Genomic DNA, 229,017 nt, shown 5'->3' with positions numbered 1-229,017 from the left:
CGCCGAAATCGAACAACTCGTCACGGTCGATGAAGGGGCCGTCGCCGCCGTGCGCGACGCCTATGTCGCCATCACCGATGGGCGCGGCAACGTTCCTCCTGTCGGCCACATCGCCTTCCCTGCCACCAATGGCGATTGCCACATCAAGTATGGCCACATTGCCGGCGACCCGATCTTCGCGGTGAAGATTGCCGCCGGCTTCTACGACAATCCGGCCAAAGGCCTGCCCTCCTCCACCGGCATCATCCTCGCCATCTCGGCCGAGACCGGCGAAGTGCGCGCCATCCTGAACGACGAGGGCTATCTGACCGACCTGCGCACCGGCATCGGCGGCGCGGTGGCCACGCTGGCACTGGCGCGTGACGATGCCGACAACGTGCTGATCGTCGGCACCGGCATACAGGCGCGCTACCAGAGCCGCGCGCTGGCAGCCCTTGCCGGCCGGCCGCTCTCCTTCCGCATCTGGGGCCGTTCGCCTGAGAAAACCGCTGCGATCGTTGCCGAACTCGCACGGGATGGGCTGAATGCCGCGCCTGCCGCCGACCTCGAAGCCGCCTGCCGCGCGGCCGACATCATCGTCACAACCACCCCGTCGACCGAACCGCTGGTCAGGTCGGACTGGGTGCGGCCGGGCACCCACATCACCGCCATGGGCGCCGACGGTCCCGGCAAGCAGGAGCTGGATACCGCGCTCGTCGCGCGCGCCGATGTCCGCGTATCGGACATGAAGACCCAGAGCCTCGGGCATGGCGAGTTTTCGCATGCCTGTTTAGCGGGTTTGATCGGCCGCGACGATTGCATCGAGCTCGGCGCCGTATTAGCAGGAACGACAGCGGGACGCCGCGCGGCGGAAGACATCACCATTGCCGATCTCACCGGCGTCGCCACACAGGACATCGCCATGGCCCGGACCGTTCTGGAACGAGCCACGGCGACGCAGCACGGTCGGAGCTGACCGACGTTTCAACAGGAACCAGATCATGAAGACGCTTGCCCTTTCTTCCCTTCTCGCCTGCCTGCTGGCCGGCACCGCGATGGCGGACAATCTGCGCGTCGGCACCAGCGCCGACTTCCCGCCATGGGAATCGGTCAATGAGGCCGGCGACGTCATCGGTTTCGACCGCGACGTGATCGATGAAGTGTGCAAGCGCATCGAAGCCGAGTGCACCGTGACCAACCAGGCGTTCGACGGCCTGCTGCCGGCCCTCCAGGTCGGCAAGTTCGACATGGTCATCTCCGGCATGTCGATCACCGAGGAGCGCGCCGAACAGGTCGATTTCTCCAGCGCCTATGCCGAGCCGCCTTACCGCTTCGCCGTTGCCGCCGGCAGCGACCTCGCCAAGATCGAAAAGCGCGAAGACCTTGAAGCCGCGCTGGAAGGCAAGGTCATCGGCGTGCAAACCGGCTCCACCCACGAAGCCGTCGTTCGCACCAATCTGCCGAAGTCGGAGCCGCGCCTCTACGAGCGCAACGAGCAGATCGCCGACGACCTCAATGCCGGCCGCATCGACGCCGGCCTGCTGGAGCAGTCGGTTTGGGAACAGCTGATGGAAGCGCGCAAGGACCAGCTCTCGCTCGCCGGTCCGCTGCTGTCGAGCGCCGATTACGCCGAGTTCGGCAACGGCACCGCCATCGCCATGCGCAAGGGCAGCGACGAGCTGAAGAAGCGCGTCGACGATGCCGTGACCTCCATGCTGGCAGACGGCAAGATCGCCGAACTGTCCAGCAAGTGGTTCGGTTACGACCTCTCCTACAAGGCCAAGTAATCCTTGCTGCCTGCGCCGCCTTCACGGCGGCGCAGGCACGGGACAGGAGCGCCGATGTCCGTCATCCTCACCTATCTGCCGCATCTTCTACAGGGCCTCGTGGTGACCCTGCAGGTTGCCGCCGGCAGCTTCGTGATCGGCCTGCTGATCGCCGTTCTCGCGGTGTTCGGCTGGAATTTCGGCCCGCTCCCGCTCAGATGGTTCATCTCCGCCTATGTCACCATCGTGCGTGGCCTGCCGGAGCTGCTGATCATCTTTCTGGTTTTCTACGGCGGCACTGTTTTGCTCAGCGGGGCCTTCGGCACCTATGTCGAGGTCAATGCGCTCACCGCCGGCATCTGTGCGCTGTCGGTGGTATCCGGCGCCTACCTCACCGAAATCCTGCGCGGTGCGTTGCTGACGGTGCCGCAAGGCCAGTGGGAAGCCGCCACCAGCCTTGGACTGAGCCGCATGACCGCCTTCCGCGACGTGGTGCTGCCGCAGATGCTCTCCTACGCGGTGCCGGGACTTGGCAACCAGTGGCTGGTGATCCTGAAGGAAAGCGCGCTGGTGTCGATCATCGGGCTGGAAGAACTGATGCGCAAGGGCGTGGTCGCAGCCGGCGCAACCCATTCGCCGATGACCTTCTATCTGACGGTCGGCGCGCTCTATGTCGCCATCACCGGCGTTTCGACACTGATCATCGGCGCCGCCGACCGGCGCGCGGCGAGAGGCAGGTAGACGATGTCGCCGGATATTTTCATCAAGGCCGCGCCGGTCGTCCTGCAGGGGCTGCAGCTCACCCTGATCATAACGATCGCCTCTTTCCTGCTCGGCCAGCTCCTCGCCCTGCCGCTGGGGCTTGCGCGTCAGGCCAGCTCGCCGCTGCTGCGCTGGCCGGCCGCCATCTACACATTTCTCATCCGCGGCAGCCCGCTCCTGGTGCAGCTCTTCATCATCTATTACGGGCTCGGCCAGATTCCGGCGATCCGCAACAGCATTCTGTGGCCGATCCTGCGTGAGCCGCTCTATTGCGGCATCATCGCCATCAGCCTGAATTCGGCCGCCTACATGGCCGAAGTCGTTGCCGGCGCGCTCCGCCGCGTGCCCAAGGGCCAGAGCGAGGCCTGCATTTCGCTCGGCATTTCACGCCGGCACCGCTTTACCGACGTGCTGCTGCCGCAGGTCTACCGGGAACTTCTGCCCAATATCGGCAATGAAATCATTCTGGTTCTGAAGTCCTCGTCGCTGGCAAGTGCTGTCACCATCATGGAGATCACCGGCGTGGCGCGGGCATTTACCGCGCGCACCTTCGCGCCGTTCGAGGTGTTCATCACCGCCGGCATTCTCTATCTCGCCATCGGCTTCGCCTTCACCTTCCTCTTCCGCCTGCTCGAACGCCGCTACGGCATAACCGGCACACGCACCCCCGCACCGGAGGCCAGCGCATGATCAAGGTCCGCAACCTCGTCAAATATTACGGGCAGACAAAGGTGCTGGACGGCATCAGCCTCGACGTCGCCAAGGGCGAGCGCATCGTGCTGTGCGGCCCGTCCGGCTCGGGCAAGTCGACGCTGGTGCGCTGCATCAACGGGCTGGAACAGCGCAGCGCCGGCGACATCGAGATCGCCGGGCACGTGCTGAAGCCAGATTGCTCCAACGTGCTGGAACTCGGCGGCGATGTCGGCATGGTGTTCCAGCAGTTCAACCTGTTTCCGCACATGAACGTGCTCGACAATCTCACCCTCGCCATGCGCCGGGTGCGCAGGACGCCGCGCGCGGAAGCCGAAATACAGGCCATGGCGATGCTGGAGCGCATGCAGCTCGGCGCCAAGGCGAAATCCTATCCGCGCGAACTGTCGGGCGGGCAGCAGCAGCGCGTCGCCATCGCACGCGCGCTGTGCATGAAGCCGAAGGTGATGCTGTTCGACGAACCCACCTCGGCCCTCGATCCGGAAATGGTGCAGGAGGTGCTGGACGTGATGACCGCCCTCTCGCGCGAAGGACTGACCATGATCGTCGTAACCCACGAAATGGGCTTTGCCCGCAACGTGGCCGACCGCATCGTGTTCATGGATGGCGGCGTGATCCTTGAGGAGGCGGCTCCCGATGCCTTCTTCGATCATCCGCAACACAACCGCACCCGCGAATTTCTCCGTCAGATCGGGCCGCGGACACACTGAAGGACCATTGCAATGACCGACATCGTTTTCGCCTCGGCGGCGCGATCCATGCAGGCGCGCGCCCGCATCCGCGACCACGTCTACCGCACCCCGCTGATTCCGGCACGCGGCAGCTATGGCCCCGAAGGCACACAGCTTCTGTTCAAGGCGGAGAATTTCCAGCTGACAGGCTCATTCAAGATCCGTGGCGCCGCCTCGGTGATGACCGCCGCCGCACCCGGCCAGAAGCTGGTCACCGCCTCCTCCGGCAATCACGGCATCGGCTCATCGCGCGCCGCCCGCTCGCTCGGTCAGGATCTCGTGGTGGTGCTGCCGGAATCGGTGGTGCCGTCCAAGCTGGAAAAGATCCGCTCCTACGGCGTCGAGGTCATCCTGCATGGCGCCGAGACCGGCCTTGCGGAACTGCATGCCCAGAAGCTGGCCGCAGAAAAGGGCTGGCGCTACATCTCGCCCTACAATGACGCCGACGTCATCGCCGGCCAGGGCACGATCGGCATCGAGCTGCTCGAACAATGCGCCGGCGTCGACAACGTCTTCATCGCCATGGGCGGCGGCGGCCTGATCAGCGGCATCGGCGCGGTGCTGAAGGCCTTCAGCCCACGCACCCGCGTGTGGGGCGTGGCAGCCACCCATTCGCAGGCGCTTGCCCTGTCGATGGCGGCCGGACGCGTGGTCGAATGCGAGCATCTCGACACGCTGGCCGACGCGGTTGCCGGTGGTATCGACGACGACACGCTTACCCTGCCTATGGCGACAGCCGTGGTGGATGAGGTCGTAGCCTGCTCGGAGGACGAGATCGCGGCGGCGCTGCGCGTCACGGCACAGGAAGAAAACATGCTGGTCGAAGGCTCGGCGGCACTGGCGCTGGCAGGCTTCAGCAAGGTGGCTGAACGCTGCGCCGGCCAGACCAGCGTGGTGCTGCTGTGCGGTGCGAATTTCGACCGCCAGACCATCCATCGCGTCGCGCTTGGCTGACCCTGACGGGATGCAGCAACGGCATCCCGCCTGATCATCGCAACGTCAATCTTTTCCGAACTTGCCGACGGCGAGGCGGGCCTGCCTGGCCCGCCTCGTCTGCCTTTTGTGGCAGCATGTCCCCAATCGGGACGCTCTGACCATCCGGACCGTCGATATTTTGCGACTGCACGCCTCTCAGGAAGGACCTGTTAACCATCGGTTCCTATTGCTTGGGGTGCAGTCAATCGGCGAGTCTTGAAATGTCATCCATGCGTCTATCCCGGGCTAACTTTTCGAACATGGTTTCGCAGGATGAAGATCCGCAGCCCGTTCGGCAGGAACAGCGCGCGCCCGCATATCAGCAGGCCGCCCCCCAGCCGCAGGCGCCGCGCATGAGCAATCTGCAAGGCACTGGCACCAGCTACGTTCAGGCGCGCGGCAATGGAGAGGTGTTCCCGACCTTCGGCGCAGCCGATGGCGAATTCGCCCGCCCCACCTATCAGAACTATTTCTTCCTCGCCCCCAATGTGCGCTTCACCCGCACGCCGGATCGCGAAATCCGGAAGATTCGCGATGACGAGGACCGCACGCACACTGAAGCCAACACGGCGGAGGCCCGGCCCGCACCGCAACCTGCCGCTGCGACACCTGCCGTGAACACCCGTCAGGCCGTGGCCGCCGGTCGGATCGTCGAGCCGATTCCGGAAATGGCCCCAGCGCCGCGCCCGGTCGCAGTGGAGCCGCAGACGCGGACTGAGCCGGAACCCACACAGGCCAGTGTCTGGACCCATCTGTCCGACCACGCCTTCTTTGAGTTCGCGGCTGAATTCCCCGCGGGCGAAAGCACCGGCGGCACGGCAAGACCCCACGCGGCTGCACCAGCCACCGCATCTGCTGCACCGTTCACACCGATGGCGCGCAGACAGCAGCCCGAACGTGCCCACATCACCGCTTCCGCGCTGCGCAATGCCGACATCACCACGCTTTATCGGGTGATCGAATGTGCGGTGACGGCCAACACGTTCAACGTTCAGTTCCAGCCGGCCGAAGCACCGGCGGAACAGGTTGCGGCCCCTGCCCCCGTGGCTGTGTCCGCTGAGCCCGCCGCCGTGGCTCCCATTACTGTGGAAGCGGCACCCGCATCGCCGGCCGAAGCGGCGTCAGAGCCCGTCGCGACGGCTGCCCCGCAGCCCGCGGCATCGGTGCAGGAAGCGCCTGCCCGCACGCCGCGCTCGGTCGAGATCACCATGCCGGCCCCGCGCGCACCGACGCTGCCGATGGCCGGGCGCGTGACGCAGGCAATCTCCGGCGATGTCTATGAGTTCCCTTCCGAGGATCTGCTGCAGGAAGCGCCCGAGGGTCAGGGCTTCTACATGTCGCAGGAGCGTCTGGAGCAGAATGCCGATCTTCTCGAAAGCGTGCTGGAGGATTTCGGCGTGCGCGGCGAGATCATCCACGTCCGCCCCGGCCCGGTCGTCACGCTGTATGAATTCGAGCCTGCGCCGGGCGTGAAATCTTCCCGCGTGATCAATCTCGCCGAGGACATCGCGCGTTCGATGTCGGCCATTTCCGCGCGCGTCGCCGTGGTTCCCGGCCGCAACGTGATCGGCATCGAGCTGCCCAACGAAACCCGCGAGACGGTCTATTTCCGCGAGATGATCGAATCGGAAAGTTTTCGCGAGAGCAGCGCCAAGCTGGCGGTCTGCCTCGGCAAGACCATCGGCGGGGAACCGGTGATCGCCGAGCTTGCCAAGATGCCGCATCTGCTGGTCGCCGGCACCACCGGCTCGGGCAAGTCAGTGGCCATCAACACCATGATCCTGTCGCTGCTCTACCGGCTGAAGCCGGAGGAATGCCGCCTCATCATGGTCGATCCCAAGATGCTGGAACTGTCGGTCTATGATGGCATCCCGCATCTGCTGACCCCCGTCGTGACCGATCCCAAGAAGGCAGTCACGGCGCTGAAATGGGCCGTGCGCGAGATGGAAGACCGCTATCGCAAGATGGCGAAGCTCGGCGTGCGCAACATCGACGGCTACAACCAGCGCGCCGCCGCCGCCCGCGACAAGGGCGAAAGCGTGGTCATGCAGGTGCAGACAGGCTTCGAGAAGGGCACGGGCGAACCGACCTTCGAGGAGCAGGAGATCGACCTGTCGCCGATGCCCTATATCGTCGTCATCGTCGACGAGATGGCCGACCTGATGATGGTCGCCGGCAAGGAGATCGAAGGCGCGATCCAGCGTCTCGCCCAGATGGCGCGCGCCGCCGGCATCCACCTGATCATGGCCACCCAGCGGCCGTCGGTGGACGTCATCACCGGCACCATCAAGGCGAACTTCCCGACCCGTATCTCCTTCCAGGTCACCTCGAAGATCGACAGCCGCACCATTCTCGGCGAACAGGGTGCGGAGCAGCTGCTCGGACAGGGCGACATGCTGCACATGGCCGGCGGCGGGCGCATCGCGCGCGTGCACGGCCCCTTCGTCTCCGACGACGAGGTGGAGCAGGTCGTGGCGCATCTGAAGACGCAGGGCCGTCCCGAATATCTGGAGACGGTGACCGCCGACGAAGACGAGGAAGAGCCCGAGGTCGACGAGGGCGCCGTCTTCGACAAGAGCGCCATGGGCGCGGAAGATGGCGACAGCCTGTTCGAAGAGGCGGTGAAGGTGGTGATGCGCGACAAGAAGTGCTCCACCTCCTACATCCAGCGCCGCCTCGGCGTCGGCTACAACCGCGCCGCCTCGCTGGTCGAACGCATGGAAAAGGAAGGGCTGGTCGGTGCGCCCAACCACGTCGGCAAGCGCGAGATCCTGATGGGCAAGCGCGACCATGCCGATCAGGGCGGCTTCGACTGATCCGCGACACGCTGCGAGAAACAGTTCGGCCGGCAGCGCTTCACCGCTGCCGGCCGAATTGCTTTCAGAGCATTTTTCAGTCGGACGGAAGCGTCTGACATCGCACAAATGCGGCGGGAGAAAACAAGCTGGAGCAGCGGGGTTGCGTTCGTCAGAACGCCCGCTGCTCTAGCGGGCCGCGAGGATCATGTCGGACGCCTTTTCGGCGATCATCACCGTTGGCGCATGGGTGTTGCCGGAAACGATGGTGGGCATGATCGAGGCATCCACGACGCGCAGCCGTTCCAGTCCGCGCACCTTCAGTTGCGGATCGACCACGGCATCGTCATCGCTGCCCATGCGCGCCGTGCCGACCGGATGGAAGATGGTGGTGGCGATGTCGCCGGCGGCGCGCCACAGCTCCTCCGGCGTCGAGATATGCGCGCCGGGCTTGAACTCTTGCGGTCGGAATTCGCTCATACGTTTCGTCGCCATCAGCCTTCGCGCCTGTTGCACGCATTGCACCGCCACTTCGCGGTCGCCATCGGTGGACAGATAGTTCGGTGCGATCCGCGGCGGCTGGCGCGGATCGGCGGAACTGATGCGCACATGGCCGCGTGATTCCGGGCGCAGATTGCACACCGAAACTGTGACCGCCGGGAAATCGTGCAGCGGCTCGCCGAAGGTTTCCAGCGACAGCGGCTGGATGTGGAATTCGATGTTGGGCGTGTCGAAGCGCGGATCGGAGCGCATGAAGATGCCGTACTGGCTGGGGGCCATCGCCATCGGTCCCGAGCGCTTCAGCGCATATTCCAGCGCGATGCCGGCCTTGCCCCACAGGCTCGCCTGCCGTTCGTTCAGCGTGCGCGCGCCCTCGATGCGGAAGGCGGTGCGGATCTGCAGATGGTCCTGCAGATTCTCGCCGACACCTGCCATCTCGTGACGCACCTCGATGCCGTTGGCCTTCAGCAGGCCGGCCGGCCCGACACCGGACAGTTGCAGAAGCTGCGGCGAGTTGATCGCGCCTGCCGACAGAAGCAGCTCGCGCCCGATGCGGGCGCTGCAAAGCCGTCCGTCCCGCCCCCGATAGAGGAGCGCCGTTGCCTTCTTGCCATCGAAGAGGATGCGCTCGGCGGCTGCATGGGTGACGATGCGCAGATTGGGCCGATTGCGGATGGGTTTCAGGAAGGCGCGGGCGGCACTGAAGCGCACGCCGTTCTTCTGGTTGACCTCGAAATAGCCGGCGCCCTCATTGTCGCCGGCATTGAAATCCTCGCTTGCCGGAATACCGAGTTCGGCGGCGGCTTCAGTCACCGCATCGAGGATCGGCCAGCTCAGACGCTGGCGCTCGACGCGCAGCGGCCCGCCACGGCCATGGCTTGCATTGTCGTGGAGATAGTGATCCTCCGAGCGGCGAAACAGCGGCAGCACGTCGTCCCAGCCCCAGCCGGGATTGCCCATCTGGCGCCAGCGGTCGTAGTCGCGCGCCTGTCCGCGCATGTAGATCATGCCATTGATGGAGGAACAGCCGCCGAGAACCTTGCCGCGCGGGTAGAGCAGCGAGCGGCCGTTGAGGCCCGCCTCTTCTGCCGTGCGATAGCACCAGTCGGTGCGCGGATTGCCGATGCAGTAGAGATAGCCGACCGGGATATGCACCCAATGGTAATTGTCGCTGCCGCCCGCCTCCAGCAGCAGCACCCGGTTTTTCGGATCCACGCTCAGCCGGTTGGCGAGCACGCAGCCGGCCGAACCGGCACCGACAACGATGTAATCCCATTCTCCCTGGTCGGCCCCCTGGTCGGCAGCGTCGAGGCCACCCGGCATGCGATCTGTTCCCATGCCGAATTCTTGGTCGAGAACCGATCATCGCGCAAGCCGAAGCGCAATGGAATTCGGCCGCTGGCCCATAACGGGCACCGTCTTCCGGTACCTTCATTTGTGTCGGGAGAGCAACTTCCATATTATTTTACTTTTGGATGGTAAAATTACCATAAGGTAAGTAAAGTGCGCTGAATGGCCGAAACCAGCGCGGAATTCCAGCGATAAGAAAGACCGCTCCCGGCTCATATTCCACAATGCGGAATTAAATTCCGCAATATTGACGAGAAGCCGGTTCGTTTCTATAGAACCGTCTGAAGCCACAGGGAGAAGGTGCACAGCCATGGATAATCCGGTCAGTTTCGAGCGCCGCGCGCGCATCGGCATCATCACCATCGACAGCCCGCCCGTGAACGCGCTTGGACATGCGGTGCGCGTGGGACTGGTCGCCGCGCTGGAAGAAGCCGGACGCGACCCGCAGGTCGAAGCCATCGTGCTCAACTCGGCCGGACGCATCTTCACCGCCGGGGCAGATATCCGCGAGTTCGGCAAGCCTTCGCAGGCGCCGACCCTTCCCGAGGTCATCGCTGCTTTCGACCGGAGCGCGAAGCCGATCGTGGCCGCGCTGCACGGAACCGCCCTTGGCGGCGGGCTGGAACTGCCCATGGGGTGCCACTATCGCGTGGCGCTTGCCGGCACCAAAATCGGCCTGCCCGAAGTCAAGCTCGGCCTATTGCCGGGCGCCGGCGGCACGCAGCGCCTGCCACGCCTGACCGGCGCGGAACGGGCGCTGGACATGATCGTCACCGGCAATCCGGTGGAAGCGGCAGAAGCTCTTGAGCTTGGCATCGTCGATGCAGTCTATCCGGACGGCATCGCTCTGGATGCCGCGCTCGATTTCATCGAAAAGACCGGCGTGGACAAGCTGACCGCCACGCCCGTCAGCAGCCGTACCGACAGGATCGCCAACACCGATCCGGCCGTGTTTGCCGCCGCCCGCGCAAAGCTTGCGAAGGAAAAGCCCAACCTGTTCTCGCCACAGCGCTGCGTCGATGCCGTCGAGGCAGCCGTGCAGTTTCCCTTCACCGAGGGCCTCGCCCGCGAGCGCGCCCTGTTTCAGGAATGCATGGCCTCGCCGCAGCGCGCCGGCCTCATCCACGCCTTCTTCGGCGAGCGCGAAGTGGCCAAGATCCCCTCGCTGCCGGCCGGAACGCCGCTGCGCAAGGTGGAAAAGGTTGGCGTCATCGGCGCCGGCACCATGGGCAGCGGCATCGCCATGTGCTTTGCCAGCGCCGGCATTCCCGTCACGCTGGTCGACGCCAAGCCCGAAGCCCTTCAGGCCGGCCTTGCCAATGTGCGCCGCACCTATGAGGGCAACGCCAAAAAGGGCCGCATCAGTGCCGAAGAGGCGGAGCGCCGCATTGCACTGGTGCAGCCGGCGGAATCGGTCGATGCGCTGTCAGACGCCGATCTGGTGATCGAGGCCGTGTTCGAGGATATGGAGCTGAAGAAGAAAATCTTCGCCGCGCTCGACAGGGTCTGCAAGCAGGGAGCGATCCTGGCCACCAACACCTCGACGCTCGATGTCGACGCCATCGCCGAAGCCACCTCGCGTCCGCAGGACGTGTGCGGCATGCACTTCTTCAGCCCGGCCAACATCATGCGCCTGCTGGAAAATGTCCGTGGCGAAAAGACCAGCGACGACGTGATCGCCACAATCATGGATGTGGCCCGCCGCATCGGCAAGGTCGGCGTTCTGGTCGGCGTCTGCTACGGCTTCGTCGGCAACCGCATGCTGCATCAGCGCGGCCGCGAGGCGATGTCGCTGGTCGAGGAAGGTGCGGCACCCGAGCAGGTCGATGCCGTGCTCAAGGGCTTCGGCTTCCCCATGGGGCATTTCGCGATGAGCGATCTTGCCGGCGTGGATGTCGGCTGGCGTATCAGGCAGGAACGCCGCAAGGCCGGCGCGCCGGACGCCATCGCCCCCAACTGGCTGGACCGCATCGCCGAACTCGGCCGCTATGGCCAGAAGACCGGAGCCGGCATCTATCGCTACGAGCAGGGCGACCGCACGCCACGCCCCGATCCGGAAGTGGCGAAGATACTGGAGGATTACCGCCGCGAAGCCGGCATTGCACCGCGCCCGATCGACGATCAGGAAATTCTCGAACGCTGCCTCTACGCCATGGTCAACGAGGGTGCACGCATCCTTGAGGAAGGCGTTGCCCTGCGGGCGGTCGACATCGACGTCATCTGGCTGCACGGCTACGGCTTCCCCGCCTATCGCGGCGGACCGATGTTCTGGGCCGATCAGGTGGGTCTCGGCAAGATCCATGACACGCTTGTGGCGCTGCATGACAAGACCGGCGAGCCGCACTGGAAGCCATCGCCCCTGCTGGAGCGGCTGGCGAAAGCCGGCCAGACCTTCGCCTCGCTGTAACCCTCGCCGGAGCCACTTGCCATGACCGAAGCCGTCGTCGTTTCCACCGCCCGCACCCCGCTCGCCAAGTCGTTCCGGGGCGCGTTCAACAACACCCACAGCCTCGAACTGGGCGCGCATGTCGTCGGCAATGCCGTGGCACGGGCCGGCATCGACAAGGATGAGGTCGAGGACCTCGTTCTCGGCGCCACCTTCCATGAGGGGCCGCAGGGCAAGAACATGGCGCGGCTGTGCGCCCTGCGCGCCGGACTGCCCGATACCGTTTCCGGGCTCAGCATCAACCGCTTCTGCTCGTCTGGCCTGCAGGCCATCGCCATCGCCGCCCAGCGCATCATCGTCGACAAGGTACCGGTGATGGTCGCCGGCGGGCTGGACTCGATCAGCCTCATCCAGAACGACGTCAACAAGCATCTCGGCATCGAGCCGTGGCTCGGCAAGCACCGGCCGGACGTCTATCTGCCGATGATCGAAACCGCCGACATCGTCGCCGAGCGCTATGGCGTAAGCCGGCAGGCTCAGGACGAATACGCCCTGTTCAGCCAGCAGCGCACGGCAGCCGCGCAGCAGGCCGGGCGCTTCGACGACGAGATCGTGCCGCTCGCCACCACCAAGCTGGTGTTCGACAAGGCGACCGGGACCACGTCGCAGCAGGAGGTCATGCTCCATCAGGACGAGTGCAACCGCCCAGACACGACCATCGAGGGCCTTGCAAAGCTGGAGCCGGTGAGAGGGCCCGAAAAATTCATCACTGCCGGCAATGCCAGCCAGCTGTCCGATGGCGCATCGGCCTGCGTGGTGATGGACGCGAAGCTTGCCGAGAAGCGCGGCTTGCAACCACTCGGCATCTTCCGCGGCTTCGCCGTCGCCGGCTGCAAGCCGGACGAAATGGGCATCGGCCCCGTCTATGCGGTCCCCCGCCTTCTGGAGCGCAACGGCCTGACGATCGACGACATCGACCTGTGGGAGCTCAACGAAGCCTTCGCCAGCCAGGTCGTTTACTGCCGCGACACGCTCGGCATTCCGATGGAAAAGCTCAACGTCAATGGCGGCTCCATCGCCATCGGCCATCCCTACGGCGCCACCGGCTCGCGTCAGGTCGGCCATGTGCTGATCGAGGGCAGGCGTCGCAACGCCCGCTATGCGGTCGTCACCATGTGCGTGGGCGGCGGCATGGGCGCGGCGGGTTTGTTCGAAGTCGCATGACAGCCGGCTAATCATGTGGGCAGGCTTCACGGCCTGCCCCTTCTCCCCACGCGACAACCCGGAACCCGAACTCGCGCCAAGGTGCGCCAGCGAGACCCTTCATGGCCCTTCAGGAAAATGCACTGGCCGTCATGGCCGATGAACTCGAATTCCTGCTGTTCGACCTGCTCGACGTGCAGAAGTTGACGGAGCGGCCGCGCTTTGCCGACCATTCGCGCGAAACCTTCGCCGCCGTGCTGCGTACAGCACGGGATGTGGCCGGCCAGCACTTCGCCCCTCATGCCCGCAAGAGCGACGAGAACGAGCCGCGTTTCGAGAATGGCAAGGCGGTGGTGATCCCGGAAGTGAAGGAGGCGCTGCGCCATTTCGCCGAAGCCGGCTTTTCCGCCGCGACCGCCGATTACGAGGACGGCGGCATGCAATTGCCGTTCGCGGTGCATATGGGTGCCGGGGCGCTGTTTGCCGCCTCCAACATCGCCACCAAGAGCTACACCTCGCTGACGGCGGCGGCCGCCAACATCATCGCTTCCTTCGGCACGCCGGATCAGAAGCGGCTGTTCGAGCGGCCAATGCGCGAGGGCCGCTATTTCGGCACCATGGTGCTGACCGAGCCGCAGGCCGGCTCCTCGCTGGCCGATGTGCGCACCACGGCGACGCCGGCCGGTGATGGCACCTACCGCATCTGCGGCAACAAGATCTTCATCTCCGGCGGCGACCACGAGATGGGCGAGAACATCGTCCATCTCGTGCTGGCGCGCCTGCCCGATGCGCCGGCCGGCGTGCGTGGCATCTCGCTGTTCATCGTGCCGAAGACGCTGGTCAATCAGGACGGCACGCCGGGCGAGCGCAACGATGTGGCGCTGGCCGGGCTGATCCACAAGATGGGCTGGCGCGGCACCACTTCCGCCATGTTGAACTTCGGCGAAAAAGGCGGTGCGACCGGCTATCTCGTCGGCGAGCCCAACCGCGGGCTGGTCTACATGTTCCACATGATGAACGAGGCCCGCATCAATGTCGGCAGCGGCGCGGCCGCGCTCGGCTATGCCGCCTACCGCCATGCGCTGGATTATGCGCGCGAACGCCGGCAGGGCCGGCCGGTCGAGGCGAAGGACGCCACGCAGCCGCAGGTGCCGATCATCGAGCATGCCGACATACGCCGCATGCTGCTGGCCCAGAAGGCCTATGCCGAAGGTGCTGTAGCGCTGTGCATGTTTGCAGCGACGCTGATCGACGACAAGCACACGGCAGCCTCGGAAGCTGCACGAAAGGACGCCGAAGACCTGCTCGAAATCCTGACCCCGATCGTCAAGAGCTGGCCCAGCCAGTGGTCGCAGGAGACCATCTCGCTGGCGATACAGGTGCATGGCGGCTACGGCTACACCCGCGAATATCCGGTCGAGCAGCTTTACCGGGAAAACCGCCTCAACGCCATTCACGAAGGCACGCACGGCATTCAGGGCATGGACCTGCTCGGGCGCAAGGTGGTGATGAACGACGGCCGCGCCTTCGAGCTTCTGTGCGCGCGCATTTCCGCAAGCGCCAACCGCGCCATTGGCACCCCGGCACTGGCGGAGGAAGGCCGGGCGCTGGTGGAGGCGCTGGCGCGCGTGCGCGCCGTAACCGCGCACCTCACCCGGCAGATGGCCGACGGCAAGCGTGCCGAAGTGCTCGCCAACGCCTCGGTCTATCTGGAGGCGCTGGGCCATGTCGTGGTCGCGTGGATCTGGCTCGATCAGGCACTCTGTGCCCGGAAGCTTCTGGATGCGGGCGACCCCCGGCAGGCGGCTCTCAACGGCAAGCTGCATGCCTGCCGCTACTTCATGCGATGGGAACTGCCGCGCATCAGCCCGCAGTTCGACAGGCTCGAAGCGGGTGACGACACATGGTCGGCCATGCCCGACGACTGGTTCCACTGACCCCGAAAACACTTCTCACGGGAGACCCCGATGGCTCTGGACAGCGAAACACTCGACCAGCTGCTCGAAACGATCAGGCGCTTCGTGCGCGAGCGGCTGGTGCCGCTCGAACATCAGGTAGCCGAGAATGATGCCATTCCGGCCGAAATCATCACGGCCATGCGCGAGATGGGGCTGTTTGGCCTGTCGATCCCGGAAGAACATGGCGGCCTCGGCCTGTCGATGGAAGAGGAGGTGTGCGTCGCCTTTGAGCTCGGGCGCACCTCGCCAGCCTTCCGCTCGCTGATCGGCACCAACAACGGCATCGGCTCGCAGGGCATCGTCATCGACGGCACCGAGGAGCAGAAGCGCAAATATCTGCCTCGTCTGGCCAGCGGCGAACTGGTCGGATCCTTCGCGCTGACCGAGCCGGAAGCCGGTTCCGACGCGGGCTCTCTGCGCACCTCGGCACGGCGCGACGGCGACTTCTACGTGCTGAACGGCACCAAGCGCTTCATCACCAATGCGCCGGTGGCCGGGCTGTTCACGGTGTTCGCCCGCACCGATCCCGCCAGCACGGATGCGCGCGGCGTCAGCGCCTTTCTCGTCGAGGCCGGAACGCCCGGCCTGTCCTTCGGCCCGCCCGACCGCAAGATGGGCCAGAAGGGCGCTCATACCTGCGACGTCATCTTCGAGGATTGCCGCATTCCGGCCGACGCCGTTCTGGGCGGCAGGGAAGGACAGGGCTTCAAAACGGCCATGAAAGTGCTCGATCGCGGACGCCTGCACATTTCGGCGGTATGCGTGGGGGCCTCCAAACGCCTTATCGACGATAGCCTGCGCTATGCGGCCGAGCGGCGTCAGTTCGGCAAGCCGATCGCTGAATTCCAGCTCGTGCAGGCGATGCTTGCCGACAGCCGTGCGGAGTCCTACGCCGCCGAGTGCATGGTGATGGAAACGGCGCGCCGCAAGGATGCCGGGCAGGACGTCTCCACCGATGCGGCCTGCTGCAAGATGTTCGCCTCGGAAATGGTAGGGCGGGTGGCTGACCGGGCCGTGCAGGTGCATGGCGGCGCCGGCTATATCGCGGACTACGGCATCGAGCGCTTCTATCGCGACGTGCGCCTGTTCCGCATCTATGAGGGCACGACGCAGATCCAGCAGATCGTCATCGCCCGCAACATGGTGCGTGAACTGACGCAATAATTCAGCGGGCAGGCGCAAAGGAAAAGGGCAGGAGGTGAACTCCTGCGCTTCTTTTTGGCTGCAACCCGGATTATTTGCCGGCTATCATGTCGGCAGCGGTTCTGGCCAGCACCTTGCGGCGGCCGGCAACGGAGATGGCATTGGCCGAGCTGGCATTGCCCTGCAGCGCGCGTGCATAGACACCCTGCAGAATGGCGATCAGCCGAAACAGCGAAAAGACGAGGTAGAAGGTCCAGTCGTTGATCCCACTTCGCCCTGTCGCCGCTCCATATGTGGCTAGCAATTCTTCCTCACGGGGAATGCCAAGTTCCTTCAGGTCGAGCCCCAGCAGACCCTTTGCATTTTCTCCATCTGCCGGCAGGTGATACGGCAGGCAGCAATAGGCAAGATCGCCCAGCGGATCGCCAAGCGTCGAAAGCTCCCAGTCGAGCACGGCGCGCACAACCGGCTCGTGCCGGTCGAACACCAGATTGCCCAGCCGGAAATCGCCATGGGCCAGCGTGGTTCTCGCCTCCGCCGGCAGGTTCTTCTCCAGCCAGACGATGATGTCCTCGACCAGCGGATCGGCATCACCCGCGGCAGAATCGCGATATTGCTTCGACCATCTGTCGAGCTGGCGCACGATGTAATTGCCCGGCCGGCCGAAATCGGCCAGCCCCGCCGCCGCCCAGTCGACATTGTGAAGGGCGGCCATGGTAGAAATCATCGCCTGATAGCAGGCGGTGCGCTCATGTGGTGAACTGTCGGGCATATGCGGGAGATCGAAGACACGACCCTCGACATAGTCCATCAGATAGAAGGGCGTGCCGATGACCCCTTCATCCTCGCACAGCAGGAAACTGCGCGGCACCGGCACAGCCGAGCCTTGCAGGGCGCTGATGACGCGGTACTCGCGCTCCACCTGATGGGCCGATTTCAGCAGCGTCCCGGACGGCTTCTTGCGCAGCACCATGCGCCAGCTCTCGCCTTCCAGCAGAAAGGTCGGGTTGGACTGGCCACCCTGAAATTGCAGAATACGGAACGGGCCGGAGGCTTCAGGGAGGTTTGCGGCAAGATAGTCCTGCAGCGCTGCCTCGTCGAAGCGATGAGAGGGTAGTGGATCGACAAGCAATGACATGGTCAGGACGCCATTTCGCCGCCGTCAGCCACCAGAACCTGCCCCGTGACATAGGATGACAGGTCGGAGGCGAGGAACAGAGCGACGCCGGCTATTTCTTCCGGGCGGCCGATGCGACGCAGCGGCGTGCGGCTCTCGACCCGCGCCAGCCGCTCCGGATCCTCGATCAGCGCTCTGGCGAAATCGGTGGCGATCAGCCCCGGCGCGATGGCGTTGACGCGGACATTCGACGGCCCCCATTCCAGCGCCAGATTGCGCGCCAGAGCTGCCTCGGCCGCCTTTGACATGCCGTAGCAGCCGATAGTGGTGGTGCCGCGCAAACCGGCAATGCTCGACAGCAGGATGACAGATCCGCCGCCGCGCTGCGCCATCTGCGGGATGACCATGTTGCACAGCCAGAATGTGCCCTTCACATTGGCGTCCATGATCTTGTCGAAGGCCGCGTCGCTCAGCTCGCCCATGGTGCCGTAGACGGGATTGACCGCCGCGTTGCAGACGAGAATGTCGATGGGTCCGAAATGCGCCTCGGTGGCGTCTGCCAGACCCCGCAGATCCTCCTTGCGTCCGATATGACACGCATGGGCAAACGCCTTATGCCCCTCAGCACGCAGCGCGGCAGCCACCTCCTCGCATGCATCGGCCTTGCGGCTGGAGACCACAACGGAAGCTCCAGCCTTCGCATACGCCTCTGCGATCGCCTTGCCGATGCCCCGGCTCGACCCCGTGATGACGGCAACTTTCCCATTCAGATCAATCATGATGTTCCTGCATCGTTGGGGTGTGTTTTATCCATCGGCGCTCGGTGCGCCGGTTCAACCCGGATAAAAAATCAGCGTCTTACTTAGCCGGCTTTTTATTTTCAGATTTTGTGGAAGACGATTTCCGTCCCGGCGGCGGAGCAGCGCCGGCCTTATCCGGCTTTTGCTGCCCAGCGCCTTCATTCGCCATGGAACCGGCAAAGCCGTCGATCAGCCTGTGGCGGTCGCGCTCGAAGGCGCCCTGCAATTCCCTGACCTGCTCGTTCAGCGCATCCAGGCGGGCAGCGGTCTCGGCCATGGCGTCGGTGGTTTCCACATATCGGGGCCAGGCACCGACGCGCCTGCTGCCGTCATCGATGAAACCGCGCTCCAGAATCTCGCAGACCACTCCCGTGATTTCGTCCTTAGGGAAAGGCGCGAACTTTATCCAGTGATGGACATAGTTGCACATGCCGAACAGCGACAGCACCATGAGGCGCGTCGGCATCGGCTTGAACAGGCCGGATGCCTGACCTTCACGCACCACCGCCTCGAATTTCTTTTCAAAGGTCCGTTTGCGGCGCAGCGTTGCCTCATAGTTGGCGGCAGGCAGCGCATTCTGCTGGAAGTGGATCAGCGACCACATATCGGCCTGCTCGATCATCAGCCCGATATAGCTGGAAACCATGCGACGCAGCCGCTCATCGGGCGAGAAAGCCTCATCCGCGATCGGCAGCACCTCGGCCTCGGCTTTGGTCAACATCCGGTCGTAGATCTCGACCAGTATGTCCTCCTTGCTGCGGACATAGTGGTAGAGCGCAGCCTTCTGGATGCCAAGCCGCTCGCCGATGTCATCAAGCGAAGCCCCGTGATAGCCCTTGGACGAAAAAAGCTCGGCGGAGACAGTGAGAATCTGCTCCCATCGTTCCTCAGCCCTGAGGCGACGCCTTGGCTTTGGAGCCGGCTGCTCTGCCTTCCCGGCGTTTGTGGCCATGTTCCTGGTTCCCGACCTTCCGGCAGCCCCTTGGCGGGGCTGCTTCTTCCTGTGAACCGGCACAGTATCCACAGTGAAAGACTATGAACAGAACCGGCCGGTTTTTATGGGCACTTTCCCCATAGAAGGAAAGGCTCAGCGGGCAGCGTAACGCGCCGGACGGCGCTCCGCCCAGGCCTTGGCACCTTCCGTCGAATCCTCGGTCAGATGGATGAGCTTGTTCAGCTCGCGATAGATGCGCAAGCCATCGTTGAGCGGCAGTTCGCGACCGCGCAGAACGATCTCCTTGGTCATACGCACCGCCAGCGGCCCATTGCGGCAGATCTCGTCGGCCAGATCGTCGACCGTCTTCTGAAGATCGGCGACCGGAACCACGCGATTGACGATGCCAAGCCGATAGGCCTCCTGCGCATCGAAGCGGCGGCCGGTCATCAGCAGCTCCATCACCGCTCCAAGCGGCGCCGAGCGTGGCATCACCAGCGCACCGAAGCCATGCAGCACGCTCCACTTCACCTCCGGCGCGGCAAACATCGCATTGTCCGCGGCGATGCGGATGTCGCAGCTCATCGCCAGTTCCATGCCGCCGGCGAGACAGAAGCCATGCACGGCCGCGATCACCGGCTTGGACACCTGCAGCCCCATGTCGAAGCGGTCTGCCTTGAACGGCTTCCATTCAAACGGGCCCGTCGTCAGCGAGCCATGCAGGAGCTCAAGATCCGCACCGGCGGAGAAAGCGCGATCGCCCGCGCCACGCACCACGATCACCCAGATGTCGTCGTCCGCATCATATTCCTGCAGGCCGGCCGAAATCTCCTGATACATCTTGCGGGGCATGGCGTTCAGCTTGTCCGGCCGGTTGAGGGTCACATAGCCGACGCGATCGCGGCGCTCCATCGTGATGTAGGTCTTGTCCGACATGGTCTTTCTGTCTCCGTTGGTCTGATGCCTGAGAACACCCGCCCGCTCTCCGGGTCGCGAAGCGTCTCAAATTCTGGAAAATCGCGGAGCTATCTGAAAAGCCTCTGCGCACGGAGCGCCCGGCCTCCCCCACTCCTCCCGGTTAATTCCTCACCTTATTAACTTACCAAATGGTAGAATAAACAAACGTCTCAATCAACCAGCTTTTTGGAAAAACTCCAAATTAAAGGATTTTTCCCGTCTTCAGAGGTTTAACGAGAGTTCTGCAAGCACGCAAATTACCTTTCGGTAGATAATTCATGGATTTCATGCAAGGCCGAGGCCATGCCGAAGAGCCCCGCGCAACAGCCCGGATGGAACAGGACCACAGGTGCCGGTTCGCCCTTGCGCGACGGCTTTTCTCCGGCCAGCAGCCCACCCAGCTCATGATCGATCGGGAAAACGCCGGGCACCCTGCCGGCCTCGATCATCTGCCGGGCCTGAAGGGCGTCATCGGCGATCACCAGCAGCTCGCGCGCCCCTCGCCATGGCCGCAGCATGTCGACCGAGGAAAGCAGGGCATCGGGCTTCAGCCATCCGGTCTCCAGGAAAGGCTCGACACCGAAGGATTCCGAGATGGAGGAAACGACGATGTCGCCGCCGCGCACCGCTTCCTGCGGATCATCGCAGATGACCGTCGGGATGCCGCGCGCGGCTGCATAGTCGGCCAGCGCCTGCGACGAGTTGCGCGAGCGCGAATGCGAAAAGATCCGCTTCAGCGGAAACATCGCTGTCAGCGCATCGAGATGGAGCCTTGCCTGCAATCCCGCACCGATGAAGGAAACGGCCTCCACGCTTTGCGGCGCGAATTTCTGCGCGGCGATCAGGGTCATCACCACCGGCAGCACGCTGCTCATCATGTTGCCGTGGATGGTCAGCAGAGGCATCGCATCGCTGGACCGGAACAGCACCTGCGCCGAGCGATAGGTGGAGCGTGCGCCTTTGACCGGCTCGCGGTCCAGACCGACCAGATTGTGAAAGAAGGCGCGGTCCTGTTCCTGCCACAGGCCATGCGTGCCGATGGCATAGGCGCCGGAAGCGGCCAACTGCATCCGCTTCGGTTCGACCAGCATTTCACCCAGCGCATGGGCGGCCAGCGCGCGGGACACCGGCCCCGCCAGATCGATTGCACGCACGCCAAGTGCGGCAATCGCCGCATCGTCCATCACAAGCATGTTCAAACCTCCCTTTGCGGTCCGCTGCAATGGCCGCACGGCCCTCCGGCCTATTTCATGTAGCGGTCGTAGACGCGGTAAACACGGATGGCCGCGCCCAGCAGCGCCGGTCGCCTCTGCCATGCCGGCATGGAGGGCAGCGGAAGCCGGAACACGGTATCGGCATCGGCCGCGCCCAGAATGCGGCGCGCAATCTTGTGGCCGAGATAGCTCGACATGGTGATGCCGGTGCCGCAGCAGCCGATCATCCAGTGCACCCTGTCGCTGTTGCCCGTATGGGGAATGAGATCGGCCGTGATGGCAAAGCGCCCGGACCAGAAGAAGTCCATGGCGAGGCCCCGCGTTTGCGGAAACCGTCGTTCAAAGGCTTTCATGATGCGTCGCGCCTTGTCGGCGGTGCTGCCTTCCTGAAATCCGGCGCGGGCGCTGTAGACCAGTCTGGTTCCGCAGGGCGACAGCGCCATGTAGTTCAGCACCTTGCGCGTATCGCCGAAGATCTCCGCCCCGCGGATCACCTTTGCCAGACGATCGGGCGGCAGCTTCTCGGTGACGACGCAAAAGGCCGGAACCGCCGCGATCGATCTTGCCAATTGCGCCGACAGGGGCGTGTCGGGCCCGGTCTCGGCATTCGTCGCCAGAACGACATGGGCAGCCGTCACCCTGCCCAGAGATTCAAGCTCTACCTCTACACCTCCGGCAACCGGCTTCAGGCCGATCATTCGGGTGTTCTGCAACAGCTTGGCCGCCTGGGCCCGCGCCGCCCGGGCAAGCCCGTACTGATAGGCGGCCGGATTGACGGTGGCCGAATCCGGAACCAGCATGCCGCCACGGTAGACGTCGCTGCCGATGAAGCCGCGCAGTTCCTGTGCCGAAAGCAGCCGGGCCTCGGGAATGCGCGTCTTCATGGCCGGAAATTCCGATTGCAGGCGCCGCATCGACTTTTCGCTGTGAGCGGCCATGACGCGCGTGCAGCGGCGAAGATCGCAGCCGATCGCATGGTCGGCGATGATGCGCTCCGTATGGGCGCGCGCCAGAACGGCTTCGCGATAGACGGCTTGCGCCGTCTCCTCTCCGTAGCTGCCAGCGAGTTCGTGCAGCCGCGCCTTCGGAACATTGGCGAGCGAGCCTGCTGCCCGTGAGGAGGCTCCGTCACCGATGCGGCGCGCATCGACGACGAGCACATGCATGCCCTGCCGCGACAGTTCGAGCGCAGCGCTCAGGCCGCCATAACCGGCTCCCACCACCACCGCATCGAAGGCCTCGCCGGGAGAGATCGTATCGCTTTCGAGAGGATCGAAACCGGTAGACCAGAACAGGCGCTCGCGTTCAGCCATTGTCATAGCGCGCCGCCTTTTCTCCGGGATGGAGCACGCGTTGCAGGAAGTCGCGGGTACGCTCGTTCTGCGGCCGCCGGAGCAATTCGGACGGCGGGCCTTCCTCCAGAATTTCGCCGCGATCGAGGAACAGGACGCGGTTCGCCACCTCGGCCGCAAACCCCATCTCATGGGTCACCACCAGCATGGTCATGCCCTCACGCGCCAGATCTTCCATGACCACCAGAACGTCGCCGACCGTTTCGGGGTCGAGTGCGCTGGTCGGCTCGTCGAACAGCATGGCCCTCGGCTTCATGGCCAGCGCGCGTGCGATGGCAATGCGCTGCTGCTGCCCGCCGGAAAGCTGGGAGGGGTAGCTGTCGGCCTTGTCTGCCAACCCTACCTTGTGCAGCAGGGCCATGGCTTCTTCCTTTGCCGCCGCCTTCGGTCGCCTGCGCACCTGCACGGGGCCTTCAATGATATTGCCCAGCGCAGTCATGTGCGGGAACAGGTTGAAGCGCTGGAACACCATGCCGACCTCGGCCCGCACGGAGCCGATCGTCTTCGATGTCGTGTCCACGGTCATGCCGTCGATGGAGATGGTGCCGGAATCGTGGCGTTCGAGCCCGTTCACGCAGCGCAGCATGGTCGATTTCCCCGAGCCCGACGGGCCGATCAGGCAAACCACCTCGCCGCGCGCCACGGTGAAGGACATGGACTTCAGGACCCTGAGCGCCCCGAAGCATTTTGAAACCTCTTTGACTTCGATCATCCGGTTTCGCCCCTCACTTCGCTGCAAATCGACGTTCCAGCCATGCGTTCAGCGCTGTCAGCGGCAAGCTCATGACCAGATAGATGAAGGCGACCAGCGTGAAGACAGTCATGTTCTTGAAGGTCGATGAAGCGATAAGCTGGCCGGCGCGGGTGATCTCCGAAACCGTGATGGTGGAGGCAAGCGACGAGTCCTTCAGCATCATGATGGTGATGTTGCCATAGGGCGGCAGCACGATACGCACCGCCTGCGGCAGGATGATCCGGCGCATCAGCTGCGCCTTGCCCATGCCGATGCTCATCGCCGCCTCATACTGGCCCTTGTCCACCGCAAGGATGGCGGCCCGGAAATTCTCGGCGTGATAAGCGCTGTAGGCGACACCGAGGCCGATCACGCTGGCCGTAAAGGCGCTGAGATCGATACCGATCTCCGGCAGCACGAAATAGATGTACATCAGCTGCACGATGATCGGGATGCCGCGCAGACCGGTGATGATGGTCACCGCCGGCACATATAGGACGGGCAGGCTCGACATGCGCATCAGCGCCAGCGCCAGTCCCAGCACCGATGACAGGGCGAGCGACAGGAAAGCCACCTGAATGGTGACATAGGCGCCCTGCATGAGGATCGGCATGAACTGCCATGCATCTTCAAAGAACTGCGTCATCCCCTGCCCCTTTCGCCAAGCGAATCCCAAAGCTGTTCCCGCCGGACCTCATCCTTCAGCCTGAATTTCTGCGGCTTGCCGGTGGGTGTCTTGGGCACGGCATCGATGACGGTGAGGTAGCGGGGCACCATGAACTTCGGCAGCAGCGCTGCGATGCGCGCATGCAGTTCTTCCATGGCCAGATGCTGCCCCGGGCGGAAGACCACGCAGGCAAGCACCTCCTGCTCGGTGAGTTCGGAGGGCACGGCGACAACGGCCGATTCCAGAACCTCGGGAATGGCGTTGATGGCGTTCTCGACCTCTACCGAGGAGATATTCTCCCCGCGGCGGCGGATGGAATCCTTCAGCCGGTCGACGAAATAGTAGTAACCGTCGGCGTCGCGCCGAAAGAGATCTCCGCTGTGGAGCCACAGATTGCGCCACGCCGCCTGCGTTTCAGCCGGCCTGTTCCAGTACCCGACCATCACGATCCACGGCAGCTTCGGCCGCACCACGAGTTCGCCGATCTCGCCGACCGGTACTTCCTCGTCCAGTTCATCCACCAGCCGCACGTCATAGCGGTCCGTCCGCACCATGCCGCATGTCGAGGCGTTGGGCGGAGACAAGCCGGTGCCGATGACTCCATTGACCTCGGTGGAGGCATAGGAGGTGCACACCTGCACCCCGAACTTGTCGCAGAACTGAACATATTCAGGGATGAGCGGCGACATCAGCACCTTCTTCAGCGATGTCCGCTTTTCCCCGGGAGTGGTGCGGAACAGCATGCTGCCCATGGCGCCGAGCATGAAAGTGGTGGTCACGCCAAACCGCTCCACGTCCGACCAGAAATCGGTGATGCTGAACTTCGGCTTCAGAACCGCCGTCGCCTCGCGAATGAGGCAGTTGTAGATGACCGCCCACTGGCCGGCGATGTGGAACAGCGGCAGGGGCGCATAGTAGACATCGCCCGGACCGAGCTGGAGCGAATTGCCGCCCGCCGCATACTGATAGGCGTGCGCATGCGTCACCATCACCCCTTTCGAGGCGCCGGTGGTGCCCGAGGTGTACATGATCGAGGCGATACTGTTGTAGGCCGGGGCGGGCTCTTCCTTCAGCGGCGAACTATCCGCCTCCTGAAGCAAGGATGCGTAGTCGATCAGCTGAGCGTTGCCGGGCGGCCCAGAAGCTTCCTTGCCAACCACGATCAGCGTGTCCAGCTTCGAGCCGGCCGCGCCGAGCGCTTCGGTCACGGCGTGGCGAAAGCTTTCATGGACGATGATGCGGGTGGCCCCGGAATCGCGCACCAGATGCTCCAGCATCGCGCCGAAATAGGCCGTGTTCACCGGCACCTGAATGGCCCGCAGCTTCGCCAGCGCCAGCCAGCAATCGATAAATTCGATGCAGTTCGGCAGCATCACCAGAACCGTATCGCCCGCCGAGACGCCAAGGCCGGACAGGCCGCGCGCCAGCACCGACGAGCGCCTGTCCATGTCGGCGACCGAAAACCGGCTTTCTTCCGTGACGATCCAGACGCGCTGCGCGTCTTTCGACAACTGGTCGCGCAGGACATGAACCACATTGCATTCCGAGCCGTAATAATCGGCCATTCTGAAAAACCCCGACGAGAAAAATCTGATGCAGGCCGCTTCAGGCGCGGCAGGCGACGAGCGGAAGATCGGCCGTGGACCTGAGCCCCGGCGCGGCGGCGGCGAGCGGCCCGATGCTGTTGACCATGCGCGCCGAACTGCTGGTCATCGAGCCGGCGCCAGTCAGCACATCGCCGCTGATCTCGACCCGCATACTGGAATTGCCGCTGAGTTCCGTCACCATTCCCGGCTCTTCCTCCGGGCCGAACGGATCAAGATAGCCGTCGACCCCGAGCGTCAGCCGACGCTCCTCTTCGCAGATCAGCGTGACGCGGTGGCTGAAACCGCCGACCGTTCCGGCCGTCACCCGCACATGACGGCCCTGCCGGTCGCGCGTGGAGATGATGGGGCGCTTTTCCTCATGCTGGTCGGTCACCGCCCAGCGCAGTTCGCGGGCAACGAACCAGGCAGACTGCCACAGCGCCTTGAACAGGGTGATCTGGCCGGCCTGGTTCGCCTGATCGAACGCCTGCGGGGTGAGCCCGAAGCCGTAGCGCTTTATCACGTCCGGGCCCCAGACGCTGTAGTCGGCCCGGCGCCTGAAATCGATCGAGCGCACCTGCGCGCAGCAGCCCGTCAGCATCAGCGGAACGACATCGCTGAAAAAGCCGGGAATGGCGCCAACGCCCAGAACCCGGATGCCGGCGGCACCGGCAAGGGCCTCGATTTCGGCATGAAGCTGCGGCTGCAGCTTTTCGGTGTCGACAATGCCGTTGATGGTGATCAGATTGGCGCCTGCCGAAGCTGCCGCCCGGACCACGTCGACCATGTTGCCGGCATCGAACGTGGTTGCCTGAAGAATGACGTCGGGCTTCGTCTGAGAAAGACACGCCACCAGATCGGTAGCCAGTACCGGCGGGGGGGCCTCCGCGAAATCAAATTCGCCGAGATCGATGGCGTCGATCACGTCCTGCGTATCGACAATGCCCACGACCTGATGGTGCTTGCCGAGGAGCTGGCGCACATTCTCGCGCCCCACCGCCCCAAATCCAAGCTGCAGAACTCTCATGATCAACCTCTTGCGCTGTCACATTCCATAGGGGGAGCACGGGGCCGGAACTGCCTGCACCTGCCGCGGTGCGCCCGGGTCAATTGACGGGCCTTGTAAGAAAAGCCCTCATTGCCAACTCCGACCACGTGCGGGTGCCGCCAGACGCGCGCGTCCGGCGGCTGGAGGTGCTAGCGCAGGCCCCACTTGGTCTGCAGCTCCTCAAGCTTGCCGCTTTCCTTGATCTTCGCGATCCCGGCATTCAGCTTTTCGAGGAGTTCCGAATTGCCCTTCTTCACGGCCAGCGCCACCTGCCCGACATAGAAAGGCTCATAGGTCGGGACGAGCTTGATGGTCGCCGCATCGTTCTTGCTCAGCCGGTGTCGCATGATCGGTTCATCCGCAAAGCCGGCTGCGATGCGCCCCAGCTCCACGTCGCGCATGATGTCGGCAATTGCGGTATAGGTCTTGATTTCGGTGAAGCCGCCGAGCTTTTCCAGATAATCGTAGAACGCTGTTCCACCCTGGACGCCAATGGTCTTGCCGGCGAAATCGGCCGCCTTCGTGTAAGGCGTATCATCATCCTTTTTCACGATGACGGCATCGGTGTAGGGAAAGATCGGATCGGAGAAATCGACGATCTCGGCGCGCACCGGCGTGATGGTCACGGCGGCCGACATGATATCGATCTTGCCACCCTGAAGGGAAGGTATCAGCGCCTCGAACGGCACCGGCTGAATGTCGACCTTGATGCCCTGATCCTCGGCGATCGTGTTCATCAGATCGACCATCATGCCATCGATCTTGTTGGTGCTGATGTCGAGGAAGGTAAAGGGATTTCCGGTTGTGGTGGAACCGACTTTGTAAACAGGCTCTGCAGCCGATGCACAGACATGCAAAAGCGAAGCCAGGATCGCACCAATGAAGGCTTTTTTGGCAAACACGTCCATTCTCCCATGTTGTTTTTGTGACTGTTCAGGACGTGCGACGGCTGTCCGGCTCGCCGGAAGATCCCGCACGCTTCCCCTGCCGCTTTTGACGGCTTTTTATCATGACCGGCGAAGCGCATCGCGCTTCAGGCGATCAGCTTCCTGCTGATGCCGGGTGCAGGCAACATCGCCCGCTACGATGTTGGGGCCTCCCTCCCGACCAGCCATCTCTCTGCCCGATGCAGCAAGTTAACTTACCAAATGGTTGGTGAAAAGCGGTTTCCTGTCAACCGGATTCTTCACATATTTGGCGAAATAATGCGATATTAGCCTAAAATTATGAATCCACGGCGAAATCCTTCTTGTTGTTAAATTACCATATGGTAGCTTAAAGCAAGCAGCGATTGCTGCGACACCGGGATTAAACCGCCTATGCGCAGCAAGCAGATCTTCCATGAGAATTTCATATCCCGCCCCTATTGGTGGGACGCAGCACCACCTGTGAAGCGCAACGTCCCGCCGCCGGAAACGACGGATGTCGCCGTGGTGGGCGGAGGCTATGCAGGCCTTTCGGCCGCCCTGCGCCTGGCAGGCGGCGGCACGCGGGTCGCGGTTCTGGAAGCCGGAGACTTCGGCACCGGTGCTTCCAGCCGCAATGCGGGACTGGTAAGCGGCGGCAACTATCTGGGCAAAGGGCTGAAGGGCCTTTCCGAGGCAGAGGCGGCAACCCTGATGGGCGAGGCCTTCCGGGCGCTCGACCTCGTCGAGGAGATCATCGCCGCAGAGCGCATCGAATGCCACTATGAGCGCACCGGCCGCGTCGTCGCGGCAGCGGTGCCGGCCCACTATACGGCGCTTGCCGGGACGCTCGACCGGCTGAACAGCTTCGCCGGTTCGGAGGCCTCCATGCTGCCGCGTGAAAAACAGCGCACGGAAATCGCAACCGACGCCTATAGCGGCGGCATGATCGTCAACCGGACGGGAAAGCTGCACCCGGCCCTCTATCTGCATGGCTTGCTGCGCGCGGCGGAAGCGGCCGGCGCCAGCCTGCATTCGGATGCTGTGGTTCAGACGATCGAAGGAGCGCGAGGCCATTTCGAGCTTTCCACGAGCCGCGGCAAGGTCAGGGCGCGCGAGGTGATCATCGCCACAAACGGCTATACGGGTACGCTGACGCCGTGGCTGCGCCGGCGCGTCGTTCCCGTGGCAAGCTACATGATCGCCACCGAGACCCTTCCGCCCGATCTCGCGGCTTCGCTGCTGCCCAATGGACGGACCCTGACGGACTCGCGGCGGGTGCTGCGGTTCGCGCGCATGTCGCCGGATGGCAGCCGGATGCTGTTCGGAGGCCGCGCCAGATTTACGCCGCAGGCACCGCAAGAAGCTGCGCCCGTCCTGCACCGCTTCATGAGCGAGATCTTTCCTCAGCTCAAAGACTTCCGCGTCTCCCATGCCTGGTGCGGAAACGTCGCCTTCACCTTCGACTTCCTCCCCCATGCGGGGGAGCAGGACGGCCTGCACTATTGCCTTGGCTGCAATGGCAGCGGCGTGGCGATGATGACCATGCTCGGGCGCAAGGTCGCCGAGCGCATCCTCGGCGCCGCGAGCGCAGGTGCCTTCGAGCGCCCCTCTTTCCCGACCCGACCGCTCTACAGAGGCGATCCGCGCCTGTTCCTGCCGCTGGTCGGCGGCGTCTACAAGCTCGGGGACTGGCTGGACCGGAAACGGGTCCGCTGAAATCGGAAAGCCGCGCCGGAGCAGACTGGCTGGATAGAGGACACTGGCTGCCTGCGAGTGTCCCCGCACCATCCTGCTATTGCGCCTCCCGCGCAGCTCTCGAATAGACGAAGGCGGCGGCGGGGTCGAAACGGATCACCGCCGGCCCCGGCCGGGCCGCTTCAAAGCCCTGCCCGGCAGGAAGCTTGCAGATCATGCTGTGGGGCCCTACCCGCAGGGTGACGCGCTGGTGATCGCCCATGAACACCGCGTCGCTGATGTCCACTCTGAGGCGGTTTTCATCGGCATGGGCAGCCGCGCTGTTGTTGTCTCCGGCGATCCGCAGCGCCTCCGGGCGCACCGTCAGCACGGCCTCATCGCCGGGGGCGATGCTGCAGCGCGCATTGCCGCGCACGGTCTGGCCGTCATCCAGCTGCGCCTGAGCCACGCCCTCACTGACCTGCGAAATGCGCACGTCGAGAGAATTGGTTTCGCCGATGAAGGTGGCGACAAAATGCGAGGCGGGGTCATTGTAGAGCGCTTCGGGATCCGCCACCTGCAACAGCCGGCCGGAATTGAACACCGCGACGCGATCCGACATCGACAGCGCCTCACCCTGATCATGGGTGACATAGACCATGGTGACGCCCAGCTCGCGCTGCAGGCGCTTGATCTCGAACTGCATGTGATGGCGCAGGTTCTTGTCCAGCGCCGCCAGCGGCTCATCCATCAGCACCAGCCCCGGATCGAACACCAGCGCCCGCGCCAGAGCCACGCGCTGCTGCTGGCCGCCGGAAAGCTGAGCCGGATAACGTTGCGCATATTGCTCAAGCTGCACCAGTTGCAGCGCATTGCGCACACGTCCGGCAATGTCGGCCGAGGCGCATTTTCGCGCCTTCAGCGGAAAAGCCACATTCTGCGCCACGGTGAGATGCGGAAACAGGGCATAGTTCTGGAAGACGACACCAAAATTACGGCGGTTGGCCGGCACGCTTTCGACCGACCTGCCCTGATACAGGATCGAGCCGCCACTTGGCTTGTCGAAGCCCGCCAGCAGCATAAGCGCCGTGGTCTTGCCGGATCCAGAAGGGCCGAGCAGCGTCAGGAACTCGCCATTGCCGATTTCGAGGTCGATCCCGCTCAGTGCGGTAAAGGCACCATATCGCTTGGCCACATCGCGGAATTCGACAAGTGGCGTGGCCGCAGCAACCATCAGTCCTCCAGACAAACATTGAAAAGCACAACCACCCGCAACGACGGGCGCAGATCCTGTTTCCGGCTCCGGATTTTGCGCAGCGCGGATACTTGCATCTCGCATAAAGCTGCTATACGGTCAAGCCATTATCAAAATATGGGACATAATCCCAAAATACAGGACAATGAAAAATGGGTGCAGGTCTTTCGCTCAAAACCTCCGCTGCTCTTTATGAGCAGGCAAAATCCTTCCTGCCCGGCGGTTCGACGCGCGCCACCCTGTTCCGCAAGCCTCACCCGTTTTATGTCAGCCATGGCGAAGGCGCTTACATCTGGGATGCCGACGGCAACCGCTATCTGGATCTGGCCAACAACTTCATGTCGCTGATCCACGGCCATGCGAATCCCCGCATCATCGAAGCGGTTTCGGCGCAGCTGGCGCGCGGCACATGCTTCTCGATGTCGACCGAGTCCGAGATTGCGATGAGCGCGGCCCTGCAGGAGCGCGCGCCCAGCTTCGAGCGCATCTGCTTTGCCAACACCGGCACCGAGGCGGTGCTGTTCGCACTGAAGGCGGCGCGCGCCTATACCGGCCGCACGCTCGTCGCCAAGGTGGAGGGCTGCTATCACGGCCTGTCCGATTTCGCCGAGGTCAGCGTCGCGCCGGAACCCGACGCCTGGGGCGAAACGGCACCCGCCTCGGTGCCCTACAGCATCGGCGCCCCGCAGGCGGTTCTGGACAATGTGGTGGTGCTGCCCTTCAACGATCTGGAAAAGGCCCTGTCGATCCTCAACGACGTCGGTGACCGGCTCGCCTGCGTTCTCGTCGATCCGGTGCCGAGCCGTGCCGGCCTGGCGCCGGCTCAGGCCGACTATCTGCAGGGGCTGCGCGATTTCTGCACCCGCTCCGGAGCCTTGCTGATCTTCGATCAGGTGATGTCCTTCCGCCTCGCCTATGGCGGTGTCGAAGAGTATTTCGGCGTCACGCCCGACCTTTCGTGCCTCGGCAAGATCATCGGCGGCGGCTTCCCTATCGGCGCGCTTGCCGGACGCGTCGACGTGATGGACGTCTTCAATCCCGAAAGTGGCCGCCCGAAGGTGTTCTTTGGCGGCACGTTTGCCGCCAATCCGATCAGCATGACGGCGGGTCTGGTCGCGCTCGATCTCTATGGACGGCAGGAAGTCGCCCGCACCAATGCGCTTGGCGACAGGCTTCGCGACGAGATGAACGAGTGGATGCGCGCCAGCGGCATCGAGGCCTGCGTGACCGGCGCCGGTTCGCTGTTCAAGTTCCATCTGGGGCGCAGCGAAGTCCGCGACTACCGGTCGGCCTGGGTGGACGTGGCGCAACGCAAGGTCACCGCGGATTTCGTCGACGCGCTGGCCACGCGCGGCTTCCACATCATTCCTTCAGGGCTCGGCTGCCTGTCCACCGCCGTCACGCCGGAAGACATCGATGCGATGATCGCAGCCAGCAAGGAAGCGCTCAGGGCGATGCACTGAAACCGGATTGTCCACGCCGCACACAAGGAGGCCTGTTGGAAAAGCGATCCGCCACTTTCCATGCCCCGCCAGAGGCCCACGATCCGGCAGGGTCGTGGCCGAAGCCCGGGGGCATGGTTTTTTGCCACCGTCTGCGGGTCCGCTTTTCGGAAGTGGATGCCCAGAAGGTCGTCTTCTTCGGAAACTATTTCACTTATTTCGATGTCGCGCTGACCGAATTCAGCCGGGCGCACGGCATCCGGTCCCTGCTCCCGCAGGATCATGAGTTTCACGTCGTGCATGCCAGCACGGATTATGTCCGGCCGATCCGGCATGATGAGGAGATCGACGTCGCCATCCAGCCGGAGCGCGTCGGAACGTCTTCCATCACCTTCCGGACGGTCATTTCCGGCAGCAGCCGGCAGGACGTGAGAGCCCGGGGTCTGATCGTCTGGGTTCTGACCGATCAGTCTTCCGGGCGCGGGGCGCCCTTGCCTCAGCCCATAAGGCAGGCGCTGCCCGCTTCCCATCCCGCCCCTGAGCAGAGCAGCGAGGGAGCAGGACGGGAAGTCCGCACTTGAAATATAACTTTCCAAATAGTATTAAAATCAACCGGACGGTAGAAAAATGGCAAAAGCCCACGTTCGCCCACTCAGGGAGGAAGTCATGAAGTTCTCATTCGCAAGCTGGCTCACAGCCGCCATTGCCGGCGTCACCGCTGTTTCGGCCATGCCGGCCGCGGCCCAGCAGCAACTCACCATCGCCTCATGGGGCGGCACATATCAGGAAAACCAGAAGGAGGTTCTGTTCACCCCCTTCACTGCCGAAACGGGCATCGCCATCCGTGAAGACAACTACCTTGGCGGCTGGGCTCCTTTTCAGGCCATGGCTGACACCGGCACCTACAAGTGGGATGTGGTGCAGACGGAAGGTCCCGAATTGCTGCGCGGCTGCGAGGAAGGTGTTTTTCTGAAGCTCGACTGGTCGAAGATCCCGAATTCGGACAAGCTTATCCCTGAAGCGAAAGGCGAATGCGGCCTCGGCGTCGTCACCATCGGCTCCATCATCATCTACAATACCGGCGCGTTCGCCACACCGCCACAGAAGATGACGGACTTCTTCGATCTGGAAAAGTTCCCCGGCAAGCGTGGCATCCGCAAAGGACCGAAGATCAATCTCGAATATGCGCTGATGGCGGCAGGCATCGACCTCAACGACATCTACAAGACGCTGAGCACGCCCGAAGGGCTGGATCTCGCATTCAGCAAGCTGGACGAGATCAAGAGCGAGCTTGTTACCTGGGAAGCGGGCGCGCAGCCAATCGACATGGTTTCCGGCGGCTCCGTCGTCATGTCCATCGCCTATAACGGACGCTTCGCCGTCGCCAGGGAAGATGGCCGACCGATCGATGCGATCTGGGACAAGGGCACCTATTCGATGGACTACTGGGCAGTCCCGGCCGGAACGAAGGACGCGGAAGCGGCCTACAGCTTCCTCAACTTCTATGCCGATGACGAGCGGCAGGCGGAGTTCGTGAAGAGGACCAATTACGGGCCTACCGCACGCGGTGCGGAAGATCTGCTCACACCGGAAAAGCGTGAGATGGTTCCGACGGTCGGCAGGCTGAAGACGCATCTCTTCTCCTCCAACACGGAAGCCCTGAATTTCTGGCTCGACAACTATCCGTCGCTGCTCGAACGCTGGAACGCCTGGATTTCCTCCAACTGAAATCACCTGGGACGATCGCGATGAACGGCCACCGCTCGCCATTTTCCGCCAATCCGCTGGCGGCGACCGGCTTCCTCATTCCCGCGATCGTCGCCGCGCTGCTGCTGGCGGCCCTGCCGCTCGCTCTGGTGTTGTCAAAAGCCTTCTACGACACACAGGTGCGCGACGCCTTTCCGCAAACGCTTGAGGCGCTGGCCGGCTGGGAGGCTTCGGCACGACTCCCGGACAGTGCGCCCGACGCCCTCGCTCACGACCTGAAGAGCGCCTATGCGGACCAGACGCTTGCCGGCGCCGCCACCAAGCTCAACGAACGCAGCAGTGGCCTGCGCTCGGTGATCATGGGCACCGCCCGGCGTCTGGCGCGTGGGGACGGCACAGACATCGCGGCAACGCTTCAGCAAAGCTCGCCGCTCTGGGCCGAGCCACAAATCTGGGCGACCATACAGGCGGCCGGAAAGCCGTTCAGCCTCGTCAATCTCGGCCGCGTCTTTGCCCCTTCAGTCCCAGCTGCCGACGGCGCGGCGCGGACCATCGGCGTTTACGGGGACATGCTGGTGCGCACGCTCACCATCAGTCTCGGCGTCACCCTGCTGACCATTCTGATCGGCTATCCGCTGGCCTATACGCTGACCTTCGCCCCGCCCGGCCTCAAACGTCCGCTGTTCCTGCTCAGCTTCATTCCGCTGTGGATGTCGCTGCTCGGACGCGCGGCGGCATGGGTCATTCTGCTGCAGAAAAACGGCGTGGTGGACACGGTGGCGCAGACGCTCGGCCTCGCCAGCGAGCCGCTCGGCCTGCTTTATTCGCGCGCCGGCGTCTACATCGCCATGACCCATGTGCTGCTGCCGTGCTTCGTCTATCCGTGCTACTCGGCCATGGCCAACATCCCGCGCAATCACGTCACCGCCGCCCTGTCGCTCGGCGCTTCCGGCTGGCGCAGCTTCCGCATCGTGTTCCTGCCGCAAACCCTGGGCGGGGTCGCGGCCGGCGCCACTCTGGTCTTCGTCCTGTCTATGGGCTTCTACCTCACGCCCGCGCTGGTCGGCGGGCCGGCGGACCAGATGCTGAGCTACATGGTCTCCGAAATCACCCTCAAGATCGGCGATGCGGGCATGGCAAGCACGCTCGCCGCGCTGCTCATCCTGACCATGCTGATCGGCGCCCTTGCCATCCATCTGGCCGTGCATCTGCTGCGCCGCCTGCTGCTTCTGGGGGCCTGAGCACGATGAAACAGGTCAACGCCATCATGGGGCTGCTTGCCGCCGGCGCCCTGCTTTTCCTGCTGATGCCGATCGTCACCATCCTGCCGATCGCGCTCTCTTCCGGCGATTACATCAGCTATCCGCTGCCCGGCCTGTCGCTGCGCTGGCTGAGCCAGGTCGCTCTTCATCCGGGCTGGCGTGAAGCACTCGCCAACAGCATCTTCATCGCGCTGGGTTCGGCCATGCTCGCGACCCTTTTCGGCACGCTGGCCGCCGTCGGCCTTGTGCAGGCAGCGCCGCGACAGGCGCGCGCCCTGCGCGGCCTGCTGATGCTGCCGGTTGCCATTCCCTCGGTCGTTCTGGGACTGGGGCTCTATTTCCTCCTCGCCCGCGCCGGGCTGCTCTCGACCTATACGGGCCTTATCCTCGCTCATGCCACCATCTCCTTCCCGCTGGTGATGGTGGTCGTCGGGGCAAGTCTGGCCACCACCGATCTGGTCGTCATCCGCGCCGCCCAGAGCCTTGGTGCGGGATGGCGGATGATCTTCCTGAGCGTGCTGGTGCCGATGCTCTATCCGGCCATCCTTGCCGGCTTCATCCTGGCGTTCCTGAATTCGTTCGATGAGGTGATCGTCACCATGTTCATCGCCGGGCCGGAACAGAACACCGTGCCGCGGGTGCTGTTCGCCAATCTGCGTGACAGGCTCGATCCCTCGGTGGTCGCCGTCACCGTGCTTATGCTGCTGCTGTCGGCGTTGCTCGGCCTGTTGCTCCAGTTGCTTGCCCGATGGACGCAACGGCGCCCCGCCGATCAATAGAATCACGAGGAGGAAACATGTTCGACTGTACCGAGAGAACCGCCGGGCTTCGCCAGCGCCTGCTGGCATTCATGGATGAACATATCTACCCGAACGAGGCGGCGCTGCTCGCCCACGAGCATGGTCCGGAGCGCTGGCAGACAGCACCCCTCATCGAAACGCTGAAGGAAAAAGCGAAGCAACAGGGCCTGTGGAACCTGTTCCTGCCCGAAAGCGAGCTCGGCGCGGGGCTCTCCAATCTCGACTACGCGCATCTGTGCGAGATCATGGGCCGCTCGCCCTTCGCACCGGAAGTCTTCAACTGCGCGGCCCCCGACACCGGCAACATGGAAGTGCTGGCCCGCTACGGAACGGAGGAGCAGAAGCAGCGCTGGCTGCTGCCCCTGCTGGCAGGCGAGATCCGTTCCTGTTTTTCCATGACCGAGCCGGCGGTGGCCTCGTCCGATGCCACCAACATCGAGTGCTCGATCCGCCGCGACGGCGACGACTATGTCATCAACGGCCGCAAATGGTGGTCATCCGGGGCCATGGATCCGCGCTGCCGCATCGCCATCGTCATGGGCAAGACCGATCCTTCCGAGAAGCGCTACCGGCAGCAATCGATGATCCTCGTGCCGCTCGACACGCCCGGCGTGAAGATCGAACGGGCGCTGACCGTGTTCGGCTACGATCACGCGCCCCATGGCCATGCGGAAATCAGCTACGACAATGTGCGCGTGCCGGCATCGAACATCCTGCTTGGCGAAGGACGCGGTTTCGAGATCGCGCAGGGCCGCCTCGGGCCCGGCCGCATCCATCATTGCATGCGCACCATCGGCATTGCCGAGCGCGCGCTGGAGACGATGGTGGAGCGCGCCCGTTCGCGCACAGCCTTCGGCCGCACGCTGCTCGAAATGGGCTCCGTGCGCGAGCAGATCGCACAGTCCCGCATCGAGATCGAGCAGACCCGCCTTCTCACGCTCAGGGCCGCCGACATGATGGACAGGGCCGGCAACAAGGTCGCGCGTCTGGAAATCGCCATGATCAAGGCAGTGGCGCCGGCCATGGCCTGTCGCGTCATCGACAGGGCCATTCAGGTGCATGGCGCGGCCGGTGTTTCGCAGGACACCTTCCTGGCTTCGGCTTATGCACGCGTGCGCTCCTTGCGGCTTGCCGACGGACCCGACGAGGTTCACCTCGAAACCATCGCCAAGCTCGAAATCGGCAAGAACGCCGAACGCGCAGCCTGAGGCGACATCGCTCCCGGATTCACGCCCGGCGCTCCTGCATGTTCAGGAGTGCCGTGAGCGTTCAGGACCACACATGGCACATCTCACTCCCCCGCAAGACACCGCCCATGCAAGCTGGCTTCGCCACTGGCCGCCCGGATTGCCTGCGGATCTGCACGTTCCCGAAACGACCGTCCACTACAATCTGGAAGTATCTGCGAAGCGCTATCCCGACCTCGACTGCCTGATCTTCTGCGGCGTTCATCTCACCTATGGCGACGTGCAGCGGAAAGTGGAGAACCTCGCCGGCTTCCTGCAGAGCGAATTTCATCTGGCGCGGGGCGAGCGGGTGCTGCTTTGCCTGCAGAACAGCCCGCAATTCGTGATCGGCTATTACGGCATATTGCGCGCCGACGCCGTGGTGGTTCCGGTCAACCCGATGAGCAAGGCGTTCGAGATCGAGCATCTGGTGGGCGACACCGGGGCCCGCATTGCCGTTGTGGCGCGCGATCTGGTGCCGTTGATCCTGCCGCTGGTCGAGGCCGGGCTGATCGACCATGTGGTGGTCGCCGACTATGCGGACTATGTGGCGCCAGGCTTCGACCTGCCGCTGCCTTTTGCTGCCGCGCCCGACCCGGCCCCGCTTCCCGAACGCATGACGGCATGGCGCGATGCGCTTTCGGCCGGCCACTTTGCCGCCCCTTCGCTTGCCGGACCCGACGATCTCGCCCTTTTGCCCTACACGTCCGGCACCACCGGCAACCCGAAGGGCTGCATGCACACGCACCGCACCGTGATGGTCACGCTGGTCGGCGGAGTGCGCTGGATGCCGGCTTCGGTCGGCGCGGTGAACCTCGCCACCCTGCCCCATTTCCACGTCACCGGCATGCAGAACTCCATGAATATCCCGATCTATGCAGCCGGAACGCTGGTCATCATGCCAAGATGGGACCGCAAGGTGGCGGCCGAGCTGGTGCGCCGCCACCGGGTCGAGCGCTGGCGGCTGATCAGCACCATGGCCATCGATCTGGTCAACGATCCGGATTACGACGGTTACGATCTTTCCAGCCTTCGCTATATCGGCGGCGGTGGTGCCCCCATGCCGGAAACCGTGGCGACGAAGCTGCGCGAAAAGACGGGGCTTGCCTATATCGAAGGCTATGGCCTCTCGGAAGCCATGGCAGCCACCCACATCAACCCGACCCAGCGCCCCAAACCCCGCTGCCTCGGCATTCCGGTCTGGGGAGTCGACTGCCGCATTCTCGATGTGGACAGCGGCGCATTCCTGCCCGATGGCGAAGTCGGCGAGATCGTCATGGACGCGCCGCAGCTTTTCAAAGGCTACTGGCAGAACCCGCAGGCGACGCAGGCGGCTTTCGTCGAAGCCGGCGGCAAACGCTTCTTCCGCACCGGAGACATCGGCTATCGGGACGAGGACGGCTATTTCTTCATTGTCGACCGTTCCAAGCGCATGATCAATGCATCCGGCTTCAAGGTATGGCCCTCGGAAGTGGAAACGCTGATGCTGCGCCATCCGGCAATAGCCGAGGCCTGCATCATCTCCATGCCGGACGAAAGGCGCGGTGAAAGCGTAAAGGCGCTCGTCGTCCTGCGCCGCGATCATCATGGCAAGATGAGTGCACAGCAGATTTCGGACTGGTGTCGCCAGAACATGGCGAGCTACAAATGCCCGCGCCATATCGAGTTTCTCGACGCACTGCCGCGCTCTTCAACGGGCAAGATATTGTGGCGGGAGCTTCAGGCGCGGGAATGGGAAGGGCACTGAAGCCGGCGCGGCGGTTCATCCCTTGTCTTGAAACACGGCGTCCTTCGTGGGAAACGCATTCTGCAAGGTCACGCAAGGGGAACAGCCGGCCATGAACCGGTGCGCACATGAACGCTAAGGCAGACAAGCCAGACAGATCCGTAGCCACTTCGCTGCGCAAGGCGCTGGCCATCCTCGAAGAGGTGGCAGACGCCGACGGGCCGCTGACCGGCCAGCAGATCGCCGTGCAGGTGGGCCTTTCCCGGTCGACCGCCTCGCGGCTGGCGCTGGACCTGTGCGAGCTGGGCTATCTTGCCCCTCTTTCCAACGGCCAGGGTTTCGAGCTGGGGACGGCCGCACTCAGGCTCGGCCTGCGCAAGTTTTCCAGCATCGACATTCGCAGGGTCGCGGCGCCCTTCATGCGCACCATCAGCGACGACACCGGCCTGATGGTCGATCTCGCGCTCGCCCATGGCGACGAGATGCTCTATTTCGAGGTGTCGCGCAAAAGCGGGTCCGTGGTGCTGGCGACCGAGCTCGGCAGCCGCATGCCGATCGAGAAGACCGCCGGCGGCCTTGCCGCGATCTCCGCCTTCATGCCGCTGGAGCGCGAGCAGGTCCTGGCGCGGCTGAAGATGAAATATGGCGCAGACTGGCCGCAGGTCGAAGCCAGAATCCAGCGTGCGATGGAAGAGATCGCCACATATGGCTTCTGCACCGCGATCGGCACCTGGCGGCCGGATGTTTCCGCCGTCGGCCTGCCCTTTATCGACCCCAGAACCGGACGGACCTTCAGCTTCAGTTGCTCGGGCATCGGCTACACGATAGAGGAAGATCGTCTCCGTAAGGAGATCGGCCCGCGCATGGTCGAGCTGGTCCATAACGTCGCTTCTGCCATGGGAACAGCCCCAAGGCCCTGAGGCCGCAGGGACAAAGGCTCTTCCGCATCGCGCGGTCGGGGGCGGGTTCAGCCCTGCGGCAGGCAGCTTGCCGCCCTCTGCGGGCGGGTTCGTGGAGAGATAGTTGAAGAAGCGCGCCAAACAGACGGATGCCGGCACCGAGCCTGATGCCTCCGCCTCCGGGGACCGCCAGTTCGTGACCGCGCTGCAGCGCGGGCTGGATATTCTGCGCTGCTTTCGTCCCACCGACGGCGCGCTCGGCAATCAGGAACTTGCACAGCGTTGCGGCCTGCCCAATTCCACCGTCTCGCGCCTGACCTATACGCTGTCGAAGCTCGGCTATCTCGTCTACCTTGAAGACATCGGCAAATATCGTGTGGGCGTACCGGTGCTCGGCCTCGGCTATGCCTGCCTCAGCGGCCTGAAGGTGCGCGAAGTGGCACAGCCCTATCTGGACGAACTGGCACAGCACGCCGGCAACGGCCTGCTGGTCGCCATGGGCGGGCGCGACCAGTTCAGCATGATATATGTCGCGTGCGCACGTTCGGAAGGCATCGTATCGCTGCAGCTGAATGTCGGCTCACGCATTTCACTGGCCCGGTCCAGCATGGGCCGCGCCTATCTCGCGGCGGCCGCCCCGCAGGAGCGGGAGGCAATCCTGCGCGGCATCGAGGCCCGCACAGACAAGGAGCGATGGCCCCAGCTTCAGTCCGAGATCCTGCGGGCGATCGAGGAAATCAACACGCGTGGTTTCTGCCTGAATTCCGGCGAATGGCAAGCCGATGTCAATTCGGTGGGCGTGCCGCTGCCGCCCCTGCATGGCAGCGGGCCGATCCTCGCCCTGAACTGCGGCGGGCCGGCCTATCTGCTGCCGCGGGAGAGGCTGGAAAACGACATCGGTCCGCGCATGGTCGAGGCGGTGCGAAAAATCCGCTATGCGGGCGAAGGTGGCGGCAGGTAAGCCCATCGGCTCCGCAACCGCCGCTGAGCGCATACGGACAGAACTCGGCTCATCCCCACGAAAACGGAGAGCTTCCGGCCGCAAGCCCGTAAATGAAGGTGACTGAAGACGAGAAATGGCGCTGATTTGCGCCGTCTGTCATTTCGCTTTCACGGATGGCCTGCGCTTCTTTTGCGGCACCGCATTTTCTTCCGGCTTCCCCGCCTCGATGGCCTCCATCTCCAGACGTGCGGCCTTCAGGCGCTCTGTCTTGGCGTTTCGCTTCGCAACCTCGGTGTCAATGATCTGGCGCGCCACGCGGGCCGATATATCTGCCTTCGTCTCCATCTTCGTGAGAGCGGGCCTGAAAACAGCGTTGACCGCATCATGGTTCATTTCGGTACTCCTTTACGAAAACGAAAAAGGCCGGGAAATCCCGACCTTCTCCTGTCCGCCTCAATGGTCAGTGCCAGTACATCCGTGGTCAAAGACCAGAGGCGTCATTCATCAGGCAGCCTGCAGGTTTTCAGCCGCGCTCTTGCCGCTGCGATTGTCTCTCACAACGTCGAAGCTCAGCTTCTGGCCTTCGGCGATGGTATGCATGCCGGCGCGCTCGACGGCAGAGATATGGACGAACACATCCGTGCTGCCATCCTCAGGTGCAATAAACCCATAGCCCTTGGTGCTGTTGAAGAACTTTACGGTTCCAATAGTCATGACGATCTCCTTATCAATCGGCACAGAAATCCAACGCCCGGCCGCATGCCGAACGTCGCAGTCGTCGAAATTGAGAGGGGAATATCGTCAGAGCGCTTCTGCGCGAAAACAAACTTCGTCAGCAAGATCGATGCTCAATACATATGATGCAATTGTGATGAATGCAAGGTGCCACGCTAACAATTTATCTTAAGGCGAATTAAATCCGAAACAGTCGGCAAAACAGGCAGTCTTTATCTATCTGTACTTACCCATATCCGGATAATATTCGCAGTCATAAATCATTTGCCGAAGCGCAGCCGTATCGAACCCGGTCAGTCCCTCGGTACTGCCATCCTGCCAACGGAACAGAGACAGCAGGATGAAGACGGTGCCGGCGCAGATGCGCGACCGGATTTCCCTCTTCCGACATGGAACCGAAGCCTGTGCCCCGGCTGAATCGAATTGATGCAAGAGCGGTTTCCTCATGCCATTATGTGTGCGTGCTGTGACTGAAGGAGGAGTCGGTCATGCTCGACAAAGCGCTGTTATACGACATGGCGGGGCGGCCGATCGTCCAGCATGGACGCACCACGTCTCAGGACTGGGACGAGGTGCAGGATTTCTGCCGCCGCGTTTACATGCCCTATCGGGTCAGGCCGCTGGGTCATCTGCTCAACCCCGACGCCACGATGCGGCGCGCCAATATAAGGCGCATCACGCTCACGCGTTTTTCCTATGGCGTGCCGATCCATCTCGATGAGTTCGATCCCGCCGCCGGCAATATTCTGGTGCTGAACACGCTGCGCGGTGCGCTGCGTCACAAATATACGGCTGAGGCGGATGCCATGACGGGTCCCGGCGAAAGTTTCGTCGTGGATTGCAGCCGCACCGAATACTGGCTGGACGGCGATGCCGAACACATGCAGCTCAACCTCACCATTCCCCATGACGTGATGGCGGAGGTGGCGCATCGCTGGTTCGGCTTCATTCCCGACGACCGGCTGTGGACCCGGCGCGTCGCCTTCGGCGGCGATGGGTCGCGCTGGCAGGCGCTGCTCAACTATGCCTGCCAGTCGATACAGGCCAACGGGCAGGTTGCGGACAACGGCATCATGGGGCGGCATCTGGAAGAGCTGATCTGCGCCGAACTGCTGATGCTGTGGGCGCAGGGTGCCGGTGTGTCGCTGAAGGACGGGGCGCGGTCGGCCGCGCCGCACTATGTGCGCGAGGCCGAGGCCATCATGACAGAGATGGCGCAGGATCCGCCCACCATCGGCGAAATCGCCAGCCGGCTTGGCGTGTCGGTGCGCACGCTTTCGGGTGGTTTCAGGCAGTTCCGCGGCATCTCGCCAAGGGATTTTCTGCGCGAGCGGCGACTGGAAGGTTTGCGCAATGCGCTGCGCAATGCCCGGCCCGAAGAGACCGTCACCTCCATCGCCGCCGAGTGGGGCTATGTGAATTTCGGAGCCATGGCCGGAACCTACAGGGAAAGGTTCGGAGAATTGCCTTCGCAGACGCTGGCCTTCGCCAGATCGCGCCACTGATCCGCTTCCGATTGCGGACAACCAATGCCGATGACGGATAGCAGGCGCTTTCGGCAGGCCGCATTCTCGCGATAACATTCGTGTTGCCAAGGGAGGATAGGCATGGGTGAGTTGAAATCGGCCTGTGATGCGGTGCTGTCGCGGGTCACGCAGGGCGAGAGCCGTGTTCCGGGCGTCGTCGCCATGGTCACGGACCGCAAGCAGGACATCTATTCAGGCGCGGCAGGCGACCGGCGCCTCGGCGACGACGCGATGAGCGAGGACACCGTCTTCGCCATTTTCTCGACCACCAAGGCGATCGCCGGCACCACCGCTCTGCAATGCGTGGAAGAAGGCCTTCTCGATCTCGATGCGCCGGCGCGCGACTATGTTCCGGCCATCGGCAAGTTGCAGGTCCTCGATGGCTTCGACAGCGCCGGCAAGCCCATGCTGCGCGCGCCGAAATCGGATGTGACCACCCGCCAGCTGATGCTGCACACCGGCGGCTTCGGCTATGACTTCTTCAACGAGAAATACAGGCGCATGGCCGAGGAACATGGCCAGCCAAGCATCGTGGCCGCCACGCGTGCCGCCATCGAAACACCGCTTCTGTTCGATCCGGGCGAGAAGTGGGAATATGGTTCGAACATCGACTGGGTGGGTCAGGTGGTCGAGGCCATTCGCGGCAAGCGTCTTGGCGAGGTGATGCGGGAGCGCATCTTTGCCCAGCTCGGCATGCAGGAGATCGCCTTCACCCGCACGCCTTCGATGAAGGAGCGTTCGGCCACCATCCATGCCCGCACCGCCGATGGCGGCCTCAGCCCCATGGACGGCTTCGAACTGCCCGACAATCCCGAAGTCGACATGGGCGGGCACGGCCTCTATGCGACGATCCCGGAATACATGAAGTTCATCCGCATGTGGCTGAACGACGGCGACGGTCCCAATGGCCGCGTGCTGAAGCCGGAAACCGTGGCCTGGGCGGTCAAAAACGGCCTGCAGGAGCACCAGAAAGTGGGCATGCTGCCGGGCGTCATCGCTTCCCTGTCGAACGATGCGGAGTTCTTCCCCGGCCTCAAAAAATCGTGGTCCTACACTTTCATGGTCAATGACGAGGAGGCGCCGACGGGTCGCCCGGCGGGCGCCATCGGCTGGGCGGGATTGGCCAACAGCTTCTACTGGATCGATCGCCAGAATGGCGTCGGCGGCTACTGGGCAACGCAGATCCTGCCCTTTGGCGACCCGGTCTCCTTAGGCGGCTATCTCGACTTCGAGACCGCTGTCTATCAAACCGTGGCCTCCGCGCGGGCGGCCTGACAGGCAGGCCCGCAACCGCTGACGCACTGACGTGCCGGGGCATTCCGCCCCGGCCCTTTCGGCACCGAAAGGAGTTGATGCAATGACGGACCTTTTGCCTCCCGAACAGTTGCCCGACTGGGTGCCGGGACGCATCCTGCTGGCCAGCGACAAGCTTGGCTGGCGCCATGTGGCGCTGCGCGCCTATCACTACCATGGTCAGGACGTGATCGTTCCGGCCATGCGCGATTTCATGCTGGTCGGCTATCAGGCCGGCGACACGCCCATGCAACGCCGCTTCGAGGGACGCTGGAGCCGCGACCGGCTGGGTCCCGGCGCGGCCTCGCTGCTCACCCGGGCCCAAAAAGCGCACTGGACATGGACCGAGCCGATCGACGTCACCCATGTCTATCTGTCCGGCGCACTGGTGGCTTCCGTCGCCTCGGAGGTTATGGACTGCCACGTTTCCGACGTTCAGCTCGCCGACGTGCTGCGCACCGACGACCCGGTGATGACGGCGGCCATGCACGCCATTTCCGAAGAAGCCCGCCATCAGGCGATGGGCGGAGCGCTCTATGTGGAATCGGTGGCGCGGGCACTCAGCGTTCACCTTCTGCGCCGCTACGCCTCGATCCGCACCAGACCGGTGTCTTCTTCCAGTGGACTGGCGCCCGGCCAGATGCGCCGCATCGAGGATTTCATCGCCTCCAACCTCGGGCAATCGCTCGATCTCAGCCAGATGGCTGCGGAACTCGGGTTGACGCCCTGCCTGTTCGCGCGCCAGTTCAGGCACAGTTTCGGCAAGCCGCCCTATGCCCATGTCATCGACAGGCGGCTTGCCTGCGCGCGGCATATGCTGGCCACCACGACGCTTCCGATCAAGGAGATCGCGGCCTCCTGCGGCTTCACCGATCAGGCGCATCTGACCCGGCTTTTCGCGCGCTCCTACGGCACCACCCCCGCCGCCTTCCGCCGCAGCGCTCAATAGGGTGCCGCGCAAAAAAGGGGCCGCAGACGCAGGTCCGCGCCCCCTGTTTCAGTCAGAAACGCATCACGCCATTTGCACGCCCTGATAGCCGGAGCCTGCAAGCTCGTCACATTTCTGGCGATAGGTGCCGACGCCGCCCGTATAGGACAGAACCCTGCGCGGCTTGCCCGGAATGTTGGAGCCGACATACCAGGAATTGGTGCGGGCGATCAGCGTGGCGTTGGCCGTTTCGTCATGGTGCTGAACCCATTCCTCCTCCAGCTCCGCTGACGCCTCCATAACCGTCTTGCCGGCGGCGCGCATGTGAGACACCAGCGCCGAAATCCACTCGGTCTGCTGTTGCAGGCAGGTCGTCATGTTGCACAGTGCGGCCGAGGGCGACAGCGGCGAGCCGGTGATCAGCAGGTTCGGATAGCCGTGCACCATGGTGCCGTAGGCGGTGCGGATATCACGGCTCCAGTCATCCTTCAGCGTGCGGCCACCCTTGCCCTTGATGTCGATGCGCGTCAGCGCACCGGAGCCCGCATCGAAGCCGGTTGCCAGAATGATGACGTCCAGCTCGTGCACGGTTCCGTCTTCCAGCCGGATGCCTTCCGGCACGACCTCGGCGATCGGATTGTCGCGCACGCTGACCGGCTCGACATTGTCGCGATGGTAGACCTCCAGATAGTTGGTCTCCAGCGGCACGCGGTGGGTGCCGAAGCCATAGTCATCGGCATTGGGAACCAGAAGGTCGATCAGCTCCGGGTCTTTCAGGCGGGCTATCATCTTGCCGCGCACGAACTCCGAAATCTCGCGCGACACATCCTCCTCGAAGAACATTTCGGAGAAGGAGGCCAGCCACAGCTTGAGCGAACCGTCGGCATAAATTTCCTCCATCACGGCAAGGCGTTCGTCCGGGGTGAGCTCCGCCCATTTCTTCGTGAAGTCATATTCGAAGCCGCTGAATGTGTGGGGCAGGTTCTGGCGCAGCTCGTCAAAACGCGCCTTGTAGGCCTTCGCTTCCTCGGGGCCGTATTTCGGGTTCTTCATCGGCAGCACATATTGCGGGGTGCGGATGAAGACTTTCAGCTCGCCTACCTTGTCGGCAATGGTCTGGATGACCTGAATGCCGGTGGCGCCGATGCCAACCACGCCGACACGCTTGCCTTCCAGATCAAGCGGCTCGCGCGGCCACCGCGCCGTGTGGAAGATCCGGCCCCGGAAAGTGGACTGGCCGGGGAAACGGTTTTCCAGCGGTGCCGAGAGCATGCCGCAGCAGCCGATCAGGAACTGCGTGTCAAACGTATCGCCACGATCCGTGTGCACCGTCCAGCGGCCGCGTTTTTCGTCATATTCGGCGGACGTCACCGTCGTGCCGAACAGGATATCCGGGCGCAGTTCCAGCCGGTCGGCGATGTAGTGCATCCAGCGCTCGATTTCGGGCTGGGCGGGAAAGCGCTCGCTCCACGTCCAGTCCTTGTAGAGGGCTTCGTCGAACAGATACTGGTAGATGTAGCTCTCGGAATCGAATTTGGCGCCGGGATAACGGTTCCAGTACCAGGTTCCGCCCACATCGGTGGCGGCGTCCACGGCCTGAACCTTCAGTCCATGTTTACGCAGCTGGTGAAGCTGATACATGCCGGCCACGCCGGCGCCGATGATCAGTGCATCCAGCACTTCCGGTTTATCTGACGGCGCACGGCGAAGCGCGCCCTGAACGGCGATATTCATAGTGGCATTCCTCCCTTTCGGATCGCGAGGGTTCCTCCTCCCCGCCGGGGAGCCTGCGCTCCCTCGCAGAAAAGCTAGGAGAAGGGTGCCGTCACGGTCTTGTACGATCCGGAAGGAAGTCTTGTATAATCCTGACGCCGGCGCGGGCGGCCGGTGCTCAGTGTCCCCCGCCGCCGCCAACCGTCGCGGGCGGCTTGCGGATGAACAGGGCGAAGATTGCCAGCGAGGCAAACAGCACCGTCAGCAGGTAGAACACATCCATGAAGGAGAGCAGGGCCGCCTGCTGGTGCACCATCGCCGAAAGCCTTGAAAGAGCCGCCGCCGAGCCGTCGATGCCGCCATGCGTCTCGAAATTCCGGGACAGGCTTTCGAGCTTTTCGGTGGCGGCAGGATTGCCCCACTGCACATGTTCCGACAGGCGCGCATAGTGGAAGGCGTTGCGGTGCGTGAGCATGGTGTTGATGATGGCAAGTCCCACCGCGCCCCCCAGATTGCGCGTCAGGTTGAACAGGCCGGACGCGTTCTTCAGCCTCTCGGGCGGCAGTGTGCCGAGCGCGATGTTGTTGATCGGCACCATGCACAGCATCATCGATACGCCGCGCAGGATCTGCGGCACGAACAGCTCCCAGAAATCCCAGTCCGCCGTCAGGTTCGTCATCTGCCAGGTGCCTGCGGCAAAGCCGAGAAACCCGATCATCATCATCACCCTCGGGTCCATCCTGCGCGACAGCATGCCCGAGATCGGCGCGGTGAAGAACATGGCCAGTCCGCTGACGAACAGCGCTTCGCCGATCATCATGGAATCATAGCCGCGAATGCGGCCCAGATAGATCGGATAGAGATAGGTCAGCCCGTAAAGGCCAATGCCGATGACGAAGGAAAACAGCGAGCCGAACGCGAAATTGACGTTGGTGAAGGCCCGCAGGTCGACGATCGGCTCTTCCGCCCGGAAGGCGCGCCAGAAGAACAGCACCGCGCCCACCACCATCACCACGGTGAAGACGAACACCGTCTCATCCTGCATCCAGTCATTGCCGGGGCCTTCCTCCAGCACATATTCGAGCGAGCCGAGAAAAGCGGCCATGCCGGCAAGCCCCCACCAGTCGAACTTCTTCCACAGGGACAGGTTGGGCTTGTCGAAATCGATCAGCGTCCAGGCGGCACTTGCCACCAGAATGCCGGGCACGATGTTGACGAGGAACAGCCAGTGCCACGACATCGCATGGCTGATATAGCCGCCGACCGTCGGGCCGATGGTGGGCGCCAGCGTCGCCACCAGACCGATCATCGGCGAGACGACCGCGCGGCGCGATGGCGGGAAGATGGTGAAGGCGGCTGCGAACACGCTGGGGATCATGCCGCCGCCGATGAACCCCTGTATCGCCCGATAGACGATCATCTGGTCGATATTGGTGGCGGTGGCGGCCAGCGCCGAGGCGGCGGTGAAACCGGCTGCTGCCGTGGTGAACAGAACCCGCGTCGACAGCATCCGCGACAGGAAGCCCGACAGCGGGATCATGATGACCTCCGCGATCAGGTAGGAGGTCTGCACCCATGGAATTTCGTCGGAACTCGCGCCAAGGCCCGCCTGAATCTCGGCCAGGGACGCCGACACGATCTGGATGTCCAGGATGGCCATGAACATACCGAACACCATCGCCAGAAAGGCGATGATGCGGCGCGGCTCTATATGATCGGCAGGCCTTTCGCCGGCGGTGATCGCTGCACCTGACATCTGGAAGGCTCCCGCCGGAGCATCGGATCGAAAAGTGAATTCCGGCTTTCGGACCGATGCTCCATCAATAGTTCAGATTGCGACTTGTGCGGCCGAAGGGACGCATGGCGATCCCGGGCAGGGCGCGGCTCAGCTTGCCGGGGCCGTGCGGCTGTCGACGTCGACCACCACCGAAAGCCCCGCGCGCAGCTTGCCGCCTTCCAGCACCTGCGGCGGAAGATCGATGCGAACCGGCACGCGCTGCACCACCTTGGTGAAGTTGCCGGTGGCGTTTTCCGGCGGCAGCATGGAGAAGACCGCGCCTGAAGCCGGCGCCAGCGACGACACCGAGCCCTCGAAACCTTCACCACCCATCGCGTCAACGGCGATGTGGACCTTCTGGCCGGGCACCAGTGCGGCGAGCTGGGTTTCCTTGAAATTGGCGATGATATGGAGACGGTTCACCGGCACCACCACAGCAAGCTTCTGGCCGGGGCTGACGAGATCTCCCTTTTCGACCGAACGATTGCCGACCACGCCGTCATAGGGCGCGCGCATGACGGTGAAGCCAAGGTCGCGCCCGGCCTTTTGCCGGGCAAGTTCCAGCGACGCGAGCGTGCTCGCCGTTTCGGCCTTCTGGGCTTCGAGAACGCCGACATTGGCTTTTGCGGCGGCAATCTGCGCCTCTGATCCGGCCAGGGCGGCTTTGGCCTGTTCCGCTGCGGCGCTGGCGTCGTCGAGCTGTGCCTGCGTGGCCACACGGGTCCTGAGCAGTTGCGTGGCGCGATCCTGCGTGCGCACCGCATTGTCGAAGGCTGCCTGCGCCGAGGCTTTTTGCGCTTCGGCCTGCTGAAGGGAGGCGTGAGCGGCCACGATCTGCGCGTCGATGCGCTCCAGCGTCCGCGAATGGGTGGCGATCTCGGCCTCCGCCTGCGCGACAGCGATTTTATAGTCGCCGTCATCGACCACGAAGAGCGGATCGCCTGCCTTCACATGCTGGTTCTCGGCGACCTTCACCTCGGCGATATAGCCCGAAATCTTCGGCGATATGAACGCCATGTCTGCCTGCACATAGGCATCGTCGGTCGAGATCATGAAGCGGCCATCCGTCCAGTAGCCATAGCCGTACCAGGCGCCGGCGCCGAAAAGCAGCGCACCGATGATCGGCAACAGCATGGAACGAGCCGAACGCCTGCGCGGCGCGGCGGAAGGCTGCGCCTGCGCCGGGGCCTCCGCGTGATGCGGCGCTTCGCCCGCAGGTGCGGCGCGGGTGGTCGGGAAAGGATGAACTTCAGCCTCGGAGGATGCTGAGCTGGACGACATGGATCATCTCTCCAAATAGAACTGAACCGTTCGGTTCGATGTTGACTTAGCGCTCCCAAAAGCCCATATCAAGAGAAAATCGAACTCATCGGTTCGATTTCTTATCATGCGCCGGCAAACGGCCGAGACGGCATAAGGGACATTCACGCGAAGAGATGAGCGGGGCCACCTCGAACAAGGACAGAACCGGGCAGTATAGTTCTGATGCCGCGACGAACCGTCGCCGTCCCTCAGCGGGAAACGATCCGGTCAAGCGCCAGCAGATCATCGACGGCGCGCGGCGCGTGTTCATGAGGCTGGGCTTCGATGCCGCCTCTATGAACGACATTACCCGCGAAGCAGGCGTTTCCAAGGGCACCATCTATGTCTACTTCGCCAGCAAGGAAGAGCTGTTCGAAGCGCTGGTCGAGGAAGAACGCACCGCCATCTTCCGCAATCTCTATGAGACGCTGGACAATCCGGGCGATCTGCGCAGCACGCTGACGCGTTTCGGAACCGGGCTCGCGCTCAGGATCACCTCCAACAAGGTGATCCTCGCACAGCGCGTCGTCATCGGCGCGGCCGACCGCATTCCCGAGCTTGGCCGGCGTTTTTATGAGAGAGGCCCCAAGCACGGACATGAGCGTCTGGTCGCCTTCCTGTCGAAGGCGGTGGAGCGGGACCTGCTCGACATCAGGGACGTCACGCTGGCAGCCTATCAGTTGACAGAGCTGTGTCTGGCGGGCCTTGCGCGGCAGCGTCTGTTCGGCTTCCGTCCCGACGCCCCCACACAGGAGGAGGTCGAGCGGATCGCAAGTGCCGGCGTCGATATGTTCCTGAAAACCTATGGCACGGCGAAACTGGCCGCGCTGGAGCGGGCACGCGAAAGCTGACGACCTGCCCTCGTGCGGCTCCGGGAACTCAGGCCCCCCTTCCCCTCATCCCTTTATCCTGCGCCGGCGCCAAAGTGCTGCGGCTTCATCTCGCAGGTCATCGAAGGCAGTGTGTTGCGGGCGCATGCTCAGCAGAGCGGCAGCGGCGGTGTCGATGACGATTTGCCGTGGCCGCTCATCCCGCACCCGGTTTTCCCAAACGCCCTGCCAGTATTCCAGACTGGTCAGACCGGTCGAACCATCGAGCCGGGGTTCGGGAACGGATGGAACGAAAACTTCTGAAGGCTTGCCATCGACAAGCCGGTATATCGTCGTTGGCCTGTAAGGATTGAACTCGCCAACATCACGAACACTGCCGAGAATGGCAAGATTCGGCAATCCGGCGGCATGTGCCGTATCGCGATGCAGCAACTGGTTGGCCGGCTGCGCAACGCCGAGCAGGCTGGCGGGGGCTCCAAGCGGATTGAGGAGATGCAGCATGAGGTTCACCGGCGTGCGCATCTGGAAAAGCCGGTAAAGCAAAGGCAGATGCGGCATACGCTGCGTCATGGCCGTCAAAGGCATGAAACCGATGCCATGCGTTTCCACCACCTGCGGCGCCGCCTCCATGGAAGTGCAGACAGGAATGCCGATGCCACTGGCGGCAGCTTCCAGCTTGCCCTGATCAATTTCTTTGCCAAAGCCGTGCAGCAGCACGCGAATGCCCGATTGCGCGAGCAGCTTTCCCGCCTGCATGAGCCAGGGCATGGCAGTGGAGCGCGGCGACAAATAGATCGGCAGGTCCAGATCCACGATACCCGCGCCCACATCGGGCGCATCGATATGCTGGCGACTGGCCCGCACGAAACCTGCCAGTTCTCCGGCGGTCAGGCCGCGATAGTGCATCGTTGCCAGCAGCGCGCCCGTCTGGGCCGGGTCCGCGTCACCCTCAAGGATAATGGAAAACGCTTCCTGCGCCTCCTCGGCGTCAAGCGGACGTGAACTTCCGACGCCCGCCGCGGTCGTGGCAATATGTTTGGCCAGTCTTTGCATCGGATCGGCGTTATGCCCGATGCTCGCCAGACGGCGGGCATGGTGGATGGGCAGGGGCTGGCCTTCCAGACGGTTTTTCGGCCGATAACCGAGAGGAACCACATCGACGATCGGCACGGCTTTCCACTCCGGGATCTGCCGCAACGGACGTTCCGTGACAGGGCTGGTCAGGTCTTCCGCCTCGGAAGCGACAGCCCGCACCCGCAGGCGCAGCGATTCCGCGAAAGGCGTGGGGATCATGCCCTGCGCCGTCCTGACAAGAATCTGGTCGCCATACAGCTCGCGAATCTGCTTGAGCAGCCGGCTCATGGCCGGAGCGCCCAGCCCGAGGCGCGCAGCCGCCCCGTTCACGGATTTTTCAACAAGCAGCGCATCGAGCGCAAGGATCAGCCGCAACCTGCCCAGAGGCGCCTCGGCCTGTGCTTCCTTTGCGGAAGACGTCCGATTGCCTGGAGGGCGCCTAATTTTAGCCGATTTTGTCGTTGAATTTCCTATGACCCTGCTCCCGAAAGCGCCCATATTTGCGCACGTCCGCGCGGTCCCTCCCCAAATTGCGTTTTTCTGAATTTAGTATCGTTCAAAAACATCGGCATTGACCCTGTGAGCGCCAATTCTGAATAGGACTATTACGCTCATATTTTATAAAGGGGTTATCCGCATGTGGCGAGAGGGTTCGACAGAACGCAGTTGCGAGGGCAATGCTGCGGGCTCGGTGATGCGCTGGAAACGGGCTCTTGCAGCGTGTTCCTGCCTTGTTGCGGCCGGCGCACTCAGTGCTCCGGGCACCGCTTTCGCACAGACTGCGGAAGATGAGGAGAACGGCGTTACCGTTCTCAAGCAGATCGTGATCACGGCCACCGGCTTCGAGCAGAACGTCAAGGACGCCCCTGCAAGCATCACCGTGGTTTCCCGCGAAGAACTGGAAAAAGGTTCGTTCCGCGACCTGACCGATGCGCTGCGCGAGGTTCAGGGCGTGGCGGTGACCGGCGTTGCCAACGAGAAGGATATTTATATCCGCGGCCTGCCGGGCACCTACACGCTGATCCTCGTCGACGGAAAGCGCCAGAGCACGCGTGACGCGCGAACCAACGGCAATTCAGGCTTCGAGCAGAGCTTCATTCCGCCGATCAGCGCCATCGAGCGCATCGAGGTCGTACGTGGTCCGATGTCCTCCCTCTATGGGTCGGACGCGATGGGCGGCGTCATCAACATCATCACCCGCAAGGTCGCCGACGTGTGGTCGGGGTCGGTGACGGTCGACGGCACGCTCCAGCAGCACTCGCAGTTCGGAAATTCCGGACAAGTTTCCTTCTATGGCAGCGGACCCGTCATTCAGGACAAACTCGGCCTGCAGATCTGGGGCCGGGGCCTGAAGCGCGGAGAAGATAGTTTCCTCGGCGGCGTCACCGATGCCAAGGAGGGGGATATTGCGGGTCGCCTGACCTTCACGCCCAATGAAGATCACGACATCATCCTCGAAGCAGGGCGTACCCGCGTCAGGCGCGAGGCGACCGCTGGCGAAACACTCGCCGCAACGGCGAACGGAACCTACAATTACAACGACAGGGATCACTGGTCGCTGACACATGTCGGGCGCTGGGGCTGGACGACCTCCGAAATCTCGTTCTCTCAGGAATGGGCCGAGCGCACGAGCTTCGCGTGGACGCCCGCCCAGAGTGCTTTCGTCGAAAATGCCCGCTCTCCGGAAATCCGCAACTCGGTTCTGGATGCCAAGTTCACGACGCCGTTCGAACTCGGCGGCCTGCATACCATGGTGGTCGGCGGTCAGTATTTCGATGCGACGCTGACCGACCAGAACCCCGGACGTCGTACGGGCCAGGACGAGAAGTTCCAGATCGAACAGTGGGCCCTTTTCGTCGAGGACGAGTGGAAGATCAGCGATGTCTTCGCCCTGACGGGTGGTCTGCGCATGGACCATCATGAAATCTATGGCGCACATTACAGCCCCCGCCTCTACGGCGTTTGGAACGCGACCGAGCAGCTGACGGTCAAGGGCGGCGTTTCAACCGGTTTCCGTGCACCCGACGTGCGTTCGATCGCCCCCGGTTATGCCTACACCACCGGCGGCGCCGGCTGCAGCTACGGTCCCAACGGAACTTGCGGCGTCATCATCGGCGATCCCAATCTCAAGCCCGAGAAGAGCACCAGCTACGAAATCGGCGCGATCTGGGACAATTACAGCGGCCTGTCGATGGGCGCGACGTATTTCTATACAGATTTCAAGGACAAGATTGCCAACGCCCTTGTTCTCGATGCCAACGGCGATCCGGAACGCTGGTCTGAAGATCCCAACTACCGCCTCTGGTACAATTACAACATCGATGACGCTGTCATTCAGGGCATCGAGCTGACGGCCACATGGGAAGCAACGCCGACCCTGACCTTCCGCGGCAGCTATACCTATACCGACTCCAAGCAGAAGACCGGTGACTACAAGGACTTCCCGCTGGCCCGCACGCCCGAGCACATGGCAAACGTGCGCGCCGACTGGGTCACGCCGATCGACGGTCTGGCGACGTGGGCCTCGGTCAACTACCATGGTTCTGAAATCGCCTCCGGCGCGCGTATCGGAAGCAACGGAACGCCGGTGGTCATCAACGGCAAGACGGGGCGCAAGTACGGCGACTATGCAACGGTCGATTTCGGTGCATCCTACGCCTTCAATGAAAATGTCGTGCTGAAGGGTGCGGTCTACAACCTCTTCGACAAGAAGGTGGAGGCGACCGACTACAACACCACCATGGAAGGCCGCCGCCTGTGGGTCAGCCTGACCACGAACTTCTGAGCGTCGGAGCTCTGAAACGGCTGCTTTTGTGGCAGTGAAGACACATGGTCCGGGCACGAAAACGTGTCCGGGCCAGCTTTGTATCATTTGAACGGGAACTCGGGATGAAGCTGGACAGACGTTCTATATTGTTCTCACTCGCGCTTGGTGCGCTTTCCCTGCAAATGGCTCCTGTGGTTGCCGTTGCACAGGACATCACCGTCAAGCACACGCAGGGCGAGATTTCGCTGCCCGCGGCCCCGAAGACGGTTCTTGTCTTCGACATGGCCTCGATCGATACGCTCGATGCGCTGGGTGTGGAGATCGCGGGCGTCCCGGCGTCCAACTTCCCGCCCTATCTGGCGAAGTATGCGGGCGACGAATATGCGAAGATCGGATCGCTGTTCGAGCCCGATCTGGAAGCCGTCAATGCCGCCGATGCCGACCTGATCATCGTCGGCGGCCGTTCCAGCGCCAAATTCGCCGAACTGTCGAAGATCGCGCCGACCATCGACCTGACCGTCGACAACACCAACCTTGTCGACAGCGTGAAGTCGAACGTGTCACTGCTGGGCAAAGTGTTCGACAGGGAAAAGGAAGCCGCGGACAAGATCGCGGCGCTCGATGCATCCATCGCCGCCGCGCGCGAGGCCGCCAGCGGCGCCGGCAAGGGCCTGCTGATCCTGACCACCGGCGGTAAGATGAGCGCCTATGGCCCGGGCTCGCGTTTTGGCATGCTGCATTCGGTGTTCGGCGTCGAGCCGGCGCGCGCAGACCTGCAGGCCGGCAATCACGGTCAGGCGATTTCCTTCGAGTTCATCCTTGAGGCCAATCCCGACTGGCTGTTCGTCATCGACCGCGACGCGGCGATCGGCCGCGAAGGATCGGCCGCGCAGCAGATGCTCGACAATGATCTCGTCGGCCAGACCAATGCGTGGAAGAACGGGCATGTGGTCTATCTCGACCCGGTGAACTGGTATCTGGTCGGCGGCGGCATCACCGCGCTGAGCGCCAGCGCCGATCAGATTGCAAAGGCGTTGCGCAAGGAATAAGCCCCCGCAACAGGGTTTTTGCCCTTCATCCTGTCGATGCAGCGCTTCATTTATTTGGGGCGCTGCATCGTCCGTTTTACAAGTTCGGTGCCATGAAAGCCTCCGGCCTCGCATTTTCCGCGCTTCTGGTCCTCGTGCTCGCCGTTGCCAGCCTGTTCGTCGGCGTCAGCGATGTTTCGCTGGCGACGCTTTTTTCGGGCGAAGCCGATGGCAGGGCGCTGCATGTGCTGCTGGCAAGCCGCCTGCCGCGCACGGTTGCGCTCATTCTGGCGGGATCCGCCATGGCGGTGTGCGGAACCATCATGCAGATGCTGGTGCGTAACCGCTTCGTCGAACCTTCGACGGCGGGCACGGTCGAATCCGCCAGCCTCGGCTTTCTCGTCATCGTGCTGGTGGCGCCGGGGCTGCCGGTTATCGGACGCATGGCGGTTGCGGCCCTGTTCGCGCTGGCCGGCACGATGCTGTTTCTCGCCATACTGCGCCGCATTCCGCTGCGCTCCACCCTGATGGTGCCGCTGGTCGGCATCATGCTTGGCGGCGTGATCAGCGCCGTCACCTCCTTCCTCGCCTACCGCTTCGACATGCTGCAATCGCTGGGCGCATGGACCACCGGCGATTTCTCTGCCGTGCTGAGGGGCCGCTATGAACTCCTGTGGATCGCCTTCGGCCTCACCTGCCTCGCCTATTTCGCCGCCGACCGCCTGACTGTCGCCGGCATGGGCGAGGATTTCACCACCAATGTCGGGCTGAACTATCGCCGCGTCGCGCTGTTCGGGCTATCTATCGTCTCGGTGGTCACGGCAGTTGTCGTGGTCACCGTGGGCATGATCCCGTTTCTGGGGCTGATCGTGCCCAACATCGTCTCCATGATCGTCGGCGACAATCTGAGGCGTTCGTTGCCATGGGTGGCCGTCCTCGGCTCCGGCATCGTGCTGGCCTGCGACATCATCGGACGCATCGTGCTCTATCCGTTCGAGATCCCGATCGGAACGGTGGTCGGCGTGTTCGGCAGCGCGGCCTTCCTCTATCTGCTGCTGAGGAGAAACGCCCGTGTCTTCTGAGCGGCTTTCCCGGCGCAACCTCTTTGTCCTGCTCGCCCTCGCCGGAGTGATGTGCGCGGCCATCGCCGTGTTCATGACCATCGGCGCAAAGGGCCGCTGGGATTTCGTGCTGCCGTTCAGGGGCCGGAAACTCGCCGCGCTGGTGCTGGTCGCCTATGCCATCGGCGTGTCGACGGTGCTGTTCCAGACCGTTGCCGCAAACCGCATCCTCACCCCGTCGATCATGGGCTTCGATGCCTTTTACGTGCTGATCCAGACGGTGCTCGTCTTCACGCTGGGCGCCGCCCGCGTCTCCACGCTCGACCCGCGACTGATGTTCCTGATCGAGGTCGCACTGATGGTGGCGTTTTCGATGGCGCTTTATCGCTGGCTGTTTGCCAGAACCGCGCGCAGCCTGCATCTGCTGATGCTGGTCGGCGTGGTGTTCGGCGTGCTGTTCCGCAGCCTGTCGAACTTCATGCAGCGCATCATCGATCCCAACGAATTCGTGGTGCTGCAGGACCGCTTGTTTGCATCCTTCAACGTCGTCGACCAGCACTTGCTGATCACCTCGGCACTCCTCGTCCTCATCGCCTCGGTGATCGGCTGGCGCATGCTGCCAAAGCTCGACGTGCTGGCGCTCGGCCACGACATCGCCGTCAATCTCGGCGTCGATTATCGCAGGACCGTGTCTGCGGTGCTCATCGTCGTCGCCATTCTGGTTTCGGTTTCGACCGCGCTGGTCGGTCCCGTCACCTTCTTCGGCCTGCTCGTTGCCAGCCTTGCCTACCAGCTGGTGCCGGGCGGACGTCATGTCACAGTGCTGCCCGTGGCCGTGATGCTCGGCATCATCTTTCTGGTTGCGGGCCAGACCATTCTGGAACGGGTCTTCTCCTTCAATTCCGCCCTCAGCATCGTCATCGAATTCGTCGGCGGGCTGGTGTTCCTGTTCCTGCTCGTCAAAGGTGTGAAGCGATGATCGAGATCCGCGACGTTTCCAAGGACTATAGCGGCAAGCTGGTGGTGGATGGCGTGACGTTGTCGCTTCCTGCCGGTGGCATCGTGTCCGTGATCGGGCCGAACGGAGCCGGCAAATCGACGCTGCTGTCCATGATCAGCCGGCTGATGCCGATGAGCGCCGGCTCGGTGACGGTCGACGGCATGGACGTCACAAGAACGCCGAGCGACGTTCTGGCCAAGCGCCTGTCGGTGCTGCGGCAGGACAATCAGCTGATGGCCAAGCTGACCGTGCGCGATCTGGTCGCCTTCGGCCGCTTTCCCCATTCGCGCGGCAGGATCACCGCCGAGGACGACCGCCACATCCGGCAGGCGCTTGAGTTTCTGGATCTGCATGCGCTTGCCGACCGCTTTCTCGACGAGCTTTCCGGAGGACAGCGCCAGCGCGCCTTCGTCGCCATGGTGCTGTGTCAGGATACCGATTATGTGCTGCTGGACGAGCCGCTCAACAATCTGGACATGAAACATGCCGCAGGCATGATGCGGCTGCTGCGGCGCGCGGCGGACGAACTGGGAAAGACCGTCGTGGTGGTGCTGCACGACATCAATTTCGCTTCCTGCTATTCCGATCACATCGTCGCCATGCGCGACGGCAGAGTGGCTGCACAGGGCGCTCCCGAAGAGATCATGGAAAGCGGTATCATCCGCAGCATTTTCGGCATCGACGTTTCGATCTTCCGGGAAGAAACCGGCATTTACGCCCTGTATTACAGATGACGTCCTGCAACTCACGCAGTGCGCTGCGTGAGCCGGGCGGTATACTTTCGTATATCCGTGCGATGCCAGAATATACCAATACCGCCTCACAGCCTTGTGGCGTTTCGGGGCTGCTGCGGCTAATCAGACAGCTGTCGGCCGCAGAGCTTCGATCAGCCCGCGCCCGCACCAGAAGGAACCCGAAACATGCCGAGCGACAGTAGTCGACAGAGAAGGCCGTCGCGGCCACAGGAACGGGTCTGACCCTGCCGTCTCACCCGTGACACGCTGCGGCGGCGTCAGCGAGGTGAGACATGAACATCACGAAATTCTTCCGTTTTCGCGCCGGAGCCCTTCCGGCTGTGCCCGCCCGCAGCGCGCAGATCGTGCGCTTCCAGCGAAAGGCAAAGCCACATGATCCGTTTCGCCCGGTTGTGCGCTGGCGGGTCAATCCGGCAACCGGCCGGCTGGAATGCCGCTGGACAGTGATCGCCAACGCGCCGGGGGCAGCCCGGGCGACGGCGGGCGACACCACGCCAGCCCCACTCCATGAAATACAGCGGGGCTGACACCATGTCCGCGCAACGCCCGCCAGGCTGAAAATAAGCGGCGACGGACGCGCTCCGTCGCCGCCGGCAAGCCGTCCATTTTTCGATTCAACCAACCGGCCCGCACAGTGCGTGGCGCGGGCGGCTTCGTGCGCCGCCTCGCCATTGCCCGGGCATTCATTGAGGACCACAGGCGATGAACATGATCAACAAGCGGCCACCGGCCGCGACCACACGCAAGGAAGATCGAAAACTTTCGATGCGAGCGGTGCGCGAAGCGCAGAACAGCATCGAGACCACGCTCGCCAACACCAGAGGCAGTCTGCAGGGTCTGACGGAAGCCGAAGCCCGCATCCGCCTTGTCGAGGATGGTCCGAACCAGGTTGCGCATGACAAGCGCCCATCCGCCTTCATCCAGTTCCTGCAGGCATTTCAGAACCCATTCATCGCCGTTCTCGCCGCTCTGGCGGCAGTCAGCGCCGTCACCGACATCGTGCTGCCGCTGCGCGACGGCGAGGCAGCCGACTACACCGGCGTCGGCATCATCGTCACCATGGTGGTGCTGAGCGCCCTGCTGCGGTTCTGGCAGGAATACCGGTCCGGCCGCGCCGCCGATGCGCTCAAAGCCATGGTCCGCACCACGGCCACCGTGCAGCGGCGCGCGGAGCCGGCGGCAGCGCCCGCCCTGCAGGAGGTCCCAATGGCCGGGATCGTGGTGGGCGATGTCATCAGACTTTCGGCCGGCGACATGATCCCCGCCGACATCAGGCTGCTGGAATCGCGCGACCTGTTCGTCAGCCAGGCCGCCCTGACCGGCGAAGCCTTGCCGGTCGAGAAATACGACACGCTGGGCTCCGTCGCCGGAAAATCGGCAGACGCGGTGGCAGGTGACCAGATGGATCTTCTGGAGCTGCCCAACATCTGCTTCATGGGCACCAATGTCGTCAGCGGCACCGCCACCGCCGTGGTGGTGGCCACCGGCGCACGCACCTATTTCGGCTCGCTGGCGAAAGCGATCGTCGGCTCGCGCACCGAAACCTCCTTCGACCGTGGCGTCAACAGCGTGAGCTGGCTGCTCATCCGCTTCATGCTGGTGATGGTGCCGATTGTGCTGTTCATCAACGGCTTCACCAAGGGCGACTGGACGGAAGCCTTTCTGTTCGCACTGGCGGTGGCTGTCGGCCTCACCCCCGAAATGCTGCCGATGATCGTGTCATCCAATCTTGCCAAGGGTGCGGTGGCGATGGCGCGGCGCAAGGTCGTGGTGAAGCGCCTCAACGCCATACAGAATTTCGGCGCCATGGATGTTCTGTGCACCGACAAGACCGGAACCCTGACGCAGGACCGCATCATTCTGGAACGCCACCTCGATCCCACCGGCACGCCCGACGAGAGGGTACTGCGGCTGGCATGGCTGAACAGCCATCACCAGAGCGGCGTCAGAAACCTGATGGATCAGGCGGTCCTCCAGTTCGCGGCGGGTACGCCCGATGTGGTGCGGCAGGCCGCCTCCTACAGCAAGATCGACGAGCTTCCGTTCGACTTCGTGCGCCGGCGGCTCTCGGTCGTGGTCGAAGGCGATGGTGGCGAGCACCTGCTCATCTGCAAAGGCGCGGTGGAGGAGATGCTGGCCATATCCACCCATGTGCGGGACGGAGACACCGTGCGCGAACTGGACGAAAACGGCCGCGCCCGCCTCGCCCATCTGGCCCGGGGCTGCAACGCCGATGGCTTCCGCGTCCTCGTCGTCGCAACCCGCGAGATACCGGGTGTCCAGTCGCGAGCCAGCTATGGCGTCGCCGACGAGCGCGATCTGGTGGTGCAGGGCTTCCTCACCTTCCTCGATCCGCCGAAGGAAACGGCGCGGGCAGCCATCGCGGCACTTGCCGACTATGGCGTGGCGGTCAAGGTTCTGACCGGCGACAATGAGGTGATCACCGCCAGGATCTGCCGCGAAGTCGGCCTCGAACCCGGCCTGCCGGTGCTTGGGCGCGACATCGAGGCGATGGATGAGGAGGTTCTGCGCGAACTGGTCGAGGAACGCACCGTCTTCGCCAAGCTCACCCCCCTGCAGAAATCGCGGGTGCTGAAAGCCTTGCAGGCGAACGGCCACACGGTCGGTTTTCTCGGCGACGGCATCAACGATGCGCCCGCCCTGCGCGACGCCGATGTCGGCATCTCCGTCGACAGCGGCACCGACATCGCGAGGGAATCGGCCGACATCATCCTGCTCGAAAAGAGCCTGATGGTTCTGGAAGAAGGCGTGATCAGCGGCCGCGAAACCTTCGGCAACATCATCAAATACCTGAACATGACCGCAAGCTCGAACTTCGGCAATGTGTTCTCGGTGCTGGTGGCAAGCGCCTTCATCCCCTTCCTGCCGATGATGGCCATACACCTGCTCATCCAGAACCTGATGTACGATATCTCGCAGCTTGCCCTGCCATGGGACAGGATGGACAAGGAGTTCCTGCGCAAGCCACGCAAATGGGATGCGAAGAACATCGGCCGCTTCATGATCTGGATCGGGCCGACCTCCTCCATCTTCGACATCACCACCTTTGCGCTGATGTGGTACGTGTTCGGGGCCAATTCGCCGGATCAGCAGTCGCTGTTCCAGTCGGGCTGGTTCATCGAGGGGCTGCTGTCGCAGACGCTGGTCGTGCATATGCTGCGCACCCAGAAAATCCCCTTCATCCAGAGCACCGCCTCGTTGCCGGTCATGGTGATGACCGTGCTGGTGTGCGTGACCGGCATCTACATCCCCTTCTCGGCCTTTGGTGCGATGGTCGGCCTGCAGCCGCTGCCGTGGGAGTACTTCCCCTGGCTTATCGCCACGCTGCTTGCCTACTGCGTCGTCGCGCAGGGCATGAAGACCATCTACATCCGCCGCTTCGGACAGTGGTTCTGACGGGCGAGGCGCAGCGCTGACGCGCTCCCCACAACCTGCAAGTCAGTCGGGCGGCACGAGCCGCCCGTCCTTGTTCCCCAAGACAGGAGAAATGCCATGACCCGCAATGAACTTCCGATACTGTTTTTCGCCCCCGATGGCCATTTCGGCACGTCCGGTCCAGCCCGCCGCCAGAGCGGAATTCGCGGACCTCGCAGAAATCCGAAATTACGCGGCCTGCCGTTGAGGCTCCTGTGCCTGTGTCTCGTGCTGCTTGGCACCATGCTCCTGCGGCAGGCCTCGGTGCTGTTCCGGCAGGACTTCATCAGCCGCCGGCAATGGTGCGCGCTGGCCCGCTGCTCTTCGGCGCTTCACGCCCGCGCGTCGTGGCTCCTGCGCCGAGGGCAATGGTGACCCCCTGCCGCACCCGCCCGGAAACCGTCATGCTGGCGCAGGTTTTCGCTGCTAAGGCATGTCGTGTGATTACATGAACCGGCTTCATTGCCGGCACGATCCAACAGAGAATGCGCAGATGAAAGCCCTGGCCACCTTCGAGCTGACAGCCTTTGCCGACACCTTTGTGGCCTTTGCGGCGGCTTTCATTCTGGGAACGCTGATCGGCGTCGAGCGGCAATATCGCCAGCGGACTGCGGGTCTTCGCACCAATGTGCTGGTGGCGGTGGGCGCAGCTGCCTTCGTCGATCTCGGCCAGCGTGTCGCGGGCGATGCGGAAGCGGTGCGGGTGATCTCCTATGTGGTGTCCGGCATCGGCTTTCTCGGCGCCGGCGTCATCATGAAGGAAGGCATGAACGTGCGCGGCCTCAACACCGCAGCAACCCTGTGGTGCTCCGCTGCCGTGGGCGCCTGCACCGGAACCGGCATGGTGGCCGAGGCCACGCTGCTGACCTGCTTCGTTCTCGCCGGCAACACATTGCTGCGGCCGCTGGTCAATATGATCAACCGCATTCCCATCGATGACCGCTCCACCGAGGCCACCTATGAAGTCAGCGTCATTTCCAGCCGCGAGGCCATGCCCCAGATGCGCGATCTTCTGGTGGAACGTCTGGAAGCTGCCGACTATCCGGTCAGCGATGTGGAGATAACCGACCGGGGCAACAACACCGTCGAGATCGTGGCGACACTGGTTTCAACCGCCGTCGATCCGCACGAGATAGAAGCGGTGACCAGCTATCTGGAACAGCAGAAGGGGGTTTCCGACGCAAGCTGGGATGGCAGCACCCGCGACTGACCGCCACCCGCCGGACAGGCCATGCGCTTTGCCCTGAGGCGTGTATAATGGGCCGGACCCGGATCATTTCTGCATTTCTCCGAACGGCAGGAAACGCTCTGACACATTGTTTCGACGCAATTCCAAACGCGAAACCACTGCGCACTTTTGCCGGAATTGCTTTAGCCACCGGATGACATGACGTTCAGGCTTTCCACCCCGCTCCGCTACAGCCAGACCCTTACCCTTGCCGCACTTGCGGGGGTGATGGTGGCAATCTTCATTGCCGATACGGTCACGGATTACGCCATTGCCGCGGCGGTCTTCCACACCGCCGTCATTCTCATTGCCGCCCGCATCCTGCCGCCGCGTCTGGTCGTCATTCTGGCCGTCGCCTGCGTGGCGCTGACGGTGCTGAGCTTCGCGCTGACCCGCTCCGGCAGCTATGATGTCGGCATCGTCAACACCGGCATCAGCATCGTTGCCATAGGCGTCACAACATATCTGTCGCTGAGACTGGTGGCGGCGGAGGCGGCCGCCCATGAAAGCCGCGAACGGCTTCTGCGTATGGCGCGCGTCACCAGCCTCGGCGAACTGACCGCCTCGATCGCTCATGAGGTTAACCAGCCGCTGGCGGCGGCTGCAACCAGCGCCGGGGCCTGCCGCAGATGGCTGGAGCAGGAACCGCCGGCAATCGACAAGGCCATCCGCGCCGCAGACCGGATGGTGGAACAGACGGAGCGCGCAAGCGCGGTGATCGCGCGCGTGCGCGGACTGGCCAGCGGCAAGCCGCCCCAGAAGAGCGCCTTCGATTTCAATGCGCTGGTGCATGAAATCGTCGCCATGGCGCGCGACCAGATCGAGCGCCACGACATCCATCTCAGGCTCTATCTTCAGGAAAGCCTGCCGCCGGTGATGGCGGATCGCATCCAGATCGGGCAGGTGGTGGGAAACCTGCTCATCAACGCCATCGAGGCGATGGCCGTCTCCACCGGGAAAGCGCGCGAACTGGACCTCATCGCCGAGGTGGACGGGCCCGGATTTGTCCGCTTCCGTGTCGCCGACAAGGGGCCGGGCTTCCGTCCGGGCGAAGCGGACCATCTGTTCGATGCCTTCTGGACCACCAAGAAGGACGGGGTCGGGCTCGGTCTCACCATCTGCCGTTCCATCGTGGAAACCAATGGCGGGCGCATCTGGTCGCAGAACAATGAAGAGGGTGGCGCCATGTTTCTGGTGAGCCTGCCCGCCGCTGCGGAGACCGTTTCATGAACAGGCAAAACAGCGACGGCGAACCGGAAAAGGCCGTCGTCTATGTCATCGACGACGACCGCTCGGTGCGCGAGGCCGTGGAGGACCTTCTGGCCTCCGTAGCGCTTGAGGCCCGCGTTTTCGGCTCGGTGCAGGAATTTCTCGATCAGGATGTGGCGGATGCTCCCGCCTGCATGGTTCTGGATGTGCGCATGCCCGGCCAGAGCGGCATGGATTTCCTGTCCCATATGCAGGAACTCGGCCTGCATATGCCCACCATCATGATCACCGGACATGGCGACATCGCCATGGGCGTGAAGGCCATGAAGGACGGCGCGATCGAATTTCTCACCAAGCCGTTCCGCGATCAGGACCTGCTCGACGCCATCCATCACGGCATCGAGACCGACCGCGCGCGCCGGACGCTGGAGGCGCAGGCATCGGAACTGCAAAAGCGGTGGGCAAGGCTTTCGCAGGGCGAGCGCGATGTCGCGCGGCTGGTGGCGCAGGGGCTTCTCAACAAGCAGATCGCCGGCGAACTCGGCCTCAGCGAAATCACCGTCAAGGTGCGGCGCGGCCATGTCATGCGCAAGCTGGAGGTGCGCACTCTGGCCGAGCTGGTGCGGGTGGCGGACCGCATTGAAGCCACCACCCGCAGTCATCAGAAACCCGCTTCATTGTGAAGCCCGCCGGCCCGGCCTGCTATCGGCGGATCATAGGGCCGATCACCATGAGGAGGGCTGCGCACATGGCGCAGGCGACGAGCACAAGATCCAGCCTCTGGCCAAACCCGGCAGCCACCAGCCCCAGCCCAAGCAGATTGTAATAGAGCAGGCTGAGCACGGCTCCCGCGGTTCCGGGGCGATCCGTGTAATTGCGCAAGGCTCCGGCGAGGATGTTCGGGATCGCAAGAGCATAAGCCGTGGCGATCACCGCCATCCCGGCCATGAAAACCGGGCTGGACGACCAGATGAACACAATCCCCGCGCCAGCGGCCAGAAGGGCGACTCCAAGCCTGACAAGGTGACCGGCGCTCCATCCCCGCCGCAGCAAGGCGGAGTTTGCCAGCGCACCAGCCAGGGATGCGGCGGCCAGAACGAGGCCACTTTCCCCGAATTCAAACCAGCGCGTCTTCAGCGCTTCAAACAGGAAGGGTCCCATCTGGTAATAGGCGAAAATGGTGAGGTTGAAGATCGCAATCAGCGCGGCGTTGAGCCAGATATCGCGATCCCGCAACATATCATTCAGCGTCAGCAGAAGGCGTGCCGCCCGAGCGCCGGCCGGACGGGTTTCCGGCCAGAATACAAGGCTGAGCCCGAGAAGAGCGATCGCCAGCAGGCCCAGTGCAGCGAAAACGCCCTGATGACCGGCAAGCTTTGCGATCTCCTGCCCGGCGAACATGCCAATGGCCGGACTGATCGCCAGCGCCATTCCAAGCAGGGAAAAAACGCGGGCGAGGTCAGTGCCCCGATAGCTGTCGCGCAGCGCCGTCTGCGTGACGATCGAGCCGACTGCCGCACCGAAGGCTGAAATCAGCCGCGCCGTGAGAAGCTGGCCAAAATCCCCGGCCATCATCGCCCAGACAGAGCCCAGCGCGTAAAGCGCCAGCCCGCCGAGCAGTGCCGGACGACGCCCGGCAATATCGCAAAGGCGTCCCCAGGCAACAACGCCGAAGGCGAATGCGACGAACCACAGGGAGAGCGTCTGTGCCGCCTGCTGCGGCGAGGCACGATAGGCTGAGGCGATCATCGGCAGGGCCGGGCTGTAGATGGTTTCCACGATCTGAGGGAAACTCAGCAGCAGAATGACGAGCGGAAGGGGTGGATGGCGGAACATGGATGCCTCAGCTTTCTGGTGAGGCTCCTGCTCTATCGCTGTCCCGTTTTGCCTGTTACAAACATAATGACAATTTATATCGGAAATCGGACAATCGGGATGAACTGTGGTCTGGCTCGCTCCCTCCGATCCCTTTGATGCCGACCTGATGGAGGCGCCGGTCGTAGGGATTGCCTCGCGGCTGATGCAGCACGATTCCGGCTGGCACCGCCATGGGCGCGGGCAGTTGCTCTTTGCCTATTCCGGGTCGATCCGGATCACGCTGCCGGGCGCCATCTCGATCCTGCCTCCGATCCGCGTGGCATGGATTCCGCCACAAACCCTGCATCGCGTCCGCATCCGCAGCGAGGTGGAGTACCGGTCGATCTATCTCGACCAGACACGCATTGCGTCCCCCTTCCACGGCTGCGCCATCGTCACCATGACGCCTCTGCTGCGCGAGGTGTTCGAGCGCATCAGCTTTCAGCCTTTCCAGACCGACTGGACGCAAGGGGCTGCGCGCAACATGCTGGCGGTGTGCATGGATGAACTGCGGGCCGCACCGCACGAACCGATGTTGCTGCCAGTGCCGTCGGACCCGCGACTCGCCCGGCTTGATCCCGAAGAGCTTCCTCCCGATCTCGAAACCCTGGCGCACAATGTTGGCGCCAGCACCCGCACGATCACGCGCATCTTCCGGCGCGAGACGGGCATGACCTACCAGACATGGCGGCAAAGCTGGCGGCTTTTGCGGGCAGTGGATCTGCTGGCCTGCGGGCAAAGCGTAACCAGAGTCGCCTTCGATCTCGGCTTCGCCAGCGACAGTGCCTTCGTCGCGTTCTTTCGGCAGATGACGGGCCAGACACCCCGACGGTACATAGCCGGCTCCCGCTCAACAGGCGGCAACCACGGCTGATTGGCAAACCGATTTGCGCTGGCTATGCATGCAACATGGGACTGAAGCACCCGGGTAAAAAGTCCCGAATGGTAATTTCAGCGCGATGGCATTAAAGGGCCGATATCAGATCGATTCCCGCTGATCCGGCAGCATGCCGGCTTTCCGAAGCGGGACGCAGGCCGAACAATGTGGCAAGCGCCACCAGACCATAAAAAGGAACAAGCCGGTGAGCGAAGCGACCGTGGAAGACATCACCAACCGCATCTATGAATCTCTCAAGGCCGACAATCTCGATCTCGATATTCATATCGCAGACCTCAAGGCGGCACTGAAGCGGGAAGACCTGAAGGAAGCCGTTTTCGACCCGGCCAGACTGGCGCAGAACAACCGCTCCGGAAGAAAGCTCATGCAGGCATATTTTCGCCAGCGTGGCGTATCGGTGAAATACTCGGCCTCGTAGAGCCCTCCTGCCAGTCAGCCAGTTTGCCGTATGCCCGGCAAACTGGCGGCCAGCCCCTCATTAAGGTGCGGCTGGCACTCCCCCCTTCGCGATAGTTTCGGCCTTCCCGGCAGGGAGAAGTTTTCTTCTGGCGGCTGCCCGCAGGCACCGCGCTTGCTGGCCGCAGATTTCCGTGACCGCTCAGCCGAACCAGTATTGTCCATGAGGACGCATCCCTGTCAGCCGGCCCCGGCTCGGGTCGTCGCCAACGGGACAGCCGACAGGGCCGGCTCATGTGCGTGGCGTTCATGCAGGCGCGCATCTCGCAACACCCTATGAAAAGCACCTGTTTCGGGCTCGCCCTGCCTATTGCAGAGGCCATCCGGCCCTGCTAGGAAAAGTTGAGCCATGTGTTCATATTAGATGACCGGATGCTCTGTTGTCCGGGAGAGAGAAAACGTCTTCGGGCGCGGGCAGCCAGAAGTCATATCTGCGGCCCTTGCAAGAGCTTAAGCCCGATGACGGAGTCAGAAGACCGCCATCTCCTCTATCTTACCCATCGTGTCGCCCTGATCGACTATGCCACGCCGATTCTCGGCTCGCGGGATGCGGCGGAAGATATCGTTCAGGATGCGTTTTTGCGGTTCTCTCCCGCCAGAGCCCAGCTCGGCGCGCCGGAACTGACGCTTGCCTATCTTTACCGTATCGTACGCAACCTTGCTTTCGATGTGCTCAAGCGTCGCAAGATCGAACAGCGTGAAGGCGGCAGGAATGCCCCCTTCTGGGCAGCGCCGCGCGATGCACACACACCGGAGCAGTCCCTGCTGTTCTGCGATCAGATCCGTGTCGTGTCGCATGTGCTGGCCACCTTGCCGGACGAGATGCGGGTGGCGGTGGAGATGTATCGCTTCGGCGGTTTCACGCTGGAGGAAGTCGCCGCCCATCTCGATATTTCAGTGGCCACGGCCCATCGCCACATTCGCACCGCCATGGTGAAAGTGGCTGCGCAACTCGATCGCTCCTGAGACAGCGACCCCCAATGAAAAAAATTCCTGTCCCGGTCGTCTTTGGATATGAACCGGGGGATATGAACCGGGTGCGAACAGGTACGGCGGCACCGAAAGACCGCGACAGAGATGACCTTGGGCGACGAAAACCACACAGACCCCTTGCTGGATGAAGCGGCCGACTGGCTCCTGCGGCTTCAGGAAGCGCCGCGCGATGCCCGCACAGCAGAAGAATTCGAGACGTGGCTTGCGCGTTCTCCCGAACATGCGCGCGCATGGGCCAGCATCGGCAGATCCTGGCGGCTGATCGGCGAAGTAGCACCCACGCACGAGGCGGCCTGGAAGCAGAGAACGCGGAGCCGAAGGCGCCTTTCGCGGAGCGGACATTCCGTATCAGGCGGATGGCGCAGGATTGCCGGCATTGCCGTTGCCACAGCCTGCGTGGCGTTTCTTGCACTGTCAGCCCCCTCGTTCATGCTGCGGTTGCAGGCAGACCATCTGACAGGCACGGCGGAAAGCCGGGTGATCACCCTCGCGGATGGCTCGACCGTGACGCTTGGCGCAGACAGCGCCATTGCCGCGACTGTCAGCAGCCATGAGCGCAGCGTCACATTGCTGGCCGGCGAGGCTTTCTTTGAAGTGAGGCGCGACGTTGCGCGTCCGTTCACCGTGAAGGCTGGAGAAGTCACCGTCGCGGTTCTGGGAACAGCCTTCGACGTCCAGCTTACCACCAGCACCGCAACCGTGCAGCTCGAACATGGCTCTGTCGATGTCGGCTACAGCCGGGAAGGCACAAGCGGCAACGCGCATCTTGCTCCGGGCGAGATGATGCGCGTCGACCGGCAGACTGGCGAAATGTCGCGCAATCCCATCGCGAAGGACGATATTGCGGCATGGCGCAATGGCTACCTGTTCGTGAGCGATGCCACGATCGGTTTCGTGGCCGAACAATTGCAGCGCTATCACCCGGCCTGGATCAGCGTTCCGGACCGCGATCTGGCGGCAAGGCGCGTTACGGGCCTCTATGACCTGCGCGATCCCGACCGTGCGTTGCGCGCGCTTGTCGAGCCCTACGGCGGCCGGGTGCGCGCCGTCTCCCCTTACCTGCGGATCCTGTCGCGCCTGTGAAATTTCTTCCGGCGGCAAAAAAAATGCCGTCAGATGAAAAAAAATCGCGAGCCGATCGTCTGTATCTCCGGAAACGCACGCCTTGACTGTGCGTCATATGCCGGAGACCGAGAAAATGGGCGTGCACGCACATCGCCGCAAACACACCACCCGTATCCGCATCGCGCTTGCCGGACGGCTGCTGGCCACATCCGCGCTGATCGGTTTCGCGGCTCCCCTGCTTCACGTCCAGCATGCCGGCGCCCAGTCGGGCGAAGTCGCTGCCGCCCGCGCCTTCGATATTCCCGCCCAATCCCTCGCCAGCGCGCTCAACACGTTCGGCAGGCAATCCGGATTGCAGGTAACGCTTGCTTCGTCGACGTCGGATGGCGTCACCTCACGGGCCGTCAAAGGCACGCTCACGCCACAGCAGGCCCTGAGCCAGTTGCTGCAGGGAACCGGCATACCCTTCCGCATCAACGCCGACCGCACCGCCGTCATCGGTCTGCCGGACAGCACCGGCACGCTTCCGCCGGACACCGAAGGAGCCCTCGTTCTCGATGCCATCACCGTCACCGCAGGCGGGTTTGCCCAGGCCCTTGTCGAAGCGCCGGCAAGCATCACCCTCATTCCGCGCGAAGAGCTTGAGACGAAGCCCTATCGCTCGCTGATGGATGCCGTGCGCCATGTCGAAGGCGTGACCATGGTGGGCGGCGACAATGGCGACATTTCCATTCGCGGCATGCCGCCCGCCGGTACGCTGATCATGGTCGATGGCCGCCGCCAGAACAGCACCCGCGAACTGAACCCCAAGAGCGGCAACTCCGTCGAAGACAACTGGATGCCGCCGATCGGGGCCGTGGACCGCATCGAGGTCGTGCGCGGGCCGATGTCGTCGCGCTACGGCTCCGACGCCATGGGCGGCGTCATCAACATCATCACACGCAAGGTCGCCGAGGAGTGGTCAGGCTCGGTCGGGGCGGATGTGACGCTGCAGGGCAATTCCCGTGCGGGAAATGCCTATCTCGGCGATTTCTACCTGACCGGTCCGATCGTGCCCGAACTTCTTGGCCTTCAGGTCTGGGGATACAAGACCGCCCGCGACGAGGACCAGATTCCGGGCGGCTTCAACGAGAGCGACAATCTCAACGGAACCGCACGGCTGTGGTTCACGCCAACGCCCGACCACGACATCCTGTTCGAGGCGCACAAGAGCCATCAGCGCTACTGGGAAACTGCCGGAAACAGCTCCACCGGAACGTCCGACGTCTACCGGGACTATGACAGGGAGAGCTACACGCTTGCCCATACGGGGCGGTGGGATTTTGGCACCTCCCAGTTCTCCTATGTGTATGACACCGCTTCGCGGGACACGTTCACCGCAGGCGCTCCCGACACATGGATGCCCGACCTTGCCAACCACACCATTGACGGCAGCTTCGTCGCGCCGCTGGGAGACCGGCACACGCTCAGCTTTGGCGGCCAGTGGCGTCGCCAGATTCTCGACATCGGCGGCATGCGCAACGGACAACTGCCGCCGCTGCCGGACGGCACCCCGGCAACCGGCCAGCTTTCGGCCGAAGTGGACCAGTGGGCGCTGTTCGCCGAGGACGAGTGGAAGATGACGGATACCTTCTCCCTGACGGGCGGCATCCGCTACGACAACAACTCCATCTTCAGCGACCACATCTCCCCACGCCTCTACGGCAACTGGCGGCCGAACGAGAACTGGGCCATCAAGGGCGGCGTCGCGACAGGTTTCGTGCCGCCCACGATGAAGGAGTATGTGCCCTATATCGGCAATGGCCAGCGCGGCGGCGCGACGACCTGGGGCAATCCCGAGCTGAAGCCGGAAACCAGCCTCAACAAGGAGATCGGCCTCTACTACGACAATCTGAGCAATTTCTCGGCCAACATCACCTATTTCCATACCGACTACGACGACAAGATCGCCAATACTGGATCGCGCTGCCTCAACGCGCCGTCGGGACAGCCATCCGACGGCAATGGTTGCTGGAGCGGCCCGGACGGGCGCCCGATGAGCGTGTACTTCAATGTACCCGAAGCCATCATTCAGGGCGTGGAGCTTGCGGGGCGCTGGAATATCGATGACCCCTTCACGCTGAGCGGCAACTATACCTACACCGATTCCAAGATGAAGACCGACGGCATCAGCGTCTACGGCTTCCCGCTCGGGCAGGCCGACGGGCTGGCTCCGGTTTCCACCCCCCGTCACGCCGCCAGCCTGCGGCTCGACTGGCAGGCTTACGAGACGCTGGCCACTTATGTGCGCGCCAATTACCGGGGCAAGGACAATCAGGGCGTCAACTGGGGCGGCGGCAGCAATCCCATGAACAAGAGCGCCGGCGATCTGCTGACCTTCGATGTTGGCTTCTCCTGGCAGGTGAATGACAGCTTCACTCTCAACGGTGCTGTCTATAATCTGACCGACAAGACCAACTATGATCCCGACCGCACCGGTTCCTACCAGTATATCGAAGACGGCAGGCGCTTCTGGCTCGGTGCGCGCACCACATTCTGAAGAATGACCGGCGGCATGCGGTCACGTACCCCTGCCGCCCTTCAAAGGTGATAGTCATGCGTTTTGCCCTGCTGGCCTGCCTGATGTCCGCGCTGCTTGCGGGAAATGCTTCGGCCACCACTGTCGACCTGTCCGGCGAACAGCCCTATCCGCAACTTTACCAGCCAGCGGAACCCGGCGGGACGGCAATGGAAGGGCGCCATGTGGTGCTGCTGGGCGCCGATCTGGTCGAGATCTCGGTCGCGCTCGGCGCGGCGAACCGCATTCTGGCCCGCCCGGCCGACATCGATCTTCCCGGCATCGAAGACACTCCCCACAAGGTGCGCGAATGGGCAGGTGTGGAAGGTGTGCTGGCCATGCGCCCGCAGCTGGTGATCGGCTCCACGGTCATCAACCAGCGTCTGCTGGACGGGCTGGCCGGACTTGGCATCCGCACCGACCTGATCGACCGCACCCTGCCGGCTACGGAAAAGGTCTCCCGGCTTGCCGCTCTGCTCGGCCTGGAGGAGCGCGGCGAAAAACTGATTGCCGCCATGGAAGCCGACTACAAGGCCATGGAGCCTGTTTCCGTCGAAGGGCGCCCCCTGCGCATCGTCCATGCCTCGAAGATGGGGGCGGGCACCAGCTTCACGGCCGGCGGCGCGGAAACGGCCGTCCACAATCTGATCCTGCGGGTGGGCGCCGTCAATGCAGCAGCCGAGGTCGGCCGCGACCGCTACAGGCCCGTCACTCCCGAGGGCATGGTTCTCATGGCGCCGGATGTCATCCTCATTTCCGAGGTGGAACTGCCGGCCTTCGGCGATCTGGACGGCATCTGGGATGCCTATCCGGGCGTCGCCCTGACCCCGGCGGGCCGCAACCGCAACCTCATCATCATGCGCGAACTGCATGTGCGGGCGGATGCCGCCTCCTCAGGCATAGCGACGCGTGCGCTGTCGCGCGCCCTGCACAAGATGTTCCCGTGAGCAACACGCGAACCAACCGACTGGCCGACCAACTGGCCAACCGACCGGCCGACCAACTGGCGCGGCCTGCCGACCGCACGCCGCTGATCGCGCTGTGCATGGGGGCCTGCCTGGTCCTTGCCTTCTTCGCCTCGATTGCCATCGGTGCCGTTTCCCTGTCGCCGGGCGATGTGTTCGACGCCGTCGTCTCGCGCTTCAGCTCGGCTCCGCTCGACCAGACAGCCGCTCTCAATCAGGCCGTGGTCTGGGATCTGCGGCTGGCGCGCGTGCTGACCGCCGTCATCGTCGGGGCAAGCCTTGCCACCTGCGGCGCCGCCATGCAGGGGCTGTTCGGCAACCCGCTCGCGGATCCCGGCATCGTCGGCGTCTCCAGCGGAGCCTCGCTCGGCGCCATCATGGTCGTGGTTCTCCAGATTTCCACCTTCGGCATGTGGACCCTGCCGGTCGGAGCATTTCTCGCGGGCGTTGGCACCACCTTCCTGATCTACGCGCTGGCGCGGCCCGGACAGGAAGGCAGCGACAATTCGAAACTGCTGCTGGTCGGCATTGCCGTCAACGCCATCGGCGGCGCCTTTGCCGGCTACCTGACCTATCTCGCCACCGCCGATCAGCTGCAGAGCCTCACCTTCTGGTCAATGGGCTCGCTGTCGAGCGCAAAGTGGCTGACCGTCGCCATATCCGCTCCGCCCACGATCATCGGCATCGCCCTGCTCTGCCGCTGGGCACGTCCGCTGGATCTTCTCGCGCTGGGGGAGCGGCAGGCCCGCCATCTCGGCGTCGACGTTACCCTGCTGCGCCGCAAGCTCATCTTCGTCACCGCCCTGCTGGTGGCGGCTGCCGTCTCCTTCAACGGCACCATCGGCTTCGTCGGCCTCGTCGTGCCGCATCTGTTCCGGCTGATGATCGGCCCGGCGCACCGGCTGCTCATTCCTTTCTCCGCCGCCGGCGGCGCGCTGCTGGTGATGCTGGCGGACCTTGCCGCGCGCACGCTCGACCCGCCTTCCGAAGTGCCGATCGGGGTGATCATGGGGTCGCTGGGCGGGCCGTTCTTCCTGTGGATGATCTACCGCAGCCGCAGGTTCGGGATCGCGCCGACATGATCGACATCTTCGACATCACCGTTACGGTCGGTACCCGCAATCTGCTGGAAGACGTGTCTGCCCGCTGCGAACCCGGCACGCTGACAGCGCTTGTCGGACCCAACGGCGCCGGCAAGTCCACCCTGCTCTCCGTCATCGCCGGCGATCGCAAGCCGGACAAGGGATCGGTCGAGCTGGCGGGCAAGGCGGTTCACGCCCATTCGGTGCGTGAGCTGGCGCAGGTCCGTTCGGTCTTTCCGCAGGGGTCGGTGATCCGCTTCGGCTACACCGTCGAGGAGGTGGTCGCCATGGGCCGCGCCTTTCGCGACCTGCCGCCCGATGAGGACGAGCGCGCCGTGCTTGCCGCCATGAACGGCTCCGAGGTCCGGGACATGGCGTTCCGCAACGCCCAGACGCTGTCCGGCGGCGAACAGGCGCGCACCACCTTCGCACGCGTCATGGCGCAGGCGACACCGGTCGTGCTGCTGGATGAGCCGACCGCCGCACTCGACCTGCGCCATCAGGAGCGGGTTCTGGCCATGGCGCGCGAGATGGCAGCCGGTGGCGCGACCGTCGTGGCCGTTCTCCATGACCTCAATCTGGCCGCCGCCCATGCCGACAAGATCGTGCTCCTGTCGCAGGGCCGCGTCGCAGCGGATGGTCCGCCATGGGAGGTGCTGCGTCAGGACCTGATCGAAAACGTCTACCGGCAGGCGGTGCGGATACTGGAACATCCGGTGCGCGGCTGCCCGGTCGTGCTCACCACCTGAAACCAAGGAGCTTCCCATGACCTGCACTCTGCACCGGGCCGACGTCGCGGCCATCCTCGCACGCGAACACGCCGCTGCCCGCTCCATGCGCGAGGCACAGGCGGCCGCACCGCGCGACGACAGTGCGCCTCCCGTCCACACGCTGGATTTCCGCACCTCCGAACGCCACAAGACGAACTACCTGTCGATCGGGCCGCGCATGGGGCGTTTTCTCTATGCCTCGGCGCGGGCGATCAATGCCCGCAACATCGTCGAGTTCGGCACCTCCTTCGGCATTTCCACCCTGTACCTCGCGGCGGCCGCGGCTGACACGGGCGGGCGGGTGACCGGCTCGGAATTCCATGAAAACAAGGTGGAAAAGGCACGCGCCAATCTCGCCGATGCCGGGCTGGCTCCGCTCGTCGAAATCCGCGCCGGCGATGCGCTGCAGACGCTGGCCGACGTGCAAGGCCCCATCGACCTGCTCTTCCTGGACGGGGCAAAGGATCTCTACATCGAAATCCTGAAAATGCTGGAAGACAGGCTTCGTCCCGGCGCGCTGGTGATTGCCGACAATGCCGATCATCTGCCGCCGGATGAAGGCTTCCTCGCCTATGTCGGTGACTCCAGCCCGCGCTATCTCACCACGCTGCTCGGCTTCCACAAGGGGCTGGCCAGCCAGTCGCTCGTGCTTTCCTGAAACCTGGATAAGGCAGATATCATGGATCAACAGACTGAACAGGCTCCACGCAAGCGGCCTCCTCTGCCCGAATGGACGCTGAGCGTGGTCGAAGCCTTCGATGTTACGCCGCGCATGCGCCGGGTGGTGTTCACGGGCGACAATCTGGACGAGATGACGTACCGGCCGGGTCAGGCGCTGGTACTGGCCATGCCTCTTCCGGAGGGCGGCACCGGTCGGCGCGATTACACCATCCGCAGCTTCGACAGGAAGAAACGACAGCTTGCGATGGACTTCGTGCTGCATGGCACCACGCCTTCCCCGGAGTGGGCACGTCGCGCGGCAGCGGGCGACATGCTGCAGGTGCGCGGCCCGCGTGGGCGCACGGTGATAGACGAAACCGCCGACTGGCATCTTTTCTGCGGCGACGAAACCTGCCTGCCTGCCATCCTGCATATGCTGGAAAGCCTGCCGGAAAACGCGAAGGTGCATGTTTTCCTTGAGGTTGGCGGCCCCGGCGATCGCCAGAAGGTGCCGGAGGCGTTCGCGACATCCGTGACATGGGTCGATCGCGGCGGCGAGGAAGCCGGGCCGAACACGCTGCTGCTCGACCGGCTGGCCGCTTTCGAGCTGCCGCAAGGCCGTGGCCATGCCTACATCATCGGCGAGACCAGCAATGTGCGGGCGCAGCGCCGCCACCTTGTTGAGCGCGGCCTGGAAAAATCACAGATCTCGTCGGAAGGCTACTGGCGACCCGGCCGCATCGGCGGTCACGATCACGTCGACGACTGAGCGGAAGGCCGCAACCTCAAACTCGCAGTGCAGAAAGTACCTGCCCCTCATATTGCTCGTTCAGACACGTTTGCGGATCTGAACGAGCGATCTGGTCTGGCTGCAGCGACGACCACGAAGTTGTGGCAGGAGGCTCTGGCGGCAGAGCAGGGTCTATTCAGAATGAACCGCCCGTGTTCCCGCACACCGGCGTTGGCAATTCGCCTCTCCCGAGGGTGAGTTGCGATGACGGCTTCTCGCTGAGCCGATCTCGGTGAACAGGGTGCCGTTTGTTGAGGAAGGCGCGCTATGCCATGCGATGCCTGCGCATGGCACACCACACACACCCTCTGATGCGCGAAGGTCGGCAATCGGGTTTTCATGACGGGCTTACGGGAGAAAATTTGAAATGCCGGTAATGCCAAGACGCTGGACAGACCTGCTGGCTGTCCTGACCCTTGCCACGCTCTGGGGGCTGAACTGGCCGGCGGTGAGAGTTTCTCTCTTTGCATTTCCGCCGTGGACCTTTCGCGCCATCGGAATGGGGTCAGGTGCGCTTTTTCTGTTCTTCATGGCCCGTCTTTTCGGACAGCGGCTCCTGCTGAAGAGATCAGAGATGCTTCCGGTCTTCGCCGCAGGCTTCTTCACCATAACCGCGTTCAATCTCCTGCTGGCATTCGCCCAGCTGGCCGCGCCGACTTCCCGCGCGGTCATCGTAACTTTCACGCTTCCCATATGGACCGTCATCCTTGCGCGTATATTCTTGGGCGAGCAGCTGAACAGGCAACGTATGATCGGTCTCGGATTCGGCGTTGCGGGACTGATGTCGCTTGGGTGGCCGCTGATCGTGGAAGGCACATTCTCCTTTGGCCTGTTCCTGGCTCTGCTTGCCGGTATTTCGTGGGCGTTTGGCACGATTGTCATCAAACGATTTCCCACTTCCGCACCACCTATGAGCATCGCTGGCTGGCAACTCGCAGCCGGTGCGCTGGCATCAGCCGCCGGGATGCTGATTTTTGAACCCTGGGTTCTGTCTCAGGGTCTGCCCATGCAGAATTTCCAGCCACGGATATGGGTTGCTCTGACTTATCACATCGTGTTTTCGCAGGGTTTCGCGTACCTGATGTGGTACCGCATGCTGGCTCGCCTGCCGGCGGGTACGGTCAGCCTGTCAACGCTGATGGTGCCTGCGATCGGGGTCTTCAGCTCTGTTATTTTCCTTGGGGAGACACCTTCGCTTGCCGATTTCATCGGCCTTGCGCTGATGACCGCAGCGGCCTGCGCGGTAGCGCTGCCACAGCGCAGGGGATAGGCCGCTTTTCATGGATGCTTGCGGTTCATGATTTCCGCTGTCATACACGCCCGCATACAGCCTCCGGCGCGTGCAACCATAAAACCGCGTCTATGAGCGCGCCAGACGCACGTAATGGCCGGGGCTGATCTCCACCAGTTCCGAAGGCTCCGGCGCCACCGTCACGTCGGGTGCGGATGAGCCGTCATCGGCGAAGATCCAGCCTGCCGGGGCCTGCACGGAACCCTCCACGACAGCTTCCCGGCTCAGGCCCAGCACCGCACCGGGATCGGGGATAGTGGCGATCAGGCGGCGCGTGTAGGGATGGACCGGATCGGAGAAGATCGCCGACCATGGACCTGTCTCCACGATCTGGCCGAAGAACATGACCGCAACCCGGTCGCTCATATGTTCGACCACGCTCAGATCGTGGCTGATCATCAGATAGGAAAGGCCGAACTCCTCCTGAAGGTCGAGCAAAAGATTGATGATCTGGGCGCGGATCGAGACGTCGAGCGCCGAGACGGGCTCGTCGAGCACGACGATTTCGGGTTGCAGGATGAGCGCGCGCGCAATGCCGATACGCTGGCGCTGGCCGCCGGAAAACTCATGCGGATAGCGCTCCGCCTGCTCGGGCGTCAGCCCCACGCTGCGCATCACGCGCTCGATACGATCCGACAGTTCCGAACGGGCCGTGACGTTGTGGAGCCGGAGCGGCTGAGCCAGCGAGTGCCACACCGTCTGGCGCGGATTGAGCGAGGCATAAGGATCCTGAAACACCATCTGCGCCGCCATGGCGCGCTCCATGCGCGATGGCGCCTGCGGCCCTGAAAACGGCTTGCCGCGAAACAGGATCGATCCTTCCGACGGCTCCTGCAATCCCATCACGGAGAGCGCCGTCGTTGATTTTCCGCAGCCCGATTCGCCCACGATCGACAGGCATTCGCCCTTTGCCAGATCGAGGCTCAGCCCGTTGACGGCATGCAGCATCTTTCGCCCGCGTCCGAACCAGCTGCCTGAAAGCGGAAAGCGCACATGCAGGTTTTCGACAGACAGAAGCGGTGCGTCCATCATCCTGCCTCGCCTGGTACCGGGTTTCGGGGGGCAATGAAGCGCGTCTCGGTCAGCCGCGAGCGATCGGCGATGAAGCTGTCGATGTCGACCAGTCGCTGGCGCCCGTGCAGCCGGCGCGACCCGAGTTTCGGCAGCGCTCCCAGAAGACCGCGCGTATATTCATGCCGGGGGCTGACGAACAGGTCCCGGGTGGCGTTCTCTTCCACCAGACAGCCCGCATACATCACACCCACCCGCTGGCACATGGTGGCGATGACGCCGAGGTCGTGGCTGATGAACAGCACGGCCGTGCCCCGTTCGGCGCACAGTTCCCTGATCAGCTTCAGCACCTCCGCCTGCACGGTAACGTCGAGCGCGGTGGTTGGTTCGTCGGCGATCAGCAGGGCCGGATCGCAGGCAAGGGCCATCGCGATCATCACCCGCTGGCGCAGACCTCCCGACATCTGGTGCGGATAATCGCGCGCACGGCGTTCCGGCGTCGGCACCCGCACGCTGGCCAGCGCCTCCACCGCCATCTTCTCCGCCTGCGCCCAGCTCCTGCCCTGATGCTGGACATACATTTCGGCGATCTGCCGCCCCACCGTCTGCAACGGGTTGAGCGCGCTCATCGGCTCCTGAAACACCATGGCGATGCGGTTGCCGCGCAGGCTGCGCATCTCGCGCCTCGGCAGCGCAAGAAGGTTGCGGCCTTCGAAGAAGATCTCGCCGCCCAGTGTCTGAAGCGGCTTCTTCAGAAGCCCGATGATGGCCAGCGAGGTGACGGACTTTCCGGAGCCGGATTCGCCCACCAGCCCATAGGTCTCGCCGGGCATGATCTGGAACGACACGCCTTTGAGGATGCGATGGGCCTGACCGCCATGACGCAGCCCCAGCTCCAGATTCCTGACGTCGAGCAGCGGTTTCACAGCTTGCGGGTCCTCATATGCGGATCGAGCATGTCGCGAAGGCCGTCGCCCAGAAGGTTGAACCCCAGCACCGCAAAGAAGATCGCCATGCCGGGGAAGATGGCGGTCCACGGCGCGATCTGGATCATCTGGCGCGCATCGGTGAGCATCGAGCCCCAGCTTGGGAACGGCGGCTGGATGCCGAGCCCGAGAAAGGAAAGGGCTGCCTCCGACAACACCGCCGAGCCCATGCCGAGTGTCGCCATAACCAGAACCGGGCCCATGATGTTGGGCAGGATCTGCGTGAACATGATGCGCGGGTCGCTGTAGCCGAGCGTCTGCGCGGCCTGCACATAGCCGAGCGATTTCAGCGACAGCGTGGAAGAGCGCGCGATGCGGCAGGTCCAGCTCCAGTTGGTGAGCCCAAGCGCGATCAGCAGCGACACGAGGCCGGGGCCGAGCACGGCCATCACCGCCAGCGCGAAGATCAGCGAGGGAATGGCGAGCATCACATTGGTGAGGCCGTTGACGAGGTCGTCCCACCAGCCGCCCCAATAGGCCGCCGACATGCCCAGCGCGACGCCGATGATGGTGTTGATGATCTGCGAAACGATGCCGACGGTGAGCGAAATCTGCGCCCCGTAGAGAATACGCGAATAGACGTCGCGTCCCTGCGCGTCGGTTCCGAACCAGTATGTGGCATCGGGAGGCAGTTCCGCGCTCATCAGGTCGGCGTCGAGCACCGGATCGAAATGGGCAAGCCATGGGGCCAGCAGCCCCGCCAGAATGACCAGCGCGGTGAGCGCCCCGCCGAGAATGAGGTTGAAGCCCAGCTTCATGCCGCTCACTCCTGCTTGATGCGCGGGTCGACCAGCGCATAGACGATATCGACCGCCGTATTGATGACCAGAAACCATACGACGATGACGAGGATGGTGCCCTGCACCACGGGGATGTCGCGCATCGCAACGCTGTCGACGAGCAGCGAGCCGATGCCCGGCCATGCGAAGAGCTTTTCGATCACCACAGCCTGTCCGATCAGCGAGCCGAACAACAGGCCGACGGTGGTGATGATGAGAACCAGCGCGTTGCGGGCAACGTGCCGGCGCACCACCTGCGCCTCGCTCAACCCCTTGGCATGGGCCGTGCGCACGAAATCTCCGTTAAGCACGTCGAGCACCCCGGCCCGCGTCGTGCGCGCCAGAAGCGCCAGCGGTGTGACGCCCAGCGTGATGGCCGGCAAAATGAGATTGCGCAGCGAGCCGTCGCCATAGCCGAAGGAAGGCAGCCAGTTCAGTTGCAGCGCAAACACATACATCAGCAGAAGGCCAAGCCAGAACTGGGGCAGCGACAGGCCGGAAACCGCCCCCACCATGGTGACGGTGTCAAGGATGGAGCCGGGCCGCAGCGCGGCGAGAAACCCCAGGGGCACGGCCACGACCACGGCGAAGATCATGGCCGCCACCGCAAGCTGCAGCGAGGCCCAGATGCGCTCGTTGATCAGTTCCAGCACCGGGCGCCGCGTGCGGAACGATGTGCCGAGATCAAGCTGCGCAAGGTCACCCACATAGGTGATGAACCGCTGATGCACCGGCTTGTCGAGGCCAAGCTGCTCGTTGAGCCGGGCCATGAGCTGCGGGTCCGGAGCCGTCTTGCCGTCGGAAAGCAGACTGGTGGCGAAACTGCCCGGCACCACTGAAAATATGACGAAAATCAGCAGTGCCACGACGACGATGGTGGGAATGATCTGCAGCACCCTGCGGATGGTGAACCGAAGCATCGCTGGTCCCGATTGGTGTGAGGCTGATCCCGGATATGTCAGCCATATCCGGGAAAAGCTCTTTCGGCGGGCCGCAACCCGACCGGCGGATTACCTGCGCATCGCTATTTGCGATTGTCGGGGGCGCTGTCGTCGATCCAGATATCCTCATAAGGCTGAAGCGCCAGCTCGTTTGCGTTCGGCGCCAGCCCATGCACCCATGGCTGGTAGGCCATCACCGCCTTGTTGTAGTTGAAGAACCACACCGGCGCGTCATCCTGCACAAGGTTGTTCGCCTGCCGCAGAAGGTCCGTTTGCCTGGTCGGATCGCGCTCGTCGCGCGCCGCCTCGTAGAGCTTGTCGAACTCCGGATTCGAGTAGCTGGTGTAGTTGCAGGCCGACTGCGCGGTCTTCGACCAGTAACAGCGCATGGCCGCCAGCGGGTCCGGGCCGGTCTGGTTCGACCAGATGAAGGCCTCGAAATTGTTGGTGGTCACCGCCTCGCCCAGCGCCGAGCTTTCCACCGGCTTCGGCTTGACCGTGATGCCGACTTTCTGGAGCATCGGCAGGATCGCCTCGACGATCGGCACACCCCAGCTTTCGTTGGGGCTTGCGGTGACCTCGAACGTGAAGCCGTTTTCGTAGCCGGCCTCCTTGAGCAGTTCCTTCGCCTTGTCCGGATCGAAGGCGTAGGGCGCCTTGTCCTTGTCGAAGGCGGGCGAGGAAATCGGCAGCCAGCCGCTTGCCGGATAGGCCTTGTTCTTGACGAGGCGCTCCACGATCAGCGGCGTGTTGATCGCATGGTTGATGGCCTGTCTTACCCGCTTGTCCCGGAGTGCTTCCACCTTTGGGTTGAAGCCGATATTGCGCGTGAAAACCTCCGCCACCTCAAGCAGGTTATCCTTCAGCGCATCGTCCTGCTGATAGGCCTGATACTGCGTGGGGCCAAGAACCGAGACGTCGATCTCCTTGTTGCGGAAGGCAACGTCGCGGGCGCTGTCCTCGCTCATCAGGATGATGTTGACGCGATCCAGATAGGGTTTGCCTTCTTCGTAGAAGTCCCCGAACTTCTCCACCACAAGCTGCGAGCCGGGGATGTGTTCCTTGAAAACGAACGGACCAAGGCCGACGGGCGCCGTCGCGAAGGTCGCCTCATCCTCCACGTTGGAGGGATAGATCGCCGTTGTATTCTGCATCAGGGAAAAGCCCGGATTGACCGGCGATGCAAAGGTGATCTCCAGCGTGTTGTCATCGACCTTCTTCAGGCCGGATATGTCTTCGCTCTTGCCGGCGGCGAAGTCGTCGACCCCCTTGATGATGGCGACATAGCTGGCGCCGGGGAAGGCGTTCTTCGGATCGGCGATGCGCTTGTAGCTGTAGATGATGTCGTCAGCCGTCAGGGCCTTGCCGTTGTGAAATTTCGCGTCCTTGCGCAGATGATAGGTGTAGACCAGACCATCCTCGGATTCATCAACGCTGGTCGCCAGTTCAGGAACAGGTGCGTTGTTGTTGGAATCCCAGGCGTAGAGCGAGCGATGGATCGCCTGCGTTATGAACTCTTCCTGAATGTTGGGGCTGGCATGGGTATCGAGCGTTGCGAAGCTCGATCCATAAGGCGCGGTGAAGTTGAAAGTGCCGCCCTGTCTGGGCTCTTCGGCCAGTGCAAGGCCCGAAACGCTGGCGCAAAGAAAGGCCGCGAGTGTGAATCTCCTGAACATGATGATTTTCCCCTTGTTGCATGCGCCGCCTTGAATGGTGGCCGCGTTTTTATGAGTTTTCAGACCTCAGCCACCTCAGCCGCGGCTGTCGAAGACCACCTTTCCACCCAGAATTGTCAGAACGCAGTGCGTGTCGTTGAGTATGGTGTGCGGTGCGGCTTCCAGCAAGTTTTGATTGAAAACGGCAATATCGGCCAGCTGGCCCGGCACCAGCCGGCCCTTCACATGCTCTGCGTTTTCCATGAAGGCGCCGCCTTCCGTGTAGGCCTGCAAGACCTCGTCCGGGGCAAGGCGCTCGGCCTCGTCCATCACCGTGCCTTTCCATGTCTGGCGGGTGATCATCGCATGGATGTTCGGGAACGGGTTGGGCGAGCAGACTGGTGAATCCGACCCCGTCGATGCGCCCAGTCCCATGCGTTTCCATGTGGCGGAAGGATAGCAGGAACGTGCACGCTCCTCATCCATGACGCTGATATAGCTGTCGCCGAAATCATGCACGAAAGCGAGCTGCGGAGCCGGATAGATGCCCGCCGCCTTCATGCGCTCGTTGAGGCCGTCAGCCAGAAAACCGCAATGCTCGACACGGTGGCGGCGGTCCGGATCGGGCATCTGCGCCAGCGCCTTTTCATAGGCGGTGACGAGCTGGTCGATCGCCGCGTCGCCGATGGCGTGGCAGGCCAGCGAATAGCCGCAGCGGTGCCATTGCATCACCAGCCGCCCGACTTCCTGCGTGGGCAGCATCTGCACGCCGATATTGTCCGGCTCATCCTTGTAGGGCGTGCTCATCCAGGCGGTGCGCCCGCCCGCCGAACCGTCGAGGAAAAGCTTGACGCCGCCAATGCGCATCATGTCGTCGCCCGCTCCGGTGACAAGGCCGGCGCGCCAGCAATCCTCCACGATGGAGACGCCGGGATCGCCCATCAGCGTGAGCCACACGCGCACCGGAAGCCGCCCCGCAAGCTTCGCCAGCTGGTATGCCTTCATCTCGTCGAAGCCGGTGACATGGCCGAGCGCCGCCTCCATGCAGCTTGTGATGCCGAAGGAAAGCAGATGGCGGCCGCCGCGTTCGATCGCCTCGATCAGTTCCTCCACCGTGGGGTGGGGTATGATTTTCGTGATCAGGTTCTGCGCGTTTTCGGCGAGAAAACCGTCGAGCCTGCCATTCGCCTTGCCGATGACGCCGCCATCCGGCGCTTCCGTCCCGTCGCTCACGCCGGCCAGCGAAAACGCCATGGAATTCGCCACCGAGACGTGGCCGCAGGCGCGCGTGACGAGAACCGGATGGCCGGGAACAGCGCGGTCAAGCTCCTCACGCGTCGGATGGCGGCCGACGTCGAGCTTGGTCTGGTCGTAGCCGCGCGCGCGGATCCATGTGCCCTGCGGCAACGCCGCGGCCCGTTCGGCAAGGCGGTCGAGCAGCGCCTGCAATGTCGGCGCGGCCGCGGGCGTGACGTCCACCCAGCCCATGGTCAGGCCGGTCGAGATCAGGTGAAGGTGATTGTCGTTGAGACCCGGGCAGGCAAAGCGCCCCTCAAGGTCTATCGTTTTCGTAGCGGGCCCCTTCAATGCCATCATTTCGGCATCACGGCCGGCTGCAAGTACCTTGCCCTGCCAGACAGCAACTGCATCTGCCCAGCCATCGGTGTAGCCGCACCAGATCCGACCATTGTGAAGGATCAGATCCGCCACCGGTAGAGATGTCATTCAACCTCCCCTACACTTCTGCTCAGCCCTGCCGGCATGCAGGATCACATTGAGCGTCGTTTTTTCCAAGGTGCTGGTTGAAAACCGACATGGCCAATACGGTTTTGGCAAGGTATTATGCATAATTTGCATAATACATGAAAAGTATAGAACTATACGGCTTGGTGTCTGTCCGCAGACACAAGGGAAGGTACCCGGCGTGGAAATAAAGTGGCTTGAGGATTTCGTCGCGCTTGCCGATACATCAAGTTTCTCGCGCGCAGCCGAAATACGCAATGTCACGCAGCCGGCCTTCAGCCGGCGCATCCGGCAACTGGAAGCATGGGTGGGCGCGCCGCTGATCAACCGTGCCACGATGCCGGCAGAGCTTACACCCGCCGGTCGCAATCTTCTGCCGCTCGCCCAGGACACCATCCGCATGTTCAGCTCAGTCCGCGAAACGCTGCGCCCGCCGGCCGAGCAGGGGCTGGTGCGCTTTGCCGCGCTGCACACGCTCACCGTCACCTTCTTCCCGGGTTGGCTGCAGACGCTGCAATCGCGCGCGCGCCATTTCGGCACGTCCTTCATCGCGGACCGCGGTGGCATCGAGGCCAATCTGCAGGCGCTGACGGACGGCGAGACCGATTTCTTTCTCACCTACACCCATCGCGAAGTTCCGTTTCACCTCGATCGCGAGAAATTCGCGTCGATCGCCATCGGGACCGACCGGCTCATCCCGGTCGCCTCACCCGAATTGCGCATAGACAGGAAAATCACCCCGATGGCCGGCCTGCTGGACCGCTCCGGTTCCTCGAAGCTGGCCGTGCCTTATCTGGGCTACGGTTACAGTTCCTTCTTCGGTGTCGCTCTGTGCCGCATGTTCGCGAAGAACCCTCCATTCCGGCGCTCCACCGTCCATGAAAGCACGATCAGTGCCAGCCTCAAGGAACTGGCGCTGACCGGGGCAGGCCTGTGCTGGCTGCCGCAGAGCCTCGTCGACAGGGAGCTGGAACAGGGGCTGCTTGTGCTGTGCGCGGCAGACCCGGCATGGTCGCTCGATCTCGAAATCCGCCTTTACCGCAGCACCGGAAAGTCCGGCCCCATGGTGGAAGCGCTGTGGCGGGCGGCCGGTGAGCCGGCGCTCAGGAATTCATGAAGCGCAATGCCCGCTGGATCTCGAAGAAATCGGCGGAGCTGAAGGCCACCGCACGCGGGCCGCTGGCCTTCGCGCCCGGATACCAGGACGCGCGATAGGCATCGACGGGATTGTTGAACTCAATGGTAACCTCGCAACTTTGCGGGATCGAAGGAATATTCGGCAGGCTGGCAGCACTGAGTGCCTTTTCCACGCCCTCCGCGATTGCCGCCCGCGCGGCTGCCGGGCTCAGCGACAGGGATGCAGCGCCAAAGCCCTGAAGCGTTTCGACCGTGGCAATTCCCGGCACCATGGCGCGCGCATCGGCACAGATGCCGGCATCTCCGGAAATGAAGGCCACCGGCACGCCATGGCGCGCCGCGCACAGCGCATTGACGGTAAATTCGGAAGCAACTTCACCATTCAGGATCAGCCGGGAAATGCGCAGGTTGGATGTGTGGGCAAGTGGATTGTCTTCCGTGCCCGCCTTGGAATGATAGCCCGTGCAGAGCGCGGCGCGGAAACCGGAATCCAGCCCGAACATCATGGAATCGGGATGGCCCGGCCAGCCCCTGACGATGCGTGCGCAGGCGGGCAAACGGTCGAGAATGATATTGCGGCCACTGTCATGCGCATCCTTGATGAGGATTTCGGTTGCACCGGCGGCGCGCGCGCCCTCGCAGGCAGCCACGACCTCTGCGGTCATCAGCGCGCGAAACTCGGCGTAGTCGGCATGGCTGCGCTCCGCCTCGCTCCACGTCAGAATGCCGGCGGTGCCTTCAATATCGGCCGAGATGAAGATTTTCATGGTTCCGGAACCCCTCCTGCAGACGAAATTGCAATCGCACGGCAGCTTACGCGCCTATGTGTCCGGGGCAAATGCCGCAAGCCAGTCAGCCAGGGAAGGGAAGCTCCGGCCATCGCGCCCCACCGTCGCCTTCGCTGCGCACATGGCATTGAGCACGGCTTCGGAAGTCGCTTCGGCCGCCGCCTGAAATACCTTGTCGATCTGGTCGTCATCCAGACGCCCGATGGACTGGAAAGCCTCTTTCGGCCTGTGCGCCACATGATCTGCCGTGGTGAAGGCAATGGCGATATCGCCGCTGCCATGGCCCCAGAACGAGCCCAGCGAGGCGATGCCCGCCCCGGCCCTGCGGGCCACCCGCTGCAATTGCCTGTCGCCAAGCGGAATGTCGGTGGCCAGAAGCACGATGATCGATCCCTTTTCGGCCTGCGGCAGACGTTGAGCATCAGGCCGGCGCCCGTCGGGCAGGATCAGGTCGCCCGCCCGCCCGAAATTGGACAACACCAGAGCCCCGAGCACAAAGGAAGCGTCCGCGATCCCGATCTGCCGCGATGCGCTGCCGATGCCGGCCCTGAAGCCGAAGGAGGTCATGCCGCATCCTGCGCCGACGCTGCCCTGCTCCACCGGACCGGATGCCGCGCTATCCAGCGCCGCGAAGGCATCCTGCGGCGTCACCGCCATGGCCTGAATGTCGTTGATCGCTCCGTCATTGCATTCGCAGACCAGCGCATTGACCGTGGAGGTTTCCCGCCCGATGGCCGGGTTTTCCCCGACAGCCCGCCTGATCAGCGCCTCCATGCAAGGGGCCACGGAAAAGGTGTTGGTCAGTAGAAGGGGCGTTTCGATGAGCCCGAGTTCGGCCACCTGCATCAGCCCGGCCGACTTGCCGAAGCCGTTGATGATCTCCACGGCGGCCCGGACCTTGTTGCGAAACAGATCACCGCCATGCGGAAGAATCGCTGTGACGCCAGTTGCCAGACCATTGCCGGACAGCGTTCTGTGACCGACCATGACACCGGCGACGTCGGTGATGGCATTGTGCGGACCGGTAGGCAACTGCCCGACCGTAAGGCCAAAATGCCGTGCTGAGCTCATCGTGGTGACCATCCCCAATGCCGCGCCTGACAAATGCGCGGCAGGTCCGGTTCAGGCACGCGCGACCTGACCGCTGTCGTCCAGCGCAATATCGACGTAGATTTTCTGGAGACGCCGTGTCAATGGACCGGGGCTGCCGTCCCCCACCAGCTTCTCGCCGATCCTCACCACCGGCGTCACGAAGCTCGACGCCGAAGTCAGAAAAGCCTCCGCCGCGCCATATGCCTCATCGGGGGAGAATGCGCGCTCCTCCATCCGGATATTCTGTTCCTCGCAAAGATGCAGAACCGCGCGGCGCGTGCAGCCCGGCAAAATCGCCTGCGAGTTCGGGCGGGTGACGACAGTGCCGTCATGCGTGATGATGAAGGCGCTGGCCGATGCGCCTTCGGTGATCAGCCCGTCCTCGACCAGCCAGACATCATCATAACCTTCCGCGCGCGCGGCCTGCTTGACCATGACCTGCCCGAGCAGCATCACGGTCTTGATGTCGCGGCGCACCCAGCGCGGGTCGGGAGCGAGCATGACAGCGACACCATCGGCCTGCGCTTTCGTTCCGGTCAGCTTGCGCGCAGAGGTAAAGGCAAACAGATTGGGCTTAAGATCATCGGCATAAAGGAAGTCGCGCTTTGCCACGCCCCGCGACACCTGCATGTAGATCGTCCCTTCATCAAGCGCGTTGCGGGAAATAAGCTCCTGCTGGATGGCTTCGATGTCTGCCAGCGGCATGGGCAGCGGAATGCCGATTTCTCCCAGCGAACGGCTGAGACGCTGCAGATGCAGATCATTGTCGACCATGCGCCCGCCGATGACGGCGGTAACTTCATAGATTGCGTCGGCGAACAGCAGCCCGCGGTCAAATATGCTGATGCTGGCTTCGCCTTCAGGCACGAAACGCTGATCACAATAGACATAGGCCATCACGGACGCTCCCTGAGAACTGCCGCGCCACCACATGGGCGCAAGGCCGAGTGATGACAATCGGCGCGCGAAAAGGCCAATTCCATTTCTGCAACTCGCGATGCCAAAATTGATATCGGAGCGCTGCTCAGTTCCATGCAGGAGAGAACAAGCCGCGTCATCGCCAATCGCGCGGCACGAGATCAGGAGTAGAGCGCTTCGTAAACTTTCGCCGCTTTTCGGTCGATCGTCTCGACAAGGCAGTCATAGCCGGATCGGGAGATATTCAGCGCGGGACGAATTGTCGTGCCTGCTTCTGCCAGAAGCTGCTGGAAATCTTCGACACATCGCTTTCCCATGGCATCGGTCGAGCCGATCTCGTCAAGCAACGCTTCCTCAACCAAAGTCAAAACGGCACTGTCATTCTTCGCTGTTCGTCTGTGCTGGTCGGGAAGCGTTCCGAAAAGGTCGAACAGCAACTGCAGACCATTGAACAATCGGTCATTTTTCAACAGTTGGCTCAGACTGCTCTCAGCCTCTGTGCAAGTCGCCCCGCAAGATTGCCAGTGCCGGAAAACCGAGACGACAAATGCCTCGTCATCCGTCAGATCGGAAAATCCGAGCGGGATAAAATCACTGGCTTTCATAATTCCGGTCCGACACCCATGCAGGCCCTTTCTAACCGCCCGAAGCCGAATCCAAAGTACTATTTTTCAACCCACGGAAGACCTTGTCCGCAGGCTTGCGTTGGCGTACTCGGAAACCATCGGATTTTTGGGCTGACTGGAGGTCCCGTTAAATGGGACCGATCATCAGCTTCACACAGTTCATGACGTTGGGGATGAGATGAAACTCTACGCGGATTATCTGGCCGAAATCAGCAACCGGAAAGATCAGGGGCTGGCCCCCAAGCCGATCGACGACGGGGCGCTTACCAGCGAGATCATTTCCCTGATCGAGGATGGCGGGAACCCGCATCGGGACGACGCCCTGAAATTCTTCATCTACAATACGCTGCCGGGCACGACCAGCGCGGCCGGCGTCAAGGCGGCCTACCTGAAGAAGATCGTGCTTCGCGAAGCCATCGTGCCGGAGATCACCCCCGACTTCGCGCTCGAACTGCTCTCGCACATGAAGGGCGGGCCTTCGGTTGCCGTGCTGCTCGACATCGCCCTCGGCGATGACGCGACCATCGCCGCCAAAGCCGGCGACGTGCTGAAGACGCAGGTCTTCCTTTACGACGCCGACATGTTCCGCCTGCGCGATGCCTACAAGGCCGGCAATGCCGTCGCCACCGACATCCTCGAAAGCTATGCGAAGGCCGAGTTCTTCACCAAGCTTCCCGATGTCGAGGACGAGATCAAGGTCGTGACCTTCATCGCCGCCGAAGGCGACATCTCGACCGATCTTCTGTCGCCCGGCAATCAGGCGCATTCGCGCTCGGACCGCGAACTGCACGGCCAGTGCATGATCTCGCCGGAAGCGCAGCAGGAAATCGTCGCGCTGCAAAGGCAGCACCCGGACAAGCGCGTGATGATGATCGCCGAGAAGGGCACGATGGGCGTCGGCTCGTCGCGCATGTCGGGCGTGAACAACGTGGCGCTGTGGACCGGCAAGCAGGCCAGCCCCTATGTGCCCTTCGTCAATTACGCCCCGATCGTGGCCGGCACCAACGGCATTTCGCCGATCTTCGCGACCACCGTCGACGTGACCGGCGGCATCGGCATCAACCTGAAGAACTGGACCAAGAAGCTCGGCGAGGACGGCAAGCCGATCCTCAACAATGACGGCAACCCCGTGCTGGAGCAGCAGTTCTCGGTCGAAACCGGAACGGTGCTCAGGATCGACACGAAGAACCGGAAGCTGCGCGATGAGGACGGCACCGAGCTCGTCGACGTCGCCTCCGCCTTCACGCCCCAGAAGGTGGAATTCATGAAGGCCGGCAGTTCCTACGCCATCGTCTTCGGCAAGAAGCTGCAGACCTTCGCCGCCGCCACGCTGGGGGTCGAGCCGACGCCGGTCTTCGCCCCCAACAAGGAAATCTCCGTCGAGGGCCAGGGCCTGACGGCGGTGGAGAAGATCTTCAACCGCAACGCCGTGGGTGTCACCCCCGGCAAGATCCTGCATGCCGGCTCGGATGTGCGCGTCAAGGTCAACATCGTCGGATCGCAGGACACCACCGGCCTGATGACCGCGCAGGAGCTGGAGGCGATGGCGGCGACCGTCATTTCGCCGCTGGTCGACGGCGCCTATCAGTCCGGCTGCCACACCGCTTCCGTCTGGGACAAGAAGGCGCAGGTGAACATCCCGAAGCTCATGTCGTTCATGAACAATTTCGGCGTGATCACCGCCCGCGATCCGAAGGGCGTCTATCACTCGATGACCGACGTCATCCACAAGGTGCTGAACGACATCACCGTGGACGACTGGGACATCATCATAGGCGGCGACAGCCACACCCGCATGTCCAAGGGCGTGGCCTTCGGCGCGGACTCCGGCACCGTCGCGCTGGCGCTGGCCACCGGCGAGGCGACCATGCCGATCCCGCAATCGGTCAAGGTGACCTTCACGGGCAGGATGAAGCCGTGGATGGACTTTCGCGACGTGGTCCACGCGACGCAGGCGCAGATGCTCAAGCAGCACGGTGACAACGTGTTCCAGGGCCGCATCATCGAGGTGCATATCGGCACGCTGCTCGCCGACCAGGCTTTCACCTTCACCGACTGGACCGCCGAGATGAAGGCCAAGGCCTCTATCTGCATCAGTCAGGACGAGACGCTGATCGAGTCGCTGGAGATCGCCAAGTCGCGCATCCAGATCATGATCGACAAGGGCATGGACAATGCGGCGCAGACCCTGAAGGGCCTGATCGCCAAGGCCGATGCGCGCATCACCGAGATTCGCCTCGGCGAAAAGCCGGCGCTCGCCCCCGACGAGAATGCGAAATATTTCGCAGAGGTCGTGGTCGATCTCGACCTGATCGACGAGCCCATGATCGCCGATCCCGACGTCAACAATGCCGATGTGTCGCGGCGCTATACGCACGACACGATCCGCCCGATTTCCTACTATGGCGGAACCAAGAAGGTCGATCTCGGCTTCGTCGGCTCGTGCATGGTGCACAAGGGCGACATGAAGATCGTTGCCCAGATGCTGAAGAACATCGAGAAGGCCGAAGGCAAGGTCGAGTTCAGAGCACCGCTGGTTGTCGCCGCCCCGACCTACAACATCATCGACGAGCTGAAGGAAGAAGGCGACTGGGAAATCCTGCAGCGCTATTCCGGCTTCGAGTTCGACGACGTCCTGCCGAAGAGCCAGGCGCGCACCGAATACGAGAACATCCTCTATCTGGAGCGCCCCGGCTGCAATCTGTGCATGGGCAATCAGGAAAAGGCCGAGAAGGGCGACACCGTGCTTGCCACCTCGACCCGCCTGTTTCAGGGGCGCGTGGTCGAGGACACCGCCGAGAAGAAGGGCGAGTCGCTTCTGGCTTCCACTCCGGTCGTCGTGCTTTCCGCCATTCTTGGCCGCACGCCGAGCGCCGAGGAATACAGGACCGCAGTCGAAGGAATCGACCTGACGAAATTCGCGCCGCCGAAAACCACTCCGATCGATTCCCTGTCAGTCCATTTCTAGGATTCTGTCTCGTTGATCATCAAAGCAGCCCGCCGACGTGGCGGGCTGCTTTCGGTGCCTATTGCCGTAAATGGAGGCGAGCGACCAGCATCTGCTTGCCTGCGCAAGTCCCTCAAAAGCCGACGGTTGGCGCTTTGCCCTTTGTCAGCCTTGTGCCTTGCGGATTCGTCGGCCGGTCACCTTCGCACCGGCCGCTGGTTGCATCGGCAGCCGCAGGACTATATCCGGATTAAAAGCCAGCCACGACCTGCCACTGTCACACCGGCCGGTCTCAGCCGTTTCTCTCAGACCCGGTTCCAGGAAGCGTAGCAGATGCATGGTGAGTACAAGGTTCCCGGCGGCAAGCTGATCGTCGCGGACATCGAAACGGCGCAGGAGCGGATCGCATCGGCGCAGATTTCCGGCGATTTCTTCCTTGAACCCGAGGAAGCTCTCGGTGCCCTTTCGCAGGCGCTGATTGGCCTTTCCGGAACGGCTTCCGTGCAGGAGATCGCCGCCGCGATCCGCGAGGCTTTGCCGGAAGGCGCCCAGCTTTTCGGCTTCACGCCTGAAGCCGTGGCCATCGCCGTGCGCCGCGCCCTTGGTATCGCCAAGACCTGGCAGGATTTTGAGTGGAACATCATCGACGCCAAGGCGGTGACACCCGCCATGCATGTGGCGCTGGACGAGGTTCTGGCGCGTGAGGTCGCCAGCGGCAGGCGGGCGCCGACGCTGCGGTTCTGGACATGGGAGAGGTCCGCGATCATCATCGGATCGTTCCAGTCGCTGAAGAACGAGGTCGATCTGGAGGCGGCGAAAGAGCTGGGCGTCGAGGTCGTGCGCCGCGCCACGGGTGGCGGTGCGATGTTCGTCGAGCCGGGCTCCGCGATCACCTATTCGCTTTACGCGCCCGTGGATCTTGTGGCGGACATGGGGTTCGCCGATTCCTACGCCTTCCTCGACAACTGGGTGCTGAAGGCCCTGAACGCCATCGGCATCGAAGCGGTCTACAAGCCACTCAACGACATCAGCAGCCCGAACGGCAAGATCGGCGGTGCCGCACAGAAGCGTTTTGGCAGCACCACCGTGCTGCACCATGTAACCATGGCCTATGACATGGACGCCGACAAGATGATGCGGGTGCTGCGGATCGGCCGCGAAAAGCTGTCGGACAAGGGAACGGCAAGCGCAGGCAAGCGCGTCGACCCCGTACGCAGCCAGAGCGGCCTGTCGCGCGACGACGTCATCGCCGCGATGAAGAGCACCTTCGTGGAGCTGAATGGCGGTGTTGCGGGCGATATCACCGAGGGCGAATATCAGGCGGCAGCGGAGCTGGTGGAATCGAAATACGGCACTGAGGAATGGCTTTACAAGCTGCCCTGAGATGAAAGCCGCACAGGGCCCTGCCCCGGGCGGCTTCTGCGTTTTATCCGAAGCGGCGGAACGCTATCGTGCTGGCACCGAGGCCCAGCCGTAGTTCTGCTTCAGGAATTCAGCCGCCGCGTCCGAGCGCAGCGCCTGCACCACAGCTTTTGTCTTCGGGTCGTCCAGATCCTTTGCATTCACCGCAAAGCTGATCGCGTAGGCATCGGTAATCCCGTTGCGCTCTTCGACATAAAGACGCTCGGCATCGCCTTCGAGTTCAAGCGAGCGGGCGAAGGTCGGATACATGACCGCAAGCTTGCGCCCCGCCTCGTCATAGGTGCCGGCAGTGGCCGTAAGAGGCGTCTGGACGAATTTCAGGTTCCGGGGATTGGCGGTGATATCGGCAGGTGAGGCTTCATAGATCGCGCCCTCGCCCAGTTCGACAAGACCCGCGCTCTGCAGCAGCAGCAGGGCGCGGGCCGTGTTCACACCATCATTGGGAATGAAGACCGTCTCACCGTCGGGAATGGCGTCCAGACTGGAATAGGCCCCGGAATAGAGTGCAAAGGTCGCGTGATAGACCGCCTGGGCAATGGCCAGCTTCGCGCCTGTACGGTCGTTGAATATGTCCATGTAGAGCTTGTGCTGGATCAGGTTTCCGTCGATCTCCCTATTGGCCAGCGCCGGGTTGGCCTCCGCGTAATTGAGAAAAACGGTCTTCTCGACCTTGTAACCCGCGGCCTCGATTTCAGGCGCGATGGCGGTGAGAATGTCCGGTTTCGTGTTGTCGGCCGAATGGAACGGAAAGAAGGACACGCCCAGCCTGATCGTCTCCTGCGCCTGCGCTGCGCCTGTAAGTAAGGATAGCGTGGCCAGGACGGTTGCCGCTAGTCTTGCTATGTTTTTCATGAATTCCGGGCCTTCCCTTTTCCATCGAGTTTTCTGGCGAGGGCGGACCCTGAAAGCTGGATAAGTTGCACGAACAGGGTCATCAGGAGAATGATGACCCACATGAGCTGCTGGTTCCACATATAGAAACCTTCCTGCAAAGCCAGGTAGCCGATTCCGCCGCCGGCAATAACCCCCACCACCGTCGAATAGGCGATCAGGCTGATGATCGCGGAGGTATAGCCCAGGATCAGCGCCGCGCGCGCTTCGACGAGAACGAATTCCGTTATCAGTTGCCAGCGGTTCGCGGAAAGGGCGTGTGCCGTATGATAGAGTTGCGGATTGATGTCTGCGACAGCCTGCTCGACCAGCCGTGTGACGACGGCAACCCCTACGATCGTAAGCGACACCATCGAGGCGTAGATTCCGTAGGCCGTTCCGACCAGAAACCGCGCCAGCGGGGCCACGATGATCAGCAGCAGGATGAACGGCACCGAGCGTATGAGGTTGACCGCGACGGACAGCGGAGCGGCAAGGACCGGGCTTTCCCAGATGGCGCCGCGCTGACTGAGCGACAGAAAGATGCCCGCGGCCGTGCCAAGCACCGCGGCAATCGCGAAAGACACCGCGACCATATAGAAGGTCTCGATAAACCCGGTAGCGATCTGGCCGCCGAACCGGTTCCAGGTCTGCGTGAACCAGTCAAACATCGTGCGGCGTGCCCCACAGCGCCTCGATCGGATCGACGCGGAAATCCACGGAATTTCTGATCGGGCCCATGCGCCGGACCGCACCGTCTTCAAGGTGCAGCACCCGGTCGCACATGTAGCGAACGACGTCCAGATGATGGGCCACCAGTATCATGGCCATGGAATAGTTGCGCTGCGCCTTTTTCAGAAGGTCCAGTATTTCCCTGCTGGTCTGAGCATCGAGGGCCGAGGTCGGCTCGTCCAGAAACAGCACCTGCGGATCCGTGACCAAGGCGCGGGCAATGGCCACGCGCTGCGCCTCGCCGCCGGAGAGGGTGATGGGATAAGCCTCTGCCTTCGCTTTGAGGCCCACGAAATCCAGCATCTCGCGCGCCTTCTGCGTGCGTTCCGTGAGCGCCATCTTCCGCAGCTTCAAAGGCAGCGCAACATTTTCCAGAACGCTGCGATTGTAGAGCAGGCTGAACCCCTGAAATACGGTGGAGGTCCTTCGCGTCACATCGCGCACGACCGACCTGGGTGTGCTGTCTTCAATTGTGGTGCCGCCGAAATTCAGGGTGCCGCTGTCGGGAGGCATCTGCAGGCTGAGCACGCGCAGGAGTGTCGTCTTGCCCGCGCCGCTCTTGCCGACGACGCCGAGAACTTCGCGCGGGCCCACCCGGAAACTGATGTCTGTGAGAGCCGCAGTCCGGCCGCCCTTGCCGGGGGCGTGGAACGTCTTTGTGAGGTTGTGAACCTCGATCACCGGATTATCGTTCAGCATCGTTACCGCTTCGGCTTTGCGCTGTGTCCATCAGACCACAAGCAGATGCGGGCCGGTCGTGCCGTCGTGCCGGACCTCGCGGGGAGCCCCGCAGGAATGCCGGCGACCGAAATCCAGTGCGAGCGCCATCAGTTCCTTATCCATCTCGCCTTCGGTAAGATCGATCAGGAAATCGTTGCCTGCCTCGACATGGTTCCTGCGCAACTGATGCAGGAGCAGGAGCAGCAGCCTCTCGTCGCGGGTCACCTCGGCCGCATGAGCGGTGTCGGCCATGTCCAGCGTCTGAAGCCTGTCGCCCTTCACCCGCAAAAGCGCGTCCGAAATATGGGCAAGGCCATAAGCCAGCGGAAGACCTGTTCGCACCCCCCAGCGGGCTGCAGCGGCGCGGTAGGCGAAATTCCACGAACCTCGCCCGGGATTGCGACACGTTTCCACGAGTCCCCTCAAAAGCGGCAAAAGCGCCTGCTCAAACGCATCGCAGCCGATGACATCGAGAGGCAGCAATTCGGTATCGCTGGGATCATGATGACAGCTGATGCCCTTTTCTCGCAGCATGGCTGGCTCCGGCTTCGGTGCAATTGTGAATAATATTCCCTTACCTTGCAATCCGGACGGCTTTCGCCTGCGGGCACGAAGTCCGCATCTGCGCTGGGTAAAGTGGTTATAGTCCGAAACAGAGCGCGGCCATACTCCTTAAAGGCGCGGTCAGACGTTTTCCGGAGTGATCCCCACCCTCACGCTATTCCTGCTTCAAGTCTTCGTTCGTTGGAAAACTGCTGAAATGGGCGTTGGCCAGCTCAGCAGCCTCACTGATTTTCTCTCCTGTAACCTTGGGCCTGAAATTCAGAAACCGAAAGCATCCGTGCAAACTGCAGCCATGGGGGTCATAAGCCTGTCCGTTCAAATGCCGTTTTCATCCCGGCACGATCTTTGAAATCCCATTCCTCCGGAGCCGGTCCATACGCGACGTACGTTCTCTACACGCGCGAGCCGCATATTCTACTAAATCCATAGATTCCAGCAGAGCGAACTTTGCAGCCGGCGCGCGCGAGGTGACCGACAATGGCTTTCACCCCCCTTGAACTACGCCCTGTTGATAATGTGGGCGCGCGCTGTTGCGTGGCCGCGTAATCTGGGTGATTGCGCTGCTGATCCTGACTTATGTCGTGGCCGGCATTGCCCTCAACCCCGCCATGCGCTGGGATGTGATTGCCGAGTACATTACCGCGCCGCTGATCCTGCGCGGCCTGTGGCTGACGATCTCGATCACAGCCGGCGCTGCTGCCATCGGTCTGGCGGGCGGGCTGATTGTGGCTATGGCCCGCATGTCGGAAAACCCGCTGATCCGGGTCATCGCGACCGGTTATGTCAATCTGTTTCGTGCACTTCCGCTGCTGGTCCAGATACTTATCTGGTACAATCTCGGCACGTTCCTGCCGGAACTCGGCATTGGCATACCCTTCACCGACATCGGTTTCTATGCGCCGACGAATGATGTCCTGTCACCTATGGCGGCCTGCCTTGTGGCACTCGGACTAAACCAGTCCGCCTATATGGGCGAGATCATCCGGGGCGGACTTCTTTCAGTCCAGCATGGGCAGATCGAGGCGGCGGTAGCGCTGGGCATGACGCGGACGAAGGTGTTCTGGCGCGTGGTGGCGCCGCAGGCGGCGCGCTCGATCATCCCGCCCATGGGCAACGACATCATCAATCTGCTGAAGGCAACCTCGCTTGTTTCCGTTGTCGGGGTCGGCGACCTGATGACCCGGGCACAGGGCATCTATGCTGCAACCTATCAGGTCATTCCGCTGCTGCTGGTCGCCAGCTTCTGGTATCTCGTGCTGACGGCGCTGCTGGCATTCGCACAAAATGCCCTTGAGCGCCGCTTCTCCGCCGGCACGCAACCAGATCACCATGACACGCGCAGAAATCCGAAAGCCGAGCCGCTACGGTTGCAGATTTCAGCGCGGGAGGCTGTGTGATGGCCGCGCCCGTGTCATTGCCGGCTGCGCAGGAAGGCTCCGCGCTCATCCGCGTTCGCTCTGTTTCGAAATTCTATGGAGGCGCGAAGGTCCTCGATGAGGTCTCGATGGATGTCCGCAGTGGAGAGGTCCGCTGCATCATCGGGCCGTCCGGTTCCGGCAAGAGCACTTTGCTGCGCTGCCTGAATGCGCTGACGGGCTTCGACAGCGGCGCCATCGTCGTTGGCGATACACGGGTCGGCTACACAGAGCGTGACGGCCGGCTGCTTCCCTGGACCCCTCGCCAGGCTGCGGCCTTTCGCAGCCGTGTCGGTCTTGTTTCACAGCATGTGAATTTGTTCTCTCATCGTACGGTGATCGAGAACGTCATCGAAGGTCCGAAGCATATTCTGGGTGTGCCGGCTCGCGAAGCACGCGAGCGGGCGGCGGAATTGCTGGCACGTGTCGGTCTTTCGGACAAGCATGACAGCTACCCGATCCAGCTCTCCGGCGGACAGCAGCAGCGCGCCGCCATCGCCCGCGCGCTGGCTATGCAGCCACATGTGATCCTGTTCGATGAAGCCACCAGCGCGCTGGATCCCGAGCTTGTGGGCGAAGTTCTTGCCGTCATCCGCCAGCTTGCCGCAGAGGGCATGACGATGGTGCTCGTCACCCATGAAATGCGTTTCGCCGCAGAAGTGGCGGATCGTGTCGCAATGCTGGACCGCGGCCGCCTCATTGAGGACGGCACCGCACGGCAGGTGTTTTCTGCGCCGCGCAGCGCCCGTACGGCCGAATTTCTTTCAAGTCATCTTGATCCGGGTGGCAGCCGGGCCGCCCGAAGCGCCTGAGTCCTCCGGCAGCAATTGTGGAGAAACCACGAGCATGTTCACACAAATCACCCGGCGTGCGGCCTTTGCGCTCGCCCTGTTGCCCGTTTTTGTGTCGCCATCACCGGCGCAGGACCCGGCGGAGGCTGCAAGGGCGCTTCTGCCGGCAAAGTACCGCGACGCCGGCGTCATCAAAGTACAGGCCTCGACGGTCTACGCGCCGCATTCCTACTTCAAACCCGGCACAACCGAATGGGCCGGATACGAGATCGATCTTTTCAACGAGGTGGCCGATATACTTGGTGTGAAGGCCGAATATACCGAAGCGCCGTTCCAGCAGCTTATTGCAGGCGTGAGGTCGGGTCGCGCCGATCTCTCGCTTGGCGATCTTGGCGACAATTCCCTGCGCCGCCGAGAGGTCGATTTCATCGATCATTCCCACTCTTATATTTTTCCTGCCTTAAGACGTTGATTTTATTACGGAAAATATAAATTCTTGCCCTGAACGCCGAGACCGAGGCCGTCAAAATACTATCGTTTTGATTTCGTTAGATTTTTTCCGAATTTCGGGACAGAAAAATTCTGTGAACTATCGGCGTCTATCGGCCGTTTCGCGGAGAGGCATAGACGGCGAACATCGAATCTAACGACCCCGATAAAGTACCGTCAAAACCTGCGAAATCAACCCACCCACCTCGATCCTGGATCGCCGGGATGGGCAAGCGCCTCCGCCTCGCCGGTTGAGAGAGACAAGTCTCTCCGGCCGGCGGTACAGAACTGCGGTTTCAGCCATTGGAATTTGAGGATTTGTGCAGGCGAGGACGACGCGGTTTGCCATAGGCCGTCTTTGCTAACCAACGCGACGCTAACCGGGATATTTTCAAACTGGGGCGCAGCAGTGGAGGTCTTTCGCGATGAAAGGCGACACCACATCAATCTCTCATCCGCGACGTGCCTCGGCTCTCTGTCGATATCGACCTCACCTATTGCCGGTCAGGATCGCGCGGTCCCGCCACCGCACCGCGTCCGGCCGCTATGGCAGCTTCTAATTAGCGCTGCGCGCTATTAAAGTTTCTGGCCTTTGGTCTTAATAGCGCCGTAGCTAATTAAAGGATCGCGCCGCTTGTCTCTTCGAAGAGCCACCAACAGAGTGGCTTCGCCTGTCATGCTCGACTGGCGGACCACAACGACGGGCTGGAGAGTGAACTGGCATAAGCGACATTCCCCACCGGGGGCGCACCCAGCGCCACGGCGAGGCTCAGCTTAGGCTGCGCGTCAGTCCAGCAAGGCCTTAATCGCGTCTACTGTGGAGCGCAGGTTCGCCGAATCTAGCCCCCCACGATCATCGTCTTGCGATGTGAAGAGCGTTCGGCCCACGCCGAAGCCGTTGGCTTCATACCAGGCCTTCTTCCACTCCCAGCCCTTCCGGTAATCCTCGCGCGACATCATGCCGAGGTGCTCCCAAAGAATCAGATCGCCATCAGCCGTGACGAATGAGAAGTCTGGACGAAGACGGCCAGGCTCGACCTCGCCGTCGAGCACGCGCTCGTATTCGTACTCGACCCCGGATTGAAACAGCATGTTGGCGATCACCAGCTCGGACTTGCTCCGAACCAAGTGACCCTTCTCGGTTCGATGGATCAGGTTCTCGGCGTACGGAACCTCGGTCTCGAGGCGCCGGAGCACGCCCTGGAAGAGGTTTGTGTTCCGCCGCGCGGTCTCCGAACGCTCAGGCCGGGTGTAGTCGAAGAGGACCGAAGGATTGTCGCCCTCGATGAGCAGGACGAGCTGGCGGCGTGAACGGGTCAAGGCCGTGTAGAGCAGTTCGCGCGAGAGCGGCCGGCAGTTCTTGGGCAGCACGACGAACACCTTCTGGAACTCGCTGCCCTGCGACTTGTGGACGGTGATGGCGTAGGCGAGCTCTAGCGGCCCGGAGCCGCCTGGAAAGTCACGGCTGCTGTACCCGAATCGAAGGTTCGGACGGCCGGCGAAGACCACATTCAGCCAAGGAGCCTTGCCGTTGCCGACGAGCCCGACCTCCCCATTGGCAACATAATGGTCACCAGACTCCTGGCCGTCATAGGCATCGCGCCACTGGTTCGAAACCTGGATGACCTTGTCTCGAATGACGATGCTCTCGTCACCGAGGCTGACCACCCACGGGTCGGTTGCAGCCTTGAGCTCGCGCGCACGGTAGCGACGCTGGCTCCAGCGGTTTAGGTCGTGCACGCCATGCGGATGCATGCGGACCGGTGAGAGTATCTGCCACTGCTCGGAGCCGTTGGGCTGGTCAAAGGGAACCCAGCCGCGCTCGTCGATGCCGAGCGAAGCATTGAAGCCGGTGACATCACCCGCTTGCGCAAGCCCAAGGTGCTTCTGGAACGCCGCGCTAAGGCGGCTCCGCAACTCATCGGGCGTATTCCAGAAAAACAGGTCAAGGTCGTTGAAAGGCCGCCCCGTCTCCAAATCGCTGAGAACCCGATCGGCATCGACGGGTTGCGTCTCCCTTGTGAACCAGGAGGCAAGCCGAAGCGTGTCCGATGCTTGGTCCGCGCCCGCGACGGCGCGGACCTCGACGGACAGCCTCGCCAGCGCTTCGCCGAGCGGCAGGCCTGTGTCACTCTTCGCGTCCGTCGTCTGCAAATATGACGTCAGGTCAGCGAATGGACGTCCTACCCCGATCGGAGGCAGTTGGTTGGGGTCTCCGACCAGGATGAGCCGTTGAACATGGGCGAGGTCGAGCGCCTCAAGCACCGCCGTAAGGTCGTCCATGGTAAGCATCGAGCATTCGTCGATGACCACGGTCTTCTCTTTGCGGTATTTCTCCTTGCCATGGAACCGCGGACGCTGGCGGACGCGGTCATAACGTCCCAGCTCGTTCAAGAACTGCGCAACAGTCATCGCCTCGGCGTTGGCGGCCTTTCCAAGCCGGACCCGCGCCTTGCCGGTCGGGGCAAGCAGGAGGATGCCGTCGCGGGCGAGCGCCTCATTTAGCAAGAGCGCGCCCATCACCGATGTCTTGCCGGTGCCGGCGCGTCCCACGAGGGCCGTCAGGCGACGGGAGGTCACCCGGGCGAGTGCCGTGGCCTGTTCGTCGATAGCGAGCACGTGTCGAGCGTTCTTCGGATTGAAGGCGCCGCCTGCCGCCTTGATCGCGTCCACCAGTAGCTTCTTCCAGTCGGCCGGGACTGCGGAAGCGGCTTTGCCCGCCCGCTTGGACAGCACGCTCCGCAACTTATCCTCGCGCGCCTTCAGTTCGGTGAGCTGCAGCGCGGAGATCCCGGTTAGTTCGCCCTGCGTCGCAGGCAGATCGACAAGTTCGACAACACCAGTCAACGCCGCTGCGTTCGTGGCAGGCCAATCCACCCCGATCAGGCAGGGGTGGGCCAGCTCGAGTGCAGCCACCTTCTCCACAGCTTCCGTGATGCTCAGCAGCGCGTCACCGTTCTCAGACGCGCGACGCAGCACGCCCACGATCGCTGCCCGCAGACGGCGTGGGTCCGCCGCAGACTCAACGCGTGACGGGTCGGGCACCGGGTGTTTGGCGGCGATCGTTGCGTCAGGAAGGAGGCCGCGGTCGATCGTTCCAACTGAAACGGGCGACTCCTTCGCGTCGCCAAGGTCTACCTCGCTAATCCGATAGGGGTTCGCGATAACTTCGACGTCGGTCGTGGGAGCCGTGCTCGCCGCCGCGCGCCTGGTTGGATCAAACCACCGGCTCGCTTGCGCCGGGGTGAGCGCAAAGCGCGAGAGCAGCTTCAGAAGAACCCGACGCTCGTCCGCCAAATTGACCCAGGTGTCGCGGACCGCCTTGAGATCCGCGTCGTAGGCGGGCTGCGGCGGCTTCACCTTGCCGCGCAGCAGTGCATCGATATGAGGCCACGGATCCGCATCACTCGCCACCGCACCCGACGCGAGCAGCTCAAGTGTCAGCGCCGTGCCCAGTCGCATGCCCAGCGCCTCCAGAGTCGAGCCGAGACCTGGGAAAGCCCCTCGGTCCTTCCAGGCCAAGCCGATCTGCGTGTTGAGCCACTCCTCACGCCGTTCCCACGGTCCTTTCGCAATCCCATGGGAGCGAATCTTCCGCACCGCCTCAAGGCATCGAATAAGCGTCGAGAGTGCAATATCCGCAGGAGCCAACTCTGCGGCGTAAGAGAACACTCGCATGTGGGCCGGGTCGGCGGGGACGGCGATTTCTGCCAGAAGGTCTGCCCGGCGCGCGTCCTCGGCCGCGTCGCCAGTCGGCTCGAGATAGTCGTGATACGGCAGTAAGAACCCGTCGAAGCCATCCGGCCGAATCGAATGCCGGAGCAGACGGTCCCACATCGGATAGGTATTCGCCCCCGCAGGGACATCGTACTGCCTAACCGGGGCGATGGACTGGATACGACCGACGCCAACCACCAGCCGCGAAATCGTGTCGCCGAGCGGCTGGCCCTCCTTGCAATAGAAGAAGACGAGCGAGCGCTCGGGTGTCAGGCGATCGAATACATGGTCGACGATTGCCGTCTGACGGGCGCGGCCGAACACCCAAGGGCTCGTGAATGGCGACTGCTCGTCCGGCGGCAAAGGCTTCGGCAGCTTTGCATCGATGGCAGCTTGCTCGCTTCGCAACATCCATCCGAACGGGACAGCAAAGGCCGCAAAGGGCGGCACCTTCACGATAGTGGGCGTTAGGTGACCGTGGGTCGCCGCCGCTTTCTTGATCGATGCGTAGGGGTGCTCGAATCGACGGGTCCACTCTGTCTCGTTCATGAAGGCGCCGGATTCTGCTTTGCAAGGCGGCAGCTCTTCCTGCTTCAACTCATTCCACGGCCTACCGGCGAGCGCATCCTGCGCGACGTCGTCTTTCTCTTCCCGAATGCGATCAAGCGCCACACAAAATGCGTTGGAAGACGGAGTTGGGCAGACGCGCCCGTTCCAGCGCGAACCGTGCCACGCCACCCGCATCGTGAGATGAAACATGCTCCCCCCTCGTCAAATAAATCCCGCAGTCCTTCCTCTAGCAACTGGGTAAGATTAAACGGGATATTCTTAAACTGTTAACCTGCTAACGAGCTCCTCACGTTTGCGGAAAAGCAGCACTACGATACTGATCATCTTCGCGATCATGGGGTTCGCAGCGCCGTCATCAGAGCTTCCACAGCGTCGATTGCCGCCACCACCTCGGCTTCATTGAGAGATGTCGTGGGGTCATGCGACAGCGGGTTGAGGATACGAGCCTGGTGCGGCGTGATCGCCGCTAGGGCGTCGAGTTTCGGCTGATCTCCGGCCAGTTTGGCCTCAAGCCCGATTTTGAGCTGTTCGAAGGTGATTTTCTTGGGATCAGGCTTGTAATGAAACGAGACTTTCTTGTCCTCGCATTGCTTGCGAAGCAGCAGTTCACAGGCCGACCGTGCGTAATTGGCGGCAGCGGGCAGATGTTTTTGACCGATGAAATCGCGAGCTTGCTTGAGCGTGGCTTTCACGATGTCCGACGGCACCGGGCGCAGATACGGCGTCGCCTCGCCCGTCAACGCGACCATCTCGTACATTTCGTGGCACGTCCAACGATCGGTCGGGATGGCGGCGCGCACGACCTCGAACCAATGTCGGTCGTGGGTCAGCAGAATGATTTGCCAGTCCGGGAAATGCTTCTCCAGCACAGCCAGCAGCGGTCGGCGGTTGCCATAGTCGAGGCCGACGAGCACATCATCGAGCACCAGCAGCTTGAGCACGGGCGAAGGCGCCGAGGGCACGCAGGCGAGGCGGCCAGCCAGATAGAAGGCTAGCGCCAAGGCTGAAAGCCGTGCCTCGTTCAGGAAATGCTGCGGCTGTTGTGGATAATACCCTCGGAACTCCAGCTTCGCATACAGTTCCTTTCCAGCGAAACCGCGATCCTTCTTCAGCCGCGCATCGTTGTAGCGGACAGTCCCGCGCTCGAATGCCTCGATCCGCATCTCGTGTCGGCCGAGATCGGTAAGCAGATCGTTGATGATCGGCAACATGGCGTCGAGCGCTGCCTCCAAGCCTGCATTGAAAGCCGCACAAGCAGCCTCGACCTGGGTCAGATAATTGGTGTTCGAACGATGGACGAGCGGCCTAGAACGTTCGGTTTCGGCCCAGCGCTCGGCCAGCGCGTTGCCGGATGTGGCGTCGGCGAAATCGGCGAGCAAGGTCTCGATGGCGAGGTCGAACAGATTTGGGCGGCGCTGGCCATGGAAGGCGTTGGTTTCCAGCAACGCATGATAGTCGAGGAAAGAACTGCGTAGCGCCGCCAGAGCCACCCTTGGGTCTGCCGTCGGTAGGCCGGGGTGCTTGGTCTCAGTCCATTCGAGTGGAGGAGCGCCATCATTGAAGGTGACGGTGACACGCGCTGTCAGTAACGGGTCGAGCGGGTGAACATGGGTATTGTTCTTGAGCGCGTCGCGACGTGGACGCCGGGCGAACAGGTCACGGAGCGCCTTGTAGATTGAAGATTTGCCTGCGCCATTCTCGCCATAGACGATCAGGTTACGACCTTGGATCGGGATTTCTAGCTCGGCGCTGAACGCCCGATAGGCGCGTAGCGAAAGGCTTTCAATTCGAAGCGGCTGCGGAGGTGGCGCGTCAGCCGCCGCCTCTAACTCGACTTGTTCTCCACCCCCGACCGCCATCTCTAGGTTCTGCCCTCGATGATCCTCACCGCGTCAATGGATTGCAGGTCGAAGAGGATGGCGTAGAGGGGGTGGGCAGGATCGGCGAGGCAGCGGGACCAGTCGTCGGCGGCGCGGGCGAGCGTTGGGCCTTCGAGCGCCGCGAGGTTCGTCAGCCCCGCCTCGTGGGCAGCGGCGAAGGGACGAAGGTTGCGCGCGTGCAGTTCGTCGGCGAAGAACAGCTCATAAACGAAGGCGTTGATCAGGGCTTCGAGGCGCAGGCGATCGGCGCCGGCGGTGATGGCCCGCACTACAGAGCCCATCATGTCTTCTTCAGCTTGGGTGCAAGACGGCACGGGAAGCTGTCGGACGAACTGTTGGGTAAACTCGAAAAATCCACCCTGTTTGGTCGTAAAAGTCGTCTCTGCAATCCAAAGTATTGTGTTGCTGTTTAAAATTCCAAGAAGAAATGGCCAACGCTCCGTCGGAAGGATAGACATCTTATTGACACAATAGAATCCGCTTCCATCAAAGGCGAAATTGTTGGAGTTGGTAATCTCAGGGACGATAATTTTTGGTGATTCGAAATTCTCCCAATACGCCACCGTATCTTGAATTTCATACCACTTGTATGGGCCGGCCTTTCGCCCGCGCCATGAGCCGTTCTTCTCGTCCCATGTGCGTGGTTTAGGTTCTAATTGGACCCGGTATGCTTCGAGATATTTTCTGATGGCGGGATAATGGTCGATGTCCGTGCCTTGGCGCGTGAACACCAGCCATTTGTCAGCCGGCTCCACCTTCCACCGTTTCACATCTCGGCCGCGCAGGAAGGGCTTGATGATCTCCGCGCTCTTCGGGTCTGCGGCGATCAGTTCGGCTCGTTTGGCGCCATCGATGACGAAGGCCTCGTTGAGACCCGTCTTGATGCCGTAATAGAAGCGCCCTTGACTCCATTCGTCGAGCGACGAGCCGCCGGTGCGCAGCCGAGCGAGCAGGTCGCGCTCGGCCTGTGGCTCCAGTTGCCAGCCACTGGGTGAAAGTTCGACTTGGGGCATTGCGAAAGCTTCGGCGGCGAAGCGCTCGGGGAAGCGCTTGACCGATTCCTTCGGGTCCTCGCCCTCTACCGGAGCCCAGTTGAGCGACTGGACGACTTCGTTGGGGCCGGGCTTGCCGGACGCCGGTTTGCGTGTGCCGACGAGAATGGTGGGATAGGCAATCGCCTCAAACACCGGCGCGTCGCCAAAGTCGATGATCTTGAGGATGTGCGCGTTGGCGCTGAGCCATTCGCGCAGACCCTTGCCGTATCCGGCGCGATACCATTTGTTCGAGGTAATGAAGGCCAGCGCACCCGCTGGCTTCAGCAACCTTAACGCGCGCTCATAGAAGTAAACATAGATGTCGGCCGTGCCGGCAAAGGTCTTGTAATCCGCCTTGAGCTGGGACTTGGCGATTACCGGCTTGTTGTTGACGCGGAAGCTCTCGATCTTTTCCTGCCGGATGTAGGGCGGATTGGCGAAGGCGATGTCGAACCAGCCTTCGTCGGCCGAGGCGTCGAGCCCGAACATCCATTCGCCATCGAAGAAGGGAGCGAAGGCATTGGGATCGAACGGGTCCCAGGCTGCGAGCAGCTTCGCATCGCTATCGGCGAAGGCATGGTCGCGCATCGCTTCAGCCGCGATTTCCTTACGCAGTCCGGTGATCTTCTTCTGCACCGCGCGTTTGGCAGCACCATTGGGTGCAGCAAAAAAAGCACGATTGGCCTCGCGCAATGCGCGTTTGTTCGCCAGCAGGTCCTCACTCACCAGCCCCAATTGCTGACCGCGGCGGTGCAACGGCGTCAGCGTGTTGGCGGCGACAAACTTAGCTTCGAGGTTCGGCAGCGGCGTGATGCCGCGATTGGCGCGGTTGGGATTTTCCTTCTGTTCGACCGCCAGGCTGATGAAGCAGCGCAGCTTGGCGATCTGAACGGCGATTGGCTGAATATCCACGCCGTGCAGGCAGCGGTCGATCAGGAACAGCTTGCGGGTATAGTCGGGGTAATGGCCGCTTTCGAACTTGGCGTCGAATTCGGTGAGCGCATTCTCGGCCTTCTCGATCTCGACGGCGCGCTCATTGGCGGCTGGAATGGCATCGGCTTCGGCAAGCCGGCGCTCATAGTAAAGCCGGTTGCGGGCCTTCCACTTCTCGCCGCCAGGATCCAGCACATCGAGCATGTGGACCAGTTTCTGCAGCAGGCCGAGTGGGAAGGCGCCCGATCCCACAGCTGGGTCGATGGCCTTGCAACTTTCGATGGCGGCGATCAGCGCATCCACCTGCGCAGGACTGAAATCGTGCGAGCGGCTGGCGAAGCTGAGCAGCGCGCGGAGGCGGGCTTCGTCTCCGCCGTCGGACTCCAATCCCAGTTCGCTTGGCAGTTTCGGCAGCAGCCAGGCGACCAGCGCCTCGTCCACCATGAAATCGACCACCTCACGCGGGGTGTAGAAACTGCCCGACTTGTTGCGGGCGGTGGTCTTGGTGTCCTCGTTGTAGGAGGCGAGCAGGTTCTCGAACACCTTGCCCAGCAGTTCGGGATCGAGTGCGGCCTCTTCCTCCAGCGGAGTGTTTTCCTCGACAGTGAACTTGTAACGCTCGAACAGGTCGATCAGGCCGGGCACGTCGCGCGGCACCTTGGCCTTTTCGAACCAGCCGGAGAGATCGACGTTCTTGCCTCCACCGAAGAACAGGGCGTTGGGCAGGCGCGGCTGCTTGTCCGGTTGATCGGAAAAGCCGTCGATGCGCAGGATCAGCCGCCCGCGCTCCTGCTCGGCATGGCCCGCGCGCGGATCACCGCTGGCGATCTCGGTATCCAGGCACTCGAACAGGCCGCCGTTGAGGAAAGGCACGCTGGCAAAAGCTTCCAGCGCGTTGTCCGGCTCGGCGAACAGGCCGGCGTAGCGATAGACGTGGTGGCCGAGATAGTCCTTCGATTGCCCGCCATCTTCCTGCCGCCAGCGCCGTTCGGGCATTTCGGTGTTGAGAGTGGCGAAGAACAGGTTCTGGAGGATGGCGAGGTAGTAGCTATGGCCGCCAGGCTTGGCGGCGGGCGGCTCCTTCAGCAGCCTCGCCAGCGAAGGCCCATCGAACAGCGTCTCGGGAACGAGGCCCTTTTCCTTGATGAACCAGACGAACATCAGCCGCGTGAGCAGCCGGATCAGCGCGATTTCCTTGGCGCCCTCGCCGGCGCCCTGTCCCTTGGCGAAGGCAAGCGGCGCGCTGGTGCTGGCCCAGGCGAACCAGTCGGCCAGTTCCTCATAGAAGCGCTTATTGAGTTCGGCGGCCGACAGCGTCTCTAGCCACAGGTCATAGAGCGCGCGGAAATCCGACGGAGCCTTGCGCCCGGCGAGCGCGGCGAGCGACAGGTCGGCTAGGATTTCGACATGGGCGCGGTGAGGCCGGGCGAGATCTATGTCCTTGATCAGGCTGATCCGCCCGCCGACTACGTCCCGCGAGGCATCGCGCCGATGGGCGCGGCGGTCGATCACCGTCAGGGTCGCGTGCCCGCCGTGGCGGAACAGCACGATCGCGGGCATAGCGAACCCGCGATTGAGAGCACGCACGATCGCCACAAGCTGCCGGCGCGACCAGCCGTCGTCGTCGAGGTCGATGGCGAGGAAGACGAAGGAATCGATCGCACCGCGCTGAAAGCTCTCGCCGGTGGCCGGATCGCCGCCGCGTGATAGGGCCGGTAGTTCGTCGCCGGTGAGCTGGAAAAGGAAATGCACTGCGTGCCAGCGGTGCGTCTCAAAACGCGCCGCGTCCATGCCGAGAGCGGCGAAGAACTGCGCGGGAACAGTGGGAGCGTCCAGGGATTTGGGACTGCGATAGCCCATGACATCAAGGAGCTTCCGACCCGCCGCCGCGAGGTCTGCGTCGGCAAGCCCTGAAACCGCATCGCGGATCGCAGCGAGACGTTCGGCGGGATGACTCATTTTGCCCCCGCCATTGGCCTGACGATAAGCCAGGTAATGAGATCATAGTCTAGGCTGGCGCGAGCCTGCGCGGCCCCGTCGGGCACCCGCGCGCCGCGCGAGCCCGTCAGCGCTGCCAAGGTGCGCGTCGCTGAGGTCGCGCCGATCGAGGCGACGGCGGCGCGGATCAATCCATCGTAACGATCCATCTTCTCGCCGTAGTCCGTCTCATCGTCGAAGGCATTACAGAGCGTCTCGAAGGGCTCAGTATTCCCCAGGCAGAGCGCGCGATACGCTTCTAGAATCGGCTTGGGCTGACCGAAGCTAAGGCGAACCGACCCGTCATCCTTCACATAGACAAGATAGTGCGGATCGAGAGGGTTGATCTTGGCCTGCTCCGGATTCGGATTGCTTGGACGGCGACGAAGGCAAAATATCACGCCAGGATCGATGCTACTGCCCTCGACGTTGTTGGGGACGATCGCATGCAGTCCCAGCGGAGCGGCCCGCAACGCCTCCTCGTTGGCGCGTGCGAACCCGAGCAGGTCCGCACGGAAATCGTCGAGCGCGAAATCGGCCAGCGTCACGCCGCCTACGGTTTCCTCCAGGTCGAACACCTCATCCTTCAAGCGGAGCAATTGCTCGTCGCGCCAGCGCGCATCACCTTCTGCCTCGGAGCGCGCGTTTAGAAGGTCGTCGTCGCCGGTAGCCGAAAGATCAACCAACGCCATCCGAGACTCCACCCTATCTTTGAGGTTAAGATATTTGTTTAGGTCTTCGGTAGGCCAGAAATTGACCATGCGGATCGTAGTGTTACGGCTGCCGATGCGGTCAATTCGCCCAAAGCGTTGAATGAGGCGGACCGGGTTCCAATGAATATCCACATTCACCAGCAGGTCGGCGTCTTGAAGATTCTGGCCTTCGGAGATGCAATCGGTAGCAATCAGCAGGTCAATTTCTCCGCTGGTCTCGGCACTGCGCATCAAGGCCCGCCGTTTGGCGCGTGGCGCGAAGTTGACCAGCACGTCCTGAAACCGCGCCGGGCCGAACGTCGCTTTGCAGCCGTCGCCTGTCACCAACGCCGCTTGCAGCCCGCACTCGCGCGCGAGGGGCAACAATTCCTCATAGAGATAGCGGGCGGTGTCGGTGAAGGCCGTAAACAGGATGATCTTGCGGTTGGCCTCGCCGTCGCGGTTGGCGGTCGGCTTATTCGCCTTGGCGCGAATTATGTCCTTAAGCCGGGCTAACTTGGCGTCGCGATCTGGCGTGACTTTGCGCGCTTCGGCGGTCAATGCAGCGATGCGATCGCGGTCGCGCATCAGCGCTGCCTTCCACGCCGCTCGATCAATGTGAGCGAGGTTGTATTTCAGCGCGCCGCCGACCTCGAAGGCTTCCTCTAACTCGTCATCCAGCTCGATCTCGTCCGGCGCCGGCGTGTCGATAGCAGCCGTCGCGTCGAAGCTGTCGAGATCGCCAAGCCGCTGGTCGATGCGGGCGATCATGCGATCCATCGTCAGGCGGAAAGAGCTTACCGAGCTTTCCAGCCGCTTGAGGAAGCCGACCTTCATCATCGCGATCAGGTATTTTTCGCGATTGGCCTGGTCGAAATTCCCCCCTTTGTCATAGAGGGCGCGGTGTTCGGGAAGGACGAAGGTCAATGGGCCGTAGAGCGCCAGTTCGAGCTTGCCAATTGCGGCATCTACGTCTTCGAAAGCCGGAAAGCCGCCTTGGCTGTCGATGTTGGCGAAGACGGATTCGGGAACGGCTCGTTTTGGAAACCCGCCGATCTTTTCCATCGAAGCAACGTAATGGCGCTCAACGTGCTTGCGCGAGCGCGCGATGGTCACGCCGTCGAGCAGGCCGAAAAGCGCAGGTGGCAAGTTATTCAAGAGCTCGCCAGCATCGCGACTGCCGCTCTTCGCCCAATCGGCAAAGCGTCGTCGTGCGCCGCCGATCAGCGTACCTAAGTTGGGCACACCCAGATCAGTGAAACCATCTCCCCTTTCAGCGGAAATCAGGTCGAGCTGTGCTTTAAGGTCGCTCAAATCGTTATTCACCGGCGTAGCCGAGAGTAGCAGAACCTTAGTCGGGAGACCGGTCTTGATGATGTCGTCCATAAGCCGCTCGTAGCGGCTTCGCCGTCCGCCTGCGGTTTTATTCCGCGATGCGCTTCGGAAATTATGGGACTCGTCAATGACGACGAGATCGTAGTTCCCCCATTCGATCCGCGCGAGGTCAATGTCGCCGACTTTGCCCTTCTCACGTGAAAGATCAGTATGAGACAGGACAGTGTAGCCAAACCTATCTTCGCGCAGCGGGTTCATCTCGCTGTTGTTAGTGGCAAGGTAGTCGGTCCAGTTCTCGCGCAACTTCTTTGGGCACAGCACGAGCACGTTCTTGTTGCGCTTCTCGAACCACTTGATGACGGCTAGTGCGGTGAAGGTTTTACCCAAACCGACGCTATCCGCGAGTATGCAGCCCCCATGTTTTTCGATCTTTGCAAGCACGGCGCGCAGGCCGTCGCGCTGGAAATCGAATAATGTACGCCAGATCGCGGTCTGCTCGAACGCGGTCTGCTGGATCAGCGCCTCTTCTGCCGCTTGGTCAGTTAGAAAGTCGCCGAATAGATGTAGCAGAGTCTTGAAATACACGAACTCGGGAGCGGCGTGGGCGTAGCTGGCTTGGAGCGCGCGCAACACTTCCTCTCGCACGTCCTCGGTCAAGCCGGTGTCGCTCCACAGCTCGTCAAACCAAGTCAGCAGGTCCTCGCGGTCGCGGTCGCTATCGACAATCAGATTAAGTTCGATGTTCGGCGAATCACCTAATCCGAGTCCGTTGATCGTAAAGTTCGAACTGCCGAGCACAGCGTGCGGACGGCGTCCGTCATCGATATGGATCAGCTTCCCATGCAGAAGGCCGGAGCGCTTGACCGACCGTATTTCGACGCGATCTTTGATCCACTGGGCGCATCGCAACGCGGCAGCCCGCTGCCGGATTTGTTCAGTAAGGCGCAGCCCGGACTCGTCGAATGAGAAGGCTGGCGGCACGAGGCCAGCATTGTCCGCATCTTTCAGAAACCTCGGCTCGCCGAAAAGGAAACGCATCTGCTCAACTTCGTCCAACGTCGTGCGGAGACGATCGTATGCGAAGGTAGTGAAATAGGCCGACACGACGGACAGACGGCTATCTGGAACTGCGCGCTCAGTGATGAACTCGTGGACCGCCCCCCTGCTACGATTATCCCTGATACCAGACCGCCCCGTTCTCACGCCTAACCTCTCATTCAACGTCGTCTGATGCCAGTGGCGGCGACACTTTCAAAAGACCAAGTCTTTTGATGCACGAACACTTCATTATCCGCCTTTCGACGGCGCCTTGATCCCGATTTCCACCTTAGCCGCGCGACTCGGTTGCGCGGAAAGGCGTCCAAATTCTTCCACCGAGATGACCACGACCACGCCGCGCCCGTGCTTTTCGATTAGCACCGGTTCCGCACGCGCGGTATCGATCATCAGCCCGAAGCCGTTCTTCGCTTCGCGCGCCGACATGGTTTTCATCGCCGAATCTCACCTCGATCCATTGCGCTATTTAGGACGAAATGGCTCTTTTCGGCAATGGTGGATTGGCTGCTTAACTGGTGGCCCGTTACCAGCCGGCTCGGCAATAAGCTTCGTGACCGCTTTCATGACACCGCCCCGCCTTCAAATCTATGTCAGCTTTTTTTCTTGAATTATAATTTTTGTCAGATATATAGTGCACGGGCCTGACATGGAGAACTTCTATGACCGATGGCCCGTTTAAGAACCTAGCTCTCGGTAGCTGCTGGAGGCGGCTTGGCGAGGCAGTGCAGAACGATGCGGCCTCGTCCGAGGAATGCAGCGCTTTAGCTTCGGACTCACTTGCCCGCCATCTGGTCACCAAGGAACATGCGAAGGCGCTTCAAGAGCTCGACGCACATCTCGACTCAGGTCAGTTGGATCTCGATCCGTTTGGGTCCGTCGAGGCCATTTTCGACCGTTGCGAGAAGACCCCCTTTCTCGACTCGCTTCAGAAGGAGCTTCTGTATCGTACTGCTAATGACACCAGCCTCGGCGACGCGATCGCCCCAGCACTCGCCGCCGCCATCGATACTCAAATCGGCGAAGCTCGAAACCGTTTTCAGGAAGAGTGCATCCGTGCGGTGGAAGCGGGCGAGATGACCCGCAGCACTGCAGATCGAGCGCGTGATAAGATCGCTTCCGCCTTCGACGCAGTGGAGAGCGCGAAAGTCCGAGACGCTCTGTTGGCTGGTAGGAAGGACGCCTTTGAGAAGAACTTGGGTAGAAGCGACAGCGTCGATGAAGGGATGGTCCGCCTGTGAATGCTCATGTGACCAGTTCCGAACACTATGGTCTGACGCTTCGCGTCGTCGAGGCAGGCCAGAGACACCAGCGGGTTCAACCCGGATCGGTGGCCGTCGCCGAAATCGGGAAGGATATCGTTTTCGATCCTGATGTCCTTGACACTTACGACTACGAGGGATGGAAGCCTATCCACCACGACCTTCTGGTGGTCAGCGCCGCAGTTGAATATGCCGACCGACGAACGGCAAGGCGGATCGGTCGGTGGGCGCGCGATTTCGACGTCACCGTCCCTGTCGTCGAGATTGCTACGTGGCAACGAGCCGAGGTGCAAGACAGCCTTCGTGCTGCGCTGCGACATCTCACGGGTGACAATTGGCAATTCTGCTTCGTTCCTTGGCAGAGCCAAGCTACCTTGGGCGCGCGCCAGCGGTCGCTTCCCTTCGGAACCGAGAGAAGCTTCGTGATCGCTTACAGCGACGGTCTGGATTCACGCTGCGTCTCGAAGATATACGGGTGCGGAAGCGCCGCCATATGTGTGCGAGTGACCAAACACCGCCATTCCTTGAAGAAAGGTGACGAGCCGTTCGACCAAATCCCCTTCCGCGTCGATGTCCCCTCTTCCCGAGAAAGCAATGTGCGCTCGCGCGGGTTCAAGTTCGCCTCCGTAACGGCGATCGCTGCACACTTGACGGGATTGAGCAGGATCGTGGTCCCCGAAAGCGGTCAAGGCGCACTTGGGCCGGTCCTTCTGCCTCTACATAATATATACGCCGACTATCGGAACCATCCGACGTACTTCCGCAAGATGGAACGGTTCATCAAGACCGTGCTCGGGCACGAGGTCCGTTACGACCAACCCCGCCTGTGGAATACGAAGGGCGAGACGATCTCGGCCTATCGGCGCGCCACGAACAAAGCGGTCGATGAGCTCTTTGAGACCCGCTCGTGCTGGCAACAGCGCTGGAACGCGAAGATGGACGGGAAGCTGCGGCAGTGCGGTCTTTGCGCTGCATGTCTGCTTCGCCGGATGAGCATGCATGCTGCGGGGATCGATGAGCCAGGCGACACTTACGTCATCGCTAATCTCACCGTTCCGGCCTTTGCCGATGCGTTTCCGGGTGAGAAAAAAGTACGCCTGAGCCACACGATGGCGGAGTACGGGAGTGTCGGGGCTCGTCACCTCCAACAACTCGCCGAAATGGCGGACTTGCCCGATGCGGACTTGAAGGTTCATTCCTTCGAGATCGCGCGCGCGACGGGAGAAACGCAGGACAACGTTTTAAAGAATCTCAGGAATATGTTGCTGATTCACGCAAAGGAATGGCGCGCCTTCTTGGCGGCCCAAGGGGAACAAAGCTTCTTGAGAAGCTGGATCGATGGAGGTCGTCATGGCCGACCTTAATGAATTAAGCGCCCAGGAAATCGGTCGGCGTCTCCGCATCGCGCGGGAGAATGCGGGCATCCGTCAAGAAGAGGCGGCAGAGGTCATCGGCATGTCGCGCCCGACCCTTGTGTCGATCGAGAAGGGTGCGCGGCGCGTCCGGATTCAAGAATTGCAACTTCTTGCTCGGCACTACGGTATTTCGGTGAACGGCCTTCTGCGTCGGGAAGCGGTTCATACCGATCTGGTGCCGCGTTTCCGCAAGATGCGTGAGACGGAGGATGACCATACACTCGAAGCCGTCGAACTGCTGAATGATCTGGTGAAGGCCGAGGTGGAACTCGAAAACGTTCTCGGCATCGAGCGGCGACGGCACTACCCGCCGGAGAAAGGGATCAACCAGGGCGATATAGTCGAACTTGCAGGGAAGCAGGCGGAAGAGCTGCGCGACTGGCTCGGGCTTGGTGCCGGTCCGATCGGCGACATCTTCTCCATCATCGAGCTCGACCTCGGCATACGCTTGTATCAGCGACGACTATCCTCCAAGTCGAAGGTTGCTGGCTTGTTCACCTACGACGACGCAGTCGGGGCCTGCATCCTCCTTAACGCCAATCATCCCCTGGGGCGACGTATCCAGTCCGCCGCACACGAGCTCGGACACTTTGTAGGGACGCGACGCGTCCCGGAGGTTTTGGAGGACGATGAGCAATTCCTATCTCGTGACGAGCGCTACGCAAATGCGTTTGGTCGCGCCTTCTTGACGCCGCAGAAGAGCTTCTCGGAGAGTTTCAAGCAGTTGACGGCTGGGGCCGACATGCTCACCCGTCGGCACGTTATCTTACTAGCGCACCAGTATAACATTTCCCGCGAAGCGTGTGTGCGCCGCCTGGAAGAGCTGGAGCTCCTAAGAAAGGGGACGTGGGAATGGCTCAAGTCGAAGGGCGGGATAAAGGATCATCACGCGCGGGAAGTGCTTGGGGATGCCGCGGAGCGTCTAGATGTAGCCAAGACCGACGCTAACCGGTCGGTCTCCCACAGGATGAGCCTCATGGCGCACGCCGCTTGGAAGCGTGGCATCATGTCGGAAGGTCAGTTGGCCGAGCTGCTGAAAATGCGTCGCGTGGAGGTGCGTGAACTAATTGACCAAATTGAGCTTGAGGAAAACGAGACGGATGACCTTCTCAAGCTCCCTGGCTGACGATCATAGACCGCTGATCCTCGACACCAGCGTCCTGATCAATCTGCACGCTTGCACCTACGGCGAGCGGGTGTTGACGGCCATCAGTAATGATATCGTCGTACCCGACATCGTGGCTGGGGAGCTGGAGCACGAGACGAGCCGGAAAAACGGAGACCAAAGTTTTCTTCAAGGCCTCATTGCAAACGGCACGGTGACCGTCGCCGGAATGACGGACGCTGAATACGAATTGTTCGCCACTTTGTCCGGCGGCTCTCCTTCTCTGGATGACGGAGAGGCCGCGACAATCGCGATTGCGACGCGTCGGCACTTTCGGGCCGTCGTTGATGAACGGAAGGGCCGCACTCGCGCAGCGGGACTGATGAATGGTGTCGAACCCGGCTGGACTTTTGACCTTCTCCGGCACCCTAGCGTTGTGCACAGCCTTGGCGAACAGTGGGCAGCTGATGCTGTCTATCTAGCGCTGCGGCACGGGCGAATGCGTGTCTCCGCGGAACGCTGCAGAGAAATCGTGGGCCTAATAGGGCGGGACCGCGCGCTTGAGTGCCCCAGTCTGCCGAACTTCAAGAATTTATCGCGGGAAGCGGCGCTTTAGATGCCGGCGCGGGCACAATCGGTTCTCCAGTACAGGCGGAGCGACACAGGGGACCCGCCTCCAAACTGCGTCCCAGCGAGCCCAAGAACGCCGGGAACAGTCAACGCGCTCTTTCGCCAGTTTTTTTATAAATCACTACTTCGTTCTCGGTCTAATATTGTGATGAAACTCGGCAGGCGGATTTATATGCTTCCAACCTTCATCTGGCGCACCCGCTGAAACGGCTCCAAATTCTTAATGTATCCATATCTGATAGATAAATTGCGAAAAATATTCATATTTGACTATTTCTGTAGCGCAAACTCACTTTGCTCGTTGAGAAAGGCAGCCTCATAGTCGCGCGCCAGCGCGCCAGAGACGCCAACTTGTCTGAAGGCTTCGCGCCATCCGTCTGAAATGCGCTGCGCCATGGTTCGGATGATCTCCCGTGCCTCGGCCTCGGGAATCTCGAAAAACGCGCAGGCCTCTAGAGCGAGGTTAACCGAGCGATCATGGGCCCCGCCCTCAAGGATTGCCGTCTCGAGATGCGGGTTGCGATCCGGCGCCGGGTTCACGTCGAACACCGGCGACAAGCGCCACTGACCCGCCCCCACATAGAGGAAACCGTGGTTCTTCAGGTGATCGTCCTTGTTGGACACGAGGATCGTGAAGATCAGACGCCGGTAAAGTTCACGGAAATCGTCAGAAGGATCGGATGAGTAAGCCCGCATGAAATCAACGATCTCGGTATAGGACCCCAGTTCCGCTCCCGTCTTGCCGAGCGCAGTGCGCGCGGAGATGTAGGGAATCCGCGCGGCCCCACGCCGATCGAACCGCTGGATCAGCGCCACCGGGAACGGCGTGTCCGCCAGTTCCAGCCGTGCCTCGGGCGTCCGGATACCGCAGACTGCCGCCAGGCGCAGCGTCGCGACCTCGACGCGCTCGATCGGCTGTTGATCGTGGACCGAGGTGAACTTCGCCAGCCACAGCGCGTCGCCGTCCCTGACATTGGCTTTGGGACGAGCGCCGCCGGAGCCACCGGCGCCGGCGAGCGCCTGCATATCCTCGGGCGAGATCTCCTTACCCTGCTCATAGGCGCGCGCGATCGCCGTAATGGTTTCGAGATCGACCAGACGCGGAACGGCGTCCGCTGCCTTGCCGCGAATGAACTCGCCCTTGTCATCCAGAAAACGCAACGCGCCTTGGCGGCAGGCATCGTCGGAAAGCGTCAGATACTCGAATTCATTGAGACCATTGCCATAGGCGCGTTCGAGCAGTCTGCGTCCCCAACTGTCCGGAGCCGCATCGGCGAAAACGCCCGCCAAAGCGTCGCGCATGTTGCCGGGCTGCCCCGAAGTGTGGAATGGGCCGGCCTCAAGAGGGAAATCGGGCTGTATGGCGAAGGCGCGCGGGTTTTCGATCCATTCGGCGTCATAGGCGAAGGTCGAGAATTGGCGTGGCCCGGCATGGGTGAAACGCAATTGGCCCACCGATGCGCGGCCTTCGCCAAGCGCGACATGGGCGACGAAATCGGCCATCAGAAGGAAGCCCCGTCAGGGTCCACAACGTCCTGCCGATCCTGCGTCTCCTCCGTCTGAGCCTTCTGCTTTTTCAGCCTTGCGGCGAACGAGCGGCCCCGGCGCGGTCCTTGCTCCGCTACCAGCGCCAGCCCCAGATCGTCCTTGCGGATATCGACCAGGTCAGCGAGACGCTCCAGAAGTCCCAGCACAACGAGAACGTCGGCAAGCGTTCCGATGGCAACGCCCGGATCACCCCGTTCAAGGCGGGCGATGGAACTTGGCGAGGTTCCCGCACGCACGGCGAGATCCGCCACGGCAATACCACGCCGCAGACGCGCGTTGCGGATATCCTGGCCTAGCCGTTCCAGTGCAGGTTTCGCCTTGGGGGAACCCATATCAACCATCCATATATGATGGAAAAAATCTATTATCCGATCATATATGATCAATTAGTCCGGAGGTCAAGAATTCTAGTTCGCGCCCGCCCGGTCCACCATCACCTCGTTTTGGCAATCTGCGGCAGGCGGGGCGCGAACTGAGGAGCCGATATTCTCGATCTCCTTAGCCATTGGCGGTCAGTGCCTCGAGATAGGGCCGCATGACCGTGGCGACGGTTCCTCGCTCGGCCTGGCTGGCAATCTCGCTTGGCGTCGTCTTGCGCTGGCGCAGCGCTTCCTGCAGGCCTTCGATCGCCACGGACAGGCCAATCTTGTTCCGATATCGGAAGCAATCGGCGATCGTCTTTGCGACGCCGAAAACCTTCACGGGCACCCTCTCGACAGGGTGGGTTTCAACCCCCTCCGTCAGGAGACGATCTGTGAAACGTACCAGTCGGATGGGCGTGCCTTCGGGTTTCGGGGACCAGTCCTTCTGGCCCACGGCGAGCCAAACCTGCCTCGGGCAGCTGATCCGTCAGACCATGAAAAGCCAGGGCCGAAACGAGGCAAACGACGCCCTTGGGAACCCGTTTGGCGGCCTCTGCCAGACTGTGGTGAACGTCGAGGGGCGCATCAGAAAGTTGATAAAGTCCTCGCGCGAGCCGAAGCACCTCGCCGTCGCGTTCCATGCGGCTCATGGTGGCGGCTGTTACGCCGGCCTCGCGCAGTTCTGCCATGCGCGAAATGCCGCGCGCGGTCAGCACGGTATGGGCAATCTGGCGCTGGGACATGGATGATGGCACGATACGGAAACTCGGAACATAGGACTTACTGTCCGAGGATTTGTATCATTTTCGCATGGTGAGGAAAGGTGCGAGGTAAGAGGCTGCCGTTTTACGAAACGCGTTCGCCTCAAACGGCCCCCCCTGAGCCAACAGCGGCGACGGCTCACCTTGTACATCCGCACCGCGAGGGGAAAGCCTTCCCCTGCGTCCGAGCCCGCTGGTCTCGAACGACCCCTTCTGCGGGGCGGCTGCCCCGCAACGCCCCGCTGAGAGTGAGAGAGTGGACTTGTTTCCCGTGACGGGTTGAAGGTTGGAGAAGAGGTCTCTGACGCCCGTCATGGAGAATGGTCCCATGAATATGCAGGTCCTCGATGCGCGCCGTGACACCAGCGGCGGTTACAAGGTCGATGTTGGCCGGGGCGAGCGGGTCGGCCGCGTCTCGTCCGAATGGTTCTCGCGCCCAGCCGACGAGCGCTACCTGTCGCTGTCCGAGTTGGCGCGATCGGTGCGCGACCGCGCCGATCGCAGCCGGACGCGGATGGTGGAGAGTGCGCTCATCCACGTCGAGGCGAACCGCAACGACCCGGAACGGCTAGCGCTGATCCTGCCGGGCACCGATGCGGCAATCGCGCCGACACACTGGTCCTTCGGCCAGCTCGCCAGCCTGGTCGGTGCCCCCGCTGCCTATTTGCGGCAGCTCCCCGCCGCCCTTGCTGGCATCAACCTGCAATACGGCCTGACCTCCAATCGGGCCGAGCAGATCAAGACGCTCGAAACCGATACTGGCCGTGTCGAACTGCGCGCCGTCACTGGCCCGGACTATGGCCGCATCTACGACCACGAGCTGGTCGAGGCCGTCCAACGCATCGCCGGCAATGGCACGGGCGATACCCGCTGGAAGGTCCCGGGCGTGCTCGACTGGTCGACCGGGATTTACAATCCGCGCGTCGACATCACCAAGGACACGACGACGCTCTATGCCTCCGATCGCGATGTCTTCCTGTTCCTGGTGGACGACCTGAACCCGATTGAGGCCGGCCGCCTTCCAGATGGCTCGCCGGATCTCTATTTCCGGGGCTTCTATTGCTGGAATTCCGAGGTCGGCGCCAAGACGCTCGGCATGGCGAGCTTCTATCTGCGCGCGGTCTGCCAGAATCGCAATTTGTGGGGCGTGGAGGATTTCGAGGAAATCACCATCCGCCACTCCAAATATGCCGCCAATCGCTTCGCGCACGAGGCAGCCCCGGCGCTGCTGAACTTCGCGAACTCCTCGCCCCTGCCGTTCGTCAACGGCATCAGGGCGGCTCGCGAGCGGATTGTCGCCAGGACGGACGAAGACCGCACTGACTTCCTGCGTCGTCGCGGCTTCTCCAAGGCCGAGACCGGCAAGATCATCGACACGGTGCTGGCCGAGGAAGGTCGCCCGCCTGAGTCCATCTTCGATTTCGTGCAGGGCATCACCGCCGTCGCCCGGGACAAGCCGCACCAGGACGCCCGCCTCGACATGGAAGGCAAAGCCAAGAAGCTGCTCGATCGAGCTTCCTGATTTCCGCAAAGCCGGGGATGCGGTTTTCCGCGTCTCCGGCTTTGCGCTTCCGTGCCTTTCAGGTTTGCCGGTTCGTGCCGCTGCCCCCCTTTAGAGGAAGAGGGCGGCGCTTCGCTTCGTGACGGGTTGGAGGTTGAGAGAGAGTCTCTCGGCCGCCCGTCACGGAGTAAATCCCGATGGCTACTGCCGTTCAGAAGATCATCCTGTCGTCCTCGCGCGACATCCCCTTCAACAAGCTGGTGCTCAGCCAGTCCAACGTCCGGCGCGTGAAGGCCGGCGTCTCGATCGAAGACCTCGCGGCCTCGATCGCTCGTCGCGGCCTGATCCAGAGCCTCAGCGTCTTCCCCGTCGTTGACGCCGAAGGCAACGAGACCGGCATGTTCGAGGTGCCCGCCGGCGGCCGCCGCTTCCGCGCGCTCGAACTGCTGGTGAAGCAGAAGCGTCTCGCGAAAGTCGCGCCCGTCCCCTGCGTGGTCCGCGATCGCGACGGCGCCATCCTCCCCGAGGAAGTGTCGCTCGCCGAGAACATCGAGCGCGCCGCGCTCCATCCGCTCGATCAGTTTCGCGCCTTCCACGACATGCTGATCAAGGGCATGACCGAGGAGGAGATCGCCGCGGCGTTCTTCGTGCCCGTCAACGTGGTCAAGCAGCGGCTGCGCCTCGCGACCGTCTCGCCGGTCCTCCACGACGTCTATGCCGACGACGGCATGACGCTGGAGCAGCTCATGGCGTTCACGGTCTCCGAAGACCACGAGCGTCAGACCCAGGTCTGGGACGCGATCAAGGACGCCTGGTCGAAGGAGCCCTATCAGATCCGGCGCATGCTGACCGAGACCACGGTGCGCGCGTCCGACAAGCGTGCCGTCTTCCTCGGCATCGAAGCCTATGAGGCGGCTGGCGGCACCGTCATGCGCGACCTCTTCCAGGCCGATGATGGCGGCTGGCTGCAGGACGTGGGGCTTCTCGATCGCCTCGTCGCCGACAAGCTCAAGGCCGAGGCTGAGGTGATCGCCGCCGAGGGCTGGAAGTGGATCGAGGTCGCGGTCAGCTTCCCCTACGACGCCGTTCGCGGCCTCCACGAGGTCTGCGGCACGCCGATCGATCTATCGGCGGAGGAACAGGCGACCATCAAGGCGCTCACCGCCGAGCAGGTCAGGCTCGAAGCGGAATATCAGGACGCCGACGAACTGCCCGACGAGGTCGACGAGCGTATGGGCGAGATCGAGACGGCACTGGCGGCGTTCGACGACCGCTCGGAGCACTTCGATCCGGCCGACATCGCCATCGCTGGCGTGTTCGTCAGCATCAACGCCAACGGGTCGCTTTCGGTCGATCGCGGCTTCGTTCGGCCCGAGGATGTGCCTCAGGTCCGGACCGATGGTGAGGAAGGATCGGAGAAGGACATCGAATCCGATGGCACCGCGAGCCCGTCGGTGCAGCGCGCCGTCATCACCATCGGCGGCCAGCCTGTCGAACCGGAGGACGATGAGGACGACAGCATCAAGCCGTTGCCCGAACGCCTCGTCGTCGAGCTGACCGCCTACCGCACCCTCGCGTTGCGCAACGCGGTGGCGGAAAACCCGCACATCGCCATGACGGCGCTTCTCCACAAGCTGGTCTCGGACAGCTTCATGACCCGCATGTACACGGGCGCCATGGAAACGGGGGTGAAACACATCTTCTTCCCCGTTCAGGACGAGACGCTGAAGGACAGCCCCTCCGCGCGGGCTGTGCAGGAGCGTCACGACGCCTGGGCCGCCGACATCCCGAAGGACGACGACGCCCTGTGGGATTGGCTCGCTGGTCTCGACGATGCCAGCCGCATGGCGCTGCTGGCGCATTGCGTCAGCTATGGGGTCAACGCGCTCTATGAGCGGCCGAACCCGCACAGCGCGGGCGGCGTGTCGCAGCATACGCTCGATATGAGGCTCGCGCAGGCCGACCGGCTGACGCGGGCGACCGGGCTCGACTTGGTCGAAGCCGGCTGGCGTCCGACCTTCGGCAACTACCTCAACCGTGTCACAAAGCCGCGCATCCTCGAAGCCGTCCGCGAAGGCGCCGGCGAACGGGCGGCCGAGCTTATCGGTCATCTGAAAAAGGGCGACATGGCCAAGGAGGCCGAGCGTCTCCTGGCCGACAGCGGCTGGCTGCCCGAACCGCTTCGACTTGCCGGTGTCGATGGCGATCCGGCACCGGACGCGGACGGCGATGGCAAAACCGAGGACGCCGCGCTGCCCGACTTCCTCAGCGCCGACGACGAGTCGGAACCGCCGGCCGATGGCGAGGACGCCGAACGTCACCTCATCGCCGCCGAATGATCGCCTCGCGGGGCAGCTTCGGCCGCTCCGCACCTTCCAATCCCATCCACTCAGAGCCCGGCCCAGCGCCGGGCTCTTTTCGTTTCAGGAGCCTGATATGGCCGAATATCTCACCCGCTTCTCCTGCCTGCTCGACGTCGGCTCGGTTGCCAATGTTGCGCGGGCCTTCGACATCTACACCGCGCTGATGGCCGAGAATGGTCGCGAGGACCCGCCCGCCGAACCCTTCCTGCTCTCCCTGACACCCGAGCACGGCGCGACGCGCCTCTGGCTTCGCGACCCCGGAACCGCCGATCCGCAATTGCTGGTCACCTTCGTCACCCGCTGCGCGGAGACATTCGCACTCACCGGCACCTGGGGGTTCCAGTGGGCCGGTATTGCTTCTGACCCTGTCGTGGACGGCTTCTCCGGCGGCGCCCATCTGCTCGACCTCGGCACAGGCCGAACGATTGAATGGATCAGTACCGGCCGCTGGCTGGCCGAAAGCCGAATGCGATGATCCCCGACCATGCGCGCGCCCGGCCTCACGGTCGCGCGCTTTTTTTATGTCAGCGGACAAGAGGAAGAGGACGGCCGGGACGGGTCGAGTCCCGGCGGCCGAGAGAGAGCGCCGCCCGGACTTGTCCCTTCCGCTCTCCCGAGGTTCTTCCCATGAACATTCTGTCTCCCGTGGCCCTTCCGGCCGCGCCCGTCACTCGTGCGTCCGCGCTCCTCGCCGTGGCGCAACAGCTTCTCGAACATCTCGAACGCGGCCAGCGCGTCGATGCCGTGATCCTCCGTGCAGCGATGGAAGCAGCCTTCGGTGCATCCGACACCAGCGGCGTCTGGGACTGGAAGGCCGCCTATGAGGCCTGCGAGGTCGCGACAGTCCTTTTTCTGCGCAAATACGGAAAGGCGCTTTCCCGCAAGGCCGCATCTCCGGCTGCACATCTTTCTGCTCTTGGGAAGATCGCCGGGCTCCTGCCGACGCATACGCGGCGCTCGGAGGAATCGCAGGCGCTCCAGCAATTCTCGACGCCGGCGCCGCTCGGCTTCGCCGCAGTGACGGCCGCCTCCATTGGCGCAGCCGACATCGTGCTGGAGCCGTCGGCTGGCACAGGCCTGCTCGCCATCCTGGCCGAGATATCAGGCGGAACGCTCCTCCTCAACGAACTGGCCGAAACCCGCGCCGATCTGCTCGCAGCGCTCTTTTCGACCGTTGCCGTCACCCGCTTCGACGCCGCCCAGATCGACGATCATCTCGCGCCGGGAGCCGTCCCCTCCGTCGTGCTGATGAACCCGCCGTTCTCGGCCATGGCAAACGTCTCCGGCCGCGTGGCCGACGCCGCCTATCGCCATGTCGCTTCAGCACTCGCCCGGCTCGCCGATGGCGGGCGGCTGGTGGCGATCACCGGCGCCAACTTCAGCCCCGACCATCCGGCCTCGGCTGCGGCCTTCGTCCGGCTTCAGGAGCGTGGCCGCATCGTCTTCACCGCCGCCGTGGACGGCTCGGTCTATGCCAGGCACGGCACGACCATCGATACGCGGTTGACGGTCATCGACAAGCTGCCGGCCGATGATCGGGCCGCGTTTCCCCCTTCGCCCGGCATCGCGCCCGATGTCGGCACGCTGCTCGGCTGGATCGCGGCGGAGGTTCCGCCGCGTCCGACTGCCCCCCTCACGCCAGTGCCAACGTCGGAGTCCACCGCGGGGCCCCAGACCGCTCGCGGATACCTCGCGCGCACCTCTGCTGTCCGTCCCGCCACGCCCGCGTCCATCGAGCCCGAAGGCGTCGAACTCGCCTACGAGACCGTGGACTGGACGCCCGCCGAAGACGGCCGGATCACAGACGCGATCTATGAGGAATACGAATTGCAGGCGATCCGTATTCCCGGGGCGCAGCCCCATCCGACCAAGCTGGTGCAGTCCGCGGCGATGGCCTCGGTAGCGCCGCCCAGGCCGAGCTATCGGCCGCGCCTTCCGGCCAACATCGTCTCGGATGGCCTTCTCTCTGACGCTCAGCTCGAAACCGTCATCTACGCCGGCGAGGCGCATTCCGACTTCTTGGCCGGTTCGTGGACACTCGACGACACCTTCGACCTCATCTCGGCTGCGCCCGATAATGCACCCAACGCCGTGCGCTTCCGTAGGGGCTTCATGCTCGGCGACGGCACCGGCGCCGGCAAGGGTCGCCAGTCGGCCGGCATCATCCTCGACAACTGGATGCAGGGCCGCCGCAAGGCGGTGTGGATCTCCAAATCCGACAAGCTGCTGGAGGACGCCCAGCGCGACTGGTCGGCACTCGGCATGGAGCGGCTGCTGGTCACGCCGCTGTCGCGCTTTCCGCAGGGCAAGGACATCACACTCTCGGAAGCCGTCCTATTCACCACCTATGCCACGCTACGGTCCGACGATCGCGGGAGTAAGCTTTCCCGCGTCAAGCAGATCGTCGAATGGTTGGGCTCCGATTTCGATGGAGTGATCATTTTCGACGAGAGCCACGCCATGCAGAACGCCGCAGGCGGAAAGGGTGAACGTGGCGACGTCGCCGCCTCGCAGCAGGGTCGTGCGGGCCTCCGCCTCCAGCACGCCTTGCCGAATGCCCGCATCGTCTATGTCTCGGCGACCGGCGCGACCACGGTGCACAATCTCGCCTATGCCCAGCGCCTCGGCCTCTGGGGCGGCGAGGACTTCCCGTTCTCGACCCGCGCCGAATTCGTCGAGGCGATCGAGGATGGCGGCGTCGCGGCGATGGAAGTGCTGGCGCGCGACCTGCGCTCGCTCGGGCTCTACACGGCACGGTCGCTCTCCTATGCCGGCGCCTTCGCCGTCATCCATAACAATCTCGACGCGGCGATGCAGGCCGCCAACATCACCGGTGGCCCTGATGGTTCTGGGGGCACTCTGAACCGCCAGGCCAAGTCCGCCGCCCGCTCAGCCTTCGAATCCGCCAAGCAGCGCTTCTTCGGCCATCTGCTGACCTCGATGAAGACGCCGACCCTGATCCGCTCGATCGAGCAGGACCTGGCCGATGGCCACGCCGCCGTGATCCAGATCGTCTCGACCGGCGAGGCATTGATGGAACGCCGGCTCGCGGAGATCCCGACGGAAGAATGGAACGACGTCCGGGTGGACATCACCCCGCGCGAATACGTTCTGGATTATCTCGCCCATTCCTTCCCGGTGCAGCTCTACGAGCCCTTTACCGACAGCGAGGGCAACCTGTCGTCGCGGCCCGTGTTTCGCGACGGCCAGCCGGTCGAGAGCCGTGACGCCGTCGCCCGTCGCGATCGTTTGATCGAGCGGCTGGCATCGCTGCCCCCGGTCCCCGGCGCGCTCGACCAGATCGTCCAGCGCTTCGGAGCCGATGTCGTGGCAGAGGTGACGGGACGATCGCGCCGCATCGTCCGTAGGACCAGCCCGGGCGGCATCGATCGGCTTGCGGTGGAGAACCGCGCCGGCTCGGCCAATCTGGCCGAAACGCAGGCCTTCATGGACGACCAGAAGCATATCCTGATCTTCTCCGACGCCGGCGGCACCGGGCGCAGCTATCACGCCGACCTGTCGTCGCGGAACCAGCGGTTGCGCGTCCACTATCTGCTGGAGCCGGGCTGGAAGGCCGACGCCGCCATTCAGGGGCTAGGCCGCACCAACCGGACCAACCAGGTGCAGCCACCGCTGTTTCGGCCGATTTCGACGGACGTGAAGGCGGAAAAGCGCTTCTTGTCGACCATCGCCCGCCGCCTCGACACCCTGGGCGCAATCACGCGGGGCCAGCGCCAGACCGGCGGCCAAGGGCTGTTCCGGCCGGAGGACAATCTGGAAAGCCACTACGCCCGCGACGCCCTGCGGCAGCTCTACTTGCTGCTGGTGCGCGGTAAGGTCGACGGCTGTTCGCTCCAGATGTTCGAGGACGCCACCGGCCTCTCGCTGACCGACTCAACCGGCATGAAGGACGAGCTGCCGCCGATCACGACGTTCCTGAACAGGTTGCTGGCCCTGACCATCGACCTTCAGGGCGTCCTGTTCACGGCGTTCGAGCGGCTGCTGAACGCCAAGATCGAAGGCGCCATCGCCTCGGGCAGCTACGATGTCGGCTTGGAGACGCTGCAGGCCGAGAGCTTCATCGTCACCGACCGCCGAACGATCCACGTTCATCCCGGCACCGGTGCCGAAGCCCGGCTGCTGACCATCACCCAGCGCCAGCGCAACCGGCCGGTGACGCTTGCCGAGGCGCTCGATCATCTCGACGACCCGCGCGCCAGGCTGTTGATCAACGAACGCTCGGGCCGCGCCGCCGTGCAGATACCGACCACCAGCATCATGCTGGACGATGGCGAGATCGAACGGCGCGTGCGGTTGATCCGACCGATGGAGGCGCACAACATCCCCATCAAGATGATGGATGAGACCCATTGGGTTAACACGGACCGGGCGGGCTTCACCGCGGCATGGAACGCCGAGGTAGCCGAGGTGCCGGAGTATGCCGGAGTATGCCGGAGTATGCCGGAGTATGCCGAAAGCACCATCCATGTCGTCAGCGGTCTATTGCTGCCGATCTGGAAACGCCTCCCGAGCGAGTCGACGCGGGTGTATCGACTCCAGACCGACGACGGCGAGCGCATCGTTGGCCGCCGTGTCTCCGCCGCCTGGGTGGCCGGCGCGCTCGCCACCGGCACGTCAACCCTGACACCGGACGACGCCTTCATGGCGCTGATGGATGGCAAGACCATCCTCGACCTGGCCGAGGGGCTTCAACTTCGCCGCGTCCGGGTCATGGGGGCCAACCGCATCGAGCTGTCCGGCTTCATCGACGCTATGCGCGATCGCCTGCGGGCCTATGGCCTGTTCCACGAGATCATCTCGTGGAAGCTGCGGATGTTCGTGCCGACCGATGGGACCGGCGCTGCCATTCTGGCCAAGGTGCTGGAGCGCTATCCCATCGAGCGCATCGGCGAGCGGGAGGCGGCGTAATGGCGCGGCAGGACGCTTCCGAACTGGCGATCCGTCTCGGCCGACAAGCCGAGGCGGTGTGCCGTCATTATCTCAAGGCCGGTCATCGCGAGGGCCGCTACTGGCTGGTCGGCGACGTGCGCAATACGCCGGGCCGCTCGATGTTCGTGCGGCTGAAGGGCAGCGAAACCGGCAAGGGCGCCGCCGGCAAATGGACCGACGCCGCCACCGGCGAGCATGGCGATCTCCTCGACGTAATCCGCGAAAGCTGCGGCCTGGTCGACTTCAAGGACGTTGCCGATGAGGCGCACACGTTCCTGTCGATGCCGCATCCCGAACCGGACCGTCCGCACGGTGGCGGGCGCCAGTCACCTGCGCCGGCCGGATCGCCGGAAGCGGCCCGGCGGCTGTTCGCCATGGCGCAGCCGATTGCGGGCACACTCGTAAAGACATATCTCCATACACGCGGCATTACGGATTTGCACGGAACCGGAAGCCTGCGCTTCCATCCCCGCTGCTACTACCGGCCTGACGAACATTCCCCGACAGAGACCTGGCCGGCGATGATCGCATCGGTCACCGATCTCGCCGGGCGTCAGACCGGCGCGCACCGCACCTGGCTCGCGCCGGACGGCTCGAACAAAGCCCCGATCGACACGCCGAGACGGGCGATGGGCGACCTCCTCGGGCATGCCGTTCGCTTCGGTGTGGCTGGCGACGTGATGGCGGCGGGCGAAGGCATCGAGACGATGCTGTCGCTCAGGATGGCGCTACTCACCATGCCGATGGCGGCGGCGCTCTCGGCGGCGCATCTCTCGGCCATCCTGTTCCCCGACACGCTGCGACGGCTCTACATCGCCCGCGACAATGATCCGGCCGGCGACGGTGCGATGGCGACGTTGATCGAACGGGCGAACGCGGCCGGGATCGAAGCGGTCGTGGTGTCACCGAGCCTGGGCGACTTCAACGAGGATCTCCGCCTGGCGGGGCTGGACAGCCTCCGGGCAGCGGCCCGGGTCCAGATCGCGCCGCAGGACGTCGCACGCTTCATGGCGCTGGCGGCATAGGCCGGCAGGAGAATGCAGACGGCGGGAGCGCCGTCGTCGGCATCGCTCGGATGAGCCCCAGGTCGGAGAGAACCGCGCCCCGGCCTTCGAGAGGGCGATCGGCCAGCAAACGGCCCGGACCCGCAATGTCTGCGACGGACTATTTTCCGGCGGCCCTTCGGGCCTTTCCATCGCGAAACAAAATAGCCCGCCTTCGCCATCCTCCGCTGTGCTCCGGCCCTCCGCTTCGCTGCGGATGCAGGTCCGGCCCGCCCGCCGGCTTTCGTCGCCATGAAGGCCGCGAGGGTCGCGGTCGAACCGACGGAGCATCCCATGAGCGAGCACGACGACTACGAACCGCACCACGCCTCTTCCCCCACCGACCATGTCCTCAGCGAACTCCAGCTCTACGGCTACCGTCCCTTCACGGATGAACCCGATCCCCGACCGCTTCCGGAGGGCGACCATGTCGCCGGCGCCATCGCCGACATCTTCGACGCCCTGATCGTCACCCTGGACGACACCCGCCTCGAGCCCGACCTCGACGATCTCCTCTGGTCGACCGTCAACCTTTTCCACCGCGCCAACGAACGGATCGAGCGCGAGCTGGACGACAATGAGCAGGCGCAGCGGCGCGGCCAGCGCGAACAGGACGGCAGCGAGGTGAAGGCTGTCGAGCTGGAACGCCTGACGGCCGAGGGCCAGACCCTGATCGAACGCCGCAATGCTTTCGAACTGATGCGCGACCAGGCCGCCGAGCACTATGAGCGCCACACGGGCTCGAACTGGCGACCGCGCAGCGGATCGATGGTCAACCATCGCAACCTGACCTCGGCGATGATCGACAGCCGGGACTTCCTCGCCGCCAAGAAACGCGCCGACAACGAGGTGCTGCTTCCCGCCGGTCCGAAGATCGCCTTCACCGGCGGGCTCGACTTCAACGATCACCGCCTGATCTGGGCCAAGCTCGATCAGGTCCACGCCAAGCACCCCGACATGGTGCTGTTGCACGGCAAGTCGCCGAAGGGCGCCGAGAAGATCGCCGCCAAATGGGCCGACACCCGCAAGGTGCCACAGGTCGGCTTCGCCCCCGACTGGACGAAACATGCCAAGGCCGCGCCGTTCAAGCGCAACGATCAGATGCTCGACGTCCTACCGATCGGGGTCATCGTCTTCCCCGGCACTGGCATCCAGGACAACCTTGCCGACAAGGCCAGAAAGCTCGGCGTCCCGGTCTTCGACTTTCGCCCGAAGGGAGGCGGCGCGTGAGCGCCGTCACCCCAGGTCGACGCCCCAGAACTTCAGCACCGCGAGCACTTCCTCCTTCGGATAATGGAGAAAGGCCGCATTCGCGAGGTCGGCCTTCAGCTTGCCCTTCCGCTTGGCAATCTCGCGCTCGATCCGCTCCCCGAACGGCGCTGTACCCGGCGGAAGCAGTCCAGGGCGCTCCGGACAAGGCCAACTCTTCGGATAGCCCTCGGGAATCCAGCCGTTCTTGACCTTCTCATATTGCTCGGCAACCGATGGATGCTCGCAAGCCCAGCCGTAAAGGTGGAAAGCGCACACTCGCAGCATCGCCTTGATTTCAGGCATCGTGTCCGTGAAGCCTTTGAGCGGGGTCGGCAGCCACACCATATTGGCGACGCAGGAGAAGTAGCGCAGATCCTGGACGACGCTGCTTTGCTGAGCGAACGAGGGATCGTCGTATCCCCAGATGTGACACACGGTCCAGTTCTTCGGCTTCGGCGCCGCGACGCCCAGAGCCGCCACGAGTGCATTGAGCGCGGCGACATTGCCCTCGAACTTCTCAGCGGTGATCTTGGTCGCCTTTTTCGTGTTCGTGTACCGGCGCGACCACGCAGCGTCATAGAGAGGCCGGCCGCGAGCCGTATGCGGCGCCCATACCGGCAGACGCCGGAAAGTCTCCGGATTCACCCACCGGGCCGTACGCTCGATCAGTTCGACCACTGCCGGAAGATCATCTCGAAGGGCGTCGTTGCCGTCTGGTATGTGAAATCCGGCTGCCATCGTTTGCTTGCGCCCTCCTGCCTTCCGACGCGGACGACCAGGACACGGCTCGAATCCAACGCAGTGAATTGCTGTGGGGCGATCCTAGCACTCGGTCGAAGCGAGAAACCATCCCCCGCTTCCATTGCGCTAATCCTTGGTCCAGCCGCTGGCCTGACGCCATCAACCCGTAAAGGGTCGGACGACGCAAAGCGTGCCGCCGCTCCAGCTTCGCCTTCGCGGTGATTGCGGCCATCGGCCGGACACATCGGACGCCTGTCGCGCGGGAGATGGTCTCCCGCCTCCAAGACAGGAGCCGGTCATATGTCCCTCAATCAAGCTCACGCCTTCGCCTTCAGCCTCGCCGCCACCCTCATGGTCTCGATCGTCATCTTCCAGGCCGGGGACGGCACCATGGGCGTCATGCCCGCTGGCGAATATGACGGCGAAGTTGCCGCCATCGTTCACGAGATCGACCCCTTCGCCCGCTAATCGCGGGCAAGGCGACAGGGCCGCAAGCGGAAGTCCCACGGGATTTCCGCTCCCGCCCTGCCTTCTCTTCGGCTATACTATCAATGCGCCGTGGTGGTGGTGGAGGCGCGACCGTCAGACCTTTATCTCACGGAGAACACCACCATGGTCTTCATCGGCATCCTCTCCGGCATCGCGGCGATCGGCGTCCTGTGCTGGCTTCTATTCACACTAGCTGTCTTCGCGCTGCCGTTCTTCGCGGGCGTCAGCGCCGGGACTTGGGCCTATAGCAGCGGCGCTGGTTGGCTCGGAGCGATCCTCGTCGGCCTCGCCGCCGCCGCAGTGACGCTCGGCCTCGGCCAGTTCCTGCTCGCCTTCATCCGTCCGCTCTGGATACGGCTCACGATCGCACTCGCCTTCGTCGCGCCCGCGGCGCTCGCCGGCTACCACGCGACGCATGGCATCGTGAAACACACCATGCCCTCCGACATCTGGCAGCTCATCTTCTCAGTTATCGGCGCAATCGCCGTTGGCGTCACGGCGCTGATCCGGGTGACGGCCATGGGCACGCCCGGGCCAACCGGGCAGACCATCGTGCGAACCTGACATCGGTGCAGGCGGCGGCGGGATGGTCAATTGATGTCTTGGCGGTCGCGCCTTCCTCGTCGCCAGGCTCGCTTGCAATCGCGCTGACCGGATCGACGGTTAACCCAGCTGACGCGCCATGCCATCGGTGACGGCGCCGGTGGCAATGCCGTGACAGCGCGCAGACGGTGCGAGTGCCGGGAGGGGGCGATCTCGTGGGCGACGGGCAGGAATCGGCGGTACGTAGCGTCTGGCGGAGCTGGTTTGACCCGCGGTGTCAGACGTCGCTACGGGTCCATCGGTCGGTATGGTCGCCACGTTCTCCTGTGATGCGTCTCTGTCATATCGACCGCTCCAAAACGGCCTCTTCAATGGGCTGATCTGGCCGAAGGTCGGCTGCGCCTCGATCGCCTATGCCGCAACAGCGGCGTCGAAACTTTCTTCCCCTGCCGGCTGCGCCGTCATTCCTCGCGAGGCAAGAAAGCCTCTCCTTTGCTGTCAGGCCCTTGCGGGGTGCGCCGTCAATCGCCTCCGGCCTCTCGATCGCCATCGAGGCCGCAATGGTGCGGGCTCGCAACAGAGTTCAAGGAGAACTACCATGGCGACCATCGGCACCTTCAAGAAGACCGGCAACAACGAGTTCACCGGCGAAATCGTCACCCTCAGCGTCCAGACCAAGAATGTCCGGATCATCCCCGAGGCCCGCGCTACGGGCGAGAACGCCCCGAGCCACCGCGTCTTCGTGGGCCGCGCCGAGATCGGCGCTGCCTGGTCCAAGACCTCCAACGAAGGGCGTGCCTATCTGGGCCTAAAGCTCGACGATCCCAGCTTCAACGCCCCGATCTACGCTAACCTCTTCGACGACGAGGAAGGCGAGACCCTCTCGCTCATCTGGTCCCGTCCCAATGGGCGCCGGGGCGACTGAGGCCCTCCGCGAGGCCCCGACCGGAAGGCCGGGGCCTCGGCTTTGCTGCGACCGAATCAGTTGCGATCTCGGCGGCCTGACAGAGAGAAAATAAGCACTTCCGACTGGAATACGCTGCCAAGAACGACTATTATAGTCGTAGTTTTGGCGTACGCGTAGGTCCGTGTGGGAGGTGGTCATGCATGATCACCGCCCGACAGTTTCGGGCCGCACGCGCGTTGCTGGGTTGGACACAGGAGACGCTCGCTGACAAGGCCCGGGTCTCATTGACCGCGCTCAAACGCCTCGAATCCACCAGTGGCCTCGAGGTTTTTGAGAGCACGCGCGATGAGGTGAGACGGGCTTTCGAACGCGCCGGCATTGTCTTCCTGAACTCTGATCAGGGCAAGGGAGTGCTGCTCGTTGATGCGAAGAAGGAAACCTGACGTTCGACAGGTCGCCGCGTTGCCAATTCGTCTCGCGTCAAGGTCATGCGTCATCGTTCCGATCAAATCACGGTTAACAATATCCTCCAGTTTGGATACATCTCGCGATCGGGGGATGTTGTGACCAAAGACGATTTTCTCGATCAGCCGCCGGCCGGGGCGGCATTGACCGCCTATGACGAGGCGCATCTGAAGCTGTACGTCCGGCTGCTGGATGCCGACGCTGAAAAAGCCGACTGGCGCGATGTCGTCGAAGTCCTCTTCGGCCTCGATGCCAAGGCCGAACCGGAACGCGCTCAGCGCATCTACACCAGTCATCTCGACCGCGCGAAATGGATGACGAAGAGCGGTTTTTGCGAGTTGCTCCAGGGCCGCCTGCACTGAGGTGATGCGCAAACCGCATCACGTTGCGGCCACTTCGTTCTTCCCGCGCTCCGTTCAACCCGGAATCGTATCCACTGCAAAACTCGCGTTGCACAACCTTACGCGGAGGCAGTGGAGAATGTCCGAGGATGAAAGTTGGCGGTCTGAAGCCGCCTATGACTATATCGACAAGTTGACCCCCGGCGATCTCGCCTGGGAGTTCCTGCGTCGCAACCCTGAATACAGAAAATCCTATCAGGAACTGGTAGCCGTCGGGCGGTTGACCGAGGATGTCGCGGGCGAGTTCGCCGAGCAATGGGGCTTGCGATTTCGTCGCCGACCCTCGCAACTCGGCGCTCGTCCAGCCGATCTTCTGGACCCCGCAGACCGATCCCGCGACACTGCCGTTCACCGTCGGACCGAACCCGGCGGGACATCTCCGCCTCCGCGTTGAGGATCTGCACGCCCACGCCATCATCGAGCATGATCCTGGTCTGATCCGGCTCGTACTGCGCGGCGAACCCCACGACGTCGCCCTGATCGGCGTCGATGATGCCCGCCCCCTCGGCGCGTTCATCATATTCGATGAACTGACGCCCGACCGACTGACCGCGGTTGAACGCCTCTGGCACGCGATGTTCGGCAAGCGCGTGCCGCCCGATCCACGCCTGACGCCGCAAAGACGTCAGCGCGCCCGCCAGATGCTGCGCGCGATCGACGCGCGCGCGAGCGGCGCCATCTACCGCACCGTCGCCGAGCATCTCTTCCCCCAGCACAAGATTGACGCAGCATCCTGGGTAGGCGACCCGATCCGGGAGACCACCATCCGTCTCGCCCGCGACGGCATGAAGCTCGTTCGCGGCGGCTATCGGACATTGCTGCGCCGCCCACGCCGGGATCGCTGATACCCGCTCGCGTGTCGATTTTAACATCTTACTTCGACATCGTCCGGGGCGCCGTCTTCGCGCCACCGTGCTCGCAACCCGCCGCTTATTCGAAGCGGCCGCCCGCGAGACCACGGAGGTGCGATCATGGCCGAAAGAGCCGCCAATTTACCGCCACGCTACCTGAGAACGCAGGAGGCGGCGCGCTTCCTCGGCCTTTCCGAACGCACCCTTGAGAAGCATCGGACCTACGGGACCGGTCCGATCTACCGCAAGCTCGGCGGCCGCGTGGTCTATTCCGTCGACGACCTTCAGGCCTGGGCGGATCGCGGTCTCGTCACCTCCACGTCCGATCCGCGGGGCGGCACTGTTTTACCGGCCAAGCGCCAAACAGCCTCGACCGCCGCCGGCGGACGCTTCCCGCGCTGAGACGACCGGCCATGTCGTTCCGCCACACCCAATACGATGAGCGCTCCCAACTCGATCTGTTTCGGGCGCTGCCCGGCGATCTCGCGCCCCGCGATGCGCAGGACCTCATGGCCTACCCGTTCTTTTCGCTCGCCAAGTCGAAGCGTCTGGCGCCGATAGACTTCAAGGCCGGCTCGGTGAAGATCCGTGTCGAAGCGGTGCCGGAACATGGCATGGCGACGATCTGGGACGCGGACGTCCTCATCTGGGCTGCCTCGCAGATCGTCGAGGCGCGCGATGTCGGCTTGCGCCCATCGCGCCTGATGGCGACCACCCCCTATGAAATCCTGAACTTCATCGGCCGCGGCGTATCGCTGCGCGACTACGACCGCCTCAAGGCGGCACTCGACCGATTGCAGTCGACCACGGTCGCGACCTCGATGCGCCAGCCGACCGAGCGGCGGATGCATCGCTTCTCCTGGATCAACGAATGGAAGGAACGCGCCGACCATCGCGGCCGTCCGCTCGGTCTCGAACTGATCCTCCCCGACTGGTTCTATGGCGCGGTGCTTGACGATGCGCTCGTGATGACGATCGACCGCAAATACTTCGATCTCACTGGTGGCCTTGAGCGCTGGCTTTACCGCCTCGTGCGCAAGCACGGCGGCAAACAGGAGTTCGGCTGGAGTTTCGACTTCCCGCACCTCCACGCGAAATCCGGCAGTCTCTCTCAACTTAAGCACTTCGCCTACGACCTGCGCGACATCGTCCGCCGTCAACCGCTGCCGGGCTACCGGCTCACCATCGAGCAATGCCTCGGCGGGCCAGAAATCCTGTCCTTCGTACCAACCGATCCCGACGCGCTCGGCATCCCGCGCCGCCGTCGTCGCTCGTCAACTCGCCCTGGGGATAAGCTGTGAATCATCTCGTGCTATCAGGGACCGGCACTGTCGTGCCAACGGGGACCGGACTCTCGTGCTATCGGGGACCGGAATCGCCGATTCATCGCGCTGAATCAGTCTCTTGCGCGCCCCGTAACTTATCTAACCTAGATTCCTTCGGAATCTTTCTAACGGAACCTGCTTTTTCGCGCCGTGTGGACGAGGCCCCAATCGCCGGGAGCCCGTTATGATCGTCGCGCTCCTCAACCAGAAGGGCGGCGTCGGCAAGACGACGCTGGCGCTGCATCTCGCCGGTGAATGGGCTCGGCATGGGCAGCGCGTCACGCTGATCGACGCCGATCCACAAGGGTCAGCGCTGGACTGGTCGCAGCAACGCAGCCGGGAGGGATTGCAGCGGCTGTTCGGCGTCGTCGGCCTGGCGCGCGACACCCTGCATCGCGAAGCGCCGGAGCTGGCGCGTGACGCCGACCATGTCGTCATCGACGGACCGCCACGCGTCGCCAGCCTGATGCGCTCGGCGCTGCTCACCGCCGATCTCGTGCTGATCCCGGTGCAGCCGTCGCCGCTCGATGGCTGGGCCTCGGCCGAGATGCTGGCGCTACTCGGCGAAGCGCGCATCTACCGCCCGCAGCTTGCCGCTCGCTTCGTGCTGAACCGCTGCGCGGCGCGCACTGTGTTGGCGCGCGAAACCGCAGAGACACTCGCGGATCATGATCCGCCATTACTCGCGACGACAATCGGCCAGCGCATCGTCTTCGCCGATGTCGTGCAGACCGGGCGGATCGCTGCCGAGCATGACGAGGATTGTCCGGGCGCGCGCGAGATCGCCGCGTTCGCGGCCGAGGTGGCGAGGCTCGGCGCATGAGCGAACGATCCCCCAAGCGCGGCTTCGCATCCCGGCCTGGCGATCCGGAGAGCTGGATCAAAGCGACCGATCGCCAGACGCAGCGCCCGCAACTCGCCGACGACTTCTCGGCCAGGCTGACCATCGACGTGACCGCCGACATGCGCGGGCGGATCAAGATCGCGGCCTTCCAGCGCGGTCAGACGGTCGCAGACATGCTGCGCGCGCTGTTCGAGCGTGAATTCCCACCATCCCAAGGAGACGACTGATGACCGGCCTTGCCGCCGCATCCGCGCGCGCCGGCCGCGCTCTTCACGCGCCGCCGGAATATCTCACCCAGGTCGAACTCGTCTGGACCGAGAAGCTGATCGAGCAATGGATCCGCTTCGGCCGCGAGGTGCGCGAACAGGTCCTCGACCGTCGCCGCCGCATTCTCTTCTTCCCTCCCGGCACGACCTTCGCGCTGGTGCGCTGGGCCGCGAACGAGCATGGCACCGTGCTCTCCCGCCTCGACATTCTGCGCGCGGTCGGTGCCGACGAACCCTGCCAGACGATCCCGACCGTGAAGCCTGGCGGCGACGTCCTGCTGCGCGTCGATGGCTGGCCGAAGGTGGAGCGCATGCTCCAGCTCATCGACGCGATCGAAGCGATCGGCATCGATCCCGTCGATGTCTCGCCGGATTACTGGCGACACGTTCACAACCGCCTGGCCGTCGGCGAGACGCCGCGCGACTACACGATGCAGCGCCACCGCGCCTTCCTCCTGGCGCGGAGGATGGGCGCATGACCCGGCTCGGCTACGCCATCACGACCACCGCCGCAGTGTCGTTGCTCGGCATCCTGTCCTTCGTATCCTTCGCACCGAAGTTGATCTGGAACGCGTCGGCCAGCACGCCGATCGGGCTCTACGCCATCGAAGCCGACCAGTCCCCGGACGTCACCGATCTGGTCGCCGTGAATGCGCCCGAGCCGCTCGCGAGCTTCCTCGCCGAGGGCGGCTATCTGCCCCGAGGCGTGCCGCTGGTGAAACGTGTCGTAGCGCTTCCAGGGCAGCGGGTTTGCAGGACCGGCCTCACTATCACCGTCGACGCTGTGCCGATGGGCGATGCACTTGATCGGGATCGTCGCGGCAATCCGCTGCCCTTCTGGCAGGGCTGCCGCCTCGTCGCCGAGGGCGAGTTGTTCCTGATGAACTGGCAGGTCCGCGACAGCCTCGACGGCCGCTACTTCGGCCCGCTGCCGACCTCCGCCGTGATCGGCCGGGCCATCCCTCTCTACACCGACGAGGACGGCGATGGCCGCTTCGTCTGGCGCGCGCCGACGCGGTGACGGCGTGCCCAATCCCAACCTCACCGCAGATTCACGGAGGCAATCATGTCCCTGATCGGTCAGTTTACCCGCGACGATGGCGGCTTCATCGGCCACTTGGAAACACTCCTGCTGCACCAGGACATCATCATCATTCCGGCCGAGCCGTCCGATGCCGAGAATGCGCCGGATTTCCGCGTGCACGTCTTCGACAGTATAAACAACGAAGCCCGAGCCGAACTCGGCGCGGGTTGGAAGCGCACCGGCGAGAAGGCCGGAGAGTACGTCGCGCTCCAGCTTGATGATCCGTGCTTTCCGCAGCCGATCCGCGCTAACCTGTTTCAGTCGGCCGACGATAAATCGGCGTGGGGCCTGCACTGGAACCGTCCCCCCAAGCGCGGCGAGCGGGACTGAGCGATGCCGGCCCGACGCCATCGCGCTGTCGTCGGACGGTTTCCCACCGTCCGCCACACAGCCTTCCTCCTCCTTTCCGGCCTGTTTACCGGCATGTCGTGGACCGTCCCGGCCGTCGCACAGGACGCATCGGTGGAGCGCGCATCACCTAGCGATCCCTATGCCGGGCATATCGCCAACGCAGCGCGCCGGTTCGGCATTCCGGAGGCGTGGATTCGGGCCGTCATGCGCGTCGAAAGCCGCGGTGATGCGCGCGCGATCTCACCCAAGGGCGCGATGGGGCTGATGCAGATCATGCCAGCGACGTGGGGGGATTTGCGCGCTCGACAGGGTCTCGGCGGCGATCCCTACGACCCACGCGACAACATCATGGCGGGCGCTGCGTACCTGCGCGAGATGCACGATCGCTACGGCTCGCCGGGTTTTCTGGCGGTCTACAATGCCGGTCCCGGCCGCTACGAGGAATATCGCGCGACCGGTCGCCCATTGCCCGCCGAAACGCGCGCCTATGTTGCTGCGCTCGCACCGATCATTGGCGGCGGCAATCCGACTGCCCCCGTCACGGTGGCGACCGCCGATCCGCTCGCCTGGACCCGTGCGCCGCTCTTCATCGTGCATCTCGACGGCAACACGGGTGCAGATCAGCGACAGAGCGACGATGCTCCGGCTACACGATCCGCGCAGGAAACCGCGCGCGATCCGGTCCTGCCTGCACCGCGATCGGGCGGCCTATTCGTGGCGCGAACCGATACTGCGGGGCCGCGATGAGTGACTTCGCACTCCCTGCGGCATTGTCGGGCTCTGGCGTGGATTTGGCGTCAGAGGCGGGAAGAGCAGGCAGCACAACCGAACGATGGCAGGATAAAGGGGCGCGATGTGCGCTTTGGTTCGGTTGTGCTTTTTCAAGGGGTTATAACGCGATTTCGCGAGGTGCGCCTGATCGGCGCAGCCTGCGCTTGCGCACATTCTTCAAGAAAATCATCGGCTTCGCGCGATGTGCGGGTTCTCGATCATGACCGACGACAACGAATTCCGTATCCGGCCAGGCCCCATCCGCTCGACCAGCGCACAGCGGGTACGACCCTTCATCGCCCAGGCGCTTGCCGCCACCCAGCGCGCCGGCGGCACCGTTTCCCGGCAAGGGAAGATCGGGTCAGGCGGGCGGTCCCGGTTCGGGCGCGGCCAGCGCGCCTCGATCCAGGCGAACCGACTCATCACCGCGCGCTCACGCGGCGCGGTCATCAAGGCGCGCGTCGTTCATCATGGCGGCCGGTCCGCGCCGCTCTCGACACATCTCAATTATCTGCGCCGCGATGGCGTCACCCGAGACGGGGAGAAGGCCCGGCTGTTCGGCCCCGGAGGCGATGATGTCGATGCCAGGGATTTCGCCGAACGGTCCGAGGATGACCGTCACCATTTCCGCTTCATCGTCTCGCCGGACGACGCGACGGCGATGTCCGACCTCAAGGGCTTCGCCCGCGAGCTGGTCGGCCAGATGGAGAAGGACCTCGGGACAAAGCTCGAATGGGTCGCCGTCGATCACTGGAACACCGAGCATCCGCATGTCCACCTCATCGTGCGCGGCGTGCGCGATGACGGCGAGAACTTGGTCATCTCGCGCGACTATATAAAAGACGGCATGCGTGATCGGGCGCGCGAGTTGATCACCCAGGAGCTAGGCCCGCGCGCCGATCAGGAAATCCGCCGCACGCTGGAACGCCAGATCGACGCCGATCGCTGGACCAACCTCGATCGCCAGCTCGCTCGCGACGCCTATCGCACCGGCGTTATCGATCTCGCCCCGCATGCCGATCGGCAGCCGGACGAATTCCATGCGCTCAAGGTCGGGCGCCTGCGCAAGCTGGAAGGTCTCGGTCTCGCCGACGAGATCGGCCCCGGTCAGTGGACGATCTCGGACAAGGCCGAGGCGACGCTACGCGAACTCGGCGAGCGTGGTGACATCATCAAGCGTATCCATCACGGCCTGATCGAACGTGGCATCGAGCGCGGTGCGGCAGGTTATGTGTTGGCGTCCGAGAGCCTCAACGAACCGGTCATCGGTCGCCTGGTCGCCCGCGGCCTCGACGACGAGCTGAAGGGCACTGCCTTCGCCGTCGTGGATGGCGTCGACGGTCGCACCCATCATATCAAGCTGCCCGATCTCGACGCGGCCGGCGACAGCGCGCCGGGCTCGATCGTCGAGCTTCGGAAATTCGATGACGCGCGCGGCCAGCGCCGTGTCGCCATCGCCGTACGCTCCGACCTCGACATTGAACGGCAGGTCACCGCCACCGGTGCCACCTGGCTCGACCGGCAGAACATCGCACGCGAGCCAGTTGCCCTCGGCGGCGGCTTCGGCACGGAGGTGCGCGATGCCATGGACCGGCGTGCCGATCATCTGGTCGGCCAGGGGCTCGCTGAACGTCAAAAGCGCGGCATCAGCTTCCAGCCCGGTCTGGTCGACACGCTGCGGCGGCGCGAACTGGACGCCGTCGCCGAACGCATCATCACCGAGACAGGGCGACCGCAGGTCAAGCCGGAGTCCGGCGAATATGTCACCGGCATCTACCAGAGACGCCTCACGCTCGCGACCGGTCGCTTCGCCATGATCGATGACGGCCTCGGCTTCAGCCTCGTGCCCTGGACCCCATCGATCGAAAAGCAGCTTGGCCGGCATGTCTCGGGCGTCGCCCGCAATGATGGCGGTGTCGACTGGAGCTTCGGCCGCAAGCGAGGGCTCGGCCTGTGACAACCACACAAGCGAAAGGACCTCTTCATGTCCGCCACCAAGATTCTCTGGGGCCAGATCATCACCGTCTTCGCCATCGTCATATTCACGACCTGGGCGGCGACGCAATGGACGGCGTACAAGCTCGGCTTCCAGGCCCAACTCGGTCCGCCCTGGTTCATGCTCGGTGACTGGCCGATCTATTATCCGTGGTCCTTCTTCCCCTGGTGGTATTTCTACGACGCCTATGTGCCGCCGATCTTCGTCGAGGGCGCCTATATCGCCGCGTCCGGCGGCTTCATCTCGATCGCCGTCGCCATCGGCATGTCGGTGTGGCGGGCCCGTGAAGCGAAGAACGCCGAGACCTTCGGCTCGGCGCGCTGGGCACAGGATGATGAAGTGCGCGGCGCCAGTCTGCTCGGCGAAGATGGCGTGGTCCTCGGTAAGTACGACAGGGCTTACCTGCGCCACGATGGTCCCGAGCATGTGCTGTGCTTCGCGCCGACCCGCTCCGGCAAGGGCGTCGGCCTGGTCGTGCCGTCACTGCTGACCTGGCCGGGTTCGGCGATCGTTCATGACATCAAGGGTGAGAATTGGACGCTGACCGCCGGCTTCCGTGCCCGCCACGGCCGCGTGCTGCTCTTTGATCCGACCAATGTGAAGTCAGCCGCCTACAATCCGTTGCTTGAGGTGCGCCGCGGCGAGTGGGAGGTCCGCGACGTTCAGAACATCGCCGACATCCTGGTCGATCCGGAAGGCTCGTTAGAGAAGCGAAACCACTGGGAGAAGACAAGCCACGCGCTCCTGGTCGGTGCGATCCTGCATGTGCTCTACGCCGAGGAGGACAAGACGCTCGCCGGCGTCGCCGCCTTCCTCTCCGATCCGAAGCGGCCGATCGAATCCACGTTGGCGGCAATGATGAAGACCGCCCATCTCGGCGATGCCGGACCGCATCCGGTGATCGCCTCGGCCGCGCGCGAGCTGCTCAACAAATCCGACAACGAGCGTTCAGGCGTTCTCTCGACCGCCATGTCGTTCCTCGGCCTCTATCGCGATCCCGTCGTCGCCGAGGTGACGCGGCGCTGCGACTGGCGCATCGCCGACATCGTCGGGGCCAAATTGCCGACCAGCCTCTATCTCGTTGTGCCGCCCAGCGACATCGCGCGCACCAAGCCGCTCATCCGGTTGATCCTCAACCAGATCGGCCGACGCCTGACCGAGGATCTCAACGCCAAGGGCAATCGGCATCGGCTGCTGCTCATGCTCGACGAGTTCCCGGCGCTCGGCCGGCTGGACTTCTTCGAATCCGCGCTCGCCTTCATGGCGGGCTACGGCCTGAAGGCGTTTCTGATCGCGCAGTCGCTGAACCAGATCGAGAAGGCCTATGGACCGAACAATTCAATCCTCGACAATTGCCACGTTCGGGTGAGCTTCGCGACCAACGATGAGCGGACCGCCAAGCGCGTCTCTGATGCACTCGGCACCGCGACCGAGATGCGCGCCATGCGCAACTATGCCGGTCACCGGCTCTCACCCTGGCTTGGTCACCTGATGGTGTCGCGCTCGGAAACGGCCCGCCCGCTGCTCACGCCGGGTGAGATCATGCAGCTCCCGCCCGCCGACGAAATCGTCATGGTGGCGGGCACAGCGCCGATCCGCGCCAAGAAGGCCCGCTATTATGAGGATCGACGTTTCATGGATCGGATCATGGCGCCGCCGGCACTCACCCGACCGACGAGACCGGGCGCGGACGACTGGAGCGGGCGACCGCTTCCGGCGCGGCCTTCCAGCACCATGCCCGTCAGCGGGACCGAAGCGGCAGATGACGGCGACGAAGATCCAACCGGATCGGAACGGCGCCACCAGCCTGAGCTGGAGCGGGCCGCTCCCGTCGAGAAGAAAGCGCCGATCGAGAACGAGTTCGAGATCGGCCTCGACGACGACGCCGATGACGACGCAGCCCGGATCAGCCGTACCAACCAGGTCATGCAGGGCTTGGCCCGCCAGGTCTCGCTTGACCCGAATGACGGCATGGACCTGTGAGGTGACCATGGCAAATCCATCGAAAAAGCAACGCCTGTCGGTCTATCTCGAACCCGAGGTGATGAAGGCGCTCGCTGCCTATGCTGCCCGCCGTGACCAATCGCGCTCGCTCATCGCCGAGGCGGCAATCGCCTCCTTCCTGTCGCCCGACGCAGCCGAGCGGCAGGAAGCAACGACCACGAAACGCCTCGACCAGCTTGATCGGCGCATGACACGGATGGAGCGTGATCTGGGAATATCCGTCGAGATGCTCGCCGTGTTCGTGCGCTTCTGGCTGACCACCAATCCGCCGTTGCCCGAACCGGCGCAAGTGGCGGCCCGAGCCCAGGCCGGAGAGCGCTACGACGCCTTCGTCGCAGCGCTGGGGCGCAGGCTCGCCAAGGGGCCGAAGCTGCGGCAGGAGATTTCGGAGGACATCGATCCCGCGCGCGACGCGCAATAAGCACAGATTGCGGCATCACAAGTATTCAGCAAATCCGCCGAACGCCTGTCTTTGTACGCTACGGTACGACAAGCGAAACAAGCTGTTGCAGAGGGCCGATTTCCGGTTCTCTTAATCATCCCCGATCCAGGGGCGGCCTGACGCGGTCCCGCAAGAGAACGGGGACGACGTGGCTGTATCTTCCGAGAAATCCGAGGCGATAGTGCGCGGCGCGCGCATGCTGCGCACCGCGCTCGGCCCCGCCATAGCCGGATTTCTGGCAGACGCCAGCGTCGTCGAGGTGATGCTCAATCCCGACGGCCGTCTCTGGATCGACCGTCTGTCGGAAGGCTTGTCGGACACAGGCGAGCGCCTTTCAGCAGCCGATGGCGAGCGCATCGTGCGCCTCGTCGCCCACCATGTCGGCGCCGAGGTTCATGCCAGCAATCCCCGCGTTTCGGCGGAACTGCCGGAAACGGGAGAGCGGTTCGAGGGTCTGCTGCCGCCCGTCGTGGCAGCGCCTGCCTTCGCGATCCGCAAGCCCGCCGTCGCCGTCTTCACGCTGCAGGACTATGTCGCCGCCGGCACCATGACGGCCGGGCAGGCCGATATCCTGCGCAAGGCTGTCGCAGAGCGCAGCAACATCCTCGTGGCCGGTGGCACCTCGACCGGCAAGACGACGCTGACCAACGCATTGCTCGCCGAGGTGTCGAAGACGTCCGACCGCGTGGTGCTGATCGAAGATACCCGCGAGTTGCAATGCGCAGCACCCAACCTGGTCGCCATGCGGACCAAGGACGGCGTCGCGACACTCTCCGATCTCGTCCGCTCATCTCTGCGGCTGCGGCCAGATCGCATCCCGATCGGCGAGGTGCGCGGCGCCGAGGCGCTCGACTTGCTGAAGGCTTGGGGCACCGGCCACCCCGGCGGGATCGGCACGATCCACGCCGGCAGCGCGCTCGGCGCACTGCGCCGCCTCGAACAGCTCATCCAGGAAGCCGTCATCACCGTCCCACGCGCATTGATCGCGGAGACGATCGACGTCGTCGCGGTCCTCTCGGGCCGCGGCTCGACGCGGCGCCTGGCCGAACTTGGTCGCGTCGAAGGGCTCGGCCCCGACGGCGACTACCGCGTCCGCCCCGCAACCCAAGCCCAGCCCCCCGAAGGAGAATCTGCATGATCCGCCGTGCCCTGCATTTCCGCCGTCATGTCGCAACCGCCGCATCCGTCCTCTTCACCAGCATCCTGCTGGCGCCGGCCGCTCACGCTTCCGGCTCCTCCATGCCTTGGGAAGCGCCGCTGCAATCGATCCTAGAATCCATCGAAGGCCCGGTCGCTAAGATCATCGCGGTCATCATCATCATCGTCACCGGTCTGACGCTCGCGTTCGGCGACACCAATGGCGGCTTCCGCCGTCTGATCCAGATAGTCTTCGGCCTGTCGATCGCGTTTGCCGCATCGAGCTTCTTCCTGTCGTTCTTCTCGTTCGGCGGCGGAGCGCTCGTCTGATGGCGGGCCTAACCGAGAACGGCGGCGATGTGCCCGGCTACAGCGTCCCGGTTCACCGGGCCTTGACCGAGCACATCCTGCTCGGCGGTGCGCCGCGCTCGATCGCCATCCTCAACGGCACGCTCGCCGCCGCTCTCGGTCTCGGCCTTCGCCTCTGGCTGGTCGGCATCGGCCTCTGGGCGATCGGCCATTTCGCCGCCGTCTGGGCGGCCAAGCGCGACCCGCAATTTGTCGACGTCGGTCGCCGGCACCTCCGCATCCCCGGCCACCTGAACGTTTGAGGCACGCGCTATGATGAATCTCGCCGAATATCGTCGCACCTCGACCCGCCTCGCGGATTTCCTACCCTGGGCGGCGCTTGTCGCACCCGGCGTCGTCCTTAACAAGGACGGCAGCTTCCAGCGCAGCGCGCGATTTCGCGGTCCCGATCTTGATTCCGCCGTGCAGGCCGAACTGGTCGCCGTCGCCGGTCGGCTCAACAGCGCCTTCCGTCGTCTCGGCTCGGGTTGGTCCATCTTTGTCGAGGCGCAGCGTCATGCGGTCGGCGCCTATCCCGCGAGCCGCTTCCCCGATCCCGCTTCAGCCATGGTCGACGCCGAACGAAAAGCTGGCTTCGAGGAGGACGCCGTCCACTACGAGTCGAGCTACGTCCTGACCTTCACCTTTCTCCCGCCCGCCGAAGACGCCGCGCGCGCCGAAAGCTGGCTCTATGAAGGCAAGGCCGAACGCGGTGTCGATGCCTGGGAAGCGTTGCGTGGTTTCGTCGACCGCACCGACCGCACCCTGCAACTCGTCGAAGCCTTCATGCCGGAATGCGGCTGGCTCGATGATGTCGAGACGCTGACCTATCTCCACTCGACCGTCTCGACGAAGCGCCATCGCGTGCGCGTTCCCGAAACGCCGATGTATCTCGACGCGCTGGTCTCCGATCAGCCGCTCACCGGCGGGCTGGAACCGCGCCTAGGCGATGCGAACCTGCGTATTCTGACCATCGTCGGTTTCCCGACCGCGACCACACCCGGGATCCTCGACGAGCTGAACCGGCTGGCCTTCCCCTATCGCTGGGCCACGCGGGCGATCCTGCTCGACAAGACAGACGCAACGAAGCTCCTGACCAGAATCCGTCGGCAATGGTTCGCCAAGCGAAAGTCGGTCGCCGCCATCCTCAAGGAGGTGATGACCAACGAGGCGAGCGCGCTCGTCGATACCGACGCCGCCAACAAGGCGGCCGACGCAGACTTGGCGTTGCAGGAGCTCGGCGCCGACTATGCCGGGCAAGCCTATGTCACCGCGACGATCGCCGTTTGGGATAACGATCCCCGCATTGCGGCGGAGAAGCTCCGCCTTGTCGAGAAGGTGATCCAGGGCCGCGACTTCACCGCCATGCCCGAGACGATCAATGCGGCAGATGCCTGGCTCGGCTCGCTGCCCGGGCACGTCTACGCCAATGTGCGTCAGCCGCCGATCTCGACGCTCAACCTTGCCCACATGATCCCGCTTTCGGCTGTGTGGGCGGGACCGGAACGGGATGAGCACTTCGGTGCGCCCCCCTTGCTGTACGGCAAGACCGAAGGATCCACTCCGTTCCGGTTTTCCATCCATGTCGGCGACGTCGGCCACACGCTGGTGGTTGGCCCGACCGGCGCGGGCAAGTCCGTGCTGTTGGCGCTCATGGCGCTGCAATTCCGCCGCTACGCCGCGGCGCAGGTCTTCGCCTTCGACTTCGGCGGCTCGATACGCGCCGCCGCCATCGCCATGGGTGGCGACTGGCACGATCTCGGTGGCGGCCTGACCGAGGGCTCTGCGGATAGCGTCGCGCTGCAACCGCTATCTCGGATCGACGAGGCGGCCGAACGTGCCTGGGCCGCCGACTGGATCGTCGCGATCCTGATGCGCGAGAACATCCAGATCACACCCGAGGTCAAGGAACTGATCTGGACTGCGCTGTCATCGCTAGCCAGCGCACCCGTTCCCGAGCGCACCGTGACGGGCCTTTCGGTGCTGTTGCAATCGAACGACCTGAAGCAGGCGCTGCGGCCATATTGCGTCGGCGGACCCTATGGCCGGCTGCTCGATGCCGAAAGCGAGCATCTCGGCGTCGCCACCGTCCAGGCCTTCGAAACCGAAGGCTTGATCGGGACGGCCGCCGCGCCCGCCGTGCTCTCTTATCTCTTCCATCGCATCGAGGACCGCCTGAACGGCGAGCCCACTCTGATCATCGTCGACGAAGGCTGGCTCGCCCTCGACGACGAGGGCTTTGCAGGCCAGCTCCGCGAATGGCTGAAGACGCTGCGCAAGAAGAACGCCAGCGTCGTCTTCGCCACCCAGTCGCTCTCCGACATCGATGGCTCGGCGATCGCACCCGCCATCATCGAGAGCTGCCAGACGCGGCTGCTGCTGCCGAACGAGCGGGCAATCGAACCGCAGATCACCGCGATCTACCGCCGCTTCGGATTGAACGACCGGCAGATCGAGATCCTCGCCAGGGCCATGCCAAAGCGGGATTATTACTGCCAGAGCCGCCGCGGCAACCGGCTGTTCGAACTGGGCCTCGCCGACGTGGCGCTCGCGCTCTGCGCCGCATCCTCCAAGACTGATCAGGCCGCGATCGACCGCATCGTCGCCGAGCACGGCCGCGAGGGCTTCTTCGCGGCGTGGCTACGCCATCGCGGCGTCGACTGGGCGGCTGACCTCATTCCCAACCTCACCAACCTGGAGTCATCATCATGACACTGTGCCGTTCCCGCGCAGCGCGGTTCGCCCTTGCGCTGCTTGCCACTCCCGCAGCGTTTGCTCCGATCCTGACGACACCGGCGCATGCCCTCATCGTCTACGATCCCACCAACTACGCCCAGAACCTGCTATCGGCGACCCGCGCGCTGACGCAGATCAACAATCAGATCACCTCGCTCCAAAACGAAGCGACGATGCTGATCAACCAGGCCCGCAACCTCGCGAGCCTGCCTTATTCCTCCATCCAGCAATTGCAGCAGTCCGTTCAACGGACCCAGCAACTGCTCGGCGAAGCCCAGCGTATCGCCTACAATGTGCAGAACATCGACCAGGCGTTTCGCACCACCTACGGCAACGCCTCGATGTCGGCCTCCGACCAGCAACTCGTCACCGACGCGCGCGAGCGCTGGCAGAACACCGTCGGCGGCCTGCAGGATGCCATGCGCGTCCAGGCTGGGGTGGTCGGCAATATCGACACCAACCGGGCTGAGATGTCGGCTCTGGTCGGTCAGAGCCAAGGCGCCACCGGCGCGCTTCAGGCGACACAAGCCGGCAATCAGCTTCTCGCTTTGCAGGCCCAGCAGCTCGCCGATCTCACCGCCGTCGTCTCCGCCAACGGTCGCGCCCAGGCGCTTGTCGACGCCGAGCGATCCGCCGCCGCCGAACAGGGCCGTGAACAGCGCCGTCGTTTCCTGACCCCAGGTGCGGGCTACCAGGCGGGCAACGCACGGATGTTCCCGTCCAGCGGCAACTGAGGGCGTGGCGATGGATGGAAAGGTTCTCGCGCGCCTCGGCGCAGTCATCTTCGTCGCAGTCGCCATCACGGCGACGATCATCGAACTTACCCGCAAGGATGAACCGCCCCTTCACCGGGGTGTCACTGCTGCCACCGAAACGGGCGTTGATGCGATAAAGATCGAACTGCGGCGCTGCCAGCAGCTCGGCGAAGCCGGCACCCGCGACTCCGCCTGTCTTCGAACCTGGGCCGAGAACCGTGAGCGCTTCCTGAAGCCATCACAGGCACTCCAATCGCAGCCGGCTCCGCAGTCGCCGGGTCCACACGGTCAGCCGCAGAACCCTCCAGTCCCGAACGATCCTGTGGTCATCGACACCGCGCCTGAGACCGACAGCCAAACCAACGAGGCGCGTTGATATCATGGGCGGCACCGGCGTCATCGACCATTTCCTGGAGGTCTTCACCCGCTATATCGATAGCGGCTTCGGCCTCCTCAGCGGCGAAGTGGCCTTCATCGCCACCACGCTGATCGTGATCGACGTGACGCTTGCCGCGCTGTTCTGGAGTTGGGACGCCGATGACGACATCATCGCGCGCCTGGTCAAAAAGACCCTGTTCGTCGGCGTGTTCGCCTATCTCATCAGCAACTGGAACAACCTCGCCCGGATCATCTTCGAGAGCTTCGCCGGCCTTGGGCTGAAGGCAGCCGGGACCGGCTTCACTGTCGCCGACATGATGAAGCCCGGCCGTGTGGCGCAGACTGGTCTCGACGCAGGCCGCCCGCTCCTCGATTCCATCTCCGACCTGATGGGCTACTGGAGCTTCTTCGAGAACTTCATCCAGATCGCGGTGATGCTGCTCGCCTGGGCGCTGGTGCTGCTCGCCTTCTTCATCCTCGCCATCCAGCTCTTCGTCACCCTGATCGAGTTCAAGCTGACAACGCTCGCCGGGTTCGTGCTCATCCCCTTCGGTCTGTTCGGCAAGAGCGCCTTCATGGCCGAGCGCGTGCTCGGCAACGTCATCTCATCCGGCATCAAGGTGCTCGTCCTCGGCGTCATCATAGGTATCGGGTCGAGCCTCTTTTCCGAATTCACCGTGGGCTTCGGCGGACGCACGCCTTCGATCGACGAGGCCATGGCGATCGTGCTCGCGGCGCTGACGCTGCTCGGCCTAGGCATTTTCGGCCCCGGCATCGCCAACGGTCTCGTCTCTGGCGGTCCGCAGCTCGGCGCGGGCGCTGCGATCGGAACCGGGCTTGCCGCAGGCGGCATGGTTGCTGCCGGTGCGGCCACCGTCGGCGCCGTTGCCTCGGGTGGTGCAGCGCTCGCGGGTGGCGCTGCCGCCGCGGCCCGAGGTGGCGCCGCGCTGGCGGGCGGCGCATCGACCGCATACAGCCTGGGCGCCGCAGGGCAGACCGGCGCCTCTGGCGTGGCCAGCGGTCTGGGCGGTGTCGCCCGGGCCGCTGGTTCCGCCGCCACATCACCGCTTCGCCGCGCCGCCCAACGGGCGTCGTCCAGCATGCAGTCCAGCTTCGCCAGCGGATCTCGCGCCGCCTTCGAGACGACAGGCGGTTCCTCGACCATGGGCACCGTTGGTGACACAGCCAGCGAGGCTGCACCGAACCCTGCCGATGGGGCTCAGCAGCCTCCCGCATGGGCCCGCCGCATGAAGCGCTCCCAGCAAATGAGCCATGCCGTCTCCACGACGGTCCATGCCGTCCGCAGCGGCGACAGCCACGGCGGCGGCTCCTCCGTCAACCTCTCCGAAAGCGACCGCTGATGTTCCGACGACCTTCGACCCACTATGGAAAAGCCCCCGAACCCGAAACACCGTATCAGCGCGCCGCCCAGGCCTGGGACGACCGCATCGGCTCGGCTCGCATCCAGGCGCGCAATTGGCGCTTGATGGCGTTCGGATCACTCTTCCTGTCTGCAGGGTTCGCCGCGGCGCTGGTCTGGCAATCCGCCCGCGGCACCGTCGTTCCCTGGGTTGTTCAGACCGATCGGCTCGGCCAGGCAGAAGCGGTCGCACCGGCGACGGCCGACTATCAGCCGACCGATCCGCAGATCGCCTTCCATCTCGCACGCTTCATCGAGCAGGTCCGCTCGATCCCGGCTGACGCGATCATCGTTCGCCAGAACTGGCTGCGCGCCTATGACTTCACGACGGACCGGGGAGCGGCAGCGCTCAACGACTATGCGCGCTCCAACGATCCCTTCACCAAGGTCGGGCGTCAGCAGATCGCCGTCGATGTCTCGAGCGTGATCCGGGCGTCTCCCGACAGTTTCCGCGTCGCATGGACCGAGCGCCGCTACGAGAACGGCCAGCTCGCCGAAACGACCCGATGGACGGCAATCCTGACCATCGTAGTGCAGATACCCCGCAACGCCGACCGGCTGCGCGCCAATCCATTGGGGATTTACGTCAACGCAATTTCTTGGTCACGGGAGCTGGGGCAATGATAATGCCGATTTTCCGTAAAGCCGGAGAACCGGCTTTCCGTACACACACATTGGCGGCTTTGCTGCTGGCGGCCACGGCACTCGCCGGCTGCGCGACGACGCAGAAGCCGCCGGAGATCAGCTACGACGACGCGCCCGTTGCCGTGCAGACCGTCGATCCGCCCGCGCCGGTCACGGTGGTCGAACTGCCCAAGCCGCTGCCGCTACCCGGCCAGATGAAGCCGGTCGAGGCATCGCGCCGCGCAGCCGAGCCGGCCGATCCCACGGCACGCGTCAACCAGGCCAATGCGGCCGCCCGCATTCAGCCGGTGCGCGACGGCTTCATCAACTCGATGCAGGTCTACCCCTTCACCCAAGGGGCGCTCTATCAGGTCTACACCGCCGTTGGGCAGATCACCGACATCGCGCTCCAGCCCGGCGAAACGCTGGTCGGATCCGGCCCGGTTGCCGCCGGCGACACGGTGCGCTGGATCATTGGCGATACCCAGAGTGGCTCGGGCGCGACGCTTCAGGTCCACATCCTGGTGAAGCCCACCCGCGCCGACCTGATGACCAATCTCGTCATCAACACCAATCTGCGCACCTACCACATGGAACTGCGCTCGACCGAGCGCACCTATATGGCGTCGGTCTCGTGGCAATATCCGCAGGACCAACTCATCGCGCTGCGCCGCCAGAACGCCGAGGCGCAGGCCGCCCAGCCGGTCGCGACAGGCGTTGATCTCTCGCGTATCAACTTCCGCTACGACGTTACCGGCAACCGCGCGCCATGGCGGCCGCTCAGGGCCTATGACGACGGACGGCAAGTCTTCCTCGAGTTTCCACGCGGCATCGGCCAAGGCGAGATGCCGCCGCTCTTCGTCGTCGGCGCTGAGGGCAACACCTCGGAACTCGTCAACTATCGCGTCCGCAACAACTACATGATCGTCGATCGGCTCTTCGCGGCCGCCGAGCTTCGCTTCGGCTCCGGCGATAGACAGAAGCGCGTCCGGATCACGCGTAACGACGGGAGGCCCGCATCGTGAGCGATGACCAGAACGAGGAAGAGGAAGACGCCACGCCGCTGACGGGATCGGCGCCGGAGGCAGCTGCACCGATGCGATTGCGCGCCGAGGCGCCGCGTGTCACGCGGCTCTCGCGCAAGGTACTGGCCGGGCTTGGCCTCGTGGCCAGCCTCGGTCTCGGGGGGGCGCTCATCTATGCGCTCCAGACCCGCGACGGCGGTCGGTCGGCAGAAGAGCTCTATTCGACGGAAAATCGCTCGACGGCCGACGGTCTGCAGGGCTTGCCGCGAGACTATTCCGGCGTGCCCCAGCTCGGTCCGCCGCTACCGGGAGACCTCGGCCGTCCCATCCTCAGCGCCCAGGAGCGCGGCCAGCCCGTGCCGACACCTGGGATTGCTCCGCCGCAACCGGGCATCAGCGCAGAGGAGCAGCGCCGGCTTCAGGAGATCGAAACGGCGCGTACCAGCAGGCTGTTTGCGGCGGCCGAGGCGCGTAACGCGGCTCCCGTCACGGCAACCGCGCCAAGTACGGCGACGCCGGATCTCGCCAGCCTCGGGCTTGCGCCGCCGCCGGCGACACCCACAGCACAGGAACGCCAACAGGCTTTCATCAATACACCTGTCGATCGTCGCACGGTCGCGGCCGATCGCGTTGCCGCGCCAGCCTCACCGAACATCCTTCAGGCAGGCGCGGTGATTTCTGCTGCGCTGATAACCGGTATCCGGTCGGACCTTCCCGGTCAGATCACGGCCCAGGTGACCGAAAACATCTACGACAGCCCGACCGGGCGCATTCTGCTCGTGCCGCAGGGCACGCGCGTGATCGGCCAGTACGACAACAACGTGCAGTTCGGGCAGAGCCGCGTCCTCCTCGTCTGGAACCGGCTAATCTTTCCGAACGGTCGCAGCATCGTGCTGGAGCGGCAGCCCGGCGCGGACGCCGAGGGCTATGCCGGCCTGCAGGACGGCGTCGATTACCATTGGTGGGATCTCGCCAAGGCCGCCGGCCTCTCGACGCTGCTCAGCGTCGGCGCCGAACTCGCCACGAATGATGATGATCGCCTGATCCAGGCCATCCGCAACGGCGGTCAGGACACAATCAACGACGCTGGCCAGCAGATCATCCGCCGGCAGCTCAACATCGCACCGACGCTGACGATCCGGCCCGGGTTTCCCGTTCGCGTGATCGTCACCCGAGACCTGGTGCTTGAACCTTACGGAGGCTGATATGACGAAGCTCAAGCTCGGCGCGATAGCGGACGACAAACCGATCAAGGCGACGATCGAGTTACCTGCGGCGCTGCACCGGGATCTCGTTGCCTACGCGGAAGTGCTGGCTCGCGAGACTGGTCAGGCTGTCAGCGATCCGGCGAAACTCATCGCTCCGATGGTGGAGCGTTTCATCGCCACCGACCGAGGCTTTGCGAAGGCGCGTCGACAATCCTCATGAAGATGCTGGCACCATCCGGGTTTCACCCTGCGTCTCTGTGCCGTTAGCGTGCTTCCTCGCCTTTGGGCGGCGCTCAAGGCACATGTCGACGAAAAGCTGAAGAGCCGGATTCTGATTTGTTTCAGACCAGACGACACTGAAAGAAAACTTCTCTTGAGTGCCGATGATTGGAACAAAACAAACACCGGTATAAGCATTTCCAACAACCGATTTTGTGGCGAGAGTTATGCCAAAACCCTGCTCCACCATGTTCAAGAGATTTGCAAAACCTATATGCTGCATAGAAATTGACGGCCGCAGACCATAAACTGACAGTTCTCTCACAAGATAGTTCGAAATCTCGGGCCCTGCGGCGTCCGTCATCACAAGGAAGGTCTCGTTGCCCACGCTATCCAATCGAACTCCGTCCGAAGACGCGATTTCATGGGAAGCCGGAACTGCGACATAGATTGCCTCATCCCACAACTGTTCAGCTCGACAGCCCGGTGATCTTGGCTCTGCAGGCATCAATGCTAGGTCGAGGCGACCGCCAAGCAAAGCCCCTTCATTCAGTTGCGCAGTCCCTTCCTCGAAAATCACCTCGATGGCCGGATAGCGACGATGATAGCTTGCAAACAATTCGGATAAAAAGCTGCCCCCTAGGCAGGCTGTCAGCCCAATCCTTAGCACTCCTGTGCAACCACGTTTGGCTTGGCGGACGATGTCCGCTGCTTGGTGAAGATGTTTGGCGCCAATCGCTGCCTTGCCTAAGAAATGTTCGCCAGCCGTTGTGATGCGCGCGCCCGACCGATTTCGGTCAAACAAGGCCATGCCAACACGCCGTTCTAGGATTTGGATACGTCTACTGACAGTAGATTGAGACACACAAAGGATTTCGGCGGCGCGCCGGAAGCTACCATATTCTGCAGCAAGTATGGCATACCTTAGATAGCGCAAGTCTAGCGCGATGTCCGGCATAGTCTGGTCCTCCAGATAATGCCTTTAAAGCGACCGTCTCGCGTTCAAGGCCTAGCTATCATTGCCGCTCATGCAGCCATGAGATAGACATCTCGCAGCAGCTATCGACCCACATTTGATGCCGCCACCGAAGATCCTTTAATGAATTCGTCCAACTCCCTTGAGGCCACGACCAGCCCTGCAACTTGGGCCGCCAAACACCCAGTCTCCTGCAATCAAGTCACCTGATTGGGAGTTCAATGACATCACCGGGGCAGAACAAGCTCTGCCCCGGAGTTTACTGGCAATGGCTCAGCGCAGCCCGCCAGACACTAGTATGCGTTCGCCGGTGATGAATGCGGAAGCATCGCTAGCTAGAAATATTGCTGCATTAGCGATATCTGTTGTCTTGCCGAGACGGCGAAGCGGCGTCTGCTCTACGAAGGTCTTCACGAAGTCGGATACGGTGCTGTCGTCGTCCAACTGCTTCTCGGTCACCGTCATGCCAGGCTTGATGCAATTAACACGTATCCCGCGCGGGCCAAGTTCACTTGCCAAGGCACGGGTGAAGGCATCAATCGCGCCCTTCGTCGCGATGTATACGGAGGCGGCCGGCGGCGTGAACTCGGTTGCCGAAGAGCCTATATTGATGATGCTCGCGCCCGTCTCGAAATGCTTAACCGCCGCAGCGGTTATAAGCATTGTTCCCAGAACATTGGTGCGGAACTGGCGTTCGTAGTGATCAGCCGTGAACTCCTCGAACGCGCGGAATTCCGAAATGCCTGCATTGTTGACGAGGACATCGAGTCTTCCGAAATTTTCAACCGCCGCATTGACGATGGTAGTGCCTGCGTCCTCGCCCGAGACATCGGCTCCGACGATAACTGCGTTGCCGCCCAGTTCGCGGACTTCCGCCGCGACGGCATCCGCATCCGCCTTGCTCGAATTGTAGTGGACGACGACCGAAGCACCTTCGCGGCCGAAGGCCCGGGCGATCTCGGCGCCGATGCCTTTGGATGCTCCTGTTACGACTGCGACCTTGCCTGCCAGCTTACCAGCTTCGTTGTTCATGTGCTTCGTCATTGCCTCAAACCTGTGTCAGTCCGCCGTCGACGCAGAGGTCGGCACCGGTGATGTAACTGGAATCGCTCGACGCTAGGAACAGCGCGGCGGTCGCGATCTCGCGGGGCTCTCCGAAACGTCCCATCGGCACGGCGGCGATCATGCCGTCCTTCCATTCCTGCGGCGCATCGGCTGTGTGCGGCGTGTCGATCGGCCCTGGACTGATGGCGTTGACGCGAATCTTTCGGTCCTTCAACTCCATCGCCCATGTCCGGGCAAAGGAGCGGACGGCCGCCTTGCTTGCGCTGTAGACGCCGATGCCAGGCAGGGCCTTCCTGTGGGCGATCGAGCTGTTCAGGATGATCGAGCCGCCGTCGCGGAAAAGCGGCAGGGCTTTCTGCACCGCGAATAGGACGTTCTTCACGTTGGTGACGAAGGTGTCGTGGAAGACCTGCTCTGTGACATTATGCACGAACTGGCCGAGATGGCCCGAGCCGGCGCTGACGAACAGCACGTCGATATGACCCTTTTCGTCGCGCACGGTTTCGAACAGCCGATCGAGGTCGGCCATTTTCGCAAGGTCGCCCTGAACCCCTGTGACGTTATGTCCGATCTCTGCCACGGCGGCATCGAGCTTTTCCTGCCGACGCCCCGTCACGAAGACATATGCGCCCTCTTCGACGAACAGCTTTGCCGTTTCAAGCGCCATTCCCGACGTGCCGCCGATGATGACGGCGACCTTTCCATCAAGCTTTCCCATTCTGATCCTTCGCTAGTCCCGAGCATTTTCCAGTTGCTCGAATTAGCTAGGTGCGCTTGTGTGGATTTCCCATATGGAATAATGGAATAGTATGATTTCTAAAATGGCAATCGACCATTGTCGGGGGCGGCCATGGAGCGTTAGGGAGCATCAATGGACCATCTTAGAGGCATCCGGCTTTTCACTCGCGTGGTCGAAGCGGGCAGCTTCGCAGGCGCGGCAAAGGTGGAAGACGTCGCACAATCCACCGTCAGCAAGGAAGTCGCAGCCCTGGAAGGGCATCTCGCGACGCAGCTTATCCGACGCAGTTCCCGTGGCCTCAGCATTACCGAGACGGGGCGGGAATATTATGACTTCGCCGTCGGCATGCTTGCGGATCTCGACGCCGTTGAGGCGCGGGTCCGCAGCGGCAACAGCGCTCCGCGGGGGCGGATTAGGGTCGCGGTCCCGCTCGTCCTCTCGAGCCGCTTCATCATCCCTCATCTTGGCGGGTTTCTGGATCGCTATCCAGAACTGACGCTCGATGTGGAAGCCTCCGAGCAATATGTGAACCTTATCGAGGATGGGATCGATCTCGCGATCCGCATCGGTGCTCAGCGCGATTCCAGCCTCATGTCGCGGCAGATCGGGGTGCTTGAGCCTGAGGTCGTCGCTTCTCCCGCCTACCTCGATGCGCATGGGGTGCCCCAGCACCCCGATGACCTCAGGCGCCACATCTGTCTGCCGTTTATGTTCGAAGGAAGCTCGAAGGCCTGGCGGTTCAGGGACGGCGACGGCGAAATCCGTATGACGCCCACCGCCCGCCTAAGAACTAATGACGCCGATGGCGTGCATGCGGCCGTTCGCGCCGGTCTCGGCATCGCGCAGGGGCCGAGTTGGATGTTCGCTGAGGATGTCGCTGCCGGGGCACTCGTTCCGCTTCTGGCCGACTACACGCCCAGCCTCGTTCCTATCCGCGCGATCACCTCCGCCAATCGCCGGATGACCGGCGCCATCCAGTTGCTGGTGGACCACCTAGCCGCGATGATCCGGGAAGAACCACATCTTCGAATGCGGTGATCGTCAGGCAAAAGTGGCCGTTTGCCGAAAGAGGGCAGCGGGTCGTGAAAAAATCGCCCATCTTCTGCTCATCATTAGAGCTTACTTGCACCTACGCACTACCGAACAGTAGGTGAAAACCCTCCGATGCGTACGCTATAGCCCGAAAATACCGCACGACATTTCGATAGGGCTTCCAGTATCGGAATCTATCGTTCTCAATCGCCTCAGCAATTATGGAGATTGAGCATGGCGAAGACCGAGCCCACCCAAATCAAAAGAACAATCCGGCGGCAGCAGCTGCGGGAGATGGTGCCGATGGCTGACAGCACTATTTATGAAATGGAGCAGCGTGGCGAGTTTCCCCGTCGGTTCGCGCTCTCGCCGCGTTGTATCGTCTGGGACCTGGCCGAGGTCGAGGCGTGGCTAATGGCACGGCGGGCCGCCCCGATCCGTCGAGCACAGCACCCTGACGTCACCAAGCGCAAATCCCGCCCGGTCAAAGAGCGGGATCCAATTCCATCAAGGGCATAGCTTGCGGCAAAAGCGTGGGGGCATACTTCCGGCCGTCGATCCAGGCGTCCACGGTATTCGCCCACTGCTGCATCATATGCCGACGCTGCACCTCATACTCGGCCTTGTTGTAGACACCGCGCGACGAGCGCCCATCCTCGTGCGCCAGGCACTTTTCGATCCAGTCGCTGTTAAAGCCCAGCTCATTTAACAGCGTCGACCCCGTGCGCCGCAGATCATGAACCGTGAATGGCTCCAATGGCAGCCCCTCCTTCTTGGCTCGCTCGACGACGGCGTAGGTGATCCGATTGAAGGTCGCGCGAGACATTGGCGCGTCCGCGTCGTACCGGGACGGCAAAAGATATCGGGAGTTGCCGGAACAAGTCTTGAGCGCGATCATGATGTCTAACGTCTGTCGGCAAAGGTAGACGTTGTGCGGCTTCGATCGCTTCATGCGCTCTTTCGGGATGGTCCAGACGGCGTTGTCGAAATCGATCTCGTCCCAAACTGCATCCTGCAACTCGCTCTTCCGGACCATGGTGAGGAGGTAGAGCTTCATACCGAGGCGGATCGTTGGCAACGTCGCAACATGCTCGAGTTGCTTGAACATGATACGGATCTCTGCCGGCGAAAGCGCGCGGTCCTTTGGCGTAAAGGTAGCGATCGAGGCTGGACCGACGGCATCGGCCGGATTGGCGACCTTCTCGCCGTGCAGAATGGCAAAGCCGTAGATCTGCTTCAGGATATCACGCACATGGATAGCAGTTGCAGGAGCACCCCGTTCGACGATCTTGCCGCAGTGAGCACGGAGATCATCCGGTGTGATCTCTGTCAGGAGACGATTTCGCCAGACGGGCATGAGTTCGCGTTCGAAGATGGAGCGACGCATCGCGCGCGTGCTGTCGGCCATTGTTGCGTTGGTCAGCCACTTCTCGCCGAACTGGCCGAAACTCTTTGCTTCCTTGATCCGGCGCTTCTCGCGCTGCTTCTCGATGGCGGGAGACCGCCCCTCGGTGATCGCGCGCCGGGCGTCGACGCATAGCTCGCGAGCCCTGGCGAGCGATATTCCGTCACGGGCGTATCTGCCGAGATACACGGTTTCCCGCCTGCCATTCAGCCGATAGTCGAGCCTGAACGAGATGGCGCCCGACGGCGCGACGCGCACATACATGCCGTCACGATCGGAAACCTTGTACATTTTGGCTTTTGGTTTCAAAGACTTGAGTGCTGCATCGGTCAACATTTCGGGCCTCCTTGCGGAAAAGTACCGTCACGCGGTTTTTGGAGGCCAATGGAGCCGAAAACGATTATATTTCAGCGCATTAGTTCGAAAAAAGTACCGTCATTGGCCTAGTGCGACCTGACGGTACTTTCGTTTTTCCGGTTGATCAATGGGGGCGAGGCCCGTCAGCGAGGCCGCCGAACGCCATCTATGCCCACCGATAGATATCGATAGGCACAGGATGATTTTATTTTTATTTTCAGTGGCTTATATCGTACTGCAGCGTAAAATCGGCGGCGTTCGGATGGGCCTGAATCATTCCCACTCGATGGTGCCGGGTGGCTTGCTTGTCACGTCGTAGACCACACGGTTGATGCCGCGGACTTCGTTGATGATGCGGGTTGCGGCGTTGGCTAGGAAGCTCATGTCATAGGGATAGAAGTCGGCGGTCATGCCGTCGACCGAGGTGACGGCGCGCAGGGCGCAGACATATTCATAGGTGCGGCCGTCGCCCATGACACCCACCGTCTGCACCGGCAGAAGCACGGCAAAGGCCTGCCAGATGGCATCGTACAGGCCGGCCTTGCGGATCTCGTCGAGATAGACGGCATCGGCCTCGCGCAGGATTTCCAGCTTCTCGCGAGTCACGCCACCCGGACAGCGGATGGCAAGGCCGGGACCGGGGAAGGGATGTCGGCCGATGAAGCTTTCCGGCAGGCCGAGCTCCTTGCCGAGCACCCGCACCTCATCCTTGAACAGCTCGCGCAGCGGCTCGACGAGCTGCATGTTCATGCGCTCCGGCAGGCCGCCCACATTGTGGTGCGACTTGATCGTGACGGAAGGGCCACCGGTGAAGGATACGCTTTCGATGACATCCGGATAGAGCGTGCCCTGAGCGAGGAAATCAGCGCCGCCGAGCTTCGATGCCTCTTCCTCGAACACCTCGATGAACAGGCGGCCGATGGTCTTGCGCTTGGTTTCGGGATCGCTCTCGCCTTCCAGCGCGCCGATGAAGCGGTCTGCGGCATCGACGAGGATCAGCGGCAGATTGTAATGCTGGCGGAACATGGCCACCACATCCGCAGCTTCGTTCTTGCGCATCAGGCCATGGTCGACAAGGATGCAGGTGAGCTGATCGCCAACCGCCTCATGAACCAGCAGCGCGGCGACGGAAGAATCCACGCCGCCTGAGAGCGCGCAGATCACCTTCTTGTCGCCAACCTGCTTGCGGATCGCCTCCACGGCCTGCTGGCGGTAGGCGGACATGGTCCACTCGCCCTGCAGCCCGACGATGTTGCGCACGAAATTGGAAAGCAGGCGCGCGCCATCCGGCGTGTGCACCACCTCGGGATGGAACTGCACGGCATAGAACCGGCGCTTCTCGTCGGCGATGGCCGCGAAGGGCGCACCACGCGAGGTGCCGACGACCCGGAAGCCATCGGGCAGCCCGGTGACGCGGTCGCCATGGCTCATCCATACCTGATGGCGGGTGCCTTTGGCCCAGATGCCGTCGAACAGCGCGCAATCGGCTTCAATCTCAAGAAAGGCGCGGCCGAATTCGCGCTCATGGCCGGCTTCGACCTGACCGCCAAGCTGGGCGCACATGGTCTGCTCGCCATAGCAGATGCCGAGCACCGGGATGCCAGCCTCGAAGACCTGCTGCGGCGCACGCGGGCTGCCGATGTCGACGGCCGAATGCGGGCTGCCGGAGAGGATAACGCCCTTCGGCCGGATGCGGTCGAAGGCTTCGCCGGCGGACTGGAAGGGCACAATCTCGCAATAGGCACCAGCCTCGCGCACGCGCCTGGCAATGAGCTGCGTGACCTGGCTGCCGAAATCGATGATGAGGATGGTGTCGGAATGATGGTTCGTCGTCATGTCGGGCCTTTAAAGAAGAACGTCTGCCGGCGCAATGGGTTTGTATGGCGTGGGATCCGATGCCGCAACAGGGCCTTTACGCGAGCGCGACGGAACCGTCCCGCAATGCCCCCTCAAGCCTCATCACGGCATGGCTGAGCTTTTCGTCGATGATGTGGAGATAAGCCGTCCAGTCATCAACTTGTTTCAGCTCCGCCGCGCCGTCGGAAATGCCGCGCAGCGCCACCAGCGGCACGCCGAACAGATGGCAGGCGCGCAGGCAGGCAAAGGTTTCCATGTCCACCATGTCCTCGGCGACCGGGTCATAAGCCGCCCCTGAAACGATGGCGGCGCCGGTCGAGAGGGTGGCTTCCTTCACGCCCGGAATGCGCAGCGGCAGGGGCAGCGTTGCGGGCAGGTCGAGGAAGGGCGTCACGCCTCTGGGAAAGCCAAGCGGCGAAGCATCCATATCGCGATAGGAGACCGAGATGGCCTGATAGACCTCCGCCTGCTCCAGCCTGCGCGAACCGGCAGAGCCGAGGGATATGACGAGATCGGGAAGTTCGCCGGAACACTCCAGCCGCGCCAGTTCCGCGCCGAGCCGTATGCCAGCCTCGACAGGACCGACGCCGGTCATGAACGGTGTGAACAGCTTTTTCAGCGCAGGTCCGTATTCGGCCTCGGCCGCCATGACGAACAGAACCCGCCTGCCGGCAAGGGTGGCGGGGTGGGATGAAGGTCCGGTTCGTGTCACGTCATGCACCCGACCCGAAATCCGCGCCCGAGCAACCTGCTGGCGCCCGCAGCCTTTCATCGTGCCGGGTGTGGTGAATCCGCTGCACCAGCCGGCTTTTCATCCTTCAATTCCATCGCGTCCGGCCACCGTCATCATGGTGCCGGTCATGGTGGCGATCAGGCGCGCCTCGCCGTCGGCGCCATAGGCATAGGCCTGACCGTCGGCCACGGTGATGGTGCGGCCGGGCTTGGTGACGGAGCCGCGGAACAGGAAGCGCTCGCCCCTGCCGGGCGCCAAGAGGTTCACCTTGAACTCGATGGTGAGCACACCGGTGCTTTCCGGCATCAGGGAAAAGGCAGCATAGCCGCAGGCCGAATCCAGCGCCGTGGAAATGACGCCTGCATGCAGGAAGCCGTGCTGCTGGGCGAGCCGCGCATCGTAGGGCATCTCGATCTCGACGATGCCCGGCGTCACCAGCGTCAGCTCCGCCCCGATCGTGGCCATGACCTGCTGGCGCGCGAACGACGCACGCACGCGTTCCTCATAGTCCGGGGGCGGCACGATCTTGGCTCCCATCGCCACTGTCTCCATTGGGCTTGCCGCTTATCGCAAAGCCGTGTGCAGCAGGCAATCGGGGAAAAGAATTTAGCCGGTGCTAAAATCCCAGCTGGTGACGAAGCTCTTCGGCCGAGTTCACGACGATCGCACCGGGAGGTCCCTCCATGGGCCGCTCGGGCCAGAAGATGGTGCGCATGCCGGCGGCAAGCCCGGCGGTAGCTCCCGTCCAGCTGTCTTCGACGGCGGCTGCCTCGGTGGGATCGACGCCAACGAGATAGGCCGCGCGCAGGAACGGTTCAGCGGCGGGCTTCGGATTGAGGACATCGTTGCGGCTGATGCTGCGCATGCCGGGATGAGAAAGGCCGACCGCCCTCAGATTGGCATCCACCACCAGCCGGTCGGAGTTCGACACCACGGCCTGATGAATGCCCCTCACCCCCAAATCGCCATAAATCTCCAGCGCGCCGGGGCGTGGCATCAGATCGGCGACCATCGGCATGTAGTGCCCATATTTGTGCAGGATCCACTCCTCGAAGGGAAGTGATAGCCCCTTTTCGATACGCAGCATCTCGTAGAGCGGCGCAGCAGCGAGACCTACCGCGCGTTCCTGAAGGTCTGCAGGCGGCTCGATGTTCAGTTCGCGCAGGGCTGCTTCCAGTGCCGCGTGATGCAAAGGCTCACTGTCGACGAGCGTACCGTCCATGTCCCAGAAAACGGCTTTTTGGCGCATCGAAACCTTCCCTCGTTGCATTTCCGCGGGGACAATTGGACAGATGCGCGCCGATGGCAACCCCTGCGGCAAGCCCCGGCAACCGGCTGGATCAATCGACGGAAATGGCGAGCCTCTTGCCTTGCACCGCACGTGAAGGCAAAAAGCAGCATGATTCCGGGACATTTCTCCCGGAATGCTCGTGCGGCTTCCGGACCCGGTCCGACGCGCCGCGATCGGAAAGAACAACAATGACCGCCATCGAAGCGGATGCGCAGGCATCCGGAAAACTCTGGCGCGAGGAAATCAGGGCAACGCTGGCACTGGCCTGGCCGCTGGTGTTGACCAATCTCGCGCAGACGGCGATGACCGCCACCGACGTCATGATCCTCGGCCGGGTGGGGCCTTCCACCCTTGCCGCAAGCGCGCTCGGCGCCAACCTCTATTTCGCGCCGCTGATATTCGGCCTCGGCCTGATGCTGGCGACGGTGCCGATGATGGCGCGCGAGGTCGGGCGGCGGCGCAATTCGGTGCGCGACCTGCGCCGCACCGTGCGGCAGGGGCTGTGGGTGGCCGTGCTCGTTGCACTGCCGATCTGGGCGCTGTTGTGGAACGGCGAACACATTCTGCTGGCCATGGGGCAGGAACCGGCGCTCGCTGCCGAAGCGGGGCACTATCTGCGCACCCTGCAATGGGGGCTTCTGCCCTTCTTCTTCTATGTGGTGCTGCGCTCCTTCATCGCCTCGCTGGAGCGGCCGGGCTGGGCCACGGTGGTCGCCTTCATCGGCGTCATCATCAATCTCGTCGGCAATCTGGTGCTGGTGTTCGGGCATCTGGGCTTTCCGGAAATGGGCATCGTCGGCTCGGGTCTGGCCACCAGCATCGCCAATTTCTCCATGTTCATCGGCATGATCCTGGTGGTGACGCTGGACCGCCGGTTCAGGCGTTACCGCCTGTTCGGACGCTTCTGGCGCGCCGACTGGCAGCGCCTGCGCCAGCTTCTGTGGCTCGGCCTGCCGATCGCGGCCATGATGGCCTTCGAGACGACCCTGTTCAACGCAGCCGCCCTGATGATGGGCCTGATCGGAGCCTCTTCGCTCGCGGCCTATGCGGTGGTGATCCAGCTCTGCTCGGTCTCCTTCATGATCCCGCTCGGCATCAATCAGGCCGCAACCGTGCGCGTCGGCATCGCCTACGGCTCCCACGACCCGGAAGCGATCGCCCGCGCCGGGTGGACCTCCTATGCCATGGGCGTCGGCTTCATGGCGCTCTCCGCGCTGGTGATGATGACGCTGCCGCGCCTTCTGCTCAGCGCCTTCATCGATGTCGACAGCCCGGCCAATGCCGAGGTGGTGATGCTGGCCACCGGCTTCCTCGCCGTGGCCGCCCTGTTCCAGATCGTCGACGGCGCGCAGGCGGTTGCCGCCGGCATGCTGCGCGGTCTGCAGGACACCACCATCCCGATGATCTATGCCGCGCTCGGCTACTGGGGCATCGGCCTGCCGCTCGGCGTGGCGCTGGCATTCCATTTCGGCTTCGATGGCGTGGGCGTCTGGATCGGCCTGTGCGCGGGTCTGGCCGTCGTTGCCGTGCTGCTTCTGGTGCGCTGGCTGCGGCGCCGGCACCTGCCGGCCTTCCGCGCCATGCCCTGAGGCGGACCCTGAGGCGAAATTTCGCGCTGCACACCCGATGCGTGCAGCGCGCCCTGAAAATAGGTGCTATAGCAATTCCAGCAAAAGTGCGAAGCGGTTTTGCGTTCGGGATTGCGTGAAAACAAAAGGTTAGAGCGTTACTTTCTCCGAATCGCAGAAGCCCTCCAGGAGACGCGGCGCGGCATCTTTTCATCCGGAAGCGAAGGCAAAGCTTCAAGCACATGACCAAAACCGATATAGCGCGGCGCGTCTACAATCATACGTGGAAGCTTGATCCGATCATCCGCAGCCTGCTCGATACGGATTTCTACAAGCTGCTGATGCTGCAGATGATCTGGGGCATGTACCCAAAGGTGGACGCCACCTTCACGCTGATCAACCGCACCACCTCTGTGCGCCTTGCCGACGAGATCGACGAAGGGGCGCTGCGCGAGCAGCTCGACCATGCCCGCTCGCTGCGCTTTTCCAAGAAGGAGATGATCTGGCTGGGCGGCAACACCTTCTATGGCCGCAAGCAGATCTTCGAGCCGGAATTCCTTGCCTGGCTGGAAAACTTCCAGCTTCCCGATTACCATGTTGAAAAGCGCGACGGCCAGTATGAGCTGACCTTCGCGGGCCCGTGGATGTACACGACGCTGTGGGAAATCCCGGTGCTTGCCATCATCAACGAGTTGCGCTCGCGTGCGGCGCTGCGCGAATATGGTCCCTTCGCGCTCGACGTGCTCTATGCCCGCGCCAAGGCCAAGATGTGGGCCAAGACGGAACTGCTCAAGCAGCTTCCCGACATCAACATCTCCGATTTCGGCACCCGCCGCCGCCACTCCTTCCTGTGGCAGCGCTGGTGCGTGGAGGCGCTGAAGGAGGGCATCGGCAAATCCTTCACCGGCACCTCCAACGTCAAGCTCGCCATGGACACGGATCTGGAGGCCGTCGGCACCAATGCGCATGAACTGCCCATGGTGCTGGCCGCGCTCGCTGGTAACGAAGCGGAACTGCGGGAGGCTCCCTATCGGGTCCTGAAGGACTGGCAGCGCTACTATGGCGGCAATCTGCTGATCGTGCTGCCCGATGCCTTCGGCACGGCAGCCTTCCTGCGCGACGCACCGGACTGGGTGGCCGACTGGACGGGCTTCCGGCCCGACAGCGCGCCTCCCATCGAAGGCGGCGAGCGCATCATTTCGTGGTGGCGGGACAAGGGCAAGGATCCGCGCCAGAAGATGCTGATCTTCTCGGACGGGCTGGAAGCGCAAACCATCGTCGACACCTACCGGCATTTTAATGGCAAGGTGCGCATGGCCTTCGGCTGGGGCACCAACCTGACCAACGATTTCGAGGGCTGCGCGCCGGTTCCCACCACCCGGCTGAACCCGATTTCGCTGGTGTGCAAGGTGACGGAGGCCAATGGCAGGCCGGCCGTGAAACTCTCGGACAATCCCGCCAAAGCGACAGGCGACGTGGACGAGATCAATCGCTATCTGCGCATCTTCGGCAATGAGGAGCGGGTCGAGCAACTGGTCAAGGTCTGACGGCCGCCGATGAACCTGTCGGCCCGACGGATCGCAAAAATCGCCGCCCTGCCCGCGCTGCTGGCGGCATTCATGCCGGCCGAAGCGCTGGCGCATGCATCGGAGCGCGGCCATGTGCTGCTCTTGCCGACAGGCTACTATTCCATCGGCGGCGCCCTGGCGGTGGCGGCTTCCTTCCTCGTTCTGGCGCTGGTGCCGCCCCGGCTGCTGACCGGCATCTGGTCGAAAGAACTGGTCCTGTTCCCGCTTCGCGCCGAAGCGAAAACCGTAACCAGCCTGCTGTCCTTCCTTTTTTTTGCGATCCTTGTCGCTGCCGGCTTCTGGGGCAGCCGCGATCCGCTCTCCAACCCGCTGCCGCTGACCATATGGACGCTGCTGTGGGTGGCCATGGCGCTGGTGCAGGGTCTGCTGGGCGACGCATGGGCATGGCTCAACCCATGGTACGGACCGTGCAGGCTCGTGGCGCGTTTCAGACGTAACGACGCCCCCTTCGCTTTGCCGCAACGCCTCGGCATGTGGCCGGCGGTCGTGCTTCTTCTTGCCTTTGCATGGTTCGAACTGGTCTATCCCGCCCCGGACGATCCCGAACGTCTGGCGCGGGCGGCCGGCCTCTACTGGCTGGCGACCTTTATCGCCATGCTGGTCTTCGGCCATGAACAATGGAGCCGGCGCGGCGAATTCCTGAGCGTCTTCTTCCGGGTGCTGTCGCACTTCGCGCTTCTCGGACGTGACGAGCAGGGACGCCTGACCCTGCGCTGGCCGGGCGCGCGGCTGCTGGAGACCGGGCCCTTGCCGAAAAGCGGCGTGGCCTTCGTGCTTCTGGCCCTGTCCAGCGTATCCTTCGATGGGCTCACGCACACCTTCTTCTGGATGGGCATTCTTGGCGTCAACCCGCTCGATTTTCCCGGCCGCACGGCCGTGATGGCGCCAAATACGATCGGCCTGCTGGCGAGCTTCGCCGTGCTCGGAGCGGTGTTCATGCTGGCGGTCCGGCTGGGCGATGCGCTTGCCGGCCACACGGGCAGGGACGACAGCGCCGGCCTTCTGGTCTGGTCGATCGTGCCGATCGCGCTCGCCTATCATCTGGCGCACTACCTTGCCGCGCTGATGGTCGACAGCCAGTATGCGCTGGTGGCCCTCTCCGATCCGTTCGCGCTGGGCTGGAACCTTTTCGGCACCGCCCACCTGCATGTCGAGGCCGCCATCACCTCCGGCGCGGGCGCGGCGTGGGTTTTGTGGAACATACAGGCCGGCGCCATCGTGGCCGGACATGTTCTGGCGGTGCTTGTCGCCCACGCTCTGGCCTGCCGCCTTTACGGCGATGCCCGGCGCGCGACCTTCAGCCAGCTTCCCCTCACCCTGCTGATGATCGGCTATACCGTGTTCGGCCTGTGGCTGCTGGCAACGCCTTCGGCAGGCTAAGCACACCGAAACTGGCCTGCACCCACCTTACGCAACGTAAACACGGTCTTGCATCAGCGTGCCTTTGATGATTTAGCTGGCGCGCCTAAAATTCCGTCCGAAGCAGCGAGCATGCCCCCACACGGCTCGCTATTTAGCCCCACGCAAGAACAGGAATTTCTCCCATGACCGATCGGAAGACCTTTTCCGCTACCGGAACGGCTCCGCTTACCCGTCGCACTGCCCTGAAGGGCCTCGCCGCGGCAGGCGGACTGATAACGGCCCCCGGTTTCGTGCGCTATGCGCAGGCCCAGAGCTCGGCTCCGATCCGCATCGGTTTCCAGTGCCATCGCACGGGCATCGGCGCCTCCTATGGCCGCTGGTACGAGCGCACCACCGCCGCCGCCGTGAAGCTGATCAACGAGGCCGGCGGCATCAATGGCCGCCCGGTCGAGATCGTCATCGAGGATGACGGCACCGACGCCGGCCGCGGCGCCGAGGTGGTGGCCAAGCTCGCCAACCAGCATAAGGTCGACATCGTTTACGGCACCCTGTTCTCGCATGTGGTGATCGGCTCGGCGCCCACCGCCGAGGAGCTGAAGATCCCCTACTACGTGGTCAGCGAGGGCTACCATGTTGCGTCCGGCCAGCTGAACCGCTGGTGCCTGCAGCCCGGCATCACCGACGTGCGCGCGCAGGTTACGTCCGTCGCGCCATGGATCGCGGCCAACGCCGGCAAGAAGGTGACGATGATCTATCCCGATTACGCCTTCGGCTACGATCACCGCGACTACCTGCCGCCGGCCCTGCAACAGGCCGGCGCCGAAGTCGTGGCGAAGATCGCCATTCCGCCGACGGAAACCTCCTTCACCAAGTACTTCCCGCAGATCCCGTCCAGCACCGACGTGCTCTACCACGTCATGGTCGGTCCGGCCGTGCTCACCTTCGTCAAGGAACTGGGCGAGTTCTACGGGGCCAACGGCCCGCAGCTCTTCGGCTTCATCGATTCGCTGGAAGCCGTCGACCTCAACAGCCCCGGCCTCGACTATCTGGACGGCAGCCATTTCTGGGAAGGCTTCGCGCGCTATGCGCAGCCCACCGACACCGACGCCCAGAAGGCCTACCGCGCCGCCGTCGGCATCGATGACAATGGCGCTTCCGTCAACGATCCGCGCGACGTGTCGACCGCCGGCCACATGTTCGGATGCTGGGAGACGCTCTACGTCATCAAGCAGGCGATGGAAGCCTGCAATTATCAGGGGCCGCAAGACCGGGCAAAGCTGGTCGAGGCGACCGAGGCGATCACGACGATAGCCGAGGGACCTGAGCACCCGCAGGGTGACAAGGTGTTCGACGGCAAGATCCATCAGGTCTTCGGCCACCAGTACATCTCCAAGATGGAAGGCGGGCGCCTCAACGTGGTCCACAAGACCTCGATCGAGGACGGCCGCTACGAGCCGGAGGCGGACTACACGACGCAGCCGCTGTGATGCGCTGGCGTGGTGCGGGCAGGTAGCAGGACATGGCTTTCGGACCTCACCTGCTGCTGGCGGTTCTTGAAGGGCTGGTCACCTCGGCAGTTCTGGCGCTGACGGCGCTCGGCCTGTCGCTGGTGTTCGGCGTCATGCGCGTCGTCAACGTCGCGCATGGCGAGTTCTTCATGCTGGGCGCGGTGCTGGCATGGGCCGTCGCCACGACGGTCGGCGCAAGTCCTGCATCCGGCTTTGCCGCCGCACTTGTCATCGCGCCCCTGATCGTGGGCGTGGTGGCTCTGCTGGCGGAGCGGCTGGTGCTGCGCCGGGTGAACTACGATCCCGAAGCCACCATCGTCGCCACCATAGGCCTGCTCTACATCCTCCAGCAGCTCGCCCTCACCTTCTACGGTGCCGACGCACGGCCGGTGCCGCCGCCGTTCAACCTGCGCATCTCGCTGCCATGGTTCGGATACTCAGCCTACAAGCTGTCGATCATCGCGACATCGGCCACTCTGCTCCTGCTGTCATGGCTGGTGCTGACACGCACGCGCGCCGGCCTGATCATGCGCGCCACCCAGTATGACCGCGAGACGGCGCAGGCCTTCGGCATTCCGGTCGGGCGCGTCTATGCCGCAGTGTTCGCCATCGGCGCCATGCTCGCCGCCATTGCCGCCGTGCTGATCGTTCCGATCAGCCAGGCGCATTACCTGATGGGGCAGGACCCGCTGCTTCTGTCCTTCGCCGTGGTCATCATCGGCGGGCTTGGTTCGCTCCGCGGCACCGTGGTCGCGGCGCTGCTCATCGGCGTCTCGGACGGGGTGATCTCGATGTTCTTCTCGCCGACGCTCGCCAAGCTGATCGCCACGCTGGCGGTCGCCATGGTGCTGGTGTTCCGCCCGCAGGGTCTGTTCGGCAAGGTGGCGCGGTGAAGGCGGGCGCAAGACTCTACGCCCTGCATGGCGCGGTGATCGCGGTGCTTCTGGCGCTGAACTTCCTGCTGCCTGCCTATCACCACGGGCTGATGGCGCGCATCCTCGTGCTCGCCACCTTCGCCATGGGCTACAATCTCACCTTCGGCTATGGCGGGCTGCTCTCGCTCGGCCACGCCATGTTCTTCGCCACCGGCCTTTACGGCGCGGGGCTCTCCATCCAGCATCTGGGCTTCGGGGTGCCAGAGGCGTTCCTTGCCGCGCTTGCCTGCGGCGCGTTGCTCGCACTTATCGTCGGCGTGCTGGCGCTGCGCACCACCGGCGTCGCCTTCATGATCGTGACGCTGATGTTCTCGCAAGCCGTCCATCTCGCCATCATCTATTTCTCCGCCTTCACCGGCGGCGATCAGGGGCTGATGCTGCGGCCTCAGCAGCGCCGCGTGGAAACGGTGCTGGGCACGCTCAATCTCACCGATCCGAACACCCGCTACCTTGTGGCGCTCGCTTTGTTCACGGTCGTGCTGTTCCTCATGCTCGCCCTCGTGCGCTCCGGCTTCGGCCGCGTCCTCGTCGCCATCCGCGAGAACGAGGAGCGCACACGCATGCTGGGCTACGACACCTTTTCCAGCAGGCTGGCGGCGCTGGTGGTTTCGGGCACGGTGTGCGCCGCGGCCGGGGCCACCTACGGCATCCTGTTCGGCTATGTCGGCGCGAACTTCGCCTCGGTGCACTATTCCATCCTGCCGCTGTTGTGGGTGCTGCTGGGCGGGGCGGCAACGACGCTCGGACCGCTGTTCGGGACCGTCTTCATGTATTACGTGGTCGACATCGCCAGCGGCTACACCTCCGCCTACATGCTGGTCGTGGGCATCGTCCTCATCCTGCTGGTGCTGTTCTTCCGCAAGGGACTTTTGGGCACGGTGCGCGAGCGCTGGCTGAGGTGGTTGCCATGAGTGCCCTTCCGGAAATGAGCCCGCTTCTGGAAACACGGGCGCTGTCGCGCGATTTCGGTGGCTTGCGCGCCGTCGACCGCGTCGATTTCTCCGTCGACCCGGGAGAGATCCGCGCCATCATCGGTCCCAACGGCGCCGGCAAGACGACCTTCGTCAGCCTCGTCTGCGGCCGTCTCGCGCCCTCCTCCGGCACCATCATCTTCGACGGAGCGGACATAACCGCCCTGCCCGCGCACCGGCGCGTGCGGCTCGGCATCGCCTACACGTTCCAGATCACCAGCGTCTATGCCCAGCTCAGCGTCTTCGACAATGTCGCGCTTGCCGTACAGCGCACGCTGGCGGATGGCCGCTCTAAGGACCCCTCTCGGGGCCGGCTGCGGACCGGGGTGACGGAAGCGCTGGAGCGGGTCGGGCTGGCGGGCCGCGCGTCCCTGCCCGCCGGCCAGCTCGCCTACGGCCACCAGCGCCTGCTGGAAGTGGCGATGGGGCTGGCGCTCAAACCCCGCCTGATGATCCTCGACGAGCCGACGCAGGGGCTCGGCGACGGCGAGATCGAAAACTTCGTCGCGCTGGCGCGCGAGATCGCCGCGAATGCCACCGTGCTGCTGATCGAGCACAATATGGACGTCGTCATGCAGCTTGCCGACCGCATCACCGTGCTGGAGGCGGGCAGGGTGCTGGCCGAAGGCACGCCCGATGCCATCCGCGCCAACGAGGCCGTGCAGCGCGCCTATCTGGGAGGCGGCGCATGAGCGCGCTTCTGAACGTCTCCGGGCTCGACTGCTTCTATGGCGAGGTGCAGGTGCTGCACGGGCTGGAGCTTGCGCTGCACAAGGGCGAGGTGCTGTGCCTGATGGGGCGCAACGGCGCCGGCAAGACGACCACGCTGAAAGCCATTATGGGACTGGTGCGGCCCCGCTCCGGCTCCATCGTCATGAACGGCCCCGAAAACGGCCCCTCGGGCAGCACCGAGCTGACGGAGCTTGCCGCGCATGAGGTGCCGAAGCGCGGCATCGGCTATGTGCCGCAGGGAAGGCGGCTGTTCGCCGAAATGACGGTGCGGGAAAATCTGGAAATTGGCCTCAACACGCGCAGAAAGGGCACCGACACGCTGGAAAGCGTGCTCGATCTCTTTCCGTTGCTGCGCGAGCGGCTGAAACAGCAGTCCGGCACGCTTTCCGGCGGCGAGCAGCAGATGCTGGCCATGGCGCGCGCGCTTTGCCTCGAACCCCAAATCCTGTTGCTGGACGAGCCGACCGAGGGGCTGATGCCGTCGATGATCCAGAAGATCCGCGAGACGGTTCTGGCGCTGCGGCACCGCGGGGTATCGACCATACTGGTCGAGCAGCGGGCCGAGGCCGTGCTTGCACTGGCCGACCGCGTGACCTTCATCGAAAACGGCCACAGCCGCGAGACGGTGGCGATCGCGGAGCTGAAGGCCGACCCGTCGGCGCTCAGGCGCTATGTGGGGATCGGCTGACGCACCCGGCCGCGCCTTCAGCGCGGGACGGCTTCCCCTTCGGCATCCTCTTCGACGAACTGCTTTTGTCCGGCATCATATGCGTAGCAGGTCGCCAGCGCTGAACAGACGTCCTGATAGCGCGCGCAATATTGCGCGACGACACACAGAAGGTTGCCTCTGGCCGTCATCTGTGCCGGCGGCTTGTCCTGAATGCCGCTGAACAAAAGCTGCGTCCTCTCCCCGCGATCGCGCCATGAGACCATGATTTCCGTCTCGAAATGATCGTAGCCGACACTGGCGTAACCGATGCTGTAGTCGACGGCTCCGACCGGGGCGAACTCCATCGTTCCCGAGCTCGTATCCGGCCATATCCGGCTTTCCTGCGCGAACGACATCGTTGCCGAAACTGCAAGAACACCGGCCAGAACCGCCGCGACCGGCGATGACCGGCGCAGTTTCACCTTTCTTCCGGAAGTGCCCCTACCCAAAGAAGATGAAGCTCGACAGGACGAAGATGGGCAGCAGCACCACGCCTGACCACAGCATGTAACCGAAGAAGCCCGGCATGCGGACACCCTGGTTGCGGGCGATGGCATAGACCATGAAGTTCGGCGCGTTGCCGATATAGGTGTTGGCCCCCATGAACACCGCGCCGGCCGAGATAGCCGCCAGCGTGGTGGCGAAGGTGGTCATCAGCTCCTGCGGGTTGCCGCCGGCCAGCTCGAAGAACACTAGATAGGTCGGTGCGTTGTCGAGGAAGGACGACAGGATGCCGGTCATCCAGAAATAGGCCATGTCGTTGGGCTGGCCCGAAGCCGTCGTCACCAGCGCGACGAGCGGGGCGAGCGCTCCGTCCATGCCGGCGCGCAGGATCGCCACCACCGGCACGATGCAGATGAAGATCGCCGCGAACAGCTTCGCCACCTCGAGGATCGGCTCCCAGTTGAAGCCGTTGGCGGAACGGTATTTTTTCGGCGACACCACCAGCGAAATCAACGCCAGCGCCACGATGATGGCGTCGCGCACGAGGTTCTGCAGCTCGACATGCACGCCCTGAATGGTGAACTCGACGCCCGGCTTCCACGCCGCCGACATGAGAATGGCGCCGATGACGCCGGCCAGCAGCGGAATGTTGACGAGGCCGAGGATGCGCACTTTCGAATCCGGCGTCGGATCCTTGATCTTCGGTGCGCGCTGCTCGCGCCTGTAGAGGATGGTGTCGAGCACGAAGAAGATGGCAAGCACCAGACCGCCGACGAAAAGCGTATCGGGCAACAGATGCACGGTGGTCCAGAAGAAGTCGACGCCGCGCAGGAAGCCGACGAACAGCGGGGGGTCGCCCAGCGGCGTCAGCGAGCCGCCGATGTTCGACACAAGGAAGATGAAGAACACCACGACATGGGCGTTGAAGGGCCGGTTGTCGTTGGCGCGGATGATGGGCCGGATCAGGATCATCGAGGCGCCGGTGGTGCCGATCACCGAGGCGAGGATGGAGCCGACCAGAAGCAGGCCGGCATTGAACAGCGGCGTGCCGTGAATGTTGCCGGAAATCAGGATGCCGCCCGAAATGGTGAACAGCGCAAACAGGAGGATAATGAACGACATGTACTCCAGCAGCATGGCATGCAGCACCGCCTCGCCTGCCGCCGCAACGCCATAGGAAGCCGCCAGCGGTACGATCACCAGGGCGGCCCACACGGCGGCGATCTTGCCATAGTGATGCTCCCAGAAATGGTGGAACAGCAGCGGCCCGGTGGCGATGCACAGGAGCAGGCCGGCGAAGGGCAGCGCCCACCACAGCGACATCTGCGCGCCCGGCAGCGCTTCCGCCGCAAGGGCGGGAGTGGCGGAAAGTCCCGCCAGCACGAGGACGGCCATTCGCATTGCAGCAGCGTTCACCCGGTTCTCCTTGTTCTGTGTCGGATCTGTCGGATTTTAAGCGTCAGAGCAGGGTGACGCCGGCGTCGCGCATCCTGCCGGTCATGGCGTCGAGCGAGCCATTGAGATCGATGCCACGGCATGCGGCGAGCCGCACCGTGGCGGAAAAGCCGAGCTTCACCGCATCCAGCGCCGAATAGGCGACGCAGAAATCCGTGGCGAGGCCGGCGAGCGTGATCGAGCCGATGCCGCGTTCGCGCAGGTAGCCGGCAAGGCCGGTCGGCGTGGTGCGGTCGTTCTCGAAGAAGGCGGAATAGCTGTCGATGGCCGGACGGAAACCCTTGCGGATGACAAGCTCGGCCTTTGCCCAGGCAAGGCCGGTATGGAACTCCGCGCCGCGGCTGCCCTGGATGCAGTGATCGGGCCACAGCGTCTGCTCGCCATAGGGCATGGTGACGCTCTGGTAGGGCTGATGCCCCGGATGGCTGGAGGCGAAGCTGGAATGCCCCGCCGGGTGCCAGTCCTGCGTCATGATGACATGATCGGCGCTGCGAATGAGATCGTTGACCAGCGGCACGATCTCGTCCCCGCCGGCAACCGCCAGCGCTCCACCCGGGCAGAAATCGTTCTGCAGATCGATGACGACAAGCGCTTCGTCAGCCATGGTGCCTCCTGAAACGACGGAATTCGCGAGAGCCGTAACATGACCACATGGCCACGCCCGTCAACCGAAATCGGACCTGCGGCGGTCAATTCCCGTAGAGCAGACCCTCGGTGTCGATCTCAGGCGAACGCCCGGCAACCAGATCCGCCAGCAGCCGGCCGGAGCCCGCGGCAAGCGTCCAGCCGAGATGACCGTGGCCGGTGTCGAGGTAGAGGTTGCGGTAGCGCGCGCGCCCCAGAACCGGAACGGATCTGGGCATCATGGGGCGCAGGCCCGCCCACAGTTCGGCTTTCGCTTCATCGAAGGCGCCGGGGAAAAGCTCGTGCGCGGTGCGGAACATGGGCGCGAAATCCTGCTTCCGGAACGTCCGGTCGAAGCCGGTGAATTCGGCCGTGCAGGACAGCCGCAGCCGGTTGCCGAGGCGCGAATAGGCGACGTAGCGGTCCTCGTCCGCGCCGCCCATGGTCGGGCCCTTGCCTTCGTCCTCCAGCGGAATGGTCGCCGCATAGCCCTTGACCGGATAGATCGGCAGGTCGAGCCCGTGACGGCGGCCGAGCAACCCGCTCTCCGGCCCCATGGCGAGAACCACGTTGTCGGCGGTGAACGGCCCGGCATCCGTGCGCACCGCCCGCACCGCATCACCCTCGGTATCGAGCCCTTCGACCGTGGTGTTGAAGCGGAAATCGACGCCGAGTTTCTCAGTCGCATAGGTTGCCAGCCGCGTCGCGAACAGGCGCGAATCACCGGTCTGGTCGGTCGGGGAATAGATGGCGCCGGCAAAATGATGCCGCGCGCCGGCAAGGCCCGGATCGATCCCGGCCATCCGCTCCGGATCGACAACCTCGATCGGCAGGCCGTGATCGGCGAGGAACCCATAGTTTCGTGCCGCCGCGTCTAGGCTTTCGCGGCTGCGCGACAGATAGAGGATGCCCTTGCGCCGGTCGTCATAGGTGATGCCGGTTTCGTCCGACAGGGCATTGATGCTGTCGCGCGAATAAAGGGCGAGCCGCAGCTTCGGAAGAGTGTTGGCGCGTTTGCGGGCCTGCGTGCACTGGCGCAGGAAACGCAGACCCCAGGCGAACAGATAAGGATCGCGGCCGAGCCGCACCCGGATGCCGAGATCATGGTTGAACATGCCGCGCACGAAGGTCTTCAGCGCTTCCGGCGAGGCCCATGCGGTGGCGTCGCCCGGCGAGACCAGCCCGCCATTGGCGTAGCTGGTGCCGGAGGCCGGCACCGCATGGCGCTCGATCACCGTCACTTCATGGCCGTCGCGGGCAAGGTAATATGCCGCCGCCGTGCCGACCGCGCCCGCCCCAAGAACCAGTATCCTCATGCCCGCACCTCTTTGGCCGCGCCCGTCACCGCAGGCGTGGCATTTTGACCGAACGGCTTGCGTGGACGCCAAAGGCCGCCGGCATTATGATCGCATCAACCTGAGCAGTCCGCTTTCCTTGAAATTGCGATACTGCCTTCCTCATTGTCATGCGCAATTCCGTACGGAAAGCCGTTTCGTTCGTTTCCCGGAATTGCTCCAACGGGACCCGAAAATGAACTATCAAAGGTTCTTCGAAGACGCCATCGACCAGTTACATGCCGAGCGCCGCTACCGCGTGTTCGCCGATCTGGAACGCATGGTCGGCAAGTTTCCACGCGCCCTGTGGCGCACCGGCGCCGACACGCGCGAGATCACGGTCTGGTGCTCGAACGATTATCTGGGCATGGGCCAGCACCCGGCCGTCGTCAGCGCCTTCCAGGACGCTGCCGGCCGCATGGGCTCGGGCGCCGGCGGCACCCGCAACATTTCCGGCACCAGCAATCCGCTGGTCGAGCTGGAACGGGAACTGGCCGACCTGCACGGCAAGGAAGCCGGGCTCGTCTTCACCTCCGGCTTCGTCTCCAACGAGGCGGCGATCTCCACCATCGCGCGGCTTCTGCCCAATTGCCTGATCCTGTCGGACGAGCTCAACCACGCCTCGATGATCGAGGGCGTGCGGCGCTCGGGCGCTGAAAAGCGCATCTTCCGCCACAACGACGTCGGCCATCTGGAAAGCCTGCTTCAGGCCGCCGGGCGCGAGCGCGCCAAGCTGATCGTGTTCGAAAGCGTCTATTCCATGGACGGCGACATCGCGCCGATCCGGGAGATCGCCGACCTTGCCGAGAAGTACAACGCCATGACCTATATTGATGAGGTCCATGCAGTGGGCATGTACGGCCCGCGCGGCGGCGGTATCACCGAGCGCGAGGGACTGGCCGACCGCATCGACATCATCGAGGGCACGCTTGCCAAGGCGTTCGGCACGCTGGGCGGCTACATCACCGGCACCAGCGCGGTGATCGACGCCGTGCGCTCCTATGCGCCGGGCTTCATCTTCACCACCGCCCTGCCCCCGGCGCTGGCGGCGGCGGCGACCGCCTCGATCCGCCATCTCAAATCCTCGCAGGAGGAGCGCGACGCCCAGCAGCGGCAGGCGGCGCGCGCCAAGCAGATCCTCGGCGATGCCGGCCTGCCGGTGATGCCGTCCGCGACCCATATCGTGCCGGTGCTGGTGGGCGATCCCGAGCTGTGCAAGATGGCGAGCGACCGGCTGCTCGGCGTCCATGGCATCTACATCCAGCCGATCAACTACCCGACCGTGCCGCGCGGCACCGAGCGCCTGCGCATCACGCCGACGCCTTTCCATTCCGACGCGCTGATCCTCGAACTGCGCGACGCGCTGGTGGAAACCTGGAATGCTCTGGGCATCCCATATGGCAAGGTGGAGAGCCCGCAGGTCAGCACCAGCGAGCGCATCGTGCCGCTCCTGGTGCCCCAGTCAGGGGGCTGAGCATGGGCGGGCCGAACCTCGGGCTCCTCTGCGTCAACCGCCTTTCCAGCCGAAGCTGGCCGGGTTAAGAACGCGGGTCAGTTCGGAGGATCAGGATGACTGCAAAGCTTGTTCTCGTCGGCTGCGGCCATATGGGCCGCGCCATGTTGTCGGGCTGGATCGGTTCCGGCCGGATCGCGCCAACTGAAGTCGTGGTGGTGGAGCCGAACGAGGACTTGCGCGCCAAAGCGGCGGCTCTGGGCTGCGCCGCGGTTGCAGGCACTGAGGGGCTGCCGGCCGACATTTTTCCCAAAATCGTGGTGATCGCGGTCAAGCCGCAGGCGATCCGCGATGTTCTGGCCGGCTATGCGCGCTTCGGCAATGGTGCGACCACCTTCGTCAGCATCGCCGCCGGCACCAGCGTCGCTACCTTCGAGAGCATTCTCGGCGAAAAGACCCCCGTCATCCGCTGCATGCCCAACCTGCCGGCCGCCATCGGCAAGGGCATGATGGTGGTCTTCGCCAATGGCCATGTCAGTGACAAGGCGCGCGATTTCGTCGCCGGCCTGCTGGCTGCCAGCGGCGAGGTGGCCTCGGTCGACGACGAGAGGCTGATGGATGCGGTGACAGCCGTTTCCGGCTCCGGCCCCGGCTATGTGTTCCACTTCATCGAAGCGCTCATCGCTGCCGCCAGGACTGCCGGCCTGCCGGCGGAAACGGCCGCACGGCTTGCTGTACAGACCGTCTATGGCGCCGCGACCATGGCTGCGACGAGCAGCGAGGAGCCCGGTGTTCTTCGCCAGCAGGTGACGAGCCACAAGGGCACGACCGCCGCCGGGCTCGATGTGCTGATGGGCGACGAAGCCCTCACGCGCCTGATCACCGAAACTGTCGATGCCGCGCGCAGGCGTTCAATCGAGCTTGGAAGCTGAGGCAGGCTGCTTAAAGCAGCCCGGCCTGCTCTGCCTCTTCGCGCAGGTTCTGGCGCGGGCGGGGGCCGACCTGCTGGATGACGAGCCCGGCGGCGAGCGATCCCAGCCTGCCGCTGTCTTCCAGCGACCGACCCTGCGTGTAGCCGAACAGGAAACCGGCGGCATAGAGATCACCGGCGCCGGTGGTGTCGACCAGTTCGCGGATCGCAATGGCATCGATCTTCACGGTTTCGTCGCCCCGCACGATCACCGAACCCTGTTCGGAGCGGGTGACGGCGGCAAGCCTGCAATCCCTGCGCAGGGCCTCCAGCGCGGTGTCGAAAGAGGCGGTCTGGTAAAGCGCCTTGATCTCATGGTCGTTGGCCACAACGATGTCGACTGTGCCGCTGCGCATCAGCTCCAGAAACTCGTCGCGGTAGCGGTCGACGCAAAAGCTGTCGGAGAGCGTCATCGCCACTTCCCGCCCCGCTTCATGGGCAATCCGCGCCGCCTCGCGCATCGCTTCCTTTGCGCGCGGCGGGTCCCACAGATAGCCTTCGAAATAGACGACTTTCGAACCGGAGATCTTTTCAGGCTCGATATCCTCCGGCCCGAACTCCACGCAGGCGCCGAGATAGGTGTTCATCGAACGCTCGCCATCGGGCGTGACGAAAATCATGCAGCGCGCCGTGGGCGGCGTGCCGGCAAGCGGCGCGGTGTCGAAGGCCACGTCGAGCGCGTGGATGTCATGCGCATAGATGCCGCCGAGATGATCGTCGGCCACCTTGCCGCAGAAAGCCGCCCTGCCGCCGAAGCTGGCGATGCCCGCCGCTGTGTTGCCGGCCGATCCGCCGGAGGCTTCCACCGCGGGCCCCATGCGCGCATAGAGCTGTTCGGCGCGTTCGGCATCGATGAGGTTCATCGCACCCTTGATGATGCCGTTCTCGGTAAGGAAGCTTTCGTCGCTCTGGGCAATGATATCGACAATGGCATTGCCGATGCACAACACGTCATAGTCCGGCATGCAGTCCTCTCCGATGCGGGCAGATTTGTCTTCAGGCAGCCAGAAGGCTGGCCGGTGGTAGATCATCAGGATGGGTTTGCATAGCGGGTGGGGCGATCAATCGAGTGGCTGGAACATTTCCTGCAGACGGTCGAAGTCCATGGCCTCGCGGACGAAGGCGAAGGTGCCGCTTTCCAGAATTTCCCTTGCCGCCCTTTCCACAGCGCCGAAAGCGCAGGTGGTCAGCTTCGAGCCGAGCGAAATGCGTTTTGCCCCGGCATCGGCGAGAGCGGCAACGGTGAAGGCGGGATTTGCCAGCACGTTGACCGGCTTCTCCAGAGCGGCGCACAGCGTGCGCACCTGGCCGATGTCGGCGAGCCCCGGCGCGTAGAGAACATCGGCTCCCGCGTTCCCGAAAGCCTGAAGCCGCCTGATCGTATCGTCCAGATCGGGAACGCCATGCAGGAAATTCTCGGCCCGGGCGGTGAACACGAAATCGTTCTTGAGAGCCCGCGCCGCTTCGACCGCCGCCGCCACACGCTCGACCGCGTGGGAAAATTCATAGATCGGCCTGTCTTCGTCGCCGGAAAAGTCCTCCAGCGAACAGCCCGCAAGCCCCGCCGCTGCCGCCGCGAACACCGTTTCAGCCGCACTTTCGGGACTGTCACCCTTGCCCTTTTCCAGATCCGCCGAGACCGGCAGGTCCGTCGCCCCGACGATCTCCCGGCAGTGGGCAATCATGGCCTCGAAGCTGACGCCTCCATCCGGCAGGCCCCGCGAGAAGGCGAAGCCCGCGCTGGTCGTTGCAAGCGCCCGGAAGCCCAGCGATTGCAGAAGCCTTGCCGTACCCACATCCCACGGATTGGGGATTACGAAGGTTGAAGCGTGCAGTTCGCGAAAAACCGCGCCCTTGTCGGAGATATTTTCCATAGCAACGCTCGCCCGGACATGATCGGTTCAAATCGATCCTAGCGAGTGAAAAACGGCACGGCAAATCAGAATTGTACTTCCTGCAACAAACGCCCTGATGCCGGCATTTTGAGCCACCGGCCTTCACCATTTAGCCGAACTCACCCAGGCTCCGGAACAGGCGGGATGCGTGTCGCCCGTTTTATGACGAGAAAAATATATATTATATTCAGATACTTAATCCTGATTTCATTTCGGGAAAATCCGGATTTTCCGCAACGGCAATATCCGGTTGACATCGGGGTGACCTTGTGACCTGATTGCATCATATGAAATGTTTTTTCTTAAAATGAATCAAGAATGGAAAAACAACTTCATCCGACACATAACGGTTCTTCGATTCATTACCCGTGGTTTGTCGAAGGGGAGGAATGAATTACGGATCGGAAGCGGACATCCGGAACCTGCCTGAAAAGGCCGTTGCGCACCATCGCGCGCAGCCCCTTTGAAAGCAGGTAAAACGGGAGCGTTCCCTTAAGGGGGACCTCCGTCCGAGATCCGCCCGCGGTCACATCTGCATGGCCCGTATTGCCCTGGCTGTCCTGCCGGGATCGCATTGTTGCGACACCGGCAAGGTCGTGTTCGCGTCAGAACACGCAGACAGCCAATCCGATCGGGCCGATGCATGGGAATGCCGGACTTCGCAGCTGCCAGACGCGCTCGCAACCACGTTGGAGCGCGGGGGGCTTTTTTTGCTTCGAAAACCGGTGCAGGGGCTGTGACCGGCAGCCCGGCAGATGTGTTTCTGGAGTCCCGGACCGCGGCCGCGAGAGCGCCGAACTCCAGCAGAGCAGGCAGGTAAGAACAGAAGAAAACGACCACGTACAAGTCAGGAGGAGGAGGACACTCGATGACTTTTACCGATCCACAGCATGCCATCTTCATCGCGATGGCCGGACCCATGGCGACCGCCGGATGCCCGGCTCACACCAGCCCGTCGATGCGACGCCCGGCCGTGAGGGAGGACGCAAGATGAGCCCGAGCGGAGGAGCCACCGACGTCCTTGAATACGAGCAGGGCAATCTTCAGACCGGCACGAACTGGTGGGGCGCCTTTGTCATCGGTCTTGCCGGAACCATCCTTGTAACCGGTGCTGCGCCGGCCTTCCTGACCGTATTCGGCGCATCCTACATTCCCTTCATCACCTTTTTCACACTGACCGGCGTTCTGCTGTGTCTTCTGCTGGCGGAACTGTCGGCGATGATGCCGGGCCGTACCGGCGGGTCTCCATCCTATGCCTATCCGGCCTACAGGAACCGCTGGCCGCGGCTGGCGCCGCATGTAAACGGCGTCACTGCCTGGATGTACTGGGTGGGATGGATGCCCGTGGCACCGCTCAACATGATCCTCGCCTCGTTCTACATCACCCACCTGTTCGGGCTGGACGCGACGCAGGGGATCACGCCGATCAGCACCTTCATTCCGTACTGGACGCTGGGCATCACGGCGGTCGGGCTGATCATCCTGTCGATTCCCGCCTATCTCGGCATCCGCTTCGGCACTTCGATGGCGACTATACTGGCGGTTCTGTCGATGATCCCGCTCACTTTTTTGTCGATCGGCTTCATCTTCAACCTCGATGCCGCCAACTGGAGCGAGCTTGCCGGTTTCCCGCATCTCGACGGATCGAGCTTCTTCGATCCCGTCGGCGGGTATCCGGCATGGATCATGTACATCGCCTATGCCTTCCCGCTGTTGTGGACCGTGATCGCCTATGAAGCGGCGGCCTGCTACATCGGCGAGTGCAGGAACCCCGGCCGCGATGCCCGTATCGCCATGACGCTCGAGGGCGGTTACGGCGTGTTCGTCTACACGATGCTGCCGGTTTCGTTCGTCGTTGTGCTGGGCGCACAGGCCATCTCGGACCCTGCCCTTGTCGATCCGAAGACGATGTTCGTCACCTTCGCCAGCAACATCTTCCCCGGTGTGGCCGGAGCGGTGATGGAATGGCTGATGGCGATCATGCTGATCATCGCTCTGGTGCTCTCAGCCCTGAACTCGCTGATGGGCTGCTCGCGCTCGCTCTATCAGATGTCGCTGGATGGGCAGTTTCCGCGCTTCTACCAGCATCTGAACAGGTATCACGTGCCGGACCGCGCCATGATGACCAATGTCGGCGCCAGTCTGCTCATCGCCTTCATGGGCGGGGCGATCGAGATCTACTCCTTCTCCAACGTCGGATATCTCGGTTCGTTCGTGCCGGTGCTGATCGCCTATTATCTGCTGCGCAAGGACCGCCCCAACGTGCATCGCCCGTTCCGGCTGCCGGAGTATTTCAAATACATCGCTCTGGCGCTGGCAGCGCTGTATTTCTTCGTGTGGCTGTGTGGTGGCATCATCTACTCCTACATCGGCGGTCAGGCGATCTACTACTTCCTCGGCATAGCGGCGACGTTCATGTACCTGCCACTCTACTGGTACCGGAAGTGGGAAGATGCCCGAAACGGCTACGCGGCCGCAGAAATGGCCACGTCGGGCAACTGAGGAGCGCAGCGTATGATCCGCAACCTTTTCAGGCGCTCGCCACGGGCGTGCGATCCGCAGGTCGCACAGCGGGTGCTGATTGCCTCGGAAGGGCGGCGGTTCAGCGCGGATGTGATCGAAACGGCCGTCCGCATGCTTCGGGATGGGGGCGGCCAGGCGCGGGTTCTGACCATTGCACGCCTGTGGGGCACCAGCTTCGGCCTGCCCAATCCGGGCCTGCGTCCCAGCAAAAACGAGATGGCCGAGCAGCAGGACAATGTCCGGTGGGCCATAGGCGAGCTCGAGAAAGCGGGCGTGGATGCCGATGGCCACATCGTCACCACCCGCAATCCCGGCAAGAGCATCCTGAATGAGGCAAGGCGGCAGAACTGCCGGTCCATCATCATGGGCACGGACCCGAAAAGGCCCTGGCTCATCCGCAGCATGATGTGGAGCCAGGAACCCTATCGCGTGCTGGCGCGGGCGCATATCCCCGTGCATCTGGTCGGCCCCTCCGGGCCGATCTGAGGCTTTTTTTAGAAAGCTTGCTCCGGCAATCGAAACCGGGTGGCTCAGGCGGTTCCGGTCGAGCCAAACCCGCCGGAGCCGCGCGATGTATCGCTGGCCAGCGTGCGCTCCTCGGTGCGCACCTGCGTGACGGGTGCGAAAATGATCTGGGCGATGCGCATGCCGCGGCTGACGGAGAAATCCTCATCGCCGAGATTGACCAGCAGCACCTGCACCTCGCCACGATAGTCGCTGTCGATGGTGCCGGGCGTGTTCAGGCAGGTGATGCCGTGCTTCAGCGCAAGGCCGGAGCGCGGGCGGACCTGACCTTCCATGCCCTCGGGGATTTCCATGATCAGGCCGGTCGGCACCAGCGCCCGCTTGCCGGGCAGGATGAGGATGGACCGATCCTCGGGGATCGCCGCGCGCAGATCCATGCCGGCCGCGCCCCTGCTTTCATAGGCGGGCAAGGGCAGATCGGCGGCATGCGGCAGGCGCACGAAGCCAACGGTGGGGCCAATCACGGAAGCGGGCTGGGAGGAGGACATGGCGCAAATCCTATCGAGACTGATCGGGCAGGGCAGGGGTGCCACCTCAACGGCGATACGCCCCGGCGGTTCCGCTTACAGCAGGCCTTGCGAATAGACCAGTGCCGCATATGCAGTCTACCCGAACCATTTATGTTCGACAGCCTTCTCCGTTATTGCTAGAAGCCCGCCACCAGACGGGATTCCTGACATGGCAGAGACGATTCAAGAGGCGGTGAAGCGCCGCCGGACATTCGCGATCATCGCGCACCCGGACGCGGGCAAGACGACGCTGACGGAAAAGCTGCTTTTGTTCGGCGGCGCCATCCAGCTTGCCGGCGAGGTCAAGGCCAAGAAGGACAAGATCCAGACCCGCTCCGACTGGATGAAGATCGAGCGCGAGCGCGGCATCTCGGTCGTCACCTCGGTGATGACCTTCGAATATGGCGACAACGTCTTCAACCTGCTCGACACGCCGGGCCACGAGGACTTCGCCGACGATACTTACAGAACCCTGTCGGCCGTCGATGCCGCAGTGATGGTCATCGACGCCGCGCGCGGTATCGAGCCACGGACGCTCAAGCTGTTCGAAGTCTGCCGCCTGCGCGACATTCCCATCATCACCTTCGTCAACAAGATGGACCGCGAGGCCCGCGACACCTTCGAGATTCTCGACGAGATCGAGGAGAAGCTCGCCCTCGACACCGCACCCGTGACCTGGCCGATCGGGCAGGGCAAGACTTTTGCCGGCACCTATCATCTGGCAGAAAACGCGGTGCGCCGCGGCGATGCGGAAACCGAACGAACCGCCGTGCATGGCCCGGATTCCAACCGTGCCGCCGGCCTTTTGCCGGAAAACGACCGCGCGGCCTTCATCGAGGAAACGGAACTCGCGCGCGAAGCCTGCCGTCCCTTCGATCGCGACGCTTTCCTTGAAGGCCACCTCACGCCCGTCTATTTCGGCTCGGCGCTGCGCAATTTCGGCGTGCGCGACCTGATCGAGGCGCTCGGCGCCTTCGGCCCGCCGCCGCGCGCGCAGGAAGCCGACACCCGCACGGTCGAGGCCACAGAAGACAAGATGACCTCCTTCGTCTTCAAGATCCAGGCCAATATGGACCCGAACCACCGCGACCGCATCGCTTTCGTGCGCGTGTGCTCGGGCGTGCTTCAGCGCGGCATGAAGGCCAAGCTGGTGCGCACCGGCAAGCCGATGTCGCTGTCGGCGCCGCAGTTCTTCTTTGCCCGTTCGCGCATCACCGCCGACGAGGCCTATGCCGGCGACGTGGTGGGCATTCCCAACCACGGCACGCTGCGCATCGGCGACACGCTGACCGAGGGCGAGGACATATTGTTCCGCGGCGTGCCGAACTTCGCGCCGGAAATCCTGCGCCGCGTACGCCTCGGCGACGCCATGAAGGCCAAGAAGCTCAAGGACGCGCTCCACCAGATGGCGGAAGAGGGCGTCGTGCAGCTGTTTTCTCCGGAAGACGGCTCGCCGGCAATCGTCGGCGTGGTCGGCGCGCTGCAACTCGACGTGCTGAAGGAGCGGCTCAACATCGAATACGGCCTGCCGGTCGATTTCGAGATTTCGCGCTTTTCCGTCTGCCGCTGGATCGACGCCGATGAAAAGGCGGAGCTGAACCGCTTCGTCGAGGCGCATCGCGGCGACATCGCCCGCGACCTCGATGACGATCCGGTGTTCCTCGCCCAGCACGAGTTTTCGCTCAACTATGAGGCCGAACGCTGGAAGGCGATCCGCTTCACGGCGGTGAAGGACTATCAGATCCGCGACGCCTGATTTCCTGCACGCCAGCCGAGCGGCTATTTACCGGCGGCGCGCCAGAACCTCGCGGATACGGGCGGTGATGGCGCGCAGTTCCGCCTCGTCCATGCGCGCGATGTTTTCCGCCAGCAGGTTGGCGAGCTCGGTGGCGGCCGGCGACAGGCCGGAGGTGTCGACCTTCACACGCGGATGCGAAGCCTGCGCGATGCGCTGGAACTCCTCCGCTTCATCCCAGATGATGTTGAAATAGCCGATGATCTTCTGGATCAGGGTCCAGCTCGGCGCGCCGCGCCGCCCATGCTCCAGCGCCGACAGATAGGCGGGGCTGACCCCGATGGCCGCCGCCATCTCCTTCTGGCTGGCGCCGCGCTCCTGCCGCAGCTCGCGGATTTTTTCGCCCAGCGGCGTCATCTGCCCTTACCTTGTCCTGCGCAGGCGCACGTAGATCGCTCCCGAGCCACCATGATGACGCGCCGCATGCTCATGGCTCGACACGAACATGCGAAAGGCCGGCGTTGCCAGCCATGCCGGAACAGAACGGCGCAACACGCCGTCGCCGCCGGACGACGAGCCCTTGCCGGTGATGACCAGAACATAGCGCAGCCCTCCCGCATGGGCGCGGTGGAGGAAGGAGAACAGCAGCGAATAGGCCTCATCCTGCGTCATGCCATGAAGATCGACGCGCCCCTCGATCGGCAGACGCCCCCTGGCGAGCTTGTCGAGGGTGGGGCGGTCGAGGCTGCGCGGCGCCGCAGGGAGGCTGGCCTTGGCCTGTGGCTGAGAAATCGGACCGGAAGGTGAGGGCGCAGGGGGCGCAATCGCCGCCGGCTCCGCCACATCGATGGGCGGCGGCTGCGCGCGGCCTTTCAGCGGCACAGCCGAGCGTGCCACCAGGCCCCACAGAACCCGATCCTCGTCGCTCAATGTCTTTTGCGGCCGTCGCGTCATCGATTCGCATCCGTAATGGATGAGAAATGATCTGCAAGCGGCCGCGGCACAAGGGCATAAAAATCGGCCTGATGGCGCACCACTCCGGCAATCTCGCCCGCCGCATGCCCCGAACCCGCGAACAGATCGCCTCGCGCCGGTCCGACGATGGCCGATCCGGTATCCTGCGCGATCATCAGCCGCCGGAACGGCTTTCCCTCGAAAACGGTCAGTTCCGGTGCGTCGATGAAAAAAGGGGTCCCGAACGTATGCAGCAGGCGGTCCACCGCGACAGAGCGGCCGGGCGTCAGCGGCACCTTGGCCGCAGCGACAGGGCCGAGCTCCGGGTCGTCCACCGAAGCCTCACGGAAGAAGATATAGGAGCGGTTTTGCCACAATATCTCGTCCACCCGGCCGGGATTGCTGCGGAACCACGCGCGGATCGACTGCATGGTGACTTCGGAAAGCGGAATTTCACCGAGATCGGCCAGCACCCGGCCAGCACCGGTGAAGCGCTGGCCGGATTTGGCCGCATAGGTGACGCGGATATTGCGCCCATCCGTCATGGCAAGCCGCGCCGCGCCCTGCACATGGATGAAGAAGGCATCGACCTTGTTCTCCAGCCAGGCGATCTCGAGCCCGCGCCCCGTCAGCGCGCCCTGCTCGATTGCCGCGCGGTCATGATATTCGACCGGCCCGGCCCCAGTGTCACGCGCAAAGGCCAGATAGGGGTCCATGCCGTGGGGACGATTGGCGTCATCGATGTCGATCAGGTCGGGCGGACGCGACAGCAGCGGTACGGTGAAGCGTCCGGTCCTGACCGGCGACGCTTCGACCTGCGGCTCATAGAAGCCGGTGACGAATCCACGATGGCCCCCGTGACCACCGGGATCCGGCGTCACATGAAACGGCACGAAACAGCGCTCAAAGAAAGTACGCGCCTCACTGCGATTGGATGGCGAAAGGGTACGCGCCTGATGATAGGCCTCTGCGAAAGCCTCGAAGCGGATGCCCAGCGATCCGCTGCGGTAGGGCCGTGTCAGAACATGGTGGGCTGAACGGCGGAAAGCGTCGAAAGCGGCCAGATGGTCATCGGTTTGCCAGCCGGGGATTGTCCCGAAACTGGCCGGGCTGAACGAAGAGGCTTTCCTGTCGGCCACCGGACGAAATCGCCCAGTCGGTCAGTCTTCGGCTTCGGTGGCGACCAGCTTCCAGTTCGGATCGCGCGAGCGGGTGTCACGGGCGAAGGTCCACACATCCTTGACCTCGGCAACCGTTTCCGGGTCGCCATCGATGATTTCGCCGGCCTTGTCGCGCGTCGCCGAAATCAGCTCGCTGACGATGCGCAGCGTGACGTGGGCTTCGCTGCCCTTCATCTCGGCGGAAACGATCTCGGCCTTGTCGATGCCGACGAAGGAAGACTGGATTTTCTCGCCCCGCGCCTCGCGATCCGAAATGGCGGCAACGAAACCGTCATAGACCTCGCGCGACAGCAGGTTCTTGAGCGATTTGCGGTCGCCGTCGGCATAGGCCATCACGATCATTTCATACGCCATCTTGGCGCCGTCGACGAAGCCCTTCGGATCGAAAGAGGCATCGTTGTCGCGAATCGCCCTCATGCCACGGTTCAGCTCGCTGCCGGGGGCGGCGACCGCATCGATGGAGGCATAGGCTTCGGGAGCTGCTTCGCCGCGCTTGCGCGGCAGCGCCACCACATTGTCCCCATCGGCGGCGGCCGGCTTTTCTGCCTTGCGGGAGGAATAAGGATCGAAGGGGGGACGTTCGCTGCCGGTACGGCGACCGAGCACATTGCGCAGCTGGAAGAAGATCACCACTGCCGCGATCATGAAGAAAATCGTGCCGAAGTCGAAGAATTCCATGCGCGCGCCAATCAATCCCTTTTTCGGCTGTAACCAACGCACAGCACCCGTCTGGCGTCATCCTATCAAAACATATAGAACGCGAGACACAATCATTCAAATCAAAGGCACGCATACCTATCTGTAGGGTCCAGTGCCAGCGGCAAATGAGGCCGCCAGCGTAAACGACCAGCAAACGGTTACAAATTTGCGTGTTTCTCTCTTTCCTCTGCTCTTTCTGTTGCTGCCGCTGGCGGAGATCGCGGGCTTTGTCGTTGTCGGCAAGCAGGTCGGAGCGCTGGCTACCGTCGGCCTTGTCATCGCGTCCACACTCGCCGGCAGCATATTGCTTCGCTATCAGGGCCTCGGCGCCATGAACAAGGTGCGCTCGGCAGTGGAAGCAGGCAATGACCCCGGCCTGCAGCTGGCAAACAGCGCCATGGGCGTGCTCGCCGCCATCCTGCTCATCATCCCGGGCTTCATCACCTCGATCATCGGTCTTCTGGTGCTTCTGCCGCCGGTACGCGCGCTTTTCTGGCGCCTTGTGGGGCGCCGCGTCGTTGTTGCCGGCCAGTTCGGCGGGGGCCAGTTCACCAGGGGCGGTTTCCGGCGCGAACAGGACGATCATACGATCGATCTCGACAGCGAAGACTTCAGAAGAAACGGCAAGCCGGATGAGAATTCGCCATGGCGGCGGCTTCCTGACGAATAACCGCTTCGTTCCCGGTAAAAAGCCAAAACCTTGTCTTGGCTGCCCTGCCGTGATAGCCAACCCCGCGAATCCACCTCGGGGCCACACGGTCCGAAAACAGGAACAGGGCTCATGGCCGACGAGAATGAAAAGAAAGCCGGCAACGGCAATGGCACCGCAACCCAGCAGCAGCCGACGCTCAATGTGCTGGCTCAGTATGTGAAGGATCTGTCCTTCGAGAGCCCCGGCGCGCCGAATTCGCTGCGCGGCCGCGACAAGGCTCCGGGCATTGCCATCAACGTCAACGTCAACGCCAATCCGCTTTCGGAGAAGCAGTTCGACGTGCACCTGTCGCTGACCGCGAAGGCCACCGTCGACAAAGACGTTCTGTTCAATGTCGAGCTTCTCTATGGCGGCGTCTTCAACATCGACGGCTTCCCGCAGGAGCACATGCTGCCGCTGCTGTTCATCGAATGCCCGCGCCTGCTGTTCCCCTTCGCGCGCCAGATCATTGCCGACGCAACCCGCAATGGCGGCTTCCCGCCGCTGATGCTCGACCCGATCGATTTCGCGCAGATGTTCCAGCAGAAGATCGCCGAGGATCAGGCTGCTTCCAAGGTTCAGGTGAGCTGAGCCACCGCCAGAACGGCACTATCAAAAACCCGGCCTCGCGCCGGGTTTTTTGTTGGCTTCACATTTTATTAATTCAATAAAATCAATAAGATAAATGCGTTTTGAACGCATGCCGATCAGGATGCGCTTCGATCCGCGGCCTGAAGCCAGAGAGCCTTTTCACCCATCGATTCAACCAGCGCGGCATGGGCGGCACGTTCGGCCTCGCTCAGCCGCGGCGGCAGGGGCGAGGGGCGGGCGCTTATCTTCACTTCGGTGGTTTCAGCGCGGACCTGTTCGACACCCGTCTTGACGGCCGCATCCAGCACGAGTGCTGCCTGCTTGCCGCCGATCAGCTCGATATAGACTTCCGCCAGAAGCTCGGAGTCGAGCAGCGCGCCGTGCTTGGTGCGGTGGCTGTTGTCGATGCCGTAGCGGCGGCACAGCGCATCCAGCGAATTCGGGCCCATCGGGTGCTTGCGCTTGGCAAGTGCCAGCGTGTCGACCACCAGATCGGGCGCTACCGGCGGCTGACCGATGCGGGCCAGTTCGGCGTTGATGAAATTGATGTCGAAACTGGCGTTGTGGGCCACCAGCCGCGCGCCTTCGAAAAAACCCATGAATTCGTCCGCAATGTCGGAAAAGCCGGGCTTGCCCACCAGATCCTCGGCGCTGATACCATGCACGGCCTGCGCATCGGGGTGAATCTGGCGACCCTGCGGATTGATGTAGTGGTGAAAGGTGCGCCCGGTCGGAAACCGGTTCAGCAGCTCGATACCACCGATCTCGATGATGCGATCCTCGCGTGAATCGAGCCCCGTGGTTTCCGTATCGAATATGATTTCACGCACTGTTTTGCTCTCCTGAGCCAGTCTGTCAAAATACCGGATCGCCGACCTGTTCAGCGATCAGCCTGCCCGGCCCTGTCTCCTGCCAGTTCGGCAATGATGCGGCGGATATGAGCGCGGGTGACATCGAAACCGCTGCCGGTATCGACAACATAATCTGCCAGACGGCGTTTTTCAGCATCAGGCATCTGCTTTGCCAGAATGGACTCGAACTTTTCCGGCGTCATGCCGGGCCGCGCCAGCACCCGTTCGCGCTGGGCTTCGGCGGGTGCGGAAACGACGACGACTTTATCGACCCGCTCCCTGCCGCCGGTTTCGAACAGAAGCGGTATGTCGAGCACCGCCAGCTGCGCTCCGGCGGCACGCTGTTCGGCGAGAAACCGGTCGGCATCGGCGCGCACCAGCGGATGGACGATTTCTTCCAACCGCTTCAGGGCCGCGGGGTTGCCCAGAACCCGCTTGCCGAGTTCGGCGCGGTCGACGACACCCTTCACCGTGGTGCCCGGAAAGGCAGCCTCCACCAGAGGCGCTGCCACTCCCGCATACAGACGATGAACGGCTTCATCGGAATCGTGAAACGGAACGCCTTCCTCCTGAAAAATCCGCGCCGTCGCGGATTTTCCCATGCCGATCGATCCGGTCAGGCCGAGCACAATCATCAGCTACCCGCCAGATCGGCAAGAACGAGGTTACGCAATTCGGCCGTGACTTCCGGGCGACGGCTGAACCAGCGTTCGAAACCCGGCACCGCCTGATGCAACAACATGCCGAGCCCGTCCACGCATTTCAGGCCTTGTGCCCGCGCGGCGGCCAACAGTGGCGTTTCCAGCGGAACATAGACGATATCGGTAACGATGGCCTTTTCAGGCAGACCGGCGGGGTCGGCGGGCAATCCCTCATTGCCATGCATGCCAAGCGCCGTGGTGTTCACCAGCAGACCGGCATCATCCAGCAATTCGTTCACCGCTGCCATTTCATGGGCGGTGATGCCGGCTCCAAACCGATCCCGCAGTTCCTGCGCACGCGACAGGGTACGGTTGACGATGCGGATATCGCGCACGCCCCGTTCCTTCAGGGCATGAATGATGGCACGCGCCGCGCCCCCAGCTCCCAAAACGACCGCTGGACCGTTTTCGGCCCAGCCCGGTGCAAATTCATCGAGATTCGCCGCAAAGCCATGCGCATCGGTGTTGCCGCCGACCAGGGTCTCACCTTCGAACCACAGCGTGTTGACCGCACCGATCTGTTCCGCAGCAGGATCGATCCGGTCGACCAGCGCGAACACGGCTTCCTTGTGCGGAATGGTGACATTGCCTCCGCAAAACCCGTTCTTGCGCAGGCCGGCAACAAATTCCGGCAGATCGGCCGGGGCGACATCTATCGCCTCATAGCTGCCGGCGAGAGCATGGGCCTTCAGCCAGTGGCCGTGAATTTTAGGCGACCGCGAATGGGCGATGGGATGGCCGATGACGAAGGCCTTGTTCATTGCTTCAGCCATCGATCGCTCCCAGCCGGCGCAGTTCGCTCAGCAGCGGCAGCAGCGGCAGGCCGACAATGGTGAAGTGATCGCCCTCGACCTTCTCGAAAAGCTGAATGCCCTCGCCCTCGATCTGATAGGCCCCAACGCTGGACAGGGCCTTGTCGCCGACACGCGCCAGATGCCTTCCGATAAAAGCAGGCTCCAGCTTGCGCATGGTGAGATTGGCGATGCCGACATGGCGCCACAAAACCTCGCCGTTGCGGACCAGAACCGCCGCGCTGTTCAGCTGATGGGTCTTTCCAGACAGCGCCAGAAGATGACGGCGCGCGCCTTCCATGCCCGCCGGTTTGTGAAACACCTCATCGCCCAGCGAAAGCGTCTGGTCGCAACCCAGAACCAGCGCACCGGGCCGACGCTCGCTCACTTCCAGTGCCTTGGCTTCGGCAAGGATGACGGCGACATCTTCCGGAGAGACACCGCTGTCCTGCAGCGGGGCTTCCACGGCGCGCTCATCGATCTCGGCCGGAACCGCTTCCACATCCACTCCGGCACTGACCAGCATGGCCTTGCGGAAAGGGCTGCCTGAGGCAAGAACGAGTTTTTCCGTCATCTGGATAGTCCGGCTTCGGTTTTCACGCTTCGGTTCACTATGCCAGCGATTACCGGCTCTTGTTGCGCAGGGCAAGAATAGCCGCCGCCGTCTCCTCAATCGAACGGCGGCTGACGTCGATCATCGGCCAGTTGTAGCGGGTGCAGATCTTGCGCGCATAGGCCAGTTCCTCGGTGATCGAGGCCCTGTCGATATAGGTGCCGCCCTCGAAACCGGTGGTGTTGCCGAGCGTCCTGTTCTGGCGGATATGGGATATGCGTTCGGCGGTGGCGATCAGCCCCACGATCAGCGGCTTTCTGGCCTTGACCAGACTGTCAGGCACGGGAACATCCAGAACAATGGGGATATTGGCGGTCTTGATGCCGCGATTGGCGAGATAGATGCTGGTCGGGGTCTTTGACGTGCGCGAGATGCCGATCAGCACCACATCGGCATCATCCATATCGACCGGCAACTGCCCGTCATCATGCTCCATGGTGAAGTTGAGCGCGTCGATGCGGCGGAAGTAATCGGCATCCAGAACATGCTGAGCGCCCACCCTCCGACCGGCCGGCGTGCCGAGATAGGACTGGAATACGGTCAGCACCGGTTCGAGTACCGAAACGCAGGGCAGCCCCATCGAGGCGCAATGATCGTCTATGATGCGTGCGAGCTTCTGGTCCACGACCGTATAGAGGATGATGCCCGGCTCCTCCTCGATCTCCTCGAACACCTTCATCAGCTGCTTTTCGTTGCGGATCAGCGGATAGATGTGCTCGATCGCCCGTGCATCCTTGTATTGCGCGGATGCAGCGCGGCCCGCGGCCAGAAGAGTCTCGCCCGTCGCGTCAGAAATCATGTGCAGATGAAAGAAACTTTGTGGCTTGTTCACACCATACATCCGGCTCTGTGGGCGACTGTGGACAAGAGGGGATGAATTCCGCCTCTCAGGCCGGGCGACTGTATCAGATGCCTGTTTGTCCACAATTCATGCCTGCGTGCATTTCGTTTTCACGCTGGGGACAAAAGCGTGGAGCATTCCGGAAATGAGTCTGAAATCCACAAGCCGCTGAATCATGAAACATCTGCAACAGGCTTGATTCAGCAGAATTTTCTTTTCCGATCCCCAACCTTTTCCAGTCTGGACAAGTTTGGTCGCGACAAAATGCTGGATGGCTTTCAAATCCGGAAAACGGGAAAGATCACAATCACCGATTCCAACAGACTCATAGAATCAAAAGATTCTCTCATAAGAGAGATTTGTTTTTAGATTCAGATCCTGAAAGCGAGACGCAATGAGCGCCGACCGGAAGATGATGCGGGTTCTGAAAGGCGAGGCCGTTTTCCCGCCTCCGCTATGGATGATGCGCCAGGCAGGGCGCTATCTGCCCGAGTACCGGAATACCCGGAAGCAGGCCGGTTCCTTCCTCGACCTCTGCTACAATCCCGACCGGGCTGTCGAAGTGACGTTGCAGCCAATCGAACGCTTCGGCTTTGATGCGTCCATTCTGTTCTCCGATATTCTCGTGGTTCCTCATGCGCTCGGCCGCGATCTGCGCTTTGAAGAGGGCCGGGGACCGCTGATGACACCGATCACGGCGGCTGAAATCGAGGCGCTCGATACCCAAACGTTTCACGTGAATCTGGAACCCGTCTATGAAACGGTGCGGCGTCTGCGCCGTCAGCTGCCGGATGAAACGACGCTGATCGGTTTTTGTGGCGCGCCCTGGACCGTTGCCACCTATATGATCGCCGGTCACGGAACCCCCGACCAGGCGCCGGCACGGCTGTTCGCTTATCGTGAACCGGAAGCTTTCAGGAAGCTGCTGGCCGTTCTCGCCGATCAGTCGGCCGCCTATCTCATCCGGCAGATAGAAGCCGGCGCCGATACGGTGCAGATCTTCGATTCCTGGTCCGGTGTTCTGGATGAGGCTTCTTTTGAAGCTTTCTGCGTTGAGCAGGTCGCACGTATCGTGCGCAAGGTCCATGAGGTTTATCCTGATGTGCCGGTAATCGGTTTCCCCAAGGGTGCCGGCGCCAACTACAGCTCCTATCGCCACAAAACCGGCGTAACGGGTCTCGGGCTCGACTGGTCCGTGCCATTGTCGCAGGCAATCGAATTGCAGAAGGATGGAGCCGTGCAGGGTAATCTCGACCCCTTGCGTCTGGTCGCAGGCGGCAAAGCGCTGTCTGATGGCGTGTCGGCGATCCTGAACGCCATGAAGGATGGACCGTTCATCTTCAATCTCGGCCATGGCATCGTTCCCGAAACGCCAGTTGCGCATGTCGAGGCGATGGTGCGTCAGGTTCGCGGAGAAACGGACAGATGAGCGAACCCGTTCAGGCAAGCAACCGCATCGCGGCCGTACGGGCACTGGTGGCGGTCGTCATCCTCATCGCCCTGACGGCCGTGCTTTTTTTCTATGCTTCGGAAGAGGCCTATAACTGGATCAAGGCGTTTCACGTCATCGCGGTGATCTCGTGGATGGCTGGCATGCTCTATCTGCCGCGCCTGTTCGTCTATCATGCGGATGCACAGAAGGGCTCCGTGCAGTCCGAGACCTTCAAGATCATGGAACGGCGCCTGCTGCGCGCCATCATCAATCCCGCCATGATCGCAAGCTGGGTTTTTGGCCTGTGGCTCGCCTGGAAGGGTTTCGGATTTCAGGGCGGCTGGCTGCACGGCAAGATCGCTGCTGTCGTGGCGATGTCCGGGGTGCATGGTTATCTGTCCGGAGCGGTGCGGAAGTTTGCCGAGGACCGTAACACCAAACCGGCCAGGCACTGGCGAATCGTCAATGAAGTTCCGACCGTTTTGATGATCGTGATCGTCATTCTGGTGATCGTGAAGCCTTTCTGAGAACCTAAAAGGCGTCTTGCTCTTTGGCGGTGGCGGCGGTAAAAGGAAGGCCCTCCTTTTAGCCATGCGCCGTTTGTTTTCTTCAGATCGACCGCGTCCGGCGTCTTCATAGCATTCGCTTATTCCCCGCCAAGCACACCCAGAGTCCCGCCATGCAGGAAATGAAACTCGCAGAGTTCAAGAACAAGAAGCCGCCTGAGCTGATCGCTTATGCCGAATCGCTTGAAGTGGAGAACGCCAGCGTCATGCGCAAGCAGGAGCTGATGTTCGCCATTCTGAAAAAGCTGGCGGCGCAGGACATCGAAATCATCGGCGATGGTGTGGTGGAAGTCCTGCAGGATGGCTTCGGCTTTCTGCGTTCGGCCAACGCCAACTATCTGCCGGGTCCGGACGATATCTATATCTCGCCCTCGCAGATCCGCCGTTTTTCGCTGAAGACGGGTGATACCGTCGAAGGTCCGATCCGCAGCCCGAAGGAAGGCGAACGCTATTTCGCGCTTCTCAAGGTCAATACGATCAATTTCGACGATCCGGAGAAAATCCGCCACAAGATCCATTTCGACAATCTGACGCCGCTCTATCCGAATGAGCGGCTGAAGATGGAAATGGAAGTGCCGACAGGCAAGGACATTTCGGCCCGCGTGATCGATCTGGTCGCACCGCTGGGCAAGGGCCAGCGCGGGCTGATCGTGGCGCCGCCGCGCACCGGTAAAACCGTTCTCCTGCAGAATATCGCTCATTCGATCACCACCAATCACCCCGAGTGCTATCTGATCGTGCTGCTGATCGACGAGCGTCCGGAAGAAGTGACCGATATGCAGCGCTCGGTTAAGGGCGAGGTTGTCTCCTCGACTTTCGATGAACCGGCCGTGCGCCACGTTCAGGTGGCCGAGATGGTCATCGAGAAGGCCAAGCGCCTGGTCGAGCACGGCCGCGACGTGGTCATCCTGCTGGATTCGATCACCCGCCTCGGCCGCGCCTACAACACTGTCGTGCCGTCTTCCGGCAAGGTGCTGACCGGCGGTGTCGATGCCAACGCTCTGCAGCGTCCGAAGCGTTTCTTCGGCGCAGCGCGTAACATCGAAGAGGGCGGTTCGCTCACCATCATCGCAACCGCGCTGATCGACACCGGCAGCCGTATGGACGAAGTGATCTTCGAAGAGTTCAAGGGCACCGGCAATTCCGAGATCGTGCTTGACCGCAAGGTTGCCGACAAGCGCATCTTCCCGGCCATGGACATTCTCAAGTCTGGCACCCGTAAAGAGGACCTGCTCGTCGCCCGTCAGGATCTGCAGAAAATTTTCGTGCTGCGCCGCATTCTGGCTCCGATGGGCACGACAGATGCCATCGAGTTCCTCATCGACAAGCTCAAGCAGACCAAGACCAATTCCGATTTCTTCGATTCGATGAACACCTGATCAGTCGGAATTTTTCTGAACATCAAACGCCCGGAATGCGGATCGCTTCCGGGCGTTTTCGTTGGGAGCCGTATTTCGCGTTCGCGTGGAGCTGGTGATGCCGAGTCAGCTTGTTTTCAGAGCCTGTTCCAGCTCTTCACCAGCTTTTACGGGCGGAAGGCAGGCCTGCCCCTTGCACAGATAGGCGCCCGCCTCATGGGAGCTGGGGGAGATTCCTCCGGGAAGACTGATGTGTATCGGATCACCCTGACGTATAAGGATATCAACCCGGCGGGGATCGGCATATCGATTCGCTACCGGAACGAACTGCGATTTCCCCTGGCTTTCTACCATGACCAGTTTGTGCTGATAGCGAAGAATTTCACAGGCATTGATGATGCCCGCCTGCCCATAGGCCTGTCTGGCGATACGGCCGACAGCATGTTCTCCCACTTTCCATGCTTTATCGAGGAGGGTGACATCCCCGGTTATGGACGAGAGGCGAGCCAGTGCTTCTATGATCTGACTTGTGGCTGAGGGGATGGCTTCATCCACATCACCGCGAATGCGGATTGGCACATCTGCGGAGTCGGAGGCACTGAGATAATAGCCGGTTTTGTCCTCATCCGCGTGCCACAACTCCAGTTGATCAACGAAATGGCGGGCGTGTTCGATGAAGGTCGCATCCCATGTTGCCTCGTAGAGCGAGATTGCGGCATTCGCCATGGCTGCATAGTCGCTGGACATGGCGGGAAATTGCGCCTTGTCGCCTAGTGTGGAGTGGGGCAGGCGGCCGCTATCAGCGGAGCAAAGGATATGGTCGAAGGCCGTGCGTGCCGCATCGATCCAGTCCTGACGTGCGAAAGAACGCCCGCATTCAGCAAGTGCCGTTATGGTCAGGCCGTTCCAGTCCGTCAGGATCTTGTCATCGCGACCCGGACGGATTCTTTTTTCTCTTACTATGAACAACTTCTGTAGTGACGGCCTTAACTCTTCGTGGCGGTTCCCGAAGCTTCTTGCCTGTTCGGCGGACTGATGCAGAATAGGTTTTCCGTGCCAGGAAGTCGGTTTGCTCAGGGTGTAGTGCCTGAAGAAGGAGGCCGAGTTTTCACCGAGAATGGCTTCAATCTCATTTTGTTCCCATGTGTAGAACAGCCCTTCTTCGCCATCACTGTCCGCGTCGAGGCTCGACGCAAAGGCTCCGTTGTCAACGCGCAGTTCGCGCAGCAGAAACCCGATCGTTTCTTCGATTCGGATCCGGAATATTTCTGTCCCGGTTTCGCCATAGGCCCAGTTTGCAAGTCTCAGCAGTTGGGCGTTGTCGTAAAGCATCTTTTCAAAATGCGGCACAAGCCATTGTGCGTCGGTCGAGTACCGGGTGAGACCGCCACCGACGTGATCGTAGATACCGCCGGCAAGCATGTGACACAGACCGGAAACGACAGCCTCCTTGTGAGCGGTATTGCCGGAGTTCAGATAGGACAGCCATAATGTGTGCATGAACGGGGCGTTTGGAAACTTCGGAGCGCCCTTGATGCCGCCCTGATCATGGTCGATCATCCTGTAGATGTTAGTTGCCAGACCGGGCAGTGCATTTGCGTCGATCATCTGGCTGGGGAGCGAGGCGCCGAGCTTGCTCTGCACATGAGCGTTCAGCGTATCGGCGCTGCGCAGAATATCAGCGCGTTTGTTGTTCCAGGCACCGGCCACCGCTTCCAGAATCTGAACGAATCCGTGACGCCCATACTGGGTGCGAGGCGGGAAGTAGGTTCCACCCCAGAAAGGTTTTGCGTCCGGCGTCAGAAACATGGTCAGTGGCCAGCCACCCTGATCGCCCATCGCTGTCAGGGCCGCCATGTAGATCTGGTCGATATCCGGTCGTTCTTCGCGGTCGACCTTGATATTGACGAACAGGCGGTTCATGACCCCTGCAATATCGGCATCCTCGAAGCTCTCATGGGCCATGACATGGCACCAGTGGCAGGCGGCGTAGCCGACGGAAAGCAGGATGGGCCGGTCCAGTTGCCGGGCTTCTTCCAGCGCTGCTGTCGACCACGGCCGCCAGTGAACCGGGTTTTCGGCATGTTGCCGGAGATAGGGGCTGGCTTCTCCGGAAAGCAGATTCTGGGGCGGCAGGACCATAGCATCGCCTTTGATTGGAAGGCTCTGCGCGAGTGGTAATGAGGAAACAGGCAGGGATCAAATGATATTCGGGGATACCATCGTCGCATTGTCCAGCGGACGCCTGCCTTCTGGGGTGGCTGTGATCCGGGTTTCCGGCCATCAGACTCGATTCGTTATCGAAACGATTTGCGAATTTGTCCCGGATTCTCGCGTGGCGTCATTGCAGACGCTACGGCGAGGAAAGGAAATTCTTGACCGCGGGCTGGTGTTGTTTTTTCCCACGCCGCACAGTTTCACAGGTGAGGATGTAGCCGAGCTTCAGGTGCATGGCGGCCGGGCGACGGTGTCATCCATTCTGCATGAAATAACAAGGCTGCCGCAGGTACGTCTGGCCGAAGCAGGGGAATTCACCCGCCGCGCATTCATGAATGGCAAATTGGACCTCGTTCAGACAGAAGCGCTGGCTGATCTCATCAATGCCGAAACCGAGGCGCAACGCCGACTTGCGCAGCGCAATTCCGACGGTGCGCAAAGCAGGCTCTATGCGGAATGGCGAAACAGGTTGGTGAATGCACGGGCGCTGATCGAAGCGGACATCGATTTTTCGGACGAGGGCGATGTTCCCGGATCTGTCGCTGATCGGGTGTGGACCGATGTCGCTGCCCTGTCTGATCAGATCTCAGCACACATCAGAGGGTATTCTGCCGCCGAAATCATTCAGGACGGATTTCATGTGGTGATTCTTGGTGCGCCGAACGCTGGCAAATCAAGCCTTCTGAACGCACTTGCCCGGCGGGATGCAGCGATCGTTACGGATGAACCCGGAACAACGCGCGATGTTCTGGAGGTTGTGCTGGACATCAACGGTCTGAAAGTCATTGTTGCGGATACAGCCGGTATTCGGGATGGCGCCGGTAAAGTAGAAAGCATCGGCATCGAGAAAGCCAGGGCACGCGGGCGGGATGCGGATCTGGTTCTGAAACTGGAGGATCTGACTGATCCTCATCCTGTCGATACGAGTTGGGCTGCCGGTGAAGTCGTCAGAATAGGAACCAAGCTGGATCTGGCTTCCGCCTCGCACAAACGGCCATCTGGCTACGACCATTGTATTTCAACTGTTACCGGCGAGGGGATGACATCGCTTGTTCAGACGATTGGGGACATCGCTGAACTCAAAATCCGTGATGCCGGCGATATTCTTCCTTCTCGATTGCGGCACGTCGAACTGCTTCAGGACGCACTTTCTCACATAGGCAGCGCACTCCGGGATGTGCACGCACCACTGGAGATCAGGGCCGAGGAGCTTCGACTTGCCACGGATCGGTTGGGCCGGATCACTGGCGCTGTAGATGTCGAGGAACTTCTCGGCGTGATATTCTCGCAGTTCTGCATCGGGAAGTGACTCACGTGAAACACGCGCCAGCCATGACTCACGTGAAACACCGCATACTTACCCATGGCTCGACAACGCAACGTTTCACGTGAAACACATAAATGATCTCTTGACATCGGCAGATTGGTTTTCGATGTGTCTTCAATGAACCCACAGTCCCCAATCACAAACACTTACGATGTCATCGTCGTTGGCGGTGGCCATGCCGGATGCGAGGCGGCGAGCGCTTCCGCACGAAGTGGCGCGCTTACCGCATTGATTACGTTGGATGCCAGAAAGATTGGTGTGATGTCCTGCAATCCCGCGATTGGTGGATTGGGAAAGGGCCAGCTGGTCCGGGAAGTCGATGCCTTTGATGGCCTGATGGGTAAAGCGGCAGATAAGGCGGGCATCCAGTTTCGTATGCTCAACAGGCGCAAGGGGCCCGCAGTGAGGGGACCCCGCACTCAGGCCGACCGAAAGCTGTATCGGCTTGCTGTTCAGGACCTGCTCCGGGAGCAGGACAATCTCCATATTGTTGCCGGCGAGGTTTATGATCTGGAAATCGATAACGGCCGGGTCAGTGGCGTCATCATGGCGGATGGGACGCGCCATGCATGCTGCGCTGTTGTTCTGACCACAGGCACCTTTCTCCGCGGCCTCATTCATATCGGCGACAGAAAAATAGTAGCCGGGCGCATGAACGAGCAGGCGACCAATGGATTGTCCGTGACGATGGCCCGCGAGGGCTTTGTGCTGGGCCGGCTCAAAACCGGGACGCCATCGCGGCTTGATGGGCGTACCATCGACTGGGCCTCGCTGGATATGCAAAAAGCGGATGACGATCCGGTCCCGTTTTCGTCTCTGACGGAAAAGATTACGGTACAGCAGATCGAATGTGGGATCACCCGGACCACTACCGCTACGCATGACCTGATCCGGGCCAATCTCGGCCGTTCGGCGATGTATTCGGGTTCCATTGAGGGCATTGGACCGCGCTATTGCCCGTCGATCGAGGATAAGATCGTCAAGTTCGGCGATCGGGACACGCACCAGATTTTCCTGGAGCCGGAGGGTCTCGATGACCATACCGTCTATCCGAATGGCATTTCGACCTCGCTGCCGGAGGATGTTCAGCTCGAAATTCTAAAAACCATTCCGGGTCTTGAGAAGGCTGTCATGCTCCAGCCGGGTTACGCCATCGAATACGATCACGTGGACCCTCGCGAGCTCGAAGCAACGCTTGAAACAAGGCTCGTGAGCGGTCTTTTTCTCGCCGGGCAGATTAATGGGACAACCGGCTATGAAGAGGCTGCAGGACAGGGGCTCCTGGCCGGGATCAATGCGGCGCGAAAGGCTTCTGGCAGTGAACTGCTGACGATCAGCCGCACGGAGGCGTATATTGGCGTCATGGTCGATGATCTGATCAGGCGCGGCGTTACCGAGCCTTATCGGATGTTCACTTCGCGGGCAGAGTTCCGCCTGTCGCTTCGCGCCGACAATGCGGATGAACGTCTGACTCCGCTCGCGATCCGGCTTGGCATTGTTTCTTCGCAGCGACACGAACATTTCGAGCAGTCGGTGGGTGCGCTGAATGCTGCCCGGGAGTTGGCGAAAAGTATAGAGCTGACGCCGCGGGAAGCTGCTAGGCATGGCCTTACCATCAATCAGGATGGAGTCCGGCGGTCAGCCTATGATCTTCTGAGCTATGCAGACGTTGATATATCATGGCTTCAACGCGTCGATCCGAGGTTCGGCTCGATTGATAAGAAGGCTGCGGAAGCTCTGGAAATAGAGGCGAAATATGCCGTGTATATGGAGCGACAGAAGGTGGACGCTGCCCGGATCAAAGGGGAAGAGGCGCGGCTGATTCCTGAGGGTATTGATTTCAGCAATGTCTCCGGCTTGTCGAATGAACTGAAGCAGAAAATGCTTCAGCGGCAGCCCAGATCTGTTGCGGATGCGGAACGGATCGAAGGTATGACCCCAGCGGCGATGGCGATTATCATCGCCCATATTCGCAATCATGAGAATTCAGCCCGCAGGGGCGCAGCATGACAGATACGCGTCTAGCCTCACTTCAAAATGCAGCAGGACCCGTTTCACGTGAAACGTTTGAGGCGCTGCTCCGCTTTGAGACGGTTTTTCAGAAATGGAATCAGAGAATCAATCTCGCCGCTCCATCTACTCTGGGAGACGTCTGGGCCCGCCATATAGTTGACAGCGCCCAACTGGCTTCGCTTGCTCCGGAAGCGCGGAAATGGCTGGATCTGGGGTCGGGTGGGGGATTTCCCGGGCTGGTGCTGGCGTTCCTGATGAAGGAAAGAGGCGGTCAAATCGATCTTGTCGAAAGCAATCGCAAGAAGGCCGGTTTTCTTCAGGCAATGGTTGGCGAGTTCGGTCTGCCGGCAAGGGTTGTTCCGCGGCGTATTGAAGATGCCGCAGGAATTGTCGGTCAGCCGGATGTCGTTACCGCAAGAGCACTTGCTCCGTTGCCTCTCCTGCTGGAGCTGGCTTCGCCCTGGCTGCTGGGAGGCGCGACGGCTTTCTTTCACAAAGGTCGGGATTACCGCTCCGAAGTTGAAGAAAGCTGTAAACGTTGGTCCTTCCGTCTGGTAGAACATAGAAGTTCGACAGATTCTGAAGGGGTCCTGCTCGAGATAAGCAGTTTGAGTCATCTCTGAACGTGCCCCTCTATCGGAGTGAATTTCCGGCAGGAAAACATGATCAACAGCAAACCCCGCATCATCACCGTAGCGAATCAGAAGGGCGGCGTCGGCAAGACGACGACAACGATCAATCTCGCGACCGCACTCGCCGCGATCGGGGAAAAGGTTTTGATTGTTGACCTCGATCCGCAGGGAAATGCCAGTACGGGCCTCGGCATCGATCGCAAGGACCGGCTCGTTTCGTCCTACGATGTGCTCACCGGAGAGGCAGGTATCGATGCTGCAGCCATGCAGACAGCCGTACCTGGCCTTTCCATCGTTCCGTCGACGCTTGACCTCCTTGGCGTGGAGATGGAGATCGCTGCGGCACCGGATCGTGTAACCCGGTTGCGTGATGCTTTGCTTCAGGCCACGGGGCGCACAGATACTTTCAGCTATGTTCTGATCGATTGCCCACCCTCGCTCAATCTGCTGACGCTGAATTCCATGGCAGCGGCGGACTCGGTTCTCGTTCCGCTTCAATGCGAGTTCTTCGCGCTGGAAGGTCTGAGCCAGCTTCTGGAAACGGTTCAGCAGGTCAGAGGGTCGATCAATCCGCATCTGGAAATCCAGGGTATTGTTCTGACCATGTATGATGGTCGCAACAATCTGGCCAATCAGGTGGTGCAGGACGTGCGCGCTCATATGGGTGAGACGGTTTATGAAACCGTCATTCCGCGCAATGTGCGTGTGTCGGAGGCGCCGTCTTATGGGAAGCCGGCAATTTTGTATGATCTGAAGTGTTCGGGCAGTCAGGCCTATCTTCAGCTTGCGTCGGAGGTCATCCGCCGCGAGCGTCGCCTGCGGGCTGCATGATCCGGACTGTGTCCGGGTTGATTCGGTAGTGAAACGATTCTGGTGAATGATGAGCGAAGATCCTTCAAGAAAGCGGCTTGGCCGGGGACTGGCAGCACTGATCGGCGAGATCGACCGCCCCGCGGAGCCGGAAAAGGCGGCTGCGCTGGCCGATGGCAAGGTGCCGATCGAGTTCGTTTCTCCCAACCCGCGCAACCCCCGTCGTCATTTTGGCGAAGCGGAACTGACCGATCTGGCGCAGTCGATCCGCGAGCACGGCATTGTCCAGCCTGTCGTTGTGAGGCCATCGCCGCGGCAGCAGGGACACTATGAGATTATTGCCGGGGAACGGCGCTGGCGCGCCGCCCAGCGCGCCGGGCTCGTCGAAATTCCTGTCATCGTACGGGACGTGAGTGACCGGACGGCATTGGAACTGGCGATCATCGAGAACGTGCAGCGCGCCGATCTCAATCCGATCGAAGAAGCACTGGGCTATGAGCAGCTGATCGAAGAGCACAGCTATAGCCAGGCTGATCTGGGGCAGGTGATCGGCAAGAGCCGCAGCCATGTCGCCAATACGCTGCGGTTGCTGAAGCTGCCGGATACCATCCGCGATCTGGTGGTGGACGGCTCCCTGTCTGCGGGCCATGCCCGCACGCTGGTCACGGCGGAAGACCCGGCCGGCCTCGCCAGACGCATCATCGAGGAAGGGCTCTCGGTGCGGCAGGCCGAGGCGCTGGCGCAGGCTCCTGCAGCGCCGGTGCGTGAATCGCGTTCGTCCGGTCCGGCGGAAAAGGATGCCGATACATTGGCGCTGGAGAAGCTTTTGACCGACACGATCGGCATGAAGGTTGCCATTGCCCACAAGGAACGCGGCGGTGAGCTGCGTATCGCGTACAAGACACTCGATCAGCTCGACGAATTGTGCCGCAAGCTGAAGCTCTGAAGAGCAAATGATTGGAGCTGAAAGGCCCGCATCATGTGGGCCTTTTTGTTATCCCCTTGTTTTCAAATAACTTCTCAAGGTTTGAATGTTTTAGCGCCGCGAAAGACGGGCGCTTTCCACTGCCACCCCAAGCAAAGCCTGTCGTACCAGAGCCGAACCCAGTTCCGGCCGACGCCGTGATTGCAAAACCGCTGACTGAAGGCGCGCCAGAACACGTTCTATCGATTGCCTGTTCCAGCGTTCCAGCGTGCGCTCGATGAGCTTGCGACGCGAAAAGAATACCGGGGGCCGGGCGCCTGCCACCACCGAGGCGGCGTTGCGGCCGCTTTCGTCCATGTTTCCCCGCATGACGTGGATGGCATGGAACTGCCGCATAGCGCCGGAAAGCGCAAGAAAAGGGGGGCTTCCGGCCTGACAATGGCGGGCGAATGCGGTGTCGAAATCGCCGATGCGCCCATCAAGAACGGCATCGATGATGTCGTCAAGCGATTGTCCCGACACGTCTCCGGTCAGCTCGCGCACATCCTCCAGCGAGATCTCCGTCTGTCCCTGTGCGTAGAGGACAAGTTTCTGCAGTTCGGCGCGTGTGGCGAGGCGATCGCCGCCAAGATTGCGGCGAAGCGCTTGCCTGGCTTCCAATGCCATGCTCATGCCGGCCTTGCGCAGCTCGTCATCGATCACCGCCTCGATATCGCGGCCCTCATCCGCATAGCTCGGCAGGGCGATGGCGCCGTCGGAGGTCTCGACGGCAGTGCGCAACGGCGCTCCTTTTTTCAGCTCACCCGCCTCTATCAGGATGATCGCATCGCGCGGCGGTGCAGAAAGCAAGGCCTTGACCTGATCTGCCAGCCCTTTCTGGCCGGAGGCGTTGCGCACCCACAGAAGGCGGCGGTCCGAGAACATGGGAACGGTATGGGCTTCCTCAAGCAGGCGGCTTTCACCGCGCTCGACTTCAGCGCCGTCCATCTTCACGACGCTGAAAGGGTCGTCCAGTGGCAGTCCCGTACGTTCCGCGAACGCCTTTCCGCGCTCCGCCACGAGCCCGCGATCGGGACCGTAGATCAGGACGAGGAAGGTTTGCGGATCGGGCCGTGCCAGCCAGGAATCGACTTCGTGAGCTTTCTTCTGTGCCATGCGCTCGTTCTAGAGCATTTTGCTGGCCAACGGAAACGTCTGGCGCATGTGTCCATGCGGATGTCCCACAGAACCGGTTGGCATGCCTGATGCGGGCGGCGCGTCGGGGATTTCGCGTGAAGGTACGTTTAAGGCGAGGATGATCGCGCGCGGAGAAAAATATCCTTGCGCAGCATTCCTTAACGGAACCCGCCTGCGGCATTCGCTTTATTACTGCAGAGAGGGCTTCAAAAACGGGAAATTGCTCTGATTTCCTGCCAGTATCGCCGCATCGTCGCTGTTGATCCGCGTCGCCGCTGGTCATGTGGCGGGAATGTGCGAAGATCGGACGTGGCGACAGGAGGAGAGGTCATGACCGATACCGGAATGTTGCGTTTTCACGTGCCCGAGCCGGAAGTAAGACCGGGCGGGACACCGGATTTTTCAAATGTGACGATCCCCAAAGCGGGGTCCGTGCCGCGTCCGGAGGTCGATGTCGACCCGCGCGAAATCCGCGACCTCGCCTTTTCGATCATCCGTGTCCTGAACCGGGCCGGGGAAGCCGTCGGGCCATGGGCGGGATTGCTGACCGACGAGGAACTGCTCGACGGCCTGCGCCACATGATGACGCTGCGCGCCTTCGATGCGCGCATGCAGATGGCGCAGCGGCAGGGCAAGACCTCCTTTTACATGCAGCATCTGGGCGAGGAGGCTGTGAGCTGCGCCTTCCGCAAGGCGCTGGCGCCGGGCGACATGAACTTTCCGACCTATCGTCAGGCCGGCCTGCTGATCGCGGGAGGCTATCCGATGGTCTCTATGATGAACCAGATCTATTCCAACGAGGCCGATCCGCTGAAGGGCCGGCAGTTGCCGATCATGTATTCCTCGAAGGAGCACGGCTTCTTCTCGATCTCCGGCAATCTGGCCACGCAGTATATTCAGGCGGTCGGCTGGGCCATGGCTTCGGCGATCAGCAGCGACTCGCGCATCGCGGCCGCGTGGATCGGTGACGGCTCCACGGCCGAATCCGACTTTCACGCTGCACTTGTGTTTGCCTCGACCTACAAGGCGCCCGTGGTGCTCAATGTGGTGAACAACCAGTGGGCGATTTCGACCTTCCAGGGCATCGCCCGTGGCGGTTCGGGCACGTTCGCGGCGCGCGGCCTCGGCTTCGGCATCCCGGCGCTGCGGGTCGACGGAAACGATTACCTCGCCGTGCATGCGGTGGCGAAATGGGCGATCGAGCGGGCGCGGCGCAATCTTGGCCCGACGCTGATCGAGCACGTCACTTATCGGGCTGGCGCGCATTCGACTTCGGATGACCCGTCGGCCTACCGGCCAAAGGCGGAGTCGGACGCGTGGCCACTCGGCGATCCCGTTATCCGGCTCAGGAACCATCTCATTTTGAAGGGAGTGTGGTCGGAGGAGCGTCATGCGCAGGCCGAGGCCGAAATCCTCGATACGGTGATTACGGCTCAGAAACAGGCCGAGGACAACGGCACGCTGCATTCCGGCAACAAGCCTTCGACGCGCGATATGTTCGAAGGGGTCTATGAACAGATGCCGCCGCATTTGCGGCGCCAGCGCCAGCAGGCGGGGGTGTAAGCCATGGCGCGCAAGACCATGATCGAGGCCATTCGCGACGCCATGGATGTTTCCATGGGGCGCGACGAACGCGTCATCGTTTTCGGTGAGGATGTTGGCTTTTTCGGCGGCGTGTTTCGCTGTACGGCAGGCCTGCAGGCCAAATACGGCAAGAGCCGGTGCTTCGATGCGCCGATCAATGAATCCGGCATCGTGGGTGCTGCGATCGGCATGGCCGCTTATGGCCTGCGCCCCTGCGTTGAAGTTCAGTTTGCCGACTATGTTTATCCGGGCTACGATCAGATCGTGTCGGAAGCTGCGCGGCTGCGCTATCGCTCCAATGGCGATTTTACCTGCCCGATCGTCATCCGCATGCCGTCCGGTGGCGGCATCTTCGGCGGCCAGACCCACAGTCAGAGCCCCGAGGCGCTGTTCACGCACGTCTCCGGCCTCAAGGTGGTGGTGCCGTCCAATCCGCGCGACGCCAAGGGCCTGCTGATCGCGGCCATCGAAGACCCCGATCCGGTGATCTTCTTTGAGCCCAAGCGACTCTATAACGGTCCGTTCGACGGGCATCATGAACGTCCGGTGACGCCGTGGTCGAAGCATGAACTGGGTGAGGTGCCGGACGGGCATTATACCGTGCCGCTGGGCAAGGCGGAAATCCGCCGCGAAGGCAGCGATCTCACCGTGCTCGCCTATGGCACCATGGTCTATGTGGCGGAGGCCGCGGCGGCGGAGACCGGCATCGACGCGGAGATCATCGACCTGCGCACGCTGTTGCCGCTCGATCTCGACACCATCGTTGCCTCGGTGAACAAGACGGGGCGCTGCGTTGTGGTGCACGAGGCGACGCAGACCTCCGGCTTCGGCGCCGAGCTGACGACGCTGGTGCAGGAGAACTGCTTCTATCGGCTGGAGGCGCCGGTGGCGCGCGTGGCCGGCTGGGACACGCCCTATCCACATGCACAGGAGTGGGATTACTTCCCCGGACCGGCACGCGTCGGCCGGGCGCTCATTGAGACGATGGAGGCTTGAGATGGGCGAGCATGTCATCAGGCTCCCGGATGTGGGCGAAGGCGTTGCCGAGGCTGAACTGGTCGAGTGGCACGTCAAGGTCGGCGACATGGTCCGCGAGGACGCGGTTCTGGCCGCCGTCATGACCGACAAGGCGACGGTCGAGATCCCGTCGCCGGTGGAGGGCGAGATCCTGTGGCTGGGCGCCGAAATTGGTGACACGGTCGCCATCGGATCTCCCATCGTGCGGCTCAAGGTGGCCGGCGAAGGCAATGTCGGGCAAGGCGATGTCGGCCAGAGCGATGGTGGCGAGCGCGATGCCGCGACGAAGCCGCAGGCCGCACCTGAATCGCCAGCCCAGCCCCGCGAGCCGGCTGTCGCCGTGCAAAAACCGGAGCCGCCCGCTGTCGTGGAAAGCAGGAAAGAAGCGGCTTCCGCACCGACAAGGCCGTCGGGTGTGCGCGGCTCCACGGGCGTGCCGCGCAAGGAAGGCGAGAAGCCGCTGGCTTCGCCGGCCGTGCGTCTGCGCGCCAGGGAAGCCGGCATCGATCTCAGGCAGGTGCCAGGCAGCGGCCCGGCCGGACGCATCGGCCATGACGATCTCGACGCCTTCATCGCGCGCGGGCCTCAGGCCGGCAAGGTGTCGGGCCTCGCGCGCAACGACAAGGTCGACGAGATCAAGGTCGTCGGGCTGCGGCGCAAGATCGCCGAAAAGATGCAGCTTGCCAAAGCGCGCATCCCCCACATCACCTATGTGGAGGAGGTTGACGTCACGGCGCTGGAAGAATTGCGCGCCGGTCTCAACAAGCAGAAGCCGGCGGGCGGCGTTGGAACGGAACGGCCGAAGCTGACGCTGCTGCCCTTCCTCATGCGCGCCATGGTCAGAGCCATAGCCGAGCAACCGCAGCTCAACGCGCTCTATGACGATGATGCCGGCATCATCCGCCAATATGGCGGCGTGCATATCGGGATCGCGGCGCAGACCGCAAACGGCCTCGTCGTGCCGGTGGTGAAGCACGCGGAGGCGCTCGACCTGTGGGAAAGCGGGGCGGAGCTCAACCGTCTGGCCGAGGCGGCGAAATCCGGCACCGCCACGCGCGAGGAGCTTTCCGGCTCCACCATCACCATCACCTCGCTCGGTGCCATGGGCGGCGTGGTGACGACGCCGGTGATCAACTATCCCGAAGTGGCCATCATCGGCGTCAACAAGATGATGGTCCGCCCGATGTGGGACGGATCGCAGTTCGTGCCGCGCAAAATGATGAACCTGTCATCTTCCTTCGACCACCGTGTCATCGACGGCTGGGATGCCGCGGTTTTCGTCCAGCGCATCAAGGCGCTGCTCGAAACGCCTGCCATGATCTTCGTGGAGGGGTAATCATGAAGATATTTGAAAAAAGCCGGCTAAATGAAATTATGGGGGGCGGCGCGAAATGAAGGATATTTCCTGCAAGCTTCTGGTCATCGGGGCCGGTCCAGGCGGTTATGTCTGCGCCATACGGGCAGGCCAGCTTGGCATCGATACGGTTATCGTCGAGGCTGCAAAACCCGGCGGCACCTGCCTCAACGTCGGCTGCATCCCCTCAAAAGCGCTGATTCATGCTGCCGAAGAGTTCGAGAAGGCAAAGCTGTGGGTGGGCTCAGATGATCCGCTCGGCATTTCCGTGAAGGAGCCGGCGCTCGATTTCAGTCGCACGATCGGGTGGAAGGACAGTATAGTTGGTCGGCTTAACAGTGGCGTTGCGGGGCTGTTGAAGAAAGCCCGGGTGAAATATGTGCAGGGGCGCGCCCGCTTTCGCGACGGCAAGACGGTCGAGGTCGAGACGGAGATCGGCCAGCAGATCATCCGCGCGGAAAATGTCGTCATCGCTACGGGCTCGGCGCCGGTCGAACTGCCTTCGCTGCCGTTCGGGGGGCAGGTGATTTCGTCTACGGAGGCTTTGTCGCTGAAGAGCGTGCCGCAGAGGCTGGCGGTTGTCGGCGGCGGCTATATCGGGCTGGAGCTTGGAACTGCCTTCGCGAAGCTGGGGGCGAAGGTCACCATCGTGGAGGCGCTGCCGCGCATCCTTGCTCAGTATGATGCCGAGCTGGTGCGGCCGGTCTCCAAACGGCTTGCGGCCCTTGGCATCGACGTTCTGGTCGGCGCGAAAGCCAAGGGAATGTCCTCGAAGGGCGATGCGCTTCTGGTCGAGACCGCCGAGGGCAAGGACAGGAAGATCGCTGCCGACAAGGTGCTCGTCACCGTCGGGCGCAGGCCGGTGACGGAAGGCTGGGGCCTCGAGGAGATCGACCTCGACATGAACGGCCGCTTCATCCGCATCGATGATCGCTGCCGCACCTCCATGCGCGGCATCTATGCCATCGGCGACGTCACCGGCGAGCCCATGCTGGCGCACCGGGCCATGGCACAGGGCGAGATGGTTGCCGAGATCGTGGCCGGGCATCGGCGCAGCTGGGACAAGCGCGCCATTCCCGCCATCTGCTTCACAGATCCGGAGCTGGTAACGGCTGGCCTGTCCCCGGATGAGGCAAAGGCGCAGGGCGAGATCAAGATCGGCCAGTTCCCGTTCTCGGCCAATGGCCGCGCCATGACGCGGCAGGGCGAGGACGGTTTCGTGCGCGTCGTGGCGCGTGCCGACAATCATCTGGTGCTGGGCATTCAGGCGGTGGGGCAGGGCGTGTCGGAGCTGTCGGCGGCCTTCGGACTCGCGCTGGAAATGGGCGCGCGGCTGGAAGACATCGCCGGCACCATCCATGCGCATCCCACGCAGGGCGAGGCTTTCCAGGAAGCAGCGCTTAAGGCGCTCGGTCTGGCGCTGCACGCCTGAACCGCCGCGGCGGTTCAGGCATGATGAGGCTCAGGCTTTGCCGGCGTCGTAGTCGGCGGCGGCCCTGACCAGCGCGTCGATGTCGTCGGCGCACAGGACCGGCCGCAGCGCATCGAACTTTTCGCGCTCCCATGTGTAGATGCCGAGCGCCAGCAGGGCATCGGTCGTCGCATCAGGGAAACGCCGGCGCACGGGCGCGGCCGGATTGCCGGCAACGATGGTGTAGGGCGCTACGTCCTTCGTCACGATCGCGCCGGAAGCGACGATGGCGCCTTCGCCGATGGTAAGGCCCGGCATGATCATGGCGCGCATGCCGATCCAGGCACCGTCTGCGATGATGGTGTCACCTTTTGTCTTGTAGGCGTCGAGAATGACATCGGCGAAGGGATAGAGGCTGAACCAGTCGGTGCGGTGGGTGTGGTTTCCGCCCATCAGGATGACGGCCTCGGCCCCGATGCACACATAATCGCCGATATGGAGCTGGTCGATTTCCCACTGCGGCTCCCATGCGTTCAGGCTGTAGGCGTCGCCATAGAGATAGCGCACCACGCTGTCCTCGAAGGAGCCGGTCCACGCGTTGCTGTAGTAGCTGTTGCGCCCGCGAATGTGGATGTTGGGATTTTTCACGGTCTCATGGAGATATTCCACGACCGACCAGTGCTTTTGCGGCAGGGTTTGGTTCGACATTGCGGCTCTCGCTTTCCTGATCGGTTCGCACCGGAACCGGCCTTCTGGTTGCGCGCCGATACGCATGCCGAACGCAGACAGTTCAGGGCATCGGGGCTGATGAGGTGGTGATCCCGGCAGGAATCGAACCTGCGACCTACAGATTAGGAATCTGCCGCTCTATCCTACTGAGCTACGGGACCACTGGCGCAGACACATAACGGTTTCAGGCCGGCTCGCCAAGGCTGGAAGCCTTCAAAAAAGCCGTGCCGGCCTGCAAAAAATGCGCGAAGCCTCCGGTTTCAGCCGGCGAGGGCCTGTTCGGCCAGCTTCACCCAGTAACTGACGCCGTAGGGAATGGCTTCGTCGTTGAAGTCATAGGCCGGGTGGTGAAGGCCGGCGCTGTCGCCATTGCCGATGAAGATGAAGGCGCCGGGGCGCGCTTCCAGCATGTAGGAAAAATCCTCGCCCGCCATCAGCGGCTGCATGGCGCGGTCGACCTGGCTCTCGCCGGCAACACCGATGGCGACAGTGCCGGCGAAATCCGTTTCCTGCGCATGGTTGAAGGTGACGGGATAGTTCTGGCGGAAATCCAGCTCGACCTCGACGCCGAAGGTTGCGGCAATTCCATTGCAGACAGCTTGCAGACGCTGCTCGACCAGTGTTGCGGTCTCGCCCTTCAGCGTGCGCACGGTGCCGGCGAGCGCGACCTTTTCCGGAATGATGTTGTGGGCATCGCCGGCATGGAATTTCGTGATCGACACCACACCCGCTTCCAGCGGGTCGACATTTCGTCCGACGATCGACTGGGTGGCGGCAACCAGATGGCTGGCAGCGACGATGGGGTCGTTGGAACGGTGCGGCATGGCCGCGTGCCCGCCGCGCCCTGAAACCCTGATGTCGAATTCGGCGGTGGCGGCAAGGATCGGCCCCTGCCGGATCGAAAACCGGCCGACGGGCAGGCCCGGCAGATTGTGCATGCCGAACACCTGTTCGATGCCGAAACGATCCATGAGGCCGTCCCTGACCATCTCGCGGCCACCGCCGCCGGATTCCTCGGCCGGCTGGAAGATGACGACGACGGTGCCGGCGAAGTTGCGGGTCTCGGCCAGATAGGCGGCCGCACCCAGCAGCATGGCGGTGTGGCCGTCATGGCCGCAGGCGTGCATCCGCCCTTCATGGGACGAGGCGTAAGGCTTGCCGGTGATCTCGGTGATCGGCAAGGCGTCCATGTCGGCACGAATGCCGACGACGCGGCCATCGCCCAGCTTGCCGCGGATGACGCCGACAAGGCCGGTGCGGCCGATCCCCGTCACCACCTCGTCGCAGCCGAAGGCGCGCAGCTTGCCGGCGACGAAATCTGCGGTTGCGAACACGTCGAAGCCGATTTCAGGGTTGCTGTGCAGATGGCGGCGCCAGCCGGCGATCTCTTCCTGCATTTCGGCGGCGCGGTTCAGAATTGGCATGACGGATATCGACTCCAGATGGACATGTGGCACAGGCATGATGAACATCTGCCTTTTGCCATGTTGATGTCATATAGGTTAAATAGCACCGGCTGAAGCGGCCGGGGAAGAGCGCTGTCGCCATTGTTTGCGGACCTGTTTGCGGTTCCTCTGGAGCCAGACCGGCTGCGGTACAGGATATTCGGATAGACATGATACCCACGCGTTTCGTGAAACTGGCGCTTCTTGGCGCAATCGGGCTTGCCGCTTCGTCAATGACTGCTGCCGCGAGCCCGACGCTTCTTTTCGAGCTGAACACTGGCAGGATCATTTCGCATGAGGATGCGTTCAAGCGCTGGTACCCGGCTTCGCTGACCAAGATGATGACCGCCTATGTCGCCTTCCGCGCCATCGAGGCGGGAGAGGCGGCGCTCGATTCACCGATCCGGATGACGCGCAATGCCGTGAACCAGCCGCCCAGCAAGATGGGCTTCAAGACCGGGCAGGTGATGCGGCTCGACAACGCGCTGAAGATGATGATGATCAAGTCGGCCAACGATGTCGCCATGGCCATCGGCGAGAATATCGGCGGCACGCAGGCGGACTTTGCAAAGCGCATGAATGCCGAAGCCGCCCGTCTCGGCATGACCGGCACGCATTTCGTCAACCCCAACGGCCTGTTCTCGCCCGAGCAATACACGACCGCGCGCGACATGGCCTTGCTTGTGGCGGCCCTGCGCCGTGATTTCCCGCAGTACAATTCCTGGTACAGCATCGAGGGACTGGCCTTCGGCAAGACCAGGATTCCCAATTACAACCTTCTGGTCGGCCGCTATCCGGGCGCGGATGGCATGAAGACGGGCTTTGTCTGCGAATCGGGCTTCAATCTGGTCGGCACCGCCACCCGCAACGGCCGCACGCTGGCGGCTGTGGTGCTTGGTGAAAAGAATGGCCTGACCCGCGCCGAAGCGGTCGCCAAGCTGCTCGACATCGGCTTTGCCACGCCGGCGCAGGGCACCACGACGATCGCGACGCTCGCCCCTTACGGCGACACCCAGACATCGACCAATCTGCGCCCCGTGGTGTGCAAGCCGGCCGAGGCGAACGCCCAGTCGGAGGCCTCCACCGGGCCGAAGGAAGAAGGGCCGAAATCGATCTACCAGCAAAAGCTCACCGATCCGAAGCTGGTGGTGGTGGATCTGGGCGGGGCAACCGGGCCGGTGCCGAAAGCCATGGTCGGTCGTGCGGAATTTGCCGACGTGCCGGTGCCGGGCTGGCGTCCGGACCTGCCGCCGCCGACATTCGCAGCCTCGGCACAGGGCGGCTGATCGCGTGTTCATGTCCGGCTTTCCCATTCCGGTCACAGTGCTCACCGGCTTTCTCGGCTCCGGCAAGACGACATTGCTCAATCGTCTGCTGAAGAACCCCGAGCTGAAAGATACCGCCGTCATCATCAACGAATTCGGTGACGTCGCCATCGACCATCTTCTGGTCGAGCAGGCATCCGACGGCATCATCGAACTGTCGGACGGCTGCCTGTGCTGCACGGTGCGCGGCGAACTGGTCGACACGCTGGCCGAACTGGTCGACCGGGTGCAGACTGGCCGCATCGCGTCGCTGTCGCGCGTGGTCATCGAGACGACCGGTCTTGCCGATCCGGCCCCCGTGCTCCAGTCGATCATGGCGCATCCCGTGCTCGTCCAGGCCTTCCGGCTGGACGGCGTGCTGACGCTGGTCGATGCGGTCAACGGCGCGGCCACGCTGGACGCCCATATGGAAGCGGTGAAGCAGGCGGCGGTCGCCGACCGCATCATCGTGTCGAAGCTGGACATGGTTCCGGACGAGGCGGTGCCGGCGGGACTTCTGGCGCGGCTCAGCCGTCTCAATCCCTCCGCGCCCATCCTCGATGTCCGCAATGCAGGGCTTGCGGAGCTGTTCGGCTGCGGCCTCTACGACCCCGAAACCAAGATCGCCGATGTGCGCCGCTGGCTGGGCGAGGCGGGACATGATCATCACGATCATGGTCACCATCATCATGATGATTGCGACCACGGCCATGCGCATCACCATCACGATTCGCGTATCCGCACCGACACGCTGGTTCATGACGGGCCGGTGCCGTTCGCGGCCATCGAGATGTTCCTCGACCTTTTGCGCTCAAGCCACGGCGAGAACCTTCTGCGCATGAAGGGCATCGTGGAACTGGCCGAGGATCCGTCGCGGCCGCTGGTGGTACACGGCGTGCAGAAGATACTGCATCCGCCGGCACGCCTGCCAGCCTGGCCCGACGACAGGCGCGGGACGCGGCTGGTGCTGATCACGCTCGACATGCCGGGCGATTATGTGAAGCGCCTGTTCGCGGCGATCACCAACACGCCGCAGATCGACATGCCGGACCGTGCGGCACTCGAAGACAATCCGCTGGCAATACCCGGCACCTGAAGCGCCGCTTTCCCATCCGCAAGACGGCAGGAAACTTCAAGATATTGTTTTAGCGTGATTTTTCAGGCTTCTGTTTTGAGGCTGGCGCCCGGCTATCTGCCACGCTCGATGAGGAAGCGATGGCCGCCGTCAATTGCGGCGGTTTCGATGACGATGTGGCCGGCTTCGTTGCAGAAGGCGGGAATATCGAGAACGGCCAGCGGATCGGTGGTTTCCAGCCACAGGCGCGCACCCGTGGGCAGGCCCGCGAGGCGCTTGCGCGCCTTCAGCACCGGCAGGGGACAGTTGAGACCTTTCAGGTCATAGACATCCGTACTGTCGGCCAAGACGCCATCAGCCGCCGAACATGCCAAGCAGGCGTTTCTTCAGCTTCGCGGCGGCGCCGTCGTCAGCGGGAGCGCCGGACTGAGCCGCCTGGATCTCCAGTGCCTGCTGCGGTGTCTGCGCGGCGATTTCAGCAGCTTTTGCGGCCGCGGCGGTTTCCACCTTCTGCGCTTCCGCAGCCGCCTTTGCAGCGGCGACAGCCCTTGCCTTCTCTTCGACAGCTTTCTTCTTCGCGTCCTGCTCGGCGTCGATGGCGGCCATGCGGCGGCCTTCCGCCGAATCGATGCGCCCCATGCGTTCGGTCTGGGTGATGGTGCCGTCAGCGTTCAGGGATGGCGGCTCGACCGGCACGCGTTCGCCACGGGCGCGCTTGCGTGTCCATTCCGAGACGATATGGGCCTCCTTGAGGCCGGCGATGGTCGGCTTCGGCGCGGGGGTGGAGGATTTCAGCGCGCTGTTGAAGGCTGCCTCATAGGTGCTCTGGTAGCTGGTGTAGGCGACCTTCAGCGAATCGGGCTGGGAGCTTGCCGGGCAGGCGCCGGTCGGGTTGAAGGGCTGGCCGTCGACCGGAATCTGGTTGAACACATAGCGCCGATCGCACACGTCGACTTTCGGCGGCACCTTGGTCAGCTCGAAATGATCGTAGCCGACCTTCAGCATCTTCCAGAACTCGTAGTTCGGGTCGTTGCGGTAGCGGGCCATGTTGGCGGCGGTCATGCGGAACGGAAAAGCCTGCACCTGAAACTCGGTCTGGCCGCCCTGGAAGGCGTCACGACCGAAGGCGTAGATCTCCTCGATCTGCTGGTCGGTCATCGAATAGCAGCCGGCCGAGGAGCAGGCGCCATGGACCATCAGGTTGGACCCGGTGCGCCCGTTGGCGCGGTCATAGGTGTTCGGGTAGCCGATGTTGAAAGCAAGATGATATTGCGAGTTCGGCTTCATCTGCGACGGCCGCACCGTATAGAAGCCTTCCGGCGCCTGACGGTCGCCCTCGGTGAACTTCGGCCCGAGCTTGCCCGACCATTTGCAGATGTCATAGCTGGCGATCAGGTCGTAGCGGCCGTTGGTCTTCTGCTTCCAGATTTCCAGCTTGCCTTCTTCCTTGAAGACGCGGGCCATGACCGGCGCGGTCTTGTTCATGCCCTTGGCCTTCATGGCCTGCTGGATCTTCGGCGGAAGCTGGCGGTTGGCGTGCTGGGGGGCGAAGTCACCGATGGAGGAATCGGTACAGCCGGCAAGCGCTATGGCGCCTCCAATGGCGCCGATGAGAAGTCCGGCCCTGGCGAATCTGGTCAGCATGGACACGCTCTTCGTCTTTCTGCATTGGCCTGCCTTCCGGCGGCCTGAACGTCGATACAGGCGGAAGAGAACATTTCGAGCCATTCTCTCACGAATGGCATGGCCGCTCAATTCCACCGGAAATGGCCCCTGCGATATGCAGATCGCGGGCCTTTTCCTCAATTTGCTATAAACTCGTTAACCTTGCGAAATCCTTACCACAAGCCACCACCGCACTCCTCATGCACGCAACAGCCTTCACGGTTGCGTTATTGCAGGATGCGGCGGCATCTTTATGGCGAAAATGCGGTGGCGGCCGCAACGATCAGAGGTTGCGGCCCATTGCCAGATATTTTTCGCGGCGCTGCTCGCGGAAATCGACGTTTCCCTCGCCGAATTCCTTCATGGTGCGCGCGATCAGGTCGCCGGTGGCGCTAATGACGGCCTCAGGGCCGCGATGGGCTCCGCCCAGAGGCTCGGGAATCACCGCATCGATGATCTTGAGATTGAGCAGGTCCTGCGCGGTGATCTTCATGTTGGTCGCCGCGTCCTTCGAGCGCGTCGTGTCGCGCCACAGGATCGAGGCGGCACCCTCCGGCGAGATCACCGAATAGATGGCATGTTCCAGCATGTAGACCCGATTGCCGATGGCGATGGCAATCGCACCGCCCGATCCGCCCTCGCCGATGATGATGGAGATGGATGGCACCTTGAGGCCAAGGCCGGTCGAGGTCGAACGGGCGATGGCCTCGGCCTGGCCGCGTTCCTCGGCGCCAACGCCGGGATAGGCGCCCGCCGTATCGACAAGAGAAATGACCGGAATGCCGAAACGGTCGGCAAGCTCCATGATGCGCACAGCCTTGCGGTAGCCTTCAGGACGTGCGGAGCCGAAATTGTGCTTCAGGCGGCTGGCCGTATCGGAGCCTTTTTCCTGACCGAGGATCGCCACCGGCTCGCCGCGGAAGCGGGCGAAGCCGCCGATAAGTGCCTGATCCTCGCCGAAGGTGCGGTCGCCGGCCAGCGGGGTGAAGTCGGTGAACAGGCCTCGCACATACTCCAGACAGTGCGGACGGTCGGGATGGCGCGCAACCTGCACCTTCTGCCATGGCGTCAGGGCCTTGTAGAGGTCGCGCAGCGCGTCGCGGGAGCGCTTTTCAAGCCGTGCGATCTCATCGGCAACATCCACGGATTCGCCGCCTTCAGCGAGCTTTTTCAGTTCCAGGATCTTGCCTTCGAGATCGGCAACCGGTTTTTCGAAGTCGAGATAATTGTACATTCGTGATCGGACCAGTGCGCCGGAAATGGCGTTGATTGATGCCTGCGCAACCCTGAACAGAAGGTTATCAGACGCGAAATGTCGCCCTCACATAACGATATGAGGCCTAGTCGGCAAGCGGATGGTGGTCATTGACAAGGCGCATAAGCCGCTCTTCCAGAACATGGGTGTAAATCTGGGTGGTGGAGATGTCCGCATGGCCGAGAAGCTGCTGGACAGCTCTCAGATCCGCACCGTTCTGAAGCAGATGGCTGGCGAAAGCATGGCGAAGCACGTGAGGCGATATTTTTTCGGCTGAAATGCCGGCCCGGGCGGCCAGCGCCTTGAGATCGCGGGCGAAGACCTGCCGTGCCAGATAGCCGCTTTCGGATGCCGCCGGGAACAGGAACGGGCTTTCAGCGAAGGCCGGAATTTTGTTGCGTGCGGCGAGCCATGCCTGCATGGCCGCCCGCGCCTTGGGTGAAAGCGGCACCATACGTTCCTTGTTGCCCTTGCCCCGGACCACGAAGAAGCGCTCGTCTCGCAAGGCCACCGCAACCGGCAGACCGACCAGCTCGCTCACGCGCAGGCCCGTCGCATAAAGCACCTCGACCAGCGCGTGCAGGCGCAGGGCGGCAACCGCGTCGCCACCGGCGCGCAAAGGGGCAGCCGCGTCGCCGCCGGCGCGCAAAGGGGTAACCGCGTCGCCACCGGCGAGCGCCGGATCGGCGGCTTCCAGCGCGGCGCGGTCGAGCAGGCGGCCGGTCTCGGCCTCGCTCATGATCTTCGGCAGCGTGGATGCTTTCTTCGGGCTGTCCAGCGTGCCTGTAGGATCGTCATCGCGCAGACCTTCGGCATAGAGGAAGGCGAAAAACTGGCGCAGCGCCGAAAGCCTTCGGGCCTGCGAGGAGGCCGCGAAGCCGCGCGCGGCAACGCTATCAAGATAGCCGCGCAAAGCTGCCGTATCGGCCTGCGCCAGCCCGCTTGTAATGATCTCGGAAGCATCTTCGAGGTCGCGGCGGTAGGACTCCAGAGTGTTCAGCGCCGCGCCGCGTTCGGCGCTCATCATTTCGAGGAAAGCCTCGATGCGGGCTGCATCCTTCATGGCTTTTGCGGGTTCAGCTTTTCGGCCGGAATGCGTACGCTGAGCTCCGCCTGCTTCGGCTCCACGAACATCACCAGCGCCACCATGGCGCCGTAAACGATGCCGGCCAGAACGGCGAGCGTGACAACGAAGCGGAAGAGTGTCGGCATGAATTTTCGCTGGTTCTTTCTCGCCGGCCCGGATTTGTTTCCTTATGAGGCGGTGTTGCGGCCATTTCAAGGGCATGCAGATGGCACCGCTGCTTGACGCAACACGCCTTTTCATGTGGATACGCCACGATGACCCAACAGCAGGCACCCGAATTGCAGCATGGCCGCGCCGCCCTCCTCGACAGGCTGGGCAAACGCTGCATCGTGCTTGTCGGCCTGATGGGGGCCGGCAAGACCTCGATCGGGCGCAAGGTTGCGGCGGCGCTCGGATTGCCTTTCGTCGACAGCGATCTCGAAATCGAGGATGTGTCGCGCATGACCATCCCGGAACTGTTCGAAGCCTATGGCGAGCCCGAGTTCCGGGCGCTTGAACAGCGCGTCATCGCCCGCATTCTCGAAGGGGGGCCTAAGGTGCTGTCCACCGGCGGCGGCGCCTATATGAACGAGCAGACACGCGCGGCCATCGCCAGCCATGGCGTGTCAGTCTGGCTCAAAGCCGATCTCGACCTGCTCATGGAGCGGGTGGCGAAGAAGCAGAACCGGCCGCTCCTGCGCGATCCCGATCCGCGCGGCGTTCTTCGCCGGCTGATGGATGAGCGCTATCCGGTCTATGCCCTGGCCGACGCGACGGTGGTGACGCGCGACGAAACCAAGGAGGTGATCGCCGCCGAGGTGATCGAGGCGATCAGCCGCCATATGGAATTTTCCGGCGAGGTGAACAAGTGAGCGAAGACGTAAAGGTCGAGGTCGGGCTTGGCGAGCGGGCCTATGACATATTGATCGGGCCGGGGCTGATCGCGCGTGCCGGCGAAGAGATCGGCAGCCGGCTTCCGGGCGTTCGCGTCGCCATCGTCACCGACGAGAATGTCGCGGCCACCCATCTCGAAACGCTGAAGGCAGGCCTTGACGCGGGCGGTATCGCGTCTTCTTCCGTGGTGTTGCCGGCCGGCGAAAAGACCAAGAATTTCACGGCGCTTCAGGAAGTCGTCGATGCGGTTCTGGCCGCAAGGCTGGAGCGCGGCGATGCGGTGATCGCTTTCGGCGGCGGCGTCATCGGCGACCTTTCCGGCTTTGCCGCCGGCATCGTGCGGCGCGGCATGCATTTCGTGCAGATGCCGACCTCGCTGCTGGCGCAGGTCGACTCTTCGGTCGGCGGCAAGACCGGCATCAACAGTGCGCGCGGCAAAAACCTCATCGGCGTGTTCCATCAGCCGAAGCTGGTTCTGGCCGACACCGCCGTGCTCGACACGCTGCCCGCGCGTGAGTTCCGAGCCGGCTATGCCGAGGTCGCCAAATACGGGCTGATCGACAGGCCTGATTTCTTCGCCTGGCTGGAAAAGAACTGGCAGGAAGTGTTTTCCGGCGGGCCGGCTCGCATCGAGGCGATCGCGCAATCCTGCCGCGCCAAGGCCGACGTGGTGGCGCGTGACGAGTTCGAGACCGGCGACCGGGCGCTGCTCAATCTCGGCCACACCTTTGGCCACGCGCTGGAGGCGGCGGTCGCCTATGACGGCGCCCGCCTCGTGCATGGCGAAGGAGTCGCCATTGGCATGGCGCTGGCGCATCGGTTCTCGGCGCGCATGAACCTTGCCAGCCCCGACGACGCGGCGCGCGTCGAGGCGCATCTGAAGGCTGTCGGCCTGCCGTGGCGCATGGCCGACGTTCCGGGTGGACTGCCCGATGCGGATACCCTGCTTTCCTTCATCGCGCAGGACAAGAAGGTCAGCCGCGGCGCGCTGACTTTCATTCTCACCCGCGGCATCGGCCAGTCCTTCATCGCCCGCGACGTGCCGACTTCGGAGGTGCTGGCCTTCCTGAAGGAGAACCATCCCGGATGACGCAGGCCGGCTGGATCGTTGCCCTTGTGCTGGCGGTACTCGGTGCCGCGGCGTTTCTGCTGCGCCACAGGCTGGCCGAAGCCATGGGCTATGTCCGCGCCGGAGATAATGGCGGCGAGGAACTGCAGCGCGGCAACGGAACGCGCGCCGACCGGCAGTGGCTGGGCGAACGCTTCGAACTGGATGAACTCGAAGTCTCGGACGTGATGGTCCACCGCATGAATATGCGCTCGCTCAATGCGGACAACACGCCCGAGGTGATCGTGCGGGAAATCCTGCAGAGCCAGAATACGCGCATGCCCTTATGGCGCGGTTCGCTGGACAATATCGTTGGCGTGCTGCACGCCAAGGACGTGTTGCGGGCGCTCGATGAAGCCGGCAACGACCTTGCGCGCGTCGACCTCATGAAGTTCGCCGAAAAGCCGTGGTTCGTTCCCGACACCACCACCTTGCAGGAGCAGCTCAACGCCTTCCTGCGCCGCAAGGCGCATTTCGCCATCGTGGTGGACGAGTATGGCGAGGTCGAGGGACTGGTGACGCTGGGCGACATCATCGAGGAGATCGTCGGTGAGATCGCGGATGAAACCGACATCGATCTGGCCGGCGTCAAGAAGGAAGCCGATGGCTCGGTGGTTGTGGACGGCACCGTGCCGATCCGCGATCTCAACCGCGCGCTCGACTGGGACCTTCCCGATGAGGAGGCAACGACCATCGCTGGGCTCGTCATTCATGAAACGCAGTCGATTCCGGAAGAGAAGCAGGCCTTCACCTTCCACGGCAAGCGCTTTGTGGTAATGAAACGCGACAAGAACCGCATCGCGCGGCTCAGGATCAGGCCGGTGGATGAAGCGCAGGCTCTGATCGCCGTTCCGCCTGCTCCCCCACCCCGCCAGTAGGCCCGCCATCAGGACTGGCCGCTGCACCAACGGTTCAGCGCCGCAGGCTTGCGGACATGGGGGACGCGCGTCTGTAGCATCCGGCCGGATTGCCATGGGAGTGAGCTTTGGGATTGTTTGACGGACTTTCGGCTTTTCCGCCCACGCCTGCCGATGCGCAGGGGCATGTGCAGGAGAAGCTGCTTGCCGCCCTCATCGGGCGCATCGTGGCTACGGAAGCGGATTCGGTCGGGCTGCTCGGCAGCACGGGCGGCTATGCCTATCTCACGCCTTCGGAACGGCAGCGCGCGGTTCGTGTCGCGGTCGAATGCCTGGGTGGCAAGCGTCCTCTTTTTGTCGGCGTCGGTGCGCTGCGGACCGACGACGCGCAGGCGCTGGCAATGGATGCCCGCAAAGCGGGCGCCGACGGGTTGCTGGTCGCGCCCATGTCCTACACGCCGCTGACGGAGGAAGAAGTTTTTCAGCACATGGTGGCGGTGGCGGAGGCCGGCGAACTGCCGCTGTGCATATACAACAATCCCGGCACCACGAAATTCACCTTCAGCGAAGACCTCATCGCCCGGCTGGCGAAGGTGCCGCACATCGCGGCCGTCAAGATGCCCTTGCCGGCCGACGGCGGTTTTACCGGAGAGCTGGCGCGCCTGCGGGCCCGCCTGCCGCAGGATTTCACGATCGGTTACAGCGGCGACTGGGGTGCCGCCAATGCCCTGCTTGCAGGCTGTGATGCATGGTTCAGCGTCATTGCCGGGCTGCTGCCCGCGCCTGCACTGGCGCTGATGCGTGCGGCTCAGGCGCGGGATGAGGCCGAAGTTCGCCGGATCGATGCAAGGTTCCGGCCCCTGTGGGCGCTGTTTCAGGAATTCGGCAGCTTTCGCGTCATGTATGCGGTGGCCGATAGCCTCGGCCTCTACAGCCTGGCACCGCCGCGCCCGATCCTTCCGCTTTCGGGCGAGGCCCGTGCAAGGGTGGAAGCAGCGCTGGAGGCGCTCGGAGCGCCATAGTTTCCGGGCAAGCTACCAGCGGGTTTTTTCGCCCGGTGCCGCAGGCTCCACGGCCAGCGCATGGAGGCCGCCGGCGATCTCGCCGGCCAGCGCCTCGTTGACGGCCCGGTGGCGTTCGATCCGGTTCATGCCGGCGAAGGCGGGCGAGACGATGCGCACGCGAAAATGCGTTTCGCCGGTGCCGTCGAAGGTGGCATGATGCTCGGAATCATGGTGGTGATGACCGGCATGGAGATGGCTTTCGTTGATGACGACAAGCCGCTCGGGCGCGAAAGCGCCCGTCAGCTTCTTCTCGATCCGATCCTGTCTGGACATCCACGCGGCTCCTTACCATATGGGCTCTGCTTTCCGGGATATGGCTGCCCGCCGCGGGAATTTCCATCGCGGACATCATTGCCACAGAGTGCGCAAAATCGCGCGTGATCAGCCCTCTCGACGGGTTAGGGACACGAAAGCGTAAATGTCAATTCTTGTTTCGCGGCGGCGAAGGCCCCATAGAACGGTCAAATGAAAGCGTATCCCAAATATTTCGACAAGATTCGCATCCGCCGCGAGAAGGATGCGGAGGCCAAGACCACCGCGCCCGTGTGCCAGTGGGACGGCTGCTGCGAGCCCGGCACCCATCGCGCGCCGGTGGGGCGGATGCGCGAAGGCGAGTATTTCCGCTTCTGCTTCGACCATGTGCGCGAGTACAACAAGGGCTTCAACTATTTTTCCGGCGTGTCGGACTCCGAGGTCGCCCGTTTCCAGAAGGAAGCGATGACCGGCCATCGTCCGACATGGAAGATGGGCGTCAACAGCTCGGCCCGTTCGGCGCCGGATTTCGCGCAGGCCCGGTCGGGGCGTGCCGGCTATTACAACCGCGTGCGCGATCCCTTCAACATGTTCGGGACCGATCCGAACAATCCGCCGCGTCAGCGCAAGGCGCGGCCGCTGGAAACCAAGGCGCTGGAGACTTTGGGACTGACGCCGCAGGCGACCGCCACGGACATCAAGACCCGCTACAAGGAACTGGTCAAACGCCATCACCCCGACGCGAATGGCGGCGACCGGGGATCGGAAGACAGGTTCAGAGACGTTTTGCAGGCTTACCGGGTGCTCAAGCAGGCAGGCCTGTGCTGATAAGTGACAGGGCCAGAGCGCTTTTCCAACTTTCATCCGGCCGGAAAAGGCTTTAAGACCGCCCCGGACAAACCATCATAACCGGCGAAATATAGTTTTTTCGCCTGCGGAGACGTTGGAAGCATCATGAACAAGGTGGATCGAGACATCGCCAACCTGCCGGATACGACGGTTTCGGTGAAGGACACTTTCGGTTTTGAATCGAAAATGGTCGTGCCGGCCTATGCCGAAACGAGCGAACATGTACCGGAAGTCGATCCCGACTACCTTTTTGACAGGAACACCACCCTCGCCATTCTGGCAGGCTTTGCCTACAACCGCCGGGTGATGGTTTCGGGCTATCACGGCACCGGCAAGTCGACCCATATCGAGCAGGTCGCAGCCCGTCTCAACTGGCCCTGCGTGCGCGTCAACCTCGACAGCCATGTCAGCCGTATCGATCTGGTCGGCAAGGACGCCATCGTCCTGCAGGACGGCAAGCAGGTGACGGAATTCCGGGACGGCATCCTGCCCTGGGCCTATCAGCGCAATGTGGCGCTCTGCTTCGACGAATATGATGCCGGCCGTCCCGACGTGATGTTCGTGATCCAGCGCGTGCTGGAATCGTCCGGCCGCCTGACCCTGCTGGACCAGAGCCGCGTCATCCGTCCGCACGCCGCTTTCCGCCTGTTTGCAACGGCCAACACGGTTGGTCTGGGCGACACCACGGGTCTCTATCACGGCACCCAGCAGATCAACCAGGCGCAGATGGACCGCTGGTCCATCGTCACCACGCTGAACTATCTGCCGCACGACAACGAAGTGAACATAGTCGTCGCCAAGGCCAAGCACTATCGCGACGAGAAGGGCCGCGAGATCGTCAACAAGATGGTGCGTGTCGCCGACATGACGCGCTCGGCCTTCATCAACGGCGATCTCTCCACGGTGATGAGCCCGCGCACGGTGATCACCTGGGCCGAAAACGCCGAGATCTTCGAGGATGTGGGCATGGCCTTCCGGCTGACCTTCCTCAACAAGTGCGACGAGCTGGAGCGTTCGGTGGTGGCTGAATTCTACCAGCGCGTGTTCGGCGAGGATCTGCCGGAGAGCGCGGCGAACGTCGTTCTGGGGTGAGGATGAATTTCCATGGCGTTAATAGCTAGCTTTGAAGAAGGAAAGCTTCAGAACATCAAGTTGCATGATGCCATTCCCGCTATCTATTTTTGCCATGAGCTCGACGGCAGAAAGCTTCTCCAGATCAATACTATGGGTCGAAAAACACGCGATATTCCTGGCAAGGTCAGCCAGTCTATCCAGTTGGATGAAGATACTGCGAAGCAGTTGGTAGAGATTCTGACCCGTCATTTTGGGCTTTAGGCAATGGCAGGCCCCGGCGACAACACACGAAACAAACCGAAGTCAGGCGCTGAGACCGATGGTTTCAAGCGCGCCATGACGGTTTGCATGCGCGCCATTTCCAATGACAGGGAAATGGAAATCTCCTTTGCCAAGGACAAGCCGGCGATGGCCGGCAACCGGGCAAGGCTTCCCGAACTGCCGAAGAAGCCGACGCTGGCCGACATCGCGGTCACCCGCGGCATCGGCGATTCCATGGCTCTGCGGCGCGCCTGTCACGATCAGCGTATCCACACAAGGCTGGCGCCCGAGGGCAAGCAGGCCCGCGCCATCTATGACGCGGTCGAGCAGGCCCGTGTCGAGGCGATCGGCGCGCGCGCCATGGCGGGCGTTGCCGGCAATCTCGACGCCATGCTGGAAGACAAATACGCCAAGGCCAATCTTGCCGAGGTGCGCGACCGGGAAGAGGCGCCGCTTGAGGAAGCCGTCGCCCTTCTGGTGCGCGAACGCCTGACCGGCCAGAAGGTGCCGCCGAGCGCCGAACGCTTGGTCGATCTGTGGCGCGGCTGGATCGAGGAAAAGGCCAGCGCCGAGATTGACGGGCTGGATGGCAAGCTGGAGGACCAGCAGGCCTTCGGCCGCATCGTGCGCGACATGCTCGCCTCCATGAACATGGCCGAGGAGTTCGAGGAAGAAGAAGAGACCGAGGACTCCGAGGACGATCAGGAAGAGGAGCCGCAGGGCGGCGACGATTCCGAGGATGGCGGCGAGGAGGATTCCGGCTCGGAGGATGCGCAGGCCGAGGAAGCGGCTGCCTCCGAGGACGATGATTCACAGGCCGAGGCGGAAGCTGACGACGCCATGTCGGAAGACCTTTCCGATGATGACGACGCCGATGCCGACAATCCCGGCGAGGCGCGGCGCGGCGAAAATCCCTTCTCCAATTTGGCGAAGGAGATGGACTACAAGGTCTATACGACGCAGTTCGACGAGACCGTCGGCGCCGAGGAATTGTGCGAGGAAGAAGAACTCGACCGCCTGCGCGCTTTCCTCGACAAGCAGCTCGCCAACCTGCAGGGCGTGGTCGGCCGGCTCGCCAATCGCCTCCAGCGCCGCCTGATGGCGCAGCAGAACCGTTCGTGGGACTTCGATCTGGAGGAAGGCTATCTCGATCCGGCGCGTCTGGTGCGCGTGGTGATCGATCCGATGCAGGCGCTGTCCTTCAAGCAGGAGCGCGACACCAAATTCCGCGACACGGTGGTGACGCTGGTGCTCGACAATTCCGGCTCGATGCGCGGCCGTCCGATCACGGTTGCCGCCACCTGCGCCGATATTCTGGCCCGCACGCTGGAGCGCTGCGGCGTTTCGGTGGAGATCCTCGGATTCACCACCCGCGCGTGGAAGGGCGGGCAGGCGCGCGAGAAGTGGCTGAAGGATGGCAAGCCCGCCAATCCCGGCCGCCTCAACGATCTGCGCCACATCGTCTACAAATCCGCCGATGCGCCGTGGCGGCGCGCGCGCCGCAATCTCGGGCTGATGATGCGCGAAGGCCTGCTCAAGGAAAACATCGACGGCGAGGCGCTGTTGTGGGCGCATCAGCGGCTGATGGCCCGGCCGGAGCAGCGCAAGATCATGATGATGATCTCGGACGGCGCGCCGGTCGACGATTCCACCCTGTCGGTCAATCCCGGCAACTATCTGGAACGGCATCTGCGCGGCGTTATCGACCTGATCGAGACGCGCTCGCCGGTCGAGCTTCTGGCCATCGGTATCGGCCATGACGTCACCCGCTATTACCGCCGTGCCGTCACCATCGTCGATGCCGAGGAACTGGCCGGCGCGATGACCGAGCAGCTTGCCTCGCTGTTCGAGGAAGAAAGCTCCCACGGACGCGGATCGCGACGGGCATCCTGATGCCCGCCAGCGCGGCTGGAGCACGGCCGCTTTTCCTGCAGCCGCGGCAAGGCTCCGGAGATCTGGCCGGCAGAAGTTTCGCTGCGCGCTTTCGCCGGAACTTTTCCATGAATCTGTGGCGTGGACTGCTGTTCGCGCTTGTCTGCCTGCTGGCATTCCCCGCCTTTGCCGAGCCGGCGCCCGTCCAGCAGGTCGAGGTGTCGTCCCGCCAGATCGGCTATTTCCATATCGGCCGCAGCGCGCAGCGCTTCGGCCAGCTGGAGTTCGTCGGCGGACTGGAAATGTCCTCGTTGGCACGTGAC

208 protein-coding genes, 1 tRNA gene and 1 pseudogene (2 of these 210 running past the window's edge) are annotated in these 229,017 nt (G+C 62.9%); 132 read left to right on the top strand and 78 right to left on the bottom strand.

Going from position 1 to position 229,017, the window contains the following annotated elements; all coding sequences use genetic code 11:
* The 7 genes from HNR59_RS03800 to HNR59_RS03770 all read left to right on the top strand — a co-directional run.
* Window positions 1-955, top strand: partial view of an ornithine cyclodeaminase family protein gene (locus tag HNR59_RS03800; RefSeq protein ID WP_183826189.1) — the 3' portion only. It extends 17 nt beyond the left edge of the window; the window shows 955 of its 972 coding nt (coding positions 18-972); its start codon lies beyond the left edge, outside the window; its stop codon occupies window positions 953-955.
* 25 nt (window positions 956-980) lie between these two features.
* The gene (locus HNR59_RS03795) at window positions 981-1,766 is read left to right on the top strand and encodes a transporter substrate-binding domain-containing protein (RefSeq protein ID WP_183826187.1); all 786 of its coding nucleotides are present in this window, start codon (window positions 981-983) and stop codon (window positions 1,764-1,766) included.
* 54 nt (window positions 1,767-1,820) lie between these two features.
* Window positions 1,821-2,486 (top strand): ABC transporter permease, encoded by a 666-nt coding sequence (locus tag HNR59_RS03790; protein ID WP_183826184.1) that lies wholly within the window; start codon window positions 1,821-1,823, stop codon window positions 2,484-2,486.
* Window positions 2,487-2,489: 3 nt separating this feature from the next.
* Window positions 2,490-3,197 (top strand): ABC transporter permease, encoded by a 708-nt coding sequence (locus tag HNR59_RS03785; RefSeq protein WP_183826181.1) that lies wholly within the window; start codon window positions 2,490-2,492, stop codon window positions 3,195-3,197.
* Window positions 3,194-3,928 (top strand): amino acid ABC transporter ATP-binding protein, encoded by a 735-nt coding sequence (locus HNR59_RS03780; protein ID WP_183826178.1) that lies wholly within the window; start codon window positions 3,194-3,196, stop codon window positions 3,926-3,928. Before HNR59_RS03785 ends, HNR59_RS03780 begins: the two co-directional genes overlap by 4 nt.
* Window positions 3,929-3,940: 12 nt before the next feature.
* Complete coding sequence (locus HNR59_RS03775; protein WP_183826175.1) at window positions 3,941-4,903, top strand: threonine ammonia-lyase; 963 nt, start codon at window positions 3,941-3,943, stop codon at window positions 4,901-4,903.
* Window positions 4,904-5,277: 374 nt separating this feature from the next.
* Window positions 5,278-7,740: a DNA translocase FtsK gene (locus HNR59_RS03770; RefSeq protein WP_183826172.1), complete on the top strand. Its 2,463-nt coding sequence runs from the start codon at window positions 5,278-5,280 to the stop codon at window positions 7,738-7,740.
* Window positions 7,741-7,908: 168 nt separating this feature from the next.
* Here HNR59_RS03770 and HNR59_RS03765 read toward each other — a convergent pair whose 3' ends face one another.
* Window positions 7,909-9,558 (bottom strand): GMC family oxidoreductase, encoded by a 1,650-nt coding sequence (locus HNR59_RS03765; protein ID WP_425488618.1) that lies wholly within the window; start codon window positions 9,556-9,558, stop codon window positions 7,909-7,911.
* 322 nt (window positions 9,559-9,880) lie between these two features.
* Here HNR59_RS03765 and HNR59_RS03760 point away from each other — a divergent pair, with 322 nt between their 5' ends.
* The 4 genes from HNR59_RS03760 to HNR59_RS03745 all read left to right on the top strand — a co-directional run bounded on the left by HNR59_RS03760 (window position 9,881) and on the right by HNR59_RS03745 (window position 16,281).
* The gene (locus HNR59_RS03760; protein ID WP_183826169.1) at window positions 9,881-11,977 is read left to right on the top strand and encodes a 3-hydroxyacyl-CoA dehydrogenase NAD-binding domain-containing protein; all 2,097 of its coding nucleotides are present in this window, start codon (window positions 9,881-9,883) and stop codon (window positions 11,975-11,977) included.
* A 21-nt stretch (window positions 11,978-11,998) separates the two neighbouring features.
* Window positions 11,999-13,180, top strand: a complete 1,182-nt coding sequence (locus tag HNR59_RS03755; RefSeq protein ID WP_183826167.1) for an acetyl-CoA C-acyltransferase — start codon at window positions 11,999-12,001, stop codon at window positions 13,178-13,180.
* Window positions 13,181-13,281: 101 nt separating this feature from the next.
* The gene (locus HNR59_RS03750; protein WP_183826163.1) at window positions 13,282-15,096 is read left to right on the top strand and encodes an acyl-CoA dehydrogenase family protein; all 1,815 of its coding nucleotides are present in this window, start codon (window positions 13,282-13,284) and stop codon (window positions 15,094-15,096) included.
* Between the two features lie 30 nt (window positions 15,097-15,126).
* Entirely contained in the window at window positions 15,127-16,281 is a 1,155-nt protein-coding gene (locus HNR59_RS03745; protein ID WP_183826160.1) for an acyl-CoA dehydrogenase family protein, read from the top strand.
* Window positions 16,282-16,351: 70 nt separating this feature from the next.
* Here HNR59_RS03745 and HNR59_RS03740 read toward each other — a convergent pair whose 3' ends face one another.
* The 11 genes from HNR59_RS03740 to HNR59_RS03690 form a co-directional block, all read right to left on the bottom strand.
* Complete coding sequence (locus tag HNR59_RS03740) at window positions 16,352-17,398, bottom strand: phosphotransferase (RefSeq protein ID WP_183826157.1); 1,047 nt, start codon at window positions 17,396-17,398, stop codon at window positions 16,352-16,354.
* A 2-nt stretch (window positions 17,399-17,400) separates the two neighbouring features.
* Window positions 17,401-18,156: an SDR family NAD(P)-dependent oxidoreductase gene (locus HNR59_RS03735; RefSeq protein WP_183826154.1), complete on the bottom strand. Its 756-nt coding sequence runs from the start codon at window positions 18,154-18,156 to the stop codon at window positions 17,401-17,403.
* A 79-nt stretch (window positions 18,157-18,235) separates the two neighbouring features.
* Window positions 18,236-19,129 carry a TetR/AcrR family transcriptional regulator gene (locus HNR59_RS03730; protein ID WP_183826152.1) on the bottom strand — a complete coding sequence of 298 codons (894 nt, stop codon included), beginning with the start codon at window positions 19,127-19,129 and terminating at the stop codon, window positions 18,236-18,238.
* A 135-nt stretch (window positions 19,130-19,264) separates the two neighbouring features.
* A complete protein-coding gene (locus HNR59_RS03725) occupies window positions 19,265-20,047 on the bottom strand; it encodes an enoyl-CoA hydratase/isomerase family protein (RefSeq protein WP_183826149.1) in 783 nt (260 codons plus the stop codon).
* Between the two features lie 278 nt (window positions 20,048-20,325).
* A complete protein-coding gene (locus HNR59_RS03720; RefSeq protein WP_183826146.1) occupies window positions 20,326-21,261 on the bottom strand; it encodes a hypothetical protein in 936 nt (311 codons plus the stop codon).
* Between the two features lie 50 nt (window positions 21,262-21,311).
* Window positions 21,312-22,601, bottom strand: a complete 1,290-nt coding sequence (locus HNR59_RS03715) for an NAD(P)/FAD-dependent oxidoreductase (protein WP_183826143.1) — start codon at window positions 22,599-22,601, stop codon at window positions 21,312-21,314.
* On the bottom strand, window positions 22,588-23,346 hold the full coding sequence (locus HNR59_RS03710) for an amino acid ABC transporter ATP-binding protein (RefSeq protein ID WP_183826140.1): 759 nt from the start codon (window positions 23,344-23,346) through the stop codon (window positions 22,588-22,590). The genes HNR59_RS03715 and HNR59_RS03710 overlap by 14 nt, the downstream gene beginning before the upstream one ends.
* Before the next feature lie 13 nt (window positions 23,347-23,359).
* Window positions 23,360-24,013 carry an amino acid ABC transporter permease gene (locus tag HNR59_RS03705; RefSeq protein ID WP_183826137.1) on the bottom strand — a complete coding sequence of 218 codons (654 nt, stop codon included), beginning with the start codon at window positions 24,011-24,013 and terminating at the stop codon, window positions 23,360-23,362.
* Complete coding sequence (locus HNR59_RS03700) at window positions 24,010-25,599, bottom strand: AMP-binding protein (RefSeq protein WP_183826134.1); 1,590 nt, start codon at window positions 25,597-25,599, stop codon at window positions 24,010-24,012. The genes HNR59_RS03705 and HNR59_RS03700 overlap by 4 nt, the downstream gene beginning before the upstream one ends.
* A gap of 40 nt (window positions 25,600-25,639) precedes the next feature.
* Entirely contained in the window at window positions 25,640-26,647 is a 1,008-nt protein-coding gene (locus HNR59_RS03695; RefSeq protein WP_183826131.1) for a hypothetical protein, read from the bottom strand.
* A gap of 170 nt (window positions 26,648-26,817) precedes the next feature.
* On the bottom strand, window positions 26,818-27,570 hold the full coding sequence (locus tag HNR59_RS03690; protein ID WP_183826128.1) for a transporter substrate-binding domain-containing protein: 753 nt from the start codon (window positions 27,568-27,570) through the stop codon (window positions 26,818-26,820).
* Window positions 27,571-27,987: 417 nt separating this feature from the next.
* On the opposite strand from HNR59_RS03690, the gene HNR59_RS03685 reads away from it, so the two are divergent.
* The gene (locus tag HNR59_RS03685; protein ID WP_183826125.1) at window positions 27,988-29,292 is read left to right on the top strand and encodes an NAD(P)/FAD-dependent oxidoreductase; all 1,305 of its coding nucleotides are present in this window, start codon (window positions 27,988-27,990) and stop codon (window positions 29,290-29,292) included.
* 76 nt (window positions 29,293-29,368) lie between these two features.
* Here the strand turns inward: HNR59_RS03685 and HNR59_RS03680 are convergent, their stop codons facing one another.
* Window positions 29,369-30,484 carry an ABC transporter ATP-binding protein gene (locus HNR59_RS03680; RefSeq protein WP_183826122.1) on the bottom strand — a complete coding sequence of 372 codons (1,116 nt, stop codon included), beginning with the start codon at window positions 30,482-30,484 and terminating at the stop codon, window positions 29,369-29,371.
* A gap of 173 nt (window positions 30,485-30,657) precedes the next feature.
* Between HNR59_RS03680 and HNR59_RS03675 the strand changes: the two genes are divergently transcribed.
* The 9 genes from HNR59_RS03675 to HNR59_RS03635 all read left to right on the top strand — a co-directional run bounded on the left by HNR59_RS03675 (window position 30,658) and on the right by HNR59_RS03635 (window position 40,528).
* Window positions 30,658-31,968, top strand: a complete 1,311-nt coding sequence (locus HNR59_RS03675; RefSeq protein ID WP_183826119.1) for an aspartate aminotransferase family protein — start codon at window positions 30,658-30,660, stop codon at window positions 31,966-31,968.
* A gap of 35 nt (window positions 31,969-32,003) precedes the next feature.
* Window positions 32,004-32,528 (top strand): acyl-CoA thioesterase, encoded by a 525-nt coding sequence (locus HNR59_RS03670; protein WP_183826116.1) that lies wholly within the window; start codon window positions 32,004-32,006, stop codon window positions 32,526-32,528.
* A gap of 85 nt (window positions 32,529-32,613) precedes the next feature.
* The gene (locus HNR59_RS03665; RefSeq protein WP_183826112.1) at window positions 32,614-33,675 is read left to right on the top strand and encodes an ABC transporter substrate-binding protein; all 1,062 of its coding nucleotides are present in this window, start codon (window positions 32,614-32,616) and stop codon (window positions 33,673-33,675) included.
* Between the two features lie 20 nt (window positions 33,676-33,695).
* Window positions 33,696-34,895, top strand: a complete 1,200-nt coding sequence (locus HNR59_RS03660) for an ABC transporter permease (protein ID WP_183826109.1) — start codon at window positions 33,696-33,698, stop codon at window positions 34,893-34,895.
* A gap of 5 nt (window positions 34,896-34,900) precedes the next feature.
* A complete protein-coding gene (locus tag HNR59_RS03655) occupies window positions 34,901-35,695 on the top strand; it encodes an ABC transporter permease (protein WP_183826106.1) in 795 nt (264 codons plus the stop codon).
* A gap of 17 nt (window positions 35,696-35,712) precedes the next feature.
* Window positions 35,713-36,924 carry an acyl-CoA dehydrogenase family protein gene (locus HNR59_RS03650; RefSeq protein ID WP_183826103.1) on the top strand — a complete coding sequence of 404 codons (1,212 nt, stop codon included), beginning with the start codon at window positions 35,713-35,715 and terminating at the stop codon, window positions 36,922-36,924.
* A gap of 73 nt (window positions 36,925-36,997) precedes the next feature.
* Complete coding sequence (locus tag HNR59_RS03645; RefSeq protein ID WP_183826099.1) at window positions 36,998-38,689, top strand: long-chain-fatty-acid--CoA ligase; 1,692 nt, start codon at window positions 36,998-37,000, stop codon at window positions 38,687-38,689.
* 107 nt (window positions 38,690-38,796) lie between these two features.
* Complete coding sequence (locus HNR59_RS03640; protein ID WP_183826097.1) at window positions 38,797-39,588, top strand: IclR family transcriptional regulator; 792 nt, start codon at window positions 38,797-38,799, stop codon at window positions 39,586-39,588.
* A 103-nt stretch (window positions 39,589-39,691) separates the two neighbouring features.
* The gene (locus HNR59_RS03635) at window positions 39,692-40,528 is read left to right on the top strand and encodes an IclR family transcriptional regulator (protein WP_183826095.1); all 837 of its coding nucleotides are present in this window, start codon (window positions 39,692-39,694) and stop codon (window positions 40,526-40,528) included.
* Between the two features lie 138 nt (window positions 40,529-40,666).
* On the opposite strand, the gene HNR59_RS03630 is transcribed toward HNR59_RS03635, so the two are convergent.
* Together HNR59_RS03630 and HNR59_RS03625 are read right to left on the bottom strand one after the other, a co-directional pair.
* On the bottom strand, window positions 40,667-40,903 hold the full coding sequence (locus HNR59_RS03630) for a hypothetical protein (RefSeq protein WP_183831607.1): 237 nt from the start codon (window positions 40,901-40,903) through the stop codon (window positions 40,667-40,669).
* 111 nt (window positions 40,904-41,014) lie between these two features.
* The gene (locus HNR59_RS03625; protein WP_183826093.1) at window positions 41,015-41,224 is read right to left on the bottom strand and encodes a cold-shock protein; all 210 of its coding nucleotides are present in this window, start codon (window positions 41,222-41,224) and stop codon (window positions 41,015-41,017) included.
* A 509-nt stretch (window positions 41,225-41,733) separates the two neighbouring features.
* On the opposite strand from HNR59_RS03625, the gene HNR59_RS03620 reads away from it, so the two are divergent.
* The 3 genes from HNR59_RS03620 to HNR59_RS03610 all read left to right on the top strand — a co-directional run bounded on the left by HNR59_RS03620 (window position 41,734) and on the right by HNR59_RS03610 (window position 45,013).
* The gene (locus HNR59_RS03620; protein ID WP_183826092.1) at window positions 41,734-42,750 is read left to right on the top strand and encodes a helix-turn-helix transcriptional regulator; all 1,017 of its coding nucleotides are present in this window, start codon (window positions 41,734-41,736) and stop codon (window positions 42,748-42,750) included.
* A 102-nt stretch (window positions 42,751-42,852) separates the two neighbouring features.
* Entirely contained in the window at window positions 42,853-44,046 is a 1,194-nt protein-coding gene (acmB, locus tag HNR59_RS03615) for a methyl acetate hydrolase AcmB (protein ID WP_183826090.1), read from the top strand.
* Between the two features lie 82 nt (window positions 44,047-44,128).
* Complete coding sequence (locus tag HNR59_RS03610) at window positions 44,129-45,013, top strand: helix-turn-helix domain-containing protein (protein ID WP_183826088.1); 885 nt, start codon at window positions 44,129-44,131, stop codon at window positions 45,011-45,013.
* A gap of 63 nt (window positions 45,014-45,076) precedes the next feature.
* On the opposite strand, the gene HNR59_RS03605 is transcribed toward HNR59_RS03610, so the two are convergent.
* From HNR59_RS03605 to HNR59_RS03595, 3 genes are all read right to left on the bottom strand, one after another.
* Complete coding sequence (locus tag HNR59_RS03605; protein WP_183826086.1) at window positions 45,077-46,726, bottom strand: flavin-containing monooxygenase; 1,650 nt, start codon at window positions 46,724-46,726, stop codon at window positions 45,077-45,079.
* A gap of 157 nt (window positions 46,727-46,883) precedes the next feature.
* The gene (locus HNR59_RS03600; protein ID WP_183826083.1) at window positions 46,884-48,461 is read right to left on the bottom strand and encodes a DHA2 family efflux MFS transporter permease subunit; all 1,578 of its coding nucleotides are present in this window, start codon (window positions 48,459-48,461) and stop codon (window positions 46,884-46,886) included.
* 129 nt (window positions 48,462-48,590) lie between these two features.
* Window positions 48,591-49,763, bottom strand: coding sequence for an HlyD family secretion protein (locus HNR59_RS03595; protein ID WP_183826080.1), 1,173 nt, complete (start codon window positions 49,761-49,763; stop codon window positions 48,591-48,593).
* Between the two features lie 155 nt (window positions 49,764-49,918).
* Here HNR59_RS03595 and HNR59_RS03590 point away from each other — a divergent pair, with 155 nt between their 5' ends.
* Entirely contained in the window at window positions 49,919-50,635 is a 717-nt protein-coding gene (locus HNR59_RS03590; RefSeq protein ID WP_183826077.1) for a TetR/AcrR family transcriptional regulator, read from the top strand.
* A 45-nt stretch (window positions 50,636-50,680) separates the two neighbouring features.
* Here HNR59_RS03590 and HNR59_RS03585 read toward each other — a convergent pair whose 3' ends face one another.
* A complete protein-coding gene (locus HNR59_RS03585; protein WP_183826074.1) occupies window positions 50,681-52,063 on the bottom strand; it encodes a glycosyl transferase family protein in 1,383 nt (460 codons plus the stop codon).
* 319 nt (window positions 52,064-52,382) lie between these two features.
* On the opposite strand from HNR59_RS03585, the gene HNR59_RS03580 reads away from it, so the two are divergent.
* The 11 genes from HNR59_RS03580 (at window position 52,383) to HNR59_RS03530 (ending at window position 64,854) form a co-directional block, all read left to right on the top strand.
* Window positions 52,383-54,473: a TonB-dependent receptor domain-containing protein gene (locus HNR59_RS03580; protein WP_183831302.1), complete on the top strand. Its 2,091-nt coding sequence runs from the start codon at window positions 52,383-52,385 to the stop codon at window positions 54,471-54,473.
* A 104-nt stretch (window positions 54,474-54,577) separates the two neighbouring features.
* Window positions 54,578-55,504 (top strand): siderophore ABC transporter substrate-binding protein, encoded by a 927-nt coding sequence (locus HNR59_RS03575; protein ID WP_183826071.1) that lies wholly within the window; start codon window positions 54,578-54,580, stop codon window positions 55,502-55,504.
* A 92-nt stretch (window positions 55,505-55,596) separates the two neighbouring features.
* Window positions 55,597-56,565 carry an ABC transporter permease gene (locus HNR59_RS03570; protein WP_183826068.1) on the top strand — a complete coding sequence of 323 codons (969 nt, stop codon included), beginning with the start codon at window positions 55,597-55,599 and terminating at the stop codon, window positions 56,563-56,565.
* Window positions 56,566-56,614: 49 nt separating this feature from the next.
* Entirely contained in the window at window positions 56,615-57,523 is a 909-nt protein-coding gene (locus tag HNR59_RS03565; RefSeq protein WP_183831300.1) for an iron chelate uptake ABC transporter family permease subunit, read from the top strand.
* Window positions 57,520-58,278 (top strand): iron ABC transporter ATP-binding protein, encoded by a 759-nt coding sequence (locus HNR59_RS03560; protein WP_183826064.1) that lies wholly within the window; start codon window positions 57,520-57,522, stop codon window positions 58,276-58,278. The genes HNR59_RS03565 and HNR59_RS03560 overlap by 4 nt, the downstream gene beginning before the upstream one ends.
* A gap of 293 nt (window positions 58,279-58,571) precedes the next feature.
* Window positions 58,572-58,826, top strand: coding sequence for a hypothetical protein (locus HNR59_RS03555; RefSeq protein WP_183826060.1), 255 nt, complete (start codon window positions 58,572-58,574; stop codon window positions 58,824-58,826).
* Window positions 58,827-59,007: 181 nt separating this feature from the next.
* A complete protein-coding gene (gene mgtA, locus HNR59_RS03550) occupies window positions 59,008-61,716 on the top strand; it encodes a magnesium-translocating P-type ATPase (protein ID WP_210307278.1) in 2,709 nt (902 codons plus the stop codon).
* A gap of 96 nt (window positions 61,717-61,812) precedes the next feature.
* Window positions 61,813-62,109 carry a hypothetical protein gene (locus tag HNR59_RS03545; RefSeq protein ID WP_183826054.1) on the top strand — a complete coding sequence of 99 codons (297 nt, stop codon included), beginning with the start codon at window positions 61,813-61,815 and terminating at the stop codon, window positions 62,107-62,109.
* Window positions 62,110-62,227: 118 nt separating this feature from the next.
* Window positions 62,228-62,944 carry an MgtC/SapB family protein gene (locus HNR59_RS03540; protein WP_183826049.1) on the top strand — a complete coding sequence of 239 codons (717 nt, stop codon included), beginning with the start codon at window positions 62,228-62,230 and terminating at the stop codon, window positions 62,942-62,944.
* A gap of 177 nt (window positions 62,945-63,121) precedes the next feature.
* Complete coding sequence (locus HNR59_RS03535) at window positions 63,122-64,192, top strand: sensor histidine kinase (RefSeq protein ID WP_183826044.1); 1,071 nt, start codon at window positions 63,122-63,124, stop codon at window positions 64,190-64,192.
* A complete protein-coding gene (locus tag HNR59_RS03530; RefSeq protein ID WP_183826041.1) occupies window positions 64,189-64,854 on the top strand; it encodes a response regulator transcription factor in 666 nt (221 codons plus the stop codon). The genes HNR59_RS03535 and HNR59_RS03530 overlap by 4 nt, the downstream gene beginning before the upstream one ends.
* A 19-nt stretch (window positions 64,855-64,873) precedes the next feature.
* Here the strand turns inward: HNR59_RS03530 and HNR59_RS03525 are convergent, their stop codons facing one another.
* Window positions 64,874-66,007, bottom strand: coding sequence for an MFS transporter (locus HNR59_RS03525; protein ID WP_183826038.1), 1,134 nt, complete (start codon window positions 66,005-66,007; stop codon window positions 64,874-64,876).
* Between the two features lie 106 nt (window positions 66,008-66,113).
* Between HNR59_RS03525 and HNR59_RS03520 the strand changes: the two genes are divergently transcribed.
* The 11 genes from HNR59_RS03520 to HNR59_RS03470 all read left to right on the top strand — a co-directional run bounded on the left by HNR59_RS03520 (window position 66,114) and on the right by HNR59_RS03470 (window position 77,534).
* Window positions 66,114-66,902, top strand: coding sequence for a helix-turn-helix domain-containing protein (locus HNR59_RS03520; protein ID WP_183826035.1), 789 nt, complete (start codon window positions 66,114-66,116; stop codon window positions 66,900-66,902).
* 208 nt (window positions 66,903-67,110) lie between these two features.
* The gene (locus tag HNR59_RS03515; RefSeq protein WP_183826031.1) at window positions 67,111-67,344 is read left to right on the top strand and encodes a hypothetical protein; all 234 of its coding nucleotides are present in this window, start codon (window positions 67,111-67,113) and stop codon (window positions 67,342-67,344) included.
* A 497-nt stretch (window positions 67,345-67,841) separates the two neighbouring features.
* Complete coding sequence (locus HNR59_RS03510) at window positions 67,842-68,348, top strand: RNA polymerase sigma factor (RefSeq protein WP_183826028.1); 507 nt, start codon at window positions 67,842-67,844, stop codon at window positions 68,346-68,348.
* Window positions 68,349-68,465: 117 nt separating this feature from the next.
* Window positions 68,466-69,458 carry a FecR family protein gene (locus HNR59_RS03505; RefSeq protein ID WP_246374481.1) on the top strand — a complete coding sequence of 331 codons (993 nt, stop codon included), beginning with the start codon at window positions 68,466-68,468 and terminating at the stop codon, window positions 69,456-69,458.
* A gap of 115 nt (window positions 69,459-69,573) precedes the next feature.
* On the top strand, window positions 69,574-71,979 hold the full coding sequence (locus HNR59_RS03500) for a TonB-dependent receptor domain-containing protein (protein WP_183826022.1): 2,406 nt from the start codon (window positions 69,574-69,576) through the stop codon (window positions 71,977-71,979).
* Between the two features lie 56 nt (window positions 71,980-72,035).
* Window positions 72,036-72,944 (top strand): ABC transporter substrate-binding protein, encoded by a 909-nt coding sequence (locus HNR59_RS03495; protein WP_183826019.1) that lies wholly within the window; start codon window positions 72,036-72,038, stop codon window positions 72,942-72,944.
* Window positions 72,941-74,044, top strand: a complete 1,104-nt coding sequence (locus tag HNR59_RS03490) for a FecCD family ABC transporter permease (RefSeq protein ID WP_343060630.1) — start codon at window positions 72,941-72,943, stop codon at window positions 74,042-74,044. The genes HNR59_RS03495 and HNR59_RS03490 overlap by 4 nt, the downstream gene beginning before the upstream one ends.
* On the top strand, window positions 74,041-74,793 hold the full coding sequence (locus tag HNR59_RS03485) for a heme ABC transporter ATP-binding protein (protein ID WP_183826016.1): 753 nt from the start codon (window positions 74,041-74,043) through the stop codon (window positions 74,791-74,793). The genes HNR59_RS03490 and HNR59_RS03485 overlap by 4 nt, the downstream gene beginning before the upstream one ends.
* Before the next feature lie 16 nt (window positions 74,794-74,809).
* Window positions 74,810-75,472, top strand: coding sequence for an O-methyltransferase (locus HNR59_RS03480; RefSeq protein WP_183826013.1), 663 nt, complete (start codon window positions 74,810-74,812; stop codon window positions 75,470-75,472).
* A 21-nt stretch (window positions 75,473-75,493) separates the two neighbouring features.
* Window positions 75,494-76,243, top strand: coding sequence for a siderophore-interacting protein (locus HNR59_RS03475; protein WP_183826010.1), 750 nt, complete (start codon window positions 75,494-75,496; stop codon window positions 76,241-76,243).
* A 388-nt stretch (window positions 76,244-76,631) separates the two neighbouring features.
* Window positions 76,632-77,534 carry a DMT family transporter gene (locus tag HNR59_RS03470; protein WP_183826007.1) on the top strand — a complete coding sequence of 301 codons (903 nt, stop codon included), beginning with the start codon at window positions 76,632-76,634 and terminating at the stop codon, window positions 77,532-77,534.
* Window positions 77,535-77,624: 90 nt separating this feature from the next.
* Here HNR59_RS03470 and HNR59_RS03465 read toward each other — a convergent pair whose 3' ends face one another.
* The 6 genes from HNR59_RS03465 to HNR59_RS03440 form a co-directional block, all read right to left on the bottom strand.
* Window positions 77,625-78,584 (bottom strand): ATP-binding cassette domain-containing protein, encoded by a 960-nt coding sequence (locus HNR59_RS03465; protein ID WP_183831296.1) that lies wholly within the window; start codon window positions 78,582-78,584, stop codon window positions 77,625-77,627.
* Complete coding sequence (locus HNR59_RS03460; protein WP_183826004.1) at window positions 78,584-79,492, bottom strand: ATP-binding cassette domain-containing protein; 909 nt, start codon at window positions 79,490-79,492, stop codon at window positions 78,584-78,586. Before HNR59_RS03460 ends, HNR59_RS03465 begins: the two co-directional genes overlap by 1 nt.
* A complete protein-coding gene (locus HNR59_RS03455) occupies window positions 79,489-80,310 on the bottom strand; it encodes an ABC transporter permease (RefSeq protein ID WP_183826001.1) in 822 nt (273 codons plus the stop codon). The genes HNR59_RS03460 and HNR59_RS03455 overlap by 4 nt, the downstream gene beginning before the upstream one ends.
* A 5-nt stretch (window positions 80,311-80,315) precedes the next feature.
* Complete coding sequence (locus HNR59_RS03450; protein WP_183825998.1) at window positions 80,316-81,251, bottom strand: ABC transporter permease; 936 nt, start codon at window positions 81,249-81,251, stop codon at window positions 80,316-80,318.
* A 104-nt stretch (window positions 81,252-81,355) separates the two neighbouring features.
* On the bottom strand, window positions 81,356-82,948 hold the full coding sequence (locus HNR59_RS03445; RefSeq protein WP_183825995.1) for an ABC transporter substrate-binding protein: 1,593 nt from the start codon (window positions 82,946-82,948) through the stop codon (window positions 81,356-81,358).
* A gap of 75 nt (window positions 82,949-83,023) precedes the next feature.
* Entirely contained in the window at window positions 83,024-84,652 is a 1,629-nt protein-coding gene (locus tag HNR59_RS03440; RefSeq protein WP_183825992.1) for an amidohydrolase, read from the bottom strand.
* 199 nt (window positions 84,653-84,851) lie between these two features.
* Between HNR59_RS03440 and HNR59_RS03435 the strand changes: the two genes are divergently transcribed.
* A complete protein-coding gene (locus tag HNR59_RS03435; protein ID WP_183825988.1) occupies window positions 84,852-85,787 on the top strand; it encodes a LysR family transcriptional regulator in 936 nt (311 codons plus the stop codon).
* Here the strand turns inward: HNR59_RS03435 and HNR59_RS03430 are convergent.
* From HNR59_RS03430 to HNR59_RS03415, 4 genes are all read right to left on the bottom strand, one after another.
* Complete coding sequence (locus HNR59_RS03430; protein ID WP_183825985.1) at window positions 85,774-86,574, bottom strand: M55 family metallopeptidase; 801 nt, start codon at window positions 86,572-86,574, stop codon at window positions 85,774-85,776. The genes HNR59_RS03435 and HNR59_RS03430 overlap by 14 nt on opposite strands.
* A gap of 54 nt (window positions 86,575-86,628) precedes the next feature.
* Entirely contained in the window at window positions 86,629-87,666 is a 1,038-nt protein-coding gene (locus HNR59_RS03425; RefSeq protein WP_183825982.1) for a DmpA family aminopeptidase, read from the bottom strand.
* 51 nt (window positions 87,667-87,717) lie between these two features.
* Window positions 87,718-88,584, bottom strand: coding sequence for a D-amino-acid transaminase (locus tag HNR59_RS03420; protein WP_183825979.1), 867 nt, complete (start codon window positions 88,582-88,584; stop codon window positions 87,718-87,720).
* A gap of 182 nt (window positions 88,585-88,766) precedes the next feature.
* Window positions 88,767-89,210: a hypothetical protein gene (locus HNR59_RS03415; protein ID WP_183825976.1), complete on the bottom strand. Its 444-nt coding sequence runs from the start codon at window positions 89,208-89,210 to the stop codon at window positions 88,767-88,769.
* A 199-nt stretch (window positions 89,211-89,409) separates the two neighbouring features.
* Between HNR59_RS03415 and HNR59_RS03410 the strand changes: the two genes are divergently transcribed.
* Both HNR59_RS03410 and lplAB read left to right on the top strand, forming a co-directional pair.
* Window positions 89,410-92,199 (top strand): bifunctional aconitate hydratase 2/2-methylisocitrate dehydratase, encoded by a 2,790-nt coding sequence (locus HNR59_RS03410; RefSeq protein WP_183825973.1) that lies wholly within the window; start codon window positions 89,410-89,412, stop codon window positions 92,197-92,199.
* Window positions 92,200-92,511: 312 nt separating this feature from the next.
* Complete coding sequence (lplAB, locus tag HNR59_RS03405; protein WP_183825970.1) at window positions 92,512-93,561, top strand: lipoate-protein ligase LplAB; 1,050 nt, start codon at window positions 92,512-92,514, stop codon at window positions 93,559-93,561.
* Window positions 93,562-93,624: 63 nt separating this feature from the next.
* Here lplAB and HNR59_RS03400 read toward each other — a convergent pair whose 3' ends face one another.
* The 4 genes from HNR59_RS03400 to HNR59_RS03385 are packed head-to-tail and all read right to left on the bottom strand — an operon-like array spanning window position 93,625 to window position 96,456.
* The gene (locus tag HNR59_RS03400) at window positions 93,625-94,452 is read right to left on the bottom strand and encodes a MetQ/NlpA family ABC transporter substrate-binding protein (protein WP_183825967.1); all 828 of its coding nucleotides are present in this window, start codon (window positions 94,450-94,452) and stop codon (window positions 93,625-93,627) included.
* Entirely contained in the window at window positions 94,449-95,141 is a 693-nt protein-coding gene (locus HNR59_RS03395; RefSeq protein ID WP_183825964.1) for a methionine ABC transporter permease, read from the bottom strand. The genes HNR59_RS03400 and HNR59_RS03395 overlap by 4 nt, the downstream gene beginning before the upstream one ends.
* Window positions 95,134-95,901, bottom strand: coding sequence for an ATP-binding cassette domain-containing protein (locus HNR59_RS03390; RefSeq protein WP_183825961.1), 768 nt, complete (start codon window positions 95,899-95,901; stop codon window positions 95,134-95,136). Before HNR59_RS03390 ends, HNR59_RS03395 begins: the two co-directional genes overlap by 8 nt.
* Window positions 95,902-95,931: 30 nt before the next feature.
* Window positions 95,932-96,456 (bottom strand): hypothetical protein, encoded by a 525-nt coding sequence (locus tag HNR59_RS03385; protein ID WP_210307198.1) that lies wholly within the window; start codon window positions 96,454-96,456, stop codon window positions 95,932-95,934.
* 560 nt (window positions 96,457-97,016) lie between these two features.
* Here HNR59_RS03385 and HNR59_RS03380 point away from each other — a divergent pair.
* Genes HNR59_RS03380 through HNR59_RS03370 form a run of 3 tightly spaced genes read left to right on the top strand, consistent with a single transcriptional unit; the run spans window position 97,017 to window position 99,164 of the window.
* Complete coding sequence (locus HNR59_RS03380; protein ID WP_183825958.1) at window positions 97,017-97,883, top strand: amino acid ABC transporter permease; 867 nt, start codon at window positions 97,017-97,019, stop codon at window positions 97,881-97,883.
* Entirely contained in the window at window positions 97,883-98,713 is an 831-nt protein-coding gene (locus tag HNR59_RS03375; protein WP_183825955.1) for an amino acid ABC transporter ATP-binding protein, read from the top strand. The genes HNR59_RS03380 and HNR59_RS03375 overlap by 1 nt, the downstream gene beginning before the upstream one ends.
* 34 nt (window positions 98,714-98,747) lie before the next feature.
* Window positions 98,748-99,164, top strand: coding sequence for a transporter substrate-binding domain-containing protein (locus HNR59_RS03370; protein WP_183825953.1), 417 nt, complete (start codon window positions 98,748-98,750; stop codon window positions 99,162-99,164).
* Between the two features lie 803 nt (window positions 99,165-99,967).
* Here HNR59_RS03370 and HNR59_RS03365 read toward each other — a convergent pair.
* The 5 genes from HNR59_RS03365 to HNR59_RS03345 all read right to left on the bottom strand — a co-directional run bounded on the left by HNR59_RS03365 (window position 99,968) and on the right by HNR59_RS03345 (window position 112,810).
* Window positions 99,968-103,657, bottom strand: a complete 3,690-nt coding sequence (locus tag HNR59_RS03365; protein WP_183825950.1) for an AAA family ATPase — start codon at window positions 103,655-103,657, stop codon at window positions 99,968-99,970.
* A 143-nt stretch (window positions 103,658-103,800) separates the two neighbouring features.
* Complete coding sequence (locus tag HNR59_RS03360; RefSeq protein ID WP_183825947.1) at window positions 103,801-105,327, bottom strand: AAA family ATPase; 1,527 nt, start codon at window positions 105,325-105,327, stop codon at window positions 103,801-103,803.
* A gap of 2 nt (window positions 105,328-105,329) precedes the next feature.
* On the bottom strand, window positions 105,330-109,274 hold the full coding sequence (locus tag HNR59_RS03355; RefSeq protein WP_183825944.1) for an Eco57I restriction-modification methylase domain-containing protein: 3,945 nt from the start codon (window positions 109,272-109,274) through the stop codon (window positions 105,330-105,332).
* A complete protein-coding gene (locus HNR59_RS03350) occupies window positions 109,271-112,357 on the bottom strand; it encodes a helicase-related protein (protein WP_246374475.1) in 3,087 nt (1,028 codons plus the stop codon). Before HNR59_RS03350 ends, HNR59_RS03355 begins: the two co-directional genes overlap by 4 nt.
* A 249-nt stretch (window positions 112,358-112,606) precedes the next feature.
* The gene (locus HNR59_RS03345) at window positions 112,607-112,810 is read right to left on the bottom strand and encodes a type II toxin-antitoxin system Phd/YefM family antitoxin (protein WP_183825939.1); all 204 of its coding nucleotides are present in this window, start codon (window positions 112,808-112,810) and stop codon (window positions 112,607-112,609) included.
* A gap of 224 nt (window positions 112,811-113,034) precedes the next feature.
* Here HNR59_RS03345 and HNR59_RS03340 point away from each other — a divergent pair, with 224 nt between their 5' ends.
* From HNR59_RS03340 to HNR59_RS03325, 4 genes are read left to right on the top strand one after another with little or no spacing between them, the layout of a single operon-like run.
* On the top strand, window positions 113,035-113,613 hold the full coding sequence (locus tag HNR59_RS03340; RefSeq protein ID WP_183825936.1) for a hypothetical protein: 579 nt from the start codon (window positions 113,035-113,037) through the stop codon (window positions 113,611-113,613).
* A gap of 8 nt (window positions 113,614-113,621) precedes the next feature.
* On the top strand, window positions 113,622-114,998 hold the full coding sequence (locus HNR59_RS20955; protein ID WP_183825932.1) for a 7-cyano-7-deazaguanine synthase: 1,377 nt from the start codon (window positions 113,622-113,624) through the stop codon (window positions 114,996-114,998).
* On the top strand, window positions 114,985-116,175 hold the full coding sequence (locus tag HNR59_RS03330; protein ID WP_183825929.1) for a helix-turn-helix domain-containing protein: 1,191 nt from the start codon (window positions 114,985-114,987) through the stop codon (window positions 116,173-116,175). Before HNR59_RS20955 ends, HNR59_RS03330 begins: the two co-directional genes overlap by 14 nt.
* Window positions 116,150-116,770: a PIN domain-containing protein gene (locus HNR59_RS03325; RefSeq protein WP_183825926.1), complete on the top strand. Its 621-nt coding sequence runs from the start codon at window positions 116,150-116,152 to the stop codon at window positions 116,768-116,770. The genes HNR59_RS03330 and HNR59_RS03325 overlap by 26 nt, the downstream gene beginning before the upstream one ends.
* Before the next feature lie 284 nt (window positions 116,771-117,054).
* Here the strand turns inward: HNR59_RS03325 and HNR59_RS03320 are convergent, their stop codons facing one another.
* From HNR59_RS03320 to HNR59_RS03310, 3 genes and pseudogenes are all read right to left on the bottom strand, one after another.
* Window positions 117,055-118,287 (bottom strand): type II toxin-antitoxin system HipA family toxin, encoded by a 1,233-nt coding sequence (locus HNR59_RS03320; protein ID WP_183825923.1) that lies wholly within the window; start codon window positions 118,285-118,287, stop codon window positions 117,055-117,057.
* Complete coding sequence (locus HNR59_RS03315) at window positions 118,287-118,664, bottom strand: helix-turn-helix domain-containing protein (RefSeq protein ID WP_183825920.1); 378 nt, start codon at window positions 118,662-118,664, stop codon at window positions 118,287-118,289. The genes HNR59_RS03320 and HNR59_RS03315 overlap by 1 nt, the downstream gene beginning before the upstream one ends.
* Window positions 118,665-118,830: 166 nt before the next feature.
* A pseudogene (locus HNR59_RS03310) lies at window positions 118,831-119,437 on the bottom strand (type IV toxin-antitoxin system AbiEi family antitoxin domain-containing protein).
* 346 nt (window positions 119,438-119,783) lie between these two features.
* Here HNR59_RS03310 and HNR59_RS03305 point away from each other — a divergent pair.
* The 6 genes from HNR59_RS03305 (at window position 119,784) to HNR59_RS03280 (ending at window position 130,542) form a co-directional block, all read left to right on the top strand.
* Window positions 119,784-120,977, top strand: a complete 1,194-nt coding sequence (locus tag HNR59_RS03305) for a DUF932 domain-containing protein (protein ID WP_183825918.1) — start codon at window positions 119,784-119,786, stop codon at window positions 120,975-120,977.
* Between the two features lie 176 nt (window positions 120,978-121,153).
* Window positions 121,154-123,295 (top strand): ParB/RepB/Spo0J family partition protein, encoded by a 2,142-nt coding sequence (locus HNR59_RS03300; protein WP_183825915.1) that lies wholly within the window; start codon window positions 121,154-121,156, stop codon window positions 123,293-123,295.
* A gap of 97 nt (window positions 123,296-123,392) precedes the next feature.
* Window positions 123,393-123,794 (top strand): hypothetical protein, encoded by a 402-nt coding sequence (locus tag HNR59_RS03295; RefSeq protein ID WP_183825912.1) that lies wholly within the window; start codon window positions 123,393-123,395, stop codon window positions 123,792-123,794.
* 152 nt (window positions 123,795-123,946) lie between these two features.
* Window positions 123,947-128,248 (top strand): strawberry notch family protein, encoded by a 4,302-nt coding sequence (locus tag HNR59_RS03290; protein ID WP_183825909.1) that lies wholly within the window; start codon window positions 123,947-123,949, stop codon window positions 128,246-128,248.
* On the top strand, window positions 128,248-129,294 hold the full coding sequence (locus HNR59_RS03285; protein ID WP_183825907.1) for a DUF7146 domain-containing protein: 1,047 nt from the start codon (window positions 128,248-128,250) through the stop codon (window positions 129,292-129,294). The genes HNR59_RS03290 and HNR59_RS03285 overlap by 1 nt, the downstream gene beginning before the upstream one ends.
* Window positions 129,295-129,606: 312 nt before the next feature.
* Window positions 129,607-130,542 (top strand): DUF2493 domain-containing protein, encoded by a 936-nt coding sequence (locus tag HNR59_RS03280; RefSeq protein ID WP_183825904.1) that lies wholly within the window; start codon window positions 129,607-129,609, stop codon window positions 130,540-130,542.
* Between the two features lie 6 nt (window positions 130,543-130,548).
* Here the strand turns inward: HNR59_RS03280 and HNR59_RS03275 are convergent, their stop codons facing one another.
* Window positions 130,549-131,301, bottom strand: coding sequence for a hypothetical protein (locus HNR59_RS03275; protein ID WP_109856087.1), 753 nt, complete (start codon window positions 131,299-131,301; stop codon window positions 130,549-130,551).
* A gap of 303 nt (window positions 131,302-131,604) precedes the next feature.
* On the opposite strand from HNR59_RS03275, the gene HNR59_RS03270 reads away from it, so the two are divergent.
* From HNR59_RS03270 to HNR59_RS03135, 29 genes are all read left to right on the top strand, one after another.
* Window positions 131,605-131,772, top strand: a complete 168-nt coding sequence (locus HNR59_RS03270) for a hypothetical protein (RefSeq protein ID WP_183825901.1) — start codon at window positions 131,605-131,607, stop codon at window positions 131,770-131,772.
* Between the two features lie 144 nt (window positions 131,773-131,916).
* The gene (locus HNR59_RS03265) at window positions 131,917-132,357 is read left to right on the top strand and encodes a hypothetical protein (RefSeq protein WP_112296174.1); all 441 of its coding nucleotides are present in this window, start codon (window positions 131,917-131,919) and stop codon (window positions 132,355-132,357) included.
* Between the two features lie 577 nt (window positions 132,358-132,934).
* On the top strand, window positions 132,935-133,261 hold the full coding sequence (locus HNR59_RS03260; RefSeq protein ID WP_183825898.1) for a DUF736 domain-containing protein: 327 nt from the start codon (window positions 132,935-132,937) through the stop codon (window positions 133,259-133,261).
* A gap of 182 nt (window positions 133,262-133,443) precedes the next feature.
* Window positions 133,444-133,686, top strand: a complete 243-nt coding sequence (locus tag HNR59_RS03255; RefSeq protein WP_024021493.1) for a helix-turn-helix domain-containing protein — start codon at window positions 133,444-133,446, stop codon at window positions 133,684-133,686.
* A gap of 45 nt (window positions 133,687-133,731) precedes the next feature.
* Entirely contained in the window at window positions 133,732-134,070 is a 339-nt protein-coding gene (locus HNR59_RS20950) for a DUF2285 domain-containing protein (RefSeq protein WP_343060624.1), read from the top strand.
* A gap of 4 nt (window positions 134,071-134,074) precedes the next feature.
* Window positions 134,075-134,503 carry a transcriptional regulator domain-containing protein gene (locus tag HNR59_RS20700; protein WP_343060623.1) on the top strand — a complete coding sequence of 143 codons (429 nt, stop codon included), beginning with the start codon at window positions 134,075-134,077 and terminating at the stop codon, window positions 134,501-134,503.
* Complete coding sequence (locus HNR59_RS03245) at window positions 134,418-134,954, top strand: DUF2285 domain-containing protein (protein WP_343060828.1); 537 nt, start codon at window positions 134,418-134,420, stop codon at window positions 134,952-134,954. Before HNR59_RS20700 ends, HNR59_RS03245 begins: the two co-directional genes overlap by 86 nt.
* A 126-nt stretch (window positions 134,955-135,080) precedes the next feature.
* Window positions 135,081-135,362, top strand: coding sequence for a helix-turn-helix transcriptional regulator (locus HNR59_RS03240; RefSeq protein ID WP_048648556.1), 282 nt, complete (start codon window positions 135,081-135,083; stop codon window positions 135,360-135,362).
* A gap of 11 nt (window positions 135,363-135,373) precedes the next feature.
* The gene (locus HNR59_RS03235) at window positions 135,374-136,261 is read left to right on the top strand and encodes a replication initiator protein A (RefSeq protein ID WP_183825892.1); all 888 of its coding nucleotides are present in this window, start codon (window positions 135,374-135,376) and stop codon (window positions 136,259-136,261) included.
* Between the two features lie 208 nt (window positions 136,262-136,469).
* A complete protein-coding gene (gene parA, locus HNR59_RS03230) occupies window positions 136,470-137,108 on the top strand; it encodes a ParA family partition ATPase (RefSeq protein ID WP_183825889.1) in 639 nt (212 codons plus the stop codon).
* Window positions 137,105-137,356 (top strand): hypothetical protein, encoded by a 252-nt coding sequence (locus tag HNR59_RS03225; protein WP_137859490.1) that lies wholly within the window; start codon window positions 137,105-137,107, stop codon window positions 137,354-137,356. Before parA ends, HNR59_RS03225 begins: the two co-directional genes overlap by 4 nt.
* Window positions 137,356-137,874, top strand: a complete 519-nt coding sequence (locus HNR59_RS03220; protein WP_183825886.1) for a DUF2840 domain-containing protein — start codon at window positions 137,356-137,358, stop codon at window positions 137,872-137,874. Before HNR59_RS03225 ends, HNR59_RS03220 begins: the two co-directional genes overlap by 1 nt.
* Window positions 137,871-138,416: a S26 family signal peptidase gene (locus HNR59_RS03215; RefSeq protein ID WP_140022642.1), complete on the top strand. Its 546-nt coding sequence runs from the start codon at window positions 137,871-137,873 to the stop codon at window positions 138,414-138,416. The genes HNR59_RS03220 and HNR59_RS03215 overlap by 4 nt, the downstream gene beginning before the upstream one ends.
* 45 nt (window positions 138,417-138,461) lie before the next feature.
* Entirely contained in the window at window positions 138,462-138,809 is a 348-nt protein-coding gene (locus tag HNR59_RS03210; RefSeq protein WP_183825883.1) for a DUF736 domain-containing protein, read from the top strand.
* A 3-nt stretch (window positions 138,810-138,812) separates the two neighbouring features.
* Window positions 138,813-139,577 (top strand): lytic transglycosylase domain-containing protein, encoded by a 765-nt coding sequence (locus tag HNR59_RS03205; protein WP_183825879.1) that lies wholly within the window; start codon window positions 138,813-138,815, stop codon window positions 139,575-139,577.
* A 244-nt stretch (window positions 139,578-139,821) separates the two neighbouring features.
* A complete protein-coding gene (locus tag HNR59_RS03200; protein ID WP_183825876.1) occupies window positions 139,822-141,558 on the top strand; it encodes a relaxase/mobilization nuclease domain-containing protein in 1,737 nt (578 codons plus the stop codon).
* Between the two features lie 27 nt (window positions 141,559-141,585).
* Window positions 141,586-143,580, top strand: a complete 1,995-nt coding sequence (locus HNR59_RS03195; protein ID WP_183825873.1) for a conjugal transfer protein TraG — start codon at window positions 141,586-141,588, stop codon at window positions 143,578-143,580.
* 7 nt (window positions 143,581-143,587) lie between these two features.
* Entirely contained in the window at window positions 143,588-144,022 is a 435-nt protein-coding gene (locus tag HNR59_RS03190) for a ribbon-helix-helix protein, CopG family (RefSeq protein WP_183825870.1), read from the top strand.
* Window positions 144,023-144,239: 217 nt separating this feature from the next.
* Window positions 144,240-145,181 (top strand): P-type conjugative transfer ATPase TrbB, encoded by a 942-nt coding sequence (gene trbB / locus HNR59_RS03185; RefSeq protein WP_210307274.1) that lies wholly within the window; start codon window positions 144,240-144,242, stop codon window positions 145,179-145,181.
* On the top strand, window positions 145,178-145,510 hold the full coding sequence (locus HNR59_RS03180; RefSeq protein ID WP_183825864.1) for a TrbC/VirB2 family type IV secretion system protein: 333 nt from the start codon (window positions 145,178-145,180) through the stop codon (window positions 145,508-145,510). Before trbB ends, HNR59_RS03180 begins: the two co-directional genes overlap by 4 nt.
* Window positions 145,510-145,791 carry a VirB3 family type IV secretion system protein gene (locus tag HNR59_RS03175; protein WP_183825861.1) on the top strand — a complete coding sequence of 94 codons (282 nt, stop codon included), beginning with the start codon at window positions 145,510-145,512 and terminating at the stop codon, window positions 145,789-145,791. Before HNR59_RS03180 ends, HNR59_RS03175 begins: the two co-directional genes overlap by 1 nt.
* A gap of 10 nt (window positions 145,792-145,801) precedes the next feature.
* The gene (gene trbE / locus HNR59_RS03170; protein ID WP_183825858.1) at window positions 145,802-148,240 is read left to right on the top strand and encodes a conjugal transfer protein TrbE; all 2,439 of its coding nucleotides are present in this window, start codon (window positions 145,802-145,804) and stop codon (window positions 148,238-148,240) included.
* The gene (gene trbJ / locus HNR59_RS03165; protein WP_183825856.1) at window positions 148,237-148,998 is read left to right on the top strand and encodes a P-type conjugative transfer protein TrbJ; all 762 of its coding nucleotides are present in this window, start codon (window positions 148,237-148,239) and stop codon (window positions 148,996-148,998) included. The genes trbE and trbJ overlap by 4 nt, the downstream gene beginning before the upstream one ends.
* Window positions 148,999-149,008: 10 nt before the next feature.
* Window positions 149,009-149,395 carry a putative entry exclusion protein TrbK-alt gene (gene trbK-alt / locus HNR59_RS20695; RefSeq protein ID WP_183825853.1) on the top strand — a complete coding sequence of 129 codons (387 nt, stop codon included), beginning with the start codon at window positions 149,009-149,011 and terminating at the stop codon, window positions 149,393-149,395.
* 4 nt (window positions 149,396-149,399) lie between these two features.
* Window positions 149,400-150,758, top strand: a complete 1,359-nt coding sequence (gene trbL, locus HNR59_RS03155) for a P-type conjugative transfer protein TrbL (RefSeq protein ID WP_183825850.1) — start codon at window positions 149,400-149,402, stop codon at window positions 150,756-150,758.
* Entirely contained in the window at window positions 150,758-151,441 is a 684-nt protein-coding gene (gene trbF, locus HNR59_RS03150; RefSeq protein ID WP_183825847.1) for a conjugal transfer protein TrbF, read from the top strand. The genes trbL and trbF overlap by 1 nt, the downstream gene beginning before the upstream one ends.
* Window positions 151,438-152,466, top strand: coding sequence for a P-type conjugative transfer protein TrbG (trbG, locus tag HNR59_RS03145; protein WP_210307197.1), 1,029 nt, complete (start codon window positions 151,438-151,440; stop codon window positions 152,464-152,466). The genes trbF and trbG overlap by 4 nt, the downstream gene beginning before the upstream one ends.
* Entirely contained in the window at window positions 152,463-153,671 is a 1,209-nt protein-coding gene (locus tag HNR59_RS03140) for a TrbI/VirB10 family protein (protein ID WP_183825844.1), read from the top strand. Before trbG ends, HNR59_RS03140 begins: the two co-directional genes overlap by 4 nt.
* A 1-nt stretch (window position 153,672) precedes the next feature.
* Window positions 153,673-153,894 (top strand): DUF2274 domain-containing protein, encoded by a 222-nt coding sequence (locus tag HNR59_RS03135; RefSeq protein ID WP_183825842.1) that lies wholly within the window; start codon window positions 153,673-153,675, stop codon window positions 153,892-153,894.
* Here HNR59_RS03135 and HNR59_RS03130 read toward each other — a convergent pair.
* The 3 genes from HNR59_RS03130 to HNR59_RS03120 all read right to left on the bottom strand — a co-directional run bounded on the left by HNR59_RS03130 (window position 153,889) and on the right by HNR59_RS03120 (window position 156,652).
* Entirely contained in the window at window positions 153,889-154,851 is a 963-nt protein-coding gene (locus tag HNR59_RS03130; protein ID WP_183825839.1) for a LysR family transcriptional regulator, read from the bottom strand. The genes HNR59_RS03135 and HNR59_RS03130 overlap by 6 nt on opposite strands.
* 291 nt (window positions 154,852-155,142) lie before the next feature.
* A complete protein-coding gene (locus HNR59_RS03125) occupies window positions 155,143-155,913 on the bottom strand; it encodes an SDR family NAD(P)-dependent oxidoreductase (protein ID WP_246374469.1) in 771 nt (256 codons plus the stop codon).
* A 4-nt stretch (window positions 155,914-155,917) separates the two neighbouring features.
* The gene (locus HNR59_RS03120) at window positions 155,918-156,652 is read right to left on the bottom strand and encodes an SDR family NAD(P)-dependent oxidoreductase (RefSeq protein WP_183825836.1); all 735 of its coding nucleotides are present in this window, start codon (window positions 156,650-156,652) and stop codon (window positions 155,918-155,920) included.
* Window positions 156,653-156,805: 153 nt separating this feature from the next.
* Here HNR59_RS03120 and HNR59_RS03115 point away from each other — a divergent pair, with 153 nt between their 5' ends.
* Window positions 156,806-157,711, top strand: coding sequence for a LysR family transcriptional regulator (locus tag HNR59_RS03115; RefSeq protein ID WP_183825833.1), 906 nt, complete (start codon window positions 156,806-156,808; stop codon window positions 157,709-157,711).
* 228 nt (window positions 157,712-157,939) lie between these two features.
* Complete coding sequence (locus HNR59_RS03110; RefSeq protein WP_183825829.1) at window positions 157,940-158,224, top strand: helix-turn-helix transcriptional regulator; 285 nt, start codon at window positions 157,940-157,942, stop codon at window positions 158,222-158,224.
* On the opposite strand, the gene HNR59_RS03105 is transcribed toward HNR59_RS03110, so the two are convergent.
* The 5 genes from HNR59_RS03105 to HNR59_RS03085 all read right to left on the bottom strand — a co-directional run bounded on the left by HNR59_RS03105 (window position 158,190) and on the right by HNR59_RS03085 (window position 163,306).
* Window positions 158,190-159,446, bottom strand: coding sequence for a tyrosine-type recombinase/integrase (locus tag HNR59_RS03105; protein WP_183825826.1), 1,257 nt, complete (start codon window positions 159,444-159,446; stop codon window positions 158,190-158,192). The genes HNR59_RS03110 and HNR59_RS03105 overlap by 35 nt on opposite strands.
* Window positions 159,447-159,740: 294 nt before the next feature.
* Window positions 159,741-161,303, bottom strand: coding sequence for a glutamine-hydrolyzing GMP synthase (guaA, locus tag HNR59_RS03100; RefSeq protein WP_183825823.1), 1,563 nt, complete (start codon window positions 161,301-161,303; stop codon window positions 159,741-159,743).
* A gap of 76 nt (window positions 161,304-161,379) precedes the next feature.
* Entirely contained in the window at window positions 161,380-162,036 is a 657-nt protein-coding gene (locus HNR59_RS03095; protein WP_343060621.1) for a 5'-methylthioadenosine/S-adenosylhomocysteine nucleosidase, read from the bottom strand.
* Between the two features lie 99 nt (window positions 162,037-162,135).
* Window positions 162,136-162,594, bottom strand: a complete 459-nt coding sequence (locus tag HNR59_RS03090; protein ID WP_183825817.1) for a PaaI family thioesterase — start codon at window positions 162,592-162,594, stop codon at window positions 162,136-162,138.
* A gap of 79 nt (window positions 162,595-162,673) precedes the next feature.
* The gene (locus HNR59_RS03085; protein ID WP_183825814.1) at window positions 162,674-163,306 is read right to left on the bottom strand and encodes an HAD family hydrolase; all 633 of its coding nucleotides are present in this window, start codon (window positions 163,304-163,306) and stop codon (window positions 162,674-162,676) included.
* A 230-nt stretch (window positions 163,307-163,536) separates the two neighbouring features.
* Between HNR59_RS03085 and HNR59_RS03080 the strand changes: the two genes are divergently transcribed.
* From HNR59_RS03080 to HNR59_RS03045, 8 genes are all read left to right on the top strand, one after another.
* The gene (locus tag HNR59_RS03080) at window positions 163,537-164,937 is read left to right on the top strand and encodes an MATE family efflux transporter (protein WP_183825811.1); all 1,401 of its coding nucleotides are present in this window, start codon (window positions 163,537-163,539) and stop codon (window positions 164,935-164,937) included.
* A 221-nt stretch (window positions 164,938-165,158) separates the two neighbouring features.
* Window positions 165,159-166,463 (top strand): nicotinate phosphoribosyltransferase, encoded by a 1,305-nt coding sequence (gene pncB / locus HNR59_RS03075; protein ID WP_183825808.1) that lies wholly within the window; start codon window positions 165,159-165,161, stop codon window positions 166,461-166,463.
* Between the two features lie 9 nt (window positions 166,464-166,472).
* Window positions 166,473-167,885 (top strand): hypothetical protein, encoded by a 1,413-nt coding sequence (locus tag HNR59_RS03070; protein WP_183825805.1) that lies wholly within the window; start codon window positions 166,473-166,475, stop codon window positions 167,883-167,885.
* A 164-nt stretch (window positions 167,886-168,049) separates the two neighbouring features.
* A complete protein-coding gene (locus HNR59_RS03065) occupies window positions 168,050-169,354 on the top strand; it encodes an ABC transporter substrate-binding protein (protein WP_183825803.1) in 1,305 nt (434 codons plus the stop codon).
* A gap of 32 nt (window positions 169,355-169,386) precedes the next feature.
* Entirely contained in the window at window positions 169,387-170,268 is an 882-nt protein-coding gene (locus HNR59_RS03060) for a branched-chain amino acid ABC transporter permease (RefSeq protein ID WP_183825800.1), read from the top strand.
* On the top strand, window positions 170,265-171,221 hold the full coding sequence (locus HNR59_RS03055) for a branched-chain amino acid ABC transporter permease (protein WP_343060620.1): 957 nt from the start codon (window positions 170,265-170,267) through the stop codon (window positions 171,219-171,221). Before HNR59_RS03060 ends, HNR59_RS03055 begins: the two co-directional genes overlap by 4 nt.
* Window positions 171,222-171,235: 14 nt before the next feature.
* Complete coding sequence (locus HNR59_RS03050; protein ID WP_183831284.1) at window positions 171,236-171,973, top strand: ABC transporter ATP-binding protein; 738 nt, start codon at window positions 171,236-171,238, stop codon at window positions 171,971-171,973.
* Entirely contained in the window at window positions 171,970-172,701 is a 732-nt protein-coding gene (locus HNR59_RS03045) for an ABC transporter ATP-binding protein (protein ID WP_183825797.1), read from the top strand. Before HNR59_RS03050 ends, HNR59_RS03045 begins: the two co-directional genes overlap by 4 nt.
* Before the next feature lie 17 nt (window positions 172,702-172,718).
* On the opposite strand, the gene HNR59_RS03040 is transcribed toward HNR59_RS03045, so the two are convergent.
* The 4 genes from HNR59_RS03040 to HNR59_RS03025 all read right to left on the bottom strand — a co-directional run bounded on the left by HNR59_RS03040 (window position 172,719) and on the right by HNR59_RS03025 (window position 176,561).
* The gene (locus HNR59_RS03040; RefSeq protein ID WP_183825794.1) at window positions 172,719-173,144 is read right to left on the bottom strand and encodes a hypothetical protein; all 426 of its coding nucleotides are present in this window, start codon (window positions 173,142-173,144) and stop codon (window positions 172,719-172,721) included.
* 19 nt (window positions 173,145-173,163) lie between these two features.
* Window positions 173,164-174,567 (bottom strand): sodium:proton antiporter, encoded by a 1,404-nt coding sequence (locus HNR59_RS03035; protein WP_183831282.1) that lies wholly within the window; start codon window positions 174,565-174,567, stop codon window positions 173,164-173,166.
* A gap of 58 nt (window positions 174,568-174,625) precedes the next feature.
* Complete coding sequence (gene pncA, locus HNR59_RS03030; protein WP_183825790.1) at window positions 174,626-175,225, bottom strand: bifunctional nicotinamidase/pyrazinamidase; 600 nt, start codon at window positions 175,223-175,225, stop codon at window positions 174,626-174,628.
* 85 nt (window positions 175,226-175,310) lie between these two features.
* Complete coding sequence (locus HNR59_RS03025) at window positions 175,311-176,561, bottom strand: D-amino acid dehydrogenase (RefSeq protein ID WP_183825787.1); 1,251 nt, start codon at window positions 176,559-176,561, stop codon at window positions 175,311-175,313.
* Between the two features lie 214 nt (window positions 176,562-176,775).
* Between HNR59_RS03025 and hemA the strand changes: the two genes are divergently transcribed.
* Together hemA and proC are read left to right on the top strand one after the other, a co-directional pair.
* Window positions 176,776-178,053, top strand: a complete 1,278-nt coding sequence (gene hemA / locus HNR59_RS03020; RefSeq protein WP_183825784.1) for a 5-aminolevulinate synthase — start codon at window positions 176,776-176,778, stop codon at window positions 178,051-178,053.
* A 95-nt stretch (window positions 178,054-178,148) separates the two neighbouring features.
* Entirely contained in the window at window positions 178,149-178,964 is an 816-nt protein-coding gene (gene proC / locus HNR59_RS03015; RefSeq protein ID WP_183825781.1) for a pyrroline-5-carboxylate reductase, read from the top strand.
* 10 nt (window positions 178,965-178,974) lie between these two features.
* On the opposite strand, the gene HNR59_RS03010 is transcribed toward proC, so the two are convergent.
* Window positions 178,975-179,967 carry an adenosine kinase gene (locus tag HNR59_RS03010; protein WP_183825779.1) on the bottom strand — a complete coding sequence of 331 codons (993 nt, stop codon included), beginning with the start codon at window positions 179,965-179,967 and terminating at the stop codon, window positions 178,975-178,977.
* A gap of 96 nt (window positions 179,968-180,063) precedes the next feature.
* Window positions 180,064-180,876 carry an isocitrate lyase/PEP mutase family protein gene (locus HNR59_RS03005; protein ID WP_183825777.1) on the bottom strand — a complete coding sequence of 271 codons (813 nt, stop codon included), beginning with the start codon at window positions 180,874-180,876 and terminating at the stop codon, window positions 180,064-180,066.
* Window positions 180,877-181,887: 1,011 nt separating this feature from the next.
* Between HNR59_RS03005 and HNR59_RS03000 the strand changes: the two genes are divergently transcribed.
* Together HNR59_RS03000 and HNR59_RS02995 are read left to right on the top strand one after the other, a co-directional pair.
* Window positions 181,888-183,399, top strand: a complete 1,512-nt coding sequence (locus HNR59_RS03000) for an APC family permease (protein ID WP_183825774.1) — start codon at window positions 181,888-181,890, stop codon at window positions 183,397-183,399.
* Between the two features lie 12 nt (window positions 183,400-183,411).
* Complete coding sequence (locus tag HNR59_RS02995) at window positions 183,412-183,906, top strand: universal stress protein (protein ID WP_183825771.1); 495 nt, start codon at window positions 183,412-183,414, stop codon at window positions 183,904-183,906.
* A 44-nt stretch (window positions 183,907-183,950) separates the two neighbouring features.
* On the opposite strand, the gene dut is transcribed toward HNR59_RS02995, so the two are convergent.
* Window positions 183,951-184,433, bottom strand: coding sequence for a dUTP diphosphatase (gene dut, locus HNR59_RS02990; protein ID WP_183825768.1), 483 nt, complete (start codon window positions 184,431-184,433; stop codon window positions 183,951-183,953).
* A 190-nt stretch (window positions 184,434-184,623) separates the two neighbouring features.
* Between dut and HNR59_RS02985 the strand changes: the two genes are divergently transcribed.
* Window positions 184,624-186,210 carry a peptide chain release factor 3 gene (locus tag HNR59_RS02985; RefSeq protein ID WP_183825766.1) on the top strand — a complete coding sequence of 529 codons (1,587 nt, stop codon included), beginning with the start codon at window positions 184,624-184,626 and terminating at the stop codon, window positions 186,208-186,210.
* A gap of 27 nt (window positions 186,211-186,237) precedes the next feature.
* Here HNR59_RS02985 and HNR59_RS02980 read toward each other — a convergent pair whose 3' ends face one another.
* The 4 genes from HNR59_RS02980 to HNR59_RS02965 are packed head-to-tail and all read right to left on the bottom strand — an operon-like array spanning window position 186,238 to window position 189,002.
* Complete coding sequence (locus HNR59_RS02980) at window positions 186,238-186,606, bottom strand: helix-turn-helix domain-containing protein (RefSeq protein WP_183825763.1); 369 nt, start codon at window positions 186,604-186,606, stop codon at window positions 186,238-186,240.
* Window positions 186,607-186,612: 6 nt separating this feature from the next.
* Window positions 186,613-187,143 (bottom strand): Smr/MutS family protein, encoded by a 531-nt coding sequence (locus HNR59_RS02975; protein ID WP_183825760.1) that lies wholly within the window; start codon window positions 187,141-187,143, stop codon window positions 186,613-186,615.
* Window positions 187,140-188,282: an MltA domain-containing protein gene (gene mltA / locus HNR59_RS02970; protein WP_183825757.1), complete on the bottom strand. Its 1,143-nt coding sequence runs from the start codon at window positions 188,280-188,282 to the stop codon at window positions 187,140-187,142. The genes HNR59_RS02975 and mltA overlap by 4 nt, the downstream gene beginning before the upstream one ends.
* 21 nt (window positions 188,283-188,303) lie before the next feature.
* On the bottom strand, window positions 188,304-189,002 hold the full coding sequence (locus HNR59_RS02965) for a Tim44/TimA family putative adaptor protein (protein WP_183825754.1): 699 nt from the start codon (window positions 189,000-189,002) through the stop codon (window positions 188,304-188,306).
* 187 nt (window positions 189,003-189,189) lie between these two features.
* Here HNR59_RS02965 and HNR59_RS02960 point away from each other — a divergent pair, with 187 nt between their 5' ends.
* Window positions 189,190-189,693: an FxsA family protein gene (locus tag HNR59_RS02960; RefSeq protein ID WP_183825751.1), complete on the top strand. Its 504-nt coding sequence runs from the start codon at window positions 189,190-189,192 to the stop codon at window positions 189,691-189,693.
* A 111-nt stretch (window positions 189,694-189,804) separates the two neighbouring features.
* A complete protein-coding gene (gene secB, locus HNR59_RS02955) occupies window positions 189,805-190,305 on the top strand; it encodes a protein-export chaperone SecB (protein WP_183825748.1) in 501 nt (166 codons plus the stop codon).
* A gap of 116 nt (window positions 190,306-190,421) precedes the next feature.
* Here secB and dnaQ read toward each other — a convergent pair whose 3' ends face one another.
* The 5 genes from dnaQ to HNR59_RS02930 are packed head-to-tail and all read right to left on the bottom strand — an operon-like array spanning window position 190,422 to window position 194,093.
* Window positions 190,422-191,135: a DNA polymerase III subunit epsilon gene (gene dnaQ, locus HNR59_RS02950; protein ID WP_183825746.1), complete on the bottom strand. Its 714-nt coding sequence runs from the start codon at window positions 191,133-191,135 to the stop codon at window positions 190,422-190,424.
* A 50-nt stretch (window positions 191,136-191,185) separates the two neighbouring features.
* The gene (gene coaE / locus HNR59_RS02945; RefSeq protein WP_183825743.1) at window positions 191,186-191,791 is read right to left on the bottom strand and encodes a dephospho-CoA kinase; all 606 of its coding nucleotides are present in this window, start codon (window positions 191,789-191,791) and stop codon (window positions 191,186-191,188) included.
* Window positions 191,791-192,630, bottom strand: a complete 840-nt coding sequence (locus tag HNR59_RS02940) for a shikimate dehydrogenase (protein ID WP_183825740.1) — start codon at window positions 192,628-192,630, stop codon at window positions 191,791-191,793. The genes coaE and HNR59_RS02940 overlap by 1 nt, the downstream gene beginning before the upstream one ends.
* On the bottom strand, window positions 192,623-193,222 hold the full coding sequence (locus tag HNR59_RS02935; protein WP_183825736.1) for a Maf-like protein: 600 nt from the start codon (window positions 193,220-193,222) through the stop codon (window positions 192,623-192,625). The genes HNR59_RS02940 and HNR59_RS02935 overlap by 8 nt, the downstream gene beginning before the upstream one ends.
* A gap of 49 nt (window positions 193,223-193,271) precedes the next feature.
* Window positions 193,272-194,093 (bottom strand): pyruvate, phosphate dikinase/phosphoenolpyruvate synthase regulator, encoded by an 822-nt coding sequence (locus tag HNR59_RS02930; RefSeq protein WP_183825734.1) that lies wholly within the window; start codon window positions 194,091-194,093, stop codon window positions 193,272-193,274.
* A 403-nt stretch (window positions 194,094-194,496) separates the two neighbouring features.
* On the opposite strand from HNR59_RS02930, the gene hemE reads away from it, so the two are divergent.
* The 3 genes from hemE to rho all read left to right on the top strand — a co-directional run bounded on the left by hemE (window position 194,497) and on the right by rho (window position 197,479).
* A complete protein-coding gene (hemE, locus tag HNR59_RS02925) occupies window positions 194,497-195,531 on the top strand; it encodes a uroporphyrinogen decarboxylase (RefSeq protein ID WP_183825731.1) in 1,035 nt (344 codons plus the stop codon).
* A complete protein-coding gene (hemJ, locus tag HNR59_RS02920) occupies window positions 195,528-196,061 on the top strand; it encodes a protoporphyrinogen oxidase HemJ (RefSeq protein ID WP_183825728.1) in 534 nt (177 codons plus the stop codon). The genes hemE and hemJ overlap by 4 nt, the downstream gene beginning before the upstream one ends.
* A gap of 152 nt (window positions 196,062-196,213) precedes the next feature.
* Window positions 196,214-197,479, top strand: a complete 1,266-nt coding sequence (gene rho / locus HNR59_RS02915) for a transcription termination factor Rho (protein ID WP_183825725.1) — start codon at window positions 196,214-196,216, stop codon at window positions 197,477-197,479.
* A 105-nt stretch (window positions 197,480-197,584) separates the two neighbouring features.
* Here rho and HNR59_RS02910 read toward each other — a convergent pair whose 3' ends face one another.
* On the bottom strand, window positions 197,585-199,600 hold the full coding sequence (locus HNR59_RS02910; RefSeq protein ID WP_183825721.1) for a thioredoxin domain-containing protein: 2,016 nt from the start codon (window positions 199,598-199,600) through the stop codon (window positions 197,585-197,587).
* A 61-nt stretch (window positions 199,601-199,661) separates the two neighbouring features.
* On the opposite strand from HNR59_RS02910, the gene mnmE reads away from it, so the two are divergent.
* The 5 genes from mnmE to HNR59_RS02885 all read left to right on the top strand — a co-directional run bounded on the left by mnmE (window position 199,662) and on the right by HNR59_RS02885 (window position 205,403).
* Window positions 199,662-200,984 (top strand): tRNA uridine-5-carboxymethylaminomethyl(34) synthesis GTPase MnmE, encoded by a 1,323-nt coding sequence (gene mnmE / locus HNR59_RS02905; protein WP_183825718.1) that lies wholly within the window; start codon window positions 199,662-199,664, stop codon window positions 200,982-200,984.
* 153 nt (window positions 200,985-201,137) lie between these two features.
* Window positions 201,138-203,012, top strand: a complete 1,875-nt coding sequence (mnmG, locus tag HNR59_RS02900) for a tRNA uridine-5-carboxymethylaminomethyl(34) synthesis enzyme MnmG (protein ID WP_183831280.1) — start codon at window positions 201,138-201,140, stop codon at window positions 203,010-203,012.
* The gene (gene rsmG, locus HNR59_RS02895; RefSeq protein ID WP_183825715.1) at window positions 203,009-203,638 is read left to right on the top strand and encodes a 16S rRNA (guanine(527)-N(7))-methyltransferase RsmG; all 630 of its coding nucleotides are present in this window, start codon (window positions 203,009-203,011) and stop codon (window positions 203,636-203,638) included. Before mnmG ends, rsmG begins: the two co-directional genes overlap by 4 nt.
* Window positions 203,639-203,677: 39 nt before the next feature.
* On the top strand, window positions 203,678-204,478 hold the full coding sequence (locus HNR59_RS02890) for a ParA family protein (protein ID WP_183825712.1): 801 nt from the start codon (window positions 203,678-203,680) through the stop codon (window positions 204,476-204,478).
* A gap of 49 nt (window positions 204,479-204,527) precedes the next feature.
* Window positions 204,528-205,403, top strand: coding sequence for a ParB/RepB/Spo0J family partition protein (locus tag HNR59_RS02885; protein WP_183831278.1), 876 nt, complete (start codon window positions 204,528-204,530; stop codon window positions 205,401-205,403).
* Between the two features lie 90 nt (window positions 205,404-205,493).
* Here the strand turns inward: HNR59_RS02885 and holA are convergent, their stop codons facing one another.
* A complete protein-coding gene (gene holA, locus HNR59_RS02880; protein ID WP_183825709.1) occupies window positions 205,494-206,537 on the bottom strand; it encodes a DNA polymerase III subunit delta in 1,044 nt (347 codons plus the stop codon).
* A gap of 351 nt (window positions 206,538-206,888) precedes the next feature.
* Between holA and HNR59_RS02875 the strand changes: the two genes are divergently transcribed.
* From HNR59_RS02875 to lpdA, 4 genes are read left to right on the top strand one after another with little or no spacing between them, the layout of a single operon-like run.
* Window positions 206,889-208,121: a 3-methyl-2-oxobutanoate dehydrogenase (2-methylpropanoyl-transferring) subunit alpha gene (locus HNR59_RS02875; RefSeq protein ID WP_183825707.1), complete on the top strand. Its 1,233-nt coding sequence runs from the start codon at window positions 206,889-206,891 to the stop codon at window positions 208,119-208,121.
* Between the two features lie 3 nt (window positions 208,122-208,124).
* Window positions 208,125-209,138 carry an alpha-ketoacid dehydrogenase subunit beta gene (locus tag HNR59_RS02870; protein WP_183825704.1) on the top strand — a complete coding sequence of 338 codons (1,014 nt, stop codon included), beginning with the start codon at window positions 208,125-208,127 and terminating at the stop codon, window positions 209,136-209,138.
* 1 nt (window position 209,139) lies between these two features.
* Window positions 209,140-210,495 (top strand): dihydrolipoamide acetyltransferase family protein, encoded by a 1,356-nt coding sequence (locus HNR59_RS02865; RefSeq protein ID WP_183825701.1) that lies wholly within the window; start codon window positions 209,140-209,142, stop codon window positions 210,493-210,495.
* 55 nt (window positions 210,496-210,550) lie between these two features.
* Window positions 210,551-211,945 (top strand): dihydrolipoyl dehydrogenase, encoded by a 1,395-nt coding sequence (gene lpdA / locus HNR59_RS02860; protein WP_183825698.1) that lies wholly within the window; start codon window positions 210,551-210,553, stop codon window positions 211,943-211,945.
* A 30-nt stretch (window positions 211,946-211,975) separates the two neighbouring features.
* On the opposite strand, the gene HNR59_RS02855 is transcribed toward lpdA, so the two are convergent.
* From HNR59_RS02855 to HNR59_RS02845, 3 genes are all read right to left on the bottom strand, one after another.
* On the bottom strand, window positions 211,976-212,632 hold the full coding sequence (locus HNR59_RS02855; protein ID WP_183825695.1) for a CatB-related O-acetyltransferase: 657 nt from the start codon (window positions 212,630-212,632) through the stop codon (window positions 211,976-211,978).
* A gap of 105 nt (window positions 212,633-212,737) precedes the next feature.
* Window positions 212,738-212,814 (bottom strand) — tRNA-Arg (locus tag HNR59_RS02850).
* Between the two features lie 99 nt (window positions 212,815-212,913).
* A complete protein-coding gene (locus HNR59_RS02845; RefSeq protein ID WP_183825692.1) occupies window positions 212,914-214,077 on the bottom strand; it encodes a M20 aminoacylase family protein in 1,164 nt (387 codons plus the stop codon).
* A 191-nt stretch (window positions 214,078-214,268) separates the two neighbouring features.
* Here HNR59_RS02845 and HNR59_RS02840 point away from each other — a divergent pair, with 191 nt between their 5' ends.
* A complete protein-coding gene (locus HNR59_RS02840; protein WP_183825690.1) occupies window positions 214,269-215,384 on the top strand; it encodes a D-alanyl-D-alanine carboxypeptidase family protein in 1,116 nt (371 codons plus the stop codon).
* Window positions 215,385-215,394: 10 nt separating this feature from the next.
* Entirely contained in the window at window positions 215,395-216,498 is a 1,104-nt protein-coding gene (locus HNR59_RS02835) for a CobW family GTP-binding protein (protein ID WP_183825688.1), read from the top strand.
* A gap of 92 nt (window positions 216,499-216,590) precedes the next feature.
* Here the strand turns inward: HNR59_RS02835 and HNR59_RS02830 are convergent, their stop codons facing one another.
* The 5 genes from HNR59_RS02830 to HNR59_RS02810 all read right to left on the bottom strand — a co-directional run bounded on the left by HNR59_RS02830 (window position 216,591) and on the right by HNR59_RS02810 (window position 220,609).
* A complete protein-coding gene (locus HNR59_RS02830) occupies window positions 216,591-216,824 on the bottom strand; it encodes a sulfurtransferase TusA family protein (RefSeq protein WP_183825685.1) in 234 nt (77 codons plus the stop codon).
* 7 nt (window positions 216,825-216,831) lie between these two features.
* On the bottom strand, window positions 216,832-218,121 hold the full coding sequence (locus HNR59_RS02825; protein WP_183825682.1) for a L,D-transpeptidase family protein: 1,290 nt from the start codon (window positions 218,119-218,121) through the stop codon (window positions 216,832-216,834).
* A 304-nt stretch (window positions 218,122-218,425) separates the two neighbouring features.
* Window positions 218,426-219,376, bottom strand: coding sequence for an acetyl-CoA carboxylase carboxyltransferase subunit alpha (locus tag HNR59_RS02820; protein ID WP_183825679.1), 951 nt, complete (start codon window positions 219,374-219,376; stop codon window positions 218,426-218,428).
* 106 nt (window positions 219,377-219,482) lie between these two features.
* Window positions 219,483-220,460 carry a site-specific tyrosine recombinase XerD gene (locus HNR59_RS02815; protein WP_183825676.1) on the bottom strand — a complete coding sequence of 326 codons (978 nt, stop codon included), beginning with the start codon at window positions 220,458-220,460 and terminating at the stop codon, window positions 219,483-219,485.
* On the bottom strand, window positions 220,457-220,609 hold the full coding sequence (locus tag HNR59_RS02810) for a histidine kinase (protein ID WP_183825673.1): 153 nt from the start codon (window positions 220,607-220,609) through the stop codon (window positions 220,457-220,459). The genes HNR59_RS02815 and HNR59_RS02810 overlap by 4 nt, the downstream gene beginning before the upstream one ends.
* A gap of 129 nt (window positions 220,610-220,738) precedes the next feature.
* Here HNR59_RS02810 and HNR59_RS02805 point away from each other — a divergent pair, with 129 nt between their 5' ends.
* From HNR59_RS02805 to HNR59_RS02790, 4 genes are all read left to right on the top strand, one after another.
* Window positions 220,739-221,335 (top strand): shikimate kinase, encoded by a 597-nt coding sequence (locus tag HNR59_RS02805; protein ID WP_183825670.1) that lies wholly within the window; start codon window positions 220,739-220,741, stop codon window positions 221,333-221,335.
* A complete protein-coding gene (gene aroB / locus HNR59_RS02800; protein WP_183825667.1) occupies window positions 221,332-222,447 on the top strand; it encodes a 3-dehydroquinate synthase in 1,116 nt (371 codons plus the stop codon). Before HNR59_RS02805 ends, aroB begins: the two co-directional genes overlap by 4 nt.
* Entirely contained in the window at window positions 222,444-223,343 is a 900-nt protein-coding gene (locus HNR59_RS02795) for a transporter associated domain-containing protein (RefSeq protein ID WP_183825664.1), read from the top strand. Before aroB ends, HNR59_RS02795 begins: the two co-directional genes overlap by 4 nt.
* 107 nt (window positions 223,344-223,450) lie before the next feature.
* Window positions 223,451-224,344 carry a dihydrodipicolinate synthase family protein gene (locus tag HNR59_RS02790; RefSeq protein ID WP_183825661.1) on the top strand — a complete coding sequence of 298 codons (894 nt, stop codon included), beginning with the start codon at window positions 223,451-223,453 and terminating at the stop codon, window positions 224,342-224,344.
* A 12-nt stretch (window positions 224,345-224,356) separates the two neighbouring features.
* Here HNR59_RS02790 and HNR59_RS02785 read toward each other — a convergent pair whose 3' ends face one another.
* Complete coding sequence (locus HNR59_RS02785; protein ID WP_183825658.1) at window positions 224,357-224,659, bottom strand: BolA family protein; 303 nt, start codon at window positions 224,657-224,659, stop codon at window positions 224,357-224,359.
* Window positions 224,660-224,851: 192 nt separating this feature from the next.
* On the opposite strand from HNR59_RS02785, the gene HNR59_RS02780 reads away from it, so the two are divergent.
* The 5 genes from HNR59_RS02780 to HNR59_RS02760 all read left to right on the top strand — a co-directional run.
* The gene (locus tag HNR59_RS02780) at window positions 224,852-225,466 is read left to right on the top strand and encodes a J domain-containing protein (RefSeq protein ID WP_183825655.1); all 615 of its coding nucleotides are present in this window, start codon (window positions 224,852-224,854) and stop codon (window positions 225,464-225,466) included.
* Window positions 225,467-225,592: 126 nt separating this feature from the next.
* Window positions 225,593-226,579, top strand: a complete 987-nt coding sequence (cobS, locus tag HNR59_RS02775; RefSeq protein ID WP_183825652.1) for a cobaltochelatase subunit CobS — start codon at window positions 225,593-225,595, stop codon at window positions 226,577-226,579.
* A gap of 12 nt (window positions 226,580-226,591) precedes the next feature.
* The gene (locus HNR59_RS02770) at window positions 226,592-226,822 is read left to right on the top strand and encodes a methionyl-tRNA formyltransferase (protein WP_183825649.1); all 231 of its coding nucleotides are present in this window, start codon (window positions 226,592-226,594) and stop codon (window positions 226,820-226,822) included.
* Between the two features lie 3 nt (window positions 226,823-226,825).
* The gene (gene cobT / locus HNR59_RS02765) at window positions 226,826-228,715 is read left to right on the top strand and encodes a cobaltochelatase subunit CobT (RefSeq protein WP_183825646.1); all 1,890 of its coding nucleotides are present in this window, start codon (window positions 226,826-226,828) and stop codon (window positions 228,713-228,715) included.
* A gap of 107 nt (window positions 228,716-228,822) precedes the next feature.
* Window positions 228,823-229,017 carry the 5' portion of an esterase-like activity of phytase family protein gene (locus tag HNR59_RS02760; RefSeq protein WP_183825643.1) on the top strand. The gene runs 807 nt beyond the window's last position, so 195 of the gene's 1,002 nt are visible here — the first part of the coding sequence; the start codon lies at window positions 228,823-228,825; the stop codon falls past the right edge of the window.

Source organism: Aquamicrobium lusatiense (assembly GCF_014201615.1).
GTDB lineage: Bacteria > Pseudomonadota > Alphaproteobacteria > Rhizobiales > Rhizobiaceae > Mesorhizobium > Mesorhizobium lusatiense.
This window is presented reverse-complemented; position numbering and strand designations above follow the sequence as displayed.

Excerpts from the sequence above, each read along its gene's own strand:
- HNR59_RS03795 (WP_183826187.1), top strand. The coding sequence starts at position 981 with ATGAAGACGCTTGCCCTTTCTTCCCTTCTCGCCTGCCTGCTGGCCGGC.
- HNR59_RS03790 (WP_183826184.1), top strand. The coding sequence starts at position 1,821 with ATGTCCGTCATCCTCACCTATCTGCCGCATCTTCTACAGGGCCTCGTG.
- HNR59_RS03785 (WP_183826181.1), top strand. The coding sequence starts at position 2,490 with ATGTCGCCGGATATTTTCATCAAGGCCGCGCCGGTCGTCCTGCAGGGG.
- HNR59_RS03780 (WP_183826178.1), top strand. The coding sequence starts at position 3,194 with ATGATCAAGGTCCGCAACCTCGTCAAATATTACGGGCAGACAAAGGTG.
- HNR59_RS03775 (WP_183826175.1), top strand. The coding sequence starts at position 3,941 with ATGACCGACATCGTTTTCGCCTCGGCGGCGCGATCCATGCAGGCGCGC.
- HNR59_RS03770 (WP_183826172.1), top strand. The coding sequence starts at position 5,278 with ATGAGCAATCTGCAAGGCACTGGCACCAGCTACGTTCAGGCGCGCGGC.
- HNR59_RS03765 (WP_425488618.1), bottom strand. The coding sequence starts at position 9,558 with ATGGGAACAGATCGCATGCCGGGTGGCCTCGACGCTGCCGACCAGGGG.
- HNR59_RS03760 (WP_183826169.1), top strand. The coding sequence starts at position 9,881 with ATGGATAATCCGGTCAGTTTCGAGCGCCGCGCGCGCATCGGCATCATC.
- HNR59_RS03755 (WP_183826167.1), top strand. The coding sequence starts at position 11,999 with ATGACCGAAGCCGTCGTCGTTTCCACCGCCCGCACCCCGCTCGCCAAG.
- HNR59_RS03750 (WP_183826163.1), top strand. The coding sequence starts at position 13,282 with ATGGCCCTTCAGGAAAATGCACTGGCCGTCATGGCCGATGAACTCGAA.
- HNR59_RS03745 (WP_183826160.1), top strand. The coding sequence starts at position 15,127 with ATGGCTCTGGACAGCGAAACACTCGACCAGCTGCTCGAAACGATCAGG.
- HNR59_RS03740 (WP_183826157.1), bottom strand. The coding sequence starts at position 17,398 with ATGTCATTGCTTGTCGATCCACTACCCTCTCATCGCTTCGACGAGGCA.
- HNR59_RS03735 (WP_183826154.1), bottom strand. The coding sequence starts at position 18,156 with ATGATTGATCTGAATGGGAAAGTTGCCGTCATCACGGGGTCGAGCCGG.
- HNR59_RS03730 (WP_183826152.1), bottom strand. The coding sequence starts at position 19,129 with ATGGCCACAAACGCCGGGAAGGCAGAGCAGCCGGCTCCAAAGCCAAGG.
- HNR59_RS03725 (WP_183826149.1), bottom strand. The coding sequence starts at position 20,047 with ATGTCGGACAAGACCTACATCACGATGGAGCGCCGCGATCGCGTCGGC.
- HNR59_RS03720 (WP_183826146.1), bottom strand. The coding sequence starts at position 21,261 with ATGCTTGTGATGGACGATGCGGCGATTGCCGCACTTGGCGTGCGTGCA.
- HNR59_RS03715 (WP_183826143.1), bottom strand. The coding sequence starts at position 22,601 with ATGACAATGGCTGAACGCGAGCGCCTGTTCTGGTCTACCGGTTTCGAT.
- HNR59_RS03710 (WP_183826140.1), bottom strand. The coding sequence starts at position 23,346 with ATGATCGAAGTCAAAGAGGTTTCAAAATGCTTCGGGGCGCTCAGGGTC.
- HNR59_RS03705 (WP_183826137.1), bottom strand. The coding sequence starts at position 24,013 with ATGACGCAGTTCTTTGAAGATGCATGGCAGTTCATGCCGATCCTCATG.
- HNR59_RS03700 (WP_183826134.1), bottom strand. The coding sequence starts at position 25,599 with ATGGCCGATTATTACGGCTCGGAATGCAATGTGGTTCATGTCCTGCGC.
- HNR59_RS03695 (WP_183826131.1), bottom strand. The coding sequence starts at position 26,647 with ATGAGAGTTCTGCAGCTTGGATTTGGGGCGGTGGGGCGCGAGAATGTG.
- HNR59_RS03685 (WP_183826125.1), top strand. The coding sequence starts at position 27,988 with ATGCGCAGCAAGCAGATCTTCCATGAGAATTTCATATCCCGCCCCTAT.
- HNR59_RS03680 (WP_183826122.1), bottom strand. The coding sequence starts at position 30,484 with ATGGTTGCTGCGGCCACGCCACTTGTCGAATTCCGCGATGTGGCCAAG.
- HNR59_RS03675 (WP_183826119.1), top strand. The coding sequence starts at position 30,658 with ATGGGTGCAGGTCTTTCGCTCAAAACCTCCGCTGCTCTTTATGAGCAG.
- HNR59_RS03665 (WP_183826112.1), top strand. The coding sequence starts at position 32,614 with ATGAAGTTCTCATTCGCAAGCTGGCTCACAGCCGCCATTGCCGGCGTC.
- HNR59_RS03660 (WP_183826109.1), top strand. The coding sequence starts at position 33,696 with ATGAACGGCCACCGCTCGCCATTTTCCGCCAATCCGCTGGCGGCGACC.
- HNR59_RS03655 (WP_183826106.1), top strand. The coding sequence starts at position 34,901 with ATGAAACAGGTCAACGCCATCATGGGGCTGCTTGCCGCCGGCGCCCTG.
- HNR59_RS03650 (WP_183826103.1), top strand. The coding sequence starts at position 35,713 with ATGTTCGACTGTACCGAGAGAACCGCCGGGCTTCGCCAGCGCCTGCTG.
- HNR59_RS03645 (WP_183826099.1), top strand. The coding sequence starts at position 36,998 with ATGGCACATCTCACTCCCCCGCAAGACACCGCCCATGCAAGCTGGCTT.
- HNR59_RS03640 (WP_183826097.1), top strand. The coding sequence starts at position 38,797 with ATGAACGCTAAGGCAGACAAGCCAGACAGATCCGTAGCCACTTCGCTG.
- HNR59_RS03630 (WP_183831607.1), bottom strand. The coding sequence starts at position 40,903 with ATGAACCATGATGCGGTCAACGCTGTTTTCAGGCCCGCTCTCACGAAG.
- HNR59_RS03625 (WP_183826093.1), bottom strand. The coding sequence starts at position 41,224 with ATGACTATTGGAACCGTAAAGTTCTTCAACAGCACCAAGGGCTATGGG.
- HNR59_RS03620 (WP_183826092.1), top strand. The coding sequence starts at position 41,734 with ATGCTCGACAAAGCGCTGTTATACGACATGGCGGGGCGGCCGATCGTC.
- acmB (WP_183826090.1), top strand. The coding sequence starts at position 42,853 with ATGGGTGAGTTGAAATCGGCCTGTGATGCGGTGCTGTCGCGGGTCACG.
- HNR59_RS03610 (WP_183826088.1), top strand. The coding sequence starts at position 44,129 with ATGACGGACCTTTTGCCTCCCGAACAGTTGCCCGACTGGGTGCCGGGA.
- HNR59_RS03605 (WP_183826086.1), bottom strand. The coding sequence starts at position 46,726 with ATGAATATCGCCGTTCAGGGCGCGCTTCGCCGTGCGCCGTCAGATAAA.
- HNR59_RS03600 (WP_183826083.1), bottom strand. The coding sequence starts at position 48,461 with ATGTCAGGTGCAGCGATCACCGCCGGCGAAAGGCCTGCCGATCATATA.
- HNR59_RS03595 (WP_183826080.1), bottom strand. The coding sequence starts at position 49,763 with ATGTCGTCCAGCTCAGCATCCTCCGAGGCTGAAGTTCATCCTTTCCCG.
- HNR59_RS03590 (WP_183826077.1), top strand. The coding sequence starts at position 49,919 with ATGAGCGGGGCCACCTCGAACAAGGACAGAACCGGGCAGTATAGTTCT.
- HNR59_RS03580 (WP_183831302.1), top strand. The coding sequence starts at position 52,383 with ATGCGCTGGAAACGGGCTCTTGCAGCGTGTTCCTGCCTTGTTGCGGCC.
- HNR59_RS03575 (WP_183826071.1), top strand. The coding sequence starts at position 54,578 with ATGAAGCTGGACAGACGTTCTATATTGTTCTCACTCGCGCTTGGTGCG.
- HNR59_RS03570 (WP_183826068.1), top strand. The coding sequence starts at position 55,597 with ATGAAAGCCTCCGGCCTCGCATTTTCCGCGCTTCTGGTCCTCGTGCTC.
- HNR59_RS03565 (WP_183831300.1), top strand. The coding sequence starts at position 56,615 with ATGTGCGCGGCCATCGCCGTGTTCATGACCATCGGCGCAAAGGGCCGC.
- HNR59_RS03560 (WP_183826064.1), top strand. The coding sequence starts at position 57,520 with ATGATCGAGATCCGCGACGTTTCCAAGGACTATAGCGGCAAGCTGGTG.
- HNR59_RS03555 (WP_183826060.1), top strand. The coding sequence starts at position 58,572 with ATGAACATCACGAAATTCTTCCGTTTTCGCGCCGGAGCCCTTCCGGCT.
- mgtA (WP_210307278.1), top strand. The coding sequence starts at position 59,008 with ATGATCAACAAGCGGCCACCGGCCGCGACCACACGCAAGGAAGATCGA.
- HNR59_RS03545 (WP_183826054.1), top strand. The coding sequence starts at position 61,813 with ATGACCCGCAATGAACTTCCGATACTGTTTTTCGCCCCCGATGGCCAT.
- HNR59_RS03540 (WP_183826049.1), top strand. The coding sequence starts at position 62,228 with ATGAAAGCCCTGGCCACCTTCGAGCTGACAGCCTTTGCCGACACCTTT.
- HNR59_RS03535 (WP_183826044.1), top strand. The coding sequence starts at position 63,122 with ATGACGTTCAGGCTTTCCACCCCGCTCCGCTACAGCCAGACCCTTACC.
- HNR59_RS03530 (WP_183826041.1), top strand. The coding sequence starts at position 64,189 with ATGAACAGGCAAAACAGCGACGGCGAACCGGAAAAGGCCGTCGTCTAT.
- HNR59_RS03525 (WP_183826038.1), bottom strand. The coding sequence starts at position 66,007 with ATGTTCCGCCATCCACCCCTTCCGCTCGTCATTCTGCTGCTGAGTTTC.
- HNR59_RS03510 (WP_183826028.1), top strand. The coding sequence starts at position 67,842 with ATGACGGAGTCAGAAGACCGCCATCTCCTCTATCTTACCCATCGTGTC.
- HNR59_RS03500 (WP_183826022.1), top strand. The coding sequence starts at position 69,574 with ATGGGCGTGCACGCACATCGCCGCAAACACACCACCCGTATCCGCATC.
- HNR59_RS03495 (WP_183826019.1), top strand. The coding sequence starts at position 72,036 with ATGCGTTTTGCCCTGCTGGCCTGCCTGATGTCCGCGCTGCTTGCGGGA.
- HNR59_RS03485 (WP_183826016.1), top strand. The coding sequence starts at position 74,041 with ATGATCGACATCTTCGACATCACCGTTACGGTCGGTACCCGCAATCTG.
- HNR59_RS03480 (WP_183826013.1), top strand. The coding sequence starts at position 74,810 with ATGACCTGCACTCTGCACCGGGCCGACGTCGCGGCCATCCTCGCACGC.
- HNR59_RS03475 (WP_183826010.1), top strand. The coding sequence starts at position 75,494 with ATGGATCAACAGACTGAACAGGCTCCACGCAAGCGGCCTCCTCTGCCC.
- HNR59_RS03470 (WP_183826007.1), top strand. The coding sequence starts at position 76,632 with ATGCCGGTAATGCCAAGACGCTGGACAGACCTGCTGGCTGTCCTGACC.
- HNR59_RS03465 (WP_183831296.1), bottom strand. The coding sequence starts at position 78,584 with ATGGACGCACCGCTTCTGTCTGTCGAAAACCTGCATGTGCGCTTTCCG.
- HNR59_RS03455 (WP_183826001.1), bottom strand. The coding sequence starts at position 80,310 with ATGAAGCTGGGCTTCAACCTCATTCTCGGCGGGGCGCTCACCGCGCTG.
- HNR59_RS03450 (WP_183825998.1), bottom strand. The coding sequence starts at position 81,251 with ATGCTTCGGTTCACCATCCGCAGGGTGCTGCAGATCATTCCCACCATC.
- HNR59_RS03445 (WP_183825995.1), bottom strand. The coding sequence starts at position 82,948 with ATGTTCAGGAGATTCACACTCGCGGCCTTTCTTTGCGCCAGCGTTTCG.
- HNR59_RS03440 (WP_183825992.1), bottom strand. The coding sequence starts at position 84,652 with ATGACATCTCTACCGGTGGCGGATCTGATCCTTCACAATGGTCGGATC.
- HNR59_RS03430 (WP_183825985.1), bottom strand. The coding sequence starts at position 86,574 with ATGAAAATCTTCATCTCGGCCGATATTGAAGGCACCGCCGGCATTCTG.
- HNR59_RS03425 (WP_183825982.1), bottom strand. The coding sequence starts at position 87,666 with ATGAGCTCAGCACGGCATTTTGGCCTTACGGTCGGGCAGTTGCCTACC.
- HNR59_RS03420 (WP_183825979.1), bottom strand. The coding sequence starts at position 88,584 with ATGGCCTATGTCTATTGTGATCAGCGTTTCGTGCCTGAAGGCGAAGCC.
- HNR59_RS03415 (WP_183825976.1), bottom strand. The coding sequence starts at position 89,210 with ATGAAAGCCAGTGATTTTATCCCGCTCGGATTTTCCGATCTGACGGAT.
- HNR59_RS03410 (WP_183825973.1), top strand. The coding sequence starts at position 89,410 with ATGAAACTCTACGCGGATTATCTGGCCGAAATCAGCAACCGGAAAGAT.
- lplAB (WP_183825970.1), top strand. The coding sequence starts at position 92,512 with ATGCATGGTGAGTACAAGGTTCCCGGCGGCAAGCTGATCGTCGCGGAC.
- HNR59_RS03400 (WP_183825967.1), bottom strand. The coding sequence starts at position 94,452 with ATGAAAAACATAGCAAGACTAGCGGCAACCGTCCTGGCCACGCTATCC.
- HNR59_RS03395 (WP_183825964.1), bottom strand. The coding sequence starts at position 95,141 with ATGTTTGACTGGTTCACGCAGACCTGGAACCGGTTCGGCGGCCAGATC.
- HNR59_RS03390 (WP_183825961.1), bottom strand. The coding sequence starts at position 95,901 with ATGCTGAACGATAATCCGGTGATCGAGGTTCACAACCTCACAAAGACG.
- HNR59_RS03385 (WP_210307198.1), bottom strand. The coding sequence starts at position 96,456 with ATGCTGCGAGAAAAGGGCATCAGCTGTCATCATGATCCCAGCGATACC.
- HNR59_RS03375 (WP_183825955.1), top strand. The coding sequence starts at position 97,883 with ATGGCCGCGCCCGTGTCATTGCCGGCTGCGCAGGAAGGCTCCGCGCTC.
- HNR59_RS03370 (WP_183825953.1), top strand. The coding sequence starts at position 98,748 with ATGTTCACACAAATCACCCGGCGTGCGGCCTTTGCGCTCGCCCTGTTG.
- HNR59_RS03365 (WP_183825950.1), bottom strand. The coding sequence starts at position 103,657 with ATGTTTCATCTCACGATGCGGGTGGCGTGGCACGGTTCGCGCTGGAAC.
- HNR59_RS03360 (WP_183825947.1), bottom strand. The coding sequence starts at position 105,327 with ATGGCGGTCGGGGGTGGAGAACAAGTCGAGTTAGAGGCGGCGGCTGAC.
- HNR59_RS03355 (WP_183825944.1), bottom strand. The coding sequence starts at position 109,274 with ATGAGTCATCCCGCCGAACGTCTCGCTGCGATCCGCGATGCGGTTTCA.
- HNR59_RS03350 (WP_246374475.1), bottom strand. The coding sequence starts at position 112,357 with ATGCGTTTCCTTTTCGGCGAGCCGAGGTTTCTGAAAGATGCGGACAAT.
- HNR59_RS03345 (WP_183825939.1), bottom strand. The coding sequence starts at position 112,810 with ATGAAAACCATGTCGGCGCGCGAAGCGAAGAACGGCTTCGGGCTGATG.
- HNR59_RS03340 (WP_183825936.1), top strand. The coding sequence starts at position 113,035 with ATGACCGATGGCCCGTTTAAGAACCTAGCTCTCGGTAGCTGCTGGAGG.
- HNR59_RS03330 (WP_183825929.1), top strand. The coding sequence starts at position 114,985 with ATGGCCGACCTTAATGAATTAAGCGCCCAGGAAATCGGTCGGCGTCTC.
- HNR59_RS03325 (WP_183825926.1), top strand. The coding sequence starts at position 116,150 with ATGACCTTCTCAAGCTCCCTGGCTGACGATCATAGACCGCTGATCCTC.
- HNR59_RS03320 (WP_183825923.1), bottom strand. The coding sequence starts at position 118,287 with ATGGCCGATTTCGTCGCCCATGTCGCGCTTGGCGAAGGCCGCGCATCG.
- HNR59_RS03315 (WP_183825920.1), bottom strand. The coding sequence starts at position 118,664 with ATGGGTTCCCCCAAGGCGAAACCTGCACTGGAACGGCTAGGCCAGGAT.
- HNR59_RS03305 (WP_183825918.1), top strand. The coding sequence starts at position 119,784 with ATGAATATGCAGGTCCTCGATGCGCGCCGTGACACCAGCGGCGGTTAC.
- HNR59_RS03300 (WP_183825915.1), top strand. The coding sequence starts at position 121,154 with ATGGCTACTGCCGTTCAGAAGATCATCCTGTCGTCCTCGCGCGACATC.
- HNR59_RS03295 (WP_183825912.1), top strand. The coding sequence starts at position 123,393 with ATGGCCGAATATCTCACCCGCTTCTCCTGCCTGCTCGACGTCGGCTCG.
- HNR59_RS03290 (WP_183825909.1), top strand. The coding sequence starts at position 123,947 with ATGAACATTCTGTCTCCCGTGGCCCTTCCGGCCGCGCCCGTCACTCGT.
- HNR59_RS03285 (WP_183825907.1), top strand. The coding sequence starts at position 128,248 with ATGGCGCGGCAGGACGCTTCCGAACTGGCGATCCGTCTCGGCCGACAA.
- HNR59_RS03280 (WP_183825904.1), top strand. The coding sequence starts at position 129,607 with ATGAGCGAGCACGACGACTACGAACCGCACCACGCCTCTTCCCCCACC.
- HNR59_RS03275 (WP_109856087.1), bottom strand. The coding sequence starts at position 131,301 with ATGGCAGCCGGATTTCACATACCAGACGGCAACGACGCCCTTCGAGAT.
- HNR59_RS03270 (WP_183825901.1), top strand. The coding sequence starts at position 131,605 with ATGTCCCTCAATCAAGCTCACGCCTTCGCCTTCAGCCTCGCCGCCACC.
- HNR59_RS03265 (WP_112296174.1), top strand. The coding sequence starts at position 131,917 with ATGGTCTTCATCGGCATCCTCTCCGGCATCGCGGCGATCGGCGTCCTG.
- HNR59_RS03260 (WP_183825898.1), top strand. The coding sequence starts at position 132,935 with ATGGCGACCATCGGCACCTTCAAGAAGACCGGCAACAACGAGTTCACC.
- HNR59_RS03255 (WP_024021493.1), top strand. The coding sequence starts at position 133,444 with ATGATCACCGCCCGACAGTTTCGGGCCGCACGCGCGTTGCTGGGTTGG.
- HNR59_RS20950 (WP_343060624.1), top strand. The coding sequence starts at position 133,732 with ATGCGTCATCGTTCCGATCAAATCACGGTTAACAATATCCTCCAGTTT.
- HNR59_RS20700 (WP_343060623.1), top strand. The coding sequence starts at position 134,075 with ATGCGCAAACCGCATCACGTTGCGGCCACTTCGTTCTTCCCGCGCTCC.
- HNR59_RS03240 (WP_048648556.1), top strand. The coding sequence starts at position 135,081 with ATGGCCGAAAGAGCCGCCAATTTACCGCCACGCTACCTGAGAACGCAG.
- HNR59_RS03235 (WP_183825892.1), top strand. The coding sequence starts at position 135,374 with ATGTCGTTCCGCCACACCCAATACGATGAGCGCTCCCAACTCGATCTG.
- parA (WP_183825889.1), top strand. The coding sequence starts at position 136,470 with ATGATCGTCGCGCTCCTCAACCAGAAGGGCGGCGTCGGCAAGACGACG.
- HNR59_RS03225 (WP_137859490.1), top strand. The coding sequence starts at position 137,105 with ATGAGCGAACGATCCCCCAAGCGCGGCTTCGCATCCCGGCCTGGCGAT.
- HNR59_RS03220 (WP_183825886.1), top strand. The coding sequence starts at position 137,356 with ATGACCGGCCTTGCCGCCGCATCCGCGCGCGCCGGCCGCGCTCTTCAC.
- HNR59_RS03215 (WP_140022642.1), top strand. The coding sequence starts at position 137,871 with ATGACCCGGCTCGGCTACGCCATCACGACCACCGCCGCAGTGTCGTTG.
- HNR59_RS03210 (WP_183825883.1), top strand. The coding sequence starts at position 138,462 with ATGTCCCTGATCGGTCAGTTTACCCGCGACGATGGCGGCTTCATCGGC.
- HNR59_RS03205 (WP_183825879.1), top strand. The coding sequence starts at position 138,813 with ATGCCGGCCCGACGCCATCGCGCTGTCGTCGGACGGTTTCCCACCGTC.
- HNR59_RS03200 (WP_183825876.1), top strand. The coding sequence starts at position 139,822 with ATGACCGACGACAACGAATTCCGTATCCGGCCAGGCCCCATCCGCTCG.
- HNR59_RS03195 (WP_183825873.1), top strand. The coding sequence starts at position 141,586 with ATGTCCGCCACCAAGATTCTCTGGGGCCAGATCATCACCGTCTTCGCC.
- HNR59_RS03190 (WP_183825870.1), top strand. The coding sequence starts at position 143,588 with ATGGCAAATCCATCGAAAAAGCAACGCCTGTCGGTCTATCTCGAACCC.
- trbB (WP_210307274.1), top strand. The coding sequence starts at position 144,240 with ATGCTGCGCACCGCGCTCGGCCCCGCCATAGCCGGATTTCTGGCAGAC.
- HNR59_RS03180 (WP_183825864.1), top strand. The coding sequence starts at position 145,178 with ATGATCCGCCGTGCCCTGCATTTCCGCCGTCATGTCGCAACCGCCGCA.
- HNR59_RS03175 (WP_183825861.1), top strand. The coding sequence starts at position 145,510 with ATGGCGGGCCTAACCGAGAACGGCGGCGATGTGCCCGGCTACAGCGTC.
- trbE (WP_183825858.1), top strand. The coding sequence starts at position 145,802 with ATGATGAATCTCGCCGAATATCGTCGCACCTCGACCCGCCTCGCGGAT.
- trbJ (WP_183825856.1), top strand. The coding sequence starts at position 148,237 with ATGACACTGTGCCGTTCCCGCGCAGCGCGGTTCGCCCTTGCGCTGCTT.
- trbK-alt (WP_183825853.1), top strand. The coding sequence starts at position 149,009 with ATGGATGGAAAGGTTCTCGCGCGCCTCGGCGCAGTCATCTTCGTCGCA.
- trbL (WP_183825850.1), top strand. The coding sequence starts at position 149,400 with ATGGGCGGCACCGGCGTCATCGACCATTTCCTGGAGGTCTTCACCCGC.
- trbF (WP_183825847.1), top strand. The coding sequence starts at position 150,758 with ATGTTCCGACGACCTTCGACCCACTATGGAAAAGCCCCCGAACCCGAA.
- trbG (WP_210307197.1), top strand. The coding sequence starts at position 151,438 with ATGATAATGCCGATTTTCCGTAAAGCCGGAGAACCGGCTTTCCGTACA.
- HNR59_RS03135 (WP_183825842.1), top strand. The coding sequence starts at position 153,673 with ATGACGAAGCTCAAGCTCGGCGCGATAGCGGACGACAAACCGATCAAG.
- HNR59_RS03130 (WP_183825839.1), bottom strand. The coding sequence starts at position 154,851 with ATGCCGGACATCGCGCTAGACTTGCGCTATCTAAGGTATGCCATACTT.
- HNR59_RS03125 (WP_246374469.1), bottom strand. The coding sequence starts at position 155,913 with ATGACGAAGCACATGAACAACGAAGCTGGTAAGCTGGCAGGCAAGGTC.
- HNR59_RS03120 (WP_183825836.1), bottom strand. The coding sequence starts at position 156,652 with ATGGGAAAGCTTGATGGAAAGGTCGCCGTCATCATCGGCGGCACGTCG.
- HNR59_RS03115 (WP_183825833.1), top strand. The coding sequence starts at position 156,806 with ATGGACCATCTTAGAGGCATCCGGCTTTTCACTCGCGTGGTCGAAGCG.
- HNR59_RS03110 (WP_183825829.1), top strand. The coding sequence starts at position 157,940 with ATGGCGAAGACCGAGCCCACCCAAATCAAAAGAACAATCCGGCGGCAG.
- HNR59_RS03105 (WP_183825826.1), bottom strand. The coding sequence starts at position 159,446 with ATGTTGACCGATGCAGCACTCAAGTCTTTGAAACCAAAAGCCAAAATG.
- guaA (WP_183825823.1), bottom strand. The coding sequence starts at position 161,303 with ATGACGACGAACCATCATTCCGACACCATCCTCATCATCGATTTCGGC.
- HNR59_RS03090 (WP_183825817.1), bottom strand. The coding sequence starts at position 162,594 with ATGGGAGCCAAGATCGTGCCGCCCCCGGACTATGAGGAACGCGTGCGT.
- HNR59_RS03085 (WP_183825814.1), bottom strand. The coding sequence starts at position 163,306 with ATGCGCCAAAAAGCCGTTTTCTGGGACATGGACGGTACGCTCGTCGAC.
- HNR59_RS03080 (WP_183825811.1), top strand. The coding sequence starts at position 163,537 with ATGACCGCCATCGAAGCGGATGCGCAGGCATCCGGAAAACTCTGGCGC.
- pncB (WP_183825808.1), top strand. The coding sequence starts at position 165,159 with ATGACCAAAACCGATATAGCGCGGCGCGTCTACAATCATACGTGGAAG.
- HNR59_RS03070 (WP_183825805.1), top strand. The coding sequence starts at position 166,473 with ATGAACCTGTCGGCCCGACGGATCGCAAAAATCGCCGCCCTGCCCGCG.
- HNR59_RS03065 (WP_183825803.1), top strand. The coding sequence starts at position 168,050 with ATGACCGATCGGAAGACCTTTTCCGCTACCGGAACGGCTCCGCTTACC.
- HNR59_RS03060 (WP_183825800.1), top strand. The coding sequence starts at position 169,387 with ATGGCTTTCGGACCTCACCTGCTGCTGGCGGTTCTTGAAGGGCTGGTC.
- HNR59_RS03050 (WP_183831284.1), top strand. The coding sequence starts at position 171,236 with ATGAGCCCGCTTCTGGAAACACGGGCGCTGTCGCGCGATTTCGGTGGC.
- HNR59_RS03045 (WP_183825797.1), top strand. The coding sequence starts at position 171,970 with ATGAGCGCGCTTCTGAACGTCTCCGGGCTCGACTGCTTCTATGGCGAG.
- HNR59_RS03035 (WP_183831282.1), bottom strand. The coding sequence starts at position 174,567 with ATGCGAATGGCCGTCCTCGTGCTGGCGGGACTTTCCGCCACTCCCGCC.
- pncA (WP_183825790.1), bottom strand. The coding sequence starts at position 175,225 with ATGGCTGACGAAGCGCTTGTCGTCATCGATCTGCAGAACGATTTCTGC.
- HNR59_RS03025 (WP_183825787.1), bottom strand. The coding sequence starts at position 176,561 with ATGAGGATACTGGTTCTTGGGGCGGGCGCGGTCGGCACGGCGGCGGCA.
- hemA (WP_183825784.1), top strand. The coding sequence starts at position 176,776 with ATGAACTATCAAAGGTTCTTCGAAGACGCCATCGACCAGTTACATGCC.
- proC (WP_183825781.1), top strand. The coding sequence starts at position 178,149 with ATGACTGCAAAGCTTGTTCTCGTCGGCTGCGGCCATATGGGCCGCGCC.
- HNR59_RS03010 (WP_183825779.1), bottom strand. The coding sequence starts at position 179,967 with ATGCCGGACTATGACGTGTTGTGCATCGGCAATGCCATTGTCGATATC.
- HNR59_RS03005 (WP_183825777.1), bottom strand. The coding sequence starts at position 180,876 with ATGGAAAATATCTCCGACAAGGGCGCGGTTTTTCGCGAACTGCACGCT.
- HNR59_RS03000 (WP_183825774.1), top strand. The coding sequence starts at position 181,888 with ATGAGCCCGAGCGGAGGAGCCACCGACGTCCTTGAATACGAGCAGGGC.
- HNR59_RS02995 (WP_183825771.1), top strand. The coding sequence starts at position 183,412 with ATGATCCGCAACCTTTTCAGGCGCTCGCCACGGGCGTGCGATCCGCAG.
- dut (WP_183825768.1), bottom strand. The coding sequence starts at position 184,433 with ATGTCCTCCTCCCAGCCCGCTTCCGTGATTGGCCCCACCGTTGGCTTC.
- HNR59_RS02985 (WP_183825766.1), top strand. The coding sequence starts at position 184,624 with ATGGCAGAGACGATTCAAGAGGCGGTGAAGCGCCGCCGGACATTCGCG.
- HNR59_RS02980 (WP_183825763.1), bottom strand. The coding sequence starts at position 186,606 with ATGACGCCGCTGGGCGAAAAAATCCGCGAGCTGCGGCAGGAGCGCGGC.
- HNR59_RS02975 (WP_183825760.1), bottom strand. The coding sequence starts at position 187,143 with ATGACGCGACGGCCGCAAAAGACATTGAGCGACGAGGATCGGGTTCTG.
- HNR59_RS02965 (WP_183825754.1), bottom strand. The coding sequence starts at position 189,002 with ATGGAATTCTTCGACTTCGGCACGATTTTCTTCATGATCGCGGCAGTG.
- secB (WP_183825748.1), top strand. The coding sequence starts at position 189,805 with ATGGCCGACGAGAATGAAAAGAAAGCCGGCAACGGCAATGGCACCGCA.
- coaE (WP_183825743.1), bottom strand. The coding sequence starts at position 191,791 with ATGATTGTGCTCGGCCTGACCGGATCGATCGGCATGGGAAAATCCGCG.
- HNR59_RS02940 (WP_183825740.1), bottom strand. The coding sequence starts at position 192,630 with ATGGCTGAAGCAATGAACAAGGCCTTCGTCATCGGCCATCCCATCGCC.
- HNR59_RS02935 (WP_183825736.1), bottom strand. The coding sequence starts at position 193,222 with ATGACGGAAAAACTCGTTCTTGCCTCAGGCAGCCCTTTCCGCAAGGCC.
- hemE (WP_183825731.1), top strand. The coding sequence starts at position 194,497 with ATGAGCGCCGACCGGAAGATGATGCGGGTTCTGAAAGGCGAGGCCGTT.
- hemJ (WP_183825728.1), top strand. The coding sequence starts at position 195,528 with ATGAGCGAACCCGTTCAGGCAAGCAACCGCATCGCGGCCGTACGGGCA.
- rho (WP_183825725.1), top strand. The coding sequence starts at position 196,214 with ATGCAGGAAATGAAACTCGCAGAGTTCAAGAACAAGAAGCCGCCTGAG.
- HNR59_RS02910 (WP_183825721.1), bottom strand. The coding sequence starts at position 199,600 with ATGGTCCTGCCGCCCCAGAATCTGCTTTCCGGAGAAGCCAGCCCCTAT.
- mnmE (WP_183825718.1), top strand. The coding sequence starts at position 199,662 with ATGATATTCGGGGATACCATCGTCGCATTGTCCAGCGGACGCCTGCCT.
- rsmG (WP_183825715.1), top strand. The coding sequence starts at position 203,009 with ATGACAGATACGCGTCTAGCCTCACTTCAAAATGCAGCAGGACCCGTT.
- HNR59_RS02890 (WP_183825712.1), top strand. The coding sequence starts at position 203,678 with ATGATCAACAGCAAACCCCGCATCATCACCGTAGCGAATCAGAAGGGC.
- HNR59_RS02885 (WP_183831278.1), top strand. The coding sequence starts at position 204,528 with ATGAGCGAAGATCCTTCAAGAAAGCGGCTTGGCCGGGGACTGGCAGCA.
- holA (WP_183825709.1), bottom strand. The coding sequence starts at position 206,537 with ATGGCACAGAAGAAAGCTCACGAAGTCGATTCCTGGCTGGCACGGCCC.
- HNR59_RS02875 (WP_183825707.1), top strand. The coding sequence starts at position 206,889 with ATGACCGATACCGGAATGTTGCGTTTTCACGTGCCCGAGCCGGAAGTA.
- HNR59_RS02870 (WP_183825704.1), top strand. The coding sequence starts at position 208,125 with ATGGCGCGCAAGACCATGATCGAGGCCATTCGCGACGCCATGGATGTT.
- HNR59_RS02865 (WP_183825701.1), top strand. The coding sequence starts at position 209,140 with ATGGGCGAGCATGTCATCAGGCTCCCGGATGTGGGCGAAGGCGTTGCC.
- lpdA (WP_183825698.1), top strand. The coding sequence starts at position 210,551 with ATGAAGGATATTTCCTGCAAGCTTCTGGTCATCGGGGCCGGTCCAGGC.
- HNR59_RS02855 (WP_183825695.1), bottom strand. The coding sequence starts at position 212,632 with ATGTCGAACCAAACCCTGCCGCAAAAGCACTGGTCGGTCGTGGAATAT.
- HNR59_RS02845 (WP_183825692.1), bottom strand. The coding sequence starts at position 214,077 with ATGCCAATTCTGAACCGCGCCGCCGAAATGCAGGAAGAGATCGCCGGC.
- HNR59_RS02840 (WP_183825690.1), top strand. The coding sequence starts at position 214,269 with ATGATACCCACGCGTTTCGTGAAACTGGCGCTTCTTGGCGCAATCGGG.
- HNR59_RS02835 (WP_183825688.1), top strand. The coding sequence starts at position 215,395 with ATGTCCGGCTTTCCCATTCCGGTCACAGTGCTCACCGGCTTTCTCGGC.
- HNR59_RS02825 (WP_183825682.1), bottom strand. The coding sequence starts at position 218,121 with ATGCTGACCAGATTCGCCAGGGCCGGACTTCTCATCGGCGCCATTGGA.
- HNR59_RS02820 (WP_183825679.1), bottom strand. The coding sequence starts at position 219,376 with ATGTACAATTATCTCGACTTCGAAAAACCGGTTGCCGATCTCGAAGGC.
- HNR59_RS02815 (WP_183825676.1), bottom strand. The coding sequence starts at position 220,460 with ATGAAGGATGCAGCCCGCATCGAGGCTTTCCTCGAAATGATGAGCGCC.
- HNR59_RS02810 (WP_183825673.1), bottom strand. The coding sequence starts at position 220,609 with ATGCCGACACTCTTCCGCTTCGTTGTCACGCTCGCCGTTCTGGCCGGC.
- HNR59_RS02805 (WP_183825670.1), top strand. The coding sequence starts at position 220,739 with ATGACCCAACAGCAGGCACCCGAATTGCAGCATGGCCGCGCCGCCCTC.
- HNR59_RS02795 (WP_183825664.1), top strand. The coding sequence starts at position 222,444 with ATGACGCAGGCCGGCTGGATCGTTGCCCTTGTGCTGGCGGTACTCGGT.
- HNR59_RS02785 (WP_183825658.1), bottom strand. The coding sequence starts at position 224,659 with ATGTCCAGACAGGATCGGATCGAGAAGAAGCTGACGGGCGCTTTCGCG.
- HNR59_RS02780 (WP_183825655.1), top strand. The coding sequence starts at position 224,852 with ATGAAAGCGTATCCCAAATATTTCGACAAGATTCGCATCCGCCGCGAG.
- cobS (WP_183825652.1), top strand. The coding sequence starts at position 225,593 with ATGAACAAGGTGGATCGAGACATCGCCAACCTGCCGGATACGACGGTT.
- HNR59_RS02770 (WP_183825649.1), top strand. The coding sequence starts at position 226,592 with ATGGCGTTAATAGCTAGCTTTGAAGAAGGAAAGCTTCAGAACATCAAG.
- cobT (WP_183825646.1), top strand. The coding sequence starts at position 226,826 with ATGGCAGGCCCCGGCGACAACACACGAAACAAACCGAAGTCAGGCGCT.